The 230,686-nt window shown below is 41.8% G+C and carries 176 protein-coding genes, 2 tRNA genes and 1 pseudogene (2 of these 179 cut by a window edge); 110 read left to right on the top strand and 69 right to left on the bottom strand.

Features of this window, described 5'->3' with window-relative positions:
* The 4 genes from NQ546_RS02915 to nadB all read right to left on the bottom strand — a co-directional run.
* Positions 1-1,607, bottom strand: partial view of a DUF3857 domain-containing protein gene (locus tag NQ546_RS02915; protein WP_004291817.1) — the 5' portion only. 580 nt of this gene lie to the left of the window's left edge; the window shows 1,607 of its 2,187 coding nt (coding positions 1-1,607); its start codon is at positions 1,605-1,607; the stop codon falls past the left edge of the window.
* Between the two features lie 2 nt (positions 1,608-1,609).
* Positions 1,610-3,436, bottom strand: a complete 1,827-nt coding sequence (locus tag NQ546_RS02910; protein WP_004291816.1) for a transglutaminase-like domain-containing protein — start codon at positions 3,434-3,436, stop codon at positions 1,610-1,612.
* Between the two features lie 121 nt (positions 3,437-3,557).
* The gene (locus NQ546_RS02905; protein WP_004291815.1) at positions 3,558-4,127 is read right to left on the bottom strand and encodes a Crp/Fnr family transcriptional regulator; all 570 of its coding nucleotides are present in this window, start codon (positions 4,125-4,127) and stop codon (positions 3,558-3,560) included.
* A 5-nt stretch (positions 4,128-4,132) separates the two neighbouring features.
* On the bottom strand, positions 4,133-5,704 hold the full coding sequence (gene nadB / locus NQ546_RS02900) for an L-aspartate oxidase (RefSeq protein WP_004291814.1): 1,572 nt from the start codon (positions 5,702-5,704) through the stop codon (positions 4,133-4,135).
* A 108-nt stretch (positions 5,705-5,812) separates the two neighbouring features.
* Between nadB and NQ546_RS02895 the strand changes: the two genes are divergently transcribed.
* The 3 genes from NQ546_RS02895 to dacB all read left to right on the top strand — a co-directional run bounded on the left by NQ546_RS02895 (position 5,813) and on the right by dacB (position 9,146).
* Complete coding sequence (locus tag NQ546_RS02895; RefSeq protein WP_004291813.1) at positions 5,813-6,205, top strand: PH domain-containing protein; 393 nt, start codon at positions 5,813-5,815, stop codon at positions 6,203-6,205.
* Positions 6,206-6,289: 84 nt separating this feature from the next.
* Positions 6,290-7,648 carry a dihydrolipoyl dehydrogenase gene (gene lpdA / locus NQ546_RS02890; RefSeq protein WP_039953543.1) on the top strand — a complete coding sequence of 453 codons (1,359 nt, stop codon included), beginning with the start codon at positions 6,290-6,292 and terminating at the stop codon, positions 7,646-7,648.
* Between the two features lie 67 nt (positions 7,649-7,715).
* Positions 7,716-9,146: a D-alanyl-D-alanine carboxypeptidase/D-alanyl-D-alanine endopeptidase gene (gene dacB, locus NQ546_RS02885; protein WP_004291811.1), complete on the top strand. Its 1,431-nt coding sequence runs from the start codon at positions 7,716-7,718 to the stop codon at positions 9,144-9,146.
* A 181-nt stretch (positions 9,147-9,327) separates the two neighbouring features.
* Here the strand turns inward: dacB and NQ546_RS02880 are convergent, their stop codons facing one another.
* Both NQ546_RS02880 and NQ546_RS02875 read right to left on the bottom strand, forming a co-directional pair.
* Positions 9,328-10,824: an acetyl-CoA hydrolase/transferase family protein gene (locus NQ546_RS02880; protein ID WP_004291809.1), complete on the bottom strand. Its 1,497-nt coding sequence runs from the start codon at positions 10,822-10,824 to the stop codon at positions 9,328-9,330.
* Between the two features lie 46 nt (positions 10,825-10,870).
* On the bottom strand, positions 10,871-11,209 hold the full coding sequence (locus NQ546_RS02875) for a hypothetical protein (RefSeq protein ID WP_004291808.1): 339 nt from the start codon (positions 11,207-11,209) through the stop codon (positions 10,871-10,873).
* 331 nt (positions 11,210-11,540) lie between these two features.
* Here NQ546_RS02875 and miaB point away from each other — a divergent pair, with 331 nt between their 5' ends.
* The 41 genes from miaB (at position 11,541) to NQ546_RS02670 (ending at position 73,753) form a co-directional block, all read left to right on the top strand.
* Positions 11,541-12,908, top strand: a complete 1,368-nt coding sequence (gene miaB / locus NQ546_RS02870; RefSeq protein ID WP_039953541.1) for a tRNA (N6-isopentenyl adenosine(37)-C2)-methylthiotransferase MiaB — start codon at positions 11,541-11,543, stop codon at positions 12,906-12,908.
* Between the two features lie 519 nt (positions 12,909-13,427).
* On the top strand, positions 13,428-14,327 hold the full coding sequence (locus NQ546_RS02865; protein WP_004291806.1) for a class I SAM-dependent methyltransferase: 900 nt from the start codon (positions 13,428-13,430) through the stop codon (positions 14,325-14,327).
* A gap of 66 nt (positions 14,328-14,393) precedes the next feature.
* A complete protein-coding gene (locus tag NQ546_RS02860; protein WP_004291805.1) occupies positions 14,394-15,269 on the top strand; it encodes a cell division protein FtsX in 876 nt (291 codons plus the stop codon).
* 48 nt (positions 15,270-15,317) lie between these two features.
* A complete protein-coding gene (locus NQ546_RS02855) occupies positions 15,318-15,560 on the top strand; it encodes a DUF3098 domain-containing protein (RefSeq protein ID WP_004291804.1) in 243 nt (80 codons plus the stop codon).
* A 2-nt stretch (positions 15,561-15,562) separates the two neighbouring features.
* Positions 15,563-16,417 carry an undecaprenyl-diphosphate phosphatase gene (locus tag NQ546_RS02850; RefSeq protein ID WP_039953540.1) on the top strand — a complete coding sequence of 285 codons (855 nt, stop codon included), beginning with the start codon at positions 15,563-15,565 and terminating at the stop codon, positions 16,415-16,417.
* Positions 16,417-17,124 (top strand): tRNA pseudouridine(55) synthase TruB, encoded by a 708-nt coding sequence (gene truB, locus NQ546_RS02845; RefSeq protein WP_004291802.1) that lies wholly within the window; start codon positions 16,417-16,419, stop codon positions 17,122-17,124. Before NQ546_RS02850 ends, truB begins: the two co-directional genes overlap by 1 nt.
* A gap of 72 nt (positions 17,125-17,196) precedes the next feature.
* Positions 17,197-18,255, top strand: a complete 1,059-nt coding sequence (gene queA / locus NQ546_RS02840; protein ID WP_004291801.1) for a tRNA preQ1(34) S-adenosylmethionine ribosyltransferase-isomerase QueA — start codon at positions 17,197-17,199, stop codon at positions 18,253-18,255.
* Between the two features lie 36 nt (positions 18,256-18,291).
* Complete coding sequence (gene folK / locus NQ546_RS02835; RefSeq protein ID WP_004291800.1) at positions 18,292-18,741, top strand: 2-amino-4-hydroxy-6-hydroxymethyldihydropteridine diphosphokinase; 450 nt, start codon at positions 18,292-18,294, stop codon at positions 18,739-18,741.
* A gap of 42 nt (positions 18,742-18,783) precedes the next feature.
* Positions 18,784-20,400 (top strand): DUF6377 domain-containing protein, encoded by a 1,617-nt coding sequence (locus NQ546_RS02830; protein ID WP_004291799.1) that lies wholly within the window; start codon positions 18,784-18,786, stop codon positions 20,398-20,400.
* A gap of 208 nt (positions 20,401-20,608) precedes the next feature.
* A complete protein-coding gene (locus tag NQ546_RS02825) occupies positions 20,609-23,584 on the top strand; it encodes a SusC/RagA family TonB-linked outer membrane protein (RefSeq protein WP_004291798.1) in 2,976 nt (991 codons plus the stop codon).
* Between the two features lie 19 nt (positions 23,585-23,603).
* Positions 23,604-25,301 carry a RagB/SusD family nutrient uptake outer membrane protein gene (locus tag NQ546_RS02820; RefSeq protein ID WP_004291797.1) on the top strand — a complete coding sequence of 566 codons (1,698 nt, stop codon included), beginning with the start codon at positions 23,604-23,606 and terminating at the stop codon, positions 25,299-25,301.
* A gap of 4 nt (positions 25,302-25,305) precedes the next feature.
* Positions 25,306-26,580, top strand: a complete 1,275-nt coding sequence (locus NQ546_RS02815) for a histidine-type phosphatase (protein ID WP_004291796.1) — start codon at positions 25,306-25,308, stop codon at positions 26,578-26,580.
* 274 nt (positions 26,581-26,854) lie between these two features.
* Complete coding sequence (locus NQ546_RS02810; RefSeq protein WP_004291795.1) at positions 26,855-30,859, top strand: hybrid sensor histidine kinase/response regulator transcription factor; 4,005 nt, start codon at positions 26,855-26,857, stop codon at positions 30,857-30,859.
* A 22-nt stretch (positions 30,860-30,881) separates the two neighbouring features.
* Positions 30,882-33,755, top strand: a complete 2,874-nt coding sequence (locus NQ546_RS02805; protein ID WP_039953539.1) for a glycoside hydrolase family 2 TIM barrel-domain containing protein — start codon at positions 30,882-30,884, stop codon at positions 33,753-33,755.
* A gap of 153 nt (positions 33,756-33,908) precedes the next feature.
* Positions 33,909-36,167, top strand: a complete 2,259-nt coding sequence (locus NQ546_RS02800; protein ID WP_004291793.1) for a sialate O-acetylesterase — start codon at positions 33,909-33,911, stop codon at positions 36,165-36,167.
* A gap of 22 nt (positions 36,168-36,189) precedes the next feature.
* Positions 36,190-39,216 (top strand): DNRLRE domain-containing protein, encoded by a 3,027-nt coding sequence (locus tag NQ546_RS02795; RefSeq protein ID WP_004291792.1) that lies wholly within the window; start codon positions 36,190-36,192, stop codon positions 39,214-39,216.
* Between the two features lie 118 nt (positions 39,217-39,334).
* On the top strand, positions 39,335-42,394 hold the full coding sequence (locus NQ546_RS02790) for a SusC/RagA family TonB-linked outer membrane protein (protein ID WP_004291791.1): 3,060 nt from the start codon (positions 39,335-39,337) through the stop codon (positions 42,392-42,394).
* A gap of 16 nt (positions 42,395-42,410) precedes the next feature.
* A complete protein-coding gene (locus NQ546_RS02785; protein ID WP_004291790.1) occupies positions 42,411-44,030 on the top strand; it encodes a RagB/SusD family nutrient uptake outer membrane protein in 1,620 nt (539 codons plus the stop codon).
* A 45-nt stretch (positions 44,031-44,075) separates the two neighbouring features.
* Entirely contained in the window at positions 44,076-45,896 is a 1,821-nt protein-coding gene (locus NQ546_RS02780) for a BACON domain-containing protein (protein ID WP_004291789.1), read from the top strand.
* Between the two features lie 23 nt (positions 45,897-45,919).
* Positions 45,920-47,476 carry a hypothetical protein gene (locus NQ546_RS02775; RefSeq protein ID WP_004291788.1) on the top strand — a complete coding sequence of 519 codons (1,557 nt, stop codon included), beginning with the start codon at positions 45,920-45,922 and terminating at the stop codon, positions 47,474-47,476.
* 121 nt (positions 47,477-47,597) lie between these two features.
* Positions 47,598-49,667 carry a glycosyl hydrolase 115 family protein gene (locus NQ546_RS02770; protein WP_004291787.1) on the top strand — a complete coding sequence of 690 codons (2,070 nt, stop codon included), beginning with the start codon at positions 47,598-47,600 and terminating at the stop codon, positions 49,665-49,667.
* 77 nt (positions 49,668-49,744) lie between these two features.
* Entirely contained in the window at positions 49,745-52,402 is a 2,658-nt protein-coding gene (locus tag NQ546_RS02765; RefSeq protein WP_004291786.1) for a glycoside hydrolase family 2, read from the top strand.
* Positions 52,403-52,944: 542 nt separating this feature from the next.
* Complete coding sequence (locus NQ546_RS02760) at positions 52,945-55,332, top strand: DUF2264 domain-containing protein (protein ID WP_029429330.1); 2,388 nt, start codon at positions 52,945-52,947, stop codon at positions 55,330-55,332.
* Between the two features lie 19 nt (positions 55,333-55,351).
* Positions 55,352-56,740: a sulfatase family protein gene (locus tag NQ546_RS02755; RefSeq protein ID WP_004291784.1), complete on the top strand. Its 1,389-nt coding sequence runs from the start codon at positions 55,352-55,354 to the stop codon at positions 56,738-56,740.
* 33 nt (positions 56,741-56,773) lie between these two features.
* A complete protein-coding gene (locus tag NQ546_RS02750; protein WP_004293343.1) occupies positions 56,774-58,576 on the top strand; it encodes a family 43 glycosylhydrolase in 1,803 nt (600 codons plus the stop codon).
* 6 nt (positions 58,577-58,582) lie between these two features.
* Positions 58,583-59,956 (top strand): sulfatase family protein, encoded by a 1,374-nt coding sequence (locus NQ546_RS02745; RefSeq protein ID WP_004291782.1) that lies wholly within the window; start codon positions 58,583-58,585, stop codon positions 59,954-59,956.
* Between the two features lie 98 nt (positions 59,957-60,054).
* Positions 60,055-61,245, top strand: coding sequence for a DUF2264 domain-containing protein (locus NQ546_RS02740; protein WP_004291781.1), 1,191 nt, complete (start codon positions 60,055-60,057; stop codon positions 61,243-61,245).
* A 9-nt stretch (positions 61,246-61,254) separates the two neighbouring features.
* Positions 61,255-62,481, top strand: a complete 1,227-nt coding sequence (locus NQ546_RS02735) for a DUF2264 domain-containing protein (protein ID WP_004291780.1) — start codon at positions 61,255-61,257, stop codon at positions 62,479-62,481.
* A 12-nt stretch (positions 62,482-62,493) separates the two neighbouring features.
* Positions 62,494-63,594, top strand: a complete 1,101-nt coding sequence (locus tag NQ546_RS02730) for a glycoside hydrolase family 88/105 protein (protein ID WP_172556404.1) — start codon at positions 62,494-62,496, stop codon at positions 63,592-63,594.
* 309 nt (positions 63,595-63,903) lie between these two features.
* Complete coding sequence (gene metK, locus NQ546_RS02725; protein WP_004291777.1) at positions 63,904-65,196, top strand: methionine adenosyltransferase; 1,293 nt, start codon at positions 63,904-63,906, stop codon at positions 65,194-65,196.
* Between the two features lie 204 nt (positions 65,197-65,400).
* Positions 65,401-65,988 (top strand): LOG family protein, encoded by a 588-nt coding sequence (locus NQ546_RS02720; protein WP_021940623.1) that lies wholly within the window; start codon positions 65,401-65,403, stop codon positions 65,986-65,988.
* Positions 65,985-66,716: a DUF4271 domain-containing protein gene (locus tag NQ546_RS02715; RefSeq protein WP_004291775.1), complete on the top strand. Its 732-nt coding sequence runs from the start codon at positions 65,985-65,987 to the stop codon at positions 66,714-66,716. The genes NQ546_RS02720 and NQ546_RS02715 overlap by 4 nt, the downstream gene beginning before the upstream one ends.
* Before the next feature lie 4 nt (positions 66,717-66,720).
* The gene (locus tag NQ546_RS02710; protein ID WP_004291774.1) at positions 66,721-67,473 is read left to right on the top strand and encodes a uroporphyrinogen-III synthase; all 753 of its coding nucleotides are present in this window, start codon (positions 66,721-66,723) and stop codon (positions 67,471-67,473) included.
* 179 nt (positions 67,474-67,652) lie between these two features.
* Positions 67,653-68,072 (top strand): ribonuclease P protein component, encoded by a 420-nt coding sequence (gene rnpA, locus NQ546_RS02705; protein ID WP_004291773.1) that lies wholly within the window; start codon positions 67,653-67,655, stop codon positions 68,070-68,072.
* On the top strand, positions 68,069-68,290 hold the full coding sequence (yidD, locus tag NQ546_RS02700) for a membrane protein insertion efficiency factor YidD (protein ID WP_004291772.1): 222 nt from the start codon (positions 68,069-68,071) through the stop codon (positions 68,288-68,290). The genes rnpA and yidD overlap by 4 nt, the downstream gene beginning before the upstream one ends.
* On the top strand, positions 68,287-68,934 hold the full coding sequence (locus NQ546_RS02695; RefSeq protein ID WP_004291771.1) for a TatD family hydrolase: 648 nt from the start codon (positions 68,287-68,289) through the stop codon (positions 68,932-68,934). The genes yidD and NQ546_RS02695 overlap by 4 nt, the downstream gene beginning before the upstream one ends.
* A 78-nt stretch (positions 68,935-69,012) precedes the next feature.
* Positions 69,013-70,305, top strand: coding sequence for a tyrosine--tRNA ligase (gene tyrS, locus NQ546_RS02690; RefSeq protein WP_004291770.1), 1,293 nt, complete (start codon positions 69,013-69,015; stop codon positions 70,303-70,305).
* Positions 70,306-70,397: 92 nt separating this feature from the next.
* Positions 70,398-70,468 (top strand) — tRNA-Gln (locus NQ546_RS02685).
* Between the two features lie 246 nt (positions 70,469-70,714).
* Complete coding sequence (gene kduI / locus NQ546_RS02680) at positions 70,715-71,557, top strand: 5-dehydro-4-deoxy-D-glucuronate isomerase (RefSeq protein WP_004291769.1); 843 nt, start codon at positions 70,715-70,717, stop codon at positions 71,555-71,557.
* Positions 71,558-71,589: 32 nt separating this feature from the next.
* Positions 71,590-72,393, top strand: a complete 804-nt coding sequence (locus tag NQ546_RS02675; protein ID WP_004291768.1) for a gluconate 5-dehydrogenase — start codon at positions 71,590-71,592, stop codon at positions 72,391-72,393.
* 127 nt (positions 72,394-72,520) lie between these two features.
* On the top strand, positions 72,521-73,753 hold the full coding sequence (locus tag NQ546_RS02670) for a DUF4861 domain-containing protein (protein ID WP_004291767.1): 1,233 nt from the start codon (positions 72,521-72,523) through the stop codon (positions 73,751-73,753).
* Between the two features lie 111 nt (positions 73,754-73,864).
* Here the strand turns inward: NQ546_RS02670 and NQ546_RS02665 are convergent, their stop codons facing one another.
* The 11 genes from NQ546_RS02665 to epsC all read right to left on the bottom strand — a co-directional run bounded on the left by NQ546_RS02665 (position 73,865) and on the right by epsC (position 87,914).
* Positions 73,865-74,479 (bottom strand): polysaccharide deacetylase family protein, encoded by a 615-nt coding sequence (locus NQ546_RS02665; RefSeq protein ID WP_039953454.1) that lies wholly within the window; start codon positions 74,477-74,479, stop codon positions 73,865-73,867.
* Between the two features lie 22 nt (positions 74,480-74,501).
* Positions 74,502-77,846: a glycosyltransferase family 117 protein gene (locus tag NQ546_RS02660; RefSeq protein WP_004291765.1), complete on the bottom strand. Its 3,345-nt coding sequence runs from the start codon at positions 77,844-77,846 to the stop codon at positions 74,502-74,504.
* A 157-nt stretch (positions 77,847-78,003) separates the two neighbouring features.
* The gene (locus tag NQ546_RS02655) at positions 78,004-78,774 is read right to left on the bottom strand and encodes a metal ABC transporter ATP-binding protein (protein WP_004291763.1); all 771 of its coding nucleotides are present in this window, start codon (positions 78,772-78,774) and stop codon (positions 78,004-78,006) included.
* Positions 78,775-78,784: 10 nt separating this feature from the next.
* Positions 78,785-79,681 carry a metal ABC transporter solute-binding protein, Zn/Mn family gene (locus NQ546_RS02650; RefSeq protein ID WP_004291762.1) on the bottom strand — a complete coding sequence of 299 codons (897 nt, stop codon included), beginning with the start codon at positions 79,679-79,681 and terminating at the stop codon, positions 78,785-78,787.
* 67 nt (positions 79,682-79,748) lie between these two features.
* Positions 79,749-80,471 (bottom strand): tRNA (5-methylaminomethyl-2-thiouridine)(34)-methyltransferase MnmD, encoded by a 723-nt coding sequence (gene mnmD / locus NQ546_RS02645; protein ID WP_004291761.1) that lies wholly within the window; start codon positions 80,469-80,471, stop codon positions 79,749-79,751.
* Positions 80,472-80,504: 33 nt separating this feature from the next.
* The gene (locus tag NQ546_RS02640; RefSeq protein ID WP_004291760.1) at positions 80,505-80,984 is read right to left on the bottom strand and encodes a YqaA family protein; all 480 of its coding nucleotides are present in this window, start codon (positions 80,982-80,984) and stop codon (positions 80,505-80,507) included.
* The gene (locus NQ546_RS02635; protein ID WP_004291759.1) at positions 80,969-81,964 is read right to left on the bottom strand and encodes a hypothetical protein; all 996 of its coding nucleotides are present in this window, start codon (positions 81,962-81,964) and stop codon (positions 80,969-80,971) included. Before NQ546_RS02635 ends, NQ546_RS02640 begins: the two co-directional genes overlap by 16 nt.
* 6 nt (positions 81,965-81,970) lie before the next feature.
* Positions 81,971-83,245 (bottom strand): phosphoribosylamine--glycine ligase, encoded by a 1,275-nt coding sequence (gene purD / locus NQ546_RS02630; RefSeq protein WP_004291758.1) that lies wholly within the window; start codon positions 83,243-83,245, stop codon positions 81,971-81,973.
* A gap of 44 nt (positions 83,246-83,289) precedes the next feature.
* Positions 83,290-85,485 (bottom strand): S9 family peptidase, encoded by a 2,196-nt coding sequence (locus tag NQ546_RS02625; RefSeq protein ID WP_004291757.1) that lies wholly within the window; start codon positions 85,483-85,485, stop codon positions 83,290-83,292.
* 22 nt (positions 85,486-85,507) lie between these two features.
* Entirely contained in the window at positions 85,508-86,935 is a 1,428-nt protein-coding gene (locus tag NQ546_RS02620) for a THUMP domain-containing class I SAM-dependent RNA methyltransferase (RefSeq protein WP_004291756.1), read from the bottom strand.
* Positions 86,936-87,014: 79 nt separating this feature from the next.
* Positions 87,015-87,914, bottom strand: a complete 900-nt coding sequence (epsC, locus tag NQ546_RS02615) for a serine O-acetyltransferase EpsC (RefSeq protein WP_004291753.1) — start codon at positions 87,912-87,914, stop codon at positions 87,015-87,017.
* 160 nt (positions 87,915-88,074) lie between these two features.
* Here epsC and cysK point away from each other — a divergent pair, with 160 nt between their 5' ends.
* Positions 88,075-89,022: a cysteine synthase A gene (gene cysK, locus NQ546_RS02610; protein WP_004291751.1), complete on the top strand. Its 948-nt coding sequence runs from the start codon at positions 88,075-88,077 to the stop codon at positions 89,020-89,022.
* A 64-nt stretch (positions 89,023-89,086) separates the two neighbouring features.
* Here the strand turns inward: cysK and NQ546_RS02605 are convergent, their stop codons facing one another.
* The gene (locus tag NQ546_RS02605; RefSeq protein ID WP_004291749.1) at positions 89,087-89,800 is read right to left on the bottom strand and encodes a FadR/GntR family transcriptional regulator; all 714 of its coding nucleotides are present in this window, start codon (positions 89,798-89,800) and stop codon (positions 89,087-89,089) included.
* Between the two features lie 221 nt (positions 89,801-90,021).
* On the opposite strand from NQ546_RS02605, the gene NQ546_RS02600 reads away from it, so the two are divergent.
* Complete coding sequence (locus tag NQ546_RS02600) at positions 90,022-90,978, top strand: 2-hydroxyacid dehydrogenase family protein (RefSeq protein WP_004291747.1); 957 nt, start codon at positions 90,022-90,024, stop codon at positions 90,976-90,978.
* A 74-nt stretch (positions 90,979-91,052) separates the two neighbouring features.
* Here NQ546_RS02600 and NQ546_RS02595 read toward each other — a convergent pair whose 3' ends face one another.
* The 4 genes from NQ546_RS02595 to NQ546_RS02580 are packed head-to-tail and all read right to left on the bottom strand — an operon-like array spanning position 91,053 to position 95,848.
* Positions 91,053-91,805 carry an SDR family NAD(P)-dependent oxidoreductase gene (locus NQ546_RS02595; protein WP_004291744.1) on the bottom strand — a complete coding sequence of 251 codons (753 nt, stop codon included), beginning with the start codon at positions 91,803-91,805 and terminating at the stop codon, positions 91,053-91,055.
* A gap of 32 nt (positions 91,806-91,837) precedes the next feature.
* Complete coding sequence (locus tag NQ546_RS02590) at positions 91,838-93,304, bottom strand: MFS transporter (protein WP_004291742.1); 1,467 nt, start codon at positions 93,302-93,304, stop codon at positions 91,838-91,840.
* Between the two features lie 5 nt (positions 93,305-93,309).
* Positions 93,310-93,654, bottom strand: coding sequence for a cupin domain-containing protein (locus NQ546_RS02585; RefSeq protein WP_004291739.1), 345 nt, complete (start codon positions 93,652-93,654; stop codon positions 93,310-93,312).
* A 31-nt stretch (positions 93,655-93,685) separates the two neighbouring features.
* The gene (locus NQ546_RS02580; protein WP_004291737.1) at positions 93,686-95,848 is read right to left on the bottom strand and encodes an alginate lyase family protein; all 2,163 of its coding nucleotides are present in this window, start codon (positions 95,846-95,848) and stop codon (positions 93,686-93,688) included.
* 468 nt (positions 95,849-96,316) lie between these two features.
* Between NQ546_RS02580 and NQ546_RS02575 the strand changes: the two genes are divergently transcribed.
* Genes NQ546_RS02575 through NQ546_RS02560 form a run of 4 tightly spaced genes read left to right on the top strand, consistent with a single transcriptional unit; the run spans position 96,317 to position 104,775 of the window.
* The gene (locus NQ546_RS02575; protein WP_004291734.1) at positions 96,317-99,424 is read left to right on the top strand and encodes a SusC/RagA family TonB-linked outer membrane protein; all 3,108 of its coding nucleotides are present in this window, start codon (positions 96,317-96,319) and stop codon (positions 99,422-99,424) included.
* A gap of 18 nt (positions 99,425-99,442) precedes the next feature.
* Positions 99,443-100,888 (top strand): RagB/SusD family nutrient uptake outer membrane protein, encoded by a 1,446-nt coding sequence (locus tag NQ546_RS02570; RefSeq protein WP_229074268.1) that lies wholly within the window; start codon positions 99,443-99,445, stop codon positions 100,886-100,888.
* Between the two features lie 5 nt (positions 100,889-100,893).
* A complete protein-coding gene (locus tag NQ546_RS02565; protein WP_004291730.1) occupies positions 100,894-102,474 on the top strand; it encodes a sialate O-acetylesterase in 1,581 nt (526 codons plus the stop codon).
* Positions 102,475-102,504: 30 nt separating this feature from the next.
* Positions 102,505-104,775, top strand: a complete 2,271-nt coding sequence (locus NQ546_RS02560) for a polysaccharide lyase 6 family protein (RefSeq protein ID WP_004291728.1) — start codon at positions 102,505-102,507, stop codon at positions 104,773-104,775.
* Between the two features lie 57 nt (positions 104,776-104,832).
* Here NQ546_RS02560 and NQ546_RS02555 read toward each other — a convergent pair whose 3' ends face one another.
* Complete coding sequence (locus NQ546_RS02555) at positions 104,833-105,312, bottom strand: pyridoxamine 5'-phosphate oxidase family protein (protein ID WP_004291726.1); 480 nt, start codon at positions 105,310-105,312, stop codon at positions 104,833-104,835.
* A 41-nt stretch (positions 105,313-105,353) separates the two neighbouring features.
* Positions 105,354-107,513 (bottom strand): ribonuclease R, encoded by a 2,160-nt coding sequence (rnr, locus tag NQ546_RS02550; RefSeq protein ID WP_004291724.1) that lies wholly within the window; start codon positions 107,511-107,513, stop codon positions 105,354-105,356.
* A 159-nt stretch (positions 107,514-107,672) separates the two neighbouring features.
* Between rnr and NQ546_RS02545 the strand changes: the two genes are divergently transcribed.
* Genes NQ546_RS02545 through NQ546_RS02535 form a run of 3 tightly spaced genes read left to right on the top strand, consistent with a single transcriptional unit; the run spans position 107,673 to position 110,577 of the window.
* Positions 107,673-108,605 (top strand): cation diffusion facilitator family transporter, encoded by a 933-nt coding sequence (locus NQ546_RS02545; protein WP_004291722.1) that lies wholly within the window; start codon positions 107,673-107,675, stop codon positions 108,603-108,605.
* Positions 108,606-108,613: 8 nt separating this feature from the next.
* Positions 108,614-109,621 carry an NAD-dependent epimerase/dehydratase family protein gene (locus NQ546_RS02540; protein WP_004291720.1) on the top strand — a complete coding sequence of 336 codons (1,008 nt, stop codon included), beginning with the start codon at positions 108,614-108,616 and terminating at the stop codon, positions 109,619-109,621.
* Positions 109,612-110,577, top strand: a complete 966-nt coding sequence (locus tag NQ546_RS02535; RefSeq protein ID WP_004291718.1) for a phosphatase PAP2 family protein — start codon at positions 109,612-109,614, stop codon at positions 110,575-110,577. Before NQ546_RS02540 ends, NQ546_RS02535 begins: the two co-directional genes overlap by 10 nt.
* Here the strand turns inward: NQ546_RS02535 and dusB are convergent.
* A complete protein-coding gene (gene dusB, locus NQ546_RS02530) occupies positions 110,570-111,553 on the bottom strand; it encodes a tRNA dihydrouridine synthase DusB (RefSeq protein WP_004291716.1) in 984 nt (327 codons plus the stop codon). The genes NQ546_RS02535 and dusB overlap by 8 nt on opposite strands.
* Positions 111,554-111,643: 90 nt before the next feature.
* Between dusB and NQ546_RS02525 the strand changes: the two genes are divergently transcribed.
* From NQ546_RS02525 to dprA, 3 genes are all read left to right on the top strand, one after another.
* Positions 111,644-112,930, top strand: a complete 1,287-nt coding sequence (locus tag NQ546_RS02525) for a peptidase U32 family protein (RefSeq protein ID WP_004291714.1) — start codon at positions 111,644-111,646, stop codon at positions 112,928-112,930.
* Between the two features lie 84 nt (positions 112,931-113,014).
* Positions 113,015-113,422 (top strand): acyl-CoA thioesterase, encoded by a 408-nt coding sequence (locus NQ546_RS02520; RefSeq protein ID WP_004291712.1) that lies wholly within the window; start codon positions 113,015-113,017, stop codon positions 113,420-113,422.
* Complete coding sequence (gene dprA / locus NQ546_RS02515; protein WP_004291710.1) at positions 113,415-114,533, top strand: DNA-processing protein DprA; 1,119 nt, start codon at positions 113,415-113,417, stop codon at positions 114,531-114,533. The genes NQ546_RS02520 and dprA overlap by 8 nt, the downstream gene beginning before the upstream one ends.
* A 399-nt stretch (positions 114,534-114,932) precedes the next feature.
* On the opposite strand, the gene NQ546_RS02510 is transcribed toward dprA, so the two are convergent.
* From NQ546_RS02510 to NQ546_RS02495, 4 genes are all read right to left on the bottom strand, one after another.
* Positions 114,933-115,688 (bottom strand): succinate dehydrogenase/fumarate reductase iron-sulfur subunit, encoded by a 756-nt coding sequence (locus NQ546_RS02510; protein WP_004291708.1) that lies wholly within the window; start codon positions 115,686-115,688, stop codon positions 114,933-114,935.
* A 33-nt stretch (positions 115,689-115,721) separates the two neighbouring features.
* Complete coding sequence (locus tag NQ546_RS02505; RefSeq protein WP_004291706.1) at positions 115,722-117,668, bottom strand: fumarate reductase/succinate dehydrogenase flavoprotein subunit; 1,947 nt, start codon at positions 117,666-117,668, stop codon at positions 115,722-115,724.
* A gap of 35 nt (positions 117,669-117,703) precedes the next feature.
* Positions 117,704-118,408 (bottom strand): succinate dehydrogenase/fumarate reductase cytochrome b subunit, encoded by a 705-nt coding sequence (locus NQ546_RS02500; RefSeq protein ID WP_004291705.1) that lies wholly within the window; start codon positions 118,406-118,408, stop codon positions 117,704-117,706.
* A gap of 248 nt (positions 118,409-118,656) precedes the next feature.
* Positions 118,657-119,559 (bottom strand): helix-turn-helix domain-containing protein, encoded by a 903-nt coding sequence (locus tag NQ546_RS02495; protein ID WP_081446775.1) that lies wholly within the window; start codon positions 119,557-119,559, stop codon positions 118,657-118,659.
* 113 nt (positions 119,560-119,672) lie between these two features.
* On the opposite strand from NQ546_RS02495, the gene NQ546_RS02490 reads away from it, so the two are divergent.
* Complete coding sequence (locus NQ546_RS02490; RefSeq protein ID WP_004291702.1) at positions 119,673-120,278, top strand: phosphatase PAP2 family protein; 606 nt, start codon at positions 119,673-119,675, stop codon at positions 120,276-120,278.
* An 11-nt stretch (positions 120,279-120,289) separates the two neighbouring features.
* Here the strand turns inward: NQ546_RS02490 and NQ546_RS02485 are convergent, their stop codons facing one another.
* The 10 genes from NQ546_RS02485 to NQ546_RS02440 all read right to left on the bottom strand — a co-directional run bounded on the left by NQ546_RS02485 (position 120,290) and on the right by NQ546_RS02440 (position 134,101).
* Complete coding sequence (locus NQ546_RS02485) at positions 120,290-121,903, bottom strand: S41 family peptidase (RefSeq protein WP_004291701.1); 1,614 nt, start codon at positions 121,901-121,903, stop codon at positions 120,290-120,292.
* Between the two features lie 33 nt (positions 121,904-121,936).
* Entirely contained in the window at positions 121,937-122,410 is a 474-nt protein-coding gene (gene coaD, locus NQ546_RS02480) for a pantetheine-phosphate adenylyltransferase (protein ID WP_004291700.1), read from the bottom strand.
* Entirely contained in the window at positions 122,407-124,314 is a 1,908-nt protein-coding gene (locus NQ546_RS02475; protein WP_050764439.1) for a DNA topoisomerase IV subunit B, read from the bottom strand. The genes coaD and NQ546_RS02475 overlap by 4 nt, the downstream gene beginning before the upstream one ends.
* Before the next feature lie 185 nt (positions 124,315-124,499).
* The gene (locus NQ546_RS02470) at positions 124,500-125,633 is read right to left on the bottom strand and encodes a hypothetical protein (RefSeq protein WP_004291698.1); all 1,134 of its coding nucleotides are present in this window, start codon (positions 125,631-125,633) and stop codon (positions 124,500-124,502) included.
* Between the two features lie 56 nt (positions 125,634-125,689).
* Positions 125,690-126,652 carry a calcium/sodium antiporter gene (locus NQ546_RS02465; protein ID WP_004291697.1) on the bottom strand — a complete coding sequence of 321 codons (963 nt, stop codon included), beginning with the start codon at positions 126,650-126,652 and terminating at the stop codon, positions 125,690-125,692.
* A 111-nt stretch (positions 126,653-126,763) separates the two neighbouring features.
* Positions 126,764-127,696 (bottom strand): metallophosphoesterase, encoded by a 933-nt coding sequence (locus NQ546_RS02460; RefSeq protein ID WP_004291696.1) that lies wholly within the window; start codon positions 127,694-127,696, stop codon positions 126,764-126,766.
* Between the two features lie 117 nt (positions 127,697-127,813).
* Complete coding sequence (locus tag NQ546_RS02455) at positions 127,814-130,582, bottom strand: TonB-dependent receptor (RefSeq protein ID WP_004291695.1); 2,769 nt, start codon at positions 130,580-130,582, stop codon at positions 127,814-127,816.
* 650 nt (positions 130,583-131,232) lie between these two features.
* Positions 131,233-132,495, bottom strand: coding sequence for a class I SAM-dependent methyltransferase (locus tag NQ546_RS02450; protein ID WP_004291694.1), 1,263 nt, complete (start codon positions 132,493-132,495; stop codon positions 131,233-131,235).
* 6 nt (positions 132,496-132,501) lie between these two features.
* A complete protein-coding gene (locus NQ546_RS02445; protein ID WP_229074270.1) occupies positions 132,502-133,194 on the bottom strand; it encodes a hypothetical protein in 693 nt (230 codons plus the stop codon).
* A 160-nt stretch (positions 133,195-133,354) separates the two neighbouring features.
* Positions 133,355-134,101 (bottom strand): M15 family metallopeptidase, encoded by a 747-nt coding sequence (locus NQ546_RS02440; protein ID WP_004291692.1) that lies wholly within the window; start codon positions 134,099-134,101, stop codon positions 133,355-133,357.
* Positions 134,102-134,705: 604 nt separating this feature from the next.
* Here NQ546_RS02440 and NQ546_RS02435 point away from each other — a divergent pair.
* The 24 genes and pseudogenes from NQ546_RS02435 to NQ546_RS02320 all read left to right on the top strand — a co-directional run bounded on the left by NQ546_RS02435 (position 134,706) and on the right by NQ546_RS02320 (position 169,747).
* The gene (locus NQ546_RS02435) at positions 134,706-136,229 is read left to right on the top strand and encodes a glycoside hydrolase family 43 protein (protein WP_039953449.1); all 1,524 of its coding nucleotides are present in this window, start codon (positions 134,706-134,708) and stop codon (positions 136,227-136,229) included.
* A 278-nt stretch (positions 136,230-136,507) separates the two neighbouring features.
* A complete protein-coding gene (locus NQ546_RS02430) occupies positions 136,508-136,750 on the top strand; it encodes a hypothetical protein (protein WP_004291690.1) in 243 nt (80 codons plus the stop codon).
* Between the two features lie 245 nt (positions 136,751-136,995).
* Positions 136,996-137,326 (top strand): annotated as a pseudogene (locus NQ546_RS02425) (gfo/Idh/MocA family oxidoreductase); the annotation flags it as partial.
* An 81-nt stretch (positions 137,327-137,407) separates the two neighbouring features.
* The gene (locus tag NQ546_RS02420) at positions 137,408-138,265 is read left to right on the top strand and encodes an FAD:protein FMN transferase (RefSeq protein WP_004291688.1); all 858 of its coding nucleotides are present in this window, start codon (positions 137,408-137,410) and stop codon (positions 138,263-138,265) included.
* Between the two features lie 586 nt (positions 138,266-138,851).
* Positions 138,852-139,856: a LacI family DNA-binding transcriptional regulator gene (locus NQ546_RS02415; RefSeq protein WP_004291686.1), complete on the top strand. Its 1,005-nt coding sequence runs from the start codon at positions 138,852-138,854 to the stop codon at positions 139,854-139,856.
* 65 nt (positions 139,857-139,921) lie between these two features.
* Complete coding sequence (locus NQ546_RS02410; protein ID WP_004291685.1) at positions 139,922-141,709, top strand: L-fucose isomerase; 1,788 nt, start codon at positions 139,922-139,924, stop codon at positions 141,707-141,709.
* 96 nt (positions 141,710-141,805) lie between these two features.
* On the top strand, positions 141,806-142,942 hold the full coding sequence (locus NQ546_RS02405) for a DUF6786 family protein (RefSeq protein WP_004291684.1): 1,137 nt from the start codon (positions 141,806-141,808) through the stop codon (positions 142,940-142,942).
* A 152-nt stretch (positions 142,943-143,094) separates the two neighbouring features.
* Positions 143,095-145,050 carry an FG-GAP repeat domain-containing protein gene (locus NQ546_RS02400; RefSeq protein WP_004291683.1) on the top strand — a complete coding sequence of 652 codons (1,956 nt, stop codon included), beginning with the start codon at positions 143,095-143,097 and terminating at the stop codon, positions 145,048-145,050.
* 4 nt (positions 145,051-145,054) lie between these two features.
* Positions 145,055-145,987 carry a dihydrodipicolinate synthase family protein gene (locus NQ546_RS02395; RefSeq protein WP_004291682.1) on the top strand — a complete coding sequence of 311 codons (933 nt, stop codon included), beginning with the start codon at positions 145,055-145,057 and terminating at the stop codon, positions 145,985-145,987.
* Positions 145,988-145,998: 11 nt separating this feature from the next.
* On the top strand, positions 145,999-147,471 hold the full coding sequence (locus NQ546_RS02390) for a sodium:solute symporter family protein (RefSeq protein WP_004291681.1): 1,473 nt from the start codon (positions 145,999-146,001) through the stop codon (positions 147,469-147,471).
* Positions 147,468-148,073 (top strand): YhcH/YjgK/YiaL family protein, encoded by a 606-nt coding sequence (locus NQ546_RS02385; RefSeq protein WP_004291680.1) that lies wholly within the window; start codon positions 147,468-147,470, stop codon positions 148,071-148,073. The genes NQ546_RS02390 and NQ546_RS02385 overlap by 4 nt, the downstream gene beginning before the upstream one ends.
* Before the next feature lie 207 nt (positions 148,074-148,280).
* Positions 148,281-151,406 (top strand): SusC/RagA family TonB-linked outer membrane protein, encoded by a 3,126-nt coding sequence (locus tag NQ546_RS02380; protein WP_004291679.1) that lies wholly within the window; start codon positions 148,281-148,283, stop codon positions 151,404-151,406.
* Between the two features lie 13 nt (positions 151,407-151,419).
* Positions 151,420-153,204, top strand: a complete 1,785-nt coding sequence (locus NQ546_RS02375) for a RagB/SusD family nutrient uptake outer membrane protein (RefSeq protein ID WP_004291678.1) — start codon at positions 151,420-151,422, stop codon at positions 153,202-153,204.
* A 31-nt stretch (positions 153,205-153,235) separates the two neighbouring features.
* Complete coding sequence (locus NQ546_RS02370; RefSeq protein WP_004291677.1) at positions 153,236-156,265, top strand: SusC/RagA family TonB-linked outer membrane protein; 3,030 nt, start codon at positions 153,236-153,238, stop codon at positions 156,263-156,265.
* Positions 156,266-156,294: 29 nt separating this feature from the next.
* On the top strand, positions 156,295-158,022 hold the full coding sequence (locus NQ546_RS02365) for a RagB/SusD family nutrient uptake outer membrane protein (RefSeq protein WP_021940800.1): 1,728 nt from the start codon (positions 156,295-156,297) through the stop codon (positions 158,020-158,022).
* Positions 158,023-158,072: 50 nt separating this feature from the next.
* Positions 158,073-159,026, top strand: a complete 954-nt coding sequence (locus tag NQ546_RS02360; protein WP_004291675.1) for a BT_3987 domain-containing protein — start codon at positions 158,073-158,075, stop codon at positions 159,024-159,026.
* Positions 159,027-159,035: 9 nt separating this feature from the next.
* Positions 159,036-160,472: a sialate O-acetylesterase gene (locus NQ546_RS02355; RefSeq protein WP_034766412.1), complete on the top strand. Its 1,437-nt coding sequence runs from the start codon at positions 159,036-159,038 to the stop codon at positions 160,470-160,472.
* 13 nt (positions 160,473-160,485) lie between these two features.
* Positions 160,486-162,021, top strand: coding sequence for a sialidase family protein (locus tag NQ546_RS02350; protein ID WP_004291673.1), 1,536 nt, complete (start codon positions 160,486-160,488; stop codon positions 162,019-162,021).
* A 6-nt stretch (positions 162,022-162,027) separates the two neighbouring features.
* Positions 162,028-164,082, top strand: a complete 2,055-nt coding sequence (locus NQ546_RS02345) for an FG-GAP repeat domain-containing protein (protein WP_004291672.1) — start codon at positions 162,028-162,030, stop codon at positions 164,080-164,082.
* 152 nt (positions 164,083-164,234) lie between these two features.
* Positions 164,235-165,713 (top strand): sodium:solute symporter family protein, encoded by a 1,479-nt coding sequence (locus NQ546_RS02340; RefSeq protein WP_004291671.1) that lies wholly within the window; start codon positions 164,235-164,237, stop codon positions 165,711-165,713.
* Positions 165,714-165,734: 21 nt separating this feature from the next.
* Complete coding sequence (locus NQ546_RS02335) at positions 165,735-167,480, top strand: sialidase family protein (RefSeq protein ID WP_021940798.1); 1,746 nt, start codon at positions 165,735-165,737, stop codon at positions 167,478-167,480.
* A gap of 2 nt (positions 167,481-167,482) precedes the next feature.
* The gene (locus tag NQ546_RS02330) at positions 167,483-168,370 is read left to right on the top strand and encodes a dihydrodipicolinate synthase family protein (protein ID WP_004291669.1); all 888 of its coding nucleotides are present in this window, start codon (positions 167,483-167,485) and stop codon (positions 168,368-168,370) included.
* 409 nt (positions 168,371-168,779) lie between these two features.
* Positions 168,780-169,112 carry a hypothetical protein gene (locus NQ546_RS02325; protein ID WP_004291668.1) on the top strand — a complete coding sequence of 111 codons (333 nt, stop codon included), beginning with the start codon at positions 168,780-168,782 and terminating at the stop codon, positions 169,110-169,112.
* Positions 169,109-169,747, top strand: a complete 639-nt coding sequence (locus NQ546_RS02320) for a nucleotidyl transferase AbiEii/AbiGii toxin family protein (RefSeq protein WP_004291667.1) — start codon at positions 169,109-169,111, stop codon at positions 169,745-169,747. Before NQ546_RS02325 ends, NQ546_RS02320 begins: the two co-directional genes overlap by 4 nt.
* A gap of 126 nt (positions 169,748-169,873) precedes the next feature.
* On the opposite strand, the gene NQ546_RS02315 is transcribed toward NQ546_RS02320, so the two are convergent.
* The 7 genes from NQ546_RS02315 to NQ546_RS02285 all read right to left on the bottom strand — a co-directional run bounded on the left by NQ546_RS02315 (position 169,874) and on the right by NQ546_RS02285 (position 175,056).
* Entirely contained in the window at positions 169,874-170,329 is a 456-nt protein-coding gene (locus tag NQ546_RS02315; protein ID WP_039953440.1) for a lipocalin-like domain-containing protein, read from the bottom strand.
* Positions 170,330-170,343: 14 nt separating this feature from the next.
* Entirely contained in the window at positions 170,344-170,733 is a 390-nt protein-coding gene (locus tag NQ546_RS02310) for a hypothetical protein (RefSeq protein ID WP_004291665.1), read from the bottom strand.
* 414 nt (positions 170,734-171,147) lie between these two features.
* Entirely contained in the window at positions 171,148-172,026 is an 879-nt protein-coding gene (locus NQ546_RS02305) for a helix-turn-helix domain-containing protein (RefSeq protein WP_004291662.1), read from the bottom strand.
* A gap of 58 nt (positions 172,027-172,084) precedes the next feature.
* Positions 172,085-173,467 carry a KAP family P-loop NTPase fold protein gene (locus NQ546_RS02300; RefSeq protein WP_004291661.1) on the bottom strand — a complete coding sequence of 461 codons (1,383 nt, stop codon included), beginning with the start codon at positions 173,465-173,467 and terminating at the stop codon, positions 172,085-172,087.
* A 27-nt stretch (positions 173,468-173,494) separates the two neighbouring features.
* The gene (locus tag NQ546_RS02295; RefSeq protein WP_004291660.1) at positions 173,495-174,019 is read right to left on the bottom strand and encodes a hypothetical protein; all 525 of its coding nucleotides are present in this window, start codon (positions 174,017-174,019) and stop codon (positions 173,495-173,497) included.
* Positions 173,982-174,716, bottom strand: a complete 735-nt coding sequence (locus NQ546_RS02290) for an ImmA/IrrE family metallo-endopeptidase (RefSeq protein WP_004291659.1) — start codon at positions 174,714-174,716, stop codon at positions 173,982-173,984. The genes NQ546_RS02295 and NQ546_RS02290 overlap by 38 nt, the downstream gene beginning before the upstream one ends.
* The gene (locus tag NQ546_RS02285) at positions 174,703-175,056 is read right to left on the bottom strand and encodes a helix-turn-helix domain-containing protein (RefSeq protein ID WP_004291658.1); all 354 of its coding nucleotides are present in this window, start codon (positions 175,054-175,056) and stop codon (positions 174,703-174,705) included. The genes NQ546_RS02290 and NQ546_RS02285 overlap by 14 nt, the downstream gene beginning before the upstream one ends.
* Before the next feature lie 489 nt (positions 175,057-175,545).
* Between NQ546_RS02285 and NQ546_RS02280 the strand changes: the two genes are divergently transcribed.
* The 5 genes from NQ546_RS02280 to NQ546_RS02260 all read left to right on the top strand — a co-directional run bounded on the left by NQ546_RS02280 (position 175,546) and on the right by NQ546_RS02260 (position 180,841).
* Positions 175,546-176,769 carry a site-specific integrase gene (locus NQ546_RS02280; RefSeq protein WP_004291657.1) on the top strand — a complete coding sequence of 408 codons (1,224 nt, stop codon included), beginning with the start codon at positions 175,546-175,548 and terminating at the stop codon, positions 176,767-176,769.
* A gap of 225 nt (positions 176,770-176,994) precedes the next feature.
* Positions 176,995-177,501: a hypothetical protein gene (locus tag NQ546_RS02275; RefSeq protein WP_004291656.1), complete on the top strand. Its 507-nt coding sequence runs from the start codon at positions 176,995-176,997 to the stop codon at positions 177,499-177,501.
* 353 nt (positions 177,502-177,854) lie between these two features.
* Positions 177,855-179,093: a hypothetical protein gene (locus NQ546_RS02270; protein ID WP_004291655.1), complete on the top strand. Its 1,239-nt coding sequence runs from the start codon at positions 177,855-177,857 to the stop codon at positions 179,091-179,093.
* 72 nt (positions 179,094-179,165) lie between these two features.
* Positions 179,166-179,570, top strand: a complete 405-nt coding sequence (locus NQ546_RS02265; RefSeq protein ID WP_115615957.1) for an A1S_2505 family phage non-structural protein — start codon at positions 179,166-179,168, stop codon at positions 179,568-179,570.
* Between the two features lie 56 nt (positions 179,571-179,626).
* Positions 179,627-180,841 carry an IS256 family transposase gene (locus NQ546_RS02260; protein WP_115615956.1) on the top strand — a complete coding sequence of 405 codons (1,215 nt, stop codon included), beginning with the start codon at positions 179,627-179,629 and terminating at the stop codon, positions 180,839-180,841.
* A gap of 163 nt (positions 180,842-181,004) precedes the next feature.
* On the opposite strand, the gene NQ546_RS02255 is transcribed toward NQ546_RS02260, so the two are convergent.
* Positions 181,005-181,175 (bottom strand): hypothetical protein, encoded by a 171-nt coding sequence (locus NQ546_RS02255; protein ID WP_153837233.1) that lies wholly within the window; start codon positions 181,173-181,175, stop codon positions 181,005-181,007.
* Between the two features lie 330 nt (positions 181,176-181,505).
* The gene (locus NQ546_RS02250) at positions 181,506-182,183 is read right to left on the bottom strand and encodes a hypothetical protein (protein ID WP_004291652.1); all 678 of its coding nucleotides are present in this window, start codon (positions 182,181-182,183) and stop codon (positions 181,506-181,508) included.
* Between the two features lie 218 nt (positions 182,184-182,401).
* Between NQ546_RS02250 and NQ546_RS02245 the strand changes: the two genes are divergently transcribed.
* The 12 genes from NQ546_RS02245 (at position 182,402) to NQ546_RS02190 (ending at position 195,112) form a co-directional block, all read left to right on the top strand.
* Positions 182,402-182,770: a MerR family transcriptional regulator gene (locus NQ546_RS02245; RefSeq protein WP_004291651.1), complete on the top strand. Its 369-nt coding sequence runs from the start codon at positions 182,402-182,404 to the stop codon at positions 182,768-182,770.
* A 12-nt stretch (positions 182,771-182,782) separates the two neighbouring features.
* Positions 182,783-184,378: a DNA primase family protein gene (locus tag NQ546_RS02240; RefSeq protein WP_004291650.1), complete on the top strand. Its 1,596-nt coding sequence runs from the start codon at positions 182,783-182,785 to the stop codon at positions 184,376-184,378.
* Between the two features lie 13 nt (positions 184,379-184,391).
* On the top strand, positions 184,392-185,372 hold the full coding sequence (locus NQ546_RS02235; protein ID WP_167319259.1) for a BT4734/BF3469 family protein: 981 nt from the start codon (positions 184,392-184,394) through the stop codon (positions 185,370-185,372).
* A gap of 506 nt (positions 185,373-185,878) precedes the next feature.
* Entirely contained in the window at positions 185,879-187,378 is a 1,500-nt protein-coding gene (locus NQ546_RS02230) for a tyrosine-type recombinase/integrase (RefSeq protein ID WP_039953531.1), read from the top strand.
* Positions 187,379-187,554: 176 nt separating this feature from the next.
* Complete coding sequence (locus NQ546_RS02225) at positions 187,555-188,847, top strand: ATP-binding protein (protein ID WP_039953438.1); 1,293 nt, start codon at positions 187,555-187,557, stop codon at positions 188,845-188,847.
* 23 nt (positions 188,848-188,870) lie between these two features.
* A complete protein-coding gene (locus NQ546_RS02220; RefSeq protein WP_004291645.1) occupies positions 188,871-190,235 on the top strand; it encodes a DUF6043 family protein in 1,365 nt (454 codons plus the stop codon).
* A gap of 141 nt (positions 190,236-190,376) precedes the next feature.
* The gene (locus tag NQ546_RS02215; RefSeq protein ID WP_004291644.1) at positions 190,377-190,682 is read left to right on the top strand and encodes a helix-turn-helix transcriptional regulator; all 306 of its coding nucleotides are present in this window, start codon (positions 190,377-190,379) and stop codon (positions 190,680-190,682) included.
* 13 nt (positions 190,683-190,695) lie between these two features.
* Complete coding sequence (locus NQ546_RS02210; protein ID WP_039953529.1) at positions 190,696-191,892, top strand: primase-helicase family protein; 1,197 nt, start codon at positions 190,696-190,698, stop codon at positions 191,890-191,892.
* A 173-nt stretch (positions 191,893-192,065) separates the two neighbouring features.
* The gene (locus NQ546_RS02205) at positions 192,066-192,929 is read left to right on the top strand and encodes a toprim domain-containing protein (protein ID WP_004291642.1); all 864 of its coding nucleotides are present in this window, start codon (positions 192,066-192,068) and stop codon (positions 192,927-192,929) included.
* Between the two features lie 91 nt (positions 192,930-193,020).
* Complete coding sequence (locus tag NQ546_RS02200; RefSeq protein ID WP_138346571.1) at positions 193,021-193,221, top strand: hypothetical protein; 201 nt, start codon at positions 193,021-193,023, stop codon at positions 193,219-193,221.
* Between the two features lie 39 nt (positions 193,222-193,260).
* Positions 193,261-194,790, top strand: a complete 1,530-nt coding sequence (locus NQ546_RS02195; RefSeq protein WP_004291640.1) for a mobilization protein — start codon at positions 193,261-193,263, stop codon at positions 194,788-194,790.
* A gap of 121 nt (positions 194,791-194,911) precedes the next feature.
* Positions 194,912-195,112, top strand: coding sequence for a helix-turn-helix domain-containing protein (locus tag NQ546_RS02190; RefSeq protein ID WP_004291639.1), 201 nt, complete (start codon positions 194,912-194,914; stop codon positions 195,110-195,112).
* A 2-nt stretch (positions 195,113-195,114) separates the two neighbouring features.
* Here the strand turns inward: NQ546_RS02190 and NQ546_RS02185 are convergent, their stop codons facing one another.
* Together NQ546_RS02185 and NQ546_RS02180 are read right to left on the bottom strand one after the other, a co-directional pair.
* Complete coding sequence (locus NQ546_RS02185) at positions 195,115-195,990, bottom strand: radical SAM mobile pair protein B (protein ID WP_014775428.1); 876 nt, start codon at positions 195,988-195,990, stop codon at positions 195,115-195,117.
* A gap of 232 nt (positions 195,991-196,222) precedes the next feature.
* Positions 196,223-196,999, bottom strand: a complete 777-nt coding sequence (locus NQ546_RS02180; protein ID WP_039953527.1) for an MBL fold metallo-hydrolase — start codon at positions 196,997-196,999, stop codon at positions 196,223-196,225.
* A gap of 130 nt (positions 197,000-197,129) precedes the next feature.
* Between NQ546_RS02180 and NQ546_RS02175 the strand changes: the two genes are divergently transcribed.
* Positions 197,130-198,029 carry a helix-turn-helix domain-containing protein gene (locus NQ546_RS02175; protein ID WP_004291636.1) on the top strand — a complete coding sequence of 300 codons (900 nt, stop codon included), beginning with the start codon at positions 197,130-197,132 and terminating at the stop codon, positions 198,027-198,029.
* A gap of 284 nt (positions 198,030-198,313) precedes the next feature.
* On the opposite strand, the gene NQ546_RS02170 is transcribed toward NQ546_RS02175, so the two are convergent.
* The 5 genes from NQ546_RS02170 to NQ546_RS02150 form a co-directional block, all read right to left on the bottom strand.
* A tRNA-Ile gene (locus tag NQ546_RS02170) sits at positions 198,314-198,387 on the bottom strand.
* A gap of 91 nt (positions 198,388-198,478) precedes the next feature.
* On the bottom strand, positions 198,479-198,790 hold the full coding sequence (locus NQ546_RS02165) for a DUF4491 family protein (protein WP_004291635.1): 312 nt from the start codon (positions 198,788-198,790) through the stop codon (positions 198,479-198,481).
* Between the two features lie 123 nt (positions 198,791-198,913).
* Complete coding sequence (locus NQ546_RS02160) at positions 198,914-199,378, bottom strand: Lrp/AsnC family transcriptional regulator (RefSeq protein ID WP_004291634.1); 465 nt, start codon at positions 199,376-199,378, stop codon at positions 198,914-198,916.
* Between the two features lie 239 nt (positions 199,379-199,617).
* Complete coding sequence (locus NQ546_RS02155) at positions 199,618-200,481, bottom strand: FKBP-type peptidyl-prolyl cis-trans isomerase (RefSeq protein WP_004291632.1); 864 nt, start codon at positions 200,479-200,481, stop codon at positions 199,618-199,620.
* A gap of 13 nt (positions 200,482-200,494) precedes the next feature.
* On the bottom strand, positions 200,495-201,088 hold the full coding sequence (locus tag NQ546_RS02150) for an FKBP-type peptidyl-prolyl cis-trans isomerase (RefSeq protein WP_004293394.1): 594 nt from the start codon (positions 201,086-201,088) through the stop codon (positions 200,495-200,497).
* Positions 201,089-201,283: 195 nt separating this feature from the next.
* Between NQ546_RS02150 and NQ546_RS02145 the strand changes: the two genes are divergently transcribed.
* Entirely contained in the window at positions 201,284-201,982 is a 699-nt protein-coding gene (locus tag NQ546_RS02145) for an SIR2 family NAD-dependent protein deacylase (RefSeq protein ID WP_004291630.1), read from the top strand.
* Between the two features lie 62 nt (positions 201,983-202,044).
* Here the strand turns inward: NQ546_RS02145 and NQ546_RS02140 are convergent, their stop codons facing one another.
* Together NQ546_RS02140 and NQ546_RS02135 are read right to left on the bottom strand one after the other, a co-directional pair.
* On the bottom strand, positions 202,045-202,791 hold the full coding sequence (locus NQ546_RS02140; RefSeq protein WP_004291629.1) for a glycosyltransferase family 2 protein: 747 nt from the start codon (positions 202,789-202,791) through the stop codon (positions 202,045-202,047).
* Positions 202,784-204,049, bottom strand: a complete 1,266-nt coding sequence (locus tag NQ546_RS02135) for a glycosyltransferase family 4 protein (RefSeq protein ID WP_039953525.1) — start codon at positions 204,047-204,049, stop codon at positions 202,784-202,786. The genes NQ546_RS02140 and NQ546_RS02135 overlap by 8 nt, the downstream gene beginning before the upstream one ends.
* Before the next feature lie 163 nt (positions 204,050-204,212).
* Here NQ546_RS02135 and NQ546_RS02130 point away from each other — a divergent pair, with 163 nt between their 5' ends.
* Genes NQ546_RS02130 through NQ546_RS02115 form a run of 4 tightly spaced genes read left to right on the top strand, consistent with a single transcriptional unit; the run spans position 204,213 to position 207,403 of the window.
* Positions 204,213-205,064, top strand: a complete 852-nt coding sequence (locus tag NQ546_RS02130; RefSeq protein WP_004291627.1) for a hypothetical protein — start codon at positions 204,213-204,215, stop codon at positions 205,062-205,064.
* Positions 205,061-205,813 carry a cytidylyltransferase domain-containing protein gene (locus tag NQ546_RS02125; protein WP_004291626.1) on the top strand — a complete coding sequence of 251 codons (753 nt, stop codon included), beginning with the start codon at positions 205,061-205,063 and terminating at the stop codon, positions 205,811-205,813. Before NQ546_RS02130 ends, NQ546_RS02125 begins: the two co-directional genes overlap by 4 nt.
* 37 nt (positions 205,814-205,850) lie before the next feature.
* Positions 205,851-206,891, top strand: a complete 1,041-nt coding sequence (locus tag NQ546_RS02120) for an N-acetylneuraminate synthase family protein (protein WP_004291625.1) — start codon at positions 205,851-205,853, stop codon at positions 206,889-206,891.
* 14 nt (positions 206,892-206,905) lie between these two features.
* Entirely contained in the window at positions 206,906-207,403 is a 498-nt protein-coding gene (locus NQ546_RS02115; RefSeq protein WP_004291624.1) for a KdsC family phosphatase, read from the top strand.
* A 1-nt stretch (position 207,404) separates the two neighbouring features.
* Here NQ546_RS02115 and NQ546_RS02110 read toward each other — a convergent pair whose 3' ends face one another.
* The 3 genes from NQ546_RS02110 to metG are packed head-to-tail and all read right to left on the bottom strand — an operon-like array spanning position 207,405 to position 211,878.
* Positions 207,405-208,346, bottom strand: a complete 942-nt coding sequence (locus NQ546_RS02110) for a glycosyltransferase family 92 protein (protein ID WP_004291623.1) — start codon at positions 208,344-208,346, stop codon at positions 207,405-207,407.
* 13 nt (positions 208,347-208,359) lie between these two features.
* Positions 208,360-209,805: a lipopolysaccharide biosynthesis protein gene (locus NQ546_RS02105; RefSeq protein ID WP_004291622.1), complete on the bottom strand. Its 1,446-nt coding sequence runs from the start codon at positions 209,803-209,805 to the stop codon at positions 208,360-208,362.
* A gap of 30 nt (positions 209,806-209,835) precedes the next feature.
* The gene (gene metG / locus NQ546_RS02100; RefSeq protein ID WP_004291621.1) at positions 209,836-211,878 is read right to left on the bottom strand and encodes a methionine--tRNA ligase; all 2,043 of its coding nucleotides are present in this window, start codon (positions 211,876-211,878) and stop codon (positions 209,836-209,838) included.
* 436 nt (positions 211,879-212,314) lie between these two features.
* Here metG and NQ546_RS02095 point away from each other — a divergent pair, with 436 nt between their 5' ends.
* Entirely contained in the window at positions 212,315-214,378 is a 2,064-nt protein-coding gene (locus tag NQ546_RS02095; protein ID WP_004291619.1) for an acetate--CoA ligase family protein, read from the top strand.
* A 67-nt stretch (positions 214,379-214,445) separates the two neighbouring features.
* On the opposite strand, the gene NQ546_RS02090 is transcribed toward NQ546_RS02095, so the two are convergent.
* The 4 genes from NQ546_RS02090 to xerD form a co-directional block, all read right to left on the bottom strand.
* On the bottom strand, positions 214,446-215,984 hold the full coding sequence (locus NQ546_RS02090; protein ID WP_004291618.1) for a YifB family Mg chelatase-like AAA ATPase: 1,539 nt from the start codon (positions 215,982-215,984) through the stop codon (positions 214,446-214,448).
* Positions 215,985-216,035: 51 nt separating this feature from the next.
* Entirely contained in the window at positions 216,036-217,091 is a 1,056-nt protein-coding gene (locus tag NQ546_RS02085) for a TlpA disulfide reductase family protein (protein ID WP_039953524.1), read from the bottom strand.
* Between the two features lie 113 nt (positions 217,092-217,204).
* Positions 217,205-218,896, bottom strand: a complete 1,692-nt coding sequence (locus tag NQ546_RS02080) for a tetratricopeptide repeat protein (protein WP_004291616.1) — start codon at positions 218,894-218,896, stop codon at positions 217,205-217,207.
* Between the two features lie 135 nt (positions 218,897-219,031).
* Entirely contained in the window at positions 219,032-219,982 is a 951-nt protein-coding gene (gene xerD / locus NQ546_RS02075; RefSeq protein ID WP_004291614.1) for a site-specific tyrosine recombinase XerD, read from the bottom strand.
* 66 nt (positions 219,983-220,048) lie between these two features.
* On the opposite strand from xerD, the gene aroQ reads away from it, so the two are divergent.
* The 3 genes from aroQ (at position 220,049) to NQ546_RS02060 (ending at position 222,728) form a co-directional block, all read left to right on the top strand.
* Positions 220,049-220,468, top strand: coding sequence for a type II 3-dehydroquinate dehydratase (gene aroQ / locus NQ546_RS02070; protein WP_004294627.1), 420 nt, complete (start codon positions 220,049-220,051; stop codon positions 220,466-220,468).
* 96 nt (positions 220,469-220,564) lie between these two features.
* Positions 220,565-222,022 (top strand): pyruvate kinase, encoded by a 1,458-nt coding sequence (gene pyk / locus NQ546_RS02065; RefSeq protein WP_004291612.1) that lies wholly within the window; start codon positions 220,565-220,567, stop codon positions 222,020-222,022.
* A 76-nt stretch (positions 222,023-222,098) separates the two neighbouring features.
* Positions 222,099-222,728, top strand: coding sequence for an O-methyltransferase (locus NQ546_RS02060; protein WP_004291611.1), 630 nt, complete (start codon positions 222,099-222,101; stop codon positions 222,726-222,728).
* 81 nt (positions 222,729-222,809) lie between these two features.
* Here the strand turns inward: NQ546_RS02060 and NQ546_RS02055 are convergent, their stop codons facing one another.
* The 3 genes from NQ546_RS02055 to NQ546_RS02045 all read right to left on the bottom strand — a co-directional run bounded on the left by NQ546_RS02055 (position 222,810) and on the right by NQ546_RS02045 (position 227,040).
* On the bottom strand, positions 222,810-224,042 hold the full coding sequence (locus tag NQ546_RS02055; protein WP_004291610.1) for an FtsX-like permease family protein: 1,233 nt from the start codon (positions 224,040-224,042) through the stop codon (positions 222,810-222,812).
* Positions 224,043-224,072: 30 nt separating this feature from the next.
* Positions 224,073-224,405: a 30S ribosome-binding factor RbfA gene (gene rbfA / locus NQ546_RS02050; protein WP_004291609.1), complete on the bottom strand. Its 333-nt coding sequence runs from the start codon at positions 224,403-224,405 to the stop codon at positions 224,073-224,075.
* 124 nt (positions 224,406-224,529) lie between these two features.
* Positions 224,530-227,040 carry a YfhO family protein gene (locus NQ546_RS02045; protein WP_004291608.1) on the bottom strand — a complete coding sequence of 837 codons (2,511 nt, stop codon included), beginning with the start codon at positions 227,038-227,040 and terminating at the stop codon, positions 224,530-224,532.
* 150 nt (positions 227,041-227,190) lie between these two features.
* Here NQ546_RS02045 and NQ546_RS02040 point away from each other — a divergent pair, with 150 nt between their 5' ends.
* Positions 227,191-227,895 carry a 5'-methylthioadenosine/adenosylhomocysteine nucleosidase gene (locus NQ546_RS02040; protein ID WP_004291606.1) on the top strand — a complete coding sequence of 235 codons (705 nt, stop codon included), beginning with the start codon at positions 227,191-227,193 and terminating at the stop codon, positions 227,893-227,895.
* A 24-nt stretch (positions 227,896-227,919) separates the two neighbouring features.
* On the top strand, positions 227,920-228,402 hold the full coding sequence (locus tag NQ546_RS02035; protein WP_004291605.1) for an S-ribosylhomocysteine lyase: 483 nt from the start codon (positions 227,920-227,922) through the stop codon (positions 228,400-228,402).
* An 88-nt stretch (positions 228,403-228,490) separates the two neighbouring features.
* Here the strand turns inward: NQ546_RS02035 and NQ546_RS02030 are convergent, their stop codons facing one another.
* Together NQ546_RS02030 and NQ546_RS02025 are read right to left on the bottom strand one after the other, a co-directional pair.
* Entirely contained in the window at positions 228,491-230,137 is a 1,647-nt protein-coding gene (locus NQ546_RS02030) for an AMP-binding protein (protein WP_039953523.1), read from the bottom strand.
* A gap of 110 nt (positions 230,138-230,247) precedes the next feature.
* Positions 230,248-230,686, bottom strand: partial view of a helix-turn-helix domain-containing protein gene (locus NQ546_RS02025; protein WP_004291603.1) — the 3' portion only. Its footprint extends 137 nt past the window's final position; 439 of the gene's 576 nt are visible here — the last part of the coding sequence; the start codon falls outside the window, past its right edge — the gene reads right to left on this strand; it ends in the stop codon at positions 230,248-230,250.

Raw genomic sequence — 230,686 nt, 5'->3', positions numbered from 1 at the left:
TCTTCTGCAAATTCCTTGTCGATGCTGAGCAGGCGGCGATAGGCTGCGTCTACATCTTCCATTTTGGCTAATGCGGTCTGCATGCGTTCTTTTTGTGTTCCTGTACGATATTCGTTACGGTGGATGGTGAGCAGGGTATTATTGATGTCGGCTTGTATGGTAGTGACATTTCTGTTGTCTTCAGCCGTACTCATGGGAAAGTTGAAATGTTTTCGTCCGGCCTTGGCTTTCGATTTATCCGATTCCAAAATGGCTTGCCGGCCTTGATAACAGGCAGGAATTTCATGGGGAATAAGATAATTCGTAGGCGGGAGATAATATTTGTTGCTTTCCGGGAGCGCGATAAACCAGGTTGTATTGCGGTAACTTGCCAGTTTGTCAAGCGGTTCTTTATTTTCGTTGGTGGTTATTCCAAGCAGGTTGGGAACATCCACCCAATTTAGCAATCTTTGAAAATAGACGATGAACAGCTCATTGTTGCAATCGCTTTTAGGGTCTGTCATCAGTGCAAAATGATAGTAGTTATAGATGAAGTCTGCTTTTGTCTCATCTGTCCAGTCTTTCTTTTTTATCTGTTTAACATTGCGGAGAAGCCGTATGCCTTTTTTGACGTTGCTCACTCCTCCGTAGCCGTTATACCGTATCGCTTGTTTTATGAATTCCCAGTCGTCTTCCTGTATGGAAGCCGCGTCGGGATTGGGTTGCAGCCCTTTTTTCTTGGTACTTTTGGGTATGTAGGTGTATTTTTTCATCTGGCTGTTGGTGATATATAATAATGTGGTCGGCGTTTGCTGCATGGAGTTGTACCACAAATCGGGTTCGGTTTGTTCTATATCCTTCATCGCCACGTCAAGCAGGATGTTTCCTTCTTCATTTGTGCTTTGCTTGAAGTCAGGCGCACCGTTCAGGGTGCGGTATTGGGTGGTGAGCTTATCGTCTATTTCGCAATGTACGGTGTAGGAAAGCATCGGATGGCTTTGGCGGAAACGGAAAATGAACGGATCAAGGTTATGGTTTTCCAATGAGGTGTAATTGAAGAAAAAAATATCTATCTTATCGCCGATCTCCAATCCCGGTACGGCAAGTTTCTGGCGTTGCTCTTTGTCGTTTTTGCCTTCGGTGGCAGTCATGTATTCATCGGTACTCACTTCGTTTATAGTGCCGTCCGGTTTGATGATGCGCACTCCTAATACTTGTTGGTAACTTTCGTCGTATCGCCATGATTTTTTCCGGATTTCTGCTTTATAATCGAATTCGGAGAATTCCTTTAAAGCTGCTTTGTCGTTGATTTGCACTAACATGCGGTACAAGTCGCGGCAGTTTACCTCACGATCTATGTAGTGGAAACCGCCGAGGAAAGCGCCTACGTTGAAGCGGGTCTTTTTAGTGACTTCCAGCCGGCTGTGTGCAGCCAGAATGACGGCAGACTCGTCCTTGTACTTTTCGGGGACGGCGGTGTTGGCAAATTCAGGCAGTTCGAGCGCCCAGACTTCTTTTCTTGTTTCTTCTGCAAAGAGCTTGTATTTCTCTTTGTCATCGGCATTTACATTGGGGGATGCTAGTAAAAGTGCTAATACCCCCATTAAGAATAGCATGTTTTGTTTCATGGTTATTGTTTTTTGAGAATAATTTGTTCATTGCATGTATCAGCCCATTTCCGCAGGTTCTCGTTCCAAGCTACAATGTCATTACGGTGAATGAGTTTCTCTTTGATTTCCATTACTTTCCGGAAGATGATTTTCTCCCCTTGCTTGTTGTAGGAACAGTGGAGTGTGCCTTGTGGCGCATGGATTGAAATTCCTTTGGGGCAATGGACAAGGGTATAGCCTGCGGGTATTTCTAATTCTGTGTGACGCACAATGCGGCAACGGAGTGGCAACTCATAATCATGTATGCGTTTGAGGGTGTCTATGGGTTGGTCGAACAGGTCGTTGTGAAGGTCTAATTCAATGTAGAACTCGCTGTCTGCAACTTGTACGGCACTGTTGTTTATGACTGTTCCTGCCAGTATGGCCCATTGCTGTTGGGGTTCTTGTTGTATCCATTTGACGGAGCCGACTTGATAGTTATGATTGTTTCCCGCCAGTGTACGAAGCAGGTGTTCTTCGCGGTCGCTTTTGTCGTTTTTATGATAGGCTGTGAGGAAGAATTCTTTCATGTCTCCACTCCAGCTGCGGGTTGCCTTGCCTTGCAGCACTCTGTCTGTTTGCTCACCGGAGAGGGTGCAAGTGTAATACAGGCTGTCCGTAGAAGCACTACTGTTCAATATGGGTACCGTCTGTACGATACATTCTTCTCCGTTTTCTATCATAGCTTCCCTGCCCTGTATGCTTCCGGGTATGAATTCCAACGGAATATATTCGTTGGTGGCGTCCAGATAATAGGTTTTTCCCTGATAGATAAGGCTGCATATCATGTGGTTGGCAGATGCAAGCGTTGCTATCTCACTCATCCGGTAGGGGATGTCTATGGTGCCTATGTCGGTGAGCCGGGCGTCAAATCCCTGTGCTTTCAGCAATGTGCGGAGCAGGAGTGACATTCCTTTGCAGTCACCGTAACGTTTGCGGAGAACTTCTGCGGGAGTATCGGGCCTGTGGCCCAATATGCCTGCTTCGAAGGCGATGTAGCGGATGTTCTGTTGTACCCAGGCATACGTATTGCGTATTTTTTCCATGTCGGTATGGCAGCCGGCAGTGATCTTTGTCAATAGAATATCGATTTCGGGCACGTTGCAGTCCACTTGTGCCAGTTTGTTGGACCAGCAGTACATATCGTGGTAGTCTTTGAACGACCCTGTGATCAATATATGCGGATAGACTTTGCCTGTTGCCGGCATCTGCTTCTCGTCTTTCATGGCGGGCATGTTTGTCACGACATAGGTGAATACCGAGTCGCCTGCGCTGTTGATGCTGCGTTCACAGTGAATGGCCGGACTGAAGTTTTTTTCCGTCAGGTGGAAGCGGGAAAGCGATTGTGGGATGATTAATGTCAGTTGCTTTTCTCTGATGAAGTAGTCTTCGCCCAGGTAGACCCGCGTAAAATAATGCAGGTCGTGAAAAGTGCGCTTGAACGATGCTTCTGTTTTTTTCCCTTTCCGATCAAGGTAGAGATTGAAAAAGCAGACTTTGCTGTCGTCAAAGAAGACATTTTCTGGTGTGATGCTTTTATATTCGGCTTTCCCTCCCCCTTTGGCAGAAGCCTTGTCCAGTGAGATGAACTCTCCGTAATAGGTGTGGGGTTGCAGAGAGGCTCCCATTCTTGTTGCTTCATAGGATATCTCTTTCCGGTTGGATACAATGGGGATGCCGTCTTTCTCCTCAAAAATATAGGAGTCGCTGCATTTTGTGATAATAATATTGTCATCGGGTGTTTGTCCGTACAGATTATAAACATACAGACATAGAAGTATACATATATGAATACAACGGCTTTTCATATCATACTGATATAAGATTATATAATTAGGTATTCACAAAGATAGCGATAAGCTGTGTTTTAATAACAAATATATATTTGAAAAAATTAATTTCTTGCTTCAAAGCAAGAAATCAGCCTTTTTATTCGAAAGTTATTTTTCGTCGGATACGGCTCAGGGTATATGGGGAAATATTAAGGAAAGAGGCTATTTCTTTCAAACTTGTTTGTTGGACAATGTCAGGGCACCTCTTTAGCAGCTCTTGGTAGCGTACTTTAGGGGAGACTGAATAGAAGTCCAGTAAGCGGTGGTAGGTCATACAGAAAAGATTTTCAGCAATCTTACGACCTAATAACTGGTTTTGAGAGTTCAGCTCCCAAAAGTTTTCCAGTTGTTCATGGGATAACTGGTAGACGGTGCTGTCTTTGACTGCTTCCGTACAGACTATGGCCGGCATCTGCCTGGTAAACGAGTAATAATCGGTCACAAAATCCTTTTCGAAACTGTATCCGGTGATGTGCTTATCTCCTTCTTTGTCGAGACAGAAATAGCGGAAACCTCCTTTGGATACATAGGCAATGTGATGGCACACTTCATCTGCCCGACAAAAGAACTCTCCTTTTTTATAAAGCTGCTTTTTTCCGTTATGCAGAAAATGATACACCAGAGGAGAAAGTTCCAACAAGTCCAGATACTCGTTGAAATGTGCCATGAACCCTATTTTTGAGCGTGCGGGTAATCTATTGTATAATGCAGTCCGCGGCTTTCCTTACGTTCCATGGCTTGCCGGGTAATCAGATAGCCCACATTAATCATGTTGCGCAATTCGCAGAGTTCACGAGTAGCCTTACTGCTCTTGAATAGTTTTTCCGTCTCTTCATAAAGAATATCCAGACGGTTCCAGGCGCGTGTCAGGCGCGTGTTGCTGCGCACAATGCCCACGTAAGATTCCATAATCTGGTTCACCTCCTTCATGCTTTGCGTAATCAATACGCGTTCTTCGTTGGAGATAGTTCCTTCATCGTTCCATTCGGGAATATCTTCGTTGAAGTCATAGCGCTCCAATACGCTCAACGCATGCTTGGCGGCTGCGTCGGCATAGACAACGGCTTCAATCAGCGAGTTGGAAGCCAAACGGTTTCCGCCATGAAGTCCGGTGCACGAACACTCACCGATGGCATACAGGCGGCGGATGCTGGATTGTCCGTCCAGATCTACTTTGATGCCGCCGCAAAGATAGTGTGCGGCAGGGGCTACGGGAATGTACTCTTTGGTGATGTCGATGCCGATGCTGAGGCATTTCTTATAGATATTCGGGAAGTGCTTCTTGGTTTCTTCGGGATCTTTGTGGGTAACATCCAGATAGACATGCTCGTCGCCGCGCTGCTTCATCTCATTGTCGATGGCGCGTGCCACGATGTCGCGCGGGGCGAGTGAAAGGCGTGGATCGTACTTCTGCATGAACTCCTTGCCGTCCATGGTACGGAGAACGCCGCCATATCCGCGCATGGCTTCCGTTATCAGGAAACAAGGGCGGTCGCCCGGATGGTAGAGGGCGGTGGGGTGGAACTGGATGAATTCCATGTCCTTTACGGCTCCTTTGGCGCGGTAGACCATGGCTATACCGTCGCCGGTAGCAACCAATGGATTGGTAGTGTTTCGGTATACGGCTTCGCAACCTCCTGTTGCCATGATGGTCATTTTGGAGAGGAAGGTATCCACTTCTCCGGTATTTTCGTTCAATACATAAGCGCCGTAGCATTTGATACCCGGAGTGTAGCGGGTTACAATGATGCCCAGGTGGTGCTGGGTAATGATTTCTACCGCGAAGAAATTTGTGAATACGGTGATATTGGGATGTTGTTTTACGGCTTCAATCAGGCTGTCCTGTATTTCCGCGCCTGTATTGTCTTTGTGGTGCAGGATGCGGAACTCCGAATGTCCGCCTTCTTTATGCAGGTCGAATTCCCCGTTGTCTTTTTTGTCAAAGTTTACCCCCCATTTGATGAGTTCATTGATTTGCTCAGGAGCGTTGCGCACCACCTTTTCCACAGCTTTGCGGTCGCTTATCCAGTCTCCGGCAATCATGGTGTCTTCAATGTGCTTATCGAAATTATCTACCGCCAGGTTGGTGACGGAAGCGATTCCGCCTTGTGCAAAATAAGTATTTGCCTCCTCCAGACCGGCTTTACAGATGAGGGCCACTGTTCCTTTATGCGCCACCTTCAGCGCAAAACTCATACCGGCAATTCCGGAACCGATAACGAGGAAATCGAACTTTCTTACCATAATTTTGTGTATTTGACACTGCAAAACTACAAAATAACTGCGTTCCTTGTGTGTCTTGCAGGCATTAATTCATAAAAATACCTATCTTAGCAGCAAAAATAGGACAAAATGAATCGAATTTTTCATGCGCGTATTGCTGCCGGGCAGTATTTGTTTATCATTCTGGCGGGTGCAATGGCTGTTTACGGCCTTTGGGAAAAGAATATCCTTATTGCCGTTCTTTTTATGCTCTTGCTGGTTGTCAGCATCGAGAAGCTGATTCATACCACTTATACTGTTACTGCCGATAACAGGCTGCTGCTGTTTTTCGGTCGTTTTTCGCGTGGGAGAGAGATTTTGTTAAAGGATATTACGTCGGTAGAACGTACTTCTTCCATGCGGATAGGGAGATTTGCTGTTATGCGTTATGTATTGGTGAGGTATGGAGAAGGCAAGTGTGTGGCGTTGCTTCCTGTAAAAGAAGAGGAATTTATACGGTTGTTGAAACAAAGTATGTTGTAGGATGATAATAAAGTAGGGTTACCATGCCTTTTTTCTGAATTTCTTGTTGTATCTTGCATGCAGAAATCTATAAATGCAAGAACTATGAAATATCAAATTGCCATCATCGGCGGAGGGCCGGCCGGATATACGGCTGCGGAGACAGCCGGGAAAGCCGGTCTGAGCGTTGTACTTTTTGAAAAACAAAGTCTTGGCGGAGTGTGCCTGAATGAGGGGTGTATTCCTACCAAGACTTTATTGTATTCGGCAAAGACGTATGACAGTGCGCGCCATGCATCTAAGTATGCGGTCAGTGTGCCGGAAGTGTCGTTCGACTTGTCCAAAATTGTGGCACGTAAGCAGAAAGTTGTACGGAAACTGGTGCTGGGTGTCAAGGGGAAGCTGGTTGCCAATAATGTGACCGTTGTGAACGGAGAGGCTTCAATTGCAGACAAGAACCATGTCCTGTGTGGCGGCGAAACGTATGAATGTGATAATTTATTGCTCTGTACGGGTTCGGAAACGTTTATTCCGTCTATTCCCGGAATGGATGAGGTGCCTTACTGGACGCATCGTGAGGCATTGGACAATAAGGAACTGCCCAAGTCGCTGGCTGTCATCGGCGGTGGGGTGATAGGTATGGAGTTTGCTTCTTTCTTTAATAGCCTGGGGGTAGAGGTCACTGTCATTGAGATGCTGGATGAGATATTGGGCGGAATGGACAAGGAACTGTCCGCTATGCTGCGTGCGGAATATACCAAACGCGGGATTAAGTTCATGCTGGATACCAAAGTGGTGTCACTGTCCGGAAATGTTTTGGAAGACGGGCAGGCGCAGGTGCAGGTGAATTATGAAAATGCCGGGGGTGCAGATTCTGTCGTTGCGGAAAGGTTACTGATGAGCGTTGGCCGGCGTCCTGTAACGAAAGGCTTCGGACTGGAGAACCTGGGATTGGAGAAAACAGAACGCGGAAATATATGGGTTGACGGGCAGATGCGGACGTCTGTTCCGGGTGTGTATGCTTGCGGGGACTTAACCGGATTTTCCTTGCTGGCCCATACGGCGGTACGTGAGGCGGAAGTGGCTGTACATGCTGTGCTGGGGAAGGAAGACTGCATGAGTTACAAAGCTGTTCCCGGTGTGGTATATACCAATCCGGAGATTGCCGGTGTGGGAGATACGGAAGAGACTCTGCGGAAAAAAGGCATTCCTTACCGTACGATAAAACTGCCTATGGCCTATTCCGGTCGTTTTGTTGCGGAGAATGAAGGCGTCAATGGCATGTGCAAGTTGTTGCTGGCAGAAGATGACACTCTCTTGGGAGCTCATGTACTGGGCAATCCGGCTTCAGAGATTATCACGCTGGCCGGTATGGCTATTGAACTCAGACTGACGGTTTCGGAGTGGAAGAAAATCATATTTCCGCATCCTACGGTAGGTGAAATCTTCAGGGAAGCGCTTTAGCAAACAGCATGCATCATGTATATGGTATTATGAACAATTATTAAGTAACCGGGTAGTTTGTAAAGAGATGGGAAAATCTGGTTTATGGTCGATTATATGGGTTTTGTCACTGATTCCTTGTATATCGTTTGCACAGAGAGTATCTCCCGAAACAAACATCCTTTCTTCGCAGCTGGATACGTTGATAAAGTATCAATTGCCCGAAGGCTCTAATGTATCCATTTCGGTGTACGACCTGACTGCCAATGAAGCCTTGTATGATTATCAGGCGGACAAGCTTTCCCGCCCGGCCTCCACAATGAAGCTGTTGACTACGATTACGGCGCTTGCACGTCCTGAGGCGGATGAGCCTTTCAGTACGGAGGTCTGGTATAAGGGAGTGATTGAACGTGATACGTTGAAGGGGGATATATACGTTGTCGGAGGATTCGATCCGGAGTTTGATGATGAGGCGCTGGATTCTTTGGTCAGTGGGGTGGTACGCTTGCCTTTCTCGGTGGTACAAGGCAAGGTCTACGGTGATGTTTCCATGAAAGACTCCTTGTATTGGGGAAGCGGTTGGTTGTGGGACGATACGCCCTATTCCTTCCAGCCCTATCTGTCGCCGCTGATGCTTGATAAAGGAGTGGTTACGGTAACTGCTTCTCCCGGCGTGCAGGGAGATACGGCGCGGTTGGAATGTACTCCTGCTTCGTCTTATTATACGCTGACTAATGTTACAAAAAGCCGTACTACTTCTGCCGGACCTTTTCGGGTATCCCGTAACTGGCTGGAGAACAGTAACGACATAACGGTGTCGGGGAATGTGGATGGCAGGCGCATCGGTGCAGTTAATATTTATTCTTCGCAGGATTTCTTCATGCACACGTTTCTGGAACGTTTGCGGGCAAAAGGCATCCGCTGTCTGCCGGACTACTCTTTCGGCGAGTTCCAAAAAGATAGTGTTTCTGTGCGAATGGCATACTATAATACTCCTGTGCAGGCAGTAGTGAATCAGATAATGAAAGAAAGTGATAATTTGAATGCCGAAGCAATGCTTTGTCGCTTGGGTGCACAGTCTGCAGGCAACAAGTATGTTTCGGCCGAAGACGGGCTTTCGGAGGTCCGGCAATTGATAAGAAAGCTGGGTTATGTCCCCGATCATTATAAGCTGGCAGACGGTTGCGGGCTTTCCAACTATAATTATATCTCATCGGAGCTTCTGGTTGCTTTCCTGAAGTTCGCTTATTCGCGTACAGACGTGTTTCAGAAATTATATAAGGCATTGCCCATCGGCGGGGTGGACGGAACACTGAAGAACCGGATGAAAAAAGGAACTCCCTCTTATAAGAAGGTACATGCCAAAACGGGTTCCTTTACTGCCATAAACTGTTTGGCGGGATATTTGGAGGCAAATAACGGACATCAGATCGCTTTTGCCATTATGAACCAGAATGTGCTTTCCGGCAGAGAGGCGCGCAGGTTTCAGGACGCCGTTTGTGATATACTTATCCGATGAGGTGCATGAGATGTCGGAACAGGAACAGTTTGCCGTCGTAACCGGGTAAAAGGGAATGTGCAAGATATGAAATCCCCCTCATACTGTCATTGAAGAAACGCAGTATGAGGGGGATTTTATATCTTGATACGCCTTTTAGTTGAATCATAAGGCGTATCTCTGCTTGCTGTATAAAGAATATTTATTTGTACTGTCCCCAGTCTACATTCTTCATATCTCCGCTTTTTGCCAGTTCGGCATGCATAGCCAAAGCGGCGCGGACGGCATGCGGAGTTTGAGCTTTGCCGTCAGTCAGTTTCAGGTAATCCCACAGGATATTCTTGTAGTCCGGATGAACGCAGTTTTCGATGATGGCTTGTGCGCGTTCTTTCGGGCTCTTGCCGCGCAGGTCGGCAACGCCTTGTTCGGTGACGATGATGTTGACATCGTGTTCGCTGTGGTCCACATGGGAAACCATGGGCACAATGGCGCTGATTTTACCTTCTTTGGCAACAGACGGACAAGTAAAGATAGAGATATAGGCATTACGCGTAAAGTCTCCTGAGCCGCCGATGCCGTTCATCATCTTCGTACCGCCGATATGGGTGGAGTTGACGTTTCCGTAGAGGTCGGCTTCGATGGCCGTATTGATGGAAATAACTCCTAAGCGGCGTACAATCTCAGGGCTGTTGGAGATTTCCGACGGACGGAGAACCAGCTTGTCGCGGAAGAAGTCCATATCTTCGTAGATGCCGTTCAGACAGTCGTTGGTTACGGTCAGCGAGCAGGCGCTGCCGAACTTCACGCGGCCGTCGCGAATCAGTCCGATAACCGAGTTCTGAATTACCTCTGTGTACATTTCGAATGCAGGGATTGTCTTGTCACGTCCCAAAGCGCCTAATACTGCATTGGCTATATTTCCTACGCCCGACTGTAAAGGCAAGAAAGTAGAAGGAATAATGCCCCGCTTCATATCTGCGGCAAGGAAGTCGGCCACGTTCTGTCCGATCTTGTCGGTCAGCGGGTCGGGGTCGGCAAAGCCGCGTGCTTCGTCCGGCCAATTGGTTTCTACAATGCCGACAATCTTTTTCGGGTCAACCTGAATATAGGGCTGTCCGATGCGGTCGCTGGGCTTGAAGATGGGGATTTCGCGGCGATAAGGCGGATCGAGCGGTTCGTAAACGTCGTGCAGTCCCATGGCGTTTTTGCTGTGGGCGGCGTTCAGCTCTACAATGATCTGGTCGGCCAGACGGCAGATCGTAGGAGCGATACCTCCGGCGGCAGTCAGGTAGATTTTTCCGTCGGGTGTCACTTCACATGCTTCGATGACGGCAACATTTACTTTGCCCATGAAGCCGTAGCGTACCTCCTGTGCCATTTGTGACAAATGGATGTCATTATAGGCAATCTCACCGTTGTTCACCGCTTTACGGAAATCGACGTTTGTTGTGTAGGGAGCGCGGTAACGGATTGCTTTGGCGCGTGAAAGGATGCCGTCACAGGAATCACCGGTTGAGGCGCCTGTAAAAATGCCTATCTGAAAAGGATTTCCTTTGGCATGTTCCGCTTCTGCAATTTTTGCCAGTTCGGCCGTTACGGCTTTGGCTGTTCCTGCGGGAGTAAATCCGCTTAAGCCAATGTTGTAGCCATGTTTGATCAGGCTCGCAGCTTCTGCTGCTGAAATGTAATTAAATGCCATAATGTATAGTTATTTTTTTCGTGTAAAGGATCAACTTTCAATTACATTAATACTTTCGTTGTAATATTTCTCCCCAAATAATGGCCTTACGCGCTTCCTCTACCGAATGTATTTCAAATTCAGAGGAGGTATCAGCCTGTTCGGGAAATGCATTGTCTGTGTTTTGATGACTCTGGGGTTGCCTTTGGATAGGTGTATGTTTTTTTTCTGTTTTCTTGGTCTTCTTTTGTGGTGTGATGATAGTTTCGGGAAAGGGACTGTCTTCATCGGGCATAGGCATGACAGGACTGCCGCCGGTTTTCTTATTTGCTTCTTTCTTTGCTTGCCTGACGAAACCTACTGCGATAATGCCTATAACTAACAGAAATTTGAAGATGTCTTCCATAAGCCTTTATTGTTTTTTCCACCGCCAAAGGTAATTATTTAATCTGATTGTAACCAATAAATTGGCATTAAAAAAGGGCAGCTTCACAGCTCCCCTTTTATTTTTTAACCTAAACCTTAACTATGAAAAAATCTAATGTTTCTTTCATTTCACAAAAATGGAGATTTATTCCTACAATGCCAAATTAACACTCGGAAAATGTTTAGTTGCTTAACATTAATTAGTAGAAATGCATCGAATAGAGGAACTTATGTGTTATTTTTCCGTAGTTTCACTGCTTTTTTGGGAGTGAAGATGTATCTTTGCGGCGAAACCAAAAAAATAAGAAATGATGGAAAATGTGACGGGAGCAGACTTTAAATCTGCAACTGCTGATGACAACAAGAAGTTGTTCATCGAAACCTATGGCTGCCAGATGAATGTGGCGGACAGTGAAGTGATAGCTTCTGTGATGCAGATGGCGGGATATTCCGTAGCCGATACGCTGGAGGAAGCGGATGCGGTGTTTATGAATACCTGTTCCATTCGTGACAATGCCGAACAAAAGATTTTAAACCGTCTAGAATTTTTTCATTCGCTCAAGAAGAAGAAAAAGAACCTGATTGTCGGTGTGTTGGGATGCATGGCGGAGCGCGTCAAGGACGATTTGATTACGAATCACCATGTCGACTTGGTGGTAGGTCCGGATGCTTATCTCACTTTGCCCGATTTGATAGCTGCCGTAGAGGCAGGGGAGAAAGCCATTAATGTGGAGCTCTCCACAACGGAAACTTATCGCGATGTGATACCTTCGCGTATTTGTGGAAATCATATATCGGGTTTTGTCTCCATTATGCGCGGCTGTAACAATTTCTGCACGTACTGCATCGTTCCCTATACCCGCGGACGCGAGCGTAGCCGCGATGTGGAGAGTATTCTGAATGAAGTGTCCGATTTGGTGGCCAAGGGTTATAAGGAAGTGACCTTGTTGGGGCAGAATGTCAACTCTTACCGTTTTGAGAAGGCGGATGGAGAAGTGATAACCTTTCCCATGTTGCTACGCATAGTAGCCGGGGCTGCTCCGGGTGTCCGCATCCGTTTCACTACTTCCCACCCCAAAGATATGAGTGATGAAACGCTGCAAGTCATAGCGGAAGTTCCCAATGTATGCAAGCATATACATTTGCCCGTACAAAGCGGGAGTAGCCGTATATTGAAACTGATGAACCGTAAATATACTCGTGAGTGGTATCTGGAGCGTGTTGATGCCATTCGCCGTATCGTTCCGGATTGTGGATTGTCTACGGATATATTCTCCGGTTTCCACTCGGAAACGGAAGAGGATCACCAGCTTTCCCTCTCCCTGATGGAGGAATGTGGTTATGACGCCGCCTTTATGTTTAAGTATTCCGAACGTCCGGGTACGTATGCCAGCAAACATCTGCCGGATGATGTGCCTGAAGAAGTGAAAATTCGCCGCCTGAACGAAATCATCGCTTTGCAAAACCGTCTTTCCGCCGAGGCCAACGCCCGCTGTGTGGGTAAGACTTATGAAGTGTTGGTGGAGGGCGTTTCCAAACGTTCACGCGACCAGCTTTTCGGACGCACCGAGCAGAATCGTGTAGTGGTTTTCGACAGGGGTGCGCATCGGGTAGGTGATTTTGTGACTGTGAAGATTACGGAAAGCAGCTCGGCGACACTGAAAGGAGAAGAAGTCTGATTTCTGCGGAAACTTTTCCGGAAAAGTTTCCGCAGGTGATATATATAATATATATATAAATATAATCAAGTAATATAATAATATATCACTTGTGCGAAAATAAAATTCCGATATCATCCGATGGTATCGGAATTTCATTTTTACACAACCCATTCTTCTTTGGAAATATTATTGTGTTTTCATTGTTTTCGGTCCCCCCCAGGGGGGGCTCCTTAAATCCCTTGAGTTTATTCTTGAAATGCCCTGACTTTTATCTGTAAATGCCTGGTGTTTGCCTTTGGAATGCCCGGTATTTGTTTCTGAAACTCAGGGCGAACGAATTAAATCATACAGGCCTCTATGCAGCTTTTCCCGTTTTTGGTATTTAATTAATGCTGAGGACGTTTTTATTTCATCGTTATTATTAAATCTCCTTAATGAAAACCTTGTAAATCACTTTTTATTTGTTATTTTGCACCAAATTTAGGATAATTGCGGTCTGTTCGGTTTAGATTGCACTTCCTTATTGGTAAACGTTCGATGAATAAACTCACTATAAAAGCTTGTCCGGTATGTGGTGGAACGCATTTGGAGCGTACCCTGACCTGCATAGATCATTATGCTTCGGGTGAAGTATTCCACTTGTGCGGTTGTCGGGACTGCGGTTTTATTTTTACTCAAGACTTTCCCGTCGAAGCTGAAATCGGACGTTATTACGAAACTCCCGATTATATTTCCCATTCGGACACGAAGAAAGGAGTGATGAACTCGGTGTATCATTGGGTGCGCGGCTATATGCTGAAACGCAAGGCCCGTCTGGTGGCACATGAGGCGCATCGCAAGACCGGGCGTTTGCTGGATATAGGTACGGGAACCGGCTATTTTGCCGACACGATGAAACGTGGAGGCTGGCAGGTGGAAGCTATTGAAAAGAATGCCCATGCGCGCGCATTTGCCAAAGAGCATTTCGGCTTGGAGGTGAAACCGGATACGGCTTTGAAGGATTTTGAGCCGGACAGTTTCGATGTCATCACCCTATGGCATGTCATGGAGCATCTCGAACCGTTGAATGAGGTCTGGGAAACTCTGAATTCGTTGCTGACCGAGAAGGGAGTGCTGATTGTGGCCGTACCCAACTGTTCGTCGTACGACGCCAGAAAATACGGTGCTTATTGGGCTGCATACGATGTTCCCCGACATTTGTGGCATTTCACTCCAGGCACTATTCAGCAACTGGGTTCCAAGCATGGCTTTATTCTGGCGGAACGTCATCCCATGCCGTTCGATGCTTTTTATATCTCCATGCTGACAGAGAAGAACATGCGTCATTCGTGCCCGTTTGTAAGAGGAATGATTACCGGAACATTGGCATGGCTTCATGCACTGGTGAAGAAAGAGCGCAGCAGCTCCATGATTTATGTGTTTCGTAAAAAAAGATGATAGAGTGGCAGAACGGTAAGGTGACAGACCGGGCGTTGTAGTTGGTAATTAGTAATTTGTGGTTCAATGAAGATTAAACATAATTCGGTATCCTACTTTGATATGCAGTTCGTTACGTCCAGCATAAGCACCACGTTGGTACTGCTGCTGCTGGGATTGGTGGTGTTCTTTGTGTTGGGAGCCCACAATCTTTCCGTATATGTAAAGGAGAATATCAACTTTTCCATTCTTATCAGTGACGACATGAAGGAGAGTGACATCCTCAAATTGCAGAAGAAGCTGGATAAAGAGCCGTTTGTAAAGGCTACGGAGTATATCTCTAAGAAACAGGCGCTTCGTGAACAGACAGAGGCTATGGGAACGGATCCGCAGGAATTCCTCGGCTACAATCCTTTTACGGCGTCCATTGAGGTCAAGTTACATTCTGATTATGCCAATTCGGACAGCATTGCCAAGATAGAGAAGAAAATCAAGAAGAATACGAACATTCAGGAAGTGCTTTATCAGAAAGATCTGATAGATGCGGTGAATGATAATATTCGCAACATCAGCCTGATGCTGTTGGGACTGGCGGTTATTTTGACTTTTATCTCCTTTGCGCTGATAAACAACACGATACGTCTGACTATCTATTCCAAGCGTTTCCTTATTCATACCATGAAACTGGTGGGGGCGAGCTGGAGCTTTATCAGGCGTCCGTTCTTGCGGCGTAATTTCTGGATAGGTGTGCTGTCGGCTGTCATCGCCGATGCCGTTTTATGGGGAGCCGCTTATTGGCTGGTTTCTTATGAACCGGAACTGATCAGGGTCATCACCCCCGATGTGATGTTGCTGGTTTCCGTTTCCGTACTGATATTCGGAGTGCTTATTACGTGGTTGTGCGCGTTGCTTTCCATTAACAAATATCTGAAGATGAAGGCAGGCACACTGTACTATATATAGCAGACGAAAGGTGAGGAATTAAATAGTAAATCGTTAAATAGTAAATAAATGAGTAAACAGAAGTTCGCTTTTGACAAGACCAACTTTATTTTGCTTGCTGTCGGCATGGCGGTGGTAATACTTGGTTTTATTTTGATGACCGGTCCTGTATCTACACCGACGCATTTCGAACCGGATATTTTCAGTGTAAGACGTATCAAGGTGGCTCCACTGGTCTGCCTTTTGGGGTTTGTGTTTATGATATACGCTGTGTTGCGTAAACCGAAAATAAAAGAGGAAACAAAAGAATGACTATGGGAGATTTGAGTACGCTTGAAGTGATTATTATAGCTATTGTAGAGGGATTGACAGAGTTTTTGCCGGTTTCGTCTACGGGGCACATGATTATTACGCAGAATCTGCTGGGTATAGAGAGTACGGAGTTTGTGAAAGCCTTTACGGTGATAATACAGTTTGGTGCAATTCTTTCAGTGGTTTGGCTGTATTGGAAGCGCTTTTTCCGTCTGAACCATACACCGGTTCCGGAGGGGACTTCCGCATTGAAACGCTTTCTGCATAAGTTCGATTTTTATTGGAAGTTGCTGGTGGCATTTGTCCCGGCGGCCATATTGGGTTTCCTGTTCAGCGACAAGATTGATGAGATGCTGGAAAGTGTGACCGTAGTGGCTGTGATGCTTGTGATCGGCGGCGTGTTTATGCTGTTCTGCGACAAGATATTCTCAAAAGGCAGCGAGGATACTGTCCTGACGGAGAGGAAGGCTTTCAATATTGGTCTGTTCCAGTGTATTGCGATGATACCGGGCGTGTCACGTTCCATGGCGACCATTGTTGGCGGTATGGCGCAGAAGATGACCCGTAAGGCTGCGGCTGAGTTCTCTTTCTTTCTGGCCGTTCCCACAATGTTTGCAGCCACGATGTATAAGATGCTGAAACTCTTTTTGGATGGCGGAACGGAGATTATCATGAATAATATGCCGGCATTGATAATCGGTAATGTGGTGGCTTTTGTGGTAGCTCTGCTTGCCATTAAGTTCTTCATCAGCTTCGTGACGAAATATGGCTTTAAGGCGTTTGGCTGGTATCGTATTATTGTTGGAGGAATCATCCTTCTGCTGTTGCTCACAGGACACAATCTAGAGGTGGTGTGATGATGGATTTTAAAGAAGGCGAAGTTCTGTTTTTCAATAAGCCGCTGGGCTGGACATCGTTTAAGGTCGTAGGGCATGCCCGTTACCATATCTGCCGGCGGATAAAAGTAAAGAAGCTGAAGGTGGGGCATGCAGGTACGCTCGATCCTCTCGCTACGGGAGTGATGATAGTGTGTACGGGCAAGGCGACGAAGCGGATTGAAGAATTCCAATACCATACGAAGGAGTATGTGGCTACCATTCGGTTGGGTGCTACCACTCCCTCTTATGACCTGGAACACGATATAGACGCTACCTATCCTACGGAACATATTACGCGGGAACTGGTAGAGGAAACCTTGAAGCGGTTTGTAGGTGAGATACAGCAGGTTCCGCCTGCATTCTCGGCTTGTATGGTGAACGGTAAACGCGCGTATGACCTTGCCCGCAAGGGGGAGGAAGTGGAGCTGAAGCCCAAATTGCTGGTGATTGACGAGATTGAGCTGCTGGAGTGCAATCTTCCGGAGATCAAAGTCCGGGTGGTATGCAGCAAGGGAACTTACATCCGCGCTCTGGCACGCGACATCGGTGAAGCTCTGCATAGCGGTGCCCACCTCACTGCTTTGGAACGTACACGCGTGGGGGATGTCCGTATAGAAGATTGTCTCGACCCGCTCGCGTTCAAAGAGTGGATAGACGGACAAGAAGTCGTAATAGAAGAAAATTGATTATTAACACAGTGCTGTTGTCTTGCGCTTCATCGGCACATTGGCACATCGGCACATTAGCACATTATAATTATGAAACTGTCGCAGTTTAAATTTAAACTTCCTGAAGAGAAGATTGCCTTACATCCTACAAGGTATAGAGATGAGTCACGCTTGATGGTACTACACAGAAAAACGGGCGAAATCGAACACCGTATGTTTAAGGATATTCTGGAGTATTTCGATGATAAGGATGTATTTATTTTTAATGATACGAAAGTATTTCCCGCCCGTTTGTACGGCAACAAGGAGAAGACCGGCGCCCGTATCGAGGTATTTCTGTTGCGTGAGTTGAATGAGGAGTTGCGCTTGTGGGATGTGCTGGTGGATCCTGCCCGCAAAATTCGTATCGGTAACAAACTTTATTTCGGTGAGGATGATTCTATGGTGGCTGAAGTGATTGACAATACAACCTCACGCGGACGTACTCTCCGTTTTCTTTATGACGGGCCGCATGACGAGTTCAAGAAAGCTCTGTATGCGTTGGGCGAAACTCCGCTGCCGCACAGCATCATCAACCGTCCGGTAGAACCGGAGGATTCGGAGCGTTTCCAGTCTATTTTTGCCCGTAATGAGGGTGCTGTAACTGCTCCGACGGCGAGCCTGCATTTCAGCCGCGAGTTGATGAAGCGCATGGAGATTAAAGGAATTGACTTTGCCTACATCACTCTGCATGCCGGTTTGGGCAACTTCCGCGATATTGATGTGGAGGATCTTACAAAACATAAAACCGACTCTGAACAGATGATTGTTACGGAGGAAGCTGTAAAAATTGTGAACCGCGCCAAGGATGTGAATAGGCAAGTGTGCGCCGTAGGTACTACGGTGATGCGTGCGATAGAAAGCACCGTCAGCACAGACGGTCATTTGAAGGAGTATGAAGGCTGGACAAACAAGTTTATCTTCCCTCCGTATGACTTTACGGTTGCCAATGCAATGGTGTCCAACTTCCACATGCCGCTTTCCACCCTGTTGATGATTGTTGCCGCTTTCGGCGGTTATGAGCAGGTAATGGAGGCCTATAACGTAGCGTTGAAGGAAGATTACCGTTTCGGCACTTATGGCGATGCAATGCTGATTACGGATAAGTAAAGAGTGATTGGCATTAAGTGAATCTATTTTGTTTTGATGTACGTTTACTTTAGTTTAGGAACTAATCTCGGCGATAAGGAGCATAATCTCCGTCTCGCCGTCCGGAAAATAGAAGAGCGGGTGGGGAAAGTAATTTCTCTGTCCGCTTTTTATACCACCGCTCCATGGGGCTTTTCCTCCGAACACACATTCTTGAATGCGGCGGCTTGTGTGGAGACACTGCTTCCGCCGTTGTCTGTCCTGCATTTCACTCAGGAGATAGAACGTGAAATGGGACGTACGCATAAATCTGTCGGCAGGGTATATAGTGATCGGGTGATAGATATAGACTTGCTTTTATACGGTGACCAGGTGCTGGATACTCCCGAATTGAAGTTGCCTCACCCGCTGATGCACGAACGCCGCTTTGTGTTGGAACCGTTGGTGGAGATTGCACCGGATCTGGTACATCCTGTATTAAAGAAAAAAATGCTGGAATTGTTGTGAAAAAAATAGTATCTTTGTTTCCATGCATTAATAATCTTGCTCATGTTCAGATGTTTGACTCTCATATTATTCCTTTTTTGTTTTTATTCCGGTTTGGTGGCTGCGGATAAGACAGATGATAATGCTCTGCTGTTGCAGTTGGATAAGATGATTGAGCAACGGGAGGTCTATCAGAAAAAGGTGGAAAAGGAGATTACGGAGCTTCGCAAAATGCTGGATTATGTGGGAGATGATAAAGCAAAGTTTGATATTTTGAGTGATTTGTTTGTCATGTACCGCTCTTTTAAAGTCGATACGGCACTGATTGTAGCGGAGGAGAGATTACAGTTGGCGGACAGGCTGGGTGAAGAGTATGTCAATCAAGGATTAATGAACCTGGCTGATGCTTTGAATAAGATAGGAAAACATGAAAAAGCATTGGAGGTTCTTGACAGAGTGAAAAGAACCGAGGCGGTACGGAAGGATACTTATTTTTATTATCTGTATCACACTACCTATTTGTCCTGCTATAATGATGAAACGGAAGCCTCCAAAAAGCGGCTGTTTATGCAACAGATAAAGGCTTATAAGGATACTTTGATAGCTATCAGCGACCCCAATACGGCGAGTTATGTGACCAATAAATGCGGTCGTTTGGGCTTGCAGGGAAAATGGGATGAGGCTATCCAAATACTGTCCGGATATTATGAGCATTGCGCGGATACGAACCCCGACAAGGCGAGTGTGGAATATTTGTTAGCGGAATTATATTTGGGCAAACGTGATATGCAGCAGGCGAAGCATTTCCTTATCCGGGCTTCCATTACCGACATAGCTAATGCCAAGAAAGTATACATGTCTTTGCAGCAATTGGCAATTCTACTTTTTCAGGAAGGGGATATTGCAAGAGCTTATAATTACATCTCCTGTTCATTGGAAGATGTGAGTTTCGGGAAAGCTCGTTACCGTATTATAGATATTGCCGAATATCTTCCTATTATCAAAGCAGCTAATGACAGCCGTATCAAAGCTGATAGAGACAGAGTCTTATTTTTTCTTTTGACTTTATCCATACTTGTTATTGCATTGGTTATTGTCTTCTTTTTCCTTCGTAAGAAAAATCGTAATTTGCTGAAAGTAAAGCAGTCGCTGGCCGAACAGAATCGGCGCTTGCAAGAGATGACCGGGAATCTAACCCGGATGAATGAAGAAATTAAAGAATCCAACCATATTAAGGAGGAGTATATCGGTTTGTTATTCAACATCTGCTCCGAATATATTTATAAGCAGGAGAATGACCGCAAGAGTTTACTGAAAATTGTTAATACCGGTTCTATGGCGGATATTTCCAAAATGCTTCATAATCAGTCTTCGACTACAGAAGATTTTAAATTATTCATCAGCAAGTTTGATACTATATTCCTATCTATTTTTCCGGATTTTGTGGAATCGTTCAATGCTCTGTTGAAAGAGGATGAGCGTATACAAGTAAAAGAAGGTGAATTGTTAACTCCCGAATTACGTATCTATGCACTTATTCGCTTAGGTATCAATGATAATTCCAAAATAGCCAATTTCCTTCACTATTCACTTCAAACAGTATATAATTATCGTTTGAAAATGCGGAATAAAGCGATTGTTCCTGGAAAAGACTTGGCTGTTCAGGTACAAAAGCTTTAAAAAATACTTCCTTTGGACTTACTTTTGTAACTTATAGGTCATTTGTTATCTTATTGTAAATAAGCGCATTAATTTATTGTATCTTTTCCTTTTACTTACTTTTTTACTCACTACCTTTGTTTGGCGAATTTGTAATATCTACTTTCGCTCACAATCTAATTAATACCGGATTTTGGTATACTTTGTTACACTTTAATTTAAAAACATTATGAAAGGCAAGAAAAATCCAGAGACTTTTGGAAGAAAGTGGCGGTATCTGTTTATGATACTTGCTTTGGTTTTCAGTGTAGGAGTTTCTGCACAAAAGACAGTTGTGAAAGGCAATATTCTTGATAAGGATAATCTACCTGTTATCGGAGCCAATATTTTAGAAAAAGGGACGACAAACGGTACAATCAGTGATGTAGATGGTAATTTCACAATTACCGTAAGTGATCCCAAGGCTGTTTTACTCATTAAATATATCGGCTATAAAGATGTAGAAAAAGTGGTTTCTCCAACGATGAAGATTGTGATGGAGGAAGATAGTGAGATGCTCGAAGATGTAGTCGTTATAGGTTATGGAAGTGTGAAGAAATCTGATGCGACAGGTTCGGTAACAGCCATCAAGCCGGATGATTTTAATAAGGGGTTGCGTACTACTGCCCAAGATGCGTTGGTAGGCAAAGTGCCGGGTGTAAATGTCGTTTCGAGCTCCGGTGCTCCGGGAGCGGGTGCTACTATCCGTATCAGAAGCGGTGCATCACTCTCTGCGTCCAATGATCCGTTAATCGTTGTTGATGGTGTGCCGGTGGATAACTCTACTATCGAAGGTGGTGGAAATGTAATTGGCGGTATCAATCCGAATGATATTGAAACATTTACCGTATTGAAAGATGCTTCAGCCACTGCTATCTATGGTTCCCGGGCATCTAATGGTGTGATTGTGATTACTACTAAGAAGGGTTCCGACTCCAATCTGCGTTTCAACTACTCCACGAACCTTTCTGTAAGTACTATTACGGAAAAATTGGATGTGCTTTCTGCTGATGAATTTCGTGAATTTGTCCCTACGGTATCGGGAGTTCCGAGCTCTGTAACTTTAGGGACGGCTTCCACTGATTGGCAAGATGAAATTTACCGTACGGCATTCGGACAAGAACATAATTTTTCCGTTTCTGGTAAGGTGAAGAAAAATGCACCTTATCGTCTGTCGGTAGGCTATAATAATCAGAATGGTGTGGTGAAAACCAACAATTATGAACGCTTTACCTTTAATGGAGGTATATCGCCCAAGTTTTTTGATAACCATCTTACCGTTGATTTGAACGTTAAGGTATCGTATGAAGACAATCAGAAAGTGGATGAAAGTGTTGTTAATAATGCACTGCGATATGACCCTACTCGCCCTGTTATGACCGGGAGTGCAACGGGTGCTGATGAGCCGGGATTGGGCTATTTTATTTGGATGAATGGAAATTCTCCCATGGCTATCCAAACCGATAACCCTGTGGCACAACTTGAATTGCAGGATTTACACAATAAAGTAACTCGCTCCATTGGTAATGCCGCTATCAATTATAAAGTGCATCGTTTAGAGGATTTGCAGTTGAACGCAAATTTGGGTTATGATGTGCTGAGAAGCAAATATACCAAAAATGTGCCCGATATGGCCGGTATGATGTATACATCTAACATGAAAGACGGTACAGGGCTTATGTATGATTCTAAACAAAACAAGCGCAACTATTTATTAGACTTATACGCCAACTACTCTCATGTGTTCAATGAAAAACACAATTTCAGTGCGATGGCGGGATACGGTTGGCAGCATTTCTGGAAAAAATTCGATGCAACCACTCTTTCTCCGGAAGGAAAAGAGCTGTTTTCACCAAATCATTATGAGTCTGAGTATTACCTGCTCTCTTTTTACGGACGTCTGAATTATTCGTATGACAATCGCTATATGATTACTGCTACTTTACGTTCGGATGCCTCTTCACGTTTTGCCAAGGACAATCGTTGGGGATTATTCCCTTCTGTTGCATTGGGATGGAAAATCAGCCAAGAAGCATTCTTGCGCGATTCGGAAGTATTGTCAGACTTGAAACTACGTTTGAGCTACGGTCAAACCGGACAGCAAGATATTTTGAATGACTATCCGTATATGACTACTTTTACGGTATCTTATCCGGAATCTTGCTATCAGTTTGGAGATAAATGGTACTATACCTATCGTCCGAACGGTTATGACTCGGATATCAAGTGGGAGACTACCGAAACTTATAATATCGGTTTGGATTACGGTTTCCTTAATAATCGCATTTACGGTTCTGTCGATTATTACCAACGCCATACGAAGGATTTGCTGAATACTATTAATGTAATTTCAGGAACCAACTACTCTTCCGTCATAACAACGAATATTGGCGAGATGGATAATAAAGGTGTGGAATTTGCCATTAATGCAGTGCCTATACATACAAAAAATTGGAAATGGACAGTAGGCTTGAATTACACGTGGAATGATTCTGAAATCACGAAGTTGAATGTTATCGATTCGGATGCTAACTTTGTGCAGACAGGAGCTATTTCCGGTACGGGCAAGACAGTTCAGGTATTTATGGTAGGTCAGCGTCCCTATACTTTCTATCTGGCAAAACAAGCTTATGATGATAATGGCAAACCGATTGAAGGACAGTATGTGCAGCCGGATGGCTCCATCTCTGCCACAGAAACAAAATATGCTACGAACAAAAGCGCACTACCGACTTCCTACCTGGGATTCAATACCCAGCTAACTTATAAAAACTGGGATTTTGCTATCAGCGGACATGGAGCATTTGGCAACTATGTATACAACTATGTAGCTGCCGACCAATACGTACAATCTGTATACAGTGATCAAGGAAACTTCTCCAATATATTGCGCAGAACTAAAGACTCCGGTTTCCAGAACCAGCAACTTTATTCGGATTATTTCTTGGAAAAAGGAAACTTCTTCCGTATTGACAATATCTCTTTAGGATATACTTTCCAGAAACTTTGGAATGGATCAAGTTCTTTACGTCTGACTTTGGGGGTACAAAATGTTGCTACCTTTACAGGTTATTCTGGTATTGACCCGGAGATTTACAGCGGCATTGATAAAGAGGTATATCCTCGTCCACGCGTATTTTCATTAAGTGCTAATTTAAATTTTTAACGGCTTAAAACTATACAATATGAAAAATATAATTACTTATTCGTTTATTTTGTTCTTCATGGGCATAGGTTTGGTCTCTTGTTTGGGTGACTTGGACACGATGCCTTTGGATGATAACCAACTGGTAAGTGAAAAGGTATATCAGACAAAAGATGGTTACACCGGTGTTCTGGCAAAGTGTTATGCATCACTGATTCTGACGGGGCAGCAAGGTGGTGATGGAGGAGATGGTGACCTTGAAGGCGCTAACGAGGGTTATTCCGGTTATGTACGTCTGCTGTTTTATTTGCAGGAGTTGAGTACGGATAATTTTTTGATGCCTTCCTCTTCCAATGGTTTGCGTAAATGTTTGAACTTGCAGTGGGATGCTTCCAATGCTTCGGTTATTACATGGACTTACCAAAGACTATATATGAGTATTGCCTATTGTAATGAGCTTTTGCGTGAATGTACGGAAAGCAAATTGCAGGGTAGAGGACTTTGGGAAGAGATGAAAGATGATTATATGAACTATCGTGCAGAGGCTCGTTTTATACGTGCTTATTGCTATTCGATGCTTTGCGATTTATTTGGTGCAGTTCCTTATGTGGATGAAAATACGGGTGTGAAAGAGATTCCGGTTCAATATACGCGTAAACAGATTTTTGAGTTTGCAGAAAGTGAATTACTGGCTATTGAGAATGAATTGAAAGTTCCGGGAAGCAATGAGTACGGACGTGTTGACCGAGTAGCCGGTTGGTTCTTGCTGGCTCGCATGTATTTGAATGCGCAGACTTGGATTAATGAGAATAAATATCAGGAGGCATATATCTATGCTACAAAAGTTATTGCCGACGGGCATTACCCATTGGCTTCCGATTATCGTGAAATATTTTTGGCTGATAATAATACCTGTAAGGAGATTATTTGGCCGTTGGTACAGGATGGTCTGCGTGCACAGAGTTCTGCCGGAACGAACTTCTATGTGAAGGCTTTTGTGAATGGTCCTATGGATGAACTCTACAAGACAGGTGTTGGTTCCAGAGGCTGGGGTAATGTTCGCGCTAAAGTGTCATTGGTGGATGCGTTCGATGCGGATGATGTTATGTTCGATGGCAATGATACCTGGGGAAATAACAAGAAAGATAAAAGAGCACAGTTTATGACTGCCCTTCCCAATCAGGTGAAAGATACATGGGATGTAAATATGGATATGACGAGCACGTTTACATGCGGTTATGGTTATATTAAGTGGAGAAACGTAACGAAAGAAGACGAACTTAGCGCTTCGGGGGATGCTTATACTTCTATTGATTTTCCGTTGTTCCGTACTGCTGATGCCTATTTGATGGCTGCTGAGGCTATTTTGCGTGGAGCAAGTGGCACAAAAAGCGAGGCGCTGGGATATGTAAATGAAGTCAGAACAAGAGCTTATATGTCTGGAAAATATGCAAAAAACGGTGTACGTTCCGATGTGTCCGGTGAAATTGGCGCCAATGAGCTCGATTTGGATTTTCTGCTGCTTGAACGTCAGAAAGAATTGGCTTCCGAATTGATAAGACGTACCGACCTGATCCGATTCGGTAAATATACGAAAGGAAATAATTGGGATTGGAAAAATGGTGTACGTTTGGGAGAGGACGTGGATGATAAGTATAATTTGTTTCCTATTCCGGAGAGCGAATTGACAAATAATCCTACTTTAGTACAAAACGATGGTTATAAGGTAATAAAGTGAAGATATGATGAAGCTGAAACAAATTCTATTATGTAGTTTGATAGTAATGTGCTGTGCTCCGCTTGGGGCGCAGACATCTAAAGAAGAGATGTTTGCTACTCCTGAGAAAACGGGAGGAGTATATTGGACATACCCCTTGGATTTTGCTCCGCAGACCAAAGCGCCTAAGGGATATAAACCTTTTTATATCAGTCATTACGGACGGCATGGCTCTCGTTATCTTATTGCAGATCGTGATTATAAATGGTTAGTAGACCTTTTTGAGGAGGCACATCGTGCACAAGCGCTTACCGGCTTGGGAGAAGATACGTATCAGCGTTTGCTCACAGTTTGGAAGGAAGCAAAAGGGCATGGTGGGGATTTAACTCCATTGGGAGTAAGACAACACCGAGGCATTGCTGAAAGAATGTATACTTCATTTCCGGAGGTGTTCAAGGGTAATCCCCTTATATCTGCCCGTTCTACCATTGTGTTACGTTGTGCTATGAGTATGGTTGCTTTTGGTGACCGTTTGAAAGAGTTAAATCCAAATTTACGGATTTCTTATGAGGCGAGTGAGAAATATATGGATTATCTGAATTATCATACCGACGAATCCAACCGTTTCACTTCTTCCCATGACGGTCCTTGGGTTGAGGAGTATAGGAAATTTGAGGAAACTCATACCAATCCGGATCGTTTGGTTGCATCCTTATTTAAGGATAAATACTTTATCTTAAAGAAAGTAAATCCTAAAGAATTGATGTGGGGAATGTACTGGGTAGCCAGTGACATGCAGAATGCTGAAACAAAGGTTTCTTTCTATGATTTATTTAAAGGACAGGAATTATTTGATTTGTGGCAGTGTGTCAATTACCGTTTTTATGTAGGAAATGCCAATCATGCCGACGGAAAAGGTATTGTAGTAGCCAATGCCAAATCCTTGTTAAGAAATATTTTGGATAGTGCTGATGAAGCAATCCGAAAAGGGGGTATCGCTGCTACTCTCCGCTTTGGGCACGATGGTAATGTGATTCCTTTGGTTGCACTGATGCAAATAGAGAATTGTAATGTTGCAGTTAGCGATCCGTATGAAGTTTATAAGGTATGGAGTGATTTCAAGGTGGTTCCTATGGCTGCCAATGTACAGATTATCTTTTTCCGGAATGAAAAGTCCAATGATATTCTGGTAAAGATTATGCATAATGAAAATGAAGTGCATATTCCGGTACAAACCGATATGTTCCCTTATTATAGATGGAGAGATGTTGAGAACTACTATAGGGGAATGTTGAAATAAGAATGTTTTTTGAAGTTAACAATATAGAAACTATTGTGAGAAGTGCGACGATGGGATATCGGCGCACTTTTTTATATTATATATCCGCTTCCTTTGTACGATATTAGTATATAATCGTTCTATTTTTATATTTGCGATAGTCTCTTCTCGCTATTTTTGCTATAAGTTGACGTAAGATGAAAAGGAGGTTGTCTTAGTTAAACCAGTTGTTTTGTTGGATATACCTCGGGAATAATTCATAAGTTTGTTTTTCGTATTAAAGGAAGTCTGTTATATGTATAAAAAATATCTTACTTTTCTCTTTTATTTCTTCTCTTCTTTTTCGTTTGCACAGAATATACATTTTCAGGTAATCGGAGTAGAAGACGGTATCTCGCAACCGACAGTAACATCTATCTATCAAGATGAATTCGGAATTATCTGGATAGGAACTAAGGATGGATTGAATCGCTATAACGGTACTGATTTTTATGTTTTCCGTCCGGTAAAGGGTGATAAGAATAGTTTGTACAATAATAATATAGGTACAATCTGCGGTGACAAGCAAGGGCACATTTATATTCGTTGCAAATATGCGGTTGTTGAGTATGATATAAAGAAAAATACTTTTCATACAATTCGTGATAATGATATTCAGGCTATCACTTATGATAACGCACGATTGTGGGTTTGTACGAGAGATTCCTTGTTTACTTATAATCGCGTAGAAGATAGACTTGATTATTATTATAATCTGGAAGGTGTGCGTATGTCTTGTGTAACCGAGGACAGTGCTGGTAATTTATATGTGGGAACTATGAATAATGGTTTGTACATGATAGACCATAATAAAAAATGGCTGAACTATTTTCCTAAGAAAGATATCACATGCATCTACGAAGACTCTAAAAAGAGTATATGGGTGGGAACTAAAGATGACGGTCTTTTCCGGTTGGATAGAAATGGTGGAATAACCAATTATGGAACTGCTCCTCATCAGAATATGCTTTCCAGTAGTTATGTTCGTTGTGTTGTGGAAGATAATTTGGGTAATTATTGGATTGGAACTTTCAAGGGTTTGGATAAATTGGATGTGACGACTGGTACTTTTACTCATTATAGTAAAGATAATAAACCGTATAGTCTGAGTAATTCTTCTATTATTTGTATGATGAAAGACAGGCAGGGTACTTTCTGGATCGGTACGTATTATGGTGGGGTAAATCTGTTTAATCCTGACTATGAGATATATACATATTATTATCCGGATGAGTCGCAAAAAGGAAAACTAACCTCTCCTTTTGCCGGAAGGATGACAGAAGATTCTAATGGCGGGATATGGATTGCGACAGAAGGTGGAGGAGTGAACTATCTTGATAAAAAAACGAAAACTTTTACTGAATACAAACATGATGCAACTAAAAATTCTCTTGCATCTAATACGATTCAGGGTTTATTTTTAGATGAAGATAACCATGCCTTATGGATAGGAACATTGCGGGGGGGATTGGATCGTCTGGATCTGAAAACATATCAGTTTACTAATTACCGGCATAATGCAGAGAAAAAGAATTCATTAATTAATGATATAGTTCGTAAAATTATTCCTTATAAAGGGAATCTATTATTGGCTACTCATAATGGGATTGGTCTTTTCGATCCTAACACAGGAGAGTGTGTGAAGCTATTGAATGACAGTCGGCTTAACAACAGACAAATTATAGATATGCTTGTTGATAAGGACAATAATCTTTGGTTTTCTTACTCATTGGGATTGGTAAAGTATAATCTGGAGACTCAGAAGCGTGATGAGTATTTTGTGCCCAATGCTTCAAAGCAGACTGTTGGTCCAAATCTGATTAATGTACTTTTTGAAGATAAGAAAGGTAATATTTGGGCCGGTTCTTCAGGGGATGGCATATTTCTGTATGAACAAGACTCCAATACATTCAAATCGTTTAACTCGCATAATTCAGATTTAATCAATGATTACATACTCGATATAAAAGAGTCGCTTTCCGGTTATCTTCTGATAGCCAGCAATCAAGGATTCTCACGTTTTGATATGGAGAATCAACGCTTTTATAACTATAATAAGCAGAATGGTTTTCCTATGACGGCATTGAATCCTTATGGACTGTTTGTAGCCAGTGATAATGAAATATATCTTTCCAGTCCTAAGATGATGATTTCTTTCTTTGAGAACGAGTTGAATTCCTATGTGAAGCCCTACCAACTGAATTTTACTTCGTTGGAAGTAAATAACCAGCAAGTTCTGCCCAATGACGGTTCGGGCATTCTTACGGAGTCAATTCTGTATCAGCCGCAGATTACTTTAAATCATAATCACTCTATTATAACCGTTAACTTCTCATTGTCCAATTATGTATCGGTACTGAAAAATAGAATCTATTACAAGTTGGAAGGATTTGATAAAGATTGGATGAGTGCAGGCTATCGTAAAGCCATTACTTATACCAACCTTAATCCAGGTGCGTATAAATTGAAGATTAGAAGTTCGGAAGAATATTCCGGTAAGGAGAGTATCTGTAAAGAGATAGATATTATAGTGAAACCACCTTTTTATAAATCTACTTGGGCATATTGTATTTATGTTGCTATTATTATAATAGCAATCTATTTGGTGGTGAGTTTCTATTCGTCGAAATTGAAGCTGAGGGCTTCGCTGGAGTATGAAAAGAAAGAAAAAAAGCAGATAGAGGAATTGAACCAGTCTAAGCTCCGCTTTTTTACTAATATATCACATGAATTCCGTACTCCGCTTACGCTGATCGTGAGCCAATTGGAAATGCTGATGGAGCGAAGCGACATTCAACCCTTGGTGTATAGTAAGCTTGTGAATATCCATAGAAATACGTTGCGTATGAAACGCTTGATAACCGAACTGTTGGATTTCAGAAAACAGGAACAAGGCTTTGAAAAATTTAAATACAGTAAGCAGAATATTTACTCTTTTTTGGATGAAATTTACTTGTCTTTTAAAGAATATGCACGAGGTAAACAAATTAATCTTGAGTTTCTTAATAAGGATAGGAATCTTGAAGTCTGGTTCGATGTAGTACAATTGGAAAAGGTGATTTATAATTTGTTGTCCAATGCTTTTAAATATACTCCTTTGGGCGGTACGATTTCACTGTCGGTACAGGAATATGGGAATAGTGTTATGGTTACTGTGTCGGATACGGGAGTGGGTATTGCTGAAGAGAGTTTGGATAAGATATTCGACCGTTTCTATCAAGTAGACAGTATGAATAATCAGAAAGGTACAGGCATAGGCCTGGCACTTGCAAAGAGTATAATCGAAGCTCATAAAGGGAAAATCAGTGTTCGGAGTATGGAAGGCAAAGGAACGACTTTCGTTGTTGAACTGCCTTTAGGAGATAGCCATATTACCGATGCACAGAAAATAGCTACTCCTGATATTGATTCATCATGTATCTCTGAACTGACAGTATATGGTTCGCAGGTACCGGCGGATGTGGTGGATGATGAGAAGATGGATAATCAGTCGGACGAGACAAGAAGCAAGATTATTATTGTGGAAGATAACGAAGAACTTAGGGGGTTGCTGGCGCGTTTGTTTTCTAAAATATATACTGTTTATGAAGCTCAGGATGGTGAGGAAGGATTTGAAAAGACAAAAGAGGTGCAACCAGATATTGTACTGAGTGATATTATGATGCCCAAAATGTCCGGTATAGAGATGTGTAGAAAGATAAAGAGTAATTTCGAAACCTCTCATATTCCCGTGATATTGCTTACGGCACAAACAGCTGAAGAATACACAATGCAAGGGTTAAAAATGGGAGCGGATGACTATGTAACCAAACCTTTTAATGTGAAACATTTGTTTATGCGTTGTAACAACCTGGTGAACAGTAGAAAACTGTTACAGCAGAAATATGCGAAACAAATGGATAATAATGTAGATATATTGGCAACCAATAGCGCGGACTATCAGTTCATGGAACAATGTGTAGCCTGTGTTGAACAGAATTTGGATAATCCGGATTTTGATGTGAATATGTTTGCTCAGGCTATGAATATGGGACGTACCAAACTCTTCCTGAAAGTTAAAGGTATTACGGGACAGACACCGAATGATTTTATTCTGAATATCAGGTTGAAGAAGGCGCAGATACTTCTCAAGCAAATAGATACGAAGACTGTTTCAGAAATAGCGTATGAAGTAGGCTTTAATTCCCCGAGCTATTTCATTAAGCGCTTTAGGGAATTGTTTGGAGTGACCCCTGCCCAATATCAAAAAGGTGAAAAATAAACTTATTTATTATATATGCACTATGAAAACAAAATTACTATGTACGTTGTATTTTTTGTGTCCATTGGCCTTGTCAGCAGCAAATGTTCATAAACTTACTCCGATTACTACTGATAAGGATGTCAGAGTTGAAATAAGTTTGTCCGTTGAGGCAAACGAACATCTGTCTTTTGATGCAGTCATTTCTCATACTCGTAATGGTGAGGTATTGTGTAGTCGTTCAAAAGAGTTTTCTTTTAAGAATAAAGTCGATACGACAATAGTATGGAAAATAGATGGTTTGAATCCGGAATTGTGGAGTCCGGTTACTCCTGTTCTTTATAACCTTGAAATAAAGACGGATACTGAAGTTGTACGCAAGCGGATTGGTTTCAGAAAATTTGAGATGCGGGATGGGGTGTTCTATCTGAACGGGAAACCTATCTATTTGCGAGGTAATGCCATTAATCCGCCGGAAAGAGGGATACCTGAATCCTTGGAAAGAAGTAAGGAGTTCGCTCGTGATTATGTCCGTTTTATGAAGAGTTTGAATATAAATATTATTCGTATTCCTGATGACCAAAACTGGATGGATGTATGCGATGAAGAAGGCATGATGATTTTTGCCGGTCGCTATGGACGGCCTAAACATGGAACTAATACTGCACCGCCGGCAGACTTCGACTTATCGTTTAAGACATATAAGGAAATAGATTTAGGACCGTTTACCCCTCACCCTTCTGTTGTCATTTATATATTGGCTAATGAAATGCCGCCTGAAGGTGAAGTTGGAACTCGGTATCGGGAGTTTCTGACAAAAATGTGTGGTAAACTCAAGAAATGGGATGATACCAGATTGTATATAGGTAATACCGGATATGGGCTTGGAAAATCAGGTGATATTTATGATGTACATCGGTATTGGGGATGGTATTACAACACTTTCTTGACTTATCTTAATATGCGTGATAAGAGTATGTGGCAAAATTCGGGTAGAGTTCAGCCTATTACATTTACTGAGTGCGTGGGTAACTATACGGGGATAGACGGACGTTTCAACCTTTGTTCCCGGACTAAGCAGCCCGGTTCGCAAAAGTGTTGGACCGGTCATCTGCCAAATGAAGAACAAGCTGAGGCTGCTATGTCATATCAAGCCTTTGTCTTAAAAAATGCTACGGAACTGTTTCGTCGGTTGAGATGCCAGAATGGTAATCTTGCAGGTACTATGCCTTTTACCATAATATTCCATAATTGGGATGGAGTAAAATCGTTTGCAGAAATGAAACCGAAACCTGTAGCATGGCAGTATCAGACAAGTTATCAACCGATATTACTGAGTTGGGAAAACTGGCAGTCTCAAGTTTATGTCGGAAATAAGTTGTCGGTCGTTGCTCATGTAGTTAATGATGATGATTATTGCAATGATTTGAATGGCGCCCGTTTGCAATGGTGGATTGAGAAAGGGAATGAGAAGTTTTTGTCAGGAGGTATCGAACTGCCGTCTGTTCCTTACTATGGGACATATAGGAGTCCTCTTTCAATTGATATTCCTCAGGATTTGGCTTCGGGAGATTATGTATTGAAAGGTGAAATTTGGATGAATGGCAGGAAGATATCCCATAATGAGAGTGAAATCTTCATTGCAGGACAGGATTGGAACAATAAGGATGTAACTGGAAAAGCGATTTATGTATATGATTCTTCGGTGGGGGAACAAACCCGAAGTTGCCTGCAAAAGCTTGGTTATATGGTGAAACCGATACGTATGATTAAGGATTTGCCTCGCAATTCCATTTTAGTTTTGGGAAAGGATTCTTGGGACAATAACATAAACAGCCAAGTTGAACAATTAAGGGAGTATATAAAGAAAGGAGGACGCGTTGTTTGTCTGGAGCAGGATCCGGTTAAATTCAATCAGTCATGGCTGCCGATTTCGGTTAGATTCTTAGAAGACAGTAATAATGATCCGGTCTACCTGTCTCCTTCTTTAGCATATAAAGACGGTATGAATATTAATCTTGAACGTCCTTATCATCCGGTCTTTAAAGGGCTGACCCCGAAACGTTTTAAACTTTGGTCTGATTATACTTCTTATGATGAGTCGCAAAAGGGATTTCCTGCTATTTATCCAGTGAATAGAGGATATGACTTGCATGCAGCTGATTTGAAAAACGTGGCAATTCTTGCTAATTATAGTCGTGCGTTATCGGCAACTGCTTTGTCGGAGCTGTTTATGGGTAAGGGGTCTGTGTTATTGTCGGGTTTCGATTTGATAAATCATTGTGGAACGGATCCGGTAGCAGATAAACTTCTTTCAAATATATTACATTATATGGCTACTGATAAAAAGCATGAACCATATGTGGCAGTGACTGACTCTATTGTTTGGGGAGATTATGCCTCTGAACGAGGTATTGTGAATGCTCTTTGTAATGGCTTGATGGTAAATACGGTTCCTATTATTCCGAAAGGACAGGAGAAGGATGCCAAATATAAGTTGAAGATTGATGAGTATGGTTATCAATATGCCGGATCATATGGTGGCTGGAACTCAAAACCGGGTGTACAATATGTACCCTATGGGAGAAGACCGATGGCTCCGTTCACGTTTTCGCGAGGAGGAAGCCCGCTTATTAAAAAATCATCTGTAACAGGCGAGGGGTATTTTTACATAACTTTACCGGAGAAGAAGAATACGATGATTACTGTATTGGAGAATCCTGTGGACGAGCCTATTCGTATCAGTCTTTCCGTAAACAATGAAGCGGGAAAGGAGTATGTAATTTTGCCTAAGCAGCAATTAAGTATTGAAACGGATATTTCTCATATAAAGAATGCGATGAAGGTATCTTTGAAAGGAGATAGGCGCACGATTCTGCTGAAAACCATATTAGGTATGAAACATAGTCGGAAATAATGTTTAATCGAATAAGTTGTACTACTTGAATGGTACAACTTATTCTGTTTATAGGCCCTTTGTACAACTTTGCTGTACAAAAGAACGATTGTTATATACTTTCATAGGATAAACGGACACTTTTGCAGAGGTATTTAAAATCCGAATATAACTATGAAACGCATTTTATCTTCTTTATACTTATTACTGATAAGTATTTCTCTTTTGGCAAACGACAGATTTGCCGTTGCTGATATTTTTACAGACCATATGGTATTGCAGCGTAATGCCAATGTAAAGGTTTGGGGGGAGGGAACGGACGGTTCGCTGGTTGAAGTTCGTTTTGAAGGACAAAACCGGAAGATGGTGGTTGCAAAAGGCAAATGGATGGTTGAATTGAAGACTGGAGAGGCCGGAGGACCATATAAGTTGGAAATTGTAAATGGTAATCATAAGATTTGTTTCAAGGATGTTTTCGTAGGTGACGTATGGCTGGCGGGTGGTCAGTCAAATATGGAGTTTGCTCTACGCAGGGTGAAAGATGCGCAGGCAGAAATTTCTTTGGCTGATTATCCTCAGATACGTTATTATAAGGTACCGAGGAAATTTTATCCGGAACAAAAAGTACCCGGAACATCTTGGAAGGCGTGCTCGCCGGAAACAGCGACAGATTTTGCAGCTATAGCCTATTATTTTGCCAAGAATATACATAAAGAACTGAATATTCCTATCGGTATCATTCAAGTTCCTGTAGGTGGGACAACGGTTGAGGCATGGACAAGCCGGAAATTGTTGATGTCTGATAAAGATTTTCGTCCGCTGCTGGAATACTATGATAGTATTGCCAACTCTTATCGTCCTGGTGAATATGAGAAATTGTATAATAATTACCATAGTTCTTTGGCGGAGTACAACAAGTTGAGCGCAGAGAAGAAACGATACATTAACAAACCGTCAGAACCTATGGGAAAATGGAATTTTCGCCGTCCGGTAGGTTTGTCCGAAACAATGTTGAGTACTGCTTGTCCATACACATTGAAAGGATTCATTTTTTATCAGGGAGAATCGAATACTGCCAGAGGGGCGCAATACCGCAAACTATTTCCCGCTATGATTAAAGAGTGGAGGACTTCATGGGGGCAAGGAGATATTCCTTTCTTATTTGTACAGTTACCCCGATTTGAAACAAAGACACGCTATTGGAATGAATTACGTGAAGCACAATATTTAACTTCACTTCGTGTGAAAAATACGGGGATGGCGGTCGCCTTTGATCAGGGAAACCCTAAAGATATTCATCCGATTGTAAAGGATACGGTAGGTTGGCGATTGGCACAGTTAGCTTTGGGAAAGATATATGGTAAAAAGATTATTTATCAGGGTCCTGAATTTAAGAAATTATCAAAAGCGGAAAATGGTAGTTTACTTCTTGATTTTATAAATACAGGTACCGGGATTATTGCTAAAGATGGAGCTGCTTCACTCTCCGGATTTATGGTTGCAGGTAAAGATGGTAAGTTCTATCCTGCCGAAGCGGTCATCGTTAGTAATAGCCAGGTGCGAGTAAGCAGTGAGCAGGTGCAGGCTCCTATTGATGTTCGTTACCTGTGGGTAAATAGTGCAAATCCTAATTTCTTTAATAAAGAGGGATTTCCTGCATGTCCTTTTCGTACCGACAGTTATCGACTGGAAACGGAAGGTGTGTATGTTAACCCTGAGCCGGTGATGCCTAAATTGGATTTATTCCTTTTTATAGGACAGTCTAATATGGCAGGTCGTGGATATATTACTGATAATTATAAAAGTAGCATTAAAGATGTGTATTTGCTGACTCCTACCGGTACAATGGAACAGGCAAGGAATCCTTTGAACAAGTATTCTACTATTCGCAAGCAGTTGGATTTACAGGGAGTAGGTCCTGCCTATTCTTTTGCAAAGGCAATAACAGAGAAAACCGGACATCAATTAGGGCTGGTAGTGAATGCCCGCGGTGGCAGTTCTATTAATTCGTGGTTAAAAGGGGCTCGGGATGATTATTATGGTGAAGCTTTATCGCGTATACGCCAGGCTATGAAATATGGTAAGGTGAAAGCTATTATTTGGCATCAGGGTGAATCGGACAGTCGGGAACCGGGACTATATATGGAAAAACTGAAGAAGTTGGTCGCTGATTTACGGCAAGATTTGGGAGATGAGAAACTTCCTGTTATAGTAGGTGAGATTGCCGATTGGCGGGCAAATGGAACTTCGGAGGCATTTAATAAAATGCTACGTACAGTTCCTCAGCATATTTCATATGCTTATTGTGTGTCATCCAAAGAACTAGTTCCTTTGATTGATGAACGTGATCCTCACTTTAGCGCAGACAGCCAAATAATTCTAGGCAGGAGATATGCTGAAGCTGCTTATGAGGCTTGTTATTCTCAAAAGTAAATAATTCATTAAAAAATAATTTATGAGTTTTAAGAAACAGCTGTTTTTAATATGCGGAGTTCTTGCTGTGCCATTTTTAGGATTGCAAGCCGATGATGTAAATGTGGCGTTACGTAAGCCGGTGACTGCATCGTCACAACAGGAGAAATTTCCGGCATCTAATGTGACGGACGGAGTTATTTCACGCAAATCAACTTGGATGAGTGCCGAAAGTGCACGACCTCCTCATATATTGGATATTAATTTGGAACGATATTATGATATCAACAGGATTGTTATCTATACCGGTATTCCGGAAAACGAGTTGACGGAACCGGAAAAAGGCAAAGCTCCGGGATTTTGGTCGATGAAGAACTTTAAGATTCAGTATTGGGATGACGCCAACTGGACGGATTTACCGGATACGGAACGTACGGAAAACCGGTTGGATAAACTTGAATTTATTTTTAAACCTACATTACAGACTTTTCAGATTCGTCTGGTGTCCACAGATGGTGAGCCAATTCGGATTAATGAATTTGAAGTGTATGGTAAGGAAAAGGCTAATATGCCTGTACCTGTGATAATAAATGAAGTGCAGAAAACTGTTCAGGAGCCATCGAAGACAAAAATGCAGATAACAATAACCAAAGAGGTTATTGGGAAATCAATGAAGTATGTGGCTTACAACCAAGGGTATTATTTCCCAGGAAGTAATATTTCCGGTTGGCTTGAATATTCCAATGTAAATAGTCTGCGAGTTTGGACATCCTTGAATGATTATGTTCCTCAGTCAGCTGTACTGAATGATGAAAGAGTGTCTACTTTGGATGATTTTGAAGTATGTAAGACTGAATTGAGAAATAATCCAGAACGTAACCGCTTTATCCGTTGGGAACCGGTTTTGGAAAATTGCCGTAAAAAACAGTTTTCTACTAACTCGATGGTTTTTGAATATGCATTGAAAGAATTGAAACGTCTGAATATAGAACCAGTTCTTCAGATAAATTCTACAGATTTCGATGGAACGTGGAATAATAAATGGAAACAGTGGCAACGTTTCTATGCACTTGCTTTTTATGCGGCTAAGACTGGAGATGTAACCATGTATGCTATGCATAACGAACCGAACCATCGCCACGCGGGTCCCATGAGGATAACACAGTATGTGGATGCTATGAAGATTGTTTCGGATGCTGTGTATTGTGCAGTACAGGATGTGAACAAACTATATGGGAAATGTTTGAAGTCGCGTTTTGTAAGCCCTGTCACAGCAGGTTCGAATGCGAATTGGTGGGCAGAAGTAGTGAAAAATTTGCGTATAGACTATCGCGGTTTACCTTCAGACAGAGATTTATTGGATATATTTTCTACTCATTCTTATAATCTGCCGGCTGCGGGTTATGCATCTAAGGTTTCTGATATAAGAAAAATTATCGTGGAAAACCATCCTATGAAACAATCTCTGCCAATTGTTTATACAGAGACCGGTCGCTGGATGAATGCTTATCTGATAGATAAGGAAGAAACAATGGATTCTCCCTCTTTATTTACGGAATGGGCAGGTGAATATGCGAATAATACGCTTAATCAGGGTTATGGTATGTGGGCTTTTAAGTTTGCAAATACTACTAGTGGCACATATCCGCGAGGAATCAAATCAGGACATCATTTTATCTGGCAGGGGAAGCGGATTGTTGAGGATGCTTATAATAATGTGGCATTGGGTAAGAAAACGTCAGACCTGACTTCTTCTCATGGAGTAATCGTGAAAGCTATAACGGATGGAGATAAAACAGATGTCTCCATGTGGGTCTCTTCAGATACGGATGAAGAGAAATGTTTGGAGATTAATTTGGGTAAAAGTTACTCTTTGGGTGGGGCAGTAGTCTATACAGGTTCTTCTTATGGAGTTTATACTTCTCCTGACCGCGTGAAAAACTTTAATTTACAATATTGGGATGGCACCGCTTGGGTGGATATAAAGGAAACAATGGAAAAGAATGCACGTTATGCTCAGTCTTTCTTCTTGTTTGATGCTCCTGTTACGACTTCTAAAGTTCGGTTTGTGTCAACTGATAAGGGAAGTATAAAGGTGAGAGAAATTAAATTATTTGATTCAGAATCCGTAAAAGATATTCCTTCTTCTTATGATATAAGCGGTATTCAGCGCACTGGTGAAGTAGTCCGTCTTTTTGCAAAAGGCTTTAAGAATGAACGTCCTTTATTGAGTACGGTGAAATCTGCTACTGATAATGATGTGGATGCCATTACATGCTTTAATCCGGAAGAAATGAGATACTATATATGGCTTGTACAACGCAAACACTTTTCAAATAATCTGACTTTGAATATGAAATCATTAGACTTACCCACCGGAACCAGAGTAATTGCCGAAGAAGTAAGTGCAAATGCTTATGGTGAGGTGGTTTGGTCGAAAGAAATCTCGGAGAATGGACAACTTTCCTTTGAGCTTCCGGGTCAAAGCGTGATGCTTCTTACTATTCCTGTTTGCATGAATGCGCAAAATACATTAGTCGCTGTAGATGATGCGGTAGTAAAAGCCGGTAGGAATGATAAAAAGAACTTCGGTAAGGCTAAAATGATGAATGTGGAGATGAATGCTTCCCGGGTAAATGGGAATCAGGTAAGCTATGTTAAGTTTGATTTGTCGGGAGTGGATAGACAGAAAATAAATGCTGCCATATTTCAGATATATGGTAATTCCATTGCCGGACATCCTTATCGTTTCCACGTTTACGCTTTGGATAATAATAATTGGGATGAGAATTCTTTAAACTGGAGAAATGCTCCTAATTTGGAAGGGAAGCAGGTTCGTATAACGGACGTTGGGGGTACTGCGCATGTAGCAGGTGAAATAGTAGTGGATAAAACAGCTGCTTATCACCAACTGGATGTTACAGAATTACTCCGTAATTGTAGGGAACAAGAAATAACTTTTGTATTAATAAGGGAGGTCAGACAATTGGGTGATGATTCTGATAATGGCAAAAGTTGTTCTTTTGGTACGAAAGAATCTAAAAATGGGCCAAAATTGGCTATTTGGTAGTATGAAGTGGGGATGTGTATGATAGTGCTTTCTTTTCGTACAATCCTTTTATGATAACTTTATCTTTTTTGTGACTTTTGTTCTGTAATATTTAAATAATTTTAATCTTAATGTATAAATGAAAAACAGTCGTCTAAAACTAATTGTGTCGGCCATGTTTCTATTGATCATGGTGGGCATACATGCACAAAATGTACGAGTGACAGGTGTTGTATCTGATGCACAAGGTTCATTGATTGGAGTGAATGTTCATGTGAAAGGGGGAACCACCGGTGTGATTACCGATATAAACGGTAAATATTCTATTGAGATACCTGCTAGTGCTACACTTGTATTCTCTTATATAGGTTATGTAGAACAGGAACTCAAAGTTGGTAATAAACGAGTTATTAATGTAACTTTAGTTGAAGATTCCGAATTATTGGATGAGGTGGTAGTGGTAGGTTATGGCTACCAGCGAAAGAGTGATGTAGCAACCTCTGTAGCTTCTGTCAAGACCGATGAGATGAAGAGTTTTCCGGCAGGTAATGTTGGTGATATGCTTCGTGGACGTGTAGCAGGTGTCAATGTAACGAGTGCTTCGGGCAGACCGGGTTCTACACCAAGTATTACTATTCGTGGGAATCGGTCTATTAGTGCACAGAATACTCCTTTATATGTAATTGATGGTTCTGTATCAGATGGAGAAGAATTTAGCACATTGAGTGCTGAAAGTATTGAGTCTATTGAGATTCTGAAAGATGCAGCTTCACAGGCTATCTATGGTGCACGTGCTAGCGATGGTGTCATTTTAGTGACTACTAAACGTGGGGCACAGGGTAAGATGGAAGTAAATTATAACGGATATGTAGGTATTCAATCCTTGTGGCGTAATTTTGATTTTTATTCTCCTGAAGAGTACGTGATGTTGAGACGTGAGGCTATGGCAAATGATAAAGGCATTATTGATGCTCGCGAGATGTCTATTTCAGAAGCACTTAGTGATGATGTGATGAAAGAAGTATGGGCAAGCGGGCAATTTGTTGATTGGGAAGACCTAATGTTGAAGAATGCCTTATATCAAAACCATGATATAACTGTACGTGGTGGAAACGACAAACTTCGTGTTTCTGCAGGACTTAATTATTTTGATCAGGACGGTATGGTAACTACTGGTTCCGGCTATCAAAAGGCTGCTTTTCGTCTGAATGTAGACTATAAGGTTAATAAATGGATTAATTTTGGTGTAAATACTTCTTATGCTTTAACGAAGAGCGAACGTGAAGATGGGAATTTTACAGAATTTATTACCCGTACACCGTTAGCTAAGGTGTATGAGGAGGATGGAACTTATACTAAGTATATTAATTCAGCTAATGATGTCAACCCTCTTTATAGGGCGCAAAATTATAATCGTGAAATAACAAACAACAGTTATCGTGTTAATTTATTCTTGGAACTGAAACCATTTAAAGGATTTAATTATCGTTTGAATACATCTTTTTATAACAGACAACAAGAAGATGGGGAAGCAAAAAAAACAGATTATCCCGGTGGAGGTGCTACTGCAAAATTAGCAAATAATGAAAAAAGAAGTTATTTGATAGAAAACATATTTACGTATGATGTCCCTTTCAGAGACAAGAATCATAAATTAGTTTTAACTGCTGTACAGTCTGTAGATCATACTCAATCCAAAGAGTTAGGATATTCTACGGCTTCACTACCAGTGGATATGGGTTGGGATTTTATCGCAAACGGTGAGTTTAGCGGAAAACCGGTCAGAACATTCTCTGAGAATAATTTGGTGTCGTTTATGGGACGTGCCTCGTATACGCTTATGGATAAGTATATTATGAACATAGCGGTCAGACGAGATGGTTCAAGTCGTTTTGGTAAAAATAATAAATGGGGTACATTCCCCTCTATAGCTTTAGCATGGCGCATAAATCAGGAGGAGTTTCTTCGCAATGTATCTTGGATTGATAATCTGAAATTGCGTTTGAGCTATGGCATTGTAGGTAATCAAAATGGTATTGGAAACTATACAACTCTTGGTTTGGCTAATGAATATCGTTATGAATTTGGCGATAATATGTATATGGGGTATCTTCCAGGAAAGGAATTGTCTAACCCTAATTTGAAGTGGGAGCAATCTCGTACTACGAATGTGGGAGTTGACTTTGCTTTTTTCAAAAATAGATTATCCGGAACAATAGAATATTATCAGACTAGAACAACGGACTTACTTGTAAAACGTGAGATCAATTCGGTTTTAGGCTATGAAAATATGCTTGATAATTTGGGGGAAACCAAGTCCCATGGTGTGGATATAAATATTAGTGGTGATGTTATCCGTACAAAAGATCTGACTTGGAGTTTAGGTGCTAATTTTAGTCATTATGCTAATGAAATTGTAAAGATTGATGATCAAGTTGATGAAAATGGTAAGCCATTGAGTCAGCCCGGAAATAAATGGTTTGTTGGTGAACCTATCAATGTTTATTATAATTATGTACCAGATGGCATTTATCAGTATGAAGATTTTGATATTAAACGTAATCCTTATAATGAATTGGAGTACACTCTGAAACCTACTATTGATACGGATGGGGATGGTATTGCGGATAAAGCACTTTCGCGGGAAGACAATGTAAAACCTGGTTCTGTGAAGATTAAAGATATAAATGGTGATGGTAAAATTAATGCGGATGACCGTACTCCGATATCTAAAGATCCTGATTTTACATTATCTTTGAATACATCTCTAAAATGGAAAGGTTTTGACTTTTATATGGATTGGTATGGTGTGTCCGGTCGTAAGATTCAGAATGCCTATTTGAATGAATCTAATAGTGGTGGTTCTTTGCAGGGTAAATTAAATGGTATCAAAGTGAACTATTGGACTCCATTTAATCCATCGAATGAATTCCCGCGCCCCAGCCATAATACGAATGTACCTTATCATGGTGCATTGGCTATTCAGGATGCTTCCTATATCCGTTTACGTACATTACAGTTAGGATATACTTTCCCGGCAGAGTGGATAAAACATATTTCTCTGTCACGTCTGAGGGTTTATGCTACAGCAACTAACTTATTGACATTTACGGACTTTAAGTCTTATAGTCCTGAGTTGACACCGGGAGCTTATCCTGAATCAAGACAGTATGTATTTGGAATTAATGTTTCATTCTAATCAATACGTGTAAAACATGAAAAAGATATTATATATAGCGGCTTTGGCAGTATCATCTACCGTACTGTTGTCTTCTTGTGAAGATTTTCTGAATCCTGAGTCAAAAACGAATATAACAATTGATTACCTGACTAATTCTCCTGATGGTTTGAATCGTGCAGCAATAGGTTTGTATGCGCTAGATAGAGAAATTGCCAAAGGTGCCGATAATGGTGGAAGCGGTAATTTGTATGTTGTGAGTATGTGTGATTATACTACTGATCTTATGGCTTTTCGTGCCGGAACCAGTACTGCCATTGCTAAACTTGAAAATTTCATGCCGAATAATGGTGATGTAGAGGCTTTTTGGCAGCAGCATTATTTTATTATTGGTAAAGCTAATGAGGTAATAGCAGGAGCAGAAGCTTTGGGAGTAGAAGATCCAGATCCTTTGACACGTCGCGCTTATGGAGAAGCCAAATTCTTTCGTGGACGAGCATATTTTGAATTATGGAAACGTTTTGAACGTCTGTACTTAAATACTGAGCCTACTACCGTAAGCAATTTGGAACGTGATTTTACTCCAGCCAGTAAAGAGGATATATTTACTGTGATTCGTGGTGACCTGGATACTGCTATTGAGATGCTTGACTGGAAAGCACAGGACGGAGATTATGGTCGTATAACAAAAGCTACTGCTAAGCATGTGCGTGCACAGGTGGCTATGTGGGATAAAGATTATGACAAAGCCATCGAAGAGTGTGAAGATATCTTTGAGGATGGTACATACTCTATGGAAAATAAAACCGGTGATGTGTTTAATGGTCCGGACTTTCGTTCAAAAGAGGTATTGTGGGCATACCAGTTTTCAACAAACTTAGGTGGTGGTGGAAGTGGTACACCGTTGATGGGACATCGTGCAGCAATTATTACGACTACTCGTTATCAGTCTAATGCCGATTGTACTTTTGAAGCTAAGAATGGCGGATATGGTTGGGGACGTGTATATCCCAATACTTATTTATTCAGTCTTTACGATCAAGCTAAAGATAATCGTTATAAGGACCTTTTCATTCATACGTTCTATTATAATGATCCTAAATCTGCAAAATTCGGTCAAGAGATTCCAAAAAATTTGTATGGAACATCTGCCGGCTATATGGAAAAACTACATCCTATGTCAAAAAAACATTTTGATCAATGGACTAATGCCGACCAACCTGACCGTACTACAAGTTTCCGCGATTTGATAGTATACCGTTTGGCTGAAACCTATCTGATGTGTGCTGAAGCCTATTTCCATCGTGATGGAGGTAGTAGTCCGAAAGCTATTGAATATTACAATGAGACTTGGGAACGTGCAGGTAATGATCATGAAGACGGTCCTTTGACACTTGATATGCTTTTGGATGAATATGCTCGCGAACTTCATTTTGAAGGAGTGCGTTGGCCGTTGTTGAAGCGTTTGGGTATTTTGGGCGAACGTGTTCGTCTGCATGGTGGTGATTTGAAATCAGAAGATCCATATTTGGATAAAGACTATGCCGAGTGTCGTCGAAACTTTGTGGATGGTAAACATGAAACATGGCCTATTCCGCAGAATCAGGTGGATTTGATGGGAGCGGATGTTTTCCCTCAGAGTGATCCATGGAAATAATTTGTGACCTATTTTATTTATAAATCTAAGAAAAGAAACTATAATATGAAAAAACTTATATGGGTTTCATTCCTTCTGTGCTTGATTCTCGTTTCCTGTAAAGAGTATAATGAAGTGAGAATTATGCCGGAGTTTAATAATAGTGAGACAGAAGTTACATTATATAAAAATATTGGTTCTCAAGCTACTGTAGTAATAAATACAACAGCAGATGATATAACTGCTGAATATGATGCCGATTGGCTTTCGGTGGACGTAAATAAGCGTCGTGTGATTTATACTATTACGGCTGTCAATGAGACTGGAGAACCACGTACAGCTGTTGTGAAGTTGGTTTCTGGTGAATGGATGCAAGAGATAACTGTTACGCAGCGCGAGTTGGAAGAATCGGAAATCAAATTATTGAAAGTGGGTGATTTGACGGAAGATGGTTTGGGTATGATATTTTGGGTGGATCCTGAAAATCCTGAGGTCGGTAAGGCTATTTCTTTACAACGCCGGGTAGGTGCATGTGAATTACCTTACAAGATGAACGGGGCTTTCTCCACTGTAAATGGTATAGAAAACACAGCTCTCTTTGCCAATCCTTCACCCAATGATGCAGTGGTATTCTGTACAAGTATTGGAGATGGGTGGTATATGCCTGCATCTGAGGAACTTGCTGATTTATTTGATGCTTATAATGGCATTGCTCATGATGATCCGGCATTTGTAGCTAATAATACAGAAGCTATTACAGATACAGAAAAAACGGCTCGTGCTAAATTTGAGAAAATGTTGGCTGATTTGGGCGGTGATCCAATTAATTCGGCTGCTGCGGGAGCAGGTGAGAGTTACTGGTCTAGTACAGAAGTCTCTACTGTTGTTGATGGAAAGAATGCTATTTATGTACGTTTTGGGAAATATTTGTCACAAGGTGGCTCTAAAGAAGGCTCAACTCGTTATGCTCGTGCTATGAAGTTAGTAGGTAACTATAAATTCCCTGAAGAACCGGCTACTTTGAAAGTGTCCCCTTCTAAGGTTGATTTGACAAGCGAAGAAGGAGCCTCAAAGGAAGTGACTGTGACTACTAACAAAGATACATATACTTATATTGTTGAAGGTGAAGATGTCGCTTGGATTAAAGCAGAACAGAATGGCGATATCGTAACTTTTACTGCACTTTCTGCTAATACAAGTGATAAAGAACGTTCTGTTACTGTTACTTTTACTACAGGTTCTGAAGATAATCAAGCTATGGTGGAAGTAATTGTTACGCAGGAAAAAATGCCGATTACATCAGCATTTACTATTGGTGAATATGTAGATATGGATAAAGGGGTACAGCTGGCTGAAGGTGGTATTGTTTTCTGGGCTGAGGGTAATGAAGCTAAGATACTTGCATTGAAACGTATTGAGCCAGTGAGCTGGTTATCGTCAGATGCAGATGCGGCGCTTGCAAGTATAGCTTTAGGTCTAGATAAGGATAATGGTGAAAAAAATACTCAAAAGATGCGTGAGTGTAGTTTTTCCGATAAAATTTCTGTCTTACAATATTGTCAGGATGGTTGGTATCTTCCAGCAGTTAACGAGATGGATGAAGTGTTTAAAGCTTATAATGGTGGAGTAGAAGTAGATAATACTGTAATAACACCAGAAGAACAAGCTGCCCGTGCTAATTGGGAGCAGATTCTAGCCACTCATTCGGGGGATGCGATGAATATTAAAGAGGGAGCTGGTGATGAGTATATGACAAGTTCGGAATCTGCAGATGTCACAAAAATTTTCTTTGTACGTTTTGGCAAATGGGAGCCTGAAAAGCCAGGAGCTAAAATAATGAAAAAGCCAACTCGTTATATGCGTTTAATCCGTAAAGTATCTAAATAAAAATATCATTAAAAAGAATAACCATGACGATGAAATCCTTCTATATAGTAGCACTTTTTACAAGTGGAGCATTTTTTGTTTCATGCACTGATTATGAAGTAAAAGATCCAAATTTTATGCCACCTGATGTGGTTCTCAATGAGGATCCTAAGTATAATGAGATAATTGAAGGGTTACCTGAACCTGGAAAAATGCAGGCATACAAGCCTTCATTGATAGGTAAACCTTATCGCCCAATAACGGTAAATTACTCTAGTGAATTTAAGCCTGTAAGCCGTTGGACGCCTGGAGATACGCGGATCGTAGCTTATATGGCTGATTATGAGCCTCAAGTCTTGACGGAAGAAGATTATAAAGCTATTACTAATAAATATGGTAGTCTTACTACCGGGATTAAATTTGAAGCGACGGGCCGTTTTCATGTTACTAAAGGGGCTGATGGCCGTTGGTGGATTGTTGATCCGGAAGGCTATCCCCGTTATGAAAGAAGTGTTACTTCGGTACGTTATGGTAGCTCTGAACGTAATCGTGCGGCATGGATGGAACGTTTTGGTTCGGATGAGAATTGGTTGGCTACTTCACAAGCAGAGTTGGCATCTATCGGCTTTCACGGTACGGGAGCTTTCTGTACGGATACTTATGAAAAGATACAGGCCCATAATATGGCACATCCTGATGCGCCGATGACGCTTGCACCTTCATTTGGCTTTCTTAGTAAGTTTAAATCGACGAATGGATATGCGTATCCGGGAGGTAAATCGGAAAATTTACTGGGGTTGGTGTTAAATGAAGAAGCTTGGATGACATTCTGTAAGAACTATGTAGAAGAGGCGTTGGCTCCTTATAAGGGAGACCCTAATGTTCTGGGCTTTTTTTCCGATAATGAGATAAACTTCTCTACAGGGGGTAGCAATATATTAGATCAGTTCTTGAAAATTGCAGATGAGAATGATCTTGCCCGTAAAGCGGCTGACGCTTTTATGAAAGAAAAGGGAGCTGAAAAAGTTACAGCAGCATTGAATACTGAGTTTGCCGGTCGTTTAGCAGAAATTTATTATAAGGGAGTGAGGGAAGCTATTGACGCATTTGACTCTGGTATGATGTATTTAGGAACTCGTTTGCATGGCACACCTAAGTACATGAAAAATGTAGTAGAAGCTTGTGGCAAATATTGTGACATTATATCCATTAACTATTATAGTCGTTGGAGTCCGGAATTGGATACTTATGTGAAAGATTGGGATACGTGGGCAGGAAAACCTTTCCTTGTAACAGAGTTTTATACCAAAGGAACAGAGGATTCTGATTTAAATAATCTTTCAGGAGCTGGTTTTTCGGTACCCAGACAAGAGGATCGGGCTTATGCTTATCAGCACTTTACATTAGGATTATTGGAAGCTAAGAACTGTGTGGGCTGGCATTGGTTTAAATACCAAGATGATGATGGGAGTGACAATGGTGGAAAACCTGCTAATAAGGGGGTTTATGATAATTATTATAAGATGTATCCTTATTTGGCCAAGTTTATGCAAGAGGTAAATTACAATGTATACAATCTTGTTGATTTTTTTGATAATTGATAAAATATCAAGAGATTATTTACATAAATATTTCCTAATTAGATGAAGAATTCCCGGCCTGAAAGAATACAGTACAGGTCGGGAATTTTTGGATAGATTCGTTTTTTACGTATATTGGATTATGAAAAATAAACGCTTTATTTTCTTACTATTGTTTATCATTCGGTCTGTATGGATATTTGCTTGCATGAATTCTCTCGTTTTGAGTGAAGGTAATTTTCGTATAGTTGTTTCTGACGGAGAATTGCCACCGATAAAATTGGCAGTTGCGACGTTACAGCGTGATTTTAAGAGCGTAATGGGCTTTCGTCCTTCTATTGTTTCTGTTCCGACTGATAGAGAAGCGGGAAGTATCGAACTAATTATAGTTAATGAATCTACTGTTAATCCTAACGTGGATAAATCGGAACTTCGTTCTTTAGATGGCTTTGAGTCTCATCGTCTATATGCAGACGCTTCGACTAAACGGATTTATTTGACAGGAAAAGATATGCGTGGAGCGATCTATGCTATATATACTTTTAGTGAGAAATTTCTGGATGTTCCTCCTTTGTGGTTCTTTTCTTCATGGAGACCTCAAAAAAAAGAACAGATTGAGATCCCTTGTAATCTTGATTATTTTTATAAATCTCCACAAGTACGTTACAGAGCTTGGTTCCCTAATGATACAGAACTTTTTACGCCGTGGCGGCAACGTACATTACAAAATAACGAAGTGTGGTTAGAGACTATGTTACGTTTGAAATTGAATACAGTGGAAATGGAGCAGACAGTCACTTACCCGGATTATAAATTGGCGGAATCGGTGTCCCTGCTCCATAAATATGGTTTGATACTTTCTTCAACTCACCATACTGCTTGCAATAATAATTTAGTAACTTGGAAGGAGTATTGGTGCAAGGTACGTGGAATTACTCCTCCAAAATTGTTACTTTCTGACGAAAAGTCTCTACGGGAATTTTGGCAATATAGTATTGAGACAGTATGCCGTTGTGGACAGGAAAATCTTTGGACTATTGCTTTCAGAGGTATAGGCGATCAACCTTATTGGGCAGCTTTTGAAGACGCTCCTGTGGGTGAGAAGGAACGTGCGGAAGTTATCAATCGGATGTTACGTATTCAACTTGATATGATAAAAGAAAGAACGGGCAATCCTAATCCTTTTGTGCGTGTCACTTTTTATGATGAACTGTCGGATCTCTTGGCTAAAGGTTATTTGAGGCCGCCCGTCGGTGATAATATTTTGTGGACTTTTGTTGCTGCCCGCCGTGACCATTATCCTAATGATGACATTGTATCTTTTGATACTGCAACTCGGGTTAAATTAGGTTATTATATGAATTTTCAGTTTACTTCTACCGGAGCCCATTTAGCTGCGGCAGAAGGACCTTGGAAAATGGAGTTTAATTTTCGCTATGTTAACAGTCGTCGTTCGTTAGCTTTATCAGTAGTTAATGCCGGAAATCTTCGTGAATTTGTAATGGAATTATCTGCCAATGCATCTATGATGTGGGATATGGTTACTTATGATACGGATGAGTTCCTTTATGATTTTTGTGTTCGTTATTTTGGGAAAAAGCATGCAAAAGAAGTAATGCAACTTTATCGTGATTATTACCATGCGTATTGGGAGCAAAAGAGCGCTGAATTCCCGGGATTGGAGTGCCAGTTTATATTCCATGATTTACGTTATGCACGAGTGTTCAAACAGATTAGTGAACATTTTGAGCATTTCTCTCCTAATCCTTTAAAAGAAATTATACGTGAACGTGTATCAGGACGCTCGTTTCGTATAGAAGGGAGCAATCAGGTGGATTCGTTGCTGTCTGGCATGGAACGTACTTTCGGCAGGTTTGATAAAGTAGCTCAACGTTGTGCCGAACTTATGCCTCGGTTGCCCGAACAATATCGTTGTTTTTTTCATGATAATTTAAGTGCACCTTGTCATTATATGGCAGCATTAAGTCATTCACTTTATCATTTTTTGCGAGCCTATAAATATACGGAGAAGAGGACTGAGCATCTGGACTTATCCATAGAGTATTTAGAAACAGCACAAGAAGCGCTTTATTCTACTCAGCATGATATATTTACCGATTGGTACGCTGGAGACAAATCACATGGGAAATTTAACATTCCGGCAAAACTAACACTGTTACATAATCTTCGTGATAGGTATGGTGAAAAATAAATGTAAGAAAAGAGTTTTAGAGTTTATACTAAATATAAAGGCCACTTTATTATTTAATTTATTATAATGTCTATTGTATGAAAAAACTTTGCATCTTATTAATTCTTATCTTTTGGGGAATATTCCAAGCGTATTCTACAGAAAACAACCCTCGCATAACATATAGTATTAATGATTCTTGGCAATTTCGGCTAGGTACTTCTGATATTGGTGAGGATGGCTGGAGTATGGTTTCAATTCCACATACTTGGAATGCAGAAGATTGTGTCGATGATTTTCCAGGTTTTTATCGTGGTACAGGATGGTATCGTAAGAATATACAAGTGGATAGTGTTATGTTGAGCAGATCTTTGTATCTTTTCTTTGAGGGGGCAAATCAGCGTACTAAACTTTTTGTTAATCGCCATAGGGTTGGTGAACATATCGGAGGATATACTTTCTTCTGTTTTGATATTACTCCTTATATAAGAGAAGGAGAAAATCAGTTGGTTGTGTGCGTCGATAATTCGTACGATCCTGAAATTCCACCCCTTTCTGCTGATTTCACTTTTTTTGGTGGAATTTATCGTGATGTCTCTCTGATTTCTGTTTCTCCTATTCATATTTCTACTACTCACTATGCTTCTTCAGGAGTATATGTGAATACGCCGGAAATAACTGAGGAAAAAGCCTTGGTAGATATATGTACAATGTTGAGTAATACGCAGGCAGAGCGTAGCAAGATTTTTGTGGAACATAAAATTTATTCAGCTACAGGTGAATGTGTAGCTACAAGTAAAAAGAAAGTAATTGTAAACACTGAAAGAGAACAGGCCTTTAATATCCAAATTGTAGTAAATCATCCTGAATTGTGGGAGATAGAGCGTCCTAATTTGTATAGGCTGCAAACATGTCTTTGGGATAATGAGGGAAAGTTGCTTGATGAAGTTAGTAATACTTTTGGTATTAGAACTTGTTCGTTTTCTGCAGAAAAAGGTTTTGAATTGAATGGAAAAGCGGTAAAGTTATTGGGGACTAATCGACATCAATGTCATTTAGGTATGGGAAATGCTCTAAAAGATGAAATGCATGTTCGTGATATAGAATTGCTACATGCGATGGGAGGTAACTTTTTACGTATTGCCCATTATCCCCAAGACGAAATGGTATTGGCTGCTTGTAATCGGCTAGGAATTGTGACTTCTGTGGAAATTCCGGTGATTAACACTATTACTATGAGTCAGAAGTTCTCAGACAATTGTGTTGAAATGATGAAAGAGATGATTTATCAGTGTTTTAACTCTCCCTCTGTTTGCATTTGGGCTTATATGAATGAAATCATGTTACGTCCTCTTTATAATTCAGAGTCGTCTATAAAAAAAGATGAGTATTTGAAATATTTGTATCATATAGCGGAGCGTATAGAGAATACAGCTAAGGAGGTTGATCCGGGAAGGGCTACGATGCTTCCATGTCATGGAAACTTGGCTGCTTATGAGGAAGCAAATTTGATAAATCTATCTGATATATTAGGAATGAATTTATATAATGGCTGGTATGGGGGAGAATTCAGTGGATTTGAAGCGATTTTGGATACAATACATCAAAAGTATCCAGACAAGCCTATTATAATAAGTGAATATGGTGCAGATGTTGATGCTCGAATTCATTCATTTAAACCAGAACGTTTTGATTTTTCTGTAGATTATGGAGTTATGTATCATCGCCATTATTTACCCCAGATAATACAGCGTAAGTTTGTTGTAGGTTCAGCTGTGTGGAATCTGAACGATTTCCATTCAGAGGAGAGGATGGATGCTATTCCTCATGTTAATTGCAAGGGGTTAGTTACTTTAGATAGAATACCTAAAGATACTTATCGATATTATAAAGCTATGCTTAGTAAGGAACCGTATGTAGCAATAGGTGGCTCGGATTGGTATAATAGGTCTGGTGTTGCTGACAATTCAGGAGTTTGTTATTATCCGGTATCTGTTTATACTAATTTAAAACAGGTTAACTTGAAAGTAAATGGAAAAATGCTTGCAGTAATGAAAGCGGAAAATGGAATAGCTCAATTTAATGTACCGTTTATTAATGGTATTAATCAATTGGAAGCGGAAGGAGTGTCTCAGGGGAGCTATGTTAAAGATTTCTGTAGAGTGAATATGAAATTAGTTCCTGATTCTTTTGATAACAAAGAGTCTTTTACAGAGTTAAACATGTTGTTTGGTACAGCCCGTCATTTTGAAGATAAGACTGCTTCTTTAGCTTGGCAACCAGAGCGGGAGTATACATCTGGCGGTTGGGGATATGTAGGAGGAAAAGCTTTTCGGGCGCGAACAAAGCGGGGTTCTCAACCTGCTTCTAATTTAAATATCTATGGAACGGAACAAGATCCGATTTTCCAAACTCAACGGCGTGGGTTGAATAGTTTTAAGGCAGACTTACCTGATGGAAGATATGTAGTTTATTTGTATTGGACAGAACTCTCAGGTGCGGATGTTGTTGATTTGGCTTATCAACTGGATAATATTGTACAAAAAGAGAAGGCTACTGAACGGTTATTTCATGTAGATATCAATGGAATGCGTGTATTATCATCACTTGATGTTGCTAAGGAAGTGGGAGTGAGAAGACCGATGATTTGCAAGATACCGGTAACTATTTCGGCTAAAAAAGGACTTACCGTTGATTTTATTCCAATAAAAGGAGAAACAATGATTACTGCGATACGAATTCTCAAAATGGATTAATCAAGTAAAACGGGATGAAGAAAGCGCTTATCTATTATAGATATTTGTATGTACTAATGTTTGTATACATGGTCAGGAAAAAGATAGAGTAACGGTCTCCGATTAGCCTTTGCTGCTCCCCTATTTTGAGAGTACATTAGACTCTTGGAACAACTGGGGGGCGAAAATTTTGAAGTCATTTAGAGAAGTATGAATATGAAACAATTCTAAGATATCATGGTATCTCTGTTGAAACTTGCAGAGAAGTATAGATACAATATTTAGGAGGATTAACTAAATGTGATATTGGAAAGAACTATCTACGGCAGGTAGAGAATTGGTTGTCATTTGAAATCGGGATTACATTCTGAAAACATGAAAGTTTGAATAAAAGATATTGTTGTTTTAGTTCTATTTAGGGTGAAATAATGAAAGTAGAGTGGCTCAGAACAGTTCATGTACAATTTTTATTTAAATCAGAACTATTGTGTTATGCTAAGAATGTAGATTCAGCTTCCTTTGTATCGTTCAGAAATAATATAAATGTAAAGTTAAACCTTAAAATGAGGGTAATGAGAAACAAGAAAAAAACTTTAATTATCAGTTTAGTCCTGTTAGCGTGTTTCGCGTCATCGGCGTGTGCAGTATCGAAAGGCATGAAAAAAGTAGTAGATGAGGCTCTTGACTTCTCTGTCAAGCAGTCAATGTCTATGTTCAGTGAGATGCAAGGTCAAGTAGGCATACTTCCTAGAACAGCAAAGGACGGTAAAATGATTACTTGTGAATCGCCTTGGTGGACAAGTGGTTTTTATCCCGGTACATTGTGGTATTGTTATGAATATAGTAATGATCCGCAGGTTAGGGCTGCTGCAGAAGAAATGACATCACGTGTGGAAAAGCAGAAATATACAACAAGTAATCATGATGTCGGATTTATTATCAACTGTAGTTTTGGAAACGGTTACCGCCTTACACACAATGAGGCTTATAGAGAAGTGATAGAAACGGCTGCCAAGTCTTTATCTACCCGCTTTCATCCGGTAACGGGATGTACCCGTTCATGGAACAGTAAAAAATGGCAATTCTCTGTAATCATTGATAATATGATGAATTTGGAATTGCTTACAGTAGCTTCTTCTATGACGGGGGACAATTCTTATTATAAGAAAGCGAAATCACATGCGGATCGCACGATGATGAATCATTTTCGTCCGGACGGTAGCTCTTATCATGTAGTTAGTTATGATACAATTACCGGTAAGGTATTAAATCAGGTTACCCATCAAGGGGTAAATGACCAGTCGGCTTGGTCTCGTGGACAGGCATGGGGATTATACGGATTTACTATGATGTACCGCCAGACTGGAAAAAAAGAATATTTGGACCATGCTATAAAGGTTGGTAAATTTATCATGAATCATCCACGTCTGCCAAAGGACAAAATTCCGTATTGGGATTTTGATGCTCCTAATATTCCAAAAGCGGATAGAGATGCTTCAGCCGGTGCTATTATGGCATCCGCTTTCGTAGAACTGAGTACGTATGTACCTGGCGAGTTGGGTGAACAATTTCTTTCTATTGGAGAACAACAGATAAAGTCATTGGCTTCTCCCGCATATCGTGCAAAGAAAGTGGGGGATAACAACCATTTCATCATACAGCATTGTACCGGTTTCATGGGAAAACAATATGAGATAGATGCACCTCTTACCTATGCGGATTATTATTTTGTAGAAGCTCTTATCCGTTATAAGAATTTGTTGGAAGCTCGTCCTGTGGTACAAACTATTACGGCATTTTCAGAAAATGAGGATCGTGCGGCATGGTTGAGTGCGTTACATCGTATTTCTTACCCATTACTCAGTAATATGGCAAAAGGTGAACTTCGTAAGAATATGCCAGTTGAATCCATTGCTGCCGATATGCAGAAAAGAAGGGAAGTAACCCATCTTGAGGCTTTAGGACGATTGATTACAGGCATTTCCGCTTGGTTAGAATTAGGACCTGACAGTACGATAGAAGGTAGACTACGTGCCGAATATATTGATTTGTCTTTAAAATCAATTGTTAATGGTGTAAATCCGGCTTCTCCTGATTATCTTAATTTTAACAAAGGCCGTCAACCGCTGGTAGATGCTGCATTTCTAGCTCATGGTTTATTAAGAGCACGTACGCAATTGTGGGATAAACTCGATAAAACGACGCAAGAAAGGGTAATTAAAGAACTGAAATCGTCAAGAGTAATTAAACCTTCCGAAACCAATTGGTTGTTCTTTGCTGCCATGGTAGAAGCTGCGTTAAAGGAATTTACGGGTGAATGGGAATATGAACGGGTGAAATATGCTTGTGATCGCTTTGCTCAATGGTATAAAGGTGATGGTTGGTATGGTGATGGCGCAGATTTCCATTTGGATTATTATAATAGCTTTGTTATACATCCGATGATGGTTGAAGTCTTGGCTGTTATGAAAAAGCATGGCTTGGAAGGAGCTATTCCTTATGATCTGGAGCTTAGTCGTTATGCGCGTTATGCAGAACAACAGGAAAGATTGATTTCTCCCGAAGGTACTTTCCCGATAATAGGTCGTTCATTAGCATATCGTTTTGGTGCTTTCCATGCTTTGTCTGATGTTGCATACAGAAAGTTACTTCCTACTAAAGTAACTCCCGCTCAAGTGAGATGTGCGTTGACTGCTGTGATTAATCGTCAGATTAATGCTCCGGGGACATTCAATCCGGAAGGCTGGTTGCGAGTCGGCTTTGCCGGTTATCAGCCTCATATTGGAGAAACTTACATTTCTACAGGTAGTTTGTATTTATGTACTGCTGTATTTGTTGCCCTTGGTCTGCCGGAATCAGATGAATATTGGTCTTCTCCAGCTACAGCCTGGACTTGTAAAAAAGGTTGGGAAGGTGTTGATTTGGAGGTAGATAAAGCCTTGAAAAAATAATCGAATTAAATTAATAGATATGATGAATTTAACGGAAACCGTATTGTATAGCTGTGGTATTTCATTATTCACTTCCTTTGGTATACAGAAAGTAGAAGCAAAGAGGCCGAATATTCTTTTCATTATGACCGATCAGCAGAGATATGATATGCTAAGTTGTGCAGGTAACCGTTATGTCCACACTCCTTCATTAGACCAGTTAGCAGAAAATGGTGTCCGGTTTGAGCGTAATTATTGTGCAAATCCTGTTTCTATGCCGTCACGTTTTGCAATGATAACGGGACGTTTTGCTGGCGAAATAGGTTATACGAATAATTCGACTAAACCGGATACTTTGAGAGTATTGCCTGTTGCACGTGAAAGTTCGGTTGGAAATCTTTTTCGGAATGCTGGTTATGAAACTATTTATTCCGGTTATCCAGGTTTTTATTGTGGAAGAACGGATATTACGGATTATGGTTTTATTCAAAACGGTATGGACTTTTACGATGGTCCTTCTAACTTTGCCGAGAGTTTTTTTGCGGGCTATAAGCCGGAAGAAGATAAGCCTTTTTTTCTTTACCTTTCATTTATGAACCCTCATGACATTTGTTATGGTGCTGGTTTTGACCCGAGATTTCCTGATAAATTACGTCCTCATCAAATAGCGGCTACACAGAAATATATAAATTTTCGTAAAACGTTGAGTGAAGAGGAATATCGGAACCAAATACCACCTGTGCCTGCTAATATGGAGCCTAATGGTGCATATGCCGAAATGAAAGAAATCGGTTCCGGTTCTCGAAGTTGGACCGAAGAACAATGGGATTTTTATCGTTGGATGTACTGTCGGCTTGTAGAAGATGTGGAGAAGCAGATTGGACGTATCTTAACTGCATTGGCGGATGCTGGTCTAGCTGATAATACGATTGTTGTGTTTACTTCGGATCATGGAGAAATGGGGCAGTCACATGGTCTTGTGTTCAAAAGCCAATTATTGGAAGAAGCTACCCGCACACCACTCATAATTGCTGGTCCTGGAATACAAAAAGGTATTGTAGATTCAAAAAACCTGACTTGTGGTATTGACCTTGTCCCTACAATGTGCGATTTAGCAGGGATTCCTATACCGAAAGGGCTATCAGGGAAATCATTGAAACCGATTCTAACGGGACAGACTGTTAAAATGTCTCGTAATCATATTATTGTTGAATCAAGTTCAGGGTATCAAATCCATGATGGACGTTATAAATATACGGCTTTTACACGCGGAGATAAAAAAGAAACTTTGATGGATATTTTATCTGATCCGGGGGAAATGTCGGATAAAAGTACTGATCCGGCTTATAGAGCAGTAAAAAGTCATTTGCGTAATTTACTAATGAAGGATTTAAACAAAATAACCCAAAATGCTCCGGTGATAAAGTGAATATAGGAGTATTTATTAATCTTATTACTGTATATGAAAAATATATTATCTGTATTATTAGCTTCGCTTGTTTTATCTTCCTGTTCAGAGAATAAAATAGCAGAGAAACAAACGACATTTTGTAATCCGATGAATTTGGATTATGGTTGGGGATGTTTTCAGACTAAACAGAAGAAAGCTCGTTCTGCTGCCGACCCTGTCGTAGTTTTGTTTAAGGGTAAATATTACCTGTTTACTACAATGGATATTGGAGGATATCGTGTTTCAGACGATCTTATTACTTGGAAGAATGTATATTTCAATTCTGAAGTACATGCTTCTGCACTAGATTTGGATCATTATGTGGCTCCTGCTGTAGCTGCTGATGATAATTATGTATATTTTGTCAACTTTACTCGTGATCGTACGAAAAAAACGGTAGATGTCATTCGCTCGTCTGATCCTGAGAATGGAAAATGGGAGAAATGCGGTGAGGTCAGACGTATGGCCGATCCTTGCCTGTTTATTGATAATGGTCGTTTCTATTTTTATTATGGTTTAGGCGGTACTCAGTCTACTACTTTTTTTGAAGTAGACCCTGTTACTTTTAAAGAAATTGAGGGATCGAAGAAAGTCCTGCGCGAGTATGTTACAGATGTCAATCAATGTAAGTCCGGTTATCAATTCGGACGTAGAGAACTTTATGATGAGATTGATGCTTCTGCCTGGCAGGGCAAGTTTGCGAAAGTGCCCTGTCCTGAGGGTGCTTGGGTTGTGAAGAATAATGATAAATATTATCTTCAGTATGCTACGCCGGGAACTATCTGTAATTGGTATTGCGATGTGGTTTTGGAGAGTGATAGTGTCAACGGTGGTTTTGTAGAGCAACCGTATAATCCTGTTTCTTTGAAAGTTGGCGGTTTTATTGGTGGTGCCGGACATAGTTGCGTATTTAAAGATAAGTACGAAAATTGGTGGCAAGTAACGTCAATGTGGGTAGGTAATCATGATGAATTTGAAAGAAGAATCGGTTTATTCCCTGTTTCTTTTGATGAAAAGGGGAGAATGAGAACCCATACTGTATTGGGAGATTATCCTATGCAATTGCCGCAGAAGAAATTTGATCCTCAGGATATCTCTGCTTTTGGCTGGATGCTTCAGTCTCAGAATAAAAAGAGTATGGCATCTTCCTCACTGCCCGGTTTTGAATCAGAAAAAGCAACAGATGAGAATGTCAGAACTTGGTGGTCTGCAGCGAGTGGTAATGCCGGTGAATATTTTGTAATGGATTTAGGTAAAAAAGTACGTGTCAACTCCGTTCAGATAAATTTTGCCGAACAGGATATAAATCCGGATGCTTCTAAGGAGACGGATTATCATGCTTATAAGCTGTATATATCTAACAATGGTGAAGATTGGAAACAGATTGTTGATAAATCAAAGAATACAGTAGCCGTTCCGCATGAATATGTTGAACTTTCCGTACCGGTCGAGGCCTCTTTTATTAAAATAGAGAATGTACATACTCCCAAAGAAGGTAAGTTTGCTTTGTTGGATTTACGTGTATTCGGTTTTGGTTATTCGGAGAAACCGGGTTTGGTTAAGAAACTTTCAGTACAGAGGAATCAAGAAGATGAAAGATACGCTTTACTTACTTGGGATAAAGTATCCGGAGCTGACGGTTATTTGGTTCGTTTTGGTTATCAGCCTGATTTCTTAAATCAGTGTATTCAGGTGAAAGATTGTGAAACCACCGATTTACTGCTTCATATTCTTACTAAAGGTGTGAAATATCATTACCGGGTAGATACCTATAACGATAGTGGGATTACAGAAGGTGTTGTTATTTCAGAATAAAAAGATATGAATAAGAGACTGATAATTTATCCTATGCTTTTATCTGCCGGGCTGTTACAGGCCCGGCAAAAGCCTAATGTTGTGATTATCTTTACGGATGATCAGGGTTATCAAGATTTAGGTTGCTACGGTTCGCCGTTGATACAGACCCCTTCGATTGACCGTATGGCAAAGGATGGTTTGAAATTGACAGACTTTTATGTTTCGGCTTCCGTATCAAGTGCTTCGCGTGCCGGGTTGTTAACAGGTCGGCTGAATACGAAAAATGGAGTAAAAGGTGTATTTTTTCCTGAATCTGCGGGTATGCCTTCCGAAGAAATTACTTTGGCTGAAGCATTGAAAGAACAAGGTTATATAACAGGGTGTTTTGGTAAATGGCATTTAGGTGATTTAAAAGGGCATTTACCTACGGACCAAGGGTTTGATTACTATTATGGTATCCCTTACAGTAATGATATGTATATTGCTCCTTCTCAGCAATTTGCTCCTGATGCGATTTTTAGAGAAGGATACACTTTAGTGAAAGCTAAGGAAGATCAGGAATTTGTGAGGACTTCCAGTAGGGCGGCTGTAAAAAAGAGATTGAATAATGCTTCTCCGTTGTTTGAAGGAGATAGGATTATTGAATATCCATGTGATCAGTCTACCACTACCCGGCGTTATTTTGACCATGCTATTGATTTTGTAGAACAACATAATGAAAAACAACCTTTCTTTTTATATATAACTCCGTCAATGCCTCATGTACCTTTATTTGCTTCCGAACAGTTTAGAGGCAAAAGTAAACGAGGGCTTTATGGAGACGTAGTAGAAGAAATAGACTGGAATGTAGGTCGCTTTCTAGACTATTTAGATAAAAAAGGATTAGCCGAAAACACTTTGGTTATTTTTGCATCGGATAATGGACCTTGGTTGTCTTTTAAAGGAGAGGGTGGCTCTGCCGATCCTTTACGTGGCGGTAAATTTTCGTATTATGAGGGTGGGGTAAGAGTACCTTGCATTATTAGATGGAAAGGAGTTGTTCCTGCTGGAGTGACAAGTGATGCTATAATTGCTAGCATTGACCTTTTTCCAACAATTATGCACTATGCAGGCAGCCATTCTTTCAATCAGGAGATAGATGGAATAAACGTTTCATCTTTTTTTGAGAATCCTTCTTTGAGACCGCGCGATGAATATGTTTATGTAAAGGGTGGACAAGTACATGGCATACGCAAGGGGGATTGGGTATATCTTCCTAAAACGGGTAATAGTAAGTTTAAAGAAGGAGATGTACCTGAACTTTTTAATTTGAAGCAGGATGTGGGAGAATCAGACAATCTTTTGCAGAAATATCCGGATAAAGTAAAAGAACTACAGTTGTTAATGCAAAAATATTAGTTTTAGTGAGCACATTATACATTTATATATAATAGGAAATACGAAGTAAAGCGATGGTATACCGATTGATTTTTATATTCTTGGCTCTTTTCTGTCCAATGGTCCTGGGTATGGCTCCTGTTTGTGGACAGGATGCTAATAATGGTGATAGGCAATATTGGATACAGACAATTGTTAAGATTGCTGATCCTGTGATAAACAATCTTAGTAAAGATCAGTTGAAAAAAAAGATTCCTATAGGACGTTCGTCTTCTGCTTTGGCCAGTAGGCGAGAATTTGTGACTCACATGGAGTCTGTAGGAAGAACAATTGCTGGAATAGCACCCTGGCTGGAACTTGGTCCGGATGAAACATCGGAGGGGAAATTACGTGAGAAATATATAAAGATGACCTGTAAGGCGTTAGCCAATTCCGTAGACCCGAAGTCAGATGATTATTTTAACAGTACGGCTACTCGCCAGATATTGGTAAACAGCGCTTTTCTTATTCAGGGTTTATTACAGGCCCCTACCCAGCTATGGGGAAATTTAGATGAAACTTCCCGTGAGAGGTTTATTGCACAATGGAAGTCTACCCGAACCATGAAGCCAGGAAATAATAACTGGTTACTGTTTTCTGCAATGGTGGAATGTGGTTTGAAGGAATTCGGTGGAGAATGGAACTTTTCAGTGGTAAAAAAGGCATTGGACTCTCATAAGGCATGGTATAAGGGAGATGGTGTTTATGGAGATGGTGCAGAATTTCATCTGGATTATTATAATAGTTATGTTATACATCCTTTATTGCTTCAAGTCTTGAAAATAGCGGTAAAATACGATTCGTCTTTTCTGCCATTTTTGGATGAGGAGTGGATACGCTTTATGCGTTATGCCGAGATTCAAGAACGAATGATAGCTCCTGATGGTAGTTATCCGGTATTAGGGCGTTCTGTCAGTTATCGCTCTGCAGCATTTCAGGTGTTGGGAGCATGTGCTTTATTTCAACGACTTCCTCAGTCATTGAAACCGGGACAAGTAAGGGGAGCTATGACAGCCATGCTGAAACGTTTGTTTGAGCAACCGGGGACTTTTGATAAAGATGGTTGGCTGACGATCGGGGTGTGTGGTGAACAGAAAGAGTTGGGAGATACCTATTTGTCAACTCCTTGTGTTTATCTATGCTCGTTGGCATTTCTTCCTTTAGGGCTTCCGGCCAATAATCCTTTTTGGTGTGATCCTGTAGAACCTTGGACAAGTGTAAAGGCATTCAGTGGCCTGGAATTTCCGATAGATAAGTTCATAAAACCATAAAATAGAACCATGAAATATAGTATTCTGATTTTAACTTTACTGATGTTCTGTATTACCGGTCGCTCGCAGGTTGCTTCAGGACGGGAGGATAGAGCATACTGGATAAGCATATTGTCACAAGTAGCGGATCCGTTATTAAATAATATGAGTAAAGGTGAGTTAAGAAATAACATGCCGGTAGAGACTGTTTCCGGTGCGGCCAATCCTTCTAATGCACGCACTACTCATTTGGAAGCTTTGGGACGTTTATTGGTGGGAATAGCTCCTTGGCTGGAACTTGGACCGGATGAAACATCGGAAGGACAATTGCGTGAGAAATATATTCAATTAATGCTTAAGTCCATTGAATATGGTTTTGATCCAGAATCTCCCGACTATTTGAATTTTACGGTTACCCGACAGCCTTTGGTGGATGCTGCTTTCTTTTGCCAGGGGGTGTTACGTGCTCCTGTACAAGTATGGAGCAGGCTTTCTCCGGTAGTCCGACAGAATGTTTTGAATGCCCTGCAGCAGATACGAAACATAAAACCGGTGGAAAGTAACTGGTTACTTTTTTCGGCTATGGTAGAGGCTGCTTTATTGGAGTTAACAGGTGAATGTAATATGTATCCGATAGAGTATGCTGTCATGAGGTTTAAAGAATGGTATAAAGGTGATGCATGGTATGGTGACGGTGTAAACCTACACATGGACTATTATAATAGTTTTGTAATACATCCGATGCTTTTAGATGTTCTGAAAGTTATGCAGAAGCATGATAAGGGCGAATCTGATTTTTATAAGAAAGAATTACGGCGCTTTTCCAGATATGCCGAACAACAAGAGAGAATGATTTCTCCTGATGGGGCATATCCGGTGGTGGGTCGTTCCATCGCTTACCGTTTTGGCGCTTTTCATGTGCTTTCGCAAGCGGCATTGGATGGATTGTTGCCGGCTTCAGTGACTAAAGCTCAAGTACGGTGTGGATTGACTGCTGTAATAAAAAGACATATGTCCGTAAAAGGTAATTTTGATGAACGAGGTTGGCTGACTTTAGGCTTTGCAGGGCATCAACCGCAAATTGCTGAAAGATATATTTCTACGGGTAGTCTTTATTTATGTTCTGTCGTATTTACTGCGTTAGGGCTTCCGGTTACCGATGAGTTCTGGTGTGCTCCTTATGCGGAATGGACCGGAAAGAAAATTTGGAACGGTAATAAGAGTGTTAAGTTGGATAAAGCTATAAAAGATAATTAATAAATAATGTATATGAAGAAGATCCTTTTTTTACTTTTAGCAGTAATATGTTGTGGATTACATGCGCAGCAACCTTTTTCATCAGGAATGAATAAAGAAGATATTGCCAAAGTTTGTAATGCTGTAGCCGAATGGCAGATAAATCACCAAAGCGGGGTGAAACACCATCCGTTGGATTGGACAAATGGAGCTTTGTATCGTGGAATGACAGAATGGGGTAAAGTCTCAGGAAATAAATTCTGTTATGATTTTGTTTATGCCATTGGTGAAAAATATAATTGGAATATGTGGGATAATGTATATCATGCGGATGATATATGTGTAGGTCAGGCTTTTATTGAAATGTATCGTAAATTAAATGATAAACGTATGTTACAACCGGTATTGGAGCGTGCGTACTATGTTGCTTCTCACCCTTCGAAGGCTCCTTTGCAAAAAACGGATGCAATAGGTACCTCGGAACGTTGGTCGTGGTCGGATGCTCTATTTATGGCGCCTCCGGTTTATGCGGCTTTATATACGATAACCGGAGATAGAATTTATTTGGATTATTTAGATACTGAATACAAGGCGTGTGTAGATTCTCTTTACGACAAAGAAGAACATCTATTTTATAGGGATAACAAGCGAATCCCCCTTCGTGAAAAAAATGGTAGTAAGCAGTTTTGGGGAAGAGGTAATGGTTGGGTGTTTGGTGGACTTCCTTTGATCATAGATAATTTACCTTTTGATTGCCCCTCTCGAAATTATTATGTACGTTTGTTTGTAGAAATGGCAGAAGCGGTACGAGCTACCCAGTGTAAAGATGGAGATTGGCGTACCAGTTTGTTGGATCCTGACTCATATAATATGCCTGAAAATAGTTGCTCTGCATTTATGTGTTATGGTATTGCTTGGGGAATCCGTAATGGTTATCTATTCAAACGTACTTATAAACCTGTACTTGAAAAAGGGTGGAAATCTTTGGTGAAAGCTGTCCATGCCGATGGTAAATTAGGGTATATACAACCGGTTGGTGCTGCTCCGAGAGCTGCGGGTTTTGATGCAACTGATGTATATGGAGTTGGTGCTTTTTTATTGGCTGGCAGTGAGCTTTATAAATCTGTTAAATAGTTATAGTCAACTTTTTACTCAACAAACAAATCCGCCTCAAATTTAAATAATTTTATTTAAATTTGAGGCGGATTTGTTTTTAATCTGTGTTAATCTACATAATCTGTGGTGCATATATCGTATTTCTCTTTATCTTTGCAGCCGAAAATGAAATGTGGAAAGATTTGAGTAGCTTGCAACCACAGAAAAAAATGCTAAAACACATCCTTTTCTGACGGCACTACGGTGTATCAAGATTTGCATTCCTACTCATTGATGATGCTTCCCTCATCTCCATTTTTAATTATTCATTTTTAATTTCTGATTGAAATGGGATATTTATTCACATCCGAATCGGTGTCTGAAGGACACCCCGACAAAGTGGCCGATCAAATATCGGACGCTGTGCTTGACAAACTGCTGGCTTATGACCCCAGTTCGAAAGTAGCTTGCGAAACTCTGGTTACTACCGGACAGGTGGTGCTGGCTGGAGAAGTGAAAACCAAGGCGTATGTTGATCTTCAACTTATCGCACGTGAAGTAATCAAGAAAATCGGCTATACCAAAGGCGAGTATATGTTCGAGAGTAACTCGTGTGGCGTGCTTTCCGCTATTCACGAACAGAGTCCCGATATCAATCGTGGTGTGGAGCGCCAGGATCCAATGGAACAAGGTGCAGGCGACCAGGGTATGATGTTCGGATATGCCACTAATGAGACGGAAAACTACATGCCGCTTTCATTGGACCTTGCTCACCGTATTTTGCAGGTATTGGCAGATATCCGTCGTGAAGGTAAGGCAATGACTTATCTTCGTCCGGATTCGAAGAGCCAGGTGACCATTGAATATGATGATAACGGTAACCCCGTCCGCATCGATACGATTGTCGTTTCCACCCAACATGATGATTTCATCCTGCCCGCTGATGACAGCGAAGATGCTCAGTTGAAAGCGGATGAAGAGATGCTGGGTATCATCCGCAACGATGTTATCAATATTTTGATGCCTCGTGTCATCGCTTCTATCCATCATGAGAAAGTGCTGTCGTTGTTTAACAATGATATTAAATATCACGTTAATCCTACGGGCAAATTTGTAATCGGAGGTCCTCATGGGGATACCGGTTTGACAGGGCGTAAGATTATTGTAGATACTTATGGTGGCAAGGGTGCGCATGGCGGTGGCGCTTTCTCCGGTAAAGATCCTAGTAAGGTGGACCGCAGCGCCGCATACGCAGCCCGTCATATAGCCAAAAATCTGGTTGCTGCCGGTGTGGCAGACGAAATGCTGGTGCAAGTATCCTATGCCATCGGTGTGGCACGTCCTATCAATATATATGTAAATACTTATGGACGTGGCCATGTGAACATGAGCGATGGTGAGATAGCTAAGAAAATTGACGAAATCTTTGATCTTCGTCCGAAAGCTATTGAAGACCGTTTGAAGTTGCGCAATCCTATTTATCAGGACACTGCCGCTTACGGCCATATGGGACGTGAGCCGCAGGTTGTTACCAAACATTTCAAGTCACGCTATGAAGGTGATAAGGATGTGACTGTGGAACTGTTCACTTGGGAAAAACTGGATTACGTTGATAAGGTGAAGGCAGCTTTCGGTCTCTGATGAAGCCTCGTTGCCAATCCCTTGTAATTGTCAACATTAATCCTTGACTGATAAGTAATCAGCATAGCTTTACAGGCTATTTATTATAGAAAGCTGCCTTTCTGGCTTTGGAATACTCCGGAGCAGAATGAGCAGCTTCTTTTTTCAAATTTCCTTAAAATCATATACCTTTGCAACAAGTATAACCGATATCGCTGAAAGATGATGAATAAGATAGCTTCCGTATGTGTATACAGTGCTTCGAGCACCAAAATTGATCCGGTTTATTTTGATACGGCCTATGAGTTGGGTACATTGCTGGGACAGCAACATATCCGATTGATAAACGGCGCCGGTAATATGGGGCTTATGTCTGCTGTTTCGGATGCCGCGCTGGCGGCGGGAGGGGAAGTAACAGGAGTGATACCCCGTTTTATGGTTGAGCAAGGGTGGCATCATACGGGATTGACCCGACTTGTAGAAGTGGAAAGCATGCACGAGCGCAAGAAAATGATGGCAGATTTGAGTGATGCTGTGATTGCGTTGCCCGGAGGTTGCGGCACTTTGGAAGAGTTGCTCGAAATCATCACTTGGAAACAATTGGGACTTTATCTGAATCCGGTGGTAATACTGAATGTCAAAGGGTATTTTGATCCGCTACTTGCCATGCTTCAGAGGGCTGTGGAGGAAAATTTCATGCGTACGCAGCATGGTTCTATCTGGCATGTAGCCAAGACGGTTCGGGAAGCTGTGGAATTGGTGCATACTGTTCCTTTGTGGGACGTTTCTATCCGTAAGTTTGCTGCAATATGATGAGTGAGTTGATGGCATGGGCGGCAGGTGGAGCGCAGGGAATCCCTATCCCTTATTCTCCACGAATGGACGACGGCATTACTGTTATCCTGTTATGTTGCTTCTTTTTGTCGGCTTATGTTCTTTCCCGTAGCCGTCGTTTTTTATTGCAATTGGTAAAGGATTTCTTGCTGCATCGTGAGCGTACCAGTATATTTGCTACTTCCACAGCAGGCGATATGCGCTATTTGTTGCTGTTGATTTTGCAAACTTGCATTCTTGCCGGTGTCTGCATTTTTAATTACTGCAATGATGTTCAGCCGGAATTGGTGCGCCATGTTTCTCCTTTCATGTTATTGGGAATTTATATTGGAGTGAGTTTTTGTTATCTGCTCTTTAAATGGGTTCTTTACTCTGTATTGGGTTGGATTTTTTTTGACGAAAGTGTTACAACGCTTTGGCTCGAATCGTATTCTACCCTGCTCTATTATCTTGGGTTTACCCTCTTTCCATTCGCTTTGTTTATAGTCTATTTCGACTTAAGTCTGCAACTTACGATAATAATCGGATTGATTTTGGCATTTTTTACTAAAATATTGATGCTCTATAAGTGGTTAAAGCTTTTTTGTAACAATTTACATGGCGGTTTCCTTTTAATTTTGTACTTTTGTGCCCTTGAAATCATGCCTTGTTTGATGTTATATCAAGGAGTGATACAACTAAACGATTATTTGATAATAAAATTTTAGGACGTTGAAAATTAAGAAAGTACTTGTGTCGCAGCCGAAACCGGCATCAGAGAAATCTCCTTACTACGACATTGCCGAGAAGTACGGTGTGAAAATAGATTTTCGCCCGTTTATCAAAGTAGAGAGCCTTTCAGCGAAAGAGTTCAGACAGCAGAAGGTGTCTATATTAGATCATACTGCCGTTATTTTCACTTCGCGTCATGCAATCGATCACTTTTTTCATCTTTGCACAGAATTGCGTGTGACAATTCCTGAAACCATGAAGTATTTCTGCGTGACAGAAGCAATAGCCTTGTATATTCAGAAGTATGTACAGTATCGTAAGCGTAAAATTTTCTTTGGAAATACCGGAAAGTTTGATGATCTGTTGCCTTCGATTGTAAAGCATAAGACTGAAAAGTATTTGGTGCCGATGTCGGATGTGCATACGGAAGAGATTAAGAACTTGTTGGATAAGAGTAAAATTCAGCATACGGAAGTAGTTATGTATCGTACGGTAAGTAATGACTTTACTCCGGATGAGAAGTTCGACTATGATATGCTGGTATTTTTCAGTCCTGCAGGCGTGTCTTCTTTAAAGAAGAATTTTCCCGATTTTGAACAGAAAGAAATTAAGATCGGAACATTCGGTTCTACAACAGCGCAAGCTGTCCGCGATGCCGGGCTCCGTTTGGATTTGGAAGCTCCCAGTGTGCAGGCGCCCTCAATGACGGCAGCGCTCGATATGTTCATTAAGGAGAACAATAAAGGAAAGTGAAAAGAATTATGAGTTATGAATTATAAGTTATGAGCCTGCCGGCTTGTGGCTTGTAGTCGTAACAATAGAAATAGCGGGCTACGGGTGCGGTGCTTAAATGTCGCAGACCTTGTAGCTCGTTTTTTATAATCGTAACCCATAATTCGTGATTTATTGAATTCATAATTTGTAATTTACTCATGGCAAATACCTTACATAAGGTCGAAAGGCTGGATAAGAAAAAGATAATAGAGAAGATGTTTGCGGGCGGTTCGCGTTCGTTTTCGGTCTTTCCGTTGCGTGTGGTATATTTGCCGGTGGAAGAGCTGGAGGCGGATGCTTCCATTCTTATCAGTGTTTCAAAACGCCGTTTCAAGCGGGCAGTAAAGCGTAATCGTGTCAAACGTCAGATACGTGAGGCTTATCGCGTAAATAAGCACGAGTTGCTGAATATTCTGGTAGAAAGGAAGTGTCGGCTTGCTATTGCCTTTATTTACCTCTCCGACCAGCTGGTGGAATCTTCCATAATAGAGGATAGGATGAGGATTGCTTTGGTGCGCATAACCGAAAAAATGGCAGCTCCGAATACGGACATGCCTTCCACGACTCTTGAACCATGAAACGGCTGTTCTCATACCTGCTGTTGCTTCCCATTTATTTCTATCAGAAGTGTATCTCACCTATGACTTCCCCGTCGTGCAGATTTACTCCCACCTGTTCCCAATATGCTGTTGAGGCTATTAAGAAACATGGACCGTTCAAAGGGCTTTATCTGGCGATAAGACGTGTTCTGCGTTGTCATCCTTGGGGTGGTTCCGGATATGATCCCGTTCCATGAAGCGTCCTGTCGACATACATACGCATCGCTTGCCACGAATCCCCGGGACGGCTATCGTAAACTGTTATCCGGATGTTTTTGCTCCGAAAGAGGGGGAATGGTATTCAGTGGGTATACATCCTTGGTATGTGCCGGCTGCTATTACTTCGAATGTGCGGTGTGAGATGAATGTGCTGTCTTCTTTGATCGGGCATCCGCAGGTTCTTGCTATAGGGGAGGCTGGTTTGGATAAACTGGCAGATGCTCCGATAGCCGTGCAGATAGAGGTCTTTGAATATCAGGCACAACTGTCTGTGGAGCTTGGCAAACCGTTAGTTATTCATTTGGTGAAAGCAGTGGAGGAGTTGCTGAAGTTGAAACAGCGGTTACAGCCTGCCAATCCCTGGATTATTCATGGGTTTCGCGGGAAGCCGGCTTTGGCGCAAGACTATGTGAGACATGGATTTTATCTTTCTTTCGGGGAGAAGTATCAGGAAGAATCCCTTCGGACCGTTCCTGCCGGACGTTTGCTTTTGGAGACTGACGAGAGTGGTGTGCCAATTATGGAATTGTACAGGCGGGCGTCCGAGGTTCGCGGCATACCCTTGGATAGGTTTATGGAAGATATGCAGGAAAATATCGACAAAGTCTTTTTTAAACGATAAGAGTTGTTTGTTAGAATAAAGAGTCGTACTTTTGCCGCAGACAAAGTATAAATCAAATAATTAATAGTTAATCATTCGATGAATTTTGTAGAAGAACTAAAATGGCGTGGCATGCTCCACGATATGATGCCGGGTACGGAAGAACTGTTGGCAAAGGAACAGGTGACTGCATACATCGGTTTTGATCCTACAGCAGACTCTCTGCATATCGGACACCTTTGCAGTGTGATGATACTGCGTCACTTCCAGCGTTGCGGTCATAAGCCGTTGGCGCTGATAGGCGGTGCTACGGGTATGATTGGTGACCCTTCCGGCAAATCGGCAGAGCGCAATCTGCTCACTGAAGAAACTTTGCAGCGCAATATGGCAGGTATGAAGAAGCAGTTGAGCAAGTTCCTGGATTTTGATTCGGACGCCCCTAATCGTGCAGAATTGGTGAACAACTACGATTGGATGAAGGGTTTCAGCTTCCTTGATTTTGCTCGCGAGGTAGGTAAGCATATCACTGTAAACTATATGATGGCCAAGGATTCTGTGAAGAAGCGTTTGAACGGGGAGGCTCGCGATGGTCTTTCTTTCACTGAATTTACGTACCAGCTGCTGCAAGGTTATGACTTTTTGCATCTGTATGAGACTAAAGGCTGCAAGCTGCAAATGGGTGGCTCGGATCAGTGGGGTAACATCACTACGGGAGCCGAGCTGATTCGTCGTACCAATGGCGGTGAAGTGTTTGCCCTGACAAGCCCTCTGATTACAAAAGCGGACGGCGGTAAGTTCGGTAAGACGGAATCCGGTAACATCTGGCTCGATCCCCGTTATACGTCTCCTTATAAGTTCTATCAGTTCTGGCTGAATGTAAGTGATGCTGATGCTGCACGCTATATCAAGATATTTACTTCTTTGTCTAAAGAGGAAATCGAGGCTCTGACAGCCGAGCACGAAACAGCTCCCCACCTGCGCGTCCTGCAAAAGCGCCTGGCTAAGGAGGTTACCATTATGGTACACTCTGAAGAGGATTATAATGCGGCTGTTGATGCTTCTAATATTCTTTTTGGTAACGCTACCTCTGAAGCGTTGAAGAAGCTGGATGAAGATACGCTGCTGGCAGTGTTTGAGGGAGTTCCCCAGTTTGAGGTGTCTCGTGATGCATTGACAGCCGGTGTAAAGGCCGTTGACTTGTTTGTGGACAATGCAGCTGTGTTTGCATCTAAAGGTGAAATGCGTAAGCTGGTACAAGGTGGCGGCGTTTCTTTAAATAAGGAGAAGCTGGTTGCTTTCGATCAGGTTGTTACAACTGCTGATTTGTTGGATGATAAGTATCTGCTGGTACAGCGTGGTAAGAAGAATTATTACCTGATTATCGCGAAATAATAGAAGCTGATGAAAAAATGTCCCGAAATATTTGCATATTTCGGGACATACTTCTATCTTTGCACCGCTTTTTAACAGAAAGCACATAAGTTTGGACTATGGTGTAATGGTAGCACAACAGGTTTTGGTTCTGTTTGTCCAAGTTCGAATCTTGGTAGTCCAACGAAATAATAAGCTCTGACAATTACTGATTGTTGGAGCTTATTTTGTATTATGCCGCGTTTAATGGTTGCTCTTTTCTGAAATGGCCGGTTTTATGCCATTTTTCCCTTTACTTTGTACAATTTTGATAGATAATTAGGACAAAAACGCGATGTTTTGCCGTTTTCTTTTCCTACATTTGCAATCGTGTACGTAAACGACGTGCCGTTCGGCTATTTACTTGATAACTTAAAAACGTAATAAAATCATGAAAACAAACTATGAAATTCGCTACGCTGCTCATCCGGAGGATGCGAAAAGTTATGATACAAAAAGAATCCGCCGTGATTTTCTTATAGAGAAAGTATTTTCTCCCAATGAAGTAAACATGGTGTATTCCATGTACGACCGTATGGTAGTGGGTGGCGTTATGCCGGTAGGTGAAGTACTGCAACTGGAAGCTATTGATCCTTTGAAGGCGCCTTATTTCCTGACTCGTCGTGAAATTGGCATTTTCAATGTAGGCGGACCGGGGGTTGTGAAAGCCGGTGATGCCGTCTTTGAAATGGGTTATAAGGAGGCCCTTTATCTGGGTTCGGGCGATCGTGAAGTTACTTTTGAGAGCAAGGATGCAGCCCATCCGGCTAAATTCTATTTTAATTCGGTAACGGCTCATCGCAATTATCCTGATAGGAAAGTAACGAAGAAAGACGCGGTTGTGGCCGAAATGGGTTCTTTGGAAGGTTCCAATCATCGTAATATTAATAAGATGCTGGTTAATCAGGTATTGCCGACTTGCCAGTTACAAATGGGTATGACGGAGCTTGCTCCGGGCAGTGTGTGGAATACAATGCCGGCACATGTCCACAGCCGCCGTATGGAAGCCTACTTCTATTTTGAAATACCGGAAGACCATGCTATCTGCCACTTTATGGGCGAAGTAGACGAAACCCGCCATGTGTGGATGAAAGGCGACCAGGCCGTTCTCTCTCCCGAATGGTCTATCCATTCTGCTGCCGCTACGCACAATTATACCTTTATATGGGGTATGGGTGGTGAGAATCTGGACTACGGGGATCAGGACTTTTCTTTGATTACAGACTTAAAATAACACTATTTTTCAACCTAAAATAAATAAACATCATGAATCAGTATTTGAATTTTTCTTTGGAAGGTAAAGTAGCCCTCGTTACAGGTGCTTCTTATGGTATCGGTTTTGCTATTGCTTCAGCTTTTGCAGAGCAAGGTGCTAAAATCTGTTTTAACGATATCAATCAGGAATTGGTGGATAAAGGTATGGCTGCTTATGCTGAAAAGGGTATCAAGGCACATGGCTATGTATGCGACGTGACTGATGAACCGGCTGTTCAGGCTATGGTAGCAACTATTGAGAAAGAAGTAGGCACTATCGATATTTTGGTGAACAATGCAGGTATTATCCGTCGTGTTCCTATGCACGAAATGGAAGCTGCCGATTTCCGTCGCGTTATAGACATCGACCTGAACGCTCCGTTCATTGTATCTAAGGCTGTTCTGCCTGCAATGATGAAGAAGGGTCATGGTAAGATTATCAACATCTGTTCTATGATGTCCGAGCTGGGTCGTGAGACTGTATCTGCATACGCTGCAGCTAAGGGCGGCTTGAAGATGTTGACTCGTAACATCTGCTCTGAATACGGTGAATACAACATTCAATGTAATGGTATCGGTCCGGGTTACATCGCTACTCCGCAAACTGCTCCGTTGCGTGAAAAACAAGCTGACGGCAGCCGTCATCCGTTCGACTCATTCATTTGCGCTAAGACTCCGGCCGGTCGTTGGTTGGATCCGGAAGAACTTACAGGTCCTGCTGTATTCTTGGCATCTGAGGCTTCTAACGCGGTTAACGGACATGTGCTGTACGTTGATGGTGGTATTTTGGCTTACATCGGAAAACAACCTAAGTAAATCTTAATTTGCTAATTTGCTAATGTGCCAATATGCCAATTGGCTGCGCTATGTATGGCGTAGTGATTTGGGTATTGGCACATTACGTATTAGTCATTTATATATTGTCACATTAGCACATTAATCAATGAAGAAACTTCTTTTATTATGTATGACGGCTTTGTTTTGCTTCGCTTGTAACGAAAGTAAGACGGTAACCGTTACGGTAACCAACCCGTTGGCTTTGGAGCGCTCTAATGAGGTGATAGAGGTATCTATGGAAACTGTTACAAACCGGTTGGGATTGGCAGATACGGCACAGATTGTGGTTCTGAATGTCGACGGGCAACAGCTCCCTTATCAGATTACCTATGACGGCAAAGTTATATTTCCCGCTACGGTAGCTGCCAATAGTTCTGCCACTTACACCATACAAGCCGGTATTCCGGAATCTTTCGATGTAAAGGCTTGCGGCAAATGCTATCCCGAACGTATGGATGATATGGCCTGGGAAAACGACTTGGTGGCTTTCCGCGCGTATGGCCCTGCTTTGCAGGCAAAAGGGGAGCGTGGATTTGGTTATGACCTGTTTACCAAGCGCGATACTTCCGAACCGATACTGGAGGGCATGTATGCAAAGGAGACCGATAAGGAAACTCGCGCGAAACTGAAAGAATTGAAGAAAACGGAGCCGGAGAAGGCTGCCGGGTTGTTGAAGGAATTGTCTTATCATATCGACCATGGACATGGAATGGATTGCTATGCGGTGGGTCCTACATTGGGAGCCGGTGTAGCTGCGTTAATGGTGGATGACAGCATCATCTATCCCTGGTGTTATAAGAGCCAGGAAATTCTGGATAATGGCCCATTGCGCTTTACGGTAAGGCTGGAGTTCAATCCTTTGACCGTAAAGGGTGACTCGACTGTTGTAGAGACGCGTCTGATTACACTGGATGCAGGTTCGCACCTGAACAAAACAGCCGTATCATACTCTAACCTGAAAGAAACATTGCCTATCGTTACGGGCATTGTGCTGCATGAACCGGACGGAGCTGTTGTTGCCGATGCCGCTAACGGTTACATTACTTATGTAGACCCTACGACAGGCCCCGACAATGGTAAAATCTTTATAGGAGCTGCTGTTCCTACGGTTGTCAAAGATGCCAAAACCGTACTTTTCTCTGAAAAGGAGAAGAAAGAGCGTAATAACGCCGACGGTCATGTACTTGCTGTCAGCGATTATGAACCGGGTTCAGAATATGTGTATTATTGGGGATTTGCATGGGACAGGGCAGATATCAAGACTGCCGCTGCCTGGAATCAGTATATGGCAGACTTTGCTCAGAAAGTACGCAATCCGTTGACGGTAAAAGTAAACTAAAAAAGGCGTGGATGAGTTGAAAATCTCATAGCCTTGAAATGTTGAGAGTTGAAAGTTCACGCTATGCAGCATAATTGCGCGGCCTGACTTTCAACTCTCATGTTTTATTTCTCAAAGTAATTTGAATTCGTACCCCTCTTCCTTTAGGAACTCTATGGCTCGTGGCAATGCATATTGCAGGTTGCCGTTGTTCCAAGACTTTAGGGAATCGTGAAATGTGATGATAGAGCCATTACGTGCATATCTCATAACATTGGCAAGCACTTGCGGCCCACGCAGCTTCTTACTATAATCGCGAGTCACTAAATCCCACATTATTATTTTATAGCGGCGTTTCAGCATCATATACTGCGTCCATCCCATGTGCCCATGCGGAGGGCGGAACAGGTCTGTTTGCATTACTTCGTTTGCTTTCTCCGCGTTTGCCATATAGTCTTTGAAGTTGTATTCAAATCCCCTAAGATGGTTGAAAGTATGGTTACCGATGCGGTGTCCCCTTTCTACAACCATTTGAAATTCATCGGGATGCTTACGAATGTTGTCGCCCACCATAAAAAAGGTGGCTTTTATGTTATATTTGTCAAGCAAGTCGAGAACCCAAGGAGTTACTCCGGGGATAGGTCCGTCATCAAAAGTCAGATAAACGGCTCTCTCATTCGGATCCATTCGCCAGACTGCGCTGGGGTATAACTTACGAACAAACTCAGGAGGCTGTTCTATAAACACGATTATTGATGATTAACGGTTATCACTGTTTAAGTCTTTCTATATATAAGTTGTATAACTCTTTTACCTTCGGGTCGTATATCTCTGCCAGTTTGGAATTATATTTCTTCATAATCTTTACTTCGGCATCAAGCACTGCCCAATGGTATTCAAATTCGCGGGTAGAGATCGCGAAGCGGCTGTCGTCCATGCTTAGATACCAGGTGAGGTATTCCACTGCTTTGTCGGCAAGCGTTTTCATCATCTCGTCCGCTTTTGCAGAATCTCCTAACTGGTAGTACGATTCGGCCATTTGTACAGCGCCGTTTTGCCAGTCGTACGGTACGTTGTAGGCAGGGATCATCTTTTCGGCATAGTCCAGTGCAGCTTTTGCCTTGTCTTTCTTGCCCTCACGTACCAACTGCTGTACAAGCTGTGAGAAGATACGGCGGTGCGAGTGACACATACGCATCGCATTTTCATCAATGTAGATACCCGGCTTGTCGATACCACCGAACTTGAACTTGTTCATCAGGTTGTCGTACATCTTTTCACTATCAATCTTTACACCCAGTTTGTCTGTGTCGAATGGAGTGAAACGATAGGTAAGGCCTTCCTGGATGAAGTGGTTCCCCATATTCAATTGGTTTTCCGGTCCCACGCTGACTGCAATGTAGATAGGACGTTCCCAATTGGCTTCCGACAACATTTCAAGCATCATCAGCTCGCTCTTGTAAAGGGCGCGTTTGCCTTTCAACGAGATGTGCATGTAGTCGGGGATAGAGTCGCCCGGTATCATCATGCCGCTGCGGCGTACGGCTTCTTTATCCACCTTCATGACAATGCTGTCGGTAGGAATTACCTTCAAGTCTTGGTTTTTGCTGCGTACCCAGTATTTCAGTATGTTTTTGAGTTCGTAAGGATTTTCACCGAATTCTTTTTTTACGTTTATTAACGCTTCGGCGTTGCCGTTCAAAGCTTGTTTTTCGGCTTCGGCATAGAGGGCGTCGATGCTCTTTTTGTATTCAGGGCGTACCGGAACATATTCGTTGGTACCTTCTACATATTCCATGCGGTCCCATGTGATGGGAAGGGAAGGAGAGTCGTAGGCTGGACGCTTCATTTGGTCGATGTACCAGTCAGTCTGCAAGTAACTAAGGTTACAGGTACGGGCATCGGTACGGAAACCTTCCGTCTCCTGATTATACCACAAGGGGAACGTGTCGTTGTCACCGTTGGTATAGATAATCGGATTGCCTGTTTCCTGTAATGACATCAGGTAGTTCTGGCCGAAGTCGCGTGCCACATAGCGACCACTGCGGTCGTGATCGTCCCATGTTTGGCTTGCCATTTGTATGGGGACAAGCAGGCAGGCTGCTGAAACGATGGCTGCAGCGGGGAGCTCTTTCATCTTGACGTAGTGCTGCAACAGGCGGATAATGCCTGCCACACCCATACCAATCCAGATGGCAAAAGCGTAGAACGAACCGGCATACGCATAGTCACGCTCACGCGGCTGACTCGGCGTCTGGTTCAAGTAGAGCACGATAGCTATACCGGTCATGAAGAAGAGGAAGAACACCACCCAGAACTGCTGGATACCTTTCTGACCGCGGTAGGCCTGCCACAACAGGCCGATGATGCCGAGCAGCAACGGTAGGCAGTAGAATACGTTGTGTCCTTTGTTCTCTTTCAGTTCTTTCGGCAGCAAGTCTTGGTTGCCCACGAGTATATTATCGATGAACTTGATGCCGGTAATCCAGTTGCCATGCTCTATTTCTCCGCTGCCTTGCAAGTCGTTCTGGCGTCCGGCGAAATTCCACATGAAGTAGCGCCAGTACATCCAGTTGAGCTGGTAGGAGAAGAAGAATTTGATGTTTTCCCACTGCGTAGGCATGGTTACCATAATCATTTCACCACATTTGTCGTAGGGGACGTCATATCCCTTGATGTCCTGCCAGGTTTGGTATTGGTTGGCATGCGTACTGCTGTACATACGCGGGAAGAGCATATTTTGTGCGTATTCGTATTCGATACGTCCGGGAATTTCAATATAACTGTCTTTCTCATCGGCGGAAGCCTTTTCCTTACGGATGTATTTGGTTCCGTTGTAGGAGATGCGCGGTTCGCAATAACCGTCTTTCACATCCAGGGCTACTTGTGAGGAGTATGCCGGACCGTAGAACAGCGGGCGTGTACCATATTGCTCGCGTCCCAGGTATTCGCCCAGCGTGAAGATGTCCTCCGGAGAGTTCTGGTCCATCGGTGTGTTGGCGGTGGAGCGGATCACGATAAGTGCGTATGATGAATATCCGATGACAATCATCATGGTGCACAATAGTGATGTGTTCAGTGTGCGTGCCGATACGCGATATTTCTCTTTGATCTTCTCCTGCGTACCTGGCTTGAGATAGAGCCACAGCAATGCGGTGACGATGATGCCGATAACGATAGAGCTGCCGCCATGTCCGTAGAAAGGAATACCCAGCATGGCTATGGTCAGGATGAACGAGAGTGCCATGCGCGACTTGCTCTTTTCGGTATAGCTTTCGTATACGCCCCAAATGAGGCAGGCTGCCAGTAGGATGATATATACGATGACACCACTGTTGAAGGACAGTCCGAGTGTGTTGACGAAGAGCAGCTCGAACCAGCCGCCTACTTTTACAATGCCCGGAACGATGCCGTACAATACGGCTGCCACCAGCACCATTGATGCGAGAAGGGCTAATAGAGAGCCTTTTGCGTTGGCATTGGGCACTTTTTTGTAGTAGTAGACCAATACGATAGCCGGGAGACAGAGCAAGTTCAGCAAGTGAACGCCGATACTCAATCCGGTGAGATAGGCGATCAGGATCAGCCAACGGTCGGAGTGTGGTTCGTCCGCTACGTCTTCCCATTTCAGTATCAGCCAGAATACAACGGCTGTAAACAGTGAAGAGAAAGCATATACCTCTCCTTCCACCGCACTGAACCAGAATGTATCGCTGAATGTATATGCCAGCGCACCCACGAGGCCGCTGCCCATGATAGTAATCAGTTGTCCTTTGGTGATATTGTTCTCATCGTTTACCACCAGTTTGCGTACCAAGTGCGTGATGCTCCAAAACAGGAACAGGATGCAGGCGGCGCTCATCAGCGCACTCATATAGTTCACCATTTTGGCTACGGTAGTGGCATCGGAAGCAAATTGTGAGAACAGATTGGCCACTAACATGAAGAACGGTGCGCCGGGCGGGTGTCCTACTTCCAACTTATAACCGGTGGTGATGAACTCCGGGCAGTCCCAAAAACTTGCAGTCGGCTCAATGGTCATGCAATAAACCGTTGCTGCAATGATGAATGTAATCCAACCGATCAGGTTGTTTACGGTTTTGTACTGTTTCATTCGGATGAAATTCGTTATAATTTTATTTTAATTTCGGCATATATGGGCGCAAAGATAATGATTTCAGTTCTAAATAAGTGACAATAAGGCGTATTATTAGGATTGGTTAAAAGATATAGGGGGAATTTATGCAAAAACAAAAGTTTCGTCATTTCTCCTAATGGTGATGATGCTCTCCCAATATCCGGTGTGGCAATGTGCCATGTCCCAGCAGTTCTATGGGGCAGTTGAAGTTGCGTTCCAACCATTCTTCGGTGATGCCCGTATCGGGGTGGTAGTCCAGTGTTTCATTGACGCAGGCGATAGATTTCACCTGTTGCAGCACTGTGCCTATGTCGTGACTCACGAGTATGATGGCGCAATCCTTGTTGATTTCTGCCAGCAACTGATACAGGCGGGCTTCGAAACGCTTGTCAATGTAGGTGCTGGGTTCGTCGAGGATAACTACCTCGGGATCGGAGATGATGGCGCGGCCCAGTAGGGCACGTTGGAGCTGACCACCGCTCAATGCGCCGATGGCGCGTTCTTCCAGTCCTTCCAGCCCCATGCGAACAATGACTTGACTGGCTTTCTCCCTATGTTCTTTCGTGAAACGTGAAGTGAGTGGCTTCTTGCTGCTGAGTCCCGACAGGATCACTTCTTCGACGGTGATGGGAAATTTGCGGTCTATGCTGTTGTACTGGGGCAGATAGCCCATGGTGAGCTGTGAATTGCCCGTCATGCGGGAAGATGTGAAGATAATTTCGCCGGAAGAGGGTTTGAGCAGGCCCAGAATACACTTTATAAGGGTAGTCTTGCCTCCTCCGTTCGGACCGATAATACCTAGAAAATCCCGATCGTAAACGGTGAGGCTTATGTCGCGAAGCACTGTACGACTGTCGTATCCGGCATTGAGGTTCTTTATTTCAATAATTGGTTTCATGGGCATATCAATGGGGTTATTTCTCTGCCAGGGACTTTGCTGTATGCATCATCTCTGCCTCCCAGTCGTAGGATAGGGGATTGATATCAACCACGCGGGTTCCGGTTTGTTTGGCGATGAGTTCGGCATTGCGCCGGTCAAATTCCGGTTGCACGAAGATGACGTGTACTTTTTCGTCTTTGCAGGTGTCAATCAGTGCTTTCAGATGTGCGGGTGAGGGTTCTTTGCCGCCGGCTTCGATAGGTATTTGATGCAATCCGTAGTCGCGGGCGAAATAAGAAAGCGCCGGGTGGTAAATCATAAAGGCATGGTCTGCGCCAGGTGTTGCAAGCGTTTGCCGGATGAGACTGTCGGTATGCTCTATTTGCCGGCAAAGGGCGTTATAGCGTTCCATATAGGAATCCTCATTGTTTTTGTCAATGCTGCACAGCGCACTTAGGATATTGCCTGCAATGATTTGCGCGTTGACGGTGGAATTCCATATATGGGGTTCTACCCCGGCGGCATGCGGATGTTCCTCTTCATCCGTTGTGTGATGATGGATGTGCGTATCGTCATAAATCAAATCAACTCCTTGCGACATGTCAAAGAATTGTAAGTGGGGGGCATTGTCTGTCAGCTTGTCTGTCCAGCTTTGTTCGAATCCGATGTAGCCGATACGGAAATATGCCTTACTGTGGGCAAGGTCTACAAGTTGCTGGGGCGTAGGGTCGTAGGTCTCCGGGCTTGTACCTTTGGGAACCATGCTGACTACTGTGAAATGATCGCCGGCAATGGCTTCGGTAAAGTACCGCAATGGTTCAAGGGTAACAGTAATGACGGGTTTGTCGTTGCTGTTTTGGCTTTGGTTGCTTCTTGGTTTGCAGGAAGCTGCCAGTATAGTTGCAAGCAGTAAAAAATATATCTTTTTCATCTATTTTATTTATGGTTTTAATATAAGTAATTCAGGGTCAGGGCAACCGTTGTACAGTTCTTCTTCCTTAGCCTGAGGTCTGCTCTTCTACTTTTTTTGATGCCCGGAGTATCTCGCGCTTGCCGCCGGGCGGACCGGGGAGCCGTTCTACAGTAAATCCGACTGCTTGCAGAAGGCGGCGGATAACGCCTTTTGCACAGTATGTAGTCAGTATTCCATCTGTATTCATACCGGCATATATATTCCGGAAAAGCTCTTCGCTCCACATTTCCGGTTGCTTTTCGGGAGCAAAGGCATCGAAATAAACGAGGTCGAACAAGTGGTCTGTGAAGAGTGCCGGAGATTTGGCGGATGATTCGCCGTCAGTAGTTGAAGGTCTGTCACAAAATACTTGGCTAACGTCTCCTTGTACCTTGTGTAACGTAAAATAAGACGTAATGTTCACGTCCTTGTTCCAGGGTGAAGTGTGCAGTTTCTTAAATAGGGGGTTGTCGCTATAATTTAAAACATCGACTTCTTCCCACGACAAGGGATAGAGCTCGATGCCGGTGTAGTGAACCGCCCTTTTCTCCTCTCCGGCAGTTTCCAGAGTGAGCAAAGCGTTCAGGCCCGTACCGAATCCTATTTCGAGAATACGCGGTTGGAAAGCGGTGGATGCTTTAAACCCCATATCAATGAAGATATGTTGAGATTCGGTGCGGGCTCCTTTTACCGAATGGTAATGCTCATTCAGTTCCGGCACGAATAATGTCGCGCTCCCGTCTTCTGTTCGTTCTATAATCCGTTTCATACACACATACAAATCATTGGGTGCTACAAATTACTAACCGTTAATCATCGACAACGCCCCTTGCAATGCCAGTAGCATGACGATGTACCGTATCAGTTTCCCCACAAACATGGAGAAGACAGTCAGAGTGACGTTGCTGCGCATAAATCCCAATGCTATGGCAATGGCCTCTCCTACGAAAGGCAGGAAAGCAAAGAAAGCCATAAGCGCTCCTTTCCCTTGCAGAAAACGCTGCATCTTGTCGATTTTCTCCTTCTTTACCTTGAAGTATTTTTCAATCCAGTCTGTTTTGCCGAGACATCCCATGTAGTAGCAGGTCATGCCGCCAGCCGTATTCCCCAATGTTGCGGCAAGAACGCAAATGGCGGGGCTTAGCCCTACTTTGACGAGTGCTATCATCACCAACTCCGAACTGAACGGGACAATGCTTCCGGCCAGTAAGGCGGAAATGAAAAGCCCTGCATAACCCCAGTCAATCAGCAACTGTATCAGTGTGCCTACAAAAGCGTCCATAGGTTGAATCCGAATAAAGTGAATAATCCGACCAGCATAATGATGAAGAATATGTTGGAACTCCGGCTATTGGTCAGTACGAACAAATGCCCTATCAGGATGCTGACACCGATGAGCAGCAAAGATAACAAATGGGGATATAAGGCAGGTTGCAAACCTATGTAGGCAAAAATGCAGAAGTTCAGGAATATCAGGAAATGCAAGTAACTGCGCGTGCGTATCTTGTCCTCATATCCGGCAATCAGGCAGTGGCTTGAACTCACTATATATAAAAGGAGTAAATATCCGCTTGTGGCCAGTTCCCATGGCTGAAAATTAAACCGGACAGGGTGGAAATTCACCAGTTCCAGAAACGGTCGGTAGAATAGGTCCATTTGTCCGGAGGTGTAGGCATAGCCCAGCAGGAACCAATAGGGCAGGCTCCAACCGACGAGTGAGGCGAAGAAACTCTTGGTGTGGAGGGACTGGAAGTTATATGCGCCTATCCAGAATATGGGTGCGAAGTACGTGAGTTGCGGAAAAAGCAGACTGCCGGTTCCGATGAATGTGAATGTGTGGAAAAGATAACCGGCAGGCTTGGGATGCTGATAGCTCTTGAACAGGAAAAACAGGGCTATCAGGAAAGCGATCGCCGCTAAATCTCCTGCATATAGTACGTGCAGGCTCGGACAAACGGAAATCAATAGAAAATAAATGCCGGTCTGCACCGATGCACGCATGCGGATGATGGCGAATGCATTGTTCAGGCCGATCAGAAAATAGCCTATGACGGAGTATAGGATAAAACTGGAAAGACGGTTACCCCAGGCTGGAATACATGAGTTGCAGAACGTGTTCCACAAAGGATAATTGTCTTTCTGCACATCCAAATCGGGCAATAAAATAGCGCTCAGTATCCAGCAGGCTACCGACAGGAGAATGGCGACGGGAAGCGTGAAGCGTCCCGCCGTAACCCGGTTTTGGAATCTTTGGGTTCTCATTGCTTGTTAGAGGTCGAATCCGATGTCGCGACGGAAGTATTTGCCTTCGAAGCTTAGCATGTCGGCCACTTTATAACTCTTTTCCAAAGCCTCTTCTTTGGTCGCTCCATACGAACAGACGGCTATGACGCGTCCGCCGTTGGTGACGATGCGTCCGTCTTTTACGGCAGTGCCGGCATGGAACAGGATGCTGTCTGTGGCTTCGGCAGAGTCAAAACCGCTCATCGGATACCCTTTTTGATATGCTTCAGGATAACCGCCGCTGACCAGCATTACGCAGGCTGCTGTGCGCGGGTCAAGCTCCATTGTCTTGGTGCCGAGGTCTACCTTATGTACGCCTTCAAAAAGCTCCACAATATCGCTTTTAATACGTAGCATGACGCTTTCTGTTTCCGGATCGCCCATGCGAACGTTATATTCGATTACCATCGGTTCGTTCTGTACGTTGATAAGGCCCAGGAAGATGAAACCTTTGTACAGGATACCTTCTTCGCGCAAGCCGTTGATGGTAGGTTCTATAATGCGTTTGCGCACCTTCTCCATAAATTCATCGTTGGCGAAAGGAACGGGAGTTACACTACCCATACCACCGGTATTCAGTCCTTTGTCACCTTCCCCGATACGTTTATAGTCTTTGGCTACGGGCAATACCTTGTAATGCTCACCGTCGCTCAGGACGAATACCGAGCACTCTATGCCGCTGAGAAACTCCTCGATAACCACCGTTGCGCTGGCATCGCCGAACATACCGCTGAGCATCTCTTTCAGCTCTTTCCGGGCCTCTTCCAAAGTGGGAAGAATCAGTACGCCTTTACCGGCGCACAAACCGTCGGCTTTCAATACGTAAGGGGCGGTAAGAGTATCAAGAAAGGCAAGGCCTTCTTCCAGTGTATCGGCGGTTACGCTTTTGTAGCGGGCGGTAGGAATGTTGTGGCGCAGCATGAACTCTTTGGCAAACTCCTTGCTGCCTTCCAACTGTGCACCTTTTGCGGAGGGGCCGATAATGGCGATGTGCTGCGTGGAGGCATCTCCTTTGAAGTAATCGAAAATGCCTTGTACCAGCGGGTCTTCAGGACCCACCACAATCATGTCAATTTTCTGCTCAAGGGCAAAAGCCTTGAGGGCGGGGAAGTCCGTAGCCTTTATCTCTACGTTCTCGCCTACTGCGTTTGTGCCTGCATTGCCGGGAGCGATGTACAGTTTTTCTATTTTGGGGCTTTGTGCAATCTTCCAAGCCAAAGCGTGTTCGCGGCCACCTGAGCCGAGTAATAATACTTTCATATAGGTATGTTTTAGTTATTTACGGTTGAAAAAATACTGCTGCTCTATAAATAATCCTCGAAATACCGGGTTATTTTTTCATGCAGATGTATACGGTCACGTCCCTTGACATTATGCGGATGTCCGGGGTAGATGAATAGATCGGGATAAGTGCGCGCGTCGATACATGCCTTCATGAAAGAAAGCGTGTGCTGGGGCACGCAGGTACTGTCGTGGTCATCGTGGATGATGAGCAAATGTCCCTTCAGATTGCCTGCAAGGTTCTTCAGGTTCGTTTCCTTGTAGCCTTGGGGATTACTTTGAGGGGTGTCCATGTAGCGTTCGCCGTACATGATTTCATAATAGCTCCAGTCGATGACAGGTCCGCCGGCAACACCTACTTTGAATATCTCCGGATAACGGAGCATCAGGGAGGTGGTCATGTGTCCGCCAAAACTCCAGCCATGAACACCAATACGTTCACCGTCCACATAAGGCAGGCTCTTCAGGAATTCAACGCCTTTTATCTGGTCTTTTCCCTCTTCTATGCCGAGACGACGGAAGGTGACGTTCTCAAATTCCAGCCCGCGGTTTTCACTGCCGCGGTTGTCAAGCGTGAACATGATGTAGCCTTTATTCGCCATGTAGATGTCCCAGCCGCGTATACCGGTCATCCAGCCGTTGGTGACCAATTGGGCATGAGGACCGCCATATACATAGATAATCGTAGGATACTTCTTGCCGGGATTGAAATCGGCAGGCTTGACAAGGCGGTAGTGGAGGTCGGTCTTGCCGTCGGCAGCTTTGATTGTGCCTGTTTCTATCATGGGCATAATGAAGTCTTCATACGGGTTCTTTGCAGTCAGCAGGCTCACGTTTTTCCCGTTTTGTGTAGTAATTATATCTATTTGGCGGGGAATGTCGGGAGTGGAATAACGGTCGATGATGTAACTGCCCGAAGCGGAGAGTATTCCTTCATGGATCCCCTTGCCATTATCCAACGGGGTGCATTTGCCTGTATTCACATTTACCTTATATAAGTTGCTTTGCAGAGGGGACACTTCCGTAGAGGTGATGATTACTTCCCTCTTCTTGGCGTTGAACCCCAAAATCTTTTGCACCAGCCACTCTCCCCTTGTCAGTTGCCTGATGAGTTTGCCGTCCGTATTGTAAAGATATAGGTGATTATAGCCGTCCCGCTGGCTCTGGTAGATGAACATCGTGTGATCCCAAGGCAGGAACAGGATGGGATGTTGGGGTTCGACGTACTTGGTATGTGTTTCCTCCATGAGGGTGGACATCAGTTCACCGGTTTTGCTGTCATACCGGCAAAGTTTTGCATGGTTCTGCTCGCGGTTCAGTTCTATGAGATAGAGGCTCTTTCCGTCGGGTGCCCAGCTGATATTGGTAAAGTAGCGATTGGTGGGGTCGCCGGTATTCAGGTAAACGGTCTTTTGGGTGCCCGGATTATAAATACCTACGGAAACCTGATGGCTGAGCATGCCTGCCATCGGGTAGCGTATTTTATCCACCAGAGCTATTCTGGGGGTAATGTCCACCAAAGGATAGGGGGTTACCATGCTTTCGTTCATACGGTAAAAGGCTAGAAGATCTCCTTGAGGACTCCAAAAAGTGCCTTTGCTGATGCCGAACTCATTGCGGTGCACACTCTGCCCGCACACAATTCCTTCGGGTTCTTTGGTTACGGCCTTGTTGTCCACAAAAAGGTTGTTCTTTACGGTATAGGCTATGTGTCCTCCTTCCGGAGTATAGTCGATGTCGCTGCCTTTCCTTTCTCCTGCTTGCGGCATGCCTTGAACGAATTCGTCTTTTTCAAAGTCATAAACGATGTATTCTGCAGGCAGTTTGATAAGCATATACGGCTTGTCCGGCCATGGGAATTCAGTGTTATAGAAATGCTGCACTTTACTTCTCTTCTGTCCGGATACGGCTGCTGTTGTCGCCGTAGGGGTTATCAATGAATTGAGCACCTGATTAACCTTTTCCCGCGTTGTGAGCAGTGTCTCTTTTCCGGTTTTGGGGTTGACGGCAAACAATGAGTCGATGCCGGGCTTTATGCATACGTCGCCCCACCACCGTAAATTCGGCAGGTTTTCAATGATGCGATAGGTTTCACCACCGGAAAGCAGGTCCTCCAAGGTTGGTTTCTTCAAATCTTGTGCCATAAGCTCAGTTGTAAATAAAGCAGATGCTGCCAGCAACAGCGCCATGATCACTTTACTGCTTCTCTTTATGTTCATAGCTCTTCTTTTTATAGCGATATCAGTCGTTAGTCCGTTCGTTGTCCCATTTCCGGAACTCTCTGGGTTTGCGGTCTCTGTTAAACTCCCGTTCTTTATTAAACTCCCGCTTTGGTTTCCATTCTCCGTCTGTCGGTTTTCTGTATCCGCGAGGTTTGAACTCCCGTTTCTCATCCGGTTTGAATTCTCTTCTTTCTCTTGGCTTGAATTCTCTTCTCTCGCCGGATTTGAACTCCTTTCTCTCTCTTGATACGTATGGTCTGTACTCTTCTTTATCGTCGCCTTCTTCATTTTCTTGCTTTTTGAATTCTTTATATTTTCCGTCGAAGATTTCATATTTGCGGAATTCACACTCCAAAGCACCGTTGAATAAAGGTATCTTGGCAGTAGCTTTCAGTCCGATCTGGTCGAAACATTCTTCACGATAAGAGAGTATCCATGCGGTGTTGCCGATAAAGGCATGTTTCAGCCGTTCGCCAATCATGGAGTATAAGCCCAGCAGGTCGTTGGTAGATATACGTTCGCCATAAGGCGGGTTGGTGATGATAATGGCCTTTTCCTTGGGCTGTTCAAACTGCTGGAACGGTTGTAGCTTCAGCGCTACGTCTTTGGACACGCCTGCGGCTTTTATGTTATGGGTTGCGATTTCATTGGCTTTCGGATTGTTGTCGTACCCGTATATTTTATGATCGAATTCCCGTTCCTGACTGTCATCATTGTAAATCTTGTCGAACAGTTCCTGGTCGAAATCAATCCATTTCTCAAAAGCAAATTCCTTACGGAATACGCCCGGTGCGATGTTTCTGGCTATTAAAGCCGCTTCGATGGGGATTGTACCCGAACCGCACATTGGATCTATCAGGTCACATTCTCCATGCCAACCTGTCATAAGTATCATACCGGCAGCCAGAACCTCATTCAGGGGAGCTTCCACAGCTTCCTGGCGATAACCGCGGCGATGCAGGGACTCACCCGATGAATCAAGGGAAAGCGTGCATTTGGTTTCCGCAATGTGGATGTTCAGCAATACGTCCGGTTTGCTGATACGTACGGACGGGCGTTTGTTGTAGGCGTCCCGGAAGTAGTCTACGATAGCGTCTTTCACTTTGTAGGAGACAAACTTGGAATGGCGGAATTCTTCGCTGAACACGACTGCGTCTACGGCGAAAGTCTTGTCGACGTCCAAATAATCTTCCCAGTGGATTGCTTTGATTTGTTCGTACACTTCATCGGCATTCTTTGCAACGAAATGCTTGATAGGTTTCAGGATGCGGATAGCAGTTCGCAGGCAGAAATTTGCCTTGTACATCATTTCCTTGTCTCCGCAGAATGATACCATACGACGTCCTATCTGTATCTCGTCTGCTCCTAAGGAGGTTAGTTCTTGTGCCAATGTTTCTTCCAGTCCTTGGAAAGTTTTGGCAATCATTTCAAATGATTGTTCGCTCATCTAATTTATTTTCTATTTTACAATTACAATTCTCTATTTTGCTGTCGTTTCTCTTTTTCTTATTCACCATTTCGCAGGCCTATTTCTTTGCCTTGGTCTGTACTATCCTTGCGCCTGCCGGTACATCTTCCGTTACCCAGATGTTGCCGCCTACGGTAGCATTTTTTCCAATGGTGATGCGTCCCAGTATGGTGGCGTTGGAGTAGACAATGACATTATCTTCCAATATCGGGTGTCGGGGAATACCTTTGATTGGCTTGCCGTCTTCGTCCAATGGGAAGCTTTTGGCTCCGAGGGTCACCCCCTGATATAGTTTTACGTTATTGCCGATGATACAAGTCTCACCGATTACCACACCTGTGCCATGGTCTATCGTGAAATAACTGCCTATGGCGGCTCCCGGATGAATGTCGATTCCGGTTTCGCTATGTGCCATTTCGGTTATGATGCGTGGGATAAGGGGTACACCGAGCACCAGCAGTTCGTGCGCTATACGGTAGTTGCTGATGGCGCGAATGGCGGGATAGCAGCTGATGACTTCACCGAACGAATGGGCGGCTGGATCGCCGTTGTAAGCGGCTTCCACATCTGTTGCCAGTATGCGGCGCAGTTCGGGCAAATGACTGATGAACCGGGCGGCGATTGAGGCGGCTTCCTCGCGCTGGAGCTCTGTGCAGCAGCTGCCTTCATCATCGCTGCCGAAACAGAGTCCTGCAAGTATCTGTTCTGTCAGCAGGTCGAACAGTCTTTCCACATTGACTCCGATATGGTAAGTCACCGTACGGCTGTTGACTGTTGAATTTCCAAAATATCCGGGAAAGATAATGGCGCGTGCCAATTCGATAATATCGCACAATGCCTTAGCTGATGGCAATGGGTTGCCGTCTGTGTGCTGGTGAAACAGTCCTTTGTAAGATTCGCTTTCCGATAGCTCGTCGACTGCTTGTGTCAGGATGTGAGTAAAATTAAGTGGACTCATTATGATATCCTTTATTAATAAAGTGGCTACAAAGGTATAAAATACTCACCAATTTTCCTACATATCCCTCATTTATAGTATGGATTTACCACATTTATGGTATTTGGGATGAACAGACTTCGCCGTATTTTTGTATTATCAATAATTCACTATACAGGTTATGAAAAAAATAGCACAACGGCTTACCAACTTGGTAGGCAACACTCCTTTGTTGGAGTTGAATAATTATAGCAGGAGTAAAGACTTGAAAGCTCATGTGATTGTCAAACTGGAATATTTTAATCCTGCGGGCAGTGTAAAGGATCGTGTCGCACTGGCTATGATAGAAGATGCGGAAGCGAAAGGACTGCTGAAACCCGGTGCGACGATTATCGAACCGACCAGCGGAAATACCGGGGTGGGACTTGCGTTTGTTGCGGCTGCCAAAGGCTATAAACTGATTTTGACTATGCCGGACACTATGAGCATGGAGCGTTGCAACTTGCTGAAAGCCCTTGGGGCGGAGCTTGTCTTGACTCCCGGTGCGGACGGCATGAAAGGCGCTATGGCGCGTGCCGAAGAATTGAAGTCGGTCACTCCCGGTTCGCTGATTTTGCAACAATTCGACAATCATGCTAACCCTGCTGTTCATGAGCGTACTACCGGACAGGAAATTTGGCAGGATACGGACGGGAAAGTCGATATGTTTGTCGCTGGGGTAGGCACCGGAGGAACAGTGAGTGGTGTTGGAGCGGCTTTGAAGAAACATAATCCCGAAGTGAAGGTGATAGCCGTAGAACCGGAAGACTCGCCGGTGCTATCGGGGGGGAAACCGGGGCCGCATAAAATTCAGGGTATCGGTGCGGGCTTTGTTCCCAAAAACTATAATAGTGCAATTGTGGACGGAATTCTGCAAGTATCCAATGATGATGCTATCCGTACGAGCCGCGAACTGGCAAGATACGAAGGGCTGTTAGTGGGGATTTCTTCGGGAGCCGCTGTGAGTGCTGCCACAGAACTGGCGCAACTACCGGAGAATGAGGGCAAGAACATCGTGGTATTGCTGCCTGATACGGGAGAACGTTATTTGTCAACGCTGCTGTATGCTTTTGAGGAATATCCTTTATGATTTAATATAAAAAGCCTGATTGTTAAATTGATTCTCGGGCTTTTTATAATTGGTTTTTTTATGTCTAGAGGGCAATTTGTTGTGTTTTAGCAAAATTTAGTACTCCTGTAAGGTGCTGACTCATAATATTACTAGCTGCTTCTGCATTGTTATTTTTAATATATTCGAAAAGAAGACGATGCTCACTTATTGGGATCTCAAAATTTGTCTTACAAACATTAAATTTAGCATAATTTACCATGATGTCAGGTGTAATTGTCATCATCATAGATTTTAATACTGTATTTTTAGAACCTTCAGCAATAGTACGATGAAAGTATAAATCTTCTTCTAATGCAGAACCGCATTCTTTTATTTTTTTGTTATAGTTGTTCATTGCGCTCTCTATCATTTTCAGATCTTCTTCTGTACGACGAATTGCGCAAAGTTTTGCAGCATTAATTTCAATAATAGAACGGGCTTCTACTAAAGAGTGGAAGTCGCAATTGTCCATTTTTAAAATGTCACTGATTAAGCTATTTAAAGCAGTAGACTCAATGGCCGAGATTACCGAGCCACTTTGTGGCATTGTTTTAATGATATTATAAAACTCTAGTTTTTTAAATGCTTCCCTTACCTGAGAACGTGCAACTTGGAACTTTTCAGCTAATTTACGCTCAGCCGGAAGTTTGTCCCCAGGTTGTAAATCGCCAGAGTCAAGTAAAAAGCGAATTTGTCTGATGATATCATCAGTTGCATTTTCGCCAGCAGGTTCTAAAAGCTTCAATATATCAGTCATATGTTAATTTATTAAATGTTTGCAAAGATACAAATTAATTCAAAATACTTCTTTTATAGATTCAACAAAATGTTAGAAAATATATTCGGTTTAGATTGGAGATCGGCTAAGTGTTTTAGTATTCTTTTTTTAGCTTATATTTGGTTTTCCAATTCTGGAAACTTATTTTTGCATAAAAGTATATTAGGTTGTCATAGTAAAACATTTTTTTAGTAGTATATATGAAAACGATTCTTGTGACTCATCAGCTTCCTAAAGTGGCTTTTGAAACAATTGTAAATGATTATAAAATTATTATGCCTGATAAAGGATTGATTAGTAGCTGTATGCTTGATAGATGGATTGGGCGTTGTGATGCTTTGCTTCCTACTTATGCATTTAAGGTAACTAAAGAAATTATAGATCGTGCTACTAACTTGGAGATTATTGCAAACTTTGGAGCAGGTTATGATAATATAGATGTTAATTATGCTATTACAAAAGGAATTTTGGTAACCAATTCTCCGAAACCGGTTATTGAACCAACGGCTGAGCTGGCTTTTTCCTTGTTATTGAATGTGGCTAGAAGAATTTCTGAATGTGATAGGAAATTACGTTCATCAAGAGGAATAGAAATTGATGTGATGGAAAATCTTGGAATCAGTTTATATGGAAAGACTTTAGGGATAGTTGGTATGGGAGCGATAGGGCAAGCTTTGGCAAGAAGAGCTTCTGCTTGTGGTATGAGAATTATATATTATAATAGAAAAAGATTATCTCAAGAAATTGAAAATGCGTATGAGGCTGATTGGGTCAGTTTGAATGAATTGTTAGCTACATCTGATTTTATATCATTACATGCCCCAGCGACTTCAGAAACCTATCACATGATTGATATACAACAGTTTAAACTAATGAAACCTTCTGTGGTATTGATAAACACAGCTAGGGGAAATCTGATTAATGAAAGAGTATTGATACATTTTCTTCAAAAAAAAAGAATATTTGGTGCGGGGTTGGATGTATTTGAAAATGAGCCTGAAATACCTTCGGAATTATTACAGCTTGATAATGTGCTATTATCACCTCATAATGGCACAGGGACTATTGATACACGTGTAGAAAGCACTCGTTATGCCCTTCAGAATATTATAAATTACTTTGAAGGAAAAACTCTCCTCTCACCTGTTACAAAATAGATATTTTATATTAAAATGGCAGGAGCCAATATTGGGCTCCTGCCATCTTTATATATTATTTATTTTGAATTGTTTTATGAGAAGAAACTACCACCATTAATATCTATGTTTGCACCAGTAATATAAGAGGAATCCTCGGATGAAAGGTAGATTACTAGATCTGCCACTTCTTTTGCTTCACCTTCACGACGGAGGGCATATGTGGCTTTCAGTCGTTCTCTGTTTTCTGGTGTATTGAAGCGATCGTGGAATGATGTAGCTATTGTGCCGGGAGCTAATGCGTTGACACGTATTCCTTTGGGACCAAGTTCCTTGGCCATAGCACGTGTGTAAGTCATAACAGCACCTTTGGCAGTTGCATACATAGATGCTCCAGGACCGCCACCATCACGGGCTGCAAGAGACGAAAAATTGACAATGGTAGATCCGGCACTCATGTACGGTACAGCTTCGCGGGTGCATAGAAATACGCTACGCATATTTACATCCATTAAAAAGTCATACCAAGTTTCGTCTTGTTCTGTTACTAATTTGCGACCAACAATTCCACCAACAACATTAACTAATGCATCAATGTGATTTCCAAATGCTTCAATAGCTTTGTCAAATAGATTTTTGACATCAGTTGCTTTTGTCATATCACCTTGTACAATAATTCCTTCAGACCCTGCAGCCTGAATTAATTTTAAAGTTTCTGCTGCATCTTCCGGGTTGTCGAAATAGTTTACAGCTACTTTAGCTCCTTCTTGAGCGAATTTGATTGAGATTGCACGTCCCAAATCACGTGCTCCACCTGTTACGATGGCTACTTTACCTTGTAATTTCATATTATTTTTTAGTTTAATGAATATGTGTAACTTTATTTTATTTGTTCTATTTTACCGACAGTCAAAAATATGGATAATAATGATAATGGAACTAATGCTGCAAGTAGTGAGAATAATAATAGCCAGTTTGTGATGTATTGGGCAAATAATATTGCTAGAATAGTTCCTAATACGGCTGATGCACCACCTAGACCTGCTAATGAGCCAACGGATTTTCCGGAGTGTAGATCGCTGGGTATTGTTTGAATATTCGTCATGACAAATTGAAAACCTCCCAAGACGAAAGCCATAAAGATAACTGCCATAATAGAAGTTGTAGAATAAACGGCTGCAATTATAGAAGGGATGATAATAAATCCACCCAATAACATGGCAGCTTTACGTGAATAATCAACACTTTTTCCTTTTCGGATTAAAAAGCCTGACATCCATCCACCGGCAATACTACCAACCATTGCGCCTACATAAGGAACCCATGCGGAGAATGCTACTTCCTTAATATTAAGTTTGAAGACATCAGCTAGATAGAGTGGTAGATAAGTGACAAACATCCACCAAATGGGATCAAGAAAAAAACGTCCTAAAATAACAGACCAGTTTTTTTTGTTTGATAATAATTCTCTCCAGCCTTTGCCTTTGTCATTGGTAATCTTGATTTCCGGTTGTCCAGTTAATATGTATTCTTTTTCTTTATCAGTAATCCATGGGTGTTCTTTAGGTCCTTTTTTGTTGATGATAATCCATGGAATTAGCCATAATAAACCGAAACCACCGACAACTACAAATGTAAGCTTCCATCCAAGTGTAATATACAGCATGAGTATAATGATGGGTGCAAAAATAGAACCCAACGAAGCTGCTGCACCAAATAAACCTTGTGCTAATGCACGTTCCTTCTGTGGAAACCATTCAGCGTTACTTTTAGTGGTTCCTGGCCATGGACCGGCTTCTCCTAATCCCAGCATCATACGAAATGTTGTTAATGAAAGGATGCCTCGTGATAGTGATGTCATGGCATCTGCGGCTCCCCATAATAATACAGAAACGAAGAATCCTTTTCTTGTACCAATTTTGTCATACATTTTTCCAGATACTAACTGGCTTATACCATAAGCTATCATAAAAAATATGGTAATCGTTCCTAGTATATCTTTAGCTTGCTTGGCAGCTTCTTCAGTAGACAAATCAGTACTGATTAGTCCTAAATCATAGGCAATTCCCTCTTTGTTTATTACCATTGTCTGGCCATTTTTCTCCTTTAGTGAGATTCTACTTGCTTCAACTTGAATCTCATGGCCTTGACCGTTGGTTAAAAGATAGGTTTGCTCATTTATCTGAGTGGCTTGGTTCACTCTAAGACTAGGATTAAAAGAGTCTGTTAGAGTGTATTCAATATTGGCTACCCACATATAATTTAGAGTACCTCTATCCAAATAGTTTATGATGGTAATGAGCATGATTAGCCCAATAATCCACCATCTTACACCTTTGATTTTCATGATAGTTATTCGTTTATAAAATCTTCACGCATTGGGCTAAAGGTATCAATTAAAATACCAGCTTCGAGACAGGTACAACCATGTAAGACATCCGGTTCCATATAGATTCCATCTCCGGCTTTGACTATTTTCTTCTCTCCGTTTACATGAAATTCGAACACTCCACTAACAACATAGGTGGATTGGGAATGAAAATGCTCATGGGCGTTTCCAATAGCCCCTTTCTGAAATTTCACTTTTACTAGCATGAGTTGTCCGTCATATCCGAGTATTTGCCTTTGAATACCTTCACCAACTTGTTCCCAACTTATTTCATTTTCTAATAGAAAAACTTTACTACATGTTTTCATAATGTTGTTTTTTTAATAGTTATTATTTGCGTTATTTTATTTCGCAGACTCCTTGCCAGCTATAATCTCTTATTTTATGTACAGAATGTGGATTATTATCTGTATTCGCAAAACAGATAGTTATGGCCTGTTTATTTTTAGTTGTAACTTTGAGGATAGTATATTCCTCTGTGTCCATTATAATTTGGATGTTTTGTACGTTTGTGTAAGGAGCTAATGTATATTCCAGACGTGGGTTGTATTCTCCGTGTGCTTCTATGAGAGATACGAATGTATGATTATCACTCTCTTTCTGGCGAAACATTAAGCAAGGATCGTTTCTCAAATTGAAGTTAGGGTCGTTACCACCAATTCTGGTTAGAAATATCTCTGTATTTTCATCGGTTACAGCGGTTAATGTATAGAATCTATTATCGTTTAACCAAGTGGTAGAAGTTGTCTCTTGCCTGGGGTTTCCTTGTGCTTCTATCCATAAATGTTGGTATCCGTTTTTGCTGCCTAACAAAGTGCGAGTTGTATCGAATGCGTTGTATTTATAATCAGTATTAATGAGATGCCCTTTATAATAATAAGGCAAATCGTATTGATGTTTTTTTTGTGAAATTATTTTGAATATATCAATAATGAGAGGATGTTCAAAAGCAGGATGGGAGATTAGCAGTAGATTTCGCTGCATAGTTACTCCGGGAACAGCGTGTTTGTCTTTTGCACTGATCATTTTTACCTGTTCGCCATTGATGAAAGCATAGAATGTGGGAGAGTATTTTGATGCTTCGTCCAATTTACCATTGAAGTGGCTGGTTTCGTCGACTATTAGGGTGTTATGCCCTATTGTTTGCTTACTAAAGCTATTATTTTCAGGTAAATAATGGCCGCCATTTTTAGGCTCTATATTTAAAAAACGTGCAGCCCCGTAGTCTTGTATTATTTCTTTATTATTGTCGTAATAGGTAAATGATAACCTATCAAAGTGTCCATGTCCCATACCCTGTGATGTGTATTTTAGAGCTACACAGCTTTCATTATTTTTATTTGGGCAGCGTAGAATTCCAATGCCACCCTCGTCGCCTTTGGCTCCATCGCTTATGACCATTGTTTGATGTATAAAAGGTTGTGCAAGTTCTATGTCAGTAGCAACTTTATATCCAGCTTCATTTAGGATAACAGTATTTTGTTCTTTTGCTATAGATAATAGTTGTTTGTTGCCTGTTCTATTATAGGAGATATCAATACCCCAAACTAACTCTGTACTGTGCCAGGTCTTGTCTAAAGCGTCATTGAAATGAAAGAATTGGCCGTTGTTTTCAGACATTTGTAATAGGGTAGTGACGGCTTTTAATATTACTCCATTTTTATATTCAAATATTTTTCTTTCAGGCTCATTGTTCTCAATAGCTTGAGCAAACATAATGAATGGCTGTAATGAATATCTCTGATAATAAGGCCCTTCCTCGAAATATCCGTCGGGTGAAAAAAGTTGATCTATTTGCCTAATAAAACCACTTTTTCCGCTTTTATCTAGTCCATATAATGCTTTCTCTAGCATATCTTTATCTCCCATAACATAGGAAATCATCCCCACTCCTGTTACTGCCCAGGTAGCGTGGTTGTGAATTTTTTCGAATGTGGATTTATTGTGTATAGCGATAAATTCAACCATTGGCTTAAATAAATTATTTTCAATAAACTCTCTTTCTTTGGGATTTAAGTAATTATATATACAATCATAGGCTTGAGATGTGTATACTAACCAAACACATTCATTTAACCCTTGCCAAAAGAGCTTTCCTCTATAATTAGATTTTTGAATTGGATGTAAGGGTAGATTAGGATACATTTCTGCATATTGTATAAGCATTTTTTTTACATATTCCGCATATTCTTTTTTTTCAGTTAATTGGAAAAGTACACCTGCATTATACATGTTATTATAGTTGCGCTTATGTTGTTCGTGTGTATAGCCACCTCCTGCGTCTTTAGGAAGTGGAACTTCTATCGGTTGTTTTAAGATAGGATATATTTGATTTTTTATTTGAGTTAATGTCGTATTGAATAGCATAGCCGGCTTATTTTGAGCTTTTATTTTTTCAATTCCTTTTTGAGTAAGCAATAAGCAGGGATGCTCTGGTAACTTGGCCTGGATTGTAAATGCCAGAAATAAGAAAATAGTTGTTAGAATACTTTTTGTTTTCATGAGTATTTCTTTGTTTTAAATTGGTTTTCCAAAAATAGTGGTTAATTTTATTTTGAGCAAATAAAATACCAGATATTTTTTATGTTTTTTATCATAGGTTCACCTAATATTTTTTTGTGCGCACTTTTTATGATTGTTCCCTTTCTTCTTTTGCTTTCTTTGTTTAAATATAAATATGTTGATTATTAGTATATTATATTGATTTTTGCTTAATGATATAATAATGTACGCGTACTATTTTATGTGTATATCGTTATTTATAGAACCCTTATGTGGTAATATGATTTATTTTATATTTTTCTTCTTTTTACTTTGATATTATTAAAAATACTATTATTTTTGGCAAACCAATTTGTGCAGTGATCAACTTTTCTGTAGCGAATGGCTATGGAAGATGGTAAAACTACTATTAGGATTATTATCTTATTGTGATATATATTTATTGTTAATCATTAATTTTATAGTTTTATGAAGAACAGACAATTATTTCAAACTGCTTCTCGGCGAACTTTTTTGTTAATCATGTTTTGCTGGATGCAACTGTATGGTATGGCGATTTTTGCCCAAACGAAAATTGTGACAGGCCAAGTTATAGATGTGACACATTCGCCTTTGCCTGGTGTGAATATTCTTGTAAAGGGGACTACTATTGGATGTATTACTGATATTGATGGAAATTACTCAATTAGTGTACCAGATTTAGAAGCAGACATTCTTGTATTTTCATATATCGGGTTTACTCAGAAAGAAGTAGCTTGCAAAGGACAGCCAAAAATAAATGTAACTTTGACTGAGGATCAACAACAGCTAGATGAAGTAGTAGTGGTTGGTTATGGTGTTCAGAAGAAATCTCATTTAACAGGTTCTATTTCAAAAATTAAAAATGAGAATCTGGGGCAATTGCCCGTTTCTCGTGCAGACCAGGCGTTAGTTGGTAAATTGGCGGGTGTGCAAATTCAAAATGTTTCAGCGCAATCGGGAGCTAGTCCTAAAATTCAGATACGTGGTATTGGGTCTATTTCTGCAGATACGAATCCTCTGATCGTAGTAGACGGTTATCCTATCCCAGGAGATTTGTCAGATGTTGATATGAATGATGTAGAATCTATTGAGGTATTGAAAGATGCTGCATCAGCTGCTATTTATGGTTCAAGAGGTGCAAATGGTATTATTATTGTGACTACACGTAGTGGTAGCTCTGAAGGCTCTAAACCTACTATTCGCATAAATAGTTATGGTGGTGTTAAAGAGCGACTGTTGAAAGGAATACAACGTACACGTCCTGAAGATTGGAAGATAAAAGCAGAACAAATATATGCAGAAATGGGTAGACCGACCAGTGGAGCTCATGCGTCTATGGTAGATGATATGAAAAAAGTTTATGTTGCTTCTGATGTTTTGGGAACTCAAACTGACTGGGTAGAAGAAACAATAAAACTGGGATATATACAGAACCATCAGATTAGTGTTTCTGGCGGTTCAAAAAACGTGAACTACTACGCATCTGGTTCTTTTTTGGATGAGAAAGGAATTGTTATAACAGATCGTTATAAAAAGTTTAATTTAAATGCTAAGGTTGATGCTAAGATTAATGATAAATTAGAATTCGGCGTCAATGTGAATGCAGTTGTTGATTCCCAACGCGCTTATCGTTCAGGATCTCAATCAAATATTAATCAGGTATTTAGAGATGCTATGTACATCCCAGTAAGGCATACTGCTGAGACAATTGAATGGGCTCGTTTGTCTGATCCTACATTAAATATAGGTGACTATGCTCATGAATATCATTTTTCGAAAGTCCCTTATAATGGAGAATATATTAGTGTAAAAAATGCTGGTGGTAATAATGGTATTTCTACTACTTTAGAGCGTAATGATAGAACTGGTTATATTAAAGCCTTAGGAAATATCTACTTACAGTATCAACCTGTTAAAGGTTTGATTTTAAAAAGTTCTTTTGGTGGATATGCTTCTATGATGGACTATAAATTTTATCAGAGTAGTTTAGCTCATAATAATGGTAAAACGAGCGGACAATATAAAACTGCAAAAGTAATAGATTGGTTGAATGAAAATATTGCGACCTATACTCCTAATTTAGGAGAAAATCATTCTTTAAGTATATTGGCTGGTTATACAGTTCAAAAGACTACAGGCTATAATAGCAATATGACAGCTTCAGACTTTCCGACTGATAATATTCAAACCTTGAATGCTGGTATCATTAACTCGGGTAATACTACTGAGTATGAGGAACTGCTATTATCGGCACTAGGACGTGTCACATATTCTTATAAAGGTAAATATCTTGCTTCTGTAAGTTCACGTTGGGATGGAAGTTCTCGTTTCGGTATTAATAATAAATGGGGGTATTTCCCTTCAGTATCTTTAGGTTGGCGTATTTCTGAGGAATCATTCTTTACTCCGGTTAAGAAGATAATTGATGAATTAAAGATTAGAGCAAGTTTTGGTGCCAGTGGTAATAAAAATATTGGTAATTACCAAGCATTTGGTCTTCTTTCACAGTCCAATGCTGTAATCAATAATAAAGTAACTCCTGGATATACACAAATTTCCAGTGAAAATAAAGACTTGGGTTGGGAGAGAACTTATCAGTATAATGGTGGTTTTGATTTGGGTATGTTTAATAATCGTTTGAGAATTAATCTTGATGCTTACTATACGATAACGGATAAACTACTTTTGGAAAGAGAGATCTCTAGTATGACGGGACAAACAAACCAGTTGGTTAATATGGGTAAAATGAGTAATACCGGTTATGAAATTGAAATTACAACCCAGAATATTCAAACAAAGGATTTCTCTTGGTCTACAAGTTTAAATATTGCACAGAACTTTAATAAGGTTTTAAACTTAGGTGGTGTAGATAAGATTATAAGCAGTCCTAAAGGAGAAGAAAAACGTCCTACATATTTTGTAACTGAGGTCGGTAAACCTTTAGTTCAATTCTATGGCTTTGTTGTTGAAAAAGAGATTCCTAACGAAGGGCTTATCAGTCCTGTATGGCCGGTTGATGTGAAACCAGAATTGGTACATGTTAAAGACTTGGACGGCAATGGAAAAATAGACGATGATGATATGGTAGCACAGGGCTCTCCATATCCGAAAGTAACTTGGGGTATGACTAATGATTTAAAATGGAAAGATTTCGATTTAAATGTAGTGGTTCAAGGGTCACATGGTAATAAAGTATTTAATATTGATGAGCATTATGCTCAGAGTCAATGGAATGGGAAATTGTTGCCAGAGTACCAGAATTCCTATAATAATATCAAACATAAAGCTTCAGCCTGCTGGTTTGTAGAGGATGCTTCTTTTATTGCAATACGCAGTATCAATTTAGGATATACATTGCCTAAAAATATTATGAAGAACTGTTCATTACGTGTTTATGCGTCTATTTATAATCCATGCTATTTCTTGTTGGGTGATTATAAAGGGTATAATCCTGAAGGTATTAAGAGCTTTGATACTCCATTGATTGATGGTTATCAGAGTGGTGCAATGCCGTTGGCTCGTACTTATACGCTTGGCTTTAATTTTCAATTTTAATTACTAATGTTGACTGATATGAAAAAAATGAAATATATAATAGGTTTGGGTTTAAGCTTATTTTTGGCTTCCTGTACGGATGCATTGGATTTACAACCTAAATCAGATTTGACACAAACAAACTTCTTTAATAAGACAAGTGATGTTGAATTGGCTTTGGTTGGTTGTTATGACGGTCTCCAACAAATGTCTTTGAATCATGATTATGTATTGATGGAAATGCGTTCAGATCTTTCTTCTTCTTATTTGGCAGAAGGTGAGTTTGGATATATTGACACTTTTGTGAAAGATATTGTTGAGAGTGGTGATGTATATAATTATTGGAAAGCCTGTTTCAATGCTCTTTCCCGTACAAACTTAGTAATAGATAATTTGGGTATAGTAAATGATGAGGTGACTCGCAACCGAATAGAAGGTGAAGCACGCTTTATACGTGCATTAGTTTACTTTAATATGGTTCGTTTATGGGGGGATTTACCTATTATTACTCGTACGATAGATGCCAATGAAACAGATATGTTTCGCCGGAAGCCTCTTTCTGAGGTTTATTCTACTGTCATTATTCCCGATTTAGAGTTTGCTATAAATAATTTGCCTGACATGACTAAGGGCAAAGCAAATGCTATGGCAGCTAAAGCGTTGCTTGCTAAAGTATATCTTACTTTAGGTCGTCATTCCGATGCAAAGACTTTGCTTGCTACGTTGATTAATATGTCAGATCCTAGCAAGAGTACTGTTTCAGGAGTAGGATTAGCTTCAGACTATAGCTCTATATTCTCAGAAAGCACTAAATGGAATAGTGAGATATTATTTGCTGTTCAATTTAATTCTACTTCGGGTGAAGGACAAACATTTAGTTATGATTTTTCTGTATTTGGTGGTAATTCAGGTTTAAATACACCTACTACTCCATTCGCTGAGGAATGTGAAAGTGATGTTGTACGTAGCCAGACCAATTTAATGGAAGAAGATAAGGCGGGTATTTGGATTGTGTGTGGTAAATACTTGAAAAGGGGAACTAAGCCTTCACAAAAGGATAATGCTGCCGATGCTCCTATTTTACGTTATGCTGATGTACTTTTAATGTATGTTGAAGCGGTATTAGGTGCTCCCTCTGAACCTTATGCGAATGATATAACTAATGATGTGAATGCTTTAGCCGTTTATAATGCAGTGAGGGCACGTGCAGGGCATCTTCCCGTAACTTCGGTTTCTAGAAATGAATTACTTCAGGAACGTAAATTTGAGTTTGCGTTCGAAAACCAACGTTGGTTTGATTTACAGCGTGTAGTTGGAGTATCTGAAACGATTCGAATTATGGAAGCACACGGACAGGACTCTAGACTTTTACCAAAGCAGAAATTTACTAAGGTAGAAAGATTTCAAATGCTTTATCCTATTCCGGGACGTGAAATTCGTTTGTTAGGAAAAGAAATTTTATCTCAGAACGAGGGTTATAACTGATAAAAATGATGAAAAGAGGTTGTATATTTGTATGTTTGCAAATTTGTATCTGTTGGGGGCTCCTTTGGGGAGTCTCCACGGGTAATAATTTCCAGTTGTCTTTAGCTGAAGTTTTTGGTGAAGGAATGGTATTGCAGCAAGAAGATATAAATAATATTTGGGGAATAGGACGTCCTTTTGCTATAGTACAGGTCGAATTTCAAAATCAAAAAGTAAAGACAGAAGTTAAGCCTGACGGGCGCTGGATGTTGTCTTTGAAGAATCTGGCTGCTGGGGGGCCATATCGGTTAAAAGTAACTTCAGGAAATGAATCTGTTCTACTGTCTGAAGTGTATGTTGGAGAAGTGTGGTTAGCAACAGGACAATCAAATATGGAGCGTAAGCTGTTTATGAGTGAAAATGGAGAAGCTGTTGTTCGTTCAGCTAATAATCAGAATATTCATTTTCTAATAGTACCTCAAGTATATTATAAAGGGCATAATGTTAATAAAGAAATGAAATGGCAGACCGCAACAGCGCCACAAGTTGCGAATATGTCTGCCATCGGTTATTATTTTGCTTGTAAACTTCAGAAAGAATTAAATGTTCCTATTGGTATCATTTGTTGTTATCGTGGTGGAACGCCTGCTGAAGCTTGGGTGAAAGAAGAGACGCTGGAAAGAGATGATAAATTACGTCCTATTTTGGATAATTATCGTAAAGTTGCTATTATGGATGATACCTTATATGAGAAAAAAATGGAGGAGTATAAGGTACTTTATAGGGTTTATAATGACTCAGTGACTATGGGATATAAAAACGTTGTTCGTCCTTTCGAACCAGTGGGCCCTAAACATCATAAACGCCCTTGTGGATTGTATCATACTATGTTGCAGCGTATTATTCCTTATACGGCTAAAGGTGTAATTTGGTATCAAGGCGAGGGTAATGCAGAGCGGGCGGAGCAGTATAGAGTACTTTTTCCAGCATTAATTAGACAATGGCGTACTGATTTTCATCAACCTGATTTACCATTTTATTTTGTTCAGTTGTCGAATTTTGATCATCCTTTTTGGCAAGATCGTCCAAATTGGGCTGAGTTACGTGATGCCCAGCTATTTACATGGAAAACAGTAAAGAATACTGCTATGGTAGTCAGTATTGATAAAGGGGAGAAAAACGATGTACACCCTATTTATAAGAAACCTATTGGTGAACGTTTAGCATCCTGTGCTTTGCATTTGCAATATGATAAAAAAGTACCATATTCAGGCCCGGTATATAAATCAATGCAAATAAAAGACAATAAAGCAGAAATTAGTTTTGACTTTGTTTATTCTGGTTTGACTGCTTTGGGCGAGGAATTGAAAGGTTTTTCTATTTGTGGGGCGGATTATAATTTTGTATCGGCAAGAGCGGAAATTAGGGATGGAAAAGTATTTGTCTGGTCTGATGTTGTAGAGCGTCCTATTGCGGTACGTTATGGTTGGTCTAATTGGACGGAAGCTAATCTTTTTAATAAAGAGGGTTTCCCAGCAACTCCTTTCCGTACAGATAATTTCTCATTAATGACAGAGGGTATTTATTATCCGATGAAAATTCGTTAACTAGTGAAACTTTAATATATATAGCTTGTGATGCTTAAATCATTTATTAAACTTTGTTGGATTTTTCCTTTGTTGGCCGCATGTTCGCAAGGAAATTGGACTATTGACTTAAATTCTCTTCAAAATACTTTGGAGAAGGCTCGTCCAGGTGATACGATTTATATTAAATCAGGTACATATACAAATATCCAGTTACAACTCGAGGGGTATGGTACGGTAGAAGAGCCGATTGTTGTTATGACTCAACAACCAGGCAGTGTTTTTATAGAAGGTGTATCTAATCTTCGTTTATGTGGAGAATACGTTGAAATAAACGGATTGCATTTTCGTAATGGTTACACTCCTAAAGGAGCTGTGATTGAGTTTCGTAAAGGTGAAAAAGTTGCTAACAACTGCCGTATAACAGATTGTGTCATTGATTACTTCAATCCGATAGATCGTGGGGTATCTGGGAGCTGGATTCTTCTTTACGGACGAAATAATCGACTGGACCATAATTCTATTTTGGGTAAGCTTTATGCAGGAGTAACTTTGGCTGTTATTTTAAATGGTGAGAGAGACCGTAATAATAATCATAGAATTGATCACAATTATTTCGGTGAACGCCCGATATTGGGCTCAAATGGGGGCGAAACGATTCGTGTGGGAACCTCACATCATGCATTTTTTTCTTCGAATACAGTGATAGAAGATAATATGTTTCACCATTGTAATGGGGAAGTTGAAGTTGTTTCTATCAAATCAAGTGATAACATTATTCGTAATAATGTATTTTTAGAATGTCGTGGTATTTTGGCTTTACGTCATGGTAACCGTAATTTAGTTGAAGGAAACGCATTTATAGGAAATGGATTACCTTGTACAGGCGGAGTACGTGTAGTCAATGAAGGCCATATTATTAAGGGGAATTTGTTCTATGGGCTGAAAGGTGATCGTTTTTTTGCGGCTCTTGGGTTGATGAATGCGGTTCCTAATTCTTTACCTAACCGTTATCATCATGTAAAGGATGTAACGTTAGAAGATAATCGTTTTATTAATTGTGATAATATCCTATTTTGTGTAGGAAAAGATAATGAACGTACATTACCACCCTCAAATATCTCTTTTATCCGTAATCAGTTCATTAGTAAGTCAGATAAAGCGCTTTATCAGTCTTTTGATGATATTTCTGGCTTTACTTTTATTGATAATGTGGTGAATTATCCCTATACCGTAACACAAAGGGGTTTTCAGAATAATACGACTTTATTAGATAGTATTGATTTAAAGCCATATATGGAGAAAAAACTCGGTGCAAGTTGGTATACTTTTTCTGAAAATCATAAATTGATGCTTACTGGTAATGAAATCAGTGTGAAGGCAGGACAAAATACGCTATTAGAGGCTTTTAACAAAGCGCAGTCCGGTGATATTTTGAATCTCTCGGAAGAGGGTGTTTATTGGCTGGATAATACTTTGTTGATAGATAAATATATTCGTATTCAAGCAGACTCCCATTTATCTAAACGTCCCGTTTTATGTTTTAATGGTATGTCTGGTAAAGCATTTGTGACCATTGTCAATGGTGGAAACTTGGAAATACAAGGTCTTGCTTTCAATGGTGAAGGTGAGGCAGGGAAAGCTTTGTCTGAAGGTGGTATAACTGTGAAATCAGGTACTATTACTCCTTATTTACTTACTGTTGATAATTGCGAATTCTATAATTTCAATGAATCTGGCTTGGCTGCCATTCGTGGCGAAAAATCTACTTTCTCACCAATGGTGATTATCCGGAATTCTTTTTTTCATGACATGTCAGGGGAAGCAATTAATTTTGCTGGAGAGAAAGATGATAAAGGTAAATACAATGTAGAAGAGTTACATGTTGGTAATTGTATATTTTATCGATTATTAGGTAGTGCTTTGAATATTTATCGAGGTGGAAATGATGAAAGCACCAGTGGACCATTGCTGACAGTTAACCATTGTACAATTGAAAATGTGGACAATAAAGAACAAGGTTCTGCTATGCGTTTGATAGGAGTACAAAGTGCTACTGTGACTAATTGTTCTTTTGCCAACAGTGGAAAGGGAGGAGCCAGTATTCGTTTCAATGAGATGAGTTGGGATAAATTGTCAGTATCTTATATTAATCTGTATAATTCTGGGTGTATTGCTTCTTTTTGGGGTAAATTGGGGAGTAAGAGTATTACAAACTATAAACCTGAATATGTAGATGTGAATACTGGTAATTTTTATCAGACTTCAACATCACCATTAAGAAATAGAGCTTCTGACAAGAAAGATTTAGGAATCACATAATGATGTTAATAGATTTATTAGTTAGGTTAGGAGCGTGCAGGAAAGCACGCTCTTTTTTTATTTTACTTCACTCGGCCTTAATCCGAACGACCTGCAACTTATTTCATCCACTTTCACCTCCCATATTTTCACATTGCGCACAGCAGGTTCGGCATAGCTGCATTCATTGTCTGTATATTGCTTCATAAGCATGTCGAGTATCCGGCGCTTTTCATCCATATCTTCGATGAAACGCACTTTGCCCTTGCAGATAACGCTGCGGGATTTCATGCTGTAACTGCATGCCACTTGTTTGTGCATATACACCAGTTCGTGTCCTTCGCAGAAATTGATGCAGACTTGCGGATGCCGTACCACCATTTCCACTTTGCTTCCTTCGGACCCCGAGTGTAAGTAAACGGTATCGTTCTTCCAGGCAAAGTTCATGGGCACTATGTACGGATTGCCTTCTTTGTCGGTCATCCCCACCGTACAATAAGGGCATTTACGGATGATGTCTTCTATCTGTCTGCGATCTGTAATAGTAATTGTCTTCATGTATGTGTGTATATATGCTTTTATAAGGATGATGGTCTCTTTTATTCAATCAGTGCAAAGTCCAATTGCTTTTTCTCCAGGTTAGCACGTGCCACTTTGATGGTGATAGCGTCGCCGAGGCTGTATGTGCGTTTCTTCCGGCGTCCGCGCAAGCAATAGTTCTTTTCGTCGAACTCGTAGTAATCATCGTCGAGGTCGCGGATAGGTATCATTCCCTCACACTTATTCTCATTCAGCTCTACGTACAGCCCCCATTCGGTAACGCCTGAGATGACACCGTCGTACGTCTGTCCAAGGCGTTCTGTCATATATTCCACTTGCTTGTACTTGATAGAGGCGCGTTCCGCATTGGCAGCAATCTGTTCCATACTGCTGGAATGTTCGCAGAGGGCTTCGTATTTTTGTTCGGAAACGCTTCGTCCGCCTAAGTCTAAATATTTGGTCAGTAACCGGTGCACCAGCATGTCCGGATAGCGCCGGATAGGCGAAGTGAAGTGGGTGTAATAATCGAATGACAGCCCGTAATGTCCGATGTTGTGTACGGAATAACGCGCTTTTTGCATGGCGCGGATGGATACGGTTTCGATGAGGTTCTCCTCTTTCTTGCCTTGAATATCATCCAACAGGTGATTGATGGACTTGGATACATCCGTCTTGGTTCCGCTGGTGCGCAGCTTATAGCCAAAACGAGCGATGAATTGCGACAGGTTATCCAGCTTTTCGGGATCCGGAAGGTCGTGGATACGGTAAGGGAATACTTTTGGCTTTTTGCTTTTGGGCACGCGTCCTATCTTTTCGGCCACAGTGCGGTTGGCGAGCAGCATGAACTCCTCTACCAGCTTGTTGGCGTCTTTGGATTCTTTGAAATATACGCTGATGGGTTTGCCTTTTTCATCAATTTCGAACTTCACTTCATAGCGGTCGAAGTTAATGGCGCCGGCGGCGAACCGTTTTTCGCGTAATATCTTGGCAAGTGCGTCCAACTTGAGTATTTCTTCTTTAAAGTCTCCCTCTTTGGTTTCGATAATCTGCTGTGCCTCTTCGTAGGTGAAGCGACGGTCGGACTTGATAACTGTATGTACAATACGTGAGTTCTTTATCTCACCCTTGTCTGTCATTTCAAAGATAGCGGAGTAAGCCAGCTTCTCTTCGTTGGGGCGCAGCGAGCAGATGAAGTTGCAAAGCCGTTCAGGAAGCATCGGAATGGTACGGTCTACGAGATAGACGGAGGTGGCGCGTTTTTCGGCTTCTTTGTCGATGATGCTGTCTTCCGTTACGTAGTGTGTTACGTCGGCGATGTGTACGCCTACTTCCCAGAGGTTATCCTTCAGCTTGCGGACAGACAAGGCGTCGTCAAAGTCTTTGGCGTCTTTGGGGTCTATGGTAAGGGTGGTTATATTGCGGAAATCTTCACGTTTGGCATATTCTTCCGCAGGAATTTCGGCGGGTATCTTGTCTGCGGCTTTTTCTACGGAAGCAGGGTAGACATACGGCAGACCGAATTCGGCCAGGATGGCATGCATCTCGGTGGTATTGTCTCCGGCTTTTCCCAGGATGTCGATAACCTGACCGATGGGATTCTTGGCTTTGTCGGGCCATTCTACTACCTTGACGATGGCTTTATCTCCCGTCTTCCCGCCTTTCAGCTTCTCTTTGGGAATGAAGATGTCATTGGCCAGCGTGCGGTTTTCCGTAACAAGGAAGGCGTATGATTTGGCAACTTCCAGTGTACCTACGAAAGTGTCGTTGGCACGTTCTAGTATCTCGATGACTTCACCTTCGGCTTCGCGCCCGCGGCGCTTGGCATAGAAGGCAATGCGCACTTTGTCGCCCGCCATGGCGTGTGCCGAGTTGCGTTCGGCTACGAAGATGGGATCGCCGCCGCCTTCAGGAATGAAGGAGTTCTTGCCGTTGCTCTTGCGCTGGAAGATGCCTGTCATCTCCACGCCATGGTTATTTAACTTGTATTTATGCTTGTCCACTTCGGTGATGTAGTCATCATCCGACAGTTCGGATAGGATGTCCATACACAGCATCTTCAGCGGATGTGTGGTGAGGTGGAGTTGTTCGAAAATGTATTTCAGTGACAGTACTTCGTCTTGTTTTATGTGGAAGAAATCCAATAGCGCTTTGACAAGCTCTTTTTTCTTCATTCGCTTGCCAGCCTTTTTCTCTTTCTTTTCTTTTTTTGTCTTAGCCATAATCTGATATCTTTTTATCTTTCTTGCAAAGTAAACAAATAAATGTATTCACTCGTTCACTCCGGCTTCAAAATCTTCCTGTCTTACTGAAAATTATAACGGAACGGCCGCCCATAATGGATTTATGTACTATATTTGCAACAACTTAGAAAAAGTAAAATGGAAGTACAGCCTATGGATAAAGAAGATGCCGCAAGAGAAAAAGGAATTTACCACGTAACGGTTGTGGGAAGCGGGGTGAACTTCCTGTTGCTTCTATTTAAGTTCTTTGCGGGAATTGTGGGGCATAGTGCCGCAATGCTGGCCGATGCCGTCCACTCGTTGTCGGACTTTGTGACAGACATCATTGTCATTGTCTTCGTGCGCATCTCTTCCAAACCGGAAGATGAGGGGCACGATTACGGACATGGTAAATATGAGACATTGGCAACAGCCATTATCGGTATTGTATTACTTTTTGTCGGTTTTGGGATTTTGTGGAACGGCGCTTCATCCATTTATCATTTTCTGCATGGAGGTTCTTTGCAGGAACCGGGGATGCTGGCATTGATAGCGGCGCTGGTTTCCATCGTTTCTAAGGAAGCGCTTTATCGCTATACGGTGTTCAAGGGGAAGAAGCTGAATTCCCAGGCGGTGGTGGCTAACGCGTGGCATCATCGCAGTGACGCCCTTTCTTCCATAGGAACCGCTGTCGGCATCGGCGGAGCTATTCTTTTGGGAAATCATTGGCGGGTACTCGATCCGATAGCGGCTGTTGTTGTCAGTTTCTTCATCATGAAGGTGGCCATAAAGTTATTGGTTCCTTGCGTAGACGAGCTGTTGGAAAAGTCATTGCCTGCCGATGTGGAAAGTGAGATACAGAAAATTATCCTTTCTTTTCCCGGAGTGAGTTCGCCGCACCATCTGCGTACCCGCCGTATAGGCAGCTATTATGCGATAGAAGTGCATGTGCGCATGGACGGCAACATTACATTGGAGGAGGCGCACCGTACGGCAACAGCCATTGAAAGCACCTTGAAAGAGCGCTTCGGCAGGGGAACCCATGTCGGTATTCATGTGGAGCCGGTAAAGGAAATAATTCATAATTCATAATTAATAACGTGAAGTCAGTTTTAGTTACAGGAGCAAGTGGTTTTATCGGAAGTTTCATCGTGGAGGAAGCGTTGAAACGCGGGTTTGGCGTATGGGCGGGTATTCGTTCGTCCAGCAGCCGGGAGTATTTGCAAGATAGCAGGATACATTTTCTTGAACTCGACTTTGCCCATCCCGATGTGCTTTGTGCGCAGTTGTCCGCCCATAAGGAAGCCAATGGCAAGTTCGATTACATCATCCATTGCGCCGGGGCGACAAAGTGCGTGGACAAGAACGACTTCGACCGGGTGAATTATTTGCAAACCAGGAATTTTGCGGATACGTTGCGTAACTTGGATATGATTCCCGGACAGTTTATTTTTATCAGTACGCTAAGTGTGTTCGGTCCGGTACACGAAAAGTCATATACTCCGATAAGGGAAGAGGATACTCCGCTACCCAATACGGCTTATGGCCTTAGTAAGTTGAAGGCAGAGGCTTATCTGCAAAGCATGCCTGATTTCCCGTACGTCATTTACCGTCCTACGGGTGTCTATGGGCCGCGTGAGAAGGATTATTTTCTGGTGGCAAAGTCCATCCGGCAACACACCGACTTCTCAGTGGGTTTCCGCCGACAGGATTTGACGTTTGTCTATGTCAAAGATATTGTGCAGGCTGTGTTCCTTGGAATCGAGAAGCAAATATCCCGTCGCGCTTATTTTCTGGCAGACGGCAGGGTGTATCAGAGCCGCGCTTTTTCCGACTTGATACGGAAAGAATTGGGAAATCCGTTTGTAATTCGCCTGAGATGTCCGTTAATTATATTGAAAGTTGTATCTTTGCTCGCTGAATATTGGGCGAAATGTCGGAATACTACCAGTACGCTCAATTCGGACAAGTATAGAATAATGAAACAACGCAACTGGCAATGCGACATAACTCCGGCTGTCAAGGAACTTGGCTACCGCCCTGAATATGATTTGGAACGGGGAGTGAAAGAAACCATTGCCTGGTATAAAGATAAAGGATGGCTTTAGACTTATTCAAGAGAGTAGAAACCCGTAAAGGGCTTTTTGCGGTAGAGAAGATCACGCTGATATATAATCTGTTGACTTCCATTCTCATACTGTTTCTTTTCCAAGAAATGGATCATCCGGTGCAGATGCTTGTCGATCGCGTCGTGATTGCGGGTATGACGTTTCTACTGATGTATCTTTACCGGCTTGCGCCTTGTAAGTTTTCTGCTTTTATCCGTATAGCTATCCAGATGTCGCTGCTTTCTTACTGGTATCCCGACACATTTGAGTTCAACCGCATCTTTCCCAATCTCGACCATGTCTTCGCCTCAGCCGAGCAATGGGTATTCGGCGGACAGCCTGCCGTATGGTTCTGTTTGCGCTTCCCGCAGATGTGGGTCAGTGAACCGTTCAATATGGGTTACTTCTTCTACTATCCGATGATCCTTTTGGTGGTGGTGTGGTATTTCCTCTATCGTTTTGAGCTTTTTGAGAAAGTCTCGTTTGTCATAGTCACTGCCTTCTTTATTTATTATCTGTTTTATATCTTCGTGCCGGTGGCAGGACCACAGTTTTATTTTCCGGCCATTGGCGAGGAGAATGTAGCAAGAGGAGTATTTCCTTCTATCGGCGATTATTTCAACCATAATCAGGAGTTGCTTCCCGGACCGGGATACGAACATGGTTTCTTTTATAATTTGGTGGAGAGTTCGCAACAAGTGGGTGAGCGCCCGACGGCGGCTTTTCCCAGCTCGCATGTCGGCATGTCCACCATCCTGATGATTATGGCATGGCGGGGTAGCAAGCGTTTGTTTGCCGGACTGCTTCCTTTCTATTTGTTGCTGTGTGGGGCTACGGTGTATATTCAGGCTCATTACCTGATTGATGCCATTGTGGGCTTTTTCTCTGCCATCGTTCTCTATGTGGTGGTTACATGGATGTTCAAGCGATGGTTTGCGCAGCCGATGTTCAGGTGATGTTCAATTTTGCTATTTCGTTAAAGATGCGATATAGTTCTTCTTTCGTTTCTGCACGCAGCATGGCGATGCGTGTATCCCGGAAGTTGGGAATACCCTTGAATAGCGGGCTTGCCGCCAAATGGCGGCGTACATGCAGAATGCCTCTTCGTTCGTCCAGCAGTTTTACGCTGTCTTCCACTTCTTGCCGGAGCACGTTCAGCTTCCATTCGGAACTGAGGGGCGGCATTTCCTCGCCTGTCTCCAGATAATGTTTCACTTCCTTGAATATCCATGGACGGCCGAAGCTGGCGCGGCCTATCATGATAGCGTCCACTCCGTAACGGTCAAAACACTCTTTGGCTCTTTGGGGAGTGGTGATGTCGCCGTTGCCGATGATGGGGATATGCATGCGGGGATTGTTCCTGACTTCGCCAATCAGCGTCCAGTCCGCTTCGCCGGTGTACATTTGGGCGCGGGTACGGCCATGAATGGTAAGGGCGGCAATGCCACAGTCTTGCAGTTGCTCTGCCAGGTCCACGATAATCTTGTTGCTGGCATCCCAACCGAGACGGGTCTTTACGGTGACCGGTATTTTTACGGCATCCACTACGGAGCGGGTTATTTCGAGCATTTTGGGAATGTTCTGCAACATTCCGGCTCCTGCCCCTTTGCCGGCTACACGCTTCACCGGACATCCGAAGTTGATGTCCAGAATATCCGGATGTGCTTGTTCTACAATTCGTGCAGCTTCCACCATCGTGTCCGTATCTTTACCGTATATCTGTATGGCTACGGGACGCTCCTCGTCACTGATTTTCAGCTTCTGTTCGGTCTTACTGACGGAACGTATCAGTGCGTCGCTTGATACAAACTCAGTATATACCATGTCTGCTCCGAAGTTTTTGCACATCAGGCGGAAAGCCGGGTCGGTCACGTCTTCCATAGGGGCAAGCAATACAGGGTACTTGCCGAGGTCTATATTTTGAATCTTCATAATCTAACGGGATTTGGCTGCAAAAATACGGAAAAAAGGCTACCTTTGCGAAAAATAAGGTACGAATGTAATAATACAAATAGATTTGTTATGTCCTCTATCACTGATTTTGAAATAATGGCGCCGGTAGGTTCACGCGAGTCTCTTGCCGCAGCCATTCAGGCGGGTGCGGACTCTATTTACTTCGGTATAGAGAACCTGAATATGCGTGCCCGTTCCGCCAATACCTTTACTATTGACGATTTGCGGGAGATTGCTCAGACCTGTGATGAGCATGGTATGAAAAGTTATCTTACGGTAAATACCATTATATATGATAATGATATTCCTCTGATGCGCACCATTGTGGATGCGGCAAAAGCCGCCGGTATTTCGGCTGTGATTGCAGCGGATGTGGCTGTGATGAGTTATGCCCGGCAGATAGGGCAGGAGGTGCATTTGTCCACACAACTGAATATTTCGAATGTGGAGGCTTTGCGCTTTTATGCACAGTTTGCTGATGTAGTGGTGCTGGCGCGTGAGTTGAACTTGGAACAGGTGGCAGAGATTTACCGCCATATTCGCGAAGAGAATATCTGCGGACCGGGTGGTGAGCAGATACGCATCGAAATGTTCTGCCATGGCGCTTTGTGCATGGCGGTATCGGGCAAGTGTTATCTTTCGTTGCACGAGATGAACCATTCTGCCAACCGGGGAGCCTGTATGCAGGTGTGTCGCCGTTCCTATACGGTACGCGACAAGGAGACGGATGTAGAACTCGATATTGACAACCAATATATCATGTCGCCTAAGGACTTGAAGACTATCCATTTTATGAACAAGATGCTGGATGCCGGTGTGCGCGTGTTCAAGATTGAAGGGCGTGCCCGCGGTCCTGAGTATGTACGTACCGTAGTGGAATGCTATAAAGAAGCCATCCGTTCGTACGTGGAAGGTACATTCACCGATGAAAAGATAGCTGTCTGGGATGAACGTCTGAAAACCGTCTTTAACCGCGGATTTTGGGATGGCTATTATCTGGGACAACGTTTGGGCGAATGGACCCGGAATTATGGCTCGGCCGCTACGGAACGCAAAATCTATGTGGGTAAAGGGATTCGCTATTTCTCGAATATCGGTGTGGCGGAGTTTCTGGTGGAAGCCGCCGAAGTCAACGTGGGTGACAAACTGTTGATAACTGGGCCCACGACAGGGGCTGTCTTTACTACCCTGGAAGAAGCACGCGTGGATTTGAAGCCTGTGCAGACTGTTAGGAAAGGGCAGCATTTCTCGATGAAAGCGGATAAAATACGTCCCAGTGACAAACTCTACAAGCTGGTTTCTGTGGAGGAACTGAAGAAGTTCAAAGGTTTGGATATAGAAAACAAACGCGGCTGATTGCCCGATCGTCGATTGTCAATATATCTATGTGTCAGAGATAAAAGACGTGTTATCACGTAGGAATAAACCGTAAATATCAAAATGAATTATATTTATGAACTGAAAATGAAGGTCCGCGACTATGAGTGTGACCTGCAAGGCATTGTCAACAATGCCAACTATCAGCATTATCTGGAGCATACGCGGCATGAGTTCCTGTTGAGTACGGGTGTCAGCTTTGCCGCGCTGCATGAACAGGGTGTGAATCCGGTAGTGGCACGTATCAATATGGCTTTCAAGACACCGTTGAAAAGCGGTGACGAATTTGTGTCGAAGCTGGCTATGAAGAAAGAAGGCATCAAATATGTGTTTTATCAGGATATTTTCAGAGAGAGTGATAATAAAGTAGCCATTAAGGCGGTGGTTGAAACGGTATGTGTGGTTAACGGACGTTTAAGCGACAGCGAATTATTCGATAACGTCTTTGCCCCTTACCTCGACCATGAATAACGACGAACGCCTTTGTAGTATAGCTCTTCCGCTTTGCCCCGGTATAGGACATATCGGGGCAAAGCGTTTAATAGACGGTGCGGGAAGTGCCGTCAACGTTTTCAGACAGCGTAAAGAGTTGCCGAAACTCCTGCCCGGTGTAAATCCCTCCATAGTTACTGCTCTTGACTGTCCTGCCGCTTTTATTCGTGCCGAACGCGAAATGGGGTTTGTGGAAAAGAATCGCCTGACTTGCCTTACCTTGCAGGATGAGGCCTATCCTTCCCGGCTGCGTGAATGTGAAGATGCTCCGGTTGTCCTGTTCTTTAAAGGGAATGTCGATCTTAATCGTTTGCATGTCATCAATATGGTAGGTACGCGTCGTGCTACGGAATACGGTAAGCTGTTTTGTGCGGATTTCCTACACGATTTGTCCGCGCTTCTTCCTGATGTGCTGGTGGTGAGCGGACTTGCTTATGGCATTGATATTCATGCGCATCGTGCGGCTTTGGCCAATGATATTTCCACTGTCGCCGTCTTGGCTCATGGCTTGGACCGCATTTACCCCTCGCTTCATCGCAAAACGGCTGTTGATATGCTGGCAAATGGCGGGCTGCTTACGGAGTTTCTCACCGAAACTAATCCGGATAAACATAATTTTGTCAGCCGTAACCGTATTGTGGCCGGAATGTGTGATGCAACAATTGTAGTGGAGTCTGCTGCTAAAGGAGGTTCTTTGATTACAGCCGATTTAGCTGATGGCTATCATCGCGATTGCTTTGCCATACCCGGACGAGTGACGGATACGGCTTCTATCGGTTGCAATCAGTTGATACGGGATAATAAGGCGGCGCTTGTGCAAAGTGCAGGGGAGTTTGTGAAAATGATGGGTTGGACTGATACGGAACCGCCGGTTAAGGCAGAGGGTATCCAGCGAAGTTTGTTTCCGGAGTTGACGGAAGAGGAAGAGGCTGTGGTGCGTATATTGGTCCGCCAGGGTGATTTGCATATCAATACACTTGTGGTGGAAGCGGATATTCCCGTAAACCGCATGAGTGCCTTGCTCTTTGAACTGGAAATGAAAGGAGTGGTGAAAACGTTGGTTGGAGGAGTATATCATTTATTGGCATAAAAAAGGAGTACCGCTGTACTCCAACCTTTGTTAACCTTAAATCTAATACTATGAAAAAAATCACATGACAAATGTATGGTTTCTTTGTATATCTTCCAAATGTTTACTCTTTCTCGGAATTTCTTTTAATTATCTTTTAATGTTATTCACTGTTTTCGCACACGATTGACATCCTGATTTCAATGGGGAGTATATGCTGACGATATGATAATCCTTTGGGACAGCCTTTTCCCAGCTTCAGTAGTTTCTATGTAATAAAAAACTCTTCTACCGGTTTCCCGACAGAAGAGTTCTTTGTGATATTAATCAAATATAGTGAAAGCAAAGTGATAAACTTGAGCTTGCCCAGAGGTTTATCCGAAGCCGTATCCTATATTGTCTAAGATGTAGAAAGTACGGTTAGTCTTTCAGTTTTGCGATGATGAAGTCGCGGTTCAGACGTGCAATATTGCTGATGGAAATGTTCTTCGGACATTCAGCTTCACAAGCACGAGTATTTGTACAGTTACCGAAACCGAGTTCATCCATTTTGCTCAACATGGCTTTGGCACGACGTAATGCTTCCGGTTTGCCTTGGGGCAACAGATTCAGCTGGCTTACCTTAGCAGAAACGAATAGCATGGCAGAACCATTCTTACAAGCAGCTACACAGGCGCCACAGCCGATGCAAGAAGCGGCATCCATAGCTTCGTCAGCGATGGGCTTCGGGATCAGGATGGCATTGGCGTCCTGAGGAGCACCAGTGCGTACACTTACGTAACCACCGGCTTGCATAATTTTGTCGTATGCCGTACGGTCCACCATCAAGTCCTTGATTACCGGGAAGCCGGCAGAGCGCCAAGGTTCTACGGTGATCGTGTCACCGTCGTTGAAACGACGCATATAGATTTGGCAAGTAGTGGCACCTGTTGCAGGCCCATGTGGATGTCCGTTAATGTAGAGAGAACACATACCGCAGATACCTTCGCGGCAATCATGGTCGAATACAACCGGCTCTTTACCTTCACTAATGAGCTGTTCGTTCAGAATATCCAGCATTTCGAGGAATGAAGTATCGCCCGGGATATCTTTCATTTGGTATGTTTCAAAAGCGCCTTTTGCTTTTGGACCCTTTTGGCGCCATACCTTGAGCGTAAATGATATATTTTTATCCATTTTCTTTAATTCTTTAAATGTTCAACTTCCCGATTAGCTCTTATAGTTACGAGTCTGTACCTTGATTGCTTCGTAAACCAGCGGTTCTTTCAGCAATACCGGAGCCTTTTCATCAGAGCCTTGGTATTCCCAGCAAGCAACGTAGAAGAAGTTTTCGTCATCACGTTTAGCTTCGCCTTCTTCTGTCTGGTATTCTTCGCGGAAGTGCCCACCACAGCTTTCGTCGCGGTTTAGGGCATCGTATGCCACCAGTTCGCCCATTGTTATGAAGTCGTACAGACGGATAGCCTTGTCGAGCTCTACGTTCATGCCTTCTTTGTCGCCGGGGATGAAGAGGTTGGTTTCGAATTCCTTACGGATTTCTTTCATTTTCTTCAATCCTTCTTTCAATCCTTCGGCTGTACGTCCCATACCGACGTATTCCCACATAACGTGGCCCAGTTCCTTGTGGATAGAGTCTACGGACTTCTTACCCTTGATGTTCATCATCCAGTCAATCTTCTCCTGGATGGCTTTCTCTGCAGCTGCAAATTCAGGCAGGTCGGTAGAGAAGCGGGGAACGGTAATCTGGTCAGCCAGATAGTTCTGAATAGTGTAAGGCAATACGAAATAACCGTCGGCCAAACCTTGCATCAATGCGGAAGCACCGAGGCGGTTGGCGCCATGGTCGGAGAAGTTACATTCACCGATAGCGAACAAGCCCTTGATAGAAGTCTGCAGTTCGTAGTCAACCCAGATACCGCCCATTGTGTAGTGGATGGCAGGGTAAATCATCATCGGGTTCTCATAGGGGCTTACGTCGGTGATTTCTTCATACATATCGAAAAGGTTACCGTAGCGTTGAGCCACAACATCCTTGCCCAGACGGTTGATTGCATCGCTAAAGTCGAGGAATACGGCCAGGCCGGTATTGTTTACGCCGAAGCCTTTGTCGCAACGTTCTTTGGCGGCGCGGCTGGCAACGTCGCGCGGAACGAGGTTACCGAATGCCGGATAACGGCGTTCCAAGTAGTAGTCGCGGTCTTCCTCAGGAATATCTTTTCCTTGTAGAGTGCCTTCTTGCAGTTTCTTGGCATCTTCCAGTTTCTTCGGAACCCAGATACGACCGTCGTTACGCAGTGATTCGGACATCAAAGTCAGTTTAGACTGCTTGTCGCCATGAACGGGGATACATGTCGGGTGAATTTGTACGTAAGCGGGGTTAGCCATCCATGCACCCTTGCGGTAGCAGGAAATAGCTGCCGTACAGTTACAAGTCATGGCGTTGGTAGAAAGGAAATATGCGTTTCCATAACCACCGGTAGCGATAACTACTGCATGGGCTGCAAAGCGTTCCAGCTTACCGGTTACAAGGTTCTTTGCAATGATACCGCGGGCACGTCCCTCCACGAGAACAACGTCCTGCATTTCATAGCGTGTAAACAGTTTTACAGTACCTACGTTTACCTGACGGCTCAGTGCGGAGTATGCACCCAACAACAGTTGTTGGCCTGTCTGACCTTTAGCGTAGAATGTACGTGAAACCTGTGCGCCACCGAAAGAACGGTTGTCGAGCAAGCCACCGTATTCGCGAGCGAAAGGAACACCTTGTGCAACGCATTGGTCGATGATAGCGTTTGATACCTCAGCCAGACGATAAACGTTAGCTTCGCGGGCACGATAGTCGCCACCCTTTACTGTATCGTAGAACAAACGGTAAACGGAGTCACCGTCATTTTGATAATTCTTTGCTGCATTGATACCACCTTGTGCAGCAATAGAGTGCGCACGACGCGGAGAGTCTTGGATGCAGAAATTAAATACTCTGAAACCCATTTCACCGAGAGAAGCGGCAGCGGAAGCACCGGCAAGTCCGGTTCCTACTACGATGATGTCCAAACGGCGTTTGTTGGCAGGGTTCACTAATTTTTGATGAGCTTTATAGTTAGTCCATTTCTCAGCTACCGGTCCTTCCGGTATTTTAGAATCTATCTTAGTCATAATGCTATTACAATTTAATCATTTACAATAATTTATCAGCAAGCGCCGCTACACATCAATGATTTGATGAAGAATACGACAACTACCAGAGCGAAGCATACAACAACGATAGTGGAATAGATGTTGGAGATACATTTCCAACGGTTGATCCATACTTTGTTGTTCCAGCCCAAAGACTGCATGGAGCTCCAGAAACCGTGAGTCAGGTGGAACCACAATGCACCCAGCCAAATGAGGTAAAGCACTACGAATACCGGGTTGGAGAAGGTGTTCTGAATGTGATAGACACCGTTGGCAGCATAAGACAGCGTGAGCATGTCGGTGTGTACACCCATATTGTGCATCAATTCGGGAAGCTGCATTTTTGCCCAAAAATTTACCAGATGCAGACCAAGACCAACAATTACGATGATACCCAGCACAAGCATGTTTTGAGAAGCCCATTCCACCGTTTTCGGCTTGTCTACTACGGCATAACGTTCATTACCACGTGCTTTACGGTTTTGCATAGTTAGCCAAAAAGCGTAGATGATGTGGATGATGAACAAGGCAGCTAAACCAACGGTAGCTACTAATGCGTACCAGTTTGCTCCCAAGAACTCACAAACCATGTTGTAGCCGTTGGCCGAAACCAATGCAACAAGGTTCATCGCCATGTGAAATGTCAGAAACAGGACAAGGGCGATACCGGTAACGCTCATCACCACTTTCCTTCCTACAGATGAATTACTTAACCACATAAATGATTGAATTTAAATTATTTAATAGTTAGAAAATATATTCTTTAAATACAGCATTATTAATTTTTTGCAAAGGAAAAGCAAACTGAGAGCAAAATAAAATGAGCTTGTTCATTTTTTATGCCGGGGTGGAGCTTTTCTTTGCATATTTTTCTGCAAAAATAGAGGAAATACCTTGATAAAACAAGGAATTAAAGAAATAATTCCGTAATCGGTGGACAACGAAGTTTGCAGGCAAGCAAGTTGGCTTATTCGTCTTCCTGTTCTTTGTTGTGTTCTTTACAGATAATAGTGATGTTTTCGCCATTGGCGGCACGCTTTCGTAAGGAACGGGGAGTGTCTCCAAAAGAGTCTTTGCAGAAATGAGCAAAGTGAGATAATGAATCGAAACCGTAACGGCTACTGATTGCGGAAATACGCTGTTTAGTGTATCGCAGGTCATCCAGAATCCCCTCGCGTTTCTTATCCAGAATCCATTCGTATACAGGGACGCCGTACATGTTTTTGAATAGCCGGCGAAAAGTAGTAGTGGTGTATCCCCCAAGGTGGGCAAACTCTTCTACATTTTTCACCTTGTCGTAGTTTTGCATGACGAAGTAGTGGAAACTTTCCGTATATGTGCTGATTGGATAGAAAAAAGTACAGATTTGCTGGATCGGATAATAGCAGGTTAAAATATAAATTATTTCCTGGCATTTGATGTCAAGATACTTGCCGCATGTGTTCGGTTGTTCTTTGAAGTATTCTGTTAGATCATCGAGTAATCTTCCCAGTTTAGGGATAACTGTCAAAGGTGTATACGTCAACGGGGCATGAGCTATCTCAAGTATTTCTTTGTAACGCTCTTCGCAAAGGAAAGTAAGCTCTGTGAACCAATAGACAAGGCATTCAACATCAGTCAGAGCCAATAATTCCACTTTGGAACCGATAGCTTGCAGGATGCATTGGTTGCTTTGCAGGGTAGTTCCGGGATATTCTTCACTATTGATAAGCAATTCGCCTTTCAATATGAACATTATACAGTTTTGTGTACACTTTTCGGCAGGGGAATGATGTCCTTTAGAATATTGGTTATATATCAATGCTCCTTGGGACGTTTTAGGACATAGCGCACAATCCATCTGCCGAGAGTAACAACTATTTAATGTCATGAAATAGAATATGTGAATGTATTAATATGTAATTGTGGCAACAAAGATAAGATAAATTTGCGAATACTCTAAAGATTTCGGCTATCTTTGCGCCCAACTAATAGATTGGTTTTATGAGAAAAACTGTTTTTTTTGTATTTTTTGTTTCCTTAGTTGTATCTAATCTCTCTGCACAGAATTGGGATATTAATACATTGCACCGGGTGAATAGCTGGGATAATAAGTTTGTCCGCAATTATAATAAATTTATTTCACGCTCTGAACCTTATGTAGCCATAGGGGTTCCGGTAGCTATGGCTTTGACGGCGTGGGCCAAAAAAGACAAAAATTTATTGAAAGATGCCGTATATGTAGGAACAAGTGTGGCAGGTGCATTTGTAGTGACCTATGGTATGAAATATCTTGTTGATCGTGAACGCCCGTATGAACGCTATCCGGATAGGGTACATCCGTATAGTCATGAGAGCAGTCCTTCATTTCCGTCGGGGCATACCGCGACAGCTTTTGCGCTTGCCACTTCTTTATGTGTAAAATACCCTAAATGGTACGTGATAGCGCCTTCTGCTTTGTGGGCTTGTTCGGTTGGGGTATCACGTATGAATGAAGGAGTGCATTATCCTTCGGATGTATTGGCGGGCGCTGCTATCGGTGCCGGCTGTGCGATTGTGAATATTTATGTGAACCGCTGGCTGAATCAATGGCTGTTCGGGAGCAAGTAAAAGAAACTTTATTATTTCACCATCTTTTCATACATTCCCTCATTCAGCACTTTCAAGGCTTGTATCACACTGTTGTTCGTGGTGTTCATTATTTGAAAGTATTCGTTCATGTCCCATAAGTCTCTGGCAATTAATGCCTTTAGTTGAGTTTTGATAAGCGGCAGAGATTGCTGGTATTGCTTCTCGTCAAACTTAATCTTTTCCTTATCGGCAAGGGTCCGCATGTTTGCTAACACTTCATCGCTGATTTCAAACTTATTATTGAACGTTTCAAACTTCTTGTATTTGTTTTGTAGCTCTTTTCGGTGGTCTTCTATAAATTTCATTGTAGTTTTGATAACTACACCCTTAGCTACGAGGTTCCGGTGGTAATCCGAATATTGAGTAGTATCTATCGGGACGAAAAAGTCGGGCATAATGCCACCGCCGCCGTAGACGGTACGTGCTAATTTCTTTGTTTGATATTTGAGGGAATCGGGGAAATGTATGCTGTCAGCATGCATTAACTCGCCATGATTAAAGCGGTCTATCAATTCTTGATTGTATTTTTCCAAAGTGTCCTCTCCATTGAGTTTTCTGTCAAGGTTGGCAGTTTTGTCATAAGGTTTTTGTATGCAGCGGCCGGAAGGGGTATAGTAGCGTGCGATGGTCAGGCGTATCATGGAGCCGTCCGGCAGGTCGATAGGGCGTTGCACCAATCCTTTGCCGAAAGTCCGGCGGCCTACAATAACTCCTCTATCCCAATCCTGAATGGCCCCGGTTACGATTTCACTAGCAGATGCGGAATACTCATCCACTAAAACGATGAGGCGTCCGTCTTTAAAGTTACCGTTTCCTTTAGCGTAGAAATTGCTGCGGCGTGCTGCCCGCCCTTCGGTATAGACGATAAGGTCCTTTTGCTGCAGGAATTCATTAGCCAAGTCGATAGCGGCGTTTAGATACCCCCCACCGTTTCCTTGCAAGTCAAGTATCAAGTCTTTCATTCCCTTTTTTTGTAACTGTTTCAAGGCTTTAAGGAACTCTTCGGGAGTGGTTGCTCCAAAACGGTTGATACGGATATAGCCTGTTTGGGGCTGTATCATATATGAGGCATCCAAACTAAGGATAGGTATCTTATCCCGTTTTACGGTAAAATACAAAGGCTCGTTTACTCCGCGACGCACAATTGTCAGTTTAACTTCAGAACCTTTTGCGCCACGCAACCGGCTCATTATCTCTTCCGTACTCATTTTGACCCCGGCGATAGCGGAATCGTTGACTGCTATGATACGGTCACCGGCAAGAATACCCACCTTCTCCGAGGGACCGTTGCTGACAGGCTGTACCACAAGCAGCGTATCTTCTATCATTTGGAATTGAACGCCGATACCTTCAAAGTTACCTTGTAGGGGCTCATTCATTTTCTTTACCTCTTCAGCATCGTTATAGGTGGAGTGTGGGTCGAGTTGTGCCAACATCTTGATAATGGCTTCTTCCACCAGCTTATTTTCATCAACGGAATCAACATAGAGGTTGGCGATGGCAAACTCTGCCATTTGCAATTTGCGAATAGCTTCATTACTTGCTTTTTGGGCTTGTGCTGTTATAGCACATATACATATTATAATAGTAAAAATCTTCTTCATTACTTTTATCACTAATCACTTATACCGTCATTGCTAATCACTAATCATATCATCACTCATCTCCATTCCTTCCGGAATGAACATACTTATGTCTTTCCCGAATTGCAGCAGTTCGCGTACGGTAGTCGAACTTACGCAAGTCAACTCCGGTTCCGTAAAGAGCAGGATGGTTTCTATTCCGGTCAGCTTGCGGTTTATATCCGCAATTGTTTCCTCGTACTCAAAATCCTTTACTGTGCGTATTCCGCGTATAATCAGGTTGGCACCCACTTCCTTGGCAAAGTCGATGGTCAGGCAATTGTACGACTGTACAATGATACGCGGCTCGTTCCGGTAGTAATCCCGTATCATTTTTTCGCGCTTTTCAATGGGGAAATGCGTATTCTTATTCTCGTTGATACCTATTCCTATGACGATTTCGTCTATGAAAGTCAGTGCGCGACGCACTACCGAGGAGTGGCCGATTGTAAACGGGTCGAATGTACCCGGAAAGATTGCTCTTCTCATGATGCTAAATCTTCTTCTATAACCAGGTTGTCAATGATAAAGTTCTGCCGTTCCATGGTGTTCTTGCCCATGTAGAATTCCAATAACTCTTTTACTAAATCAGTCTTGCGCAGTGAAACTTGTTCCAGACGCATATCTTTGCCGATGAAATGTTTGAATTCATCCGGTGAGATTTCTCCCAGACCTTTGAAGCGGGTGATTTCCGGGTTCGGGCCAAGTTCTTCGATCGCTTTTATCCGTTCGTCTTCTGTATAGCAATAGTTTGTTTTCTTTTTGTTGCGTACACGAAATAGTGGGGTCTGCAAGATATATACGTGTCCTTTCTTTATTAAATCAGGGAAGAACTGAAGGAAGAATGTAATGATTAACAGGCGAATATGCATCCCGTCCACATCGGCATCAGTGGCAACAATCACTTTGTTGTAGCGAAGCCCTTCAATTCCGTCTTCGATGTTCAATGCTGCTTGCAACAGATTGAACTCTTCGTTTTCATAAACCACTTTCTTGGTCAGTCCGTAAGAATTGAGAGGCTTGCCACGTAAGCTGAATACGGCTTGCGTGTTTACGTCGCGGCTTTTGGTGATAGAGCCGCTGGCAGAGTCGCCCTCTGTGATGAAGATACACGAATCTGTCTCCTGTTCCTTACCTTTCCCGTCACTCAGATGGAAACGGCAGTCACGTAGCTTACGGTTATGCAGGTTGGCCTTCTTAGCTCGTTCGCGGGCCAACTTGGTTACTCCGGCAATGGCTTTACGTTCTTTTTCGGAGTCCTGTATCTTTTGCAACATAACTTCGGCTACCAACGGGTTTTTGTGAAGGAAATTGTCCACTTCCGTTTTAATGAAATCGCCCACATATTTGTTTACGGTCGGACCGTCGGGCCACATATTGTTGGAGCCGAGTTTTGTTTTGGTTTGGCTTTCGAACATGGGCTCTTCCACATCAATGGCAATGGCGGCCACCAGTCCGTTGCGGATGTCGGCATAGTCCTGGTTCTTGTTGTAGAATTCTTTGATAGTACGGGCGATATGTTCTTTCAATGCAGTTTGATGCGTACCGCCTTGTGTGGTATGCTGTCCGTTTACGAAAGAATAATATTCCTCTCCGTATTGGTTGGTGTGTGTAAAAGCTATCTCGATGTCTTCGCCTTTCAGGTGGACAATATCATAAAGACCCTCACTGGTCATGTTGTCTTTCAACAAGTCTTCCAGTCCATGGCGGGAGATGATCCGCTGTCCGTTGTAGATGAAAGTCAGTCCCGTATTAAGATAAGTGTAGTTACGCAACAGTGTTTCTACAAACTGGTTCTGGAAAGAGTAGTTGAGGAAGAGGGTGTTGTCCGGTTCAAAGAAGATATAAGTACCATTTTCTTCTGTGCTGTCTTCCATTACATCACTTTGCAGTACTCCTTTTTCAAAAATTACGGTACGTACTTTGCCGTCACGATAACTCCGTACTTCAAAACGGCTGCTGAGTGCGTTGACGGCTTTGATGCCGACACCGTTCAGACCGACGCTTTTTTTGAAGGCTTTGCTGTCATATTTCCCGCCGGTATTCAGTTTGCTGACTGCTTCTATCAGTTTTCCTTGCGGAATGCCCCGTCCGTAATCACGTACACTTACGCGGAGATTGTCCTCGATGTTGACTTCAATACGTTTGCCGGCACCCATTTTAAATTCATCGATGCTGTTGTCCATCACTTCTTTCAGCAATACGTAGATACCGTCATCATTCTGCGAACCGTCGCCAAGGCGGCCTATGTACATGCCCGAACGGACACGAATATGCTCCATGTCGTCCAAATGGCGAATGTTATCTTCGTTGTATTCCACTTCGTTGCTGCCGATGTTTGCACTGGTTGCCTTTTCCTCGTAATCGGCGGAAGCTTCCAATGGCAAAGTCATATTATTATCTTCCATAGAAAAACATCTTGTATTGTAAGCATTGATATTCCGCAAAGTTAATAAGAAAATCAATAAAAACACCTATGTAAACAAATATATGCCCTGAAACTTTGCCATATTTAATATGGAATAAAGAGATTTTGGCAACGAAGAAATAGTACTCTATCTAAAAGATCCACAATTTTTTAGATTGCTTTGATAAATGCTCTTCTCCTCTTGTGTTGTTCGGTTTTGAAGTATTCCCACTGTGCCTGTACTTTTCCATTCAACTCCAGTTCCGGATTACTTTCTGCAAACACAAAACCCAGTTTCTGATAGACGGGGATTAAGTCGGAAAACAGCAAAGCATTTACACCTTTATTCTGATATTCGGGTTTTACGGCTACGAGCAACAAATCCAGCATCTTGGCGCGACGTTTCATGAACAAGGCTTTCAGCAGGTGATACCAACCGAAAGGCAATAAACGCCCATGAGACTTTTGTAGAGCTTCCGATAGGGAGGGCATGGAGATACCTACGGCTACCAGTTTGTCTTCGGCATCTGTAACCAGTGTCACCATACGCAGGTCAAGAATGGGCAGGTACATTTTTACATATTGGTCAATCTGGCGCTGTGACAAAGCTGAGTAACCGTACAACGGGCTGTATGCTTCGTTCATCAGTTCAAAAATGGCTTGTCCGTAGTCATGGGCAATCTTCTTGGCAGAAGAGTATTTTTTGATTTTGAGATTATATTTGCGTTGGATTAGTTCCGAGATACGTTTGTGCTTGTCGGGTATGGCATCAGGAATGTAAATCTTGTATTCCACCCAATCGGCATCTTTCTCAAATCCCATACGTTCCATGTGCTGCGGGTAGTAAGGATAGTTATAGGTGGTTGCCATTGTGCTGAGCTGATCGTAACCTTCGATGAGCATGCCTTCCGCATCAAAATCGGTAAAGCCTAACGGGCCCTGTATGTGGGTCATCCCTCGTTCTTTGCCCCATTCTTCGACAGTATGTATAAGGGCTTCAGATACTTCGGGGTCGTCGATAAAATCAATCCAGCCGAAGCGTACCTCTTTCTTGTTCCAAGTCTGGTTGGCTTTTTGATTGATGATGGCGGCTACGCGTCCTACGATTTTGTTGTTCTTATAAGCAAGAAAATAATCGGCTTCACAAAATTCGAAAGCCGCATTTTTCTTCTTGTTGAAAGTTTTGAGCATATCATCGTAAAGATCGGGTACTGAATACGGATTGCTTTTGTATAGTTCGTAATTAAAGCGGATAAACTGTTTCAGCTCTTTCTTCGTGGAGACTTTTTTAATTGTAATTGCCATAGTTGTATGTTGTTATGAGTGGGCAAAGATACGGAAAATCTTTAAAGTCCGTTGTCTTACAGGCTATAAATGAGGAATGTTGTATATGCAATGTAACAAAGCACCATGATACTTCCTTCGATACGGGTGATGGTGCGTTTGGCAAAAAACAGCCCGAACAGCCAAAGCAGTATGCCCGATCCTATCAGTACCCATAGGTCCAAATTAGTAATGCCTGTCAGGTGTAATGGCGTTATGGAAGCACTGCACCCTAATACGAAGAATACATTGAACAAATTGCTTCCCACTACATTACCGATGGCTATTTCCGGATTTTTCTTTAAAGCTGCGACGATGGACGTGGCAAGTTCGGGGAGCGATGTGCCACCCGCTACTAATGTCAGTCCGATAACGGACTCGCTCACTCCCAGATTACGCGCAATGCCGCTTGCACCGTCTACAAAGAGACTTCCGCCGGCAATCAGTGCGCCGAGCCCTCCCAGGATATAGAGAATGGATTTCCAAAGCGGCAGTTGCTTGATGCTCTCCTCATCGCCGGCGGCTTCCTCAGGAGTGTGCGAGGCGATAGCAAAAGTGTAGCTCATGAAAATTGCAAAGAAACAGAGCAACAACAGGCCATCGGTGATGCTGAGGATATTAGCTTCGTCTCCATTCAGGAATATGTCGTTGGCACAAATCAGCAAGGCTATGGAGGAGAGGATGCACAAAGGTATTTCTTTCTGCAGTGTATTTCGGGTTACGGCAATGGGGGCAAACAGTGCGGTGCAGCCCACAATCATCAGTGTATTGAAGATATTGCTTCCTACTACATTGCCAATGGCGATGTCTGCGCTTCCTTTCAGTGCGGAAGATACGCTGACCGTTAATTCAGGGGCGGAGGTCCCGAAAGCAACGATTGTCAGTCCGATAACGATATTAGGTATATGAAACCGTTTGGCGACAGATGCTGCTCCGTCTGTCAGTCCGTTTGCTCCCAATAAAATGAGAAGGAGTCCTCCTACAAGTAATAGAATGTTCATGGAATATATTGTTTTGCGGACAAAGATAGTGCAAACCAATAGTAGAATAAAATGAACCGGTTCATTTTTTGTGAAATATAAGAGGACTCTCGTCTTTTCTAATTAGAAGGGCTATTTGTTGCGTGTCACTGTATGCAGCACATTACCGTCTTTGTCGATCATGCGCAGTTCCAAAGTTTTTTTATTGGCAGATACAATGGAGAAGCCGGATGCAGGGCTGCAAAACACTGTGCCTTCAATGGGTTTGACCTTGCGGCTGAGTGAACCGGAGGAATTGGTGATATAATCGATATTGCTGCCCGGTACGCGGACGTGCTGGAAGTTGTGGATATGCCCGCAGATGTACATATCCACTTTGTGCTTGCGGAGTATCGGGTCGAGACGTGCCTGCATATCCAGACGTTCACTCTCGTCTTTGGGAGTTTCGGCATAAATGGGATGGTGTCCGGCAACAATTATCCAGTCTTCTTTGGCAGAAGTCAAGACGGAGTCTATCCATGCCAGTTGTTGCTGGTAATCCTGTTTGCAAGCATCGGGATAGGTTTCTTTTTCATTGCGGTATTTGTCTATCAGCGGAGCAGTATCTATCCAAACCACCCGGATAGTCATGTCCTTGTCTGCGAAAGTTTTAGTATAGTAGCGTGCAGGCATTGTCCAGCGGCGGCTGACATTTGAATAATCCTGTACGGCCTGTGTATTGCCGCGGTATTCGTGATTGCCCAGCAGTGGAAACCAGTCTATCATCAGTTCGGGATGACTGTAAATCAGTTCGTAATTGGTCATCCACAGCGGGTCGTTGACGGAGCGTACGCCTTCAAAGTGGTGTACGTCGCCTGTGGCGAGTACGAATTCCGGGTCTGCGCCGTTTTCCGCCATAACTCCCATTAGTTCGGCAATGGTTTTCTGGTCATAATAACCGTTACGCCCTAAGTCGTTGGCTACATAAAAGTTGAACTTCTTGTCGAATACGGAATAATCAGTGATTTGGGCGGTTGCCAGATTGCCCAACAGGGCGACGAATAATAAAAGGAATATTTTCTTCATTGTTTTGATATTGTTTTTTCATTACAGAGATACAGTGTTTCACTGAGTTCTTTCACTTAGCTTCCACTAAAGGAAATACTTTGTGAAGTTCTGTACGCTCTGTGATGCATTGTATATTTAGAAATTAATTTTCACTCCGGCGTTCACTTTTACGCCATAGTATTCAGCTTGCATGGTGCGGTCCTTTGTACCCTGATAGTAACGGAGCGGTTGGTTCAGCAGGTTGTTGGCTTCGGCATAGAAGGTTGTCTTGATTTTCTTGCCGAAAGTGTAGCTGGCGTTGGCATCCATATAATTCACTTTGTCGTAGTAACGGTCATAGAAAGCGCTTTCGCCCATTTCGTCAATAAACTCGGAAGCGAAGTTGTAGCTTAAACGTATGTTCAGTCCGGCTTTTTCGAAATAGAGTGAGGCATTGGCTGTGTGTGCCGGTGACCCCGGCATACTGAGACCTTCTTCGTTTTCGCGACCTTCAAAGTTGAAGTCTTCTATGCGGGAATGGGTATAAGTATAGGTTCCGTAGAAGCCGATACACTTCAAGGCAGGAGCAATGAAGCTGAAATCACGTTGGTAAGAGAGCTCTATGCCGAACAGATTGGCATTGCCTGCGTTTTTGGGCTGCGTGAAGCGGGTATATACGTTACCTTGGTATTCGTAGTTGTTACTGATTTGATTTACAATGAAATCGTCGATCTTCTTGTAGAAGACACCGGCGCTGACCAGACCGATACTGCGGAAATAATAGTCGGCACTCAAGTCGAAGTTATAAGACATGGCGGGCTTCAGTTCCGGGTTACCGATGGTGATTTCATTGTCGGAGCGTTTGATGTTTACGCTTGGTACAAGGGCCGAATACTTAGGGCGTGACAGTGTTTGGGTGAATGAGCCGCGTACTTTGAAGTCCTCGTTTACGTTCCATTTCATGAGCAAGGACGGCAGAAAGTTGATGTAACTGTTATGGCGGCGTTCGGTTTTGCTGGTGATGTCTTCATCGGCATCATAAGTACGCCCGGTATAGGCCAAGTTGGTATTTTCGATACGAAGGCCGGACATCAGCTCCACGCGGTCTGTTATTTTCTGGTCAAAGCGGACATAGCCGGAACTGACTGTTTCGCGGGCTTCAAAGTTTCCGGCCAATTCTTCCTGCACCTGTTCTTTCTCGAACAGTGAAGTATTGTTGAGATCTAATGAGCCTGTATATTCTTTGCCGGCATAAATACCTGCCTGATACTTGTTGTTGGGCATGAAGTGTTTGTTGGATTGGTCTACGGTATTTTTAAGGCTGTTTTCCATGAAAGCATCCTCATTCAGCGGGGAGTATTCGTAGAAGTCCACTTCTTTATCTTTGGTTTTACGCACTACCTTTGCACCGAACTTCAGTTTGTTGCCGTTCTTGAACGGAAGTTTGAAGTTGGCGGAGAATTTCAAGTCTTGTTCTTTGATGTCTTCCTGTTGTTCGGTCAGTTCTTTCAGGCTGAACTCGTCGTTCAGGGTCATTGTGGAACCGTCTTTGGGAGTGGCAAACGGCTGGCGTTCATTGCTCAGGTCTACATTGAACTTCTGTTTCTTGAGTTGGAAGTCGATGTAGCGTTCGTTGGGACGTTCTTCGCTGGCTTTGGCATAACTGGCGTGCCAGTCCATGGCGAACGGACCGAAAAGATGTTCGCCTCCGAGGGCAAAATCCATGGTTCGCTGGCGTTCCAGGCGTGCATTGCGGTTATCGGGTGTTCCGGCTTTGGTTTGTATGCGTACGGTGGCGCTGCCGTCCGCTTCAAGGTCTTTCAGATTGGTACGGTAACGGTTTTCCCAGTCGTTACGGTTGTTGAAGATACCCTTGAAAGTCAGTTTGTGGTTGGCGTTGATGTCCCAGTCCAGAGCTGCGGAGTAACTCTGCCGTTCGCGGGTTACGTAGTACTGGCGTATTTGATAGTCGTTGACATATGTTTTGCCATCTTCGCCTTGTTCCCATGTAAACTCGGTGTCGTAAGACCCGGAAGGAGAGTTTTGGTAGGAGGCAGATATCATCAGTCCTAATTTGTCATTGAAGAAACGGTCGCCATAGGTGAATCCCAAGTTCAACTGTGCTTTTTCGCTAATCCAGTTGTAACCTGTGCCTGCGGTTGCGGCAATGGTGCGTTTATAAGGTGAGTTCTTTGTTATCAGATTGATGGAACCGCCAATGGCATCGGCATCCATATCCGGAGTTACCACCTTATTTACTTCGATAGTCTGAATCATGTCTGCCGGAATCAGGTCAAGCTGTACGTTACGTGTGTCGCCTTCGGCAGAGGGTATGCGATTGCCGTTGATCGTTACGGAACTTAAATCGGCGCTTGTCCCGCGGACTTGTCCGAAACGGGCCTCTCCCTGGTCATACTGCACGTTAATTCCGGAGATACGCTTCAGGGCATCGCCGATGTTGGAGTCGGGAAACTTGCCTACTTGGTCGGCAGATACTACATTGGTAATTCCCAAATTGCTCTTTTGGGCGTTGATGGCACGACGTTGCCCTTGGAAGGCTCCGCCTACAACTACCTCCTGAAGTTCAACCCCTTCGTTCAGTACTACGTCTTTTTCTAAAGTACGTCCGGCAGGAATGGTGATTTTCAGTTCTACGGGTGAGTAGCCCACGTAGCTCACCTTTACTGTATAAGTTCCCGGGTCGAGGTTGGGGAATGTGTAGAAGCCGTTGACGTCGCTTGTTACTCCGGTGTGTAGTTTTTCGATATAGATTGAAGCACCCGGGAGAGTTTGCTTTGTTACATCAATGATACGGCCGCGCACCGTACCTTGTTTAACAATATTTGCTTTTTCATCGGCCATTGCCGCGTTGCCGGACGTTGCGAATAAGAGCAAGAATAAGAATGCTTTTACAAATTGTTTCATACCTGTTATTATCTGTTAATAATTTGCGGCAAAAGTAGAGGTATGCCGTTACGTGCGGTTTACGGGAGGTTGAAGAAAGGGTAACAATTAGGTTACAAACTCATTACAGGAGCGAGTGGAGTGGCTGGACAATGCAATCAACAATATGTAATAATAGCATCAACAAACATTTATCTTTAAATAGGTGTCAGTAAGAAAGTAAAAACAACTTTCTGCTGACATCTTTGTTTTTCGAGATAGAGTGGAATAGAGGGATGTGGTATGGAAAGAGAATAAATATTGCAGTTGTTCTGCATAATATACGTGCTTTATGCAGTTTCTTCCGAAGAAAAGTTAATATCATAGTAGCAGGTTGTTAATATGATGCCGACAAAACATTCACTTCTTGCCGACAAAACATCAACTTCCTCTACGTAAAGTTCATGTTTGGCCGTATAAAGTAGAACTTTACGTTGGTAAAAGTGAAATTAATGGAATAAGATAAGGGCTTTTCCATTTATTAGAAGAACCCATATTTCGCTATCTTCCTACAAGATAGTAAGTTGTGAAATCCCGTTCGCGTATTTCTGCTTAGACGGGCAATCGGGCGTAAATAATGCATCCTGATGCGGGTGGAAATACAAAGTGTCAAAATGAAAACGAAAGTTGCCCTATGGTTGGCAAATAATAAGCACTTTCTTTTCGTTCGCCAATGTGGTAGCGAATAAATAAGTGTCGCCGCCTTCAGCCAGTTTCAGCCGTTTGCGCAGTTCGGCTACGCTGGCGGGAAAATTGCGTACGGTGAGGTTGGCTTTTTTCCCCGTTCCTAACAGTTCTTTGAGTTCTTTCTTGTTGAGGCTGCTGCTACCGGTGATCAGGAACCTGCGTCCGGGAAAGTCCGGTATATATTCGTCGGAAGTATAAAGGTGGCTGTTGGGATGCAGCTTTTCTACATTATATATAGATGAAACGCTGCGGAAGGCTCCGGCTTTCAGAATGGAGGCATTAGGTTCGTACAGATACGTTTTTAATGTGGAGGTATACGGACATGAGTATTCTTTTTCTTGCTGCCGGGTGAATAGGAGGCATTGAGTTGTTTGCGATGTTATGAGATTGATGCAATGAATGGGAACTTCCTCGGAGGATAGATGCGTTTCGCGCCCCAATACGAGCAGAAGCTCCTTGCATTCATTATTGACGGAAACAATGTGGGCGACTTGTACATGTTTCAAATCATGCAATGCGAGGGCCAAATCCAGCATGGGAGAGAGCTTGACCAAGACATGCGAGGCTTTTTCAAGTAATAAATCCTCTAAAGCGGAAACGTCGGGTTCGCAGTCGCTGATAGCTACTGTTTTACCACCACGTCCGTCACGCCGGGCAGGATCTATGAATATCCAGTCCACAGATTCCATTTCTTGCAGATAGCGGATGCTGTCTTCGTGGCAGACAGAGATGTGGTCCAGCCCCAAAGCGGGAAAGTTGTGTCGGGCAATCTCACAAAGTGTTTCTTGGCGTTCCACGTAAGTGGCTTTTCGGAAGCAGGAGGACAAAAAAGCGCAGTCGATGCCGAAGCCGCCAGTGAGGTCGGTGAGAGATTCCGTTGGTTCGGGAGTATTATTCTCTTCGGAACTCTGTCGCCCTGCTTCCAACAGGTGTCTTATAATCTCTGCCTTGTATCGCGCTGTCATTTCGGAGGAGCATTGCTCCAGAGAAAGGTGGACTGGGTAGAGTATGTTTTCGTTTTCGGCCCATGCAGGTATCTTCTCTTTGGCAATCTGCCAGCCAAAGATCTGCGTGATGGCGGCAGGCATATCCACCGAGGGATAACGGTGTGCCTGCAAAGCAAGGAGTCGTACATCTTCCCGACGGTGTGTGCGGATGAAGTGTAGAGTGTCTTGGCTATGTATTTCAGTCATTCGGGGCTTTTCCATTTTGTTTTATAACTTAGAGTCCAGAAAATGGCCGTATTGATTAATCAGGAATTCATGGGGATTTTCTAAATTAACAATGTAATTCAGCAGTTTCTGTTCCTGAATTATGTCATATGCTTTTGCAAACATTTGGTCCTTTCTCAATAAATCTTTTGAGATGAATGTCTTGAATATGTAAATGTGTTCTTCACGACTGATAATATCGCCTATTGCGTATCCGTCTTGAAAACTTATGGCACATGTATTCTGTCCTAAACCGGAGACTCTCATAATACCTAAATAGCTGTTCTTTATATATTGATTGATAAGTTCTTGCTTACTAATCTCAGTGTCCTTTACGAATCTTGAATGATATCGGGAGAAAAAATGAGGTGGAAATATATAGATATTATGCTCACCTGCAATAATATATTCGTAAACATAAGTGCCTTCTTCTGTTTGTACCTCGGATGCGGCAATACATGCAGCGTCTTTAGAAAATTTTTTGTTTATTGCATAGTAATATATAAACCAATCATTATTTGTTGTCTTACTGAAGTAATGGATAGGATTGAATATCATTGGCAAGCAATGGCTTTTGATAATTGCTCTGTGTATTTTGGAATCATAATTCCTTCTAAGATAAGGGACTATATTGTCGAATATATCTTTTTGCATCTCCCTTCTGAGTGTAAAAGGGTTCATTGTTCTTGTTATCATTCTGGAGTAATTGATATTTTGTTACAAAGATAACCAAAACAAATTGTTCTGCACTAATATAAGTCAACTTCAATGTTTGATTTATATTATTTGTGAGATTAGTCTGAGAAAGTCAGGTGGAATGCATCCGGGCTTGCCGGAAATGGAGATTGTTGAGGCTTTAAGGAATTATCCGGTACTTCTTTTTGGCTGTCTGCCGGCTGACGCGGTTGAAGTGCCACCATTCACTGGGAAGCGTGCGGAAACCGGCTTCTTTCATCACCTTGCGCAAGAGTCGGCGGTTCTCCAGTTCGTGTATGGTGAGCTTGCCGGTTCGTACCAATTGTTCTTCTTCGGTGATGTGTGCCTCCTTGCCAAGATAATCTACGGGAGTACCCATTGGAAGTGGCTGCCCTTGTGCATCGACAATGCTGATGTCTACAGCCATACCGTAGTTGTGCAGGCCACCGCCGCGCGCAGGATTGGATACGTATATATATTGGGGAGTTCCTTTTACGATGTTCCACATTTTTTGTTGGACAGACATCGGGCGCGCTGCGTCATAGACAATAAGACTGTAACCGGGGCATATTTCTTTCAATCGTTTTTGGGCTTGCAACAGGCTTTTCAATGCTTCCGGATGAAGATAGGCTTCGTGCAAGTCTTCATACAGCACTTGTCCTGTGAAGTTGTTTGCACGAGTGTACATCAAGTCTATGCCAATACTGCTGTCTGCTTCGGCAATATTAATGAAGCCGAGTGAATCCAAATAGGCAGCCGTTTTACTTTTGGCGGGGCGCATGAGGGGTACTATGTCTGTACAGTCATTTTCTGCCGCAACGTTTTGTTCGGAAGACTGCCGGTGGCATCCGTTAGGGATAATAACCAGTATGCATATAAGGAACAGGTGCTTTATTGTCTTTGTCATATTTCAATCATCCTTGTATGTACAAAGATAATTGAAATATGATAAAACTACAGATATATACACTCATAATTCTATTGGCATAGGAAAGCCCATAGTGTTAAGTTTAGAGTTTATAAGAGGGTGGAGTTATAAATAGCTGTTTTTTTATGGATATTCTTGTTGTTTACAATAATCATATTTGTAATGCATTGATAAATAGTTTGTTGTCTTCATATGTGTTACGTGTAAGATAAGAAATGTAACGAAAAACGAGAAAGATGTAATATTAATAAAGAAATGTGTAGCATGTTTTAAAAAGATGTATTAAGTATTCTTTGTACATTTGCAATGAGACCGTTAAACTCGCTATACGAAGTCTGTGTTATGAAAAACATGGCTATGTGACACAGAATCCTTGTTATATGAAATTTCACTTGTTCTTTGATAAATTATGCTTTATCATGAGAATTCTATAAATCTGACGTTAGAGTGTGTAGCTTTAAGTTGATATAGTGCTGGCTGAAACTATGTGAGATACTATTGCAGGTTGATTATTCCATTGAAAATGATATTAGATATGAATAAAAGAAGTATAATAATTACAGTTAGCTTGCTCTGCTCTTTTATGTGTTGGGGGCAAGGCTTTAAGAACCCGGTTCTTCCGGGCTTTCATGCCGATCCTAGTGTTTGCCGGGTAGGTGATGATTTTTATTTGGTAAACAGTACTTTCCAGTATTTTCCGGGAGTCCCGGTCTTTCACAGTAAAGATTTAATTCATTGGGAGCAGATAGGGGCATGTTTGACGCGCCCTTCTCAAGTGAATCTGGAAAACATGGATGGCAATAACGGTATCTATGCTCCTACTATCCGCTATCATGATGGGATATTTTACATGGTGACGACTATTTTCCCTTCTCGGAAACATTTTTATGTTTATACGGATAATCCGGCTGGTGAGTGGTCTGAGCCTATTATGATAGATTTTGTGACAGGTAGTTGTGATCCTACTCTTTTCTTTGATGAAGGTAAATGTTATTTTCTTTGGAAGGATGGGACAATTAAAATTTGTGAGATTGATGTCAAGACCGGTAAACAGCTATCTGAGATTAAACGTCTGTGGTCGGGAATGGGAGGACGTTATCCTGAGGGACCCCATCTATATAAAAAAGACGGATATTATTATCTGCTGTTGGCGGAAGGGGGAACAGAACATGGTCATCATGTGACGTTGGCCCGCAGCCGTTATTTAGAGGGGCCTTATACACCATGTCCGTCGAATCCTATATTGTCCCATTTTAATAATGAGATGCAGAATAGTCCTATTCAAGGATTGGGACATGCTGATTTCGTGCAAGCCCCGGACGGCTCTTGGTGGGTGATTTTTTTAGGCTATCGTACACATGGTTATTTGCAACATGTGATGGGGCGTGAAACATTCTTAGCTCCTGTGCAATGGGAGAAGGGAAGTTGGCCCGTTGTGAATAAGAATGGAACTGTTCAAATTGATATGGATTGCAAAACCCTGCCACAGGTGAAACTGCCGGAAGATCCGGAAACTGATGATTTTTCTCAAACAAAGCTGGCATGGTGTTGGAGCTATTTATGTAATCCGTTTTTTGAAAATTATTCATTGACAGAACGTAAGGGGTATTTACGTATGAAGGCGAGTGAGAAAACGATCGATCAGGTAGGAACACTGACTTTTATTGGACGCAGGCAAACTGAACCTCGTTTTCAGGCAACTACAGCCATTGATGTTTCTTCCCTAAAAGAAGGGGGAGAAGCTGGAATTACCGCTTACGCAGCTCATACTAATCATTATGATGTTGTAGTGGAATGTCGTGGGGGAAAGAAGTATGTCAAGGCATATATACGTATTGGACAAGTACGGCACGTAGAGAAAGAATTTCCATTGAATACGGACTTGATTTATCTTCGTATAGAAGGTGATTATAACTATTATCATTTGTCATATTCAGAGGATAATCATCGGTTTCTCCCTTTGGGTAAAATGGAGTATCGCTATCTTAGCACAGAGACCATCGGAGGATTTACCGGAGTTCATTTAGGGCTTTTTGCGCAGCAGGCAAAAGGTAAGTCGGGTGGAAGTGTGGATGTGGATTGGTTCCGTTACAGTGTAGTAAAATAAGAAAAGATAAAAATGTTCTATTAGAATAAAGAATAGGTTATGAGAGTCAGAACAATATTTTTTAATTTGTTGTGTATGATAGTTTAGTTGCCGGTATCTTCTGTATGGGCAGTTGACACTTTTGTCGTTTTTAATTCGGATAATGTCAAGTTTGGCTTGGTTACTTCTCATAGTAAGGCATTTTCGGTTTTGTGTGATGAAGAGGAACATAAAGGAGTCTTGACTGCCGTAAGGAATCTGCAGACTGACTTTCAAAAGTAACTTCCGTACGTCCGGATATGGTGTACAGTGCTGACGAGACAGTACGTGTCATTGTTGGTTCTTACGATAAAAGCTCATTTATCCGTCAGTTGTTGAAGGCCGGAAAGTTGGAAAATGATCTTCTGAAAGATAAAAATGAAAAATTCATCATAACTACGCTTCATAATCTTCTAAAGGGACTCGAAGGTGAGTCCTGCTCATTGCCGGAAGTGACAAGCGCGGTACTATTTATGGAGTTTATGAGCTTTCGCGTCAGATAGGAGTTTCACCTTGGTATTGGTGGGCGGATGTTCCCGCAACGCATCAAGATGCTTCCGATGTCAATTGGGAGAAAGGTACGCATACACTGACCGTTTGTCCGTTAGCTCTTTCTATGGTACTGTATAAAATTGTGGTGAATTGTGGTGGAGATGAACCAAGTCATTTAAATCTTATGGAAAACCCTTATCGGAGAGAACGATAAATATATTATATATAAACTTTAAAACGTATCGCTAGTTGAGCTATGAAAGATGCATTGATTAACAGGCGAGAGTTTTTGAGAAACTTAGGAGTTATAGGTGCGGGTACCCTATTGTCCATAAGTCCATGGCTTTCTGTTTTTTCAGAAGTTGTAGAGACATCGAGTGAAAAATGCCATTTGGCGATTATAGGTACGGGGTCAAAGGGGCATTTCCTGATGAGTTTTTCGTTGCAGAATCCTAAGGTGGAGATTGTTGCATTGTGCGGCATATACAATTTTCTATGGAAAAAGCATTGAATTTGGTTCGGGAAACTAAGATATATACAGAGATTATCGGAAAGTCTTGGAAAATAAGACCGTCGATGCGGTATTGTAGTTAATTTTATATGCATAGAATTAGGTAAGCTATTAATTTTTGTAACTTACCTTTTCATTGTTTATATAGAAAAGGAAAATGAAACAGAAGGCATTTGGTGTTATTCAGAGTTATTATAAACACTCACCTGTTTATGGTGGAGTATTTTATGCCTGTTTTTTTTCAATGCATACGCGTATTGACATTGTACTATGCGGTCAACAGAGTGAAGAAGAGTTTTTACTTGTGGTTGATGCAATTTATGATCGGTTATGCCAAATAGAAAAGTTAGGTAATTGTTATGATGCAGATAGTGAACTGGCACAGTTAAATCAGTTTGCTGCTATACGCCCGCAACCGGTCAGCCATGAACTCTATAATATGCTTGCATTTTGTGTAGATTGTAATGCACGTACTAATGGGCATTTTGATATAACAGTTCATTCTACTGATTATACTCCGGATTTAATTTCAAAAGTTCAGTTATCACCGAAAGAACGAACGTTGTTTTTCCAACATCCTGGAATCAATATCAATCTCTCTGGTTTCCTGAAAGGGTATGCATTGGAGAGTATACGTGATTTGTTGCGATCTTATGAAGTGAAGGATGCATTGGTGAATATGGGAAACAGTTCTGTGCTCGCATTGGGGAAACATCCTCTAATTGACGGCTGGAGAGTTGGTTTTGGGCAGAATGTTGTTTCACAGAACCAAGAACAAGAGATTTTGCTTAAAGATGAATGTCTGACAATTTCAGGTAATAATTCTTTTGAACGGAAACACATTATTATCCCTAATTCCGGTAAATTGGTAGAAGGAAAGTGGGCTGTTGCAGTGGTTACGAAAAGTGGGGCTGTGGGGGAGGTATTGTCTACTGCATTGTTTGCTGCTGATGCTCGTCAATGGAAATCTATAAAAGAAGAATTCAGTCCGCGTCTAGTTTTAAAACTGGTTTAATGAAAGAATTATTGATATATAGAATGTGGCTATTTGAAGCTAACGAGTAGATCAACGTCGAACTTATGGTTAAGTTGAAACAGAGACATTGCTTCTGACCATACAATGAAAACCTGATCAAAGATATTGCAAATGATATGCGGATTGAGGAAATCTTGCTACATCTTGATTTGGATGGTATAAACCAATTGTTTTTAATTTGCTTTTCTTTGAAACTGTTTACTGAATGCACATGGGGGAGAAGACATCTTGATTTTGGTATGCAAGCAATGTGTATTAGAAGTAATAGCTTTTTCTGTTTTGTGTGGTTGATTGGGGTACTGATACGTCTTGTTATCTCTAGGCTGGTTTTCTTTGTGTTTGAGCATGAAAATATTGATGTATATTATTTTCGGAATAGAAAGAGGATGATCTACAAGCTCTTTTAGTATTCTTTTTTAGATTGCATGAAAAAAAACTATAACGAATTAGCGAAAAAATTTGTTAGTTTAAAATATATATGTATATTTGCAGCGTAACAATATAACGAATGCTATAAATCCAAAAAACAATTTTAAATAATTGCATTTCAATTTCTATATACTATATGTCCTTACTAAGAAAAACATCATTGAAAGATATCGCAGAAGCTGCAGGCGTTTCTACAGCATTGGTTTCATTCGTTTTGAATGGTAAGGAGAAAGAATATCGTGTAGGGGAGAAAACGGCCCAACGTATATTGAAAATTGCTAATGAGATGAATTACCAACCTAATCTTGCTGCAAAGAGCCTTAGAAGTGGTAAGACGAAGACAATTGGATTAGTGGTTTCGGACATTTCTAACCCGTTTTTTTCCCAATTAGCTCGTGTCTTGGAAGATGAAGCTGCACGTAAAGGATATACTGTTCTCTTTGGAAGTTCCGATGAGAATAAAGATAAGATGAACCGTATTGTGGGCAATCTTATTAATAAGGGGGTAGATGGGTTGATAATTGTTCCTTGTAATAATTCTGAGAAATCCATTTCCTCATTAGTAAATAATCATATTCCTGTTGTTTTGTTTGACCGTTATTTCCCAGAAATCAATGTCAGTTATGTTGCTCTGAATAATTTTAATGCTTCTTACATTGCGACCAAATATCTCTTGAGAGTAGGTTATACAGCTCCATGCATAGTAGCTTATGATGTTAATCTTACTCATATGCAAGAGCGTGTTCTTGGCTATAAAAAAGCTATGGATGAGGCTGGTAAGAAAAGCTTAATTAACGTGGCCTTTTTGAAGCAGGATAGCCCTAGAAAGTCTGCTGACCGCTTACTTCCTAAAATGATTGACAGCGGGGTAGACGCTTTTTTGTTTGCTACAAACATGATTTCATTGGCTTGTTTGTATATAATCAAAGATATGGGAGACGACATTATCGGGAAAATAGGTTTGGTAGGCTTTGACGGTAATCCAGTATTTGATTTTTTTGATGCGCCTATATCTTATATTCAACAGCCTATAGATATTCTTGTGCAAAAAGCGCTTGAGATATTGACAGATGTGATTGCTAATGGTAATACTGTACAGTCTGTGCTTGCTGAAGGGGAATTTATAGAAAAAACTTCTTAGTTTTTTTTATCTAATAGCTTAAACGATTTAATAAATGTGTTGATCTCAATAAAATTAATTGAACCATGAGAAATTCAAGATTAATCGGTGGAAAGCCGAAAATTGGTATTCGACCTATCATTGATGGTCGTCGTGGAGGTATTCGTGAATCATTGGAAGATATGACCATGACTATGGCTCATAAAGTGTCCGAACTTTATTCTTCTGTTTTGTGTCATAGCGATGGTACTCCTGTGGAATGTGTGATTGCAGATACAACTATTGGCGGAGTGGCTGAAGCCGCTATGGCAGCTGAAAAATTCCGTAACAGTGGAGTGGGTGTGGTACTCTCCGTAACTCCTTGCTGGTGTTACGGATTTGAGACCATTGATATGGATGGAGAAATGCCGAAAGCCATTTGGGGATTTAACGGTACGGAACGCCCGGGTGCAGTTTATTTAGCTTCAGCGTTGGCAAGTCATACACAGAAGGGATTACCCACTTTTGGTATTTATGGACGTGATGTACAGGAAGTTACTAATATGGAAATACCTGAAGACGTGAAGGAAAAATTATTACGTTTTGCTCGCGCAGGCATAGCTGTAGCTACGATGAGAGGTAAGTCTTATCTTTCAATCGGTAGTGTATCCATGGGTATCGCCGGATCCATTCCAAATCCCGATTTCTTTCAGGAATATTTGGGTATGCGCAATGAGTATGTTGATGCCAGTGAGATTGAGCGTCGTGTTCAGTTGGGTATTTATGATCATGAAGAGTTTGCTCGTGCCATGGTGTGGGTGGAAAAATATTGTAAGAGCAATGAAGGGGTGGATTTTAATCCAGAACATTTGGTGTATTCTCGTGAAGAGAAAGATGCACGTTGGGAATATGTGGTGAAAATGACTCTCATTTTCCGTGATATGATGATTGGTAATCCCAAACTGGCAGAGATGGGATTTAAGGAAGAAGCAATGGGACACAATGCAATTGCTGCTGGTTTCCAGGGACAACGCCAATGGACAGACTATAAGCCTGACGGCGATTTTTCAGAAGCTATTCTAAACACTTCTTTCGACTGGAACGGTATTCGTGAGGCTTTTACTTTTGCTACGGAAAACGATACGCTAAACTGTACTTCCATGTTGTTCAATCATCTCTTGACGAATACGGCGCAGATATTTGCAGATGTACGTACTTATTGGAGTCCGAATGCAGTGGAACGTGTAACGGGAAAGAGACTGGAAGGCAAGGCTGCGAATGGTTTTATTCATCTTATTAATTCCGGTTCTTGTACGCTTGACGGAACAGGTTGGCAGACATGTGACGGCAAGCCGGTAATGAAGCCTTTCTGGGAAATTACGGAAGAAGAAATGGAAGCTTGTCTTGCAGTAACCAAATGGCATCCAGCCAGTCGTGAATATATGCGTGGCGGAGGTTATTCTTCTCAGTTTGTAACTCGTGGTGAGATGCCTGTAACAATGTGTCGTTTGAACCTTGTAAAAGGTCAAGGACCGGTTTTGCAGATTGCTGAAGGTTGGACCGTCAATTTGGATGATGATGTGTTCAAAATTATCAATGAGCGTACCGACCGTACGTGGCCTTCTACTTTCTTTGCACCTCGTTTGACAGGTAAAGGATATTTCCGTGATGTATATACCGTTATGAACAACTGGGGAGCTAATCATGGTGCTATTAGTTATGGTCATATAGGTGCTGATCTGATTACTCTGGCTTCTATGCTTCGTATTCCGGTATGTATGCACAACGTTCCTGAAGAAAATATTTTCCGTCCGAGTGCATGGTCTGCTTTTGGCGAAGATATGGAAGGCAGTGATTATAGAGCTTGTAAAAATTATGGTCCATTGTATAAATAGAGAAAAAACATGCGGAAAAATCTAATATAGTTGAGAATCTCTCTATTGCAAGGTATAGGTCGTCCTTATATCTTGCAATAGATAAAAAAGAATAAAATGGGAAGTTATGCTGATGATGCCCTGTTTATGAGCAGGAATAATATTGAATATGTTGAGTTGATTTCTGATGATGGAAAATCCAAAGTTATGGTGATTCCAGCCTGGCAAGGGCGAGTTATGACTACATCTGCTGCTGGGGATGAAGGAGATAGTTATGGTTGGATTAATTATTCTTTTATCAAAAAGAGACAAATAGACTTGCAATTTAATCCTGTGGGAGGTGAAGAGCGTTTTTGGCTCGGTCCGGAAGGTGGGGTATTTTCTTTATATTTCAGGCAAGGGGAAAAACAAATTTATAAAAATTGGAAAGTTCCCCCGGTTTTGGACATAGAGGCTTTCAAAATTCAATCACAAAGTAAAAATTGTATATGTCTAACTAAGGAAGGATGCTTAACAAATGCTTGTGGTACCACTTTTTATTTAAATATTAAACGAACTATTTCTTTATTGGATATTAATGAATTTGCAGCAAGTTTTAATCTTGAATTTCCTAAAGATATAAAAGCGGTAGCTTATAAGAGTGATAACCAGATTACCAATATTGGAAATGAATCATGGAATAAAGAAACAGGGTTGATATCAGTTTGGATGCTTAGTATGTTTAATCCTACATCTGCTACTACTGTATTTATTCCTTACAAGCAATCTAGAAAGGGAAAAATTGTAAATGATGAATATTTTGGTAAAATTCCTACTGATAGACTAATTGTAAAAAATGGCATTATTTACTTTAAAATAGATGGGTGTTTTCGTTCTAAATTAGGAGTACCTGCTTCACGTGCAACTAATTTATGTGGAAGTTATGATTCTTCCAAAGGTGTACTTACTATTTTGTGGTGTGATATTTTTGAAGACTCTTTGAACTACATGAATGGACAGTGGGGAATTCAAAATGATCCTTACTACGGTGATGTAATCAATGCTTATAATGACGGGCCGGTTGAAGATGGTTCTGTGATGGGACCTTTTTATGAAATTGAAACTTCCTCTCCAGGTGCAGAATTGGCACCCAATGAGTCATTAACCCATACACAGAAAATAATTCATATACAGGGAAACGATAAACAATTGGATTATATAATAAAAAAACTATTTAAAACAGACATATACTCAATCAAGACTAAATTTCAATAGGAAAATGATATGAATGAAACCTTAATTATCAATTGAAAGTTGAAATTGTGAAGATTGAAAGAAGCATGTGATATTATACTTAAGGAGCTCAGTTTTAACATCGATAGTTGCAAAATTGAGGTTTGTAGTTTTTATTACTAAAATTATATAATATGAAAAAGATTATTATTTTGTTTTTAACGGCCATGATATGTATTTCGATTCATGGACAAGCTAATGATAAATACAGATTGAAATATAATAACCCTGATCTAATAGTAGATTTAGGAGTGGGATTATGGGGAATGCCGATTCCGATTGATTATGATGGAGATGGACTGATGGATTTATTGATGACATGTCCATCAACACCCCATAAAGGGATCTTTTATTTCCATAATATTGGCAATAAACAAACACCACTTTTTGACAAAGGAGTAAAATTGGTAAACACAACTTATAGAGATTTAAGTGTTTCTTATGTGAATGGAAATTTGCATGTAATACATAAAGGGGTCGAATATTTGGATTTTAAGAATTCTTTGTTTGCACGACCTCAAAAAATAGAGGTTACAGAAAATCCTTTGAAAGACATTGTAAAAGAGCGCGGGAATACATGGGCTTATGTTGATTATGACAATGATGGTGATCTTGATATTATTGTAGGATTAGGTGATTGGGGTGATTATGGTTGGGATAATGCCTATGATAAAAACGGTAATTGGAAAAATGGCCCCCTTCATGGATATGTGTATCTATTGGAGAACAAAAATGGAGAATATATTAATCGGGGAAAAATAAAGGCGGGAAAGAAGGCGATTGATGTTTATGGTGCGCCAACCCCTAACATGTATGATTTTGATGGAGATGGTGATTTAGATTTGATATGTGGTGAATTTATTGATAAACTAACTTGGTTTGAAAATATTGGGACACGTGAGGTTCCTCGGTTTGCTGAAGGGCGTTATTTAGAAAATAAGGATGGAATTATTAAATTTCATATTGAAATGATATTGCCTGTCGCTGTGGACTTTGATAAAGATGGAAATATTGATTTAATGGTAGGGGATGAAGATGGTAGAGTGGCATATTTAAGAAATACGGGGATTGTTATTGATAATATGCCACAATTTGATTCTCCGGTTTATCTCCAGCAAAAAGCGGATTGTGTAAAATATGGTGCATTGTCTACTCCGTTTAGTGTTGACTGGGATAACGATGGGCTTGATGATATTATCAGTGGAAATTCAGCAGGAAATATTTGTTTTATTAAAAATTTAGGAGGAGGTAATGATCCTATATGGGCAGCTCCCGTCAATTTTAAAGTGAATGGTGAAGTTATCCGTATTCTTGCGGGTAAAAACGGTTCTATTCAAGGTCCATGTGAAGAAAAATGGGGTTATACAACTGTTTCTGTTGCCGATTGGGATGGAGATGGGAAAAAGGATATTATAGCTAACTCTATTTTCGGAGAAATAGTTTGGTATAAAAATACTGGAGATGTTGAAAATTTGGAAGGACCTTATCTAGTAAAGGTGGACTGGCAAGGAAAAGATGCACCTAAACCTTTGTGGAATTGGTGGAATCCAGGTAAAACAGATTTAGTAACTCAATGGCGTACTACTCCCTTTGCCATAGATTGGAATCAAGATGGGTTTACAGACCTTATATTGATGGATCATGAAGGATACCTCTGTTTTTATGAGAGATTTAAAATGAACGATGAATTATGGTTAAAACCAGGGAAGAGGATTTTTGCAACGGAGGGGGTTATTGTTGGCCCTACAAAAAAACATGATCCAATTGTCAATGAGCCTGGTCCTCTTCGTTTGAATGATAAAGAAGCCGGTGCTTCTGGCAGACGTAAACTTTGTTTGGTAGATTGGAATAACGATGGACGTTTGGACCTGATTGTAAATACTTTGAATGCTGCATTTCTTGAAAATGTACGTCAATCAGGTGATACTATATATTTCAAAAATCAGGGAGATCTTTCCAGACTTTCTTTGGCAGGACATACAACAAGTCCTACTCCTGTTGATTGGGATAAGGATGGTATATATGATTTACTGGTAGGTGCAGAAGATGGATTTTTCTATATTATAAAAAACAAAACAATTAAAAAATAATAGTATGAACAGATTACTTAAATCTCCTTTGTCGGGTATAATCCCGCCATTAGTAACCCCATTATTAGATGATGACACGTTAGATGTTAGAGGCTTGGAGTGTTTAATAGAGCGTCTTATTGATGGAGGTGTAAATGCTCTTTTTATTCTTGGAACAACAGGTGAGGCACAATGCCTAAGTTACAAGTTGCGAGCAGAAATGATTCGTGAGACTTGTCGTATTACAGCAGATCGTTTGCCGGTACTGGTTTGTATATCAGATACATCTATTGTGGAGAGTGTTAGACTTGCACAGGTAGCTGCTAACTATGGTGCTGAAGCTGTAGTTTCTGCACCACCGTATTATTTTGCTTCTGCTCAACCAGAATTAGTGGAATTTTATGATAAGCTCATTAAAGATTTACCACTGCCTCTTTTTTTGTATAATATGCCTACGCATACCAAAGTAAATTTCGCTCCACAAACAATTTATCGTATAGCAGAAAATCCCAAGGTTATAGGGTTTAAAGATAGTTCTGCCAATTTAGTTTATTTTCAGTCGGTAATGCATATAATGAAAGATCATCCAAACTTCTCTATGTTAGTTGGCCCTGAAGAGGTTACCGGAGAAGTTGTTCTGATGGGAGGAAATGGCGGAATTAATGGAGGTGCCAACATGTTTCCTAAGTTATATGTTGCTCTTTACAATGCTGCAAAGGAACATAATTTTGAGGAACTATATCGTCTACAGAAAATTGTGATGCAAATAAGCACTACTGTATACACCATAGGAAAATATGGCTCCAGTTATTTGAAAAGCCTAAAATGCGCTTTATCTCTTTTGGGAGTCTGTAGTGATTTTGTGGCAGCTCCATTTAACCATTTTGAAAAAGAAGAACGTGATCAAGTAAGAATTGCATTAGAAAATTTGAACATGGATCTTGATTTAAAATCATAAGTGCTGATATTATGTCTATTATAGATACAATAGTCTTTTTAATATTTACAGGTGGGGTAGTTTTGCTTGGATGTTCTTTTTTTAGTAAAAAACGAACTTCAGATGAATTTACTTCAGCTGGTCGTAGCCTTCCTGGTTGGGTAGTAGGTATGTCTATTTTTGCAACTTATGTAAGTAGTATAAGTTATTTGGCATATCCGGGAAAAGCGTATATGGCCGATTGGAATGCATTTGTATTTAGCCTTTCTATTCCTATTGCTTCTTATTTTGCAGCACGATATTTTGTTCCTTTTTATCGTAATTTAGGTAGTGTTTCTGCATATAGTTTTCTTGAGAAGAGGTTTGGCACCTGGGCTAGGTTCTATGCATCCATTTGTTACTTGCTGACTCAGATAGCACGTATGGGGTCCATACTTTATCTTTTGGCATTACCGATGAATGCTTTATTGGGGTGGGACATTAAAGCTATTATAATAGTTACAAGTGTAGCCATTATCTTCTATTCAATGTTGGGCGGATTAAAAGCAGTGATATGGACTGAAGCTATTCAGGGTTTTATATTGATTGGTGGAGCTCTAATATGTATGTTTGTATTGATGTTTAACATGCCCGAAGGACCTAAGCAAATGTTTGATATGGCAGTCGCTGATAATAAATTCAGTTTAGGGAGTTTTGGAACCAGTCTATCTGATTCCACTTTTTGGGTATGCTTGGTTTATGGAATCTTTATTAACCTTCAGAATTATGGTATTGATCAAAACTATGTACAGCGCTATTTAACGGCTAAAGATGAGAAACAGGCTAAATTCTCAGCATTATTTGGAGGATATTTATTTATTCCAGTATCAATGATCTTCTTTATGATAGGTACGGCGTTGTATACTTATTACAAAGCATATCCAGATTTATTACCGATGGGTGTTACCGGAGATTCCGTTTTTCCATATTTTATCGTTCAGGAACTTCCTGTCGGGCTTACCGGTTTACTGATTGCATCTATATTTGCTGCTGGCATGAGTACGGTTGCAACTAGTATTACTAGCTCAGCAACAATTATACTTACAGACTATTATAAAAGATTTATTTGTAAACAACCAACTGAAAAACAATCGGTTTGCGTGCTTTATGGCTCAAATATAGTTGTCGGTATCATTGGCATATTAGTGGCATTAGCTTTTTTGAATGTAGAAAGTGCTTTAGATGCTTGGTGGGCTTTATCCTCCATATTTAGTGGAGGAATGTTAGGTTTATTCCTATTAGGATATGTGACAAGGAAGGCTCGTAATGTAGATGCAGTATTGGGAGTAATATGCGGTGTAATAGTTGTTGTTTGGATGAGTTTATCACCAATACTGTTTACTGATGGTTTTTGGAGTGAATACAAAAGCCCGTTTCATGCTAATCTAACAATTGTTTTCGGTACAATGGTTATATTTTTAATAGGCTTTGTCAGTACAAACTTATTTAAACGCAGGAAATCATGAAAATATGTGTGAAAATAATGGCCGTTATCTTAATGATCTTCTTGATTTCTTGTAATGTAAATCATACAAAATCATCACAAAAACAATCTGATATTATGGTAGCTTCAAATAATTGGGATTTAATCTTACATAACTTTAAAGTTGAACCAGATTCTTCAATAAACATAGACTGTTTCAGAAAGCATTATGAATTATATCCGGAGCGTTGGAAAGTGGTGTTTGATTATTTAAATAGTTTGAAGACAGATTCGTTGTTATTGGGAACTATTAACTTGAGTAGCGATGTATATGTAACAATAAGTGAATATCAAACGAAAAAAGAAGAAGAGGTTTTGTTTGAGTCCCATCGTGAATATATTGATCTGCAATATGTAATAGAAGGTAGCGAATATATAGGTCTCAGTCATAATGCAACAGAGAATATTGTCTTATATAATGAAGAAAAAGATATTGCATTTTATAAAGCTGATATAGAGAAATATCTTTGGGCTGATTCAACAAGATTCTTTCTGTTCTTTCCAGAGGACTTACATCAGCCTTGCATGAATACAGGGCAAAGTAAAAAAGTTAAAAAAGTAGTAATAAAAATCAGAGCCAATTGAAGTAATTCATTTAACATTTAATCAACCATGAAAACAAAGTACTCCAAAACAGGAATTCATTTGATGGTTTATGACTTAAATTAATAAATTTTCCATAGTCATAACCCGAAATCTATATGTATTTTATACATGAGTTAAATAATGAAAATTAACAGATTATCCGTTCCAGGAGAATCAGATGTTTTTAACTAAATTATATTTAATATTATGAAAGGAAACAAAGAATCGATATGCAGATTCGGCATGGTTAAATACAGAGCCAGTGCTTTACTATTGTGCCTATTATGGATATGCATTGATTTATTAGCACAAACATCTCCCGATAAAGTGACAGTGGAAGGTGTAGTCTATGACCAAAGTGGATTTCCGCTGATTGGTGTAAATATTGTAGAAAAAGAAAATTCTTCAAGTGGAATCATTACTGACATTGACGGGCACTTTAGTATGAGTGTATCCCGAAATGCTACTTTAGTATTTTCTTATGTAGGTTTTGAGAAAAAAGAATTGCAATTAGCAGGTTTAAAGTCATTTACTAATTTGAAAATCGAGTTGGAGGATGATACTCAAAAATTGACGGAAGTTGTTGTTGTGGGGTATGGTGTGCAGAAAAAGGCGTCGATAGTTGGTGCTATTACTCAGGCTAAAGGCGATGATCTATTGAAGGTAGGAGGAACTACCAATGTATCTAGTGCTCTTACAGGTATGCTTCCTGGAGTTACAGCAATACAGTCAAGTGGAGAGCCAGGTAGTGACCAAGCGCAAATAGTCATTCGAGGAAAGTCTACTTGGGGAAGCACAGAACCTCTAGTCTTAGTTGATGGTATTGAACGTAGTTTTAATGATATTGATCCTAACGAAATCGAGAGTTTATCAGTCTTAAAGGATGCATCTGCTACTGCTGTATATGGAGTAAAAGGGGCTAATGGGGTAATTTTGGTGACAACTAAACGAGGTAAAGAAGGTAAAATTAAAATTAATTTCTCTTCAAACTTTGGATTGAAAGAACCTATAAATAATTATGAAGTATTGGATAGACTGACTGCAATGGATTTAGCAAGTGAGGCTCATGCCAACGAAGGACGTTGGGATAAAATCTATAGTGAAACCTATAAAGATAATTGGAGAAACAATACTGATCCTTATTTTTATCCAGAACTTAATTGGAAAGATTTACTTTACAAGAAGGTCGCTTTTTCACAACAGTATAATTTGAATATGTCAGGTGGAACCTCTTTTGTTAAATATTTTGCTTCCATTGGGTATACTAAAGATGGAGATGTTTTTAAAACAGAAAAACAACCTGAGTACGATCCAACCTTCAAATATGAGCGATATAATTATCGTACCAATCTTGATATGGATGTAACCAAGTATACTAAAATATCTGTAAACCTTGCTGGAGATATAGCGACTCGTAACCGCCCTTTATCATATATGGGGAGAGACCCATTTGGTTCCTCATCTGCTACCAATAATTCAGACCTTTTTTCTTACATGTATTTGATGCCTAATTATGTTTATCCATTAAGATATGAAAATGGTATTTTAGGTACAACTTCAATTGGACGTTGGTGGAATCCTATTTATTCACTGAATTATCAGGGTAGCGCCACTCAAAAAACAAGTCGGTTATTTAGTGATGTAACTTTAAAGCAAAATTTAGATTTTATTACTAAAGGTTTGTCGGTACAAGCAAAAGTTTCGTATAACACTACATTTGCCTATAATAGGTTGATACAAAAGGATGTGGCTTGTATGTATTGGGAACCGGGTTCTGACCCTATATGGTTTCCTAATGATGAATGGGTGGAGAAACCTGCTGTATATGGTGGTGAGACATTAGATCACTCAGTCAAAGATTTATATTATGAAGCTTCGATTAATTATGCTCGTAAATTTGGTGGTCATGATCTGTCCGTTTTAGGTGTTTTTAACCGTCGTAATTATGAGACGAAGCGTGCAGGAAACTCATTAGTTGATTTTCCTAGCTATGAAGAAAGCTGGGTGGGACGTGTTACTTATAATTATAACAATCGTTATTTTGCAGAATTCAATGGGGCATATACTGGTTCTGAGAAATTTGCTCCTGGTAAGCGTTTCGGCTTTTTTCCGTCTATGGCAATAGGGTGGATGATTACTGAAGAACCTTTTATCAAAAAAATGGATTTCTTGAGTTTTTTAACAAAAGCAAAAGTGAGATATTCATATGGTGAAGTTGGTAGTGACCATGGTGCGTCGCGCTTTACATACCTTACTCAATATTCTTCTGGTAGTAATGCCACATTCGGTGATGATAAAGCATATAATGATTATGTATTATATTTTGAGAGTGGAGCCGCGAATGAAAATGCAACATGGGAAACAGCGCGTAAACAAAATTTGGGTATTGAACTGTCGTTCTTCAATAAACTCAATCTAGTTGTAGATTTTTTCTCTGAAAAACGTGATGGTATATTGATGAAAAGGGAAAATACGGTGCCTATATGGTTTGGTCAAACTGCTCCGTATGCAAATCTAGGTAAGACCAAAAATCATGGTTATGAGATAGAGGCGGAATGGCGTGATAATATCAGTGATTTTCAATATTATCTTAAGGCAGGTTTCTCATTTCAAGAGAACAGAGTGGTATTTCGTGATGACCCTATAAATCGTTTGGAGTATCAGAAAAGTGCTGGTAAGCCAATCGGCTATCTGTCCAGATTGGATCAGATTGATATTAACCGTTCATGGGATGATGTATATAATACGCCAGCCTCTATTTGGCAAAATGATATCAGACAACCGGGAGATTTCATTTATAACGATTATAACGGTGATGGTGTAATTGATGATAATGACAAAGTTCCTATGAAATTAACTTCAGATCCGGCCTATACTTATTCGTTTACACTTGGATTTAATTATAAGAACTTTGGTTTTAGAGCTTTATTTTATGGAGTAGCTGGAGTCGAAAAACGGACCTCATTTTTGTGGGAATTCCCTTATGATTATGATATGGCATGGCCTGAAAGTTTGGAACGTTGGCACTGGAATAATGTGGATGCCAATCGGCCGCGTCTTAGTATGAAGAATACAGCACATATCCGTCAGTCTTCAACATATGGTTTAATGGATGCTTCTTATTTTAGATTAAAAACATTAGAATTGTCTTATGATATAAAAGCTGAAGTTTTACGCCGTTTTGTAGGCATAAATAATATGCAGGTTTATGTCAATGGCAATAACCTGTTCACGATCACTTCATTTGATAACCGAATTGATCCGGAATCGGGTGGATCGGGCAGTTATCCTTTAACACGCAGATATAATATGGGATTCCGATTAACTTTCTAAATACTAATATATTATGAAAAATAAAAGTATATATCTAATTTTATCAGTCTTCATGCTACTTAGTTCATGTGAAGATTATTTGGATAAATCACCGGATATGGGAATTACAGATAAGGAAGTATTCCAGAATTATTTATCCTATAGAGGGGTTTTGGATAAAGTATATGTATTGACCTGTGATCCTTTTCTTTCCACCCATGGTGGAGGGCGTTTTGCCTTTGGGGATGAGGGCTTGTGTACTGCAAAAGGAACTTGTCATAGAGATTTAAATGATGGCAATTTTATGCTCACTAAAGATAACCTGGAATTAGGTTGGTACACAAGTGAAGCTATGAATTCAGTGGCTACTAATAAAATGCCGATAATTGCTATGGCTATGCGGAATTTACGTACTGTTAATTTATGTATTAGTCATATAGACGATTTGCAGGACGCTACTCCAGAACAGCGCGATCAGCTGTTAGGGCAGGCTTATTTTTTTAGAGCTTGGAATTATTTTGAAATAATTCGTCGTTGGGGAGGTATGTTCAAGTTTGATAAAGTATTCTTGTCGGATGATGATATGGATTTTCCACGCTTATCTTATCATGAATCAACAGATTGGCTTGTTTCTGATCTTGAACTTGCATATCAGTTGTTACCAGAGAAATGGGGAGCTTCAGAAAAGGGTCGTGTTACAAAAGCAGCTGCATTGGCTCTTAAAAGTATGGCACTTCTTTATTCAGCTAGCCCTTCGATGTGTCCTGAACTTAACTATAATTATGATCTTGAAATCTGTAAAAAGGCAGCTATGGCCGCATGGGAAGCTATTGATTATATCAACCAAACAGGTTGCAATAGATTAATGCCAGGTAAGACAGTGGAAGAATATTCTAAGATATTTTATAATAAAGATATCATGGCTAGTGATGAGGCCATTTTTTATCAGACTAAAAGAAATGGGATACGTGCTAAGAGTGAGTGGAATGCCAATTTTATACCTAACTCTATGTGCGCTTCTAATGTACATTGTGCATCTCCTACACAGAATATGGTAGATATGTTTGAAATGGCTGATGGACGTGCTATCAAAGATGCAGGTGCTGATTATGATGATCAAAATCCCTATGTGAATCGTGATCCTCGTTTCTATTATGATATTCTGTATAATGGAGTGAAATGGGGAAATAACAAAGGTGTTCCTCATTATTTCGAATTATGGGAATATAACACATATGATAATTCAAAATCTGCAGATATGATGGCTTTGTTCTCGCAGACATACAATCCGCGTTGTCCATATCTTATTCGGAAGTGGTGGCCTGAAACAGCCAATAAGTGGGAAAATGATTATAACTATTATATGCCTGCAATTTATATCAGGGTAGCACAACTTTATCTTGATTTTGCCGAAGCGGCTAATGAAGCGTATGGACCTGAAACGAAGGTGCCAGGTACGGATATGTCTGCCGTAGATGCTATTAACATCATCCGTAATAGAGTAGGAGCGGTTCCGGTTAGAAATGAATACAAAGCTAATAAAGAAATCTTCAGAGAACGGATTCGTAATGAAAGAGCTGTTGAGCTATGTTTTGAAGACCATCGCTGGTATGATATCCGCCGTTGGAGAATTGCTAAGGATGCAGTAAAAGTTATTTATAAGGCGGTGATTACTCGTACTGGCAAAGATCAGTTCCGGTTTGAATATATGGAACATCCTGATTATAAGCGTGTATTCGAAGATAAACATTATTGGTATCCGATACCTAAAAGCCAAATGGAAATGCTCAATAATGTAGAGCAAAATCCAGGTTGGTAGAAAAAGATCTATAAATTTTAATTTGTAGGATATGAAAACATTATATATATACATTATTCTGATGCTTCTACTGCCATTCTTTTCGGAAAGTAACATTTATGCACAAAAAAGAAGCAAACAATATTCTGAGATAAAGGCAAAAGTTGTCGATAAAGAAGGAAATCCGATTCAATCAGTAAGAATAACTGTTGATGAAGGTATTTTTGAATCGTCCACAGACAAACAGGGAAAATTTTCTTTGAAAGTAACTGATAACAGTACATTAGTTTTTGATGTGCCTGGATTTGAACCACAATATTTGGGAGTATCTGTAATCAAGCAGAATCCTGTAGTAGTAATGGAAAAATCGATTCCTTATGGAGGAGTGAAAGATGAAGTTGAACTGCCATTCCGGAAAACCATAGCAAGAGAAATTGTGGGTGCTACATCAACTATAGATGAGGATGCTATTTCTAGTTCCAATCAAATGAATGTATTAAATATACTTTCTGGCAAAGCCCCTGGTTTAAATGTTTCACAAGTACCAACTGAGCCTGGGCGTTCTGCTACTGTACTTAATATACGAGGTTTATCTCGTTCAGCAACGGATAATGCTCCATTAATTATCATTGATGGCATTGAACGTCCTCTAGAAGATTTGACTCCAGAAGAAATAGAATCAATTACTGTATTGAAAGATGCTACTTCTAAAATATTATATGGCCCCAAGGCAGTAAATGGTGTACTGTTGGTAAAAACTAAAAGAGGAATAAAATATAAAAGGGATCGTCAATTTAATATTGAATTTGGAGCACAAACTCCTGTGCGTATGCCTGAATATTTAAATTCGGCTGATTATGCAACCATGTATAATCAGGCAAGAATTAATGATGGTTTATCACCTTACTATACTCAGACTGATATTGATGGTTATCGTATGGGAACCAATCCGGTGCTTTATCCGGATGTTGATTTTCATAAGCTGTGCTTGAACGATCATATGAGTTATAGAAAAGCAATAGCACAGTTCCGTGGTGGAAATGAATCTGCTCAATATTATGTAAATGCGACCTATGCTGGTTATGGTGGATATGAGGCTGTTGGCAAAAACAATACTTCCAATAAATTCAATTTGCGAGTGAATCTTGATTACAAGGTAAATGATTGGTTGAAAGCGTTTGTTGATATTGCTGGACAAATGGAATTTTACACAACTAACTATATGTCAGCTGATAAACTTTTTTCTCGTTTATCCTCGCATAGACCGAACGCTTATCCCATAAAATTCAGTGATCCTGGAAATCCGGGTACCGAAATTTATGGTGCTATGGAGAATGCTAATCTTTCTTCGTCGCGCGAGAATATATATGCTGAGATGGCATTAGGTGGCTCTAAAGAAAATACAGTCAGAAAAGGGCAAACTAATATTGGCTTTGATTTAAGTCTGGATAGGTATGTTAAAGGATTGAGTGCTAAGGCTTATGTAACATTTGACGTTTATAATTATTTAGTGGTAGGTAAAAATGAGAATTTTTCTTCATATCGTCCTATTTTTAATGAAAATAGTTTGATAGGGAAAGAACTGCTTACTGTAGAAAAGAAAGTGTCTGATAAAAGTAGAATTGCAGACCAAATGTATCGTAACTATGGTTACTTTGGCCAATTGAGTTATGATCGTACGTTTCAAGCAAAGCACCAATTAAAATCTGATTTAGTGATATTCCAAAGTAGACGGGAAAACTTAGGCTCTTCACAGGATGATGTGAACAGAACTTTTGCACTTCGTACAAATTATGTGTACAATAAAAAATGGATTGCAGAATTGGATATGGCAGTAATGGGTAGTTCCCGTTTTACAAAGGGAAATCGCTATGGTTATTTCCCAACAGTGGGAGTTGCCTGGATTGCTTCAGAAGAAAAATTCTTAAAAGATAAAGAATGGCTTGATTTCTTGAAAATAAAAGCTAGTACGGGATTATTGGGAACTGATAACTATTTTGATTTCTTCTTGTTTGAGTCTCGTTGGAATACTAGTCAAAGCACACACTTTGGTCCAAAACTGGAGGAAGATGTCAATACATCGACGTTGGTACATGTGGGAAATCCGGATTTAACATGGGAAAAGTCATTTGAAATTAATATTGGAGCAGAAGCCTCATTCTTGAATTGTTTGACTGCAGACTTTAACTATTTTAATAATTATCGTTATGACATTCTTACTCCTACTACTTCATTCAGTTCCATAAATGGAGGTGAATTGATGTATAGGAACTATGGAAGTGTACGCAATCAGGGGGTAGAATTGGCTTTGGAATATTCGGGTAATATTGGGAAACTTCATTATTCAATAGGTGGAAATACTATATGGAGTAAGGCTGTATATGAGAAAACTGATGATATGGAAGGTTTATCTTCAAACCGTAAAAAAGAGGGTAAGCCGGTTGATACTCGTTTTGGACTGATAGCTGAAGGGCTCTTCAAAAGTGGAGATGAAATTGCAGCACATCCAGTGCAAGATTTCGGTCCTGTACAGATTGGTGATGTAAAGTATGCAAATATAAATAATGATCATCATATTAATGAGAACGATATGTTGCCAATAGGCAACGAATATCCACGTTTTCAATTTGGGCTGAACATTAATCTGGCATATAAAGGTTTTGAGCTTTCTCTATCAGGTTCAGGTATGGCACAATATGACATCTATCTGAACAACTCATATTATTGGATGAGGGAAGATCAAAAGTATTCCACATTTGTTAAGAATTATTTTAACCCGTCTACCGGTGAAGGTAAATTCCCGAGACTTACTACACAGCAAAACCAAAATAACTATCGTTCTTCTTCTTTGTGGATGCGTAGTGGAAACTTTTTCAAATTACGCGATGCAATGTTGAGTTATTCATTACCTCAGAACATAACGAATAAGATGACATTAAAGCAAGTGAAGCTATTTGTAAGGGGATCTAATTTATTCACTATTTCTTCGATAAAAGACCTAGATCCAGAGTATATCGATGCAGGTGTAACCGGATATCCTTTCTTCCGTTCGTTTACTGGGGGAATTAATGTTGTATTCTAATGGGAAAAATAAATATAAATTTATCGAATATGAAACTACAAGATATTATAAAACAATTATTAGTCGTTGTCTTGATTAGTCTATATGGCTGCTCAGATTTTCTGGATCCCAAAATAGATGATAACTACAACGATGAAACTGTTTGGAGTGACCGAACATTCGCCATGGGAGCATTAGTAGATGGTTATGCTCAATTGCCGACCTATTATGATTGCTTTTCAAACAATTACCTTGATTGTGCTACTGATAATGCTGTAACTAATGATTATAATACTCCGATTTTGAATATGGCCTTAGGTTCATGGCGTCCTAATTATAATCCTTTTGATACGTGGACTAATTGCTATAGACAGATTCGAAATATGAACTATTTTCTGGAACGGGCTCCGCACATTAAGTTTTCCAATAAGGATGAACTTAATACGGTCATTCAGCGTCGTTCAAAAGGAGAAGCTTATTTTCTAAGAGCATGGTACCAATTTGAACTGTTAAGCCGGTTCTCAGGAATTGCTACAAACGGGCAGTTGTTAGGCTTTCCTATTGTCACCAAGTCTTTACCGCAAGGTGAAAATATCAAGCAAGCTCGTAATTCATTTGATGATTGTGTAAAGCAAATATACGATGATATTGACAATAGTTTATTATATCTTCCTAAAAAATATGACGATGTAAATAATGCAGAGTTGGGACCGACAAAGGAAGGCCGTGCTACTGCGATTGCAGCAATGTGTTTAAAATCACGCGTGGCACTTTATGCGGCGAGTCCATTATATACCATAGAAAAAAGTGAAACTGAAAAAATAAAATTATGGGAAACAGCTGCTCAATATGCTATGGAAGCTATTCAACTCAGTGGCACTTCATTACCGGCAATGAAAGCCGATTTCTTTGAGAAACCTGATCATGCCGAAATCTTGTGGCGTAATTATCAGGAAGATATCAATACTCCTGAGCAAAATAATTTTATTCCCCAATTATATGGTTGGGGACGTACTAACCCGTCACAACAACTGGTGGATGCTTTTCCTATGAAAAACGGTTACCCTATTACCGATGTTGAACATAGTGGATATAAGCCTGAGGATCCTTATATTGATCGTGATCCACGTTTTGATCTGGCAATCTTGTACAATGGTGCTACTTTCTCCAAAACAAAGGTTGAAACTTTTGAAGGAGGGCTGGATACGGAAAGTAATAAAGAAAAGGCTACGCGTACGGGTTATTATTTGCGTAAGACGATAAGTGAAAATGTTTCTCTTGTTCCAGGAGAAACTGTTACTAGAGCCAAGCATCACTATTGTATTTTCCGTAAAGGAGAACTATGGCTGAATTATGCGGAAGCTGCCAACGAGGCTTGGGGGCCTAAAGCTGATCCGCTTGGTTGGGGTAAGACTGCAGAAACGATGCTAAAAGAATTGCGTAAAAGAGCTGGAATAAATTCTAAAGATCCCTATGTAGGAGAGGTGGCAGCAGCTGGAAAAGATGAATTTCGTCAGTTAGTTCAGAACGAACGCCGCATTGAACTATGTTTTGAGAATCATAGATTTTTTGATATAAGACGCTGGATGCTTCCGCTAGAGGTTATAAATACACCTGTAAAGGGCGTTACAATTCAAAAAGTGGGTGATACGTTTACATATGAATTTGATAAGGTAGTCGAAACGAGAAATTATCAAGATTATATGTATTATGGTCCTATTCCTGAAGCTGAAGTAAATAGTACCAACGGATTAATTTTGCAAAATAAAGGATGGTAAAAATGATTATTTTCCTTTTTATATTTTAAAGACTAAAATCAAATGATAATATGAAAGCTAAATTGATTTTTTTATTAACAGTAATCTTGTCTTTAACTTCTTGTCAGAAGTATGAAGATTTTATTGAGGATTATGACTATTCTACTACTTATTTTGCGTATCAAAGACCTATACGGACAGTCTTTTCTGATGATCCGTCTATTGAAATAGGCGTAGTATTAGGAGGAAAACGTGAAAATAAAATTGATGAGAGAGTAACTTTTCAAATAGAACCGGAAATGCTGCAAAATGTTGATTATGTAGGAAATAATCAGTTTAAGCTATTGCCGGAAGACTATTATTCATTAAGTGATAATCATACAATTATTATTCCTAAAGGAAAATTTTTGGGAACAATCAAATTGACTTTGAATAAAGAAAAGTTTCTGACGGATCCGTTAGCTGTTGAAAACACCTATGCTTTACCAATCCGAATTACTGAAAGTTCTACTGATCAGATTTTAAAAGGGGATGTTGAGGCTGGTATTGAAGCTAAAGATTATACTATAATAGTCATTAAGTATATTAGTGAGTTTCATGGTGTGTACTATCATCGTGGACAACGGAGCGCGTATGATAATTCAGGGAATTTGATTGAAACCTTAAAGTATGTAGGAGATCATGAAGAGGATATGTATATTAAGAATTTGGTGTGGAACTTAGGTACTATCAACGCTTCAAGTTTGACAACAGATGGTATTGCAGAATTTCTATCTGGAACTTCTAAATATTCAATGATTTTGCATGTTAATGAAGACAATAGTGTATCTATTTCAGACAATCTGATTCCGGGAAGCTCTCAAATCACAGGCATCAAAGATCTTGGTGCTTCTAAATATGATCGGGAGAAAAAGCAGTTCTATTTAAATTATGAGTATACTGACGCTGCCAGCGGAATACGCTATGTAATGGCTGATACGCTAATTTACCGTAATACTGAAATGAAACTGGAATTGTGGGATTAAGATATACAAATGATGAGAAATTATTTATATACTATCATATTTGCCTGGCTATTTTGTAGCCAGGCATATGCGCAGTCCATACCTCCTTTGTCATTACCTTCTATTTTTAGTGACCATATGGTATTACAACAAAATTCAAAAGTGAAATTTTGGGGCTGGACCAATCCTCGTACAACAGTACGTATCATCCCTTCATGGGGACAAGATACTATTATTGTAAAAGCTGATAATAGAGCGCGTTTTGAGGTAGAACTGCAAACTCCCCCAACCTCAAAAAAAAACTATCAAATAGAAGTAAAGATAAAGGATAGAGATTTGATTATTAAAGATGTACTTATTGGTGAGGTATGGTTATGCAGTGGTCAGTCTAATATGGAATGGAATTCCGCTAAAGGTATTCAGGATGTCAAAGATGAATTACCACATGCCAATAACTCTGAGATACGTTTTTTTACTGTAGAGAAACAAACGTCCCTATTTCCTCAAGATGATTGTCGTGGCCGCTGGATGGTATGTTCCCGGGAAACATTAAAATTGTTTTCTGCTGTAGGTTATTTCTTTGGGAAAAAGCTCAACCAGGAATTAGATAGTCCTATTGGACTGATTAATTCTTCTTGGGGAGGAACAAATATAGAAACGTGGATGCCTCATGAAACTATGGAAGAGCATCCTGAATTTGCCAAAGCATTGCAAACTCTTAGTACAAGTACTGGTTGGGATATTTCTCCGTCCACTACCTATAACGCTATGATACATCCTTTAATGCCTATACGGCTTGCTGGTATTATCTGGTATCAGGGCGAAGCTAATCTTGCCAATGGTAATTATTATGCGAGTATGTTCACGTCCATGATAAAAGCTTGGCGCCAGGGATTTTCAGATGATGAACTCCCCTTTTATTATGTACAAATAGCCCCATATGCTCGTTATAAATTTGCTTCCCGAGCTGCTGCACAGGTTAGAGAGCAACAATACGAAGTGTCTAAACTGCCTAATGTAGGTATGGTTGCTATACCTGATTATGTTGACAATATTAGAGATATACATCCCAAATACAAACGTCCTGTGGGCGAACGTTTGGCACATTGGGCTCTTGGGGAGAAGTATAATAAAAAAACTGCTGCCTATCGACATCCTTCTTTTCTAAAAATGGAGAGGGAGAACTCCAGAATACGGATATGGTTTGATAATGCCGATGCTGGAATCGTTTGTAAAGGAAAAGAACCGTTTGCTCTGGAGATTGCAGGAGAAGATATGAAATTTGTTCCCGCTAAAGGTAAGATAGATAAGAAAACTAATACACTAGTAGTTACGTCGACTACAGTAAAACACCCTGTTGCTGTGCGATATAGCTTCTCTAATGATGCGGTAGGTAACCTCTTTTGTTCCAATGGACTACCAGTATTGCCATTTCGTACTGATAATGAAGTTATAGAAATATTTTAAACAGTTTGGAATAATGAGAAGAAAAATACTATTTATTGCTTTGTGTTGTCTATTCGCTGGTCAATACGTTTCGGCACAGAAAGTGTTTGTGAAGGGAAATATGACGGATATTTCTATGGTAACTCCTCAAACGGAATTGTTCTTGAAATCTAAATTATTTAAGTTTGATGAGGGGATAAATCAACATCTTCAGGGAAAAATGTTTGTTCGCCGATTTAGGCATTGTCAATCTGCGATAAAAATAAAGAGTGAATATCCTGTTACGGTTTATTTGGCTGCTACGACTCCTGTGATTAATAAGAAATGGAAATCATTGAATGAGTTCTTTTTATCAGGAAATCAAAAGTTTTATCTTTATAGTTACGAATTAGATAACAGATGGGTTACTGTGCCCGATATGAATGGAAACAGTTCGTTGTTGTTTGCGCCACAAATTGAACGAGTCGATTTGCCTACAGTACCAGGTACGGTTATTTATAATTCTGATAATTCGGATCGGAATTTTGTAACAGATCCGGCACTGGCCGTTTTACCGAATGGTGATTATATAGCAGGATGCAGAGCGCGTTTCAGTGGTAAGACAGGATTTGTGCGTCTTTATCGTTCCACAAATAAAGGTAAAACATGGGAAGTACTTTCAGAAATCCCTGAAGTAGGTTTCTATTCTCTTTTTGTTCATGACTCTGTTTTATACCTGATGGGTACTAAAGGAGGTTTTAATCATATGGTTATTCTACGTTCGGACGACGGAGGTCGTAATTGGACTACCCCCATTGACTCGAAGCATGGATTGTTAAGTGGAGAGTCTAAAAGTTATCATTCTGCTTCTGTACCGGTAGCTTATGCAAAAGGTAGAATCTGGCGTGCGATGGAAGATAACCTTCCTAAAGGCAAACGGTATTTTAGGGCATTTATGATGTCAGCTCCAATCAATGCCAACCTTTTAGATTCTGCAGCCTGGACACGTTCAGAAGCATTGCCTTACGATTCTACTTGGCTTGGTACTGATCGGACGTTCAATGGTTGGCTTGAAGGAAATGCTGTTGTTACTCGTGAAGGAAACGTGGTAGATATATTAAGGATTGAAGAACGCAATTTTGATGGAAAAGCGGCCATGGTCAGGATTAGCGATGATGGTAAGCAAGCCTATTTTGATCCTCAGATGGATATTATTGATTTACCGGGAGCTTCTAAGAAATTCGTAATAAGATTTGATTCTGTTTCCAATCTCTATTGGGCCATTACCAACCATGTGTTTAAGCAAGATTTGGGAAAGGAACACTGTGGCTTGTTACGTAACAGGTTAGTATTGGTCTCCTCATCCGATTTGCGGGATTGGCAGGTACGAGATACACTTATCAGTCACGACGATCCTCATTTTCATGGTTTCCAGTATATTGACTGGCTTATTGAAGGAAATGATATTATTGCTGTTTCTCGTACAGCGTTTGATGATAAGAATGGTTTGCCTAAGCGGCAACATGATGCCAACTATTTGACATTTCATCGTTTTAAATCATTTAGAAAGTGTTTAAAAACAAAAAAATAAATACCTATGAAAACATTCTTTTTATCCATAATTTTCTTTTTATCTTTTTCATTTCTAGGGATTGCGCAAAATGATCAAGATCTGATACCATTAAAGTCAATGGCTCCTGACGGGATAGGCCCTCTTTCTCTTCCTCATTTGCGTCATATGGTATTGGGCAGTGCATTTGTTTATAATGGTGATTGTCCTGATCTTTTTATTGCCGGAACAGGGAAAACAACTGAACTTTATCTTTATAAATGGTTGAGGAATACAGAAAATGGTGTTCCTATATTTGATAAGCCTCATAAAATAGCTTCTCCTTTCAAGTTGAAAGGCACAATATTTCAAACTGATGACCATAATGTCCATGCTTTGTGGTTGAAAAAAGATTCTGTAATCCATACAGTATTTAATCTTAAGAAACAGTCGTTTGATAGAATCGGAGGTATTGAGTTGCCTGAATTGGCTTCTCTTCCTCAAAGTATAGCTGCACGTATAAATAAAGATCAGAGTGTAGATTTATTCTTAGAGCTGGTGGGGCATAGTATCCCGGCAAAATATGCCAACCAAAATCCTTCGAGTAAAGAGTGGAGACCTTATGATGAAGCGGGTGTTTCTACGACCCCACTTCATTATACCTATTTGTGTAATATACGCTATCCTAGATTATTGTCCGGAACCCCTTCTGTCAAACAAATGGTTACCCATAGCCGAAAAGAAACCCGTTGGGGGATGATGAATATTGCGATGGTGACACTTAGAAAAAATGATATGCAGGAATTGATATGTGGGTCAAGATTGGGAAATTTTACATACTATTCACGTCCGGAACTTTCGCAGGATACTTTGTCTCCTCGCCATTATGTAGTAGGCTCTGATAATATATTGTTACAGCATCCCAGTATATCAGCTTCTGTATGTTCTTATGTGGATGTTAAAAGTGGAACAACAAATATCATTGCTGGAGGTGAAGGTGCAGTCTATTTTTATAAATACTCCGGTGAGTTTACTTTGGATGGTCACCCTGTTTTCAGCCAACCTTCACCTGTTTTGCAAGTAGATGCAGATCTTTATTGTGGCACATTGCCGGTTCCAAGTGTGATAGACTGGGATGGAGACGGGATTGAAGATATTATTGTCGGCAATTCAGATGGACATGTACTTTTCTTTAAAAATATAGGTAACAATAATAATCCGCGTTTTATACCCAAAGGAAGAGTACAGGCGGATGGTAAGGATATTCATATTCAGGCAGGATATTCAGGTAGTGTGCAAGGTACTCCGGAGTCACGTTGGGGGTATCTTTCCCCTACTGTTGTTGATTGGACTGGCGATGGATTGCCGGACATTATTATGGGTGATATCACTGGAAAATATACTCTGTATGTAAATAAAGGAACACGAACGGAACCAAAGCTTGATGCCCCTCAGCCTTTTTTCTGTGAAGGGCTTGAATTGCATGGAATGTGGCGTTCAAGGGCGGCTGTGGCAAAGTTTGGTAATCGTATGGCGTTGGCTATAGTTGATGACAATGATTTATTTCACTTGTATTGGAAAATAGATAACTTCCATTTGGAAGATGGTGGTGAGTTGAAACTGGAGAACGGGAGTTCTATATTAACGAGTGCTGAGCCTGCAGGTGGTACAGGACGGTGTAAACTAAATTTCTTCGATTATGACGGAGATAGGCTGCTTGATTTAATTATTGGTACTGGGAGGCGTTCGGCAATTCCTAATATGGAGACAGGCTATCCTTTGCCTATTTTGGGAAAGAAAACGATGGGAACTCCTTTGTTTATGAAGAATGTAGGTAGTTCATCGTACCCTGTTTTTGCTCATCCTTCTCCATTTAAACATCCGGTTACAGGGTTAGTGCAACCCGGTGGATCGCATGAAAGTGGAGCTGTGGGAACCAAACTGGGAGGAGGAACACAACGCAATTTATTAGTTGGAAATGAAGTTGGAAGACTTTATTTGTTAAAGGGAGAGCATTTGGAACTTATGACGGCAGATGAAGTCAAAAAATATAGGAATAAACCTAATCCATTTCCTGGCTTTCCACATCCTGGAGAAAAATAAGTGGAATTTATTATTGTTTTAATTTCTGTGCTTTAGGAACTTAAATGTTTAGAACTTTTATCAAAAAGGCGTAGCTATATTCAATATCATTTGTTGGATATTGGATGTAGAGAATATGAAATATATCATTGAATCATTTAATATTATATAAAATGGATATAACCTTGCTTGATTATCTCGTTTTTTTTGTTTTTGTGAGTGGAGTTGTTCTTTTTGGATGTTCGTTTTATTTCCGCAGTCGCAAAGGGGCTGCGGCATTCACTTCAGCAGAAGGAACATTGCCTACATGGGTTGTAGGCATGTCAATATTTGCAACGTTTGTCAGTAGCATTAGTTTCTTAGGATTGCCAGGAGATGCCTACAAAGGGAATTGGAATCCGTTTGTGTTTAGTCTTTCGATACCAATTGCTACATGGCTTGCTGCAAAGGTATTTATTCCTCTGTACAGAGGGATAAATAGTGTATCTGCCTATCATTATCTCGAAATGCGTTTTGGCTATTGGGCACGTTGTTATGTAGCCGTTTGTTATCTATTGACGCAACTTGCACGCATAGGATCGATACTGTTGTTACTGGCTTTGCCATTGAATACCATGTTTGGGTGGGACATTCAGACTATAATATTCTGCACAGGTATAGCTACACTTATATATACTTTACTTGGCGGCATTGCTGCTGTGGTCTGGACAGATGCTATACAGGGAATTATACTTATTGTAGGAGCTGTGGTGTGTGCATTGTTACTTACCTTTACTATGCCTGAAGGACCAGGACAACTCTTTGATATAGCTTTGGAACACGATAAGTTTAGCCTTGGGAGTTTCGGTGCAAATCTTGCTGAGCCGACATTTTGGGTAGTACTGATATATGGATTGTTTGTCAATATGCAGAATTATGGTATAGATCAAAACTATGTACAGCGTTATATGACGACTCGTTCAACAGCAGAAGCTGTGAAATCGACTTTGTTGGGTGGTTTACTCTACATTCCGGTATCTCTTGTGTTCGTCTATATCGGAACAGCATTATTCTCATACTATGTAGCTCAACCTGAACTGTTACCTACAGGAACCCCGTCTGATCAGGTCTTTCCATGGTTTATTGTTCATGGACTTCCCACAGGACTTACTGGACTTATCATTGCTTCTTTATTTTCAGCTGGTATGTCCACTGTTGCCACGAGCATCAACTCTTCGGCAACGATTGTTTTGACAGATTTTGTTAAACGGCTTTCTTCAAAGGAACTATCTGAGAGGAAAAGCATGCAAGTATTATATGTTGCATCGTTCTTGGTGGGCATGTTGGGGGTCGTTATGGGCTTAATGATGATGCATATTGACGGAATCTTGGATGCTTGGTGGAAATTGGCATCGATTTTTAGTGGTGGAATGCTTGGCTTGTTCCTGCTGGGGGTGGTTTGTCGAAATGTTAAACGTGTGCATGCTGTTGTAGCAGTTATATTGGGTTTATTGGTTATTGCATGGATGAGTCTGTCTCCCTTAATTAATGAAGGTTCACCTTTCTATTGTTTTCGTAGTTCATTGCATACATACCTTACAATTGTTTTTGGAACGGTTGTCATATTCCTTACAGGATTTCTACTTACAAAATTTGCGAAAAAGACAATTTGAGTTCAAAATATGTATACAGTTATGAATTTTAGAGTTTGTAATCTTTCTCTTATTGATGTCATGGAGATCTTACTTTCCCGAAGTAAGCAATATGGCAATGAAAACAAAACGAATGGACAATGGATGAAGAAGACTATACTCTTTTTTTTGTTAATCTTTCTATTTATAATGAGAGTTGCCTCACAATCTGAAAAATCAATACTTGAGGTGAAAGGATGTGTTATTGATATTATAGAGGTGAAATATGGGGCTACCGTTTTTCCGCAAGGTGGAAGCATGCTGAAATATGGAATATCGACACCAAAATGTATTTTGGGGAAAGAAAGTGCATTGAGTATTATGGATATGGATGGACCGTATCAAGTGCGTAGTAGTCAAAAGTGTTCGATACTTGCTGCTGTGGACCATCTGGATGTGGATAGCAGGGAAGGATGGATTCCGACAGGTGAAAAAATTGTAATAGCAAGTACAGGAATTCAGCTCAATTATTATTTGTATCAATATGATTATATAACTCCGGGAGAATGGGTCAATGTACCGTCTCCTAGTGAAAAAGGAACGACTACAATTATTTATGGTGATAAGATTACTGTATCAGAAGTTATGCAACCTCCAGGGACAGTGATTGCAAAAGTGGCCCATTTGAAAAAAGAATCGGTAACTAATCCGGCCATATTGGTTCTACCCAATGGCGACTATTTAGTTGCATGTTCGGGCGTTTTTGTAAAATCAGGTGAGAAATCAGGGGTAACTTATTTTTGTTCCAAAGATAAAGGAAAGACTTGGAAAGTTCTTTCGGAGAATAATGGATATATTAGTTTTTACAATCTCTTCATGCATGATGATGTGCTTTACTCAATGGGGACTGAGGGTTGGGGTGGAAACTCCCGAAACGTGATTATTCGTCGTTCCGATGACGGTGGTATTTCATGGACATTTCCAAGGGACTCCCTTTCTGAGGGAGTAATTAAATGTGGAAAATTCAGCACAGCTCCAGTGCCAGTAGTTATATACAATGGGCGTATTTGGCGTGCGATGGAGACTGGAGTTAAGGGAGAAGTCCCTCGTGCATTTGTGATGTCGGCTCCTATCGATTCTAATCTTATGAAGGCTGAAAGTTGGGTCTCTACAAACGGGATTGCGTTTAATTCCGAGTGGTTTGATAAAAAACTTGTTGTGAAGCAGTGGGTAGAAGGAAATGTTGTTATTGCACCTAATGGTAAATTGGTCGATGTAATTCGGGTAGATAATTGGACAAATGGTAATATGGCGGCTATACTTACTGTAGAGGATTCTAATACGTTAGTTTTTAATCCGAAGGAAGATATTATTAACTTTCCAGGTGGTGGAAAAAAATTCACAATCCGGTATGATACAATTTCGGGTAAGTATTGGGCTATGACAAATCCTGTTTTTGAGCAGGATAAAAAGAAAAAGCATTCAGGCATTTATAAAAAGGGGGTACCTTGTGGACTTATCCGTAATAATCTTGCTTTAATCTGTTCAAGTGATTTGCGGCATTGGGAAATTAAAGATACGTTAATTATAAGCGACAATCCATTCTTTCATGGGTTTCAATATGCAGACTGGCAGTTTGACGGGAAGGATATTGTTGCTGTCCTTCGTACTGCTTTTGATGAAGAACGAGGACTTCCAAAACGTCAACATGATGCCAATTTTTTGACTTTTATGAGGTTATGCAATTTTAGGACAGATAAAATTCCCACAATAAAAATCAACTCTATTAATAATAAAAATCAGAATTAAACATGGATCTGAAAGGAATAGTAACTGTGATTAATACTCCGTTTGATCATAGCGGAGGAATTGATAAAGATGGCTTGCGTAAACACTTGAGGTACGCTATCAATTCTGGAGTAAAAGGTTTCTTGATTCCGGCTATGGCGAGTGAGGTGCTAAAATTGTCGGAGTCGGAAAAAGAGTTGCTTGTCAAAATAGCCCTTGAGGAGGCAGGGACAGATGTTGCTGTTATTGCAGGGACTTCTGCATATACGCGCAAAGAACGATACGAAAATTTTGTCAAATTCCAGGCGATGGGATGCCGGGCTTTGTTAGTCAATATTCCTTTTGTTTCTGCGGATGAATATTTAGATGAGGTAAAGCAACTGGATCAATTGTCGCCTGAAATGATTGTAATTCAAGATTGGGATGCCGGTGGGTACGGGTTGCCTCTAGATTTCATTGGACAACTATATAGAGAGATAGAAAGCTTTAAGATGTTGAAAGTTGAAGTTGTTCCTGCAGGAAAGAAATACACAGATGTAAAGATGCTGACTAAAGGAAAATTGTTATTGGCTGGTGGTTGGGCTGTAGGGCAGATGATAGAGGGTTTGGAACGTGGTGTTGACTGTTTTATGCCGACGGCTATGCATGAAATATATGTAAGAATCTATACTTTGTTTCAAGAAGGTCATAAAACTGCAGCTCGTGAGCTTTTTGAGAGAATACTACCAATATTGTCTTATTCAAATCAGCATCTTGATATATCAATTCATTTTTTCAAAGAAATGATGTATTCACTCGGAATATATGAGACTAATATGGTTCGAGAGCCTATTATTGCGCTTGATGCTATAAATCATAAAATAACTGATGAGTTAATCGAACGATACAAAGTAATTCGAGATAGTTTATAGTATCATTGGAATACATGAAATCCCTTTAAATTGCATATTGTTTAACTGGTGAAACAATAGTGAAACAAATGCCTTAATTGGAGTAAATCAACCAAGAGTAACAGATTTATATCTAGAGGGTATGCAAACAAAAAACTCTATCTTGTTAGAAATTAGTCTTTTAGTTTGTGGCTCAGCCTGGGATTGAGCCAGGGACCTCCAGATATGAGTCTGTTGCTCTAACCAATTGAGCTGCCTCGTTATCAACACGTTAATTATCTCAGTATAAGTTCTGAGGTCAACAATAGGTCAACACTGAACTTACTATGCAAATTCACTAAAAGTCTTATTCGCAATGAAACATTCTCCATTGTGATTTGCTTTGGACAAGAATAATCACTAATTTTGTGTTATTCTAAAACAGGGAGTTATGTCAAGAGATGTGGTGAAACAAGAACTATTGGCGAAACTGAAGCAAGAACACTGCTTTTGGTCGTACAATGAAAACTCAATCAAGGATATTCCAGATGATATGCTGATTGAGAAAACCTTGTTGCATCTTGACTTGGAAGAAATAAACCAACTGTTTCTAATTTATCCTTTCAAGAAAATCAAGCGGGTGTGGCTGGATTATCTTGTTCCCCAAGCGGAATATCTCTACACGTTGAATCGTTTTTTTGCATGGTATTATTTTAAGGCAAAGAAACCAGATGCTTATATAAAATCTATGGCTACTCGCCACCTTAATAAAATGTTTGCATGAAAGGTTTAGCTCCACACACGCTGCAAGTTTTTGAAGCCGTTTCTAAGTTGGATTGCATCAAACCCTATCTCTTGGTAGGTGGCACAGCTTTGTCATTGCAAATGGGAACTCGACAAAGTGAGGACTTAGACTTTATGAAATGGCGTACTTCTAAAACAGAGAAAATGGAAGTAGCATGGTATCAGATAGAGAAAGAACTCGCTGTAATAGGTGATATTCAGCATAAGGACATTTTAGATATAGACCATGTGGAATATTTAGTGTCTGGAGTAAAGTTCTCTTTTTATGCCTGTCCTAAATATTCTCCTGTCAGTATGCCTGTGGAATATCTGAATAATCTCAGATTGGCAGATGTAAAGTCTATTGGAGCTATGAAGATGGAGGTGATGCTACGCAGGAGTAACTTTCGTGATTATTATGATATTTATTCCATCTTAAAGTCTGGTGTACCTATCAACGATTTGGTATCTTTAGCCCTTACTTACTCTGGACATACATTGAAATCCAAGAATCTGTTGGCTATGCTCACCAACGGCTCTCGTTTTACAAGAGATTACCAGTTTGAGCAACTTGCACCTATTTATGCTGTAACTGCTCAAGAAATAGAAGATTATATAAAGTTTTGTTTATTATAAACTGCTGTAACATTCTTGCGAATGGGTTATATATAGAAGTATTCCTTAGAATTGTAGTAGCTTTATAAAAAGAAAAACAGCATAAGAGTTTCCTCAAATGCTGCTCTGTCTTAAGTAGATTGGTAATTAGTCAATCTTCTTGTAAGTGGTTGTTGTAATATCGTCCAATTCTTCGCTACCATCTTCCATTGTGTCCCAATCCTCAAAGGCGAGAACTAACTTGATAGCTGTAAGTTCATTGACGGTAAGGACATCTGAATAACCATCATCGTAAGAGATAGTCAGCTTATTGTCTTTCAAAGACCAACGACTTGTTTCTGTATATCCACCGTCCACATAACTTTCTATGCAAGTACCGTCAGCCTTGAACTCCCATAAACCATTGGTATAGGCTTCATCAGAAGTTATTACTTCTTTACCATTCTCCACTTTGTGAATCTTCTCCCAAGTGGACTGCCATTTACCTATCAGGTTGGCTTGTTCAATGATAGTCTGTCCGTCTTCATCATCACCGCACGCTGTAAAGTTTACAGCCAACATAACCATTAATAAGGTCGTTCCAATTAATCTTAAAGTTCTCATTATTGTTAAATTAATTATGGTTTACGATTGTAAATTACTATATCACTATGTCCATTGTTGTTAAGATATAGTTCGTCTTCAGTAATCTTAACGACAGTGTAAATAGTATTCTCTTCTCCCCAATCAGTTGTATAGTAAATAACGAACATATATCTGTTAGGGAAGTACTCAAATCTACCGCTTAGAGTTTCATTCTCACTTATCTCTGCATAGGTCTTATCCTTGTTAAAGGTAAGTGTTTCACCCTCTGCTTCACCTGCTCCTTGCCAAGTTCCAAGTAATAACTCTAAAGTGTTGTCAGGCTCTTGTTGAACCACTTCGTTAGTAATCTCATCCCCACAGGAACTAACTCCCATGCCTAATGCAACCAATAATGAGGTTGCTAATAATCTAAATGTTTTCATTATCAATTAAAATCTAATCTTGACGTTATATGTTCCGTCAACTTTTAACTCACTCCTTTTAATTTATGCTTTAATAGTCAGTATATTAACTCTATTTTAATTAGTCAACATCTGCTTAAAATAGGAGTAAATTAACCAAGAGCAACAGAGTTATATCTGGAGGGGTTGCAAACAAAAAAGGCTCTATTCTATTAAGAATGAGCCTCTTCTTTGTGGACCAGCCTGGGCTTGAACCAGGGACCTCCAGATTATGAGTCGCAAACACTTGATTTTCAATCATTTATATTGTATTTCTTTTTATATCCATACCTCTTGATTTCCAAGCCCGAAGATAATATTTCCTTTTCAAATAATATCTCTTGTTTTCTTCTATTTTCTTGAGATGTGTGCAAATTGTGTGCAATCAGATTTACTTCAAACATAGTTCATGAAATCATAGTCATCTTTGCTAACTTTACTTTTTATAATATTTTGTGCCTCTATAAAGTCATCTCCATAGTACTGCTTACGTTTTGCTATTTCAGTAGGTTCTAAATTTAAATCTAATAAATCTTCCCATCGGTAATCATTTAATCTATGACTGAGAATGTTGACACTGCATTTTCCAGTAATTAAATCAAAGAACTCATCTTCTGAAACTACTTTCCCATGAGTAAATGTATGGAAACGATTTAGGAAAAGCATAGTCTTATATAATGATACTAATTGATTTTGTCCAGTTCCACCTATTCCATTACTGCTCAAATGCCAATTACTTTCACAATGGATTATACGAAAATCATAATGAGTTTTTTGATAAGCTATTGCTGTAAAATGTTCTTTGACATCAGCGGTGAAAATATAAACAGTTTTAGGCTTGTATTCTTTATATATTTGGATTGCATTCTCTGCCCAAGTATAGGTAAGGCAGTGTTTGTGGAAAGGTGTATTACATCCTGTTTTTAACCAATCTAAATCGATCTCATACTTCTCTGCAAAGCATGATAACATGCTTGATGATGGCATAATACTCCCATTTATGATGTCCTCGATTAATGAAATGCTCTCTATTGATAAATCTTCAGCAATTGAAGCCCCATTAAGCATTGGATCTCTTTTGTTTACATTAAGAAGTTTTATTGCTTCAAGTATTCTTATATTATATTCAGGGATAGATTGTTTTGTTGATTTATCTATTTCCAGTGTTTCATTTAGTATAGAGATAGGCAATGCAATTTTTTTATTGTTATCTTTCTTTTTGAATATCTCTAAAAGAAATCCTGAAATCAAATTTGAGAAGATTGTTTCTAACATAGGTGCCTTAATTATGATTGATTTTCAATATGGGATTGATAATTCATATATGATTGGATTACGAAATTAGTCTGCTATATAATTCTATTTTATTCAATAAATGTTTGAGTATATTATTCCCTCTATATTCTCCGTCACAATATCTCACATAGCTTCTTAATTCTTCAATTTTGATTTTTGTAGAAAATAAGGGATTTTGCTCTTCATTCAGTAAAACAATTTTTTCTGTTCTTTCATATTCGTTACAGTAGGTCATGTAAAATACGAGTAATTCCACTATTAAAAAGTTGTTTGTTGAGTTGCTAGAAGTTACATTAATTGTGGTTTCAAGAAATGTTACTAATTCTTGGATGTCAAATTGCTTAGATTTAATCTTATTATATATAACCGTTTTATGATTTCTAACATAAACTAAAAAGAAGAATAAAGGCGGAGTAACATATTCTTGATATTCGAAAGATTTAAGAGCTATTCTTGAATGAGCAAATAACTTTTCCAGTTGGCGTAATGTCAGTTTTGACGCATTAGCAAGCATTGCTGCAAATTTTATAAATTCTTCATCTTCTGATTTATTACGAAAAGAATCTAATCTGTTTTGATTGTTGAAAAAGTTCTTGAAATCAAAGTAGTCATATAAATATTCACAGAATACTTTCGGGTCAGGCTCAGGGAGTCTATACTCTAAATCTATAAATCGCAGTAAATAATCTTCGCTATCAATACTTTCGCTACCATAGAATCCTTTAATAGAATTACACATTTGTGATTTATCTATTGATAAAATAAAAACAATTCCATTTACAGAGAAAAAGTGTTTTACTTTCTCTAATACTTCAACAGCATAACTTGGACGACATCGATCTAATTCATCTATAATAAATACTATAGGCTTATCAGGACTTTCAGCTTTAACATATTCTGTTAGTAATTCCTTAAATTCATCAATACCTTTCTTCCTTTTGCAATATTCTTCTATTTCTTTCTCTAAAATTTCGGTTGTTGCTGATAAAGCATTTTCTATAGTTTCCGTTACTATTTCGTTATCTATATAATGGTTAGCTATTGCTTTTCCTAACGAAGGAATTATATTTCTCGTTACAGTAGCAGTAGTTTTTAAAATCTTATTAAATATCCTTTCATCATTCTTGTATAGTAATTTTTTTAATTCTCCAAGGATCGCTACAGAAGGATCAGTTAATAAATCATTTTCCCATGCATTGAAATAGAGGGTTTTATAATCATTGTTTTTTAGTTGCTGCTCCCACATTTTTACGAATGTAGTTTTCCCGCTTCCCCATTGTCCGTTGATGCTCAAAACAAATCCTTCTCTGTAAGAACTAATAATATCGGATAATATTGATGCATATATTTGACGGTTTAATTTGCAATTTTCAAATGGGTTTTCCTTTGAAATAATTATGTCATCGTGCTTTATTGTCATACTTAATTGCTTTTATTCGTGCGCAATTTAGATTTGCACACTGCATATATATTGAGTTATATCAATGATAGGAAGTTTACTTCCTGCATCATTCACAGCCTGCATAAATTCAGTACATTCTTGTTGCGTCATTTTCTTCCTGCAATAAGCATAATACAGAAAGTCAAGGGTTGTCAGATAAGTGATATTGTTTTGGGAACAATATTCTTTTATGTCTCTTAAATTGCTACTCCCTAATACATCTTGGTTATCTCTGCAATAAATCATACACGCACTTTCCCCTTGTCCCAATCTACGTTGCAACGAGAAATACTCTTTCATAGATTCTCCTTTGGGAGAAAATATCTCTTTTCTTAATTTAGAAAAGTAGCAGAGATAATTATCTATGAAACCTCTTGTTTTAGAGTTCTTTGAAACTTCATTGTAAACCACGTCTAATATTATATATTCATATTCGGGGAATATATCAGGCAATAGTGAAAAGTTACCCGCTTCTATAAAATGGATAATTACATCAGCATCGAGTACTATTTTCGTTTTCTTGTGTTCCATTGATACTTATTTTACTGAGTAGCTCCATATAATGGCTTTCTGAAATTTTTTCTTTATCGAATAAATTACGTGCCTTCTCTCCAAAATCACCGATAACCAACCCCTCATTTGCAGCTTCGTATAGAGCTGTATCATATCCGAAACATCTTGCAGAGTGTTTTACTCCTATTTCGGAAAGTTGGGTACGCGTGTTTTCTGATATGAGGCCAATATTTAATAATCGATATAACAGAGCCGAACGAGAGACAGAAAAATAGTGTTCAAGTTTTAAAATCGTTGCTATGGAAATGTTTCTAGTATTTAGTTCTGTTTCAGGTATTAACTGACAAATTCCGGCTTCCGGCATTAATAAGGAGGAGGCAAACATATCCGCATTCTGCTCTACTTTATTTTTACTGTATCCCGGGTTGCATTTATGCGGTGTCGGTTTTTCTTCTATAAATAAGTGATATAACTCGTGGGCAATTGTAAAATGCTGTCTTCCTCGCGGCTGATTAGAATTGATGAGCATGAAACGGTGTCCGGAATTATCCTTTAAACACATACCTGAAAAATTCTCAGACAGGGGTCTGAAAATTGTAAGTACATTCAGTTTTAGGAGCAGGCTTTTCAATGTAATAGGCTCGGATGAACTAAGCCCATTATCTGTACGAAACTCTGATACTTGTCTTTCTATAATAAATTTATTCAGCTTCATTTTGGGCTATTCGTTCCATTTTTAGGTATGATTTCACAATATCCTTGAAATTTGCTATTTCTTTCAAATCACCGTCTTCTAAATCGGAAATTCTAAAAGCGGTGGCCATAATTTCATTATCAGCTTGAATATTATCTTCAAACAGAATAAAAGGTTCACAACCAAATAGATTTGAAAGCCGTTCTAAAATATCGTACGGAACTTCTCTTGTTCCTCCTTCATAATTGCTATATGCAGAACGTTCTATCCCAATGGATTTAGCTATCTGTTCTTGCGTAAAACCGGATAACTCTCTAATTTTCTTTAGATTTTCTCCAATAATTTGATTAATCGTTTTCATGAGTGTCTCCTATAATTTCTGTGGCAAAATTACCTATAATTTGTTGTATATACAAATATTGCCACAAAAAGTTTACCTATTTATAGTTATTTAGATTACATTTTTTGAAATATTTTACAGTAATCGTTATTCGCTATATAGATGTTTGATTCTCTTTTTATAAGAGTATTGTATATTAACAAATGGAATTATCTGTATCTATTGGTTATAAGATATTTAATATTTTTTATTATTTAGTTTTATACGGTTTTTCGACACTTTCTTATGATTATTGAGAGAGCTTTGTCTTCTTGTAGCTGTAGTATATTGTTGTATTACAATTGTTTATAGTCTTATACTGTCCTTTCTATTGTCTTTTACCCGTTTGAAATTAATGTCTAAACTACTCAAAACCAATATTCAAAAGGCTTCAAAACGTTTATATTTCCATTCAAATGAGGATATATAGACTATCGTAAGCAATTCCGCTTGCGGGTAATCACTAAAACCATGTATAATTTTTCAAAAGACGGTATCGTAGTCTCTACGGTACTTGATGCACGTACTGCCAACAAAGAAGGCAAATATCCTGTTAAAATCAAGGTTTATTATCAAAGAAAGCCCAAGTATTATTCTATTGGTATCTGCATGACAAAAGAAGAATGGAACAAACTGCCGGATAGCAAATCTTCTGAAAGCAGGAAAATCAGACAAGCCATTGAAAGTAGTTTTTCTTTAGTCCGTATGAATGTTGAAGCTCTGGCAGAGAAAGGAACATTCTCTTTCAATACGCTCAATTTACGTTTGGGAAAAGCTACCGGTGATACTCTGAACAGTGCCATACGAGCTAAGATTGAGGAACTGAAAAACGAAGAAAGAATCGGGACAATGCAGTTCTATCAAACTACATTGGTAATGGTTGAGGAAGTCGGCGGCAAAGATATTCCATTTAGTACTGTTACGGTAGAATGGTTACAAAAATGCGAAAGACTTTGGTCGAAAACGAGAAGTATTTCTACAATCGGTATGCACATGAGAAATATTCGTACTTTGATGAATGAAGCCAAGAGAGCCGGCATTATCAAAGAATCGCAATACCCATTCGGAAAAGGTCTGTTCGAGATAAAGACCGGTATCGGAAGAAAGAAAGGATTGACAAAGAAACAGTTGAAGGCCATTTTCGATTATAAGAGTGAAAATGAAACCACTAACAGATATAAAGACCTCTGGATATTCATTTACTTGTGCAACGGTATCAATCCGACAGACATGCTGAAATTGAAATTCTCGGATATTGTGGACGGTGAAATATGTTTTGTGAGACAGAAAACAGAGCGCACGACAAAGAACAGGAAAGAGATACGTGCGGTTGTTTCTTCCCAATTACAGACAATAATTGACAAGTGGGGAAACAAACCGTTACCCGATAATTACATATTTCCTTATATGAAAGGGCATGAAACGGCTATAGAGCGTAAAGCGATTGTACGCGATGTTGTCAAGCGAATCAACAAACGTATGAAGTTGATAGGTGAAGAATTGGGTATCGGCAATATCACCACATACACCGCAAGACATTCATACGCTACCGTATTGAAACGAAGCGGAGCCAATATCTCTTATATAAGTGAATCCTTAGGACATACCGACCTGAGGACTACGGAAGCATATCTGGCGAGTTTTGAGAAAGAGGAGCGTGCTAAGAACACTAACCTTTTGACCTCGTTTTTGTAGCCTATATAGCCTATATGGGGCTCTTCTTACTTTCCTGCCCGGTAATTCTATTCATTAGGGAATCGGGCTTTCTTTATGCAAAATTACCGGTGCGAGAGCTTAATTCAGGTTAAGAATATAGTTAAAATACCTTTTTCTTTTATATTCCGGTAAAAAAGAGGATATATGTATTAACCGAAAATTCAACTATTCGGAATATTACTAATTGTCAAAATAAATAAAGTTATGACACGAAAGAAAAAAGTAAAAGAAGAACAAGCGGTGACTACCGAAGTTGTAGAGACTAAAAAGAAATCTTCAAAGAAAGCACCAAAGACTAAAATGTCTGCTCAAAAAGAAAGCATACAGGAAACCGGTGCTCAAGAGCCGATTGTCAAAGAAGAAAATACGAAAGATTCTTTTAAAGACAAAGATTATACAATCGATGAGCTTATAGATATGTTAGGGCCGGATATTGATTGTGAGGATGATACAGAGTTTTCATTAACGGAAGATACTTCTTCACAAGAACAGAAATACACAATGGAGGATATGCTTGCTGTATTGGACGAGTCAATCGATAATGACGATGAAGAATGTGTTTCAGATGAAATACTTGATAAATTCGACAAGGCACTCGAAGAAAAAGGTTTGGGCGATGATTATTTTCAGAAGAAAGAAGAACGGCTTAAAGAAATGAAGCTGGAGCATGAACTTCACGAATTCGCCATTGATGAAATGCTGAATGAATAAGAATATCTAATTTTGTAACCTGCAACAGTCTCTTTATGAGATGTAACTTTGTGATGTGCCTTATTTTTTCTAATTTTGCATCGTCATGGCAACATGGCGGACATATTAGAAATTTAAGGTACACGAAAGTGTTTAACTGATTCTCTACGACGAAGTCTGGTAAACTATCTGTAGAACGGGAATAAGTTGACATCTCTTGCGTCATATCCGTATATGGCGTGGGGACTGTTGCTTGTTTTAGTTCAAGGTCTTACCAGAGCCCGTCGTATAAAATAAGTTAATGGCCTCACGCTTTTCTGCATTTATGAACTCTTCTGATTTGAGGCTAAGGGAGAAACGACATTCTGGTAATTATGAAGAAATTTTTATTAATGTTAGGTGCGGTAGCTTTATTTACTGCATGTAGTGATGACGGTGGTTCCGGTAGTGGCAATATCAATTATGAAGAAGGTTATAAATACCTTACGAATTTGAATGTGAGTGACGCCAAGATGATTTATCAGAAATCATCCGCAACAAGAGCAACAGGGGACGACTCTTATTACAAACTTGACTTATCAGGTAATGAGGTAAAGTTATCAATCAAGGGAGAAGACGGTCAAGACCATAATATTGGTATTCATAAAGTTTTGAAATTGAGCGATAAAGTTCTTCTTGTAAATCCTATCGCACAAGATATTATCGATTTGTTCTATAAACCTGGACCTGATGGTGAAGGTATAAGTGTAGGTTGGGGTAGTACAGAATACCTCTCCATTGTTGATGTCCAAACAGAAAAGATATATCGATGGCCCAAGGAAATAGATGTATATTTGGGTGACGGTTCGTTGAAAACAATATTGGATAATCAAGGGAACATTTATATTGCTTCTTCTTCTAATTCAAATTATCCAGAATATAGACAAATATACAAATTGAATGTTTCAGATTTTACGATGCAGAAAATGTTACCTGATGAAGTTAGATGTAATGGTTTCACTGTAACCGACAATGGCTTTGTTGTGTATTGGAGTGGTCAAGAACAACAACAGAATTGTCGTGTGAAGTGTCCCGGTGGTAGAATTTATCCGATTTCAGATACTTATACATTCATCTTTAACGGTAATTTATATTCTATTCGCAATAATGCAATTATTCAATATAAGACTGTCGGTAATAATGATTTAGAAGAAAAAACAATATGTACCATATCTGATGAACAATTCAATGGGTATTGGCGATTTGTACCTAATCATGTACGCAAAACAATGGTGCTGAATGAATATTATGAGTTTGACGGAGAAAAATGTACACAACTCGATAAGCAGATTAATATTGGAGATATTCGCACAAATAAAGCATGGTACAACCGTAGCAATACAACTTTCTCAAAAATAGCAATGAAAGATTATCAAGAATCTCAGTTTCAAATTTTGGATTATGAAATACAAAGTCTTTCGGCAAATTCTGAAAGTTCTAATATCACATTCACCGGTTTCAGATATTCAGACGGTGTAAATGTCGTAGGAACTATCACAGAAACAGATGAAGTTGTTATCGATAATGTTGCAGAAAACGGAAACAAAATCATCAATCTTATTTCGTTGAACTAATATCAACTCAAAATAATATCCTCTTGTTGCTTATGCAATGAGAGGATTTTTTATACCCAAAATTTTAAAATTATGAATAACAGAATTACCCCTTATAACATTACGGAGCTGAAAACAAATGAAATATTCGTGTTCGGTTCAAACTCAAATGGTGTACATAATGGAAATGCCGCAGCAACAGCGATGAAATTCGGTGCTATTATGGGACAGGCTGCGGGAATACAGGGACAGACCTATGCGATGCCTTCCAAAGACATTGAGAATCTTAAAAAACATATTGATGATTTTCTACTATATGCAGAACAACATTCGGAATATACTTTTTTAGTTACAGAGATAGGATGCGGAATATCCAAACATTCGCCATTTGAGATTGCACCGTTATTCAAAGAAGCGGTTCATATAAAGAACATCAATTTACCTTTGTCCTTTTGGGATGTTCTGAATGGTGGCATACAAGCCGAGTCCGTAATTTGAACTGTGTCAGCTAAGGAAAAGAATAAAATATTAACTTTGCTAACACAGTTTATTTTATGAGTGAAGAATTTGATTTTGAAAGTATCAAGAACAAGGCTCTTGAACAGTTGAAGTCTGGTAAACCCTTGTTAGGTAAGGACGGTGCTTTTGCTCCGTTGTTGGAGAGTATATTAAATGCTGCCCTTGAAGGTGAGATGGACGCTCATCTTTCTGAGGATGAACGCATGAGTGGCAACCGTCGTAATGGCAAGATGCAAAAACAAGTACAGACTTCGATGGGAGAAGTCACCGTATCTACCCCTCGTGACCGTAACTCCACCTTTGAACCCCAGTTCATAAAAAAGCGTGAAACCATTCTTGCAGAAGGTGTTGCAGACCGTATCATCGGACTTTATGCTTTGGGAAACAGCACACGTGAGATAAGTGACTGGATGGAGGAGAACTTGGGTAATCGTGTGTCTGCTGAGACAATTAGCGCCATCACCGATCGTGTACTTCCGGAAATAAAGGCATGGCGTTCCCGTAGCCTGGACAGCGTTTATCCGATAGTCTGGATGGATGCCATCCATTATAAGGTAATGGACGAGAGAGGCTGTGCCGTAACCCGTGCGATTTACAATGTACTGGCTCTGGACAGCGAGGGACATAAGGATCTGTTAGGGATGTATATCTCTAAGAATGAGGGCGCGAACTTCTGGCTGAATGTATTGACAGACTTGCAGACCCGTGGTGTCTGTGACATACTCATAGCTTGTGTTGACGGATTGAAAGGCTTCCCAGACGCTATCCAAAGTGTGTTTCCTGATACTATTGTCCAGCTCTGTATTGTCCATCAGGTACGTAACTCCATCAAGTATGTCGGCAGCAAGCACCAAAAAGAGTTCATGAGGGATCTGAAACATGTCTATGGTGCGGTAAATAAGGAATCCGCTGAGACAGGACTTTTTAATCTGGAAGAAAAATGGGGTGAGAAATACCCTATCGTTATCAAGTCTTGGCAGGATAACTGGGAAAGGCTTACTGAATACTTCCAGTTTACGTCGGATATACGACGTATGATTTATACCACGAATACAGTCGAGGGCTATCACCGCCAAGTGCGGAAAGTGACAAAAAACAAGGGCGTGTTCCCTAACGACACCGCCCTTGAAAAGTTGGTTTATCTCGCTTACCGCAACATACGCAAGAAATGGACCATGCCCATAGCCAACTGGGCGGCCATCGCACAACAATTAGCGATAAAGTTTGGAGACAGATTTAAATTGTTGTAACTTTACGCTCGTCGGGAGTGCTGGTGCACCCCCTTGGCGCTGGCCGATCCCCGACCGATGAGCTTGGAAGAAAACGCCGCATGACACAGTTTATTTTACGTCTCCTACAAGCCAGAATCAAACAGGTTGCCGAAAAAGAATCTCCTCCCGTCCCTGATTTTTGTCAAAGAACGGGATTGTCTTTTACTATACTAATGAACATTTTATTCAGAAAAGAACTTCCTACTATCTGGATGGTGCAAAAGATACTGATTGCCTTTCCGTCTATCAACGCAAGGTGGCTTCTTTTGGGAGAAGGCGACATGAAGCTCACGAAACGCAACAGTTTTCTCACAAGAATAAACGATTTTCTGCATGTCCTTTTCGCTTCCAAATAGACGTGAAATTATTATTTCTCCATACCAAAAATGAGGCTGTTTTCGTCTCTCGTATTGAGCTTTATCTTTCTTCTCTATACCCAATATAAGGAAGCAAGAACATATCTCAAATATTGGAGAAAAAATCTAAAGTAGAAAATTTTCACATAGTGGATAAAGTGAGTAAAGTGAACTATATTTTATAAAAAGTATAAGGTTTTATATCGTTTATATGGTCTATAAAATAAGAATATACTCTATTATAAAATATAGTTCACTTTACTCACTTTGTTCACTTTTATCTTTTCTTATAAAAGGATTTCTGTAGGGCAATTCTTTATATCAAAGTTTTCTATGGCATTCCATAAATCTTCTTGATATTCATATAATGGCTCTATTAAGACTTCTGGAAAAATAGCCTTGTCTGATATTGGGGCGAGACGAAAACCGGAAGTTTCAAACTTGCGTCCAACTTTACTTTCCATTCTATAGGATTCAACAACCTCAAAAGAATATTCTCCTAAAAACTTCAATCTGCAATATTTTTGAGGATACCAGCCGATACAGATTATTTCATTTTTGCATAACGAAGAAAACTTGAAATAGTCCATTCCATTGAATCCTTTCTCTATATCAAAGTCCGTATTGGTCTGTTTGTATTCGTGGCAGAATGTTTCCCAATCCTTATATCCTAAAGCACGAGCCATGAAAGATAATTTTCCAACATCCGGCTTTCTTTCCTTGTCTGCATCCTTATCTCCCCAATAACGACGTAATGTATCAACGCTGATAGTTTCAGATTGCTGGATAACGCTTCCGTCTTCATATTTTGGGAGAGGAAAATTTGTATTGCTCTGTTTCTTTATATAATCACATAAGTCAGAGTATGCATTATCTGAACTCAAATCTATATTAGAAACTCTTACTAACTCGTTTTTTAAAGTTTCAAACCTCTCTTTGTCTATCGGTATTCTTTTCTTTGCCATATTACTACATGATGTTTATGACAAAAATACAAAACGTAGCCAACTAATCAAATATATTTCATGCCTGAACGTGCCAAAATCAATAATTCCTTTTCGATAATACATGTAACCGATTAATAATTAATTTAATACAATCGTGCCTAAATGTGCCTGAACGTGCCTTTTTATGCCCTTTCAAAAGTTGGCGAACTTTGCACCAGAAACAAAAAACAAAAGGTATGGAACATCAAAAAACAAGTTATGACACGTTGCCGGAACGGATAGATTATCTGATTCAGGAAATATCGGAGATAAAAAATATTCTGATGAACAGAATAGAAAAAAGGGAAGAAATACCAAAGTGGCTGAATAAGGAGCAAGCTTTAAGATATATCCAAAAACAAGGGTATAAATTAAGTTCATCTAAACTCTATAAATTATCAGCGACAGACAATATACCTTGCCACAGGTCAGGACGTAATCTGTATTTCTTTGCTGAAGAATTGGATAAATGGTTAAACAACCAAATTGAGGAGGAAGACAAAACGAGCCAAAATCTTTCAACTCAATCAATACAATTAATTATAAAATCGGCTCAAAAAAGATAGGAGATAAATAATATGAATATTAATAATATCCCGATGATAAATCATCCATATAAAACAGCAAAAGGCTTGAAACGGTATGTAAGAGATATTTTGAAGCAAGTACAACAAGAGGAAACATTGAAGAAAATAATAGATATATCTTCTAAAATAGATTATCCGGTTATTTATCATCTTGATGATGATAAAAAACTTGAAAAACTTTCAGAACTACGTAGGAAAGAAAACAACGGGGGATTGTCAGAAAATGAAAAAAGAGAATTAATGAGCTTCGAACCGGATGATGAAGTCAAATATATTATATTGATAGAAGAATTATTGAAGAATGCGGATGAGTTTAAATTGGGGCTCGGCATTGAGCCGGACAGTATTCAGCCATATATTTATACGGGCTGTTACTGGAAAAACATAACCCGTCCACTTTTGAAGGAATTTCTTGCTGTAGCAGCAAATAAGGCGGGCTTCAATTATTATGATATAAGACTGAGTAGGAATCTTGAGAGATTGTATAACCAGTTTGTCGCTCTTTGCACTCTTGTACCGGATTTGAATGAGAAAAAAGATGAGGTGAAAATTAATCTAAAGAATGGGACATTTGTCATTTCAAAGGACAAACAAGAGTTGAGAGACTTTGACAAGCGGGATTTTTTTAAATACCAATTGCCTTTTGAATATAATCCTGAAGCGACTTGTGATGAATTTAAGGCTTTCTTGAATGAGGTTTTGCCTGAAAAAGAATCACAAATGATTCTTGCAGAATATTTGGGATATATTTTTACTCAAAACTTGAAATTGGAAAAGTGCTTGATTCTGAAAGGTGAAGGAAGCAACGGTAAATCCGTCATATTTGAAATAGTGCAAGCACTGCTGGGAGAACATAACACTTGTTCCTATACTATAAGTAATTTGTGCAATGAAAATGGCTATTTCAGGGCGCAGCTAGGTAATTATCTGCTTAACTATTCTTCGGAACTTGGAGGAAAGAATATCAATCCAGACTTATTTAAGAAGCTAATTAGCAATGAGCCTATTGATGCACGTTCTCCTTACGGCCATCCGTTTATACTTCGTCATTACGGGAAGTTCATGTTTAATATGAATAAGTTTCCTAATAATATTGAATTTACCCATGCCTACTTGCGAAGGTTTATAATCTTGAACTTTGAAGTTATTATTCCGGATGAAGAGCAAGATAAGCATCTCGCCGAGAGAATAATATCCAAAGAATTAAGCGGTATTTTCAATTGGGTGCTTGAGGGATTGGGCAGATTGTTAAAACAACAGCAATTTACAGAATCACCAAAAGCAAAAGAACTTCTTGAGGAAATGAGATTTGAGTCTGATAGTGTGGCGCAATTCCTTGAAGAAAAACAATATTTGCCTTCCACGTCAGGAAATGATAAAATCTTGTTGAAAAGATTTAGAGAAGAATATCAAGCGTATTGTCACATCAAGAAGCTGATACCTGTAGGGCAAAAAGAATTTTCGACCCGCATAAAGAGTTTGAAATTTGAGATTCAGAAAGGTGGCGGTGGAAATAATTATATTTTTGTGAAACGTAACGATATTGCTAGACAATTTTTAGAAAATTCATTGCCTGATGGCCTGTAAAAAAGTAAGAAATATGGAAAATATCATAAAAGTATCAATGTTTGAAAGTGCGCAAAGTCGTTATGCAAGCGGAGTAGTGAACTTATGGGATTGGTTGTTCTTAGAGGACTATCGTACTGTTTTAATCAAAGAACTTCGGAATGAATCTGATTCGATGAAACGGCGAGAATTGAAAGAACTTCTTCCTGCAATAACTGTCAGTTGTGTTTGTTCTGAACGACGAACTGAAAAAAATTACGAGTATACGAATTTGATTTGTATTGATATTGACGGAAAAGATAACCCGTCAATATCAAACATAGAAGACCTTAAGATTAAGTTGGGTGAACTGCCTTATATTATGTATTGTGGTTTGTCTGCAAGCGGAAATGGCTTGTTCTGTATCATTCCTTATGCAGACCCTACTAATCATAAGAATGTCTTTGAATCTATTAAAAACGATTTTGAAGAAATGGGTATCATTATAGACAAAAGCTGTGGCGATATATGCCGTTTACGCTTCCTTTCGCATGATACGCAACCGTATGTCAATAAACATGCGGAAGTTTATATGTCTGAGCCAAAATCAAAAGCAGTGGAATATATTTATAAGCCAAAACAGAGATCTAAAACGAAACCACCTAAACCCCAAACGATTCTTATTCCCAGCGTTATAGAAACATTTCTTCGTCCAAGTAATTTGGTTTTGGAAAGCGCCACTCCTTTAACAAAGAAACAAAAAGTTGAGCGGCTATTGAGTGAAATAACTAGAAATCAAGTGGATATTACTTATTATTACAATGATTGGATTGCCATTGGCAATATCATTAAGAATATGTTTGGTGAGGAAGGTAGGGCTTTATTTCATAAGGTCAGTAGTTTTTATCCCAATTATGATTATGATGAAACTGATAGGGAATATTCCGCTATGATAATTGGACGGTATCGATATAATAGTGACCGCTTATTTGAAATAGCCGCAGAATACAAGCTCATTTCCCCAATCAAAAAATAATTTTGAGAAGAAAAGGGATGACTACCGGTGTGTAGCTTATCTCTTTTCTTATATCCGTTTGTGCAAATTATATGCGAAAACCTCATCATGGGCATAAATCGGAGAGAACTCTTGCCAATAGAAGAAACTAAAAGAAAAAGAATATCATTTACCGGTGTGTCACGTTTATCATTGATTATCACCACTTTCCAAAGGTTGTGTGCAAATTGTGTGCAAGGAGTTTCAGTGTGCAAGAAAAAAGCCGCTACAAGGTTGCTTGTAACGGCTTGATTTTCTTTGCTTTATACTTCGTGGACCAGCCTGGGCTTGAACCAGGGACCTCCAGATTATGAGTCTTTTTGTGGATTATTTCATAGGATTGCATAAAGTGTAATTGTACTGATAATCAGTATCTAACACATTTTGCTGTTTGCAGGGAAATGCGTATATTTGCAGTGGTTTTCGTGCGAAAAGGTCACCTGAAGGTCACCAAAACGAGCGGAATATTAACTATAAATAAGTGCATTATGGAGATTGAAAAAACGAATAAGGTCACCGAAATGGCAAAGAAGAACGGAAAATCCAATGCAAGAGGAGAAAAATGCCTTGCGAAATTCACGGCTGCGAATGGCAATGTGTATGGTTCGCTGACTCTTGACATACGAAAAGCGGGCGACTATTCGCAACCGCTTCCAGTAGCTGTGCGTGTGTGTCATGGTGGACAAAAGATTTTCCTGCGCTTAGGAAAATCATACACTATGGAAGAATGGTTGGTTCTTTGCGATTATGAGAAAAGCGGTCGGCGCATCCAATTAGCGGAGCGTAACGATATGAAGAATCTGATGGACAGAGTGGAGCAGATGGCTAATCAACTGATTTCAGAAAACAATTTCTCTCTTCGCAAGTTGCAAGATAGGTTCCAAGGCAAGAAAGACGATGATAGCACCATCATCACTGTTTGGGATTCGTACATTCAATCTAAGACCAATGAAGGTAAGGTGGGTTCCGCTCGTTGTAGTAAGGATGTACGCAATCGCTTTGTGAAAGATTTGGGAACGGATGTATCGTTTGCAGATATTAACCGTGACTTTATCTTGAAGTGGGTAAAAAACATGAAGAAGAATGAATTGAGCACCACCACTATTGCTATCGCACTCCGTAGTCTAAGAACCATTATCAATATGTGTATCGCTAACGGACTGATGAAAGGTGATACCAAAGAAATGTTTAAGGACACGGGCTACAACAAAGCGCAGAGCCGTAAACATGAGTTTCTTGACGTGGCTATCATGCGGAAGCTCTATGACTTTTGGAAAGCTGACGAGGCAAAAGACAAAGATGGAAACGAACTGTTCCTCGGCAGAGAGAAGTATGCCATATTTCGCGACCTTGGACTATTCCTTTTTATGTATCTGGGCGATGGGCAGAACCTTGCAGATACACTCCGACTGACTTATGATGAACTATACTATGCCACTCATGGCAAACAGCTTCGTTTTCTTCGCCACAAAACCCGTGAACGGAACGAGAGTGCCAGCGAAGTGATATTTCCTGTTACTCCAGAGATTCAAGAGATACTCAACCGGTATGGCAATGTCCCAAAACTTGGGCGAAGGGTATTCCCCATCATGAGTGAGTTAATCACACCAGAACAAGAGATATGGGTTATCCAACGCTACAACAGATATATACGTGAGCACATGGCAAAAGTTGCCAAACTATTGGATATGGAACAGGTGCCATCACCCACTTGGGCAAGGCACAGCTTCGCTACCAACCTCAATAACTCTGGTGTCGTACCTTATAAATATATAAGCGACAGCATGGGGCATAGTGGCGGCGGTGACATTACTTCCAATTATATCGGTGCTTATCCGCTTGCAAAGATGCTGGAGTATAACCATTATCTACTCAATGAGAAGTCGAAAGAAAGTACTCCTGTGGTAGATAAGAAAGCCCTGCTTGAGATGCTGAAAGGCTTGAGCGAGGAGGAACGGACGGAGTTGATGGCTAACTTATCAGACTAATTATAGTTGCTCACCGCAAGAATGCCAAGTGAAATACCGCAAAAAAGTGGATTGAAATGCCACAAAAATACCGGATAAAACACCGCAAAAAAGTGGATTGAAATGCCACAAAAAACACGAATTGGCCATGCATTTCGCAGAAAATGTGTATCTTTGCAATTGAAAAAGCATATTATATGAGTTACTATAGAAGAACTGCCGATGCCCTGTTGCAAGACTTACTGGATGCATTTGGGGCTGTATTGATAGAAGGACCAAAATGGTGTGGCAAAACCACAACTGCATCTCAACTTGCAAACAGCATTTTGAGAATGCAAGATCCTAGTTTGCGTGAGGAGTATTTGGTCACCGCTAAAACTAAGCCGTCCATTCTGTTAAATGGAGCTACGCCTCGCCTTATTGATGAGTGGCAAGATGCTCCAATGTTGTGGGATGCAGTACGAACTGTTGTTGATGATCGTCAAATCCCCGGACAATTTATACTTACAGGTTCCAATGCCGTTGACAAATCCCAAATACACCATTCTGGAGTTGGTCGTATTGCCAGACTGCGTATGCTGCCTATGAGTTTGTGGGAATCACAAGAATCTACAGGTGAAGTTTCGTTGAAAGAACTTTTCAACAATCCAGATTATGATATTGACGGTAAGATGTCTAAGATGACCGTTGAGGAATTAATCTTTGCAGCCTCCCGAGGCGGATGGCCAGCTTCTTTGTTGGCTCGTACCCCAAAGGCTCAACTACTCGTTGCAAAGAACTATGTTCAAACAATTTGCTCCAACGACATTTCTAGCATTGATGGCAAGAAAAGAGATGCCAGACTGACCAGTATGATACTTCGGGCGTATGCCAGAAATGTTTCGACTCTGGTCAAGAAGAAGTCGCTTTTGGATGATGTGACCTCATCTGGCGAAGTAAGTTGCCACGTGGACACATTTGATGATTATGTTGCAGCTTTGGAAAAGCTATTTGTTATCCAGAACATAAGTGCATGGTGTCCTGCAATTAGAAGTAAAACCGCTATCAGAAGTGGCGTGAAACGATGTTTCTGCGACCCTTCCATTCCGATTGCTCTTTTGGGGTTGTCTCCTGAAGCGTTGAGCATGCAGCTCAAGACGTTTGGTTTTATCTTTGAACAGATGTGTATTCGTGACTTAAAGGCATATACTATGGACTTAAACAGTCACGTGTCTTATTATCATGACCGATATGATTTGGAAGCGGATATAGTGCTGCATCTGGAAGATGGACGGTATGCCTTGATAGAGTGCAAACTTGGCAGTCGTGAGATTGACGATGGAGCCAAGCATCTGCTTGAACTCAAAAGGCTTATACAGGAACATAACACAACAGAGAAACAGATGCCCATTCGGGAACCAGATTTGCTGATAGTGATGACTGGTGGAAGCATGGCATACACTCGTCAGGATGGCGTGAAAGTCATTCCGTTGGCTTGTCTTAAAGATTAACCCTATTAGCTAAAATAACACTTATGGGCAATAAGATGAAGGAATGGTTTGAGGCGAACCAAGAAATCTATGCAGAGTTCAAAAGCAAGATTCATTCCACATTGAACATTCTATCACAAGATGGAACCAATGTGGCAGAATGCGATGAAACTTACTCGCTTCAAAATATGCTTTTAGAGGCAATGGCAGCAAAGAATATGCCTGTTGAGAACATAATAAACACCTTCTCTAAAGCCGCAGAAGAAGGTGATATGGCTGCTTGTTGTATGCATTGCTATTTGGAATTGGATAATGGGTTTAAGGAAATAGAGAGTGCCATGACTAAATTTGAGCAATCTACGGATGCGCAATATATCAAAGATGTGGTTAAATTCCACTTGCAGGATAAAGAGCAGGAAACTCAAGAGGCATCAGACCGAGAACTGAATCTATTGCGTTTGCGCCGTTGGCATTACGAACACCCGAAAGAATATCAAGAGTTCACAAATCTCTTCACAAAAGCATACGAGGGTGACATGAGCTTCGCCTTCAAAGGTTTTTCCTACTTGATAGAACTGCTGTCACTTGATGGTATAAAAGGTATCTCCAAATTATTGTTAAGCCTATGCCCAGGAACTGAGAGCTACAACAAAGCTCAATTTTCTAATGTTAGTCAGCAGGCACACGAAAAACTGACTGAATTGTTTGCCTCTACATTTAACAAAGAGGAAACAAAAGATAAATTGCAGCACAATAATCCTTTCTTGTTCAGTGTGTTCTATTGGATGATATTTGATAATGGTTTCGTGAAGTCCGCTGATTTAGTAACTAAAACAATGATGGGAGAGAAGACTTCTTTTTGGCAGAAAAACTTTGGCGAACAAATTATGCGCTCTTTGATGCTTACCAGTATGGATAAAGCGACTTACACTAAAGGAACATGGAAAGCAGCAAACAATCGTGTAGTCAAAGATGTAGCTAATTCTGCATTACAAGAGAGTAAAGGCAGACGTGGACGTAAGCAAGTCTGTGTCCTGCTTGAAGAAATGCTTATACAACCTCATGCAGAATTTCTTACCAACGAGATAGAAAAAATACTCACCGAATGGATGGAAACGAATGATACGGATTCTATTCTTGCTTATATTTTTGCTGCGCTGACCAATGGAAGCTTGCTTAATGATACCTATAACTATCGTACTTTCCATACAGCCATCTTGGAAAAATTCCCATCCCTTGGATTTAAGTCTGGCTTTGATTGGGGAGAAGCCCTTTATAATGCCATTGTCAGTGAACGTGGCAACGACTATAATTTGAGTTTATCAGAAAAGACTGTTCAAACAGGAAAAGAACAGGCAAAGTTGATAAGCATAAGACTGCGCACCTTACTTTCCCCTGATGTATATTGATTGCATCATAAAGGCTTGATTTGTTAAAAAGAAACGCTGTTCCGTTAAAAGCACCTCGGCAGAAATCGTCATGATTTTTACCGAGGTGCTTTCATTTTATTCCATCGTAATTTCGCAGCGTAATTATTAAAACAACATGATATGCAAGGCAATTTTATAATGTTACAGAAGGATGACCTGAAACAGGTTGTTTCTGAATTGGTGGAAGAATTAGTTGGGAAAAAGCCACAGGCCGATTTGACACCAGAAGAGAGTGACGAGTATTTTACTCGCGATCAGGTATGTGAACGACTCCACATAACCTATACCACCTTGTGGCGTATGCAGAAGGAGGGAAGAATTATAGTTCACAAATTGGGAGGACGTAATCTTTACTCGAAGAAGGAAATCTCCTCACTTCTGAAAGCTAAAGTACAAACTGCTAATAGCGTTAATCCAAATGTTTAATCTAAAAGCAAGCATTATGGAAGAACAATACATTCGAGTAGGCACTACTATATATAAGGTAGTGCAGCAGCCTTTGGCAGATGGAACGATGACTACCCGCAGATTGCAATGGAGCTTTGGCACTATCCGACAAGATTATGGTAAGCACAATATCCCTACTATTGATAAATATAATGGTTTTTGCACAGTGCCAAGTCACACAGACTATCAAAAGGATGTTGCAGGTTTCTATAATCTGTATGAACCAATTGACCATGTTCCGGCAGAAGGGAATTTCTCAGATATTGAAAAATTGCTACACCACATCTTTGAGGAGCAATACGAACTGGGGTTGGACTATATGCAGTTGCTTTATATGCAGCCGACTCAGAAACTCCCCATCCTGTTATTGGTGTCAGAGGAACGAAACACAGGAAAGACCACTTTCCTGAACTTTCTGAAAAGTATCTTTCAGGACAATGCCACCTTTAATACAAACGAGGATTTCAGGAGCCAGTTCAATGCTGACTGGGCTGGCAAGCTACTCATCGTTGTGGACGAGGTGCTGTTGAGTCGTAGAGAAGATTCAGAGCGATTGAAGAACCTAAGCACAGCCCAAACCTACAAGGTAGAGGCCAAGGGTAAAGACAGACAGGAGGTAAACTTCTTTGCCAAGTTCGTACTATGTTCCAACAACGAACTTTACCCTGTTATCATTGACCCGGGAGAAAACCGCTATTGGGTGCGTAAAATCCGACCACTTGAAAGCGATGATACCAATTTCCTGCAAAAGCTAAAGGAACAGATACCTGCATTCCTCTATTATCTCCAGCACCGCACACTCTCCACCAACAAAGAGGGGCGTATGTGGTTTCATCCTACCCTTATCAGGACAGAGGCTCTTGACCGCATTATCCAGTGCAACCGCAACCATACGGAGTTGGATATGGTAGAGCTGATACGTGACATTATGGAAACGCAACACGTTGACAAGCTGTCGTTCATCCCTCAAGACTTAATACCGTTACTGACCATGAACGGTGTAAAGGTGGAGCAATGGCAGATACGAAAGGTCGTGAAAGATGTCTGGCGACTTACCCCTGCTCACAATGCACTGACCTATCTTGCCTATCAATGTGACTACACTAAGCCGGGGCGTGTTTCCTCAATTAGCAGAGTGGGACGTTTCTACACGGTGACCAAGGAATTTATAGACTCTTTAGGTTTATAATTCTTTGTTGAGTTGTTGAATTGTTGAGAACAACAGACTAATCTTTGGTACTCAAACAAATACAATTCAACAAGCACTCAACAAGAGGTGTAACTGGGCAAAAGAGAAAGCTATTTTTCTTTTCACCAGCCCATTCTCTCAACAACTCAACATTTCAACAAATCACTCACATTATGACTATACAAGAAATAAAGGCAATCCAAATATCCAACTTCCTTGCAAGCAAGGGATATGAACCAATAAACAGAAAAGGAAATAAGTGGTGGTACTTATCGCCACTACATACGGAGAAAACCGCATCATTTAAGGTGGATTTAACCAAAAACGTGTGGTATGACTTTGCACTGGGCAAAGGAGGTAACATCATTGATTTGGCGATGCAACTATACCACACGCAAAACATTTCAGAAGTATTGCACATGATGGGGCGTTCAATCATTCTACCCACAATACCAATTCAATCTACTTGCCCACAAAAGCACACTTCGTTTGAAGATATTGAGGTAAAAGAACTGGCTCATCCTGCTTTGCTACAATACCTCTTGGGAAGGGGAATTGGTTCTATTACAGCCAAAAGGCAGTGCGTGGAAATACACTACAAAAGTGCTGGTAAGCGATATTTTGCTATTGGCTTCAAGAATGATGCTGGTGGCTATGAACTTCGGAATCCATACTTCAAGGGATGTATTGCTCCGAAAGCAATCACTACGATAAGGAACCACGAAACAGCTTGTCACATATTCGAGGGATTCGTGGACTATCTCTCCTATCTCATACTACATGGCGAATGTGATGCGGTGGTACTCAACTCCATTGTAAACATCCCGAGTGCTCTCTCCATGCTCAATAAGTATTCTCAAATATGCTGCCACTTGGATAATGACAAAACTGGCAGAATGGCTACCTGGCAGATAATGAAAGCATTGGGAGACAAATGTACTGATGCCTCAAATGAGTATGAAGAATACAAAGATCTCAACGAGTATCTGATGAACAAAAGCATGGCATTCCAACAAAAGGGAAGAAACAAATTCTGACTTGGCGGCTGGAGGCAAAGAGGTGTGGCGTACATGACAGGGCTTGCCCTGATATAGCCCACTATAACTTCTCCACTTTGCTCCCGAAGTTGTGGGCTCTCCCGAGGGGCTGGGCGTTGCCCCGTCCCACTTAGGACGCTGCCCTAAGAACCCGGCAAGGACTGTCAGTCCTATGCAACCCGACCAAAGAGTGACCCTCTCTTTGGAAACTCCGTTCAGAGGCTTCACCCCTGAAAACCCCGAGCAGGAAGTGACCCTCTCCCTGCACCCTCCGATTAAGGCTTTGCCCTAATAACCCTTTTTAATATAAATCTCTAAAAGCATAAGTAAAATGGCACAGAAAACATCCATTAATATCAAACCCTGTAACATTGGTAGTAGTGAGGCACATAACAAAAGAGCAGCAGAATACCTCGCTCATATCAACAAAGAGAGGCTTTATGTCCGTACTGACCTTATGGCTTCAAACGAAGTATGGGTAGCACCTGAATTGGGCAACAGCTCATTAACTGACCGCTACAATCAGATTGCCCAAATGGTCAAGGAAAAGACTGGTCGGAAAATGCAGACCAAAGACCGTGAACGAATGAACAAGAAGACAGGCAAGGTGACTATCGTGCGTGGCAGCACCCCACTCAAAGAGGGTGTCGTGGTAATCAAAGATGATACCACGTTGGAGCAGTTGCAGCATTTTTGTGAGGAGTGTAAGGAACATTGGGGTATCACAGCTTTGCAAATCTTCATCCACCGTGACGAGGGGCATTACGGCAATCTCGGAGATACCGCCACATGGATGCCCAATCTTCACGCCCATATCGTATGGGATTGGATGAACCACGATACTGGAAAATCCTGCAAACTGGACGAGAAATGCATGGGCGAGATGCAGACGCTTTTGGCTGAGTGCTTAGAGATGGAAAGGGGTATATCAAAAGATCTTACAGGTAAGAAGCATTTGGAAAGGACGGACTTCATCATAGCCAAGCAGAAGCAGGAAGCGGAGCAAGCTAAAGCAGAAAAGGAAAAAGCTGTCACCGCCAAAGCGAAAGCCGAAGCCGAGCGCAACTCCATAGAGGTTGAGAATAAGGCTAAATCTGAACGGAGTGCGGCACTTGACAGCGAGATAGCCGACAAGCAGAAAAAGCGTGATGCAATCCGCAGAAACATGGTGGACGGTATCTTGGATAGTGTCGGCAGTCTGGTCGGTATTGGTAAGACTGCCACTCTTGAAATGGAGTACAAGCTGCTCGCACAGGAATATGATCGCCTTAAAAAGGCGTTTAGGCCGACTGTCATCAAAGAGGTGGAGAAGCAGACAAAGGAACTGGCTTTGGAAAAGCAGAAAGCCGAAGCGCAACGTGATAATGTCATTGCGCAAAGTTGTTCTATTGCTTCAGAACGTGACAAGGCTATTAAAGAACTTAACAGTCTAAACGAAAATGTGCAACTGCGCATCAATAATGCGGTCAAACTTGCCAATGCGGAGAAAGACAAGACCATCAGCCGATTGCAAGGTGAGTTGAATTCACGCAAGCTGGTTTTTGCTATTATTGCCGATATGCTCTATGCTGCCAGTGAGGTATTCAAACGTGCCATTGATGCAATTATTCACTACAGCACGGACAAATACAAGTCTATCTTTGGCAGTGATGAAGCTGCTGACATCAAGAGCGTGATGCAGAGCTATGGCAAGACCAAAGAGCAGCAGCAAACAATCGGAAGATGGCTTTGCGACTATGCGGACAGCCGACAGTCTTTTGATAAAATAAAACATCGGCAGACCTACAAGGAGGTTGCTGATGTCGCTAATGGGGCTTATGATTGGAAAATAGAACAAAATCAGGTAGGAATACGTAGATAAGAACTATATGACATGGCAATTAAATCAGAGAAACTCACTCCTTTTGGAGGAATACTTTCAATCATGGAGAAATTCGGTAGTGTAAACAGAGCCGTGATACAGTTCAGTTTACACTACCGTTATGCGTGAATTTGACTTATCTTCCGCTCTTTTGCTGAAACAGCGTCTATTGCAAGAGGGAAAAAGCGATCTCTTGTTTTCTAGATTGTCAGTTAAAGAGACGGCTTATCGTTTGCATTTCTTTGAGCCTAACCACCTGATGCGTTTTTTCAAACAAATGACAAGACAGGCTATCAGTAAATTTATCAAATCAATCAAATGATCCTATTTTTTTAGCCTAATTTTTTCATGATAGAAATAGTTTACTATAACAGGTTTTCCTTTTTGAGAACGCCCGTATGGTAAATCGTTTATACGATAAGGATAACCTTCCGCTTGAGCAAACGCAGCTACTTCCTGTTCCAAGACCTGCCAGTAATCTTTTCGTTTCTTGTTGTAGGTATCATCATACAAGGCTACAAGCTCCGGATGCTTTTCCCGTATATACCCCATGATGTCTCTCTTAAATTGTCCACGAAGATTCAGATTTTCCAGCCATATCAAATCTGCATAATCTTTTACCCGATTAACGATAGCTTTCACATCTGTAATTCCTGGAAAAATCGGTGAAATAAAACACACGGTGCGTATGCCTGCATTATAGATCTGTTTCATGGCTTTAAGTCTTCGCTCAATGCTTACGGCACGATCCATATCACATCTGAACTGTTCATCGAGTGTGTTAACTGACCAAGATACTGTCACTTTCTGAAAGCCTTTAAGTAAATCAAGATCACGCAAAACCAAATCTGACTTAGTACAAATCATGATTTCAGCATTAGTGCCTTTTAACTCTTCCAGCAGTTTACGGGTTCTGCAAAAATCTTCTTCATACGGATGGTATCCGTCTGTTACAGAACCGATAACAATCCGTTGTCCATCATATTTATGCGGATTATCAATAGGTTTCCAATGCTTTACATCCAGAAACGTACCCCAAGGCTCTGTATGCCCTGTAAAACGTTTCATGAATGAAGCATAGCAGTACTTACAAGCATGAGGACAACCTACATAAGGATTGACAGAGAAGCCCCCTACTGGTAATGAGGATTTAGTCATGACATTCTGTACATCTATTTCTCTGATTATTTCCTTTTCCATATTTTTTCTATAAATTGTTTCGGTAGTTCTTGAATCATTCGGTATTCTCCCATTATAGGCAAAAGGTATTCTTTCATAAATACCAAAATATAATTTCTTTTCGCCTGTTCTACAATATGACGTACTCATTCAGGATTGGCATCTACTTTCCCTTTCCTTTTGCCTGTTTCCGTTCCTATAACAATCCATTCGTAACCCTCTTTTCAGGCTGTTTCCCAATCAGAGAAGTCGCTCATAATATTATTGTTTCTCCATCTTCTGGAATAATCAGGCGACTCATTTCTATTTTGTGATGCATGGCTTCGTTACGCAGAATTGCGCGTGTAGTCTGCCCATGATCGGTAGCTTCCATGTGGACTGCTATTAGTTTGATGTGGGCGGGAAGTTCATCGAGCATTGTCATAACTTCTTGCTCATCTGGAATGATAGAACCTTCTGTTTGAGAAAATTCAGGAAAAATTGCACCTCCACTGTTCACTATGATGTAATCTGGAGAAAATTGTTCAATGGCCTGACGGATACAGTCTTCCCATTTACAGTCACTCATTATATAAATAGTAGGGAAACCGTGTGCAGTAAGTACATAGCCTGATACCGGCCCCATCATTTCTCCAATCTTTCCGAAGCCATGGTGTCCTTGGATGCGATGAATGGTTAAATTTCCAATAGCTTTATCTTTTTCAATGCTTTCTACATTTGTAAAACCATCCTGTGTAATACTCTCTTTATCTTGCGGTTGTGTCAGGAACAGGATGTTCTTCGCTAAATGCTGTTTCACTGTCGGGTCGTAATGGTCAATATGGTTGTGTGTCAACAATACCATATCCAGACCGTCCGCAATTTCATTCATCGGCATCGTGAGGTGTACTCTTGGGGTCTTATACACACCTAGAGCCGACTGTAAAGTGCCTTTTCCGGCAAGCATGGGGTCAACAAGTATCTCTTTTCCAGCATAATGGATTCGCAATGTTGCATTACGGATCAATCGAATTGTTACTTTTTCTTCCATCATAATTTATTGTATTGATTATAGCCGCAAAGTTCGGTAAAAAAAATCGGATGCATTATGCCTTAAAAACAGGAATATATGCCATTTTGATAAATAAAAAATAGTATATTTGCCCCAAAAAACGAAATCAATGGATAAAATCGTCAATCCTGAACGTCTGGTCAGCGTTCCTTTTAGCAAGACACGCTGTGGTGTGGACTTTTATATCAACTCAGGCTACAGTAGCGATGTATGTGGTGTCCTGACGGAAAACCGGGTGTTTAAAACAGATTTTTTTAGCTTCTATTTTTTTCGTAAGGCCAATGGGTATCTGCTGCTGAATTTCCGCAAATTTGAATTGCATGCCAATATGGTATTGCTCCTCTCGCCGCATCAGCAGCAGGAATGGCACGTGGATGAAGCAGAACTAGATTACTCTTTTCTTATATTCCGCGAGGATTTTATGCGCACATTCATAGCGGACAAGTTTTTTGTGTACCGCTTGCTGTATTATTATCAGACCGACACGCCTCCCTATCTGTTTGCTTCGCCGGAAAGCATGGCGGAGTATATTCGTCTTTTAGGAATCATAAAGCAGGAGCTTCTGCATCCTGTTGCCGATACTTATAATCTCATTGTATCTGTGCTTTACTACTTATTGGTTATTATCAACCGGGCGTATGCCGCCACTTATCATTTACCGATTGATGTACCTAAAAACAATTACGCATTCCAGTTTAAGGACTTGCTGGAAAAGAATATCCGTACGAAACAGCGGGTGCAGGAATATGCGGATATGCTCCGTGTGAGCCGTATTACGTTAAACAGTTCCGTGATGAGTCAATTCGGCGTATCTGCCAATCATCTGCTCAAGCAGCGTCTGTTGGAAGAATTGAAGAATGAGTTACTGTTTGCTAACCGAAACGTGAACCAGCTGGCCGAAGAGTTTCATTTCTCCGACCCGAGTCATCTGATGCGTTTCTTTAAACGTGAAACTGGAAAGACTTTTACGCAATATTTGCGCGACTACCAAAATGGAATATACGAATGAAAACGGACAGACTGGAAAGCTTGCAGATTGACCATTCCCATACCAAAGATGTTTTCAACGACTTACAAATATGCTTAGTGGGAAATCCTATTTCGGCCTAAAATGTGCATCACATTCCGCAGTGTCAAGTTCACCATAGAATAAAAATCTATAAAAATTCTCTGCAATCCCATGCAATTTCAAAAGGTCACTCTTGCAGAGTTTCGCTTCAAAAAGGTCACCTGAAGGTCACCTGTAAAAGAAAAAGCACCTACAGAAACTCTGTAAGTGCTTGATTTTCAAAGTGGACCAGCCTGGGCTTGAACCAGGGACCTCCAGATTATGAGTCTGTTGCTCTAACCAACTGAGCTACAAGTCCGGTGTATCCTTATATCGGATAGCGGGGACAAAAGTAGTATTTTCTCTTGAAATATGCAAACTTTTCAGATAAAAATGCGAACCTCTTTTGCTTAGAATTTATATGTTCGTTTAGGATTTTTGGGGAACCAACCTTTTTTCACACGTTCTTCCTGTTCAAAGACTTCTTTAATAGTCCAAAATGACGAGAATGCGAATACACCAAGAAGCGAGGCAATCAGGATGTTTTCAGTATAGAGGGAGGCAATGACGCCGACAATTCCCAATAGCAGAAAAATCCACCAGCATTTAGTTCCCCAATAATATTCTGCTTTTACTACTATGGGGTGGAAGATGCCTATGATGAGAAAAGTACAGATACCGATTACAAGTCCTGTCAGATGATATTCGTTTAAGAAATCCATGTTTATGATAAGGTTATAGAGTGATAAAATAGTCAAGCATAAGGAGATGAAAAAGTGATAAGATAATAGCACAACGACCACAATAATACACGCTATTATCTTATCACTTTCACTTTATTTATCTTACTTTTCCGGACAAATAGGAATTTCTTTCTTGATGCTCTGCTCCAATGAGATTAGGGTTTCTGTTGCAGTAACACCGGGGATTTCCTGCATTTTATTATTCAGCAGATCCATTAGATGTTCGTTGTCGCGTGCATATACTTTAGTTAGCATAGTGTACGGACCGGTGGTAAAATGACATTCTACAATTTCGGGGATCTTTTGCATTTCGGCAACAACAGCCTTATACATAGAACCTTTTTCCAGTTTGATTCCTACATAAGTACAAGTTCTGTAACCCAAAGACTTGGGATTTACATGATAACCGGAGCCAACAATGACGCCCAAATCAATCAAGCGCTGCACACGTTGGTGAATTGCGGCACGTGATACACCGCATTCAGCTGCTACATCCTTAAAAGGAATACGGGCATTTTGGGAAATGATTTCCAGAATCTGCCGATCAAGATTGTCTATTTTTTCCATAATAGTAAATAAGTAAAGTTCTTGTTGTTATCAAATAGTAAGCAAATATAAGACTTTATTTTAATTTATCTATAAAATGGAAAGAAAAAAAAATAAAAGTGATAATACGATAAAGTGATAGGGGGATAAGGTGATAAAGTGATAGGAGACGATGAGGTGATAAATTGGTAGGGTGATAATAAAATAGGGCGGTGAAGTATTGTCGCTTCACCGCCCTATCATTTAATTGTGTTATTGTCTTATTTTTCGATACCTACCAGTTCTACTTCGAAAATCAAAGTAGAGAACGGTTTGATTTGACCACCGGTTTCTCTTGCTCCGTAGGCCAGGTCTTGCGGGATGTAAAGTTCCCACTTAGAACCTACCGGCATCATAGTGAGGGCTTCAGTCCAACCTTTGATAACTTGGTTAGCGCGGAACGTAGCGGGTTCGTTACGTTTGTAAGAACTATCGAACTCTGTTCCGTCAATCAATGTACCTTTGTAGTTTACTTTCACTTTGCTGCTATCAGCAGGGATTGCACCTGTACCTTTAGTGATAATCTTGTATTGCAGACCGCTTGGAGTGGTTACGACACCTTCTTTGGTTTTGTTTTCTGCAAGGAATTTTTCACCGGCAGCTTTGTTGTCGGCATATTTCTTTTCCATTGCTTTAGCTTTTACTGCATCCATTTGAGTCTGCATGAAAGTTTGAGCTTCTTCTTTGGTCATGATACCTTTACCGACAACTCCGGCAACGAAACCTGCCAACAGGTTCTCACGACTGATAGTTTGTGTAGAGTCTCCACCGAAAATCTGTTGGTTGAAACCTTCTACCCATTGTTTGCTTACCATTTGTCCGATTTGCAGACCTGCCATGTAAGCAATATCATTTTTTTCGATTTTAGATGCACCTTCGTTGAAACCTTTCAGGAACTGTGCCATTTGGGTAGAATCGATGCCTTGTTGTGCAAGATACTGATCCAAACCTTCGGTACGTGCCATACCGATAGCGTAAGATAATGAATCAACGTCCGTTTTCAGATTTGCTTTCGGACTTTGTGCAGTGCAAGAAGCCAAACCGGCAGCAGCTGCAAGAGCCATAATAAATGTTACTTTTTTCATTTTGCTTTTAAAATTATTTATTTAATACTTTAAGTAGTTCTACTTCAAATATGAGCGTGCTGTGCGGCGGAATCATTTCGCCTGCTCCTTGTGCTCCGTAAGCCAATTCGCTGGGGATGTAAAGTTTCCATTTAGCTCCTTCAGGCATCAGTTGCAAAGCTTCCACCCAGCCTGGAATTACCTGGCTCACACCGAATGTAGCAGGCTGTCCCCGTTTGATAGAGCTGTCGAACAGTGTTCCGTCAATCAATGTACCCTCGTAGTGACATTGTACCTGATCGGTGGCTTTTGCGTATGTGCCTACGTTACCCTCGTTGATGACCTCATATTGGAGTCCGCTGGGCAGGGTAACTACTTCCGGGCGTTTTTTGTTTTCTTCGAGGAACTTCTTGCCGGTTTCAATATTGGCGGCATTCATTTTTTGTTCCAATTCTTCGAAATATTTGTTTACTATTTCGCGGGCTTCCGTATGGCTGATAGCCGTTTGGTTGCCTTCCAAGACATCTTTGATTGCTTGTGCAAAGTCATCTACTGCGATGCCCTTAGCACCCATACTTAAAAGATTTTGACCTATTCCGAGGCCGATAGCATAACTGAATTTGTCCATAAATTGATTTTGTTGACGGCTGAAATGATTTCTTTTCCAGCCCATTGCAAATTAACGAATGGCAAAAATACGTCTTTTATTTGAATGATTTTGTTTTTTTGAGATTAAAAAATCTTAGCAAGCGAAAATAACTTCTTCTTTTCAGGTATTATTCATACATTTGTATGTCTATATGAATTTTAAGGAGATAAAGAGATGAAGAACTTGGTTGTTTTATCCGGCGCCGGTATGAGTGCAGAAAGTGGTATCAGTACTTTTCGTGATGCGGGCGGGCTGTGGGATAAGTACCCGGTAGAGCAGGTAGCTACTCCCGAGGGGTATGCCCGTAATCCGGAGTTGGTTATCAACTTTTATAATGAGCGTCGCAAACAGTTACTGGAGGTAAGGCCGAATGACGGACATCTCGGGCTTGCTGAATTGGAAGCGGACTTCAATGTGACGGTTGTGACTCAGAATATTGACAATTTGCATGAACGTGCCGGGAGTAGGCGCATTATTCACCTGCATGGTGAACTGACGAAGGTCTGCTCCAGTCGCGACCCTTATAACCCCCATTACATAAAAGAACTGAAGCCGGATGAATATGAAGTGAAGTTTGGAGATAAGGCCGGTGACGGCACTCAGCTTCGTCCGTTTATTGTTTGGTTTGGAGAACCTGTTCCTGAGATTGAAACGGCTGTCAACTACGTGGAAAAAGCGGATATATTCGTTATTATCGGTACGTCGATGAATGTATACCCGGCTGCCGGACTGCTCAATTATGTGCCTCGTGAGGCTGAGGTGTATCTGATAGACCCTAAACCGGTAGATGTACATTCCATGCGTCGGATACACGTCATTCAGAAAGGGGCTTCGGAAGGGGTACGGGAATTACGTTCTTTGCTTCAACCCTGAGGCAGGTATTGTTAACGGTTTGTATGTGCCCAAAGGGTTGTTTGGCGTATTGAAGAAACAGGTTACTTCTTCAGTACCGCCCTTAGTACAAACCAGGCATGATGTGCCACCGTACTTATCAAGCCGTAATGTTGCGCCATGATGCGGAAACGTTCTTTGAGTGACGCCTTCCTATTTTGGGTGGTCATCCCTTCTTCAAGATAATCTATTATTGTAAGGTGGGTATTATGCAGCCTTTGTGCTTTCTTCATAATTCGGATGCACCAATCGAAGTCGGCGGAGAAGCGGTATTTCAGGTTGTACGGTTCCACTAAGCTGCGTTTGGCAAAGAAGGCTTGGTGGCACACCAGCATTCCTTGTTTGAAACTTTTCCATGTCAGCGTCTCCGGAGCGGAGAGACGGCGCATACGGATGAAGTGTCCTTCCTTATCTACCAGGGCCGTTTCACCGTACAATACGTCGGGGAGCTGGTTGCCGGTCAGCGTATGCACCATTTGTTGCAGCGTGTCATCTTCATGGAAGCTGTCGCCGGCATTGAGGAAGCAGAGATAATCGCCCGTAGCCAGCCGGATACCCTTGTTCATGGCGTCGTACAGGCCTTTGTCCGGCTCGCTCACTACTTGTGCGATGTGCTCCTTGTACCTGTCTGCAATGGAAAGCGTTTTATCTTTGGATGCTCCGTCGATGATGATGTACTCCACGTGGTGATAGGTCTGTGAGATGACGCTTTGGATGGTATCTTCCAATACTGCTTCGGCGTTGTAGGTCACAGTGATGATGCTGAATTTCGGGGTGGGATGATTATGCATTTCTTCCGGTGACTTTATTATACAGGTCAATATATTTTTTGGCAATCGTGCTCTCCGAATAGTGAGTGACGGCTTTTCGGCAGGCTTGTTCGCAGAGGTTGGGATAATCCGGGTCGGTCAATGTCCAATAGATGCCGTTGGCAAAATCTTCGGACGATTTATATTGCGCCACATAGCCATTGTGCAAATGGTCTATCATTTCGGGAATGCCGCCCACATTGAAACCGACGCAAGGAATTCCGCATGCCATGGCTTCCATTATCATATTAGGCAGGTTTTCTTCTAATGAAGGGGTGACGAAAAGGTCTACTGCGTTGTAAATATCCACTAATTGATGCTCGTTGCTGACAAAATCCAGTGGATAGACCTTGAAAGGCAGTAGGTTGGCCAATTGTTGCGATTCCTTGCCGAAAACAACGACACCGAGTTTTTCTTTCAATTCAGGATGTTTCTCTGCCAGTAATTTGCACGAGTCTATCAGGTAGTCAATTCCTTTCCGCTTATCTGTTATTTTTACGGAACCGAACAGCACAAGTTTGGTGTTTTGCGGCAGGTTGCATTTGCTACGCGCCTCTTGTTTATTATGCGGTTTAAATAGGTTCGTGTTGATGGGGTTGGGGATACAGGTGACTGTATGTCCGGTGAGCAGGGCACTTTTATTGGCCAGACCTTCCAGCCAGTGGCTGCATGTCACGAAGTTGATGTGTCGTCCTTTGTACAAGTCCTGTTTCTTGTGGAAAGTCCGGTAGGAGAGGTCTTTCTTGCCGCCATTGCCATAGATGAAGGGGCAGTTATGACATTCTTGCTGATAGCGGATACATTCGCGGGCATGGTGGCAGATGCCTGTACAGGGCCACATGTCGTGCATGGTCCATACGACAGGTTTGCCTGAGGCAAGGATGTTTTCGATATTTTTCAGGGATAACATTCCCTGGTTGATCCAGTGGAGGTGAATGATGTCTGCTTGTTGGAACTCCGGCAGTGTGGTGATGTCCGTACCGGTGTTGGCGATGTCAACGGCAAAGATGTTGTCTCTTTTGAAGCAGTTGGCTTTCCATATGACGATACGTTCCCATACGAATTTCCACACCATACGCCAGTTGTGGCTTAATGAAACTACGGTAATCCGGTCTGTCTGCTTGTCGCGCACCAGGAGTTTGGCTTTGATGCCGTTGTTCTTGAGCGATTCCATGAGTCGGCTGGCTGCTACGGCTGCTCCACCGATACGTTCGGATGTATTGATTAATAGTACTCTCATAAATTTATCTTTCTTGGATAGCTTGCTATCCGATAGCATTGCGCGCCCTTATCTGGTGCAAAAGTACTGCTTTTGCTGCTTTCTATTCCATAAATTCCTCTATTTTTTTAGTCTGTAATCGCTAAACTCTCTATCTTTGCATCACATTATATTGTTTGTATCAATGGGAGAAAAAGGAATGAAATGGTTGGGGCAGTTGTGGCAAAGTTTCCTCAGTGTGGTGAAGATATTGCTGCAGTCCAAGTGGCATACGCATTTACCGTCATCGTTCGGTAATCCGGAAGAGCTGCTGATACTGGCCAACGGCCCTTCGCTGAGCCGTACGGTGCAGGAAGCTCCGGAGTTTATAAAAGGAAAGACGCTGTTGGCAGTGAACTTTTGCGCCACTTCCCCGATGTTCGAACAGCTTCGGCCAGAAATCTACCTCATAGCCGATCCTTTGTTCTGGATTGTTCCTGAGAAGCGGGTGCAACTGTTTCAAACGCTTGCTGAAAAAACCACTTGGCCAATGAATTTCTTTGTTCCGGCACGCGCCTTGAAAAACAAGGAATGGCAGCCGATGCTGGCAGGCAATCCCAACATCAGGCTCTGCATTTACAACACCACTCCGATTGAAGGTTTTCAAGGTTTCTGCAATTGGATTTTCAATAGAGGGTGGGGAGTGCCGCGTCCGCACAACGTACTGATACCTTCCATAGCCATAGGACTGCGCCTGCCTTTCAGGAAAATCTATCTGGCGGGAGCAGACCATTCTTGGCTGCCCGAAATTACAGTGACGGATGACAACGTGGTGCTGATGCACCAGAAACATTTTTATGACCAGAACAAGTCACAGGCAGCAACGGTGAAGCAGGAGAACCTGAACAGTGCCCGGTTGTATACTATACTTTATCATATGTATGTTGCTTTCAAGTCCTACTTCGTGCTCGAAGACTATGCGCGGAAGTTGGGCAAGGAGGTGATTAACATTACTCCGGGCAGTTATATAGATGCTTTTAAACGAATGAAAATATGAGAGACGGAATTATCATTCAGGCGCGTACCGGTTCGACCCGGCTGCATAACAAAATATTGCTTCCTTTCTATGGTGAGCAGCGTATTATCGACATCTTAATCGGCAATATCAAGCAGGCTTGCGCCGGTAAGACAATTGTCCTTGCCACTACGGACCGCCCGCAGGATGGTATATTGGAAGAGGTTGCCCGCGAAGCGGGTATCTGTTGCTACCGGGGGGACGAGAACAACGTACTCGACCGTTTCGTACAAGCGGCTGCGGAGTTCAATCTCGACCGCTTTATCCGCGTTTGTTCGGACAATCCTTTTCTGCGTCCGGACACTTTCCCGGCTTTCTTCAGGGAACATGATGCCCGGCCGGCGGACTACATCGCCTACGGCTTTGCTGACGGTCGCCCTACCATCAAGTCGCATTTAGGACTGTTTGCCGAGTTGACGACAACTGATGCCTTGCGTCGCGCCGCTGCTGCCACGCAGGAAAAGCTGTATATAGAGCACGTTACGATTTATCTCTATACGCATCCCGAAGTATTCAGCGTCCGTCTGCTGCCGTTGCCCGATGAATTGGAAGGGAGGTTGGACCTTCGCTTTACGCTTGACACAATGGAGGATTTCACTTTGTTGCAAGAGCTTTATGCCGCTTTCTATGAACAGACCGACCGCAGTATCCACGCACTGCTCAGGTTGGTGGAAAAGCATCCGGAGTATCGCGTTAGGATGTTGGAGAATATTGCGAGGAACGAAAAGTAAGATATACTCCCATACTGATTATAATAACAATTGCTGAATGAAGAGTACATACATTATCGGAGAAATAGGACAGAACCACAACGGCTCCGTCGATATAGCTAAATTGATTGTCGATTTGGTGTCACGCCCTGTACGCGAAGAAGTCTTTAATCTGGAACTGCGCCCTATGGATGCGGTGAAGATGACCAAACGGGACTTGAGCGAAGAACTGACCGATTCGCAGATGAATCGCCCCTACGACTCTCCTCACTCTTTCGGCCGTACCTATGGCGAGCATCGCGCTTACTTGGAGCTGACGGACGAGGAGCATTTCGATGTTTATAAGCACGCCAAGTCATTGGGATTGGACTTTGTGGAGACCCTGTGCTCAAAGGGGTGCATGTCTCTGCTGAAACTCTTCACTCCCGACCGCCTGAAGGTGGCGAGTCGCGACCTTACCAACCTGCCGTTGCTGGAGGTGATGGCCGAAACCAAAATACCCATTATTCTCTCCACCGGCATGGCAGGGAAGAAAGAGTTGGACGATGCCTTGGAGGTGATTACCCGCTATCACAACGATATATCCATATTGCATTGCGTGTCGCAATATCCCACCCGGCCGGACAACCTGAACCTGAAAACGATTGCCTATCTGAAGCGCCATTACGGGCAGTATCCTATCGGTTTCTCCGACCATACCATCGGTATTGCAGCTCCGGTGGTTGCCGTAGGCATGGGGGCGGAGATTATAGAGAAGCACATCACCATCGACCGCCGTATGAAAGGCACAGACCAGCAAGGCTCCTTAGGGCCGGACGGGGTGAACCGCATGATTCGCGACATCCGCATAGCCGAGCATTGGCTGGGTAGGGAAGAATTGTATATCGATCCTGCTGTTGCTGCTGCCAAAGTGAAGCTGGAGCGTTCCATTGCCACGAATAAGGCGTTGCATCCCGGAGATATTATTAAGGAGGAGGATATTCACTTGCTCAGCCCGGGCGACGGATTCAAGTGGGCGGACTGCGATAAGGTGGTAGGCCGCCAAGTGCGGAAAGAGATACCACGCAACGAGATTATTTATCCCGATTCTATCATTTAAAGTTTGGCACGCTTATGTTACCGAAGTTAGTAATTACCGATATAGACGGTGTGTGGACCGACGGTGGAATGTATTATACCGCCGACGGTGATGTTATGAAGCGTTTTTCCGTAAAAGACGGCTGGGGGGTGATTTTCCTGCGCGAGCTGGGCATACCCGTAGCTATTATGACCGGAGAAAACACGCAAATCGTGCAGAAACGTGCTGATAAGCTGAAAATCAAGTATTGTTATCTGGGAGTAAAGGATAAGGTGGCACAGGCAAGGGAACTTTGTCGCGAACTGGGCATTTCATTGGATGAAGTGGCTTTCATTGGCGATGATTTGAATGACTTGCCGTTGCTGCGTCTGGTAGGTTACAGCGCTTCTCCTGCCAATACGCCCGGATATGTAAAACGCGAGGTGAAGTACGTGACGGCTGCGCATGGCGGCTACGGCGCTTTCCGCGAGTTTGTGGAGAAGCTGCTGGAAGATAACGGAGTGCTGGAAGACACCGTCAGTAAGTTTCTGTGAGCTACTGCATCCTTAGCTTTAGCAGCAGGAGGAAGCGTTGTATGGTGTAGTCCCTTGATGTGTTGAGGGTTTCGGTCCATTCAAAGAGACCTTGCTTCTCTCTTCCTTTTTGGCTGTCGGCGGAACAGGCATCTCCGCGATGCAGGGTCTTGTAGAGATATTGTGCGTATGAACGGTTGTAATAGTGATTAATCTGTATTTCGGATTCTCCTTTCCGGGGCGACCGCATAATCCAATAGTGTATAAACTTTTTAAACTCGTTGACAGGGAGTATCGTTGTCTTTATCCCTAAGAAACGTACGTCGGGATAGAACATGTGGCACTCAAACCTGTGGAAAGTATAGCTGGTGTTGACAAAGGACTTGCCGGAGTTCACCGGATGCGGCCAGCAAGCTGTATATTGCTCTATCACCAGTTGGCTGTCGTCATGTTGCAGCCTGCCCGATGTACCGAACTGTTTCCAGTTCACATAGACGGTGGGATACTTGTCGTATTTCTGTATCCAGTTCCGTATGTTTTGTTCCCGGCGCAGGCAAATGAATTCATCCAAATCAATGTAGGCTATCCAGCGTGTCTCGTCTTTTGCTTTTTGGAAACAATCTTTGTAGGCCGGCAGTTGGCCGAATTGTACGGGCCATTCCGTCAGGGTGACTTGTCCTTTCTCTATATAGGGAGCAAGGATGTCCTGATAATTGTCCTCCGAAAAATTGTTGTACAGATAGAAATGTTCTACGCCTATCAGCAGATGGTACTCCAGCCATTCTTTCAGGAAAACACTCTCATTCTTGAATATGGCGCAGACGGCTACGGTGTATTTCTTTTGCTGTTTTCCGGTTTTCTTCTGCATATTGAGGCAGAGAAAGGACATCGCATATCTGATGTATCTGATAAACGTCCAAAACAGCGTTCTTTTATTTGTTTCTACATGAGTGATGTATTCCATGATGTTTTTCTTCTTATTTGCTTTCCCTTTTCAGGATATATCTGATGGACTCCTTAAAAATAACCGATTTTCCTGCCCACATGATGGTTGCATAAAGCAGGACGGCAAGTGCCGTTTTGCATGCGAGGGACATGTAGGGGTTGGTAATGTTTTGGGTCAACACGTAAGTCACCGTTGTTGTTGCGATTGCTGCCATGAGGAATGGCAACAGGTCTTTCAGCATCTCGGAATATTGGAGTCCGATGCTTTTTCGTGCAAAGGCGTTCCATATTCCCAGCCACATGACATTGATTGTCGTAAAGGTGGCCAGCATGGCGAAGATGCCGTAGCGGCTCATGAATATGAGGGCCAATATCTGGAGAATGCCGAGTGCAACCGTATTCCACATGTAAACTTGGGACTGTCCCCGGCTGATAATCATGTTCGAATATAGGCTGTTGATAGGGATAACGGCTCCCCAAACGCATAGCAGCTGAAGGATGCGTACGCTGGCCTGCCATTTGTCGGTTATGGTGATCGTAATGAGTTCAGGAGCTATCAATGCCAGTCCCAGCATGGCGGGGAAGGATATGAATGAGACAAAGCGCAGCATTTTCCTGAAAACATTCTTTTGCCTCTCCACTTCGGACGATACCTGTATCAGTACGGGCTGGGCAACGTTGGTCACCATGCTTGTCACAAGCGAACTTCCCATCATCATCCATTTGTTTCCTTGGGTGTAGTAGCCCACTTGCCGGGAAGTATAGTATTTTCCCATCAATACGGTCAGTATGTTCTGGTTGATTTGGTTGAAGATGTTGGTAAAGGCAATTTTGATGCTGAATGGCAGCATTTCTTTCAGGGGGGCGGCACTGAACTGGAGTGTCGGCTTCCAAGGTGACTTGTACCATAGCATGCTTACCATCAGCAGCATGTAACTGACCTGCTGTGTGGCTATCGCCCAATATGCCATTCCGCAATATGCCATTGCCAAGCCTATGCATCCCGAGCAGAACAAGGCAATCAGATTGATGTGTATCTTCTCTTTGATCATCAGCCGTTTGGTGAAGATGGCCCCATGCACAGTACCTGTACAACCTATCAGAAAGCCCAGAAACATGAAACGGGAAAGAGGGGCCAGTTCGGGAATCCCATAGAAACCGGCGATGAACGGAGCGCTGAGAAAGAGCAAGATATACAGGCAAAATCCGGCGCTTAGGCTGAACCAAAAGACAGCGTTGCAGTCTTCTTGGGTTATCTTCTCCTTATTGATGAGGGCTGCGCCGAATCCACCTTCTTGAATGACGCTTGAAATGGCCGAGAAGATTGCAAGCATGCCAATCATCCCGTAGTCCGAAGCATCAAGAAGTCGCGCAAGGAAAATCCCGAAGAACAGATTGAAAAGTTGCTGCAGCCCGTTGCCTACGCCTCCCCAAAACAATCCTTTAGCGGTTTTTGCTTTTAATGACGACTCCTTCATGCTACATGACCGGAAATTAGTGCAAACCTTTTATTTCACTTCACTGCCCGGCTTCACTTCGCGCAGCAGTGAGGTGACGGCCAATGCACCGTCATAGTTTTCGGCGGAAAGTATCATGCCTTCGCTCACCAGCCCGTTTTTGAATTGGCGGGGAGCGAGGTTGGCAATGAACAGCACTTGCTTGCCTACCAGCTCTTCCGGTTGATAGTGTTGTGCGATGCCGCTGACGATGGTGCGGTTTTCCAGTCCGTCGGCTATCTTGAACTTCAATAGCTTTTTCATTTTGGGTACGGCCTCACATTCCAATACGGTTCCTACGCGAATATCCAGTTTCTCAAAATCTTCGAATGAGATAACGGACTTGATAGGATTGGCCTTGTAGCCGGCGGCCTCATTGGCTTTCTTGGTAGCGAGCAGTTTGTCCACCTGCGCTTGGATAACGTCGTCCTCGATCTTTTCAAACAGAAGTTCGGGCGCTGCCAGTTGATGTCCGGCGGGAAGCAGGTCGGTGTGTCCCAGTTCTGCCCAGTCGAAACTGTCCATGTTCAGCATTTTGCGAAGTTTTTCACTACTGAAGGGCAGGAACGGCTCGAAAGCAATGGCAAGGTTGGCAACCAACTGTAAGGAAATGTTCAGAATGGTGGCTACACGTGACATATCTGTTTTGGCAAGTTTCCAGGGTTCGGTATCTGCCAGGTATTTGTTGCCGATGCGTGCCAGGTTCATGGCTTCTTTCTGTGCGTCGCGGAATTTGAATACGTCGAGCAGTTTTTCCACTTCTGCTTTCACATCGGCGAACTCTTTAAGGGTTTCCTTGTCATAGTCGGTTAATTCGCCTGCTGCGGGTACTGTACCGTCGAAGTATTTCTTGGTGAGTTGCAAGGCGCGGTTCACGAAGTTGCCGTATACGGCTACCAGCTCGTTGTTGTTGCGTGCCTGAAAATCTTTCCAAGTGAAGTCGTTGTCCTTAGTCTCCGGAGCGTTGGCTGTAAGCACATAGCGCAACACATCCTGTTTGCCGGGAAAGTCCGCCAGATATTCGTGCAGCCACACCGCCCAGTTGCGGGAAGTGGAAATCTTGTCGCCTTCCAAGTTCAGGAACTCATTGCTGGGCACGTTATCAGGAAGGATATAGCTGCCTTCCGCTTTCAGCATAGCAGGGAATACGATGCAGTGGAACACGATATTGTCCTTTCCGATGAAGTGAACCAGACGTGTCTCCGGATCTTTCCACCATTTTTCCCACGAGTCGGGAAGCAACTCTTTCGTATTGCTGATGTAGCCGATAGGGGCGTCGAACCATACGTAAAGCACTTTGCCCTCGGCACCTTCCACCGGAACGGGGATACCCCAGTCGAGGTCGCGGCTTACGGCACGCGGTTGCAGTCCCATGTCGAGCCAGCTTTTACATTGGCCGTATACATTGGGACGCCATTCTTTGTGGTCATCCAATATCCATTGGCGGAGCCATGCCTCATGCTTGTCGAGTGGCAGGTACCAGTGCTTGGTTTCGCGCATTACGGGCTGGCTGCCGCTGATGGCGCTTTTAGGATTAATCAGGTCGGTAGGGCTGAGGCTCGTACCGCACTTTTCGCATTGGTCGCCATAAGCGCCTTCGGCATGGCAGTGGGGGCACTCGCCGGTGATGTAGCGGTCGGCAAGGAATGTTTTGGCTTCCTCGTCGTAGTATTGCATACTGGTTTTCTCGATAAATTCGCCTTTGTCGTACAACTTACGGAAGAATTCGGAAGCTGTGTCGTGGTGTGTCTTTGAGGTTGTGCGGCTGTACACATCGAACGAAATGCCGAACTCCTCGAAAGATTGCTTGATGAGTGTATGATAACGGTCTACCACATCCTGAGGAGTAATTCCTTCTTTCTTGGCGCGGATGGTAATAGGTACCCCATGTTCATCGGAACCGCCGATAAAGACTACATCTTCTTTTTTAAGTCTCAGGTAGCGGACGTAAATGTCAGCAGGCACATATACCCCTGCGAGGTGTCCGATATGGACAGGCCCGTTGGCATAGGGCAGTGCCGATGTTACGGTAGTACGTTTGAATTTCTTTTCCATATTTATAGTATGTATCTCTTTTGTTATGAACGCTTTTAGTTACGCAAAGATAGCGGTTTTCTGATGATTGCACAAAAGAGATAGGCGAATTATATCAAATTTGATAGTAATTGTTGTTGTTTTCTTCATCACCATATTCTTCTGCAAAGAGGCTGATTATATGTCAAACACCTGAGTTAAAAGTATATCATTGCGAAGGTAAACATAGTTTGTCCGTAAGCAGAACTAAAAATCATACTTTCATTTCTATAAATGAAGCCTTCGTTTATACAAATCAAACCTTTATTCCTATAACCGAAGCTTTGATTTATAGTTTTCCTTGCAGGCAAGCAATGTTTGCTTCCTCAGTCAAAGAATATTTTCTTATAATGATTGTTTTTACGCATACAAAATGTATATTTGTGCATTATATATAGTGAACTTGACAGAATAGATTATGATAACAAACCAATTGCTGCATCCTGCCAGTATTGTGGTGGTGGGGGCATCCAATAATGTACATAAACCGGGAGGTGCTATCCTGAGAAATTTGATTAGTGGTGGATATGCGGGAGAACTGCGTGCCGTCAATCCCAAAGAGACGGAGGTGCAGGGAGTTGCCGCTTATGCCGATGTAAAAGATATTCCGGATACGGACCTGGCGATCCTTGCCATACCGGCAGTGATGTGCCCGAATGCAGTGGAGGTATTGGCTGCCGAAAAGCAGGTGCGGGCGTTCATCATTCTTTCTGCCGGATTTGGAGAGGAGACACATGAGGGTGCGCTTCTGGAAGACCGTATTTTGGAAACGGTAAATAAGTACGGTGCTTCCTTGATAGGTCCCAATTGCATCGGGCTGATGAACACGTGGCATCACAGTGTGTTCAGCCAGCCGATACCGAACTTGCATCCGCAGGGTGTCGATCTGGTATCCAGTTCCGGGGCAACTGCGGTATTTATATTGGAAAGCGCGGTTACCAAGGGGTTGCAGTTCAATTCTGTGTGGTCTGTGGGCAATGCCAAGCAGATTGGGGTGGAAGACGTGCTGCAATATATGGACGAGCATTTTGATCCGGAAAAGGACTCCGGGATAAAGCTGCTTTATATAGAAAGTATAGGCGACCCTGACAGGCTATTGTTCCACGCTTCTTCATTAATAAAGAAAGGGTGCAAGATTGCGGCTATCAAATCCGGCAGCAGTGAGAACGGGAGCCGCGCGGCATCTTCGCATACGGGGGCCATTGCCAGCTCCGATTCGGCAGTGGAGGCTTTGTTCCGTAAAGCGGGTATCGTGCGCTGCTATTCGCGTGAGGAGCTGACCACAGTGGGGTGTATTTTCACCTTGCCGGAATTGCAGGGAAAGAATTTCGCCATTATTACCCATGCCGGCGGTCCGGGTGTGATGCTGACTGATGCGCTAAGTAAGGGTGGACTGAATGTGCCGAAGTTGGAAGGTGAGCTTGCCGAAGAGTTGAAAGGTAAGCTTTTTCCGGGCGCTGCGGTCGGAAACCCGATAGATATTCTGGCCACCGGAACGCCTGAGCATTTGCGGCTTTGCTTGGAATATTGTGAAGAGAAGTTTGATAACGTGGATGCGGTAATGGCCATTTTCGGTACACCGGGGTTGGTTACCATGTTCGAGATGTATGATGTGCTGCACGAAAAGATGCAAACCTGCAAAAAACCTATCTTTCCTATTCTTCCTTCCATCAATACGGCAGGGGCTGAAGTGTCTGCTTTTCTGGCTAAAGGGCATGTCAACTTTGCCGACGAAGTGACGTTGGGTGCGGCGCTTTCACGCATAATGAATGTGTCGAAACCTGCGAATAACGAAATAGAACTTTTTGGCGTGGATGTTCCCCGTATTCGCCGTATCATAGACTCCATTCCCGAGGACGGTTATATAGAACCGCATCAGGTGCAGGCATTGCTCCGTTCCGCAGGGATTCCGGTTGTAGAGGAGTTTGTGTCTGCAAATGAGGAAGAGGTGCTTGCCTTTGCCCGTCGTGCCGGATTCCCGGTGGTAGCGAAAGTGGTGGGCCCTGTACATAAATCCGATGTAGGTGGTGTGGTGCTGAACATCAAGAGCGAACAGCATCTTGCTTTGGAATTTGAACGTATGATGCAGATTCCGGAAGTTACAGGCATTATGGTACAGCCCATGCTGAAAGGGACGGAGTTGTTTATCGGAGCGAAGTATGAAGAGAAGTTCGGGCATGTAGTGCTTTGCGGTTTGGGTGGTATTTTTGTGGAAGTGCTCAAGGATGTATCTTCCGGTTTGGCTCCTTTGTCTTACGACGAGGCTTACTCTATGATCCATTCCTTGCGCGCCTATAAGATTATAAAAGGTACGCGCGGACAGAAGGGGGTGAATGAAGACAAGTTTGCCGAAATCATTGTCCGCTTGTCCACTTTGCTGCGCTTTGCTACGGAAATAAAGGAAATGGATATTAACCCGTTATTGGCTACTGAAAAATACGTGATAGCAGTAGATGCCCGCATCAGAATAGAAAAGCAATAGTTTCCTGTGTTAAAGGGGAGGGGACATTGTGCAGTGTCTTATTTAGGGCGGCGTTTATAGGTGACGCCTATCCGGCCCAATCTTCCCTATCCAGATTTCTGTACCCTATTGCTTCTGCCAGATGGGAAGTCTGTATTGATTCGCAACCTTCAAGGTCGGCAATAGTACGTGATACTTTTAAGATACGGTCGTATGCACGTGCCGAGAGATTGAAACGGTTCATGGCGTTTTTCAATAAGGCAAGCCCTTTATCGTCAGGACGGGCATAGCAGGCGAGTAATCTGCTATTCATCTGGGCATTGCAATATACGCCGGGAACCCCGGTGTATCTTTCTGATTGGATTTGGCGCGCACGCACTACACGTTCACGAATATCGGCGCTTGATTCTCCCGGACGGGAATCCGACATTTTTTCAAATGGGACGGGAATGACTTCGATTTGCAGGTCGATACGGTCGAGTAAGGGTCCCGAAATGCGATTCAGATATTTCTGTACTTGTCCCGGACTGCATACGCAGGCTTTGGTAGGATGGTTGTAGTATCCGCAAGGGCAAGGGTTCATGGATGCTACGAGGGTAAAACTTGTGGGAAACTCTACATTGCATTTCACGCGTGAGATTGTGATTTTCCGATCCTCCAGAGGCTGGCGTAATACTTCAAGTACATTCCGATTAAACTCCGGCAGCTCGTCAAGAAACAAAACGCCGTTATGTGCCAGGCTTATCTCTCCCGGCTGCGGAAAGCTTCCGCCTCCTGTCATGGCTGTGGTAGAGATTGTATGGTGTGGGTCGCGGAATGGGCGCTTAGAGATTAGTCCGCTCCCCTGCCCCAGTTTTCCTGCAACGGAATGTATCTTGGTTGTTTCAAGGCTTTCTCCTAATGATAGTGGTGGAAGAATGGAGGGAAGGCGTTTTGCAAGCATGGACTTTCCGCTGCCGGGAGCGCCTACTAACATAATGTTGTGCCCGCCTGCGGCTGCTACTTCCAATGCGCGTTTTACGTTTTCCTGCCCTTTTACGTCGGAGAAATCCAAGTCGAAACTGTTCTGCTGGGTGTAGAACTCTTTGCGGGTGTCAACATGGACTAACTCCAGCTCCTGTTTGTCATTAAAGAATTCAATGACTTCTTTCAGGTTTCCGGCTCCATAAACTTTCAGGTTATTCACCACAGCGGCTTCCCGCGTATTCTGCTTGGGAATGATAATGCCTTCAAAGCCAAGCTCTCTTGCTTTTATGGCAATGGGTAATGCTCCCTTGATGGGTTGCAGACTGCCGTCCAAACTAAGCTCTCCCATTAAGAGATAGCGGTTGAGCTTGTCTGGGCGGATAACTTCACTGGCGCCTAACATGCCGATAGCCAATGGTAAGTCATAAGCGGAACCTTCTTTGCGGATATCTGCCGGAGCCATGTTGATGACAATATTGCTTGTCGGCATCCGATAGCCATTTACTTGTAGTGCAGAGATGATGCGTTGGTGACTTTCCTTGACGGCAGAATCTGGCAGACCTACAAGATAGAACATACAGCCTCTGGAACTGTTGACTTCGATAGTGATGAGGGTTGCATCAATACCTTGAACAGCCGCTCCGAATACTTTAATGAGCACGAGGTTAAATTATGAGTTATAAATTATTAATAATGGGCGGAAAAGCTATATTTATTTTTTGGACTTGTTCTGCTGCTTTTCTTTCTCTGTATTTTCTATCTCTTTCAGTTTCTTTTTGATAGCTTCTTCTGTCATGTCTTTACCTTCAATTTTGCCGAAAGGATTAAGCAGAATGTTGGCAGGCAAGGTTTTTATGGCAAGCTGTTTTACGATTTCTGCGTTCCAGCCGGAAAAATCACATACTTGTTCCCACTCCAAAGTATCTGCTTTGATTGCTTTTTGCCAAGTGTCTTTATTCATGTCCAAAGAAACTCCTAAAAGAGCAAACTTCTTGTTTTTTCGTTCTTGTTTGTAGATTCTACGGTAGACGGCATTGCTATCCCGGCTCACCGTATCCCAAGAAGCCCAAAAGTGTATCAATAAATATTGGTCTTTGAAGTTCGAACGGTTTATCTGTTTGCCCTTAGGGTTGGGAATACGGAAGTAGGGAGCTGTTTTTCCAATGGCTGCTTTCTCTTCTTCCTGAATATGGTTGAGCAACTCATCAATATAGGGACGGTCTTTCAGCTCTCCTGTCATATGCTCGGTCAGCTTTTTGATTTGGGCATAATCCGGCTTTTCTTTTTGCACGAAGTATTTATCCAGCAGGTAGATGCTGACTAAGGAGGAATGATGTTCATTGATGAACTTACCGGCTTTGTCCTCTAATACCTTTTCAGAAGGTGTTCCTAATCCTTTGAGCTCTTTTTGAAAAGCACTGAATTCTTCATTGGGAGTATTTCCGCTTATCTCCAGACTGTTGAGCTCTGCGGCAGAGCCTTTAATTTGTATTTTATTGCCTTCATCCATGAAGAAAGGATATTGAGTGCCGTCGCTGAACAGTAGCCGGGCAGCTATCAAAGTATCTAAAGAGACTGTTTTTGAAAATTTGTCGTTTTCAACAAGTAGCGTATCCATACGGTCATACATCTCATCCACTCCATATATATATATGGTGTCATTGCCCAATCCTTTGATTTCCCCGTTTAGGCTGGCTGTACCGGATTTTTTGTCATTACAGGCAGACAGTATAATAAGTAGGAAATATACAAAATAACTATTCTTCATATGGATTTCTTCTTCTGATACACTGCTGCGAAAGTAGTTCTTTTTGGTGTGAATAAAAAAAAATGCCCGACATATTTCTATGCCGGGCATCTCTTTTCATCTTATAATCTTTATTACTTGATGATATTCATAAAATCTGCATTCGTGAAATATTTGGAGAATTCCAAATCAGAAGCAGCTTTCTTAGCTAATGAAGAATCTTTAGCAACAGCTTTCTTCAGGTTTTCAGTTACCATAGAAGTGTTGTTGGTTCTTGCACCTACAACAGCCATCAGGTAGTCAGTGTAAGCGTCCGGTTTTGCAATGCTTGACAATGTGCTCTTAGCTTTGTTATAGTCCTTAGCCAGGATTTGTGCCAAAGCTGCACTGTTAGTCTTAGTGTCACCGAAAGCGTTTACAGCTCTGTCGTACTGACCTTGAGCTACATACAGGTTACCCAGAGCTTCGTTCAATTCTTTAGCGCCGGAAGCTTTACCCAGGTAAGATTCAGCAGCAGCTTTGTCACCCTTAGTTAAAGCGATGAGACCCATGTTCATGTTAGCTTCAGCAGAATCCTTGATAGACAAAGATTTCTTGAAGTATCCTTCAGCCTTGTCAAGATTACCGGCTTGATAAGCCAACTTACCGAGGTTGTTGTATGCACGATAGTCATTCGGATAGATCTGAGTAGCTTTAGTGAAGATAGCTTCTTGCTTAGCAGGATCGTTAGTCAAAGTAGTTGCATACAGCAGCTCTTCAATGTTCAGTTGCTTAGCATCGCTGTCAGCCAAAGCTGCGATTTCTTCGTCAGACTTACCAATTACGTCATAGTTCAAAGTCAAACGAGAACGACGCAGTTGCGGAAGGATTTCTTCAGCCAAAGTCTTGTATACAGAAGAGATGTTTTTGATTTCTTGTTCTCTTTGTTCAGGATCAGAGTACATTGACAATACGCGGAGGATCAACTCTTTGTCTTGGATGTTGGATTTGCTAACCAATTCCTGGAAGCCTTCCCAGTCTTGTGCAGTGTACTTAGTATCTACGGCAGCTTCGATTTTACCTTTCTTCAGGTCCTTGTTGATGATCTTAGCTGTGTTGTTCTGACGGTTTTCAGCCAAACCGGTGTTCAGCTTAACACCACCATCAGGAGAAGCGTATGCAGAAATCTCGATGTTGTTGATCTTCTTGTTGGCAGCTTCGTTGATGTTCTTAACTTCTTCGTTGAATGCTTTAGCAGTCTTCAATTCGCTTGCACGAACGTTAGCCTGTTGAATCAAGAACATGATGTTTGCATCATATTTTTCTTTGATGATACGTTGGAAAGCGTCGTCACCGTTAGCGGGGTTAGCGCTGCCCAAAGTCTGGCCGATTAATTCGGAAGTAGAGATAACACCATCAGCTACTTTAACAGCAGGGATAGTAACTTCTTTTTTTCCGACTTTAGCTTTGAATTCCAGGTACAGCTCGGATTTAGCCATTTCAGGAACATAGTCGAAAGAAGTTTTCATTGTGTAGCTACCACCAGCTTTGTAAGAGATAGTCTGGTCGTTGCCTTCAACTTTTTCGCCTTGGAATACGGCAGGTTGACCTTTAGCTTCGCCGCCTTCCCATCTCAAAACCGGAGTTACTTCTACTACGGCTTTTTTCTTGAAATACTTTTCAGGGAATTTACCGTTAATTGTAGCGGGTACCTTACCGCCTACGGCTTCCAATACTTGCGGAGTCACTGTGAAATAGTCAGAAGACAGTTCACCCATTTTGCTGCTGCATGATGTCAATACAGCAACAAGTGCCACTAACAAAGGCAGATACAATTTTTTAGTCATTTTAGATATAAATTAATTGTTTGTAATTGAAATTTGTCCATTCACAATTAGTTGCTATACTCCTATATATATAGCTTTGCAAAGATATTAATTCTCTTGGCAATTTGTTAATACTCCTATCACATTTATTATAATTTAATAAATTCCGCGTTCTTTTCGGTATTTAATGTTACGCGGATGGTGTTCGATAATTTCACTCCGGAGCATGTTTCGGTCGATATGTGTATAGATTTCTGTGGTGGCAATGGACTCATGCCCCAGCATGCATTGAATGGCTCGTAGGTTGGCGCCGCCTTCCAGCAGGTGGGTGGCAAAGGAGTGGCGGAATGTGTGCGGGCTGATGTTTTTGGTGATACCGGTTTTCTCTGCCAGCTCTTTAATCATGTGAAACACCATGATGCGGGAGATGTTGTTTCCCCATCGTGCCAGAAATACGTAGTCTTCATAACCTTTTTTGATTTTTCCCAGGTTGCGGTCTGTGAGCCAATATTTTATTTCCTTGATTGCGCGTGGTGAAATAGGGACTAAGCGCTGCTTGCTGCCTTTGCCTTCCACTTTAATGAATCCTTCTTCAAAGTAGAGGTCGGAGAGTTTCAGGTTGCACAACTCCGAGACACGTAGCCCGCAACTGTACAGTGTCTCCAGAATGGCCCGGTTGCGTTGTCCTTCCTTCTTGTCCATGTCTACGGCAGAGATGATTCTGTCAATTTCTTCTACGGTGAGTACTTCCGGAATCTTGAAGCCTATTTTGGGGCCTTCCAACAACTCGCTTGGATCGGTTTCCAAATAGTCGGCAACGGTAAGGAAGTGGAAAAAGGATTTGATGCCGGAGAGTATGCGGGCTTGCGAACGGGGATGGATGCCGATGTCGTGGAGGCCTGCTGCAAAACGTTGCAAATCATCCGGCGTAACGTTGCCCACCTCTATATTCTCTCCCTCCAGAAAGTGCAGAAGTTTCTGTAAGTCCGTCATATAGGCGTCGAATGTGTTGGACGCAAGCGATTTTTCCAGTTTGAGATATTGTTGGTACTTCCTGATTATCAACGCTTGTTTTTCCTTATTCGTTAATTTCTCTTTTACTTTCATTACTTTTTCGTATCTTTGCACCTTGAAAGAATGTTCTCTGTGGACAAAGGTATAAAAAATTGTGTTATGAGGATACAAATTATTAACGGCCCCAATATAAATCTGTTGGGAAAGCGTGAACCTTCCATTTATGGCAGCGTTACATTTGAAGACTGCCTTGCCGAACTCCGTAAAAGGTATGCGGATGTACAGATAGACTACTTCCAATCCAACATTGAAGGGGAGTTGATCGACAAGATACAACAAGTAGGTTTTGATGTTGACGGCATTATTCTGAATGCGGGTGCTTACACCCATACGTCCATTGCCTTGCAAGATGCGATCCGTTCGGTCACTTCTCCGGTGATTGAGGTTCATATCTCGAATGTGCATACTCGTGAGGAGTTCCGTCACGTATCCATGATAGCTTGCGCCTGCCGGGGTGTTATTTGCGGTTTCGGGCTGGACTCCTATCGTCTGGCGCTGGAGGCTTTAAAGGAATTATGAATTATCAATTATGAATGATGAATTGAATGATGTTTTTGCAGGTAATTCATACTTCTCCATTCATAGTTTATCATCAATATAAATAGGTATAAGATTATGCTATTAAAACAGACAAAGATCGTTGCAACGATTTCTGACCAACGTTGCGATGTTGATTTTATAAAACAGTTGTTCGACGCAGGTCTGAACGTAGTACGTATGAATACGGCCCATGCAGGTCGCGAAGGTTTTGAGAAACTGATAGCGAATGTGCGTACGGTTTCCAACCGCATTGCTATCCTTATGGATACGAAAGGGCCTGAGGTGCGTACGACGGTTCTTGCCGAGCCGATTCCTTTTAAGGTAGGCGATCGCGTAAAGGTGGTAGGCAATCCCGATCAGCAGACCACTCGCGAGTGCATCTCCGTTTCTTATCCCAACTTTGTGCACGATTTGAATGTCGGTGGGCATATCCTTATTGATGACGGTGATCTGGAACTGGTGGTAGTGGATAAGAATGCAGATTATCTGTTGTGTGAGGTGCAGAACGAGGCTACTTTAGGCAACCGTAAGAGTGTCAATGTGCCGGGGGTACGCATCAACTTACCCTCGTTGACGGAAAAGGACCGTAATAATATCCTCTACGCTATTGAGAAAGATATAGATTTCATTGCCCACTCTTTTGTGCGTAACAGACAAGACATTCTTGATATACGGGCTATTTTGGATGCCCATGGCAGTGACATTAAAATCATTGCCAAGATTGAGAACCAGGAAGGTGTGGACAATATTGATGAGATTCTTGAAGTTGCCGATGGCGTAATGATTGCTCGCGGTGACTTGGGTATTGAGGTTCCGCAGGAACGTATTCCGGGTATCCAGCGCGTCCTGATCCGTAAATGCATTTTAGCAAAGAAACCGGTGATTGTTGCCACGCAGATGCTTCATACCATGATTTCCAATCCGCGTCCCACACGTGCGGAAGTTACGGATATCGCCAACGCTATCTACTACCGTACGGATGCATTGATGCTAAGCGGTGAAACAGCCTACGGTAAATATCCGGTTGAAGCCGTTAAAACCATGACGAAAGTGGCCGCACAGGCTGAAAAGGATAAGCTGGCAGATAATGACATCCGTATTCCTTTGGATGAGAACAGTAACGATGTAACGGCTTTCCTTGCCAAACAGGCAGTAAAGGCCACTACAAAATTAAAGATCCGCGCTATCATCACCGATAGTTATAGTGGTCGTACAGCCCGCAACCTTGCTGCATTTCGTGGCAAATATCCGGTGCTTGCCATTTGTTATAAGGAGAAGACAATGCGGCATTTGGCATTGTCATATGGTGTAGAGGCCATTTATATGCCCGAACTTGCCAATGGGCAGGAATATTATTTCGCTGCTCTTCGCCGACTGCTTCAAGAGGGACGTCTGCATTCCACTGATATGGTGGGCTACCTGAGCAGCGGTAAGGCCGGTACGCAAACTTCTTTCCTTGAGATCAACGTGGTAGAAGATGCCCTGAAGCATGCCCAAGACAGCGTACTGCCCAACAGTAACAGATACTTGTAAAATTATAAATTGAGAATTAAAAAAAATAAATGCCTGTGATCGGGCTGTTTTTTTTAATTCTCAATTTCCGATTTATATGACATTAGACGAATACATCCTACAACACATTGACGAAGAAGGAGATTACCTGAAAGCCCTTTATCGTGACACGCACCTCAAGTTGCTTTACCCCCGTATGGCTTCGGGGCATTTGCAGGGGCGTATGCTTAAGATGTTTGTCAGGATGATACGCCCCCGTCAGGTGTTGGAGATTGGAACATATAGCGGGTATTCCGCGCTTTGTATGGCAGAGGGATTGCCGGAAGGCGGAATGTTGCACACATTTGAAATCAATGACGAGCAGGAAGACTTTACCCGTCCTTGGTTGGAGAACTCACCCTATGCGGATAAGATAAGGTTCTATATAGGCAATGCGCTGGAGCTTGTTCCCCAAATGGATATAACTTTCGACCTTGCTTTCATTGACGGCGATAAGCGCCGCTATGTAGATTATTATGAAATGGTGTTGGCACGCCTTTCGGAAGGTGGATATATCATTGCCGACAACACCTTATGGGACGGGCACGTGCTCGAAGAACATCCGCATCGTACGGACCTGCAAACAATCGGAATAAAAACATTCAATGATTTGGTTGCCGCGGACAATCGCGTGGAGAAGGTCATACTCCCTTTGCGGGACGGGCTGACGATTATCCGTAAGAAATAGTTTACATCATCCCCTTTCACATGTAAATCCCTTTGGAAAGAATGATACAAAGGGTTGGAGAAGTGAAAGGGGATGATGTTTTTATTTTTTAAGCAGCCGTTTGCTTAAGTATCTCACCGGATACCATACAGAAAGGAATCCTACGGCAATAACTGTTATAAGTATCAATATAACATCCGTTGCATGCACGCTCACCGGATAGGCGTCCACGACAAAGCTGCCGTTGCCGCCTCCCAGAGATATCAGTCCGAAACGCTGTTGGAGGAAGCACAGCAATAGCCCCAGCACAATCCCGGCGATTGCTCCGAACACTGAAATCAACCGTCCCTCAAAAAGGAAGATGCGGGCAATCAGCCGGTCATCGGCGCCCAGGTTGCGCAGCGTTTCCGCATCCTCACGCTTGTCCAGTATCAGCATGGAAAGAGAACCGATAACGTTGAAGCAGGCGATTGTAAGGATAAAGGTGAGGAACAGATATGAGATGAGTTTTTCGATCTCCATGATGCGGAATACATCCGCTTGCTGTTCATAGCGGTTTTGTACAACAAAGCGGTCGCCCAGGATGCGTTCCATTTTCTTTTGTACGGCGTCGGTGTTGCTGCCGGGTTTCAGTTTCAGCTCGATGGCGGAGACTTCTGTGTCGTAGTTGAACAGCCGTCGTGCAAAGCTCAATGGCGTGAGGATATAGCGCGAATCGTATTTCTGCTGGTTGACAACGAATACAGCTCCCGGTGAGAACAGGTAATCTTGGTTGAAGGCAGCTGCCGGATTGGCAATATTTACACGTACATTCCTCTTGGGCGCATAGACCCGTAGCGGGTCGACAAATTGAATCCCCGTACCCAATTCGGAAACCAATTCTACTCCCATGAAGCCGTAGTCTACGACGGAATCATTCAATATGAACTTTCCTGTGCCGTACAGCAGGCTGTCTATGGAGGTCAGTTGCTCAAAGTTGTCCTCTACGCCTTTGATGACGGCCATTGCCTGACGGTCTTTGTACTGCACCATTGCGTTCTCCTCCAGTGTTTCTGTCCAGACATCAATTTCGGGCAGAACGCGCACTTGCCGGATGCGTGATTCGAGCGGGTCAAAGACTTTTCCTTCCCGGATAGTAATTTTCAATTCCGGATCGAAAGCGGTGAAGAATCCCGCCACCATATCCTGAAAGCCGTTGAATACGGACAGTGTACATACCAGTGCCAATGTAGCCAAGGCTACTCCGCACACCGAGATGCCGGATATAATGTTGATAGCGTTGTGCTTCTTCTTGGAGAAGAGGTAGCGGCGGGCTATAAAGAAGGGAAGGTTCATGGGTAGCGGTTAGCTGTTAATCACCAAACACTATTTCAGTAATTCGTCAATTCTTTCCAGATAATCCAAAGAGTCGTCCACGAAGAACTTCAGTTCGGGAATAATACGTAGCTGGTGGCGTACGCGGGTGCCCAGTTCAAAACGGATGGACTTCATGTTCGCATTGATGTTCTTGATGATTTCTTCGCTTTTTTCCGAAGGAAAGACGCTGAGGTAAGCGCGTGCTACGCTCATATCGGGACTGATGCGTACGGCGCTGACCGAAATCAGTATGCCGGACATAGATTTGGTTTGCAACAGGAAGATATCACTTAACTCCTTTTGGAGCAGGCGGGCTATTTTGTTCTGTCTGGTAGTCTCCATACTATATTATTTTTTGATTTGAAAAGCAAAGTTACTGAAATATATCGTTCTGCCGGTTGTTTATACCTTTTTTTTCATTCTTTTCCTTATTGTAGGGCTTGGCTTATAAGGTCACGTTGCCGGTCTATGCCGCTTTCTTTCGTGCAATCAGTACCGCCGCTATGATTCCGATAACCAGCAGCGCCAATGCTCCGTAGGCAATGCTTTCCGTTACATGCAGGCTCTTCGGGTCAAAACGCATTTCAATGGTATGTTTGCCGGCAGGGACATACATCGTGCGCAGTATGTAGTCCGCGCGTCCCAGTTCGGCAGCCTGTCCGTCGATGGTCGCTTGCCAGCCGTCCGGATAGTAAATCTCGGAGAATACGGCGATGCCGTCTCCTGCATTTTCGGTTTCATACACCAGGCGGTTCGGCTCATAGCTTGTCAGGTGAATGGTGGATAGGCTGTCTTTGTAAGCGTCGGCAGTTCCTTTCAGCACATCCTTGAAACGGACATCAACGACAGCCGTTTCGGCAGGCAGAATGGACTTGAGCGCATCAATCTCCTGATTGGCGTTGTCCACGTACTGTACGTTCTTCACAAACCAGGCATTGCCGTTGGCATACGGATTGAGGACGGGCGCGGTTTGTCCTTGCTGTCCGGCGGGGAAGATGAAATACTTCGTGTTCAGCATGTTCAGTACGCGGAATTTGGAAGCATCCACGCTGTCCATTTCTCCTCCCGCGGCAGCTATTGCCTGATAGGCAGCCTGCATTTCGGGAGAGATGTGACGTTCTATCATCTCTTGGTAACGACGCAGTTTGGCGGCGTGGTATCCGCCTATGTTCTTATGCCAGTAAGAAGTGGTATTCTCGTTGAATGTGTCGGTGGCGAAGTTCAGTACGCGATAGTTCGGATCTGTGTCTTGCAGGATCAGTTCGTCGGTCTTGGTCTTGTTGAATGTTTCTGTCTGGATGGAACGGGGGACGAACTGGTCGTCGTGGAGGTAGCGTTTGTTTACTGTCCACATGTCGGCCAGGCAGAGCACTGCGATTCCGGCAACGGTCAGAGATTGGCGTAACTTGCCCGTTGCATGAAGCCAAAGCAGCGCGCATCCGATACAGATGATGATGAAGCTCCGCAGTGCATCGGCGCTGACAAGTGCGCCCCGCATTTCGGCAAGGTTGGCGAGAATCCCGGACAGTTCGTTGGCGGGTATCATCTGGCGGTCGACGGCGTTTTGCAGCATCTGCGTTTCTTGTGCAGGCACAAAGCCCGAACCGAGGCTGCCCGGAGCCACAGCGAGCAGCAATGCCACGCCGGCGGTCAGTGCCAGACTGATGCCGAACGCTTTCTTATATTTTTTCCATATTCCGGGTTCGTCCAATACGTGTTTCAAGGCAAAGATTGCCAGTAGGGGAATGGTGAATTCCGCTATGACAAGAATGGACGATACGGCACGAAACTTGTTATACATCGGGATATAGTCGATGAAGAAATCCGTCAGTGGCATGAAGTTCTTGCCCCATGCCAGAACAATCGAGAAGAAAGTTGCTCCCAGCAATGCCCATTTCAGAGGGCCTTTCACGATGAAGCAGCCCAGAACGAAAAGGAACAACACGAATGAGCCTACATAGACAGGTCCTGCTGTCCAAGGCTGGTCGCCGAAGTACTGCGGGAACGAGTTGTACAGGCTGCTGTACACCGGGTTGGCTTTCTCCATGGCGGTTTCGCTTTGGCTGAGGGGGGCGGAGGAGGAGCCGCCTTTGAAATTGGGGACGAGCAGTGTCCATGTTTCGCCGATGCCGTAACTCCAGTTGGTGATGTAGTCGCGGTCCAGTCCGCTGCTGGTCTGCTTGGCGGCATCGCCGGTTTCTACCAGCTCGCTCTTGCCGCGCATGGTCTCTTTGCTGTACGTATAGGTGTGGTAGAGGTTGGAAAGATTGGCTGCCACACCGATAAGGGCTGCGACAAACACTACGGCACTTGCTTTGAAGAATTTGGGGAGTGTCTTGTTTCGCCATGCATCTTCAAAGTATGCTCCTACGATGAACAGGATGACAAACAGGAAGTAGTAGGACATTTGCACATGGTTCGACATGATTTGCAGGGCGATGAAGAGGGCTGTCAGGATGCCGCCGGCCAGCAGCTTGCCCCGGTAGGCAAGTACAATGCCCGCTATTGTGGGTGGGATGTAGGCAAGGGTGATGAACTTCCAGATGTGTCCTGCGGAAATCAGGATGAAGAAGTAGGACGAAAAAGCCCACATGATGCCGCCCAGTCCCGCCAGCCACACCGGTATGCCGAATACCCGCAGGAGGATGTAGAAACCCAGCATGAGGATAAACGTCAGGTTGACGTAGCCGGGAAGAAAGAGCTGGTATACTTTCTGCGTCCATTGCAGCGGTGCGGTAGAGTCGTAGGATGGCGCGATCTGATAAGTAGGCATTCCGCCGAAGAGGGAATTGGTCCAGCGGGTGCGTTCGCCTGTCTGTTCGTAATATTCTTTGGCCTCCTGTCCGGCTCCGGCTCCGGCGGCAGTATCATGTTGGAACAGGATGCGTCCTTCTATATCCGCCGGGAAGAAGTAAGCGAAAGAAATCAGGATGAATGCCAGGATAGCAATCAAATCGGGAAGGGTCTTTTTTATCATCTTGAATCATAGGTTTTATAACGGAGGCAAAGATAGTGTAATCCGCAGGCAGTACAAAATAAGCTCGCCTCTTTTTGATGCGGAGGCATGGGTTATCTTGCAGAAATATTGTACCTTTGCCCTGAAATTTATGCATGAATTGAAGAGGATATGACGATAGGTGTTATCAGCGCAATGGATAGCGAACATCGCCAATTGGTGGAGCGTTTGCAGGAGAAGAAAGTGGCGGATTACGGTCATTTGCACTATGTTGAAGGTTTGCTTGGCGGTAATCATGTGATACTTACGCAGTGCGGTATCGGAAAGGTGAATGCAGCGGTGGGCGCAACGGAACTGATACGCCGTTTCGCTCCGGATTGTATCATCAGCACCGGTGTGGCGGGCGGTATCGATGCTTGTCTCAAGGTGATGGATGTGGTGGTGAGCGAACGTTTGGTCTACCATGATGTGTGGTGTGGCGAGGGGAATGAATATGGACAGGTGCAAGGGCTTCCTGCCGCGTACGAAGGGTGCGCTTCCTTGTTGGAACACGCTTTGTCCCTGAATAATGCCGGGCCGGAAAGCCGCATTTGCAAAGGGTTGATTTGTACCGGTGACCGCTTCATCACCGACCGCGCCGAGCTGGGTGCCATCAAGCACCGTTTTCCTGCCGGTCTTGCGGTCGATATGGAGTCTGCAGCCATTGCGCAAGTGTGCCATTTGTACGGCATTCCTTTCCTTAGCTTCCGCATCATCAGTGACACGCCGGGAGTGGAGGACCATTCTGCGCAATACGCCGATTTTTGGGGGACAATGGCAGAGCGTTCATTCCTCTCGACCTGGGCTTTCCTTTCCACTCTGCCCGATAGCTTGTAAATCATAAACTATAAACCATAAATCATGAAGAAAATTCCCAGCTTTACCATTGACCACATCCGCCTGTTGCGCGGTATTTACGTATCACGCAAGGATGAAGTGAACGGAGAAGTTATCACGACTTTTGATATCCGTATGAAAGAGCCCAACCGCGAACCGGCATTGGGACAAGGCGCCCTGCACACTATCGAGCATCTGGCGGCCACCTACCTGCGCAACGAGCCGCAATGGCAGGACAAGATTATTTATTGGGGACCTATGGGTTGTCTCACAGGCAATTATCTGTTGATGAAGGGCGATTTGCAACCAGAGGATATTGTGCCTCTGATGCAAGATACCTTCCGCTTTGTTGCCGGATATGAAGGAGAAGTGCCCGGTGCCGCTCCGCAGGACTGTGGTAATTATTTGCTTCACGACCTGCCAATGGCAAAATGGGAGTCTGCCAAGTATCTGCATGAGGTGCTGGAACAGATGACGGAAGCCAACATGCGTTACCCGGAAAAATAAGATAGGAGCTTTGTGGCTTTTCTATGAATAACCGGAAGTTAAGGGTTAGTGCGCGGCAATTGCTGCACACTAACCCTTAACTTTTTTACTAAATGATTTCAATTCCCTGTTCCTTGCAGAGTTGCAGTCCCAGGTCTTTCAGCTTGAACTTCTGTATCTTGCCGCTCCCTGTCATGGGGAACTCTTTTACGAAGAATATGTATTTGGGAATCTTGTACCGGGAGATTTTCCCAATGCAGAAGTCGCGTACATCCGACTCGTGCAGGTCTGCTCCTTCGTGCTGGATGATGAACGCGCCGACCGCCTCGCCGTACTTTTTGGAGGGAATACCGGCTACTTGCACGTCTTTTACGCCTTCCAACTGATAGAGGAACTCTTCGATTTCGCGCGGATAGATATTCTCCCCGCCGCGTATAATCATATCCTTGATGCGTCCGGTGATGCGGTAGTTGCCGTCTTCGTCTTTTACACCCAAGTCGCCGGAGTGTAGGAAACCGTTTTTGTCGATAACCTCGGCTGTGGCTTGCGGGTTCTTATAGTAACCTTTCATGGTGTTGTAGCCGCGGTTGCACATTTCACCTTGAACGCCTGTCGGACACTCCTCGCCGGTTTCCGGATCGATAACTTTCACCTCAGTATGTTCAAAGTCGCGCCCTACGGTGTTGCAACGCACATCAAATGGGTCGTCAATGCGTGTGGCGGTCATGCCGGGGGCAGCTTCCGTCAGGCCGTAGACGCTGGTCACTTTCATATACATCTTTTCTTCCACCTGCTTCATCAGTTCCACAGGGCAGAGGGAGCCCGCCATGATGCCTGTGCGCAGGCAGGACATGTCAAAGAGGTCGAACATGGGGTGGTGCAGCTCGGCAATGAACATCGTAGGCACGCCGTAGAGTGCCGTACAGCGTTCCTTGTGTATCGAAGCAAGAACCACCAGAGGGTTGAAACGTTCCACCATGACTTGTGTACAGCCATGAGTGAGGCAGTTCATCGTGGCAAGCACCACGCCGAAGCAGTGGAACAGGGGCACGCAGCAGCACAGTTTGTCGTCAGCGGTGAATTTCATGTGCTCACCGGTGAGAAATCCGTTGTTGGTGATGTTGTAGTGGGTGAGCATTACACCTTTCGGGAAACCGGTGGTGCCTGAGGTGTACTGCATGTTTACCACATCGTGGCAGTCAACCTGGTTTTTCAGTTCTTCCAGCCGGGTGTCTTCGATATTGTCTCCCAGGAGCAGGATTTCGGAGGTGTTGTACATCCCCCTGTGCTTCTCCTGTCCTACGTAGATTACATTCTTCATGTAGGGGAAGCGTTCGCTCTTCAGATGTCCGCGCTGGCAGGTTTTCAATTCCGGCAGCATGGTATAGGTCATCTGCACGAAGTCGCTGTCTTTTTCGCCGTTGACGATGCAGAGCGTGTGCATATCCGAGTTCTCGCACAGGTATTCCAGTTCGGCTTGTTTGTAATTGGTGTTTACCGTTACGTAGACGGCGCCTATTTTGGCGCAGGCGTACAGCAGGGTCAGCCAGTCCGGCACATTTGCCGCCCAGATGCCCACGTGTGTTCCCCGTTCCACGCCGATAGCGATAAGTCCTTTTGCCATGTCGTCTACCCTGCGGTTGAACTGGCTCCAAGTGAAGCGCAGGTTGCGGTCGGAGTAAACAATGTATTCTTTGTCAGGTGTAGTTGCGGCCCAATGCTCCAGCCATTGGCCAAGCGTTCTTTCGTATAACATGATGTCTTTTTGAGTATGGAGATAAAGCATGGAATATAAGGTATAAAGCATGAGTGCGGTGTCGTTGCACTTTCTTGTTTATACCTTATATCCCATGCTTCAAACTTTTTTTAAATCGGTGTATAAATCACTGCCAGTATCTTGGCTGCCTGTCCTTCGTAGGCATGTACGTGGTGTGGCACAATGGAGTCGTAGTAGATGCTGTCTCCCTCTTCAAGAAGGTAGGTGTTCTTCCCGTAGCTGATTTCCATAGTTCCTTCCATGACCATGATGAACTCTTCGCCTTCGTGTGAGGAGAGCACGAAATCGCTGTCGTCCGTAGGTGCCACGTCAATGATGAACGGTTCCATGTGGCGATCGGCCTTTGACTTGGACAGGGAATGGTACTCCATGTGCTTGCGTGAGTGGATGGCATTGTTGGAGAAACTGATGCTGTCCTTTGCTTCCGACTTACGGCATACCACAGGACCGTTTTCATCCTGATCGTCAAGGAACGTTCCGAGACGCACGCCCAGTACGCGGGCTATTTTGATGAGCGGTGCCAGTGAC

This window comes from Bacteroides eggerthii (genome assembly GCF_025146565.1).
GTDB lineage: Bacteria > Bacteroidota > Bacteroidia > Bacteroidales > Bacteroidaceae > Bacteroides > Bacteroides eggerthii.
This window is presented reverse-complemented; position numbering and strand designations above follow the sequence as displayed.

Bases quoted from the DNA above. Each gene is read 5' to 3' on its own strand.
- NQ546_RS02910 (WP_004291816.1), bottom strand. From the start codon at position 3,436: ATGAAAAGCCGTTGTATTCATATATGTATACTTCTATGTCTGTATGTT.
- NQ546_RS02905 (WP_004291815.1), bottom strand. From the start codon at position 4,127: ATGGCACATTTCAACGAGTATCTGGACTTGTTGGAACTTTCTCCTCTG.
- nadB (WP_004291814.1), bottom strand. From the start codon at position 5,704: ATGGTAAGAAAGTTCGATTTCCTCGTTATCGGTTCCGGAATTGCCGGT.
- NQ546_RS02895 (WP_004291813.1), top strand. From the start codon at position 5,813: ATGAATCGAATTTTTCATGCGCGTATTGCTGCCGGGCAGTATTTGTTT.
- lpdA (WP_039953543.1), top strand. From the start codon at position 6,290: ATGAAATATCAAATTGCCATCATCGGCGGAGGGCCGGCCGGATATACG.
- dacB (WP_004291811.1), top strand. From the start codon at position 7,716: ATGGGAAAATCTGGTTTATGGTCGATTATATGGGTTTTGTCACTGATT.
- NQ546_RS02880 (WP_004291809.1), bottom strand. From the start codon at position 10,824: ATGGCATTTAATTACATTTCAGCAGCAGAAGCTGCGAGCCTGATCAAA.
- NQ546_RS02875 (WP_004291808.1), bottom strand. From the start codon at position 11,209: ATGGAAGACATCTTCAAATTTCTGTTAGTTATAGGCATTATCGCAGTA.
- miaB (WP_039953541.1), top strand. From the start codon at position 11,541: ATGGAAAATGTGACGGGAGCAGACTTTAAATCTGCAACTGCTGATGAC.
- NQ546_RS02865 (WP_004291806.1), top strand. From the start codon at position 13,428: ATGAATAAACTCACTATAAAAGCTTGTCCGGTATGTGGTGGAACGCAT.
- NQ546_RS02860 (WP_004291805.1), top strand. From the start codon at position 14,394: ATGAAGATTAAACATAATTCGGTATCCTACTTTGATATGCAGTTCGTT.
- NQ546_RS02855 (WP_004291804.1), top strand. From the start codon at position 15,318: ATGAGTAAACAGAAGTTCGCTTTTGACAAGACCAACTTTATTTTGCTT.
- NQ546_RS02850 (WP_039953540.1), top strand. From the start codon at position 15,563: ATGGGAGATTTGAGTACGCTTGAAGTGATTATTATAGCTATTGTAGAG.
- truB (WP_004291802.1), top strand. From the start codon at position 16,417: ATGATGGATTTTAAAGAAGGCGAAGTTCTGTTTTTCAATAAGCCGCTG.
- queA (WP_004291801.1), top strand. From the start codon at position 17,197: ATGAAACTGTCGCAGTTTAAATTTAAACTTCCTGAAGAGAAGATTGCC.
- folK (WP_004291800.1), top strand. From the start codon at position 18,292: ATGTACGTTTACTTTAGTTTAGGAACTAATCTCGGCGATAAGGAGCAT.
- NQ546_RS02830 (WP_004291799.1), top strand. From the start codon at position 18,784: ATGTTCAGATGTTTGACTCTCATATTATTCCTTTTTTGTTTTTATTCC.
- NQ546_RS02825 (WP_004291798.1), top strand. From the start codon at position 20,609: ATGAAAGGCAAGAAAAATCCAGAGACTTTTGGAAGAAAGTGGCGGTAT.
- NQ546_RS02820 (WP_004291797.1), top strand. From the start codon at position 23,604: ATGAAAAATATAATTACTTATTCGTTTATTTTGTTCTTCATGGGCATA.
- NQ546_RS02815 (WP_004291796.1), top strand. From the start codon at position 25,306: ATGATGAAGCTGAAACAAATTCTATTATGTAGTTTGATAGTAATGTGC.
- NQ546_RS02810 (WP_004291795.1), top strand. From the start codon at position 26,855: ATGTATAAAAAATATCTTACTTTTCTCTTTTATTTCTTCTCTTCTTTT.
- NQ546_RS02805 (WP_039953539.1), top strand. From the start codon at position 30,882: ATGAAAACAAAATTACTATGTACGTTGTATTTTTTGTGTCCATTGGCC.
- NQ546_RS02800 (WP_004291793.1), top strand. From the start codon at position 33,909: ATGAAACGCATTTTATCTTCTTTATACTTATTACTGATAAGTATTTCT.
- NQ546_RS02795 (WP_004291792.1), top strand. From the start codon at position 36,190: ATGAGTTTTAAGAAACAGCTGTTTTTAATATGCGGAGTTCTTGCTGTG.
- NQ546_RS02790 (WP_004291791.1), top strand. From the start codon at position 39,335: ATGAAAAACAGTCGTCTAAAACTAATTGTGTCGGCCATGTTTCTATTG.
- NQ546_RS02785 (WP_004291790.1), top strand. From the start codon at position 42,411: ATGAAAAAGATATTATATATAGCGGCTTTGGCAGTATCATCTACCGTA.
- NQ546_RS02780 (WP_004291789.1), top strand. From the start codon at position 44,076: ATGAAAAAACTTATATGGGTTTCATTCCTTCTGTGCTTGATTCTCGTT.
- NQ546_RS02775 (WP_004291788.1), top strand. From the start codon at position 45,920: ATGACGATGAAATCCTTCTATATAGTAGCACTTTTTACAAGTGGAGCA.
- NQ546_RS02770 (WP_004291787.1), top strand. From the start codon at position 47,598: ATGAAAAATAAACGCTTTATTTTCTTACTATTGTTTATCATTCGGTCT.
- NQ546_RS02765 (WP_004291786.1), top strand. From the start codon at position 49,745: ATGAAAAAACTTTGCATCTTATTAATTCTTATCTTTTGGGGAATATTC.
- NQ546_RS02760 (WP_029429330.1), top strand. From the start codon at position 52,945: ATGAGGGTAATGAGAAACAAGAAAAAAACTTTAATTATCAGTTTAGTC.
- NQ546_RS02755 (WP_004291784.1), top strand. From the start codon at position 55,352: ATGATGAATTTAACGGAAACCGTATTGTATAGCTGTGGTATTTCATTA.
- NQ546_RS02750 (WP_004293343.1), top strand. From the start codon at position 56,774: ATGAAAAATATATTATCTGTATTATTAGCTTCGCTTGTTTTATCTTCC.
- NQ546_RS02745 (WP_004291782.1), top strand. From the start codon at position 58,583: ATGAATAAGAGACTGATAATTTATCCTATGCTTTTATCTGCCGGGCTG.
- NQ546_RS02740 (WP_004291781.1), top strand. From the start codon at position 60,055: ATGGTCCTGGGTATGGCTCCTGTTTGTGGACAGGATGCTAATAATGGT.
- NQ546_RS02735 (WP_004291780.1), top strand. From the start codon at position 61,255: ATGAAATATAGTATTCTGATTTTAACTTTACTGATGTTCTGTATTACC.
- NQ546_RS02730 (WP_172556404.1), top strand. From the start codon at position 62,494: ATGAAGAAGATCCTTTTTTTACTTTTAGCAGTAATATGTTGTGGATTA.
- metK (WP_004291777.1), top strand. From the start codon at position 63,904: ATGGGATATTTATTCACATCCGAATCGGTGTCTGAAGGACACCCCGAC.
- NQ546_RS02720 (WP_021940623.1), top strand. From the start codon at position 65,401: ATGAATAAGATAGCTTCCGTATGTGTATACAGTGCTTCGAGCACCAAA.
- NQ546_RS02715 (WP_004291775.1), top strand. From the start codon at position 65,985: ATGATGAGTGAGTTGATGGCATGGGCGGCAGGTGGAGCGCAGGGAATC.
- rnpA (WP_004291773.1), top strand. From the start codon at position 67,653: ATGGCAAATACCTTACATAAGGTCGAAAGGCTGGATAAGAAAAAGATA.
- yidD (WP_004291772.1), top strand. From the start codon at position 68,069: ATGAAACGGCTGTTCTCATACCTGCTGTTGCTTCCCATTTATTTCTAT.
- NQ546_RS02695 (WP_004291771.1), top strand. From the start codon at position 68,287: ATGAAGCGTCCTGTCGACATACATACGCATCGCTTGCCACGAATCCCC.
- tyrS (WP_004291770.1), top strand. From the start codon at position 69,013: ATGAATTTTGTAGAAGAACTAAAATGGCGTGGCATGCTCCACGATATG.
- kduI (WP_004291769.1), top strand. From the start codon at position 70,715: ATGAAAACAAACTATGAAATTCGCTACGCTGCTCATCCGGAGGATGCG.
- NQ546_RS02675 (WP_004291768.1), top strand. From the start codon at position 71,590: ATGAATCAGTATTTGAATTTTTCTTTGGAAGGTAAAGTAGCCCTCGTT.
- NQ546_RS02670 (WP_004291767.1), top strand. From the start codon at position 72,521: ATGAAGAAACTTCTTTTATTATGTATGACGGCTTTGTTTTGCTTCGCT.
- NQ546_RS02660 (WP_004291765.1), bottom strand. From the start codon at position 77,846: ATGAAACAGTACAAAACCGTAAACAACCTGATCGGTTGGATTACATTC.
- NQ546_RS02655 (WP_004291763.1), bottom strand. From the start codon at position 78,774: ATGCCCATGAAACCAATTATTGAAATAAAGAACCTCAATGCCGGATAC.
- NQ546_RS02650 (WP_004291762.1), bottom strand. From the start codon at position 79,681: ATGAAAAAGATATATTTTTTACTGCTTGCAACTATACTGGCAGCTTCC.
- mnmD (WP_004291761.1), bottom strand. From the start codon at position 80,471: ATGAAACGGATTATAGAACGAACAGAAGACGGGAGCGCGACATTATTC.
- NQ546_RS02640 (WP_004291760.1), bottom strand. From the start codon at position 80,984: ATGGACGCTTTTGTAGGCACACTGATACAGTTGCTGATTGACTGGGGT.
- NQ546_RS02635 (WP_004291759.1), bottom strand. From the start codon at position 81,964: ATGAGAACCCAAAGATTCCAAAACCGGGTTACGGCGGGACGCTTCACG.
- purD (WP_004291758.1), bottom strand. From the start codon at position 83,245: ATGAAAGTATTATTACTCGGCTCAGGTGGCCGCGAACACGCTTTGGCT.
- NQ546_RS02625 (WP_004291757.1), bottom strand. From the start codon at position 85,485: ATGAACATAAAGAGAAGCAGTAAAGTGATCATGGCGCTGTTGCTGGCA.
- NQ546_RS02620 (WP_004291756.1), bottom strand. From the start codon at position 86,935: ATGAGCGAACAATCATTTGAAATGATTGCCAAAACTTTCCAAGGACTG.
- epsC (WP_004291753.1), bottom strand. From the start codon at position 87,914: ATGAGTCCACTTAATTTTACTCACATCCTGACACAAGCAGTCGACGAG.
- cysK (WP_004291751.1), top strand. From the start codon at position 88,075: ATGAAAAAAATAGCACAACGGCTTACCAACTTGGTAGGCAACACTCCT.
- NQ546_RS02605 (WP_004291749.1), bottom strand. From the start codon at position 89,800: ATGACTGATATATTGAAGCTTTTAGAACCTGCTGGCGAAAATGCAACT.
- NQ546_RS02600 (WP_004291747.1), top strand. From the start codon at position 90,022: ATGAAAACGATTCTTGTGACTCATCAGCTTCCTAAAGTGGCTTTTGAA.
- NQ546_RS02595 (WP_004291744.1), bottom strand. From the start codon at position 91,805: ATGAAATTACAAGGTAAAGTAGCCATCGTAACAGGTGGAGCACGTGAT.
- NQ546_RS02590 (WP_004291742.1), bottom strand. From the start codon at position 93,304: ATGAAAATCAAAGGTGTAAGATGGTGGATTATTGGGCTAATCATGCTC.
- NQ546_RS02585 (WP_004291739.1), bottom strand. From the start codon at position 93,654: ATGAAAACATGTAGTAAAGTTTTTCTATTAGAAAATGAAATAAGTTGG.
- NQ546_RS02580 (WP_004291737.1), bottom strand. From the start codon at position 95,848: ATGAAAACAAAAAGTATTCTAACAACTATTTTCTTATTTCTGGCATTT.
- NQ546_RS02575 (WP_004291734.1), top strand. From the start codon at position 96,317: ATGAAGAACAGACAATTATTTCAAACTGCTTCTCGGCGAACTTTTTTG.
- NQ546_RS02570 (WP_229074268.1), top strand. From the start codon at position 99,443: ATGAAAAAAATGAAATATATAATAGGTTTGGGTTTAAGCTTATTTTTG.
- NQ546_RS02565 (WP_004291730.1), top strand. From the start codon at position 100,894: ATGATGAAAAGAGGTTGTATATTTGTATGTTTGCAAATTTGTATCTGT.
- NQ546_RS02560 (WP_004291728.1), top strand. From the start codon at position 102,505: ATGCTTAAATCATTTATTAAACTTTGTTGGATTTTTCCTTTGTTGGCC.
- NQ546_RS02555 (WP_004291726.1), bottom strand. From the start codon at position 105,312: ATGAAGACAATTACTATTACAGATCGCAGACAGATAGAAGACATCATC.
- rnr (WP_004291724.1), bottom strand. From the start codon at position 107,513: ATGGCTAAGACAAAAAAAGAAAAGAAAGAGAAAAAGGCTGGCAAGCGA.
- NQ546_RS02545 (WP_004291722.1), top strand. From the start codon at position 107,673: ATGGAAGTACAGCCTATGGATAAAGAAGATGCCGCAAGAGAAAAAGGA.
- NQ546_RS02535 (WP_004291718.1), top strand. From the start codon at position 109,612: ATGGCTTTAGACTTATTCAAGAGAGTAGAAACCCGTAAAGGGCTTTTT.
- dusB (WP_004291716.1), bottom strand. From the start codon at position 111,553: ATGAAGATTCAAAATATAGACCTCGGCAAGTACCCTGTATTGCTTGCC.
- NQ546_RS02525 (WP_004291714.1), top strand. From the start codon at position 111,644: ATGTCCTCTATCACTGATTTTGAAATAATGGCGCCGGTAGGTTCACGC.
- NQ546_RS02520 (WP_004291712.1), top strand. From the start codon at position 113,015: ATGAATTATATTTATGAACTGAAAATGAAGGTCCGCGACTATGAGTGT.
- dprA (WP_004291710.1), top strand. From the start codon at position 113,415: ATGAATAACGACGAACGCCTTTGTAGTATAGCTCTTCCGCTTTGCCCC.
- NQ546_RS02510 (WP_004291708.1), bottom strand. From the start codon at position 115,688: ATGGATAAAAATATATCATTTACGCTCAAGGTATGGCGCCAAAAGGGT.
- NQ546_RS02505 (WP_004291706.1), bottom strand. From the start codon at position 117,668: ATGACTAAGATAGATTCTAAAATACCGGAAGGACCGGTAGCTGAGAAA.
- NQ546_RS02500 (WP_004291705.1), bottom strand. From the start codon at position 118,408: ATGTGGTTAAGTAATTCATCTGTAGGAAGGAAAGTGGTGATGAGCGTT.
- NQ546_RS02495 (WP_081446775.1), bottom strand. From the start codon at position 119,559: ATGACATTAAATAGTTGTTACTCTCGGCAGATGGATTGTGCGCTATGT.
- NQ546_RS02490 (WP_004291702.1), top strand. From the start codon at position 119,673: ATGAGAAAAACTGTTTTTTTTGTATTTTTTGTTTCCTTAGTTGTATCT.
- NQ546_RS02485 (WP_004291701.1), bottom strand. From the start codon at position 121,903: ATGAAGAAGATTTTTACTATTATAATATGTATATGTGCTATAACAGCA.
- coaD (WP_004291700.1), bottom strand. From the start codon at position 122,410: ATGAGAAGAGCAATCTTTCCGGGTACATTCGACCCGTTTACAATCGGC.
- NQ546_RS02475 (WP_050764439.1), bottom strand. From the start codon at position 124,314: ATGACTTTGCCATTGGAAGCTTCCGCCGATTACGAGGAAAAGGCAACC.
- NQ546_RS02470 (WP_004291698.1), bottom strand. From the start codon at position 125,633: ATGGCAATTACAATTAAAAAAGTCTCCACGAAGAAAGAGCTGAAACAG.
- NQ546_RS02465 (WP_004291697.1), bottom strand. From the start codon at position 126,652: ATGAACATTCTATTACTTGTAGGAGGACTCCTTCTCATTTTATTGGGA.
- NQ546_RS02460 (WP_004291696.1), bottom strand. From the start codon at position 127,696: ATGAAGAAAATATTCCTTTTATTATTCGTCGCCCTGTTGGGCAATCTG.
- NQ546_RS02455 (WP_004291695.1), bottom strand. From the start codon at position 130,582: ATGAAACAATTTGTAAAAGCATTCTTATTCTTGCTCTTATTCGCAACG.
- NQ546_RS02450 (WP_004291694.1), bottom strand. From the start codon at position 132,495: ATGGAAAAGCCCCGAATGACTGAAATACATAGCCAAGACACTCTACAC.
- NQ546_RS02445 (WP_229074270.1), bottom strand. From the start codon at position 133,194: ATGATAACAAGAACAATGAACCCTTTTACACTCAGAAGGGAGATGCAA.
- NQ546_RS02440 (WP_004291692.1), bottom strand. From the start codon at position 134,101: ATGACAAAGACAATAAAGCACCTGTTCCTTATATGCATACTGGTTATT.
- NQ546_RS02435 (WP_039953449.1), top strand. From the start codon at position 134,706: ATGTGTTGGGGGCAAGGCTTTAAGAACCCGGTTCTTCCGGGCTTTCAT.
- NQ546_RS02430 (WP_004291690.1), top strand. From the start codon at position 136,508: ATGGTGTACAGTGCTGACGAGACAGTACGTGTCATTGTTGGTTCTTAC.
- NQ546_RS02420 (WP_004291688.1), top strand. From the start codon at position 137,408: ATGAAACAGAAGGCATTTGGTGTTATTCAGAGTTATTATAAACACTCA.
- NQ546_RS02415 (WP_004291686.1), top strand. From the start codon at position 138,852: ATGTCCTTACTAAGAAAAACATCATTGAAAGATATCGCAGAAGCTGCA.
- NQ546_RS02410 (WP_004291685.1), top strand. From the start codon at position 139,922: ATGAGAAATTCAAGATTAATCGGTGGAAAGCCGAAAATTGGTATTCGA.
- NQ546_RS02405 (WP_004291684.1), top strand. From the start codon at position 141,806: ATGGGAAGTTATGCTGATGATGCCCTGTTTATGAGCAGGAATAATATT.
- NQ546_RS02400 (WP_004291683.1), top strand. From the start codon at position 143,095: ATGAAAAAGATTATTATTTTGTTTTTAACGGCCATGATATGTATTTCG.
- NQ546_RS02395 (WP_004291682.1), top strand. From the start codon at position 145,055: ATGAACAGATTACTTAAATCTCCTTTGTCGGGTATAATCCCGCCATTA.
- NQ546_RS02390 (WP_004291681.1), top strand. From the start codon at position 145,999: ATGTCTATTATAGATACAATAGTCTTTTTAATATTTACAGGTGGGGTA.
- NQ546_RS02385 (WP_004291680.1), top strand. From the start codon at position 147,468: ATGAAAATATGTGTGAAAATAATGGCCGTTATCTTAATGATCTTCTTG.
- NQ546_RS02380 (WP_004291679.1), top strand. From the start codon at position 148,281: ATGAAAGGAAACAAAGAATCGATATGCAGATTCGGCATGGTTAAATAC.
- NQ546_RS02375 (WP_004291678.1), top strand. From the start codon at position 151,420: ATGAAAAATAAAAGTATATATCTAATTTTATCAGTCTTCATGCTACTT.
- NQ546_RS02370 (WP_004291677.1), top strand. From the start codon at position 153,236: ATGAAAACATTATATATATACATTATTCTGATGCTTCTACTGCCATTC.
- NQ546_RS02365 (WP_021940800.1), top strand. From the start codon at position 156,295: ATGAAACTACAAGATATTATAAAACAATTATTAGTCGTTGTCTTGATT.
- NQ546_RS02360 (WP_004291675.1), top strand. From the start codon at position 158,073: ATGAAAGCTAAATTGATTTTTTTATTAACAGTAATCTTGTCTTTAACT.
- NQ546_RS02355 (WP_034766412.1), top strand. From the start codon at position 159,036: ATGATGAGAAATTATTTATATACTATCATATTTGCCTGGCTATTTTGT.
- NQ546_RS02350 (WP_004291673.1), top strand. From the start codon at position 160,486: ATGAGAAGAAAAATACTATTTATTGCTTTGTGTTGTCTATTCGCTGGT.
- NQ546_RS02345 (WP_004291672.1), top strand. From the start codon at position 162,028: ATGAAAACATTCTTTTTATCCATAATTTTCTTTTTATCTTTTTCATTT.
- NQ546_RS02340 (WP_004291671.1), top strand. From the start codon at position 164,235: ATGGATATAACCTTGCTTGATTATCTCGTTTTTTTTGTTTTTGTGAGT.
- NQ546_RS02335 (WP_021940798.1), top strand. From the start codon at position 165,735: ATGAATTTTAGAGTTTGTAATCTTTCTCTTATTGATGTCATGGAGATC.
- NQ546_RS02330 (WP_004291669.1), top strand. From the start codon at position 167,483: ATGGATCTGAAAGGAATAGTAACTGTGATTAATACTCCGTTTGATCAT.
- NQ546_RS02325 (WP_004291668.1), top strand. From the start codon at position 168,780: ATGTCAAGAGATGTGGTGAAACAAGAACTATTGGCGAAACTGAAGCAA.
- NQ546_RS02320 (WP_004291667.1), top strand. From the start codon at position 169,109: ATGAAAGGTTTAGCTCCACACACGCTGCAAGTTTTTGAAGCCGTTTCT.
- NQ546_RS02315 (WP_039953440.1), bottom strand. From the start codon at position 170,329: ATGAGAACTTTAAGATTAATTGGAACGACCTTATTAATGGTTATGTTG.
- NQ546_RS02310 (WP_004291665.1), bottom strand. From the start codon at position 170,733: ATGAAAACATTTAGATTATTAGCAACCTCATTATTGGTTGCATTAGGC.
- NQ546_RS02305 (WP_004291662.1), bottom strand. From the start codon at position 172,026: ATGTTAGAAACAATCTTCTCAAATTTGATTTCAGGATTTCTTTTAGAG.
- NQ546_RS02300 (WP_004291661.1), bottom strand. From the start codon at position 173,467: ATGACAATAAAGCACGATGACATAATTATTTCAAAGGAAAACCCATTT.
- NQ546_RS02295 (WP_004291660.1), bottom strand. From the start codon at position 174,019: ATGGAACACAAGAAAACGAAAATAGTACTCGATGCTGATGTAATTATC.
- NQ546_RS02290 (WP_004291659.1), bottom strand. From the start codon at position 174,716: ATGAAGCTGAATAAATTTATTATAGAAAGACAAGTATCAGAGTTTCGT.
- NQ546_RS02285 (WP_004291658.1), bottom strand. From the start codon at position 175,056: ATGAAAACGATTAATCAAATTATTGGAGAAAATCTAAAGAAAATTAGA.
- NQ546_RS02280 (WP_004291657.1), top strand. From the start codon at position 175,546: ATGTATAATTTTTCAAAAGACGGTATCGTAGTCTCTACGGTACTTGAT.
- NQ546_RS02275 (WP_004291656.1), top strand. From the start codon at position 176,995: ATGACACGAAAGAAAAAAGTAAAAGAAGAACAAGCGGTGACTACCGAA.
- NQ546_RS02270 (WP_004291655.1), top strand. From the start codon at position 177,855: ATGAAGAAATTTTTATTAATGTTAGGTGCGGTAGCTTTATTTACTGCA.
- NQ546_RS02265 (WP_115615957.1), top strand. From the start codon at position 179,166: ATGAATAACAGAATTACCCCTTATAACATTACGGAGCTGAAAACAAAT.
- NQ546_RS02260 (WP_115615956.1), top strand. From the start codon at position 179,627: ATGAGTGAAGAATTTGATTTTGAAAGTATCAAGAACAAGGCTCTTGAA.
- NQ546_RS02250 (WP_004291652.1), bottom strand. From the start codon at position 182,183: ATGGCAAAGAAAAGAATACCGATAGACAAAGAGAGGTTTGAAACTTTA.
- NQ546_RS02245 (WP_004291651.1), top strand. From the start codon at position 182,402: ATGGAACATCAAAAAACAAGTTATGACACGTTGCCGGAACGGATAGAT.
- NQ546_RS02240 (WP_004291650.1), top strand. From the start codon at position 182,783: ATGAATATTAATAATATCCCGATGATAAATCATCCATATAAAACAGCA.
- NQ546_RS02235 (WP_167319259.1), top strand. From the start codon at position 184,392: ATGGAAAATATCATAAAAGTATCAATGTTTGAAAGTGCGCAAAGTCGT.
- NQ546_RS02230 (WP_039953531.1), top strand. From the start codon at position 185,879: ATGGAGATTGAAAAAACGAATAAGGTCACCGAAATGGCAAAGAAGAAC.
- NQ546_RS02225 (WP_039953438.1), top strand. From the start codon at position 187,555: ATGAGTTACTATAGAAGAACTGCCGATGCCCTGTTGCAAGACTTACTG.
- NQ546_RS02220 (WP_004291645.1), top strand. From the start codon at position 188,871: ATGGGCAATAAGATGAAGGAATGGTTTGAGGCGAACCAAGAAATCTAT.
- NQ546_RS02215 (WP_004291644.1), top strand. From the start codon at position 190,377: ATGCAAGGCAATTTTATAATGTTACAGAAGGATGACCTGAAACAGGTT.
- NQ546_RS02205 (WP_004291642.1), top strand. From the start codon at position 192,066: ATGACTATACAAGAAATAAAGGCAATCCAAATATCCAACTTCCTTGCA.
- NQ546_RS02195 (WP_004291640.1), top strand. From the start codon at position 193,261: ATGGCACAGAAAACATCCATTAATATCAAACCCTGTAACATTGGTAGT.
- NQ546_RS02190 (WP_004291639.1), top strand. From the start codon at position 194,912: ATGCGTGAATTTGACTTATCTTCCGCTCTTTTGCTGAAACAGCGTCTA.
- NQ546_RS02185 (WP_014775428.1), bottom strand. From the start codon at position 195,990: ATGGAAAAGGAAATAATCAGAGAAATAGATGTACAGAATGTCATGACT.
- NQ546_RS02180 (WP_039953527.1), bottom strand. From the start codon at position 196,999: ATGGAAGAAAAAGTAACAATTCGATTGATCCGTAATGCAACATTGCGA.
- NQ546_RS02175 (WP_004291636.1), top strand. From the start codon at position 197,130: ATGGATAAAATCGTCAATCCTGAACGTCTGGTCAGCGTTCCTTTTAGC.
- NQ546_RS02165 (WP_004291635.1), bottom strand. From the start codon at position 198,790: ATGGATTTCTTAAACGAATATCATCTGACAGGACTTGTAATCGGTATC.
- NQ546_RS02160 (WP_004291634.1), bottom strand. From the start codon at position 199,378: ATGGAAAAAATAGACAATCTTGATCGGCAGATTCTGGAAATCATTTCC.
- NQ546_RS02155 (WP_004291632.1), bottom strand. From the start codon at position 200,481: ATGAAAAAAGTAACATTTATTATGGCTCTTGCAGCTGCTGCCGGTTTG.
- NQ546_RS02150 (WP_004293394.1), bottom strand. From the start codon at position 201,088: ATGGACAAATTCAGTTATGCTATCGGCCTCGGAATAGGTCAAAATCTT.
- NQ546_RS02145 (WP_004291630.1), top strand. From the start codon at position 201,284: ATGAAGAACTTGGTTGTTTTATCCGGCGCCGGTATGAGTGCAGAAAGT.
- NQ546_RS02140 (WP_004291629.1), bottom strand. From the start codon at position 202,791: ATGCATAATCATCCCACCCCGAAATTCAGCATCATCACTGTGACCTAC.
- NQ546_RS02135 (WP_039953525.1), bottom strand. From the start codon at position 204,049: ATGAGAGTACTATTAATCAATACATCCGAACGTATCGGTGGAGCAGCC.
- NQ546_RS02130 (WP_004291627.1), top strand. From the start codon at position 204,213: ATGGGAGAAAAAGGAATGAAATGGTTGGGGCAGTTGTGGCAAAGTTTC.
- NQ546_RS02125 (WP_004291626.1), top strand. From the start codon at position 205,061: ATGAGAGACGGAATTATCATTCAGGCGCGTACCGGTTCGACCCGGCTG.
- NQ546_RS02120 (WP_004291625.1), top strand. From the start codon at position 205,851: ATGAAGAGTACATACATTATCGGAGAAATAGGACAGAACCACAACGGC.
- NQ546_RS02115 (WP_004291624.1), top strand. From the start codon at position 206,906: ATGTTACCGAAGTTAGTAATTACCGATATAGACGGTGTGTGGACCGAC.
- NQ546_RS02110 (WP_004291623.1), bottom strand. From the start codon at position 208,346: ATGGAATACATCACTCATGTAGAAACAAATAAAAGAACGCTGTTTTGG.
- NQ546_RS02105 (WP_004291622.1), bottom strand. From the start codon at position 209,805: ATGAAGGAGTCGTCATTAAAAGCAAAAACCGCTAAAGGATTGTTTTGG.
- metG (WP_004291621.1), bottom strand. From the start codon at position 211,878: ATGGAAAAGAAATTCAAACGTACTACCGTAACATCGGCACTGCCCTAT.
- NQ546_RS02095 (WP_004291619.1), top strand. From the start codon at position 212,315: ATGATAACAAACCAATTGCTGCATCCTGCCAGTATTGTGGTGGTGGGG.
- NQ546_RS02085 (WP_039953524.1), bottom strand. From the start codon at position 217,091: ATGAAGAATAGTTATTTTGTATATTTCCTACTTATTATACTGTCTGCC.
- NQ546_RS02080 (WP_004291616.1), bottom strand. From the start codon at position 218,896: ATGACTAAAAAATTGTATCTGCCTTTGTTAGTGGCACTTGTTGCTGTA.
- xerD (WP_004291614.1), bottom strand. From the start codon at position 219,982: ATGAAAGTAAAAGAGAAATTAACGAATAAGGAAAAACAAGCGTTGATA.
- aroQ (WP_004294627.1), top strand. From the start codon at position 220,049: ATGAGGATACAAATTATTAACGGCCCCAATATAAATCTGTTGGGAAAG.
- pyk (WP_004291612.1), top strand. From the start codon at position 220,565: ATGCTATTAAAACAGACAAAGATCGTTGCAACGATTTCTGACCAACGT.
- NQ546_RS02060 (WP_004291611.1), top strand. From the start codon at position 222,099: ATGACATTAGACGAATACATCCTACAACACATTGACGAAGAAGGAGAT.
- NQ546_RS02055 (WP_004291610.1), bottom strand. From the start codon at position 224,042: ATGAACCTTCCCTTCTTTATAGCCCGCCGCTACCTCTTCTCCAAGAAG.
- rbfA (WP_004291609.1), bottom strand. From the start codon at position 224,405: ATGGAGACTACCAGACAGAACAAAATAGCCCGCCTGCTCCAAAAGGAG.
- NQ546_RS02045 (WP_004291608.1), bottom strand. From the start codon at position 227,040: ATGATAAAAAAGACCCTTCCCGATTTGATTGCTATCCTGGCATTCATC.
- NQ546_RS02040 (WP_004291606.1), top strand. From the start codon at position 227,191: ATGACGATAGGTGTTATCAGCGCAATGGATAGCGAACATCGCCAATTG.
- NQ546_RS02035 (WP_004291605.1), top strand. From the start codon at position 227,920: ATGAAGAAAATTCCCAGCTTTACCATTGACCACATCCGCCTGTTGCGC.
- NQ546_RS02030 (WP_039953523.1), bottom strand. From the start codon at position 230,137: ATGTTATACGAAAGAACGCTTGGCCAATGGCTGGAGCATTGGGCCGCA.